This window comes from Bradyrhizobium sp. USDA 223 (assembly GCF_044909005.1).
GTDB classification, from domain to species: domain Bacteria; phylum Pseudomonadota; class Alphaproteobacteria; order Rhizobiales; family Xanthobacteraceae; genus Bradyrhizobium; species Bradyrhizobium yuanmingense.
In genome coordinates, this window is record NZ_JBIYDR010000001.1 from 6011243 (window position 1) to 6238205 (window position 226963).

The 226963-nt window shown below is 64.8% G+C and carries 206 protein-coding genes, 2 tRNA genes and 7 pseudogenes (2 of these 215 cut by a window edge); 107 read left to right on the top strand and 108 right to left on the bottom strand.

What is annotated here, in order from left to right; all coding sequences use genetic code 11:
- From modA to modC, 3 genes are all read left to right on the top strand, one after another.
- Nucleotides 1-385, top strand: the final stretch of a protein-coding gene (gene modA, locus ABIA40_RS28020; RefSeq protein ID WP_404544404.1) for a molybdate ABC transporter substrate-binding protein. The gene continues 401 nt to the left of window position 1, outside the view; 385 of the gene's 786 nt are visible here — the last part of the coding sequence; its start codon lies off the left edge, out of view; the stop codon is at nt 383-385.
- Between the two features lie 69 nt (nt 386-454).
- Entirely contained in the window at nt 455-1150 is a 696-nt protein-coding gene (gene modB / locus ABIA40_RS28025) for a molybdate ABC transporter permease subunit (protein WP_271539576.1), read from the top strand.
- A gap of 2 nt (nt 1151-1152) precedes the next feature.
- Nucleotides 1153-1815, top strand: coding sequence for a molybdenum ABC transporter ATP-binding protein (modC, locus tag ABIA40_RS28030; RefSeq protein WP_271539578.1), 663 nt, complete (start codon nt 1153-1155; stop codon nt 1813-1815).
- Nucleotides 1816-1937: 122 nt separating this feature from the next.
- On the opposite strand, the gene ABIA40_RS28035 is transcribed toward modC, so the two are convergent.
- Entirely contained in the window at nt 1938-3731 is a 1794-nt protein-coding gene (locus tag ABIA40_RS28035; RefSeq protein ID WP_404544407.1) for a potassium/proton antiporter, read from the bottom strand.
- Nucleotides 3732-3939: 208 nt separating this feature from the next.
- Here ABIA40_RS28035 and ABIA40_RS28040 point away from each other — a divergent pair, with 208 nt between their 5' ends.
- From ABIA40_RS28040 to radC, 3 genes are all read left to right on the top strand, one after another.
- Complete coding sequence (locus tag ABIA40_RS28040; protein ID WP_271539582.1) at nt 3940-5256, top strand: mechanosensitive ion channel family protein; 1317 nt, start codon at nt 3940-3942, stop codon at nt 5254-5256.
- 120 nt (nt 5257-5376) lie between these two features.
- Nucleotides 5377-6195, top strand: a complete 819-nt coding sequence (map, locus tag ABIA40_RS28045) for a type I methionyl aminopeptidase (protein ID WP_036014218.1) — start codon at nt 5377-5379, stop codon at nt 6193-6195.
- A gap of 87 nt (nt 6196-6282) precedes the next feature.
- A complete protein-coding gene (gene radC, locus ABIA40_RS28050; protein ID WP_404544410.1) occupies nt 6283-6996 on the top strand; it encodes a DNA repair protein RadC in 714 nt (237 codons plus the stop codon).
- Nucleotides 6997-7002: 6 nt separating this feature from the next.
- On the opposite strand, the gene ABIA40_RS28055 is transcribed toward radC, so the two are convergent.
- From ABIA40_RS28055 to ABIA40_RS28080, 6 genes are all read right to left on the bottom strand, one after another.
- The gene (locus tag ABIA40_RS28055) at nt 7003-7704 is read right to left on the bottom strand and encodes a tetratricopeptide repeat protein (protein ID WP_404544413.1); all 702 of its coding nucleotides are present in this window, start codon (nt 7702-7704) and stop codon (nt 7003-7005) included.
- Nucleotides 7705-8042: 338 nt separating this feature from the next.
- Complete coding sequence (locus ABIA40_RS28060) at nt 8043-8765, bottom strand: AprI/Inh family metalloprotease inhibitor (RefSeq protein WP_404544416.1); 723 nt, start codon at nt 8763-8765, stop codon at nt 8043-8045.
- Nucleotides 8765-9754: a 2-hydroxyacid dehydrogenase gene (locus ABIA40_RS28065; protein ID WP_404544418.1), complete on the bottom strand. Its 990-nt coding sequence runs from the start codon at nt 9752-9754 to the stop codon at nt 8765-8767. The genes ABIA40_RS28060 and ABIA40_RS28065 overlap by 1 nt, the downstream gene beginning before the upstream one ends.
- Complete coding sequence (locus ABIA40_RS28070; protein WP_157283451.1) at nt 9754-10572, bottom strand: ABC transporter permease; 819 nt, start codon at nt 10570-10572, stop codon at nt 9754-9756. The genes ABIA40_RS28065 and ABIA40_RS28070 overlap by 1 nt, the downstream gene beginning before the upstream one ends.
- On the bottom strand, nt 10569-11384 hold the full coding sequence (locus ABIA40_RS28075; RefSeq protein ID WP_404544422.1) for an ABC transporter ATP-binding protein: 816 nt from the start codon (nt 11382-11384) through the stop codon (nt 10569-10571). The genes ABIA40_RS28070 and ABIA40_RS28075 overlap by 4 nt, the downstream gene beginning before the upstream one ends.
- Before the next feature lie 200 nt (nt 11385-11584).
- Nucleotides 11585-12607 (bottom strand): ABC transporter substrate-binding protein, encoded by a 1023-nt coding sequence (locus tag ABIA40_RS28080; RefSeq protein ID WP_275517796.1) that lies wholly within the window; start codon nt 12605-12607, stop codon nt 11585-11587.
- A gap of 153 nt (nt 12608-12760) precedes the next feature.
- Between ABIA40_RS28080 and ABIA40_RS28085 the strand changes: the two genes are divergently transcribed.
- The 3 genes and pseudogenes from ABIA40_RS28085 (at nt 12761) to ABIA40_RS28095 (ending at nt 16342) form a co-directional block, all read left to right on the top strand.
- Nucleotides 12761-13567 (top strand): creatininase family protein, encoded by an 807-nt coding sequence (locus tag ABIA40_RS28085; RefSeq protein ID WP_404544425.1) that lies wholly within the window; start codon nt 12761-12763, stop codon nt 13565-13567.
- 140 nt (nt 13568-13707) lie between these two features.
- Complete coding sequence (locus ABIA40_RS28090; RefSeq protein ID WP_271539602.1) at nt 13708-13971, top strand: hypothetical protein; 264 nt, start codon at nt 13708-13710, stop codon at nt 13969-13971.
- Nucleotides 13972-14370: 399 nt separating this feature from the next.
- Nucleotides 14371-16342 (top strand): annotated as a pseudogene (locus tag ABIA40_RS28095) (carbohydrate porin).
- Nucleotides 16343-16351: 9 nt separating this feature from the next.
- Here ABIA40_RS28095 and ABIA40_RS28100 read toward each other — a convergent pair.
- Both ABIA40_RS28100 and ABIA40_RS28105 read right to left on the bottom strand, forming a co-directional pair.
- Complete coding sequence (locus tag ABIA40_RS28100; protein WP_404544428.1) at nt 16352-17083, bottom strand: sulfite exporter TauE/SafE family protein; 732 nt, start codon at nt 17081-17083, stop codon at nt 16352-16354.
- A 116-nt stretch (nt 17084-17199) separates the two neighbouring features.
- Entirely contained in the window at nt 17200-19275 is a 2076-nt protein-coding gene (locus ABIA40_RS28105) for a methyl-accepting chemotaxis protein (RefSeq protein ID WP_404544429.1), read from the bottom strand.
- Between the two features lie 233 nt (nt 19276-19508).
- Between ABIA40_RS28105 and ABIA40_RS28110 the strand changes: the two genes are divergently transcribed.
- Nucleotides 19509-20804, top strand: a complete 1296-nt coding sequence (locus ABIA40_RS28110; protein ID WP_157285827.1) for a hemolysin family protein — start codon at nt 19509-19511, stop codon at nt 20802-20804.
- A 223-nt stretch (nt 20805-21027) separates the two neighbouring features.
- Here the strand turns inward: ABIA40_RS28110 and ABIA40_RS28115 are convergent.
- The 3 genes and pseudogenes from ABIA40_RS28115 to ABIA40_RS28125 all read right to left on the bottom strand — a co-directional run bounded on the left by ABIA40_RS28115 (nt 21028) and on the right by ABIA40_RS28125 (nt 24195).
- A pseudogene (locus ABIA40_RS28115) lies at nt 21028-21268 on the bottom strand (PilZ domain-containing protein).
- A 98-nt stretch (nt 21269-21366) separates the two neighbouring features.
- Complete coding sequence (locus ABIA40_RS28120; RefSeq protein WP_404544432.1) at nt 21367-23055, bottom strand: FMN-binding glutamate synthase family protein; 1689 nt, start codon at nt 23053-23055, stop codon at nt 21367-21369.
- A gap of 366 nt (nt 23056-23421) precedes the next feature.
- Entirely contained in the window at nt 23422-24195 is a 774-nt protein-coding gene (locus ABIA40_RS28125) for a ferredoxin--NADP reductase (RefSeq protein ID WP_404544433.1), read from the bottom strand.
- Nucleotides 24196-24569: 374 nt separating this feature from the next.
- Here ABIA40_RS28125 and ABIA40_RS28130 point away from each other — a divergent pair, with 374 nt between their 5' ends.
- The 6 genes from ABIA40_RS28130 to ABIA40_RS28155 all read left to right on the top strand — a co-directional run bounded on the left by ABIA40_RS28130 (nt 24570) and on the right by ABIA40_RS28155 (nt 30817).
- Complete coding sequence (locus ABIA40_RS28130) at nt 24570-25364, top strand: RimK family alpha-L-glutamate ligase (RefSeq protein WP_404544435.1); 795 nt, start codon at nt 24570-24572, stop codon at nt 25362-25364.
- Nucleotides 25365-25546: 182 nt separating this feature from the next.
- The gene (locus tag ABIA40_RS28135; protein ID WP_404544438.1) at nt 25547-26548 is read left to right on the top strand and encodes an NADP-dependent oxidoreductase; all 1002 of its coding nucleotides are present in this window, start codon (nt 25547-25549) and stop codon (nt 26546-26548) included.
- Between the two features lie 145 nt (nt 26549-26693).
- Nucleotides 26694-27518, top strand: a complete 825-nt coding sequence (locus ABIA40_RS28140) for a cysteine rich repeat-containing protein (RefSeq protein ID WP_404544440.1) — start codon at nt 26694-26696, stop codon at nt 27516-27518.
- A gap of 134 nt (nt 27519-27652) precedes the next feature.
- Nucleotides 27653-27868, top strand: coding sequence for a hypothetical protein (locus tag ABIA40_RS28145; RefSeq protein WP_128265055.1), 216 nt, complete (start codon nt 27653-27655; stop codon nt 27866-27868).
- A gap of 187 nt (nt 27869-28055) precedes the next feature.
- Nucleotides 28056-29207 carry an FAD-dependent monooxygenase gene (locus tag ABIA40_RS28150; RefSeq protein ID WP_404544442.1) on the top strand — a complete coding sequence of 384 codons (1152 nt, stop codon included), beginning with the start codon at nt 28056-28058 and terminating at the stop codon, nt 29205-29207.
- Nucleotides 29204-30817: a benzoate-CoA ligase family protein gene (locus tag ABIA40_RS28155; RefSeq protein ID WP_404544445.1), complete on the top strand. Its 1614-nt coding sequence runs from the start codon at nt 29204-29206 to the stop codon at nt 30815-30817. Before ABIA40_RS28150 ends, ABIA40_RS28155 begins: the two co-directional genes overlap by 4 nt.
- A 150-nt stretch (nt 30818-30967) precedes the next feature.
- Here the strand turns inward: ABIA40_RS28155 and ABIA40_RS28160 are convergent, their stop codons facing one another.
- Together ABIA40_RS28160 and maiA are read right to left on the bottom strand one after the other, a co-directional pair.
- Nucleotides 30968-31480, bottom strand: a complete 513-nt coding sequence (locus ABIA40_RS28160) for a MarR family winged helix-turn-helix transcriptional regulator (RefSeq protein WP_404544447.1) — start codon at nt 31478-31480, stop codon at nt 30968-30970.
- Nucleotides 31470-32102: a maleylacetoacetate isomerase gene (maiA, locus tag ABIA40_RS28165; protein WP_157285820.1), complete on the bottom strand. Its 633-nt coding sequence runs from the start codon at nt 32100-32102 to the stop codon at nt 31470-31472. The genes ABIA40_RS28160 and maiA overlap by 11 nt, the downstream gene beginning before the upstream one ends.
- 144 nt (nt 32103-32246) lie before the next feature.
- Here maiA and gtdA point away from each other — a divergent pair, with 144 nt between their 5' ends.
- A complete protein-coding gene (gene gtdA, locus ABIA40_RS28170) occupies nt 32247-33287 on the top strand; it encodes a gentisate 1,2-dioxygenase (protein ID WP_271539625.1) in 1041 nt (346 codons plus the stop codon).
- A gap of 120 nt (nt 33288-33407) precedes the next feature.
- Here gtdA and ABIA40_RS28175 read toward each other — a convergent pair whose 3' ends face one another.
- From ABIA40_RS28175 to ABIA40_RS28190, 4 genes are all read right to left on the bottom strand, one after another.
- A complete protein-coding gene (locus ABIA40_RS28175) occupies nt 33408-34232 on the bottom strand; it encodes an ABC transporter permease (RefSeq protein WP_275507794.1) in 825 nt (274 codons plus the stop codon).
- Nucleotides 34225-34998, bottom strand: a complete 774-nt coding sequence (locus ABIA40_RS28180; protein ID WP_157285817.1) for an ABC transporter ATP-binding protein — start codon at nt 34996-34998, stop codon at nt 34225-34227. The genes ABIA40_RS28175 and ABIA40_RS28180 overlap by 8 nt, the downstream gene beginning before the upstream one ends.
- 304 nt (nt 34999-35302) lie before the next feature.
- Entirely contained in the window at nt 35303-36307 is a 1005-nt protein-coding gene (locus ABIA40_RS28185; protein ID WP_404544451.1) for an ABC transporter substrate-binding protein, read from the bottom strand.
- Nucleotides 36308-36337: 30 nt separating this feature from the next.
- The gene (locus ABIA40_RS28190; protein WP_404544453.1) at nt 36338-37705 is read right to left on the bottom strand and encodes an FAD-dependent oxidoreductase; all 1368 of its coding nucleotides are present in this window, start codon (nt 37703-37705) and stop codon (nt 36338-36340) included.
- Nucleotides 37706-37817: 112 nt separating this feature from the next.
- Here ABIA40_RS28190 and ABIA40_RS28195 point away from each other — a divergent pair, with 112 nt between their 5' ends.
- Nucleotides 37818-38090: a hypothetical protein gene (locus ABIA40_RS28195; RefSeq protein ID WP_404544456.1), complete on the top strand. Its 273-nt coding sequence runs from the start codon at nt 37818-37820 to the stop codon at nt 38088-38090.
- Between the two features lie 24 nt (nt 38091-38114).
- Here ABIA40_RS28195 and ABIA40_RS28200 read toward each other — a convergent pair whose 3' ends face one another.
- Both ABIA40_RS28200 and ABIA40_RS28205 read right to left on the bottom strand, forming a co-directional pair.
- Entirely contained in the window at nt 38115-39005 is an 891-nt protein-coding gene (locus ABIA40_RS28200) for an NmrA family NAD(P)-binding protein (protein WP_271539654.1), read from the bottom strand.
- Nucleotides 39006-39109: 104 nt separating this feature from the next.
- Nucleotides 39110-39913, bottom strand: coding sequence for an enoyl-CoA hydratase-related protein (locus ABIA40_RS28205; RefSeq protein WP_404544458.1), 804 nt, complete (start codon nt 39911-39913; stop codon nt 39110-39112).
- 151 nt (nt 39914-40064) lie between these two features.
- Between ABIA40_RS28205 and ABIA40_RS28210 the strand changes: the two genes are divergently transcribed.
- Nucleotides 40065-41039 carry a ketopantoate reductase family protein gene (locus ABIA40_RS28210; RefSeq protein WP_404544460.1) on the top strand — a complete coding sequence of 325 codons (975 nt, stop codon included), beginning with the start codon at nt 40065-40067 and terminating at the stop codon, nt 41037-41039.
- A gap of 3 nt (nt 41040-41042) precedes the next feature.
- On the opposite strand, the gene ABIA40_RS28215 is transcribed toward ABIA40_RS28210, so the two are convergent.
- The gene (locus ABIA40_RS28215) at nt 41043-41717 is read right to left on the bottom strand and encodes an alpha/beta family hydrolase (RefSeq protein WP_404544462.1); all 675 of its coding nucleotides are present in this window, start codon (nt 41715-41717) and stop codon (nt 41043-41045) included.
- A 118-nt stretch (nt 41718-41835) separates the two neighbouring features.
- Nucleotides 41836-42492, bottom strand: a complete 657-nt coding sequence (locus ABIA40_RS28220; RefSeq protein ID WP_404544464.1) for a TetR/AcrR family transcriptional regulator — start codon at nt 42490-42492, stop codon at nt 41836-41838.
- Between the two features lie 72 nt (nt 42493-42564).
- Between ABIA40_RS28220 and ABIA40_RS28225 the strand changes: the two genes are divergently transcribed.
- Entirely contained in the window at nt 42565-43506 is a 942-nt protein-coding gene (locus ABIA40_RS28225) for an SDR family NAD(P)-dependent oxidoreductase (protein ID WP_404544467.1), read from the top strand.
- A 91-nt stretch (nt 43507-43597) separates the two neighbouring features.
- Here ABIA40_RS28225 and ABIA40_RS28230 read toward each other — a convergent pair whose 3' ends face one another.
- Both ABIA40_RS28230 and ABIA40_RS28235 read right to left on the bottom strand, forming a co-directional pair.
- On the bottom strand, nt 43598-45154 hold the full coding sequence (locus ABIA40_RS28230; RefSeq protein WP_271539665.1) for a long-chain fatty acid--CoA ligase: 1557 nt from the start codon (nt 45152-45154) through the stop codon (nt 43598-43600).
- Nucleotides 45151-45879: a TetR/AcrR family transcriptional regulator gene (locus ABIA40_RS28235; RefSeq protein ID WP_271539667.1), complete on the bottom strand. Its 729-nt coding sequence runs from the start codon at nt 45877-45879 to the stop codon at nt 45151-45153. Before ABIA40_RS28235 ends, ABIA40_RS28230 begins: the two co-directional genes overlap by 4 nt.
- An 88-nt stretch (nt 45880-45967) precedes the next feature.
- Here ABIA40_RS28235 and ABIA40_RS28240 point away from each other — a divergent pair, with 88 nt between their 5' ends.
- The 5 genes from ABIA40_RS28240 to ABIA40_RS28260 are packed head-to-tail and all read left to right on the top strand — an operon-like array spanning nt 45968 to nt 50027.
- On the top strand, nt 45968-47149 hold the full coding sequence (locus tag ABIA40_RS28240) for a lipid-transfer protein (protein WP_271539669.1): 1182 nt from the start codon (nt 45968-45970) through the stop codon (nt 47147-47149).
- A gap of 8 nt (nt 47150-47157) precedes the next feature.
- Complete coding sequence (locus ABIA40_RS28245; protein WP_404544471.1) at nt 47158-47613, top strand: MaoC family dehydratase N-terminal domain-containing protein; 456 nt, start codon at nt 47158-47160, stop codon at nt 47611-47613.
- The gene (locus ABIA40_RS28250; protein WP_271539673.1) at nt 47610-48020 is read left to right on the top strand and encodes a MaoC family dehydratase; all 411 of its coding nucleotides are present in this window, start codon (nt 47610-47612) and stop codon (nt 48018-48020) included. Before ABIA40_RS28245 ends, ABIA40_RS28250 begins: the two co-directional genes overlap by 4 nt.
- Before the next feature lie 20 nt (nt 48021-48040).
- A complete protein-coding gene (locus ABIA40_RS28255; RefSeq protein WP_157285803.1) occupies nt 48041-48868 on the top strand; it encodes an SDR family NAD(P)-dependent oxidoreductase in 828 nt (275 codons plus the stop codon).
- A gap of 13 nt (nt 48869-48881) precedes the next feature.
- On the top strand, nt 48882-50027 hold the full coding sequence (locus tag ABIA40_RS28260) for an acyl-CoA dehydrogenase family protein (protein ID WP_157285802.1): 1146 nt from the start codon (nt 48882-48884) through the stop codon (nt 50025-50027).
- A gap of 16 nt (nt 50028-50043) precedes the next feature.
- Here the strand turns inward: ABIA40_RS28260 and ABIA40_RS28265 are convergent, their stop codons facing one another.
- Nucleotides 50044-51024: a helix-turn-helix domain-containing protein gene (locus tag ABIA40_RS28265; protein WP_157285801.1), complete on the bottom strand. Its 981-nt coding sequence runs from the start codon at nt 51022-51024 to the stop codon at nt 50044-50046.
- A 161-nt stretch (nt 51025-51185) separates the two neighbouring features.
- On the opposite strand from ABIA40_RS28265, the gene ABIA40_RS28270 reads away from it, so the two are divergent.
- Nucleotides 51186-51911 carry an alpha/beta fold hydrolase gene (locus ABIA40_RS28270; RefSeq protein WP_404544474.1) on the top strand — a complete coding sequence of 242 codons (726 nt, stop codon included), beginning with the start codon at nt 51186-51188 and terminating at the stop codon, nt 51909-51911.
- 40 nt (nt 51912-51951) lie between these two features.
- On the opposite strand, the pseudogene ABIA40_RS28275 reads toward ABIA40_RS28270, so the two are convergent.
- The 3 genes and pseudogenes from ABIA40_RS28275 to ABIA40_RS28285 form a co-directional block, all read right to left on the bottom strand.
- A pseudogene (locus ABIA40_RS28275) lies at nt 51952-53092 on the bottom strand (amidohydrolase/deacetylase family metallohydrolase).
- Between the two features lie 120 nt (nt 53093-53212).
- Nucleotides 53213-53935: a DUF2569 family protein gene (locus ABIA40_RS28280; RefSeq protein WP_404544476.1), complete on the bottom strand. Its 723-nt coding sequence runs from the start codon at nt 53933-53935 to the stop codon at nt 53213-53215.
- 117 nt (nt 53936-54052) lie between these two features.
- Nucleotides 54053-54129, bottom strand: a tRNA-Arg gene (locus tag ABIA40_RS28285).
- A gap of 137 nt (nt 54130-54266) precedes the next feature.
- Here ABIA40_RS28285 and ABIA40_RS28290 point away from each other — a divergent pair.
- On the top strand, nt 54267-54626 hold the full coding sequence (locus tag ABIA40_RS28290) for a VOC family protein (RefSeq protein WP_036014526.1): 360 nt from the start codon (nt 54267-54269) through the stop codon (nt 54624-54626).
- A gap of 9 nt (nt 54627-54635) precedes the next feature.
- On the opposite strand, the gene ABIA40_RS28295 is transcribed toward ABIA40_RS28290, so the two are convergent.
- The 4 genes and pseudogenes from ABIA40_RS28295 to ABIA40_RS28310 form a co-directional block, all read right to left on the bottom strand.
- Nucleotides 54636-55592, bottom strand: coding sequence for a tripartite tricarboxylate transporter substrate-binding protein (locus ABIA40_RS28295; protein ID WP_404544479.1), 957 nt, complete (start codon nt 55590-55592; stop codon nt 54636-54638).
- 47 nt (nt 55593-55639) lie between these two features.
- The gene (locus tag ABIA40_RS28300; protein WP_036042482.1) at nt 55640-56011 is read right to left on the bottom strand and encodes a cupin domain-containing protein; all 372 of its coding nucleotides are present in this window, start codon (nt 56009-56011) and stop codon (nt 55640-55642) included.
- Nucleotides 56012-56037: 26 nt separating this feature from the next.
- Nucleotides 56038-56677: pseudogene (locus tag ABIA40_RS28305) on the bottom strand (RraA family protein).
- A 21-nt stretch (nt 56678-56698) separates the two neighbouring features.
- Nucleotides 56699-58216, bottom strand: a complete 1518-nt coding sequence (locus ABIA40_RS28310) for an AMP-binding protein (protein WP_404544481.1) — start codon at nt 58214-58216, stop codon at nt 56699-56701.
- A 231-nt stretch (nt 58217-58447) separates the two neighbouring features.
- On the opposite strand from ABIA40_RS28310, the gene ABIA40_RS28315 reads away from it, so the two are divergent.
- On the top strand, nt 58448-59071 hold the full coding sequence (locus ABIA40_RS28315; protein WP_271539689.1) for a hypothetical protein: 624 nt from the start codon (nt 58448-58450) through the stop codon (nt 59069-59071).
- A 129-nt stretch (nt 59072-59200) separates the two neighbouring features.
- On the opposite strand, the gene ABIA40_RS28320 is transcribed toward ABIA40_RS28315, so the two are convergent.
- Nucleotides 59201-59416 carry a hypothetical protein gene (locus ABIA40_RS28320; protein ID WP_157285793.1) on the bottom strand — a complete coding sequence of 72 codons (216 nt, stop codon included), beginning with the start codon at nt 59414-59416 and terminating at the stop codon, nt 59201-59203.
- 20 nt (nt 59417-59436) lie between these two features.
- Nucleotides 59437-60438, bottom strand: a complete 1002-nt coding sequence (locus tag ABIA40_RS28325) for a 2-dehydropantoate 2-reductase (RefSeq protein WP_271539690.1) — start codon at nt 60436-60438, stop codon at nt 59437-59439.
- A 161-nt stretch (nt 60439-60599) separates the two neighbouring features.
- Here ABIA40_RS28325 and ABIA40_RS28330 point away from each other — a divergent pair, with 161 nt between their 5' ends.
- A complete protein-coding gene (locus ABIA40_RS28330) occupies nt 60600-61166 on the top strand; it encodes a YidB family protein (protein ID WP_271539691.1) in 567 nt (188 codons plus the stop codon).
- Between the two features lie 27 nt (nt 61167-61193).
- Nucleotides 61194-61466 carry a GlsB/YeaQ/YmgE family stress response membrane protein gene (locus ABIA40_RS28335; RefSeq protein WP_370103030.1) on the top strand — a complete coding sequence of 91 codons (273 nt, stop codon included), beginning with the start codon at nt 61194-61196 and terminating at the stop codon, nt 61464-61466.
- Nucleotides 61467-61662: 196 nt separating this feature from the next.
- Here the strand turns inward: ABIA40_RS28335 and ABIA40_RS28340 are convergent, their stop codons facing one another.
- Nucleotides 61663-62448: an SDR family NAD(P)-dependent oxidoreductase gene (locus ABIA40_RS28340; RefSeq protein ID WP_109141716.1), complete on the bottom strand. Its 786-nt coding sequence runs from the start codon at nt 62446-62448 to the stop codon at nt 61663-61665.
- Nucleotides 62449-62694: 246 nt separating this feature from the next.
- Here ABIA40_RS28340 and ABIA40_RS28345 point away from each other — a divergent pair, with 246 nt between their 5' ends.
- Genes ABIA40_RS28345 through ABIA40_RS28355 form a run of 3 tightly spaced genes read left to right on the top strand, consistent with a single transcriptional unit; the run spans nt 62695 to nt 65767 of the window.
- Complete coding sequence (locus ABIA40_RS28345; protein WP_271539692.1) at nt 62695-63759, top strand: acyl-CoA dehydrogenase family protein; 1065 nt, start codon at nt 62695-62697, stop codon at nt 63757-63759.
- Nucleotides 63760-63776: 17 nt separating this feature from the next.
- Nucleotides 63777-64937 carry an acyl-CoA dehydrogenase family protein gene (locus ABIA40_RS28350; protein ID WP_271539693.1) on the top strand — a complete coding sequence of 387 codons (1161 nt, stop codon included), beginning with the start codon at nt 63777-63779 and terminating at the stop codon, nt 64935-64937.
- Between the two features lie 17 nt (nt 64938-64954).
- Nucleotides 64955-65767, top strand: a complete 813-nt coding sequence (locus ABIA40_RS28355; RefSeq protein ID WP_271539694.1) for an enoyl-CoA hydratase/isomerase family protein — start codon at nt 64955-64957, stop codon at nt 65765-65767.
- Nucleotides 65768-65971: 204 nt separating this feature from the next.
- Here the strand turns inward: ABIA40_RS28355 and ABIA40_RS28360 are convergent, their stop codons facing one another.
- The 3 genes from ABIA40_RS28360 to ABIA40_RS28370 form a co-directional block, all read right to left on the bottom strand.
- Entirely contained in the window at nt 65972-66718 is a 747-nt protein-coding gene (locus ABIA40_RS28360; RefSeq protein ID WP_271539695.1) for a hypothetical protein, read from the bottom strand.
- A 2-nt stretch (nt 66719-66720) separates the two neighbouring features.
- On the bottom strand, nt 66721-67509 hold the full coding sequence (locus ABIA40_RS28365) for an enoyl-CoA hydratase (RefSeq protein WP_271539696.1): 789 nt from the start codon (nt 67507-67509) through the stop codon (nt 66721-66723).
- A gap of 154 nt (nt 67510-67663) precedes the next feature.
- On the bottom strand, nt 67664-68869 hold the full coding sequence (locus ABIA40_RS28370; RefSeq protein WP_404544486.1) for an ABC transporter substrate-binding protein: 1206 nt from the start codon (nt 68867-68869) through the stop codon (nt 67664-67666).
- Nucleotides 68870-69138: 269 nt separating this feature from the next.
- Here ABIA40_RS28370 and ABIA40_RS28375 point away from each other — a divergent pair, with 269 nt between their 5' ends.
- Nucleotides 69139-69990 carry a thermonuclease family protein gene (locus ABIA40_RS28375; protein WP_404544488.1) on the top strand — a complete coding sequence of 284 codons (852 nt, stop codon included), beginning with the start codon at nt 69139-69141 and terminating at the stop codon, nt 69988-69990.
- Nucleotides 69991-70124: 134 nt separating this feature from the next.
- Entirely contained in the window at nt 70125-71516 is a 1392-nt protein-coding gene (locus ABIA40_RS28380) for a M48 family metalloprotease (protein ID WP_074448070.1), read from the top strand.
- A gap of 105 nt (nt 71517-71621) precedes the next feature.
- Here ABIA40_RS28380 and ABIA40_RS28385 read toward each other — a convergent pair whose 3' ends face one another.
- Entirely contained in the window at nt 71622-72869 is a 1248-nt protein-coding gene (locus ABIA40_RS28385; RefSeq protein ID WP_404544490.1) for an MFS transporter, read from the bottom strand.
- 141 nt (nt 72870-73010) lie between these two features.
- Nucleotides 73011-74258 (bottom strand): MFS transporter, encoded by a 1248-nt coding sequence (locus ABIA40_RS28390; RefSeq protein WP_404544493.1) that lies wholly within the window; start codon nt 74256-74258, stop codon nt 73011-73013.
- Between the two features lie 188 nt (nt 74259-74446).
- On the opposite strand from ABIA40_RS28390, the gene ABIA40_RS28395 reads away from it, so the two are divergent.
- Complete coding sequence (locus tag ABIA40_RS28395; RefSeq protein ID WP_404544496.1) at nt 74447-76513, top strand: prolyl oligopeptidase family protein; 2067 nt, start codon at nt 74447-74449, stop codon at nt 76511-76513.
- 156 nt (nt 76514-76669) lie between these two features.
- Here ABIA40_RS28395 and ABIA40_RS28400 read toward each other — a convergent pair whose 3' ends face one another.
- The gene (locus tag ABIA40_RS28400; protein WP_275507764.1) at nt 76670-77344 is read right to left on the bottom strand and encodes a DUF938 domain-containing protein; all 675 of its coding nucleotides are present in this window, start codon (nt 77342-77344) and stop codon (nt 76670-76672) included.
- A 221-nt stretch (nt 77345-77565) separates the two neighbouring features.
- On the opposite strand from ABIA40_RS28400, the gene soxX reads away from it, so the two are divergent.
- The 9 genes from soxX to ABIA40_RS28445 all read left to right on the top strand — a co-directional run bounded on the left by soxX (nt 77566) and on the right by ABIA40_RS28445 (nt 84520).
- Nucleotides 77566-77922: a sulfur oxidation c-type cytochrome SoxX gene (soxX, locus tag ABIA40_RS28405; protein WP_157285781.1), complete on the top strand. Its 357-nt coding sequence runs from the start codon at nt 77566-77568 to the stop codon at nt 77920-77922.
- A 27-nt stretch (nt 77923-77949) separates the two neighbouring features.
- The gene (gene soxY, locus ABIA40_RS28410) at nt 77950-78447 is read left to right on the top strand and encodes a thiosulfate oxidation carrier protein SoxY (protein ID WP_157285780.1); all 498 of its coding nucleotides are present in this window, start codon (nt 77950-77952) and stop codon (nt 78445-78447) included.
- A 15-nt stretch (nt 78448-78462) separates the two neighbouring features.
- Nucleotides 78463-78774 carry a thiosulfate oxidation carrier complex protein SoxZ gene (gene soxZ, locus ABIA40_RS28415; RefSeq protein ID WP_036014600.1) on the top strand — a complete coding sequence of 104 codons (312 nt, stop codon included), beginning with the start codon at nt 78463-78465 and terminating at the stop codon, nt 78772-78774.
- Nucleotides 78774-79637, top strand: coding sequence for a sulfur oxidation c-type cytochrome SoxA (gene soxA / locus ABIA40_RS28420; RefSeq protein ID WP_275498163.1), 864 nt, complete (start codon nt 78774-78776; stop codon nt 79635-79637). Before soxZ ends, soxA begins: the two co-directional genes overlap by 1 nt.
- Entirely contained in the window at nt 79634-79939 is a 306-nt protein-coding gene (locus tag ABIA40_RS28425; RefSeq protein ID WP_036042510.1) for a hypothetical protein, read from the top strand. The genes soxA and ABIA40_RS28425 overlap by 4 nt, the downstream gene beginning before the upstream one ends.
- A gap of 50 nt (nt 79940-79989) precedes the next feature.
- Nucleotides 79990-81741, top strand: a complete 1752-nt coding sequence (gene soxB, locus ABIA40_RS28430) for a thiosulfohydrolase SoxB (RefSeq protein ID WP_404544499.1) — start codon at nt 79990-79992, stop codon at nt 81739-81741.
- 132 nt (nt 81742-81873) lie between these two features.
- On the top strand, nt 81874-82911 hold the full coding sequence (locus ABIA40_RS28435) for an MBL fold metallo-hydrolase (protein ID WP_157285777.1): 1038 nt from the start codon (nt 81874-81876) through the stop codon (nt 82909-82911).
- A gap of 86 nt (nt 82912-82997) precedes the next feature.
- On the top strand, nt 82998-83171 hold the full coding sequence (locus ABIA40_RS28440; RefSeq protein ID WP_197950838.1) for a hypothetical protein: 174 nt from the start codon (nt 82998-83000) through the stop codon (nt 83169-83171).
- Between the two features lie 137 nt (nt 83172-83308).
- The gene (locus ABIA40_RS28445) at nt 83309-84520 is read left to right on the top strand and encodes an MFS transporter (protein ID WP_404544503.1); all 1212 of its coding nucleotides are present in this window, start codon (nt 83309-83311) and stop codon (nt 84518-84520) included.
- Nucleotides 84521-84693: 173 nt separating this feature from the next.
- On the opposite strand, the gene ABIA40_RS28450 is transcribed toward ABIA40_RS28445, so the two are convergent.
- Nucleotides 84694-86019 (bottom strand): MFS transporter, encoded by a 1326-nt coding sequence (locus ABIA40_RS28450; RefSeq protein ID WP_404544505.1) that lies wholly within the window; start codon nt 86017-86019, stop codon nt 84694-84696.
- A gap of 160 nt (nt 86020-86179) precedes the next feature.
- Between ABIA40_RS28450 and ABIA40_RS28455 the strand changes: the two genes are divergently transcribed.
- The 4 genes from ABIA40_RS28455 to ABIA40_RS28470 are packed head-to-tail and all read left to right on the top strand — an operon-like array spanning nt 86180 to nt 90778.
- Complete coding sequence (locus tag ABIA40_RS28455) at nt 86180-86833, top strand: ABC transporter ATP-binding protein (RefSeq protein WP_404544508.1); 654 nt, start codon at nt 86180-86182, stop codon at nt 86831-86833.
- On the top strand, nt 86830-89292 hold the full coding sequence (locus ABIA40_RS28460) for an FtsX-like permease family protein (RefSeq protein WP_404544510.1): 2463 nt from the start codon (nt 86830-86832) through the stop codon (nt 89290-89292). The genes ABIA40_RS28455 and ABIA40_RS28460 overlap by 4 nt, the downstream gene beginning before the upstream one ends.
- A complete protein-coding gene (locus ABIA40_RS28465; RefSeq protein ID WP_404544513.1) occupies nt 89282-90364 on the top strand; it encodes a lipocalin-like domain-containing protein in 1083 nt (360 codons plus the stop codon). Before ABIA40_RS28460 ends, ABIA40_RS28465 begins: the two co-directional genes overlap by 11 nt.
- A 27-nt stretch (nt 90365-90391) precedes the next feature.
- Nucleotides 90392-90778: an MAPEG family protein gene (locus tag ABIA40_RS28470; RefSeq protein ID WP_404544516.1), complete on the top strand. Its 387-nt coding sequence runs from the start codon at nt 90392-90394 to the stop codon at nt 90776-90778.
- Between the two features lie 213 nt (nt 90779-90991).
- On the opposite strand, the gene ABIA40_RS28475 is transcribed toward ABIA40_RS28470, so the two are convergent.
- The 8 genes from ABIA40_RS28475 to cobS all read right to left on the bottom strand — a co-directional run bounded on the left by ABIA40_RS28475 (nt 90992) and on the right by cobS (nt 103256).
- Nucleotides 90992-92182: an ABC transporter substrate-binding protein gene (locus ABIA40_RS28475; protein ID WP_404544518.1), complete on the bottom strand. Its 1191-nt coding sequence runs from the start codon at nt 92180-92182 to the stop codon at nt 90992-90994.
- A gap of 290 nt (nt 92183-92472) precedes the next feature.
- Entirely contained in the window at nt 92473-95637 is a 3165-nt protein-coding gene (locus ABIA40_RS28480) for an efflux RND transporter permease subunit (RefSeq protein ID WP_404544521.1), read from the bottom strand.
- Nucleotides 95634-96833, bottom strand: coding sequence for an efflux RND transporter periplasmic adaptor subunit (locus ABIA40_RS28485; RefSeq protein ID WP_271539710.1), 1200 nt, complete (start codon nt 96831-96833; stop codon nt 95634-95636). Before ABIA40_RS28485 ends, ABIA40_RS28480 begins: the two co-directional genes overlap by 4 nt.
- A 285-nt stretch (nt 96834-97118) precedes the next feature.
- Nucleotides 97119-97526 (bottom strand): hypothetical protein, encoded by a 408-nt coding sequence (locus tag ABIA40_RS28490; protein WP_157285767.1) that lies wholly within the window; start codon nt 97524-97526, stop codon nt 97119-97121.
- A 267-nt stretch (nt 97527-97793) separates the two neighbouring features.
- On the bottom strand, nt 97794-98906 hold the full coding sequence (locus ABIA40_RS28495; protein ID WP_404544523.1) for an NADH:flavin oxidoreductase/NADH oxidase: 1113 nt from the start codon (nt 98904-98906) through the stop codon (nt 97794-97796).
- Nucleotides 98907-99114: 208 nt separating this feature from the next.
- Nucleotides 99115-100218 (bottom strand): esterase-like activity of phytase family protein, encoded by a 1104-nt coding sequence (locus tag ABIA40_RS28500; protein ID WP_404544525.1) that lies wholly within the window; start codon nt 100216-100218, stop codon nt 99115-99117.
- Nucleotides 100215-102116, bottom strand: a complete 1902-nt coding sequence (gene cobT / locus ABIA40_RS28505; protein WP_271539713.1) for a cobaltochelatase subunit CobT — start codon at nt 102114-102116, stop codon at nt 100215-100217. Before cobT ends, ABIA40_RS28500 begins: the two co-directional genes overlap by 4 nt.
- 141 nt (nt 102117-102257) lie before the next feature.
- Nucleotides 102258-103256 (bottom strand): cobaltochelatase subunit CobS, encoded by a 999-nt coding sequence (gene cobS / locus ABIA40_RS28510; RefSeq protein WP_036014642.1) that lies wholly within the window; start codon nt 103254-103256, stop codon nt 102258-102260.
- Between the two features lie 293 nt (nt 103257-103549).
- Here cobS and ABIA40_RS28515 point away from each other — a divergent pair, with 293 nt between their 5' ends.
- Nucleotides 103550-104206, top strand: coding sequence for a DedA family protein (locus ABIA40_RS28515; protein WP_271539714.1), 657 nt, complete (start codon nt 103550-103552; stop codon nt 104204-104206).
- A gap of 142 nt (nt 104207-104348) precedes the next feature.
- Nucleotides 104349-105248 (top strand): EamA family transporter, encoded by a 900-nt coding sequence (locus ABIA40_RS28520; protein WP_404546374.1) that lies wholly within the window; start codon nt 104349-104351, stop codon nt 105246-105248.
- Here ABIA40_RS28520 and ABIA40_RS28525 read toward each other — a convergent pair.
- Genes ABIA40_RS28525 through ABIA40_RS28540 form a run of 4 tightly spaced genes read right to left on the bottom strand, consistent with a single transcriptional unit; the run spans nt 105245 to nt 107718 of the window.
- Entirely contained in the window at nt 105245-105727 is a 483-nt protein-coding gene (locus tag ABIA40_RS28525; RefSeq protein WP_036014648.1) for a DUF1178 family protein, read from the bottom strand. The two genes, ABIA40_RS28520 and ABIA40_RS28525, sit on opposite strands and share 4 nt — an antisense overlap.
- Nucleotides 105724-106602: a carbon-nitrogen hydrolase family protein gene (locus tag ABIA40_RS28530; RefSeq protein WP_404544528.1), complete on the bottom strand. Its 879-nt coding sequence runs from the start codon at nt 106600-106602 to the stop codon at nt 105724-105726. The genes ABIA40_RS28525 and ABIA40_RS28530 overlap by 4 nt, the downstream gene beginning before the upstream one ends.
- Nucleotides 106599-106874 (bottom strand): glutaredoxin 3, encoded by a 276-nt coding sequence (grxC, locus tag ABIA40_RS28535; protein ID WP_036026245.1) that lies wholly within the window; start codon nt 106872-106874, stop codon nt 106599-106601. Before grxC ends, ABIA40_RS28530 begins: the two co-directional genes overlap by 4 nt.
- A gap of 34 nt (nt 106875-106908) precedes the next feature.
- Nucleotides 106909-107718 (bottom strand): ComF family protein, encoded by an 810-nt coding sequence (locus ABIA40_RS28540; protein WP_157285833.1) that lies wholly within the window; start codon nt 107716-107718, stop codon nt 106909-106911.
- Between the two features lie 64 nt (nt 107719-107782).
- Here ABIA40_RS28540 and ABIA40_RS28545 point away from each other — a divergent pair, with 64 nt between their 5' ends.
- Entirely contained in the window at nt 107783-108631 is an 849-nt protein-coding gene (locus ABIA40_RS28545) for a methyltransferase domain-containing protein (protein ID WP_157285763.1), read from the top strand.
- A gap of 65 nt (nt 108632-108696) precedes the next feature.
- On the opposite strand, the gene ABIA40_RS28550 is transcribed toward ABIA40_RS28545, so the two are convergent.
- Nucleotides 108697-109107, bottom strand: a complete 411-nt coding sequence (locus ABIA40_RS28550) for a (deoxy)nucleoside triphosphate pyrophosphohydrolase (RefSeq protein WP_404544531.1) — start codon at nt 109105-109107, stop codon at nt 108697-108699.
- A gap of 137 nt (nt 109108-109244) precedes the next feature.
- Here ABIA40_RS28550 and ABIA40_RS28555 point away from each other — a divergent pair, with 137 nt between their 5' ends.
- A complete protein-coding gene (locus ABIA40_RS28555) occupies nt 109245-110570 on the top strand; it encodes a TadE/TadG family type IV pilus assembly protein (protein ID WP_404544533.1) in 1326 nt (441 codons plus the stop codon).
- A 44-nt stretch (nt 110571-110614) separates the two neighbouring features.
- On the opposite strand, the gene argJ is transcribed toward ABIA40_RS28555, so the two are convergent.
- Together argJ and ABIA40_RS28565 are read right to left on the bottom strand one after the other, a co-directional pair.
- A complete protein-coding gene (argJ, locus tag ABIA40_RS28560; RefSeq protein ID WP_404546376.1) occupies nt 110615-111856 on the bottom strand; it encodes a bifunctional glutamate N-acetyltransferase/amino-acid acetyltransferase ArgJ in 1242 nt (413 codons plus the stop codon).
- Nucleotides 111857-111955: 99 nt separating this feature from the next.
- A complete protein-coding gene (locus ABIA40_RS28565; protein WP_036042584.1) occupies nt 111956-112870 on the bottom strand; it encodes a peptidylprolyl isomerase in 915 nt (304 codons plus the stop codon).
- Nucleotides 112871-113222: 352 nt separating this feature from the next.
- Here ABIA40_RS28565 and secA point away from each other — a divergent pair, with 352 nt between their 5' ends.
- Together secA and ABIA40_RS28575 are read left to right on the top strand one after the other, a co-directional pair.
- Complete coding sequence (gene secA / locus ABIA40_RS28570; protein ID WP_157285758.1) at nt 113223-116063, top strand: preprotein translocase subunit SecA; 2841 nt, start codon at nt 113223-113225, stop codon at nt 116061-116063.
- 476 nt (nt 116064-116539) lie between these two features.
- Complete coding sequence (locus tag ABIA40_RS28575) at nt 116540-116944, top strand: DUF6006 family protein (RefSeq protein WP_157285757.1); 405 nt, start codon at nt 116540-116542, stop codon at nt 116942-116944.
- An 86-nt stretch (nt 116945-117030) separates the two neighbouring features.
- On the opposite strand, the gene ABIA40_RS28580 is transcribed toward ABIA40_RS28575, so the two are convergent.
- Nucleotides 117031-117474, bottom strand: a complete 444-nt coding sequence (locus ABIA40_RS28580) for a MarR family winged helix-turn-helix transcriptional regulator (protein ID WP_128265510.1) — start codon at nt 117472-117474, stop codon at nt 117031-117033.
- Between the two features lie 179 nt (nt 117475-117653).
- Here ABIA40_RS28580 and ABIA40_RS28585 point away from each other — a divergent pair, with 179 nt between their 5' ends.
- The 7 genes from ABIA40_RS28585 (at nt 117654) to ABIA40_RS28615 (ending at nt 125218) form a co-directional block, all read left to right on the top strand.
- Complete coding sequence (locus ABIA40_RS28585) at nt 117654-118838, top strand: substrate-binding domain-containing protein (protein ID WP_404544536.1); 1185 nt, start codon at nt 117654-117656, stop codon at nt 118836-118838.
- 162 nt (nt 118839-119000) lie between these two features.
- The gene (locus ABIA40_RS28590; protein WP_271539721.1) at nt 119001-120515 is read left to right on the top strand and encodes an amidase; all 1515 of its coding nucleotides are present in this window, start codon (nt 119001-119003) and stop codon (nt 120513-120515) included.
- Between the two features lie 36 nt (nt 120516-120551).
- The gene (locus ABIA40_RS28595; RefSeq protein ID WP_025032673.1) at nt 120552-121409 is read left to right on the top strand and encodes a branched-chain amino acid ABC transporter permease; all 858 of its coding nucleotides are present in this window, start codon (nt 120552-120554) and stop codon (nt 121407-121409) included.
- A gap of 4 nt (nt 121410-121413) precedes the next feature.
- Entirely contained in the window at nt 121414-122631 is a 1218-nt protein-coding gene (locus ABIA40_RS28600) for a substrate-binding protein (RefSeq protein WP_157285754.1), read from the top strand.
- Between the two features lie 74 nt (nt 122632-122705).
- Nucleotides 122706-123809: a branched-chain amino acid ABC transporter permease gene (locus ABIA40_RS28605; protein WP_404544539.1), complete on the top strand. Its 1104-nt coding sequence runs from the start codon at nt 122706-122708 to the stop codon at nt 123807-123809.
- Nucleotides 123799-124530, top strand: coding sequence for an ABC transporter ATP-binding protein (locus ABIA40_RS28610; RefSeq protein WP_275498131.1), 732 nt, complete (start codon nt 123799-123801; stop codon nt 124528-124530). The genes ABIA40_RS28605 and ABIA40_RS28610 overlap by 11 nt, the downstream gene beginning before the upstream one ends.
- Entirely contained in the window at nt 124523-125218 is a 696-nt protein-coding gene (locus tag ABIA40_RS28615; RefSeq protein ID WP_271539725.1) for an ABC transporter ATP-binding protein, read from the top strand. Before ABIA40_RS28610 ends, ABIA40_RS28615 begins: the two co-directional genes overlap by 8 nt.
- A 679-nt stretch (nt 125219-125897) precedes the next feature.
- On the opposite strand, the pseudogene ABIA40_RS28620 reads toward ABIA40_RS28615, so the two are convergent.
- From ABIA40_RS28620 to ABIA40_RS28635, 4 genes and pseudogenes are all read right to left on the bottom strand, one after another.
- Nucleotides 125898-127482 (bottom strand): annotated as a pseudogene (locus ABIA40_RS28620) (L,D-transpeptidase family protein).
- 442 nt (nt 127483-127924) lie between these two features.
- On the bottom strand, nt 127925-128887 hold the full coding sequence (locus ABIA40_RS28625) for an acetyl-CoA carboxylase carboxyltransferase subunit alpha (RefSeq protein ID WP_404544541.1): 963 nt from the start codon (nt 128885-128887) through the stop codon (nt 127925-127927).
- Nucleotides 128888-129199: 312 nt separating this feature from the next.
- A complete protein-coding gene (gene xerD / locus ABIA40_RS28630; RefSeq protein ID WP_404544543.1) occupies nt 129200-130156 on the bottom strand; it encodes a site-specific tyrosine recombinase XerD in 957 nt (318 codons plus the stop codon).
- 17 nt (nt 130157-130173) lie between these two features.
- Entirely contained in the window at nt 130174-130320 is a 147-nt protein-coding gene (locus ABIA40_RS28635) for a hypothetical protein (RefSeq protein WP_036026218.1), read from the bottom strand.
- 174 nt (nt 130321-130494) lie between these two features.
- On the opposite strand from ABIA40_RS28635, the gene ABIA40_RS28640 reads away from it, so the two are divergent.
- From ABIA40_RS28640 to ABIA40_RS28650, 3 genes are all read left to right on the top strand, one after another.
- The gene (locus tag ABIA40_RS28640) at nt 130495-131121 is read left to right on the top strand and encodes a shikimate kinase (RefSeq protein WP_271539729.1); all 627 of its coding nucleotides are present in this window, start codon (nt 130495-130497) and stop codon (nt 131119-131121) included.
- A complete protein-coding gene (gene aroB, locus ABIA40_RS28645; RefSeq protein ID WP_271539730.1) occupies nt 131118-132260 on the top strand; it encodes a 3-dehydroquinate synthase in 1143 nt (380 codons plus the stop codon). Before ABIA40_RS28640 ends, aroB begins: the two co-directional genes overlap by 4 nt.
- A gap of 67 nt (nt 132261-132327) precedes the next feature.
- Nucleotides 132328-133680, top strand: coding sequence for a hemolysin family protein (locus tag ABIA40_RS28650; RefSeq protein ID WP_271539731.1), 1353 nt, complete (start codon nt 132328-132330; stop codon nt 133678-133680).
- A 41-nt stretch (nt 133681-133721) separates the two neighbouring features.
- Here ABIA40_RS28650 and ABIA40_RS28655 read toward each other — a convergent pair whose 3' ends face one another.
- Entirely contained in the window at nt 133722-134000 is a 279-nt protein-coding gene (locus tag ABIA40_RS28655) for a BolA family transcriptional regulator (RefSeq protein ID WP_193760624.1), read from the bottom strand.
- Nucleotides 134001-134118: 118 nt separating this feature from the next.
- On the opposite strand from ABIA40_RS28655, the gene ABIA40_RS28660 reads away from it, so the two are divergent.
- Nucleotides 134119-134748, top strand: a complete 630-nt coding sequence (locus ABIA40_RS28660; RefSeq protein WP_036014711.1) for a J domain-containing protein — start codon at nt 134119-134121, stop codon at nt 134746-134748.
- A gap of 112 nt (nt 134749-134860) precedes the next feature.
- On the opposite strand, the gene ABIA40_RS28665 is transcribed toward ABIA40_RS28660, so the two are convergent.
- Nucleotides 134861-135955, bottom strand: coding sequence for a citrate synthase/methylcitrate synthase (locus tag ABIA40_RS28665; protein WP_404544547.1), 1095 nt, complete (start codon nt 135953-135955; stop codon nt 134861-134863).
- A gap of 76 nt (nt 135956-136031) precedes the next feature.
- Here ABIA40_RS28665 and ABIA40_RS28670 point away from each other — a divergent pair, with 76 nt between their 5' ends.
- Nucleotides 136032-137252, top strand: a complete 1221-nt coding sequence (locus ABIA40_RS28670; RefSeq protein WP_404544549.1) for a citrate/2-methylcitrate synthase — start codon at nt 136032-136034, stop codon at nt 137250-137252.
- Nucleotides 137253-137345: 93 nt separating this feature from the next.
- Here ABIA40_RS28670 and ubiG read toward each other — a convergent pair whose 3' ends face one another.
- Complete coding sequence (gene ubiG / locus ABIA40_RS28675; protein WP_404544551.1) at nt 137346-138113, bottom strand: bifunctional 2-polyprenyl-6-hydroxyphenol methylase/3-demethylubiquinol 3-O-methyltransferase UbiG; 768 nt, start codon at nt 138111-138113, stop codon at nt 137346-137348.
- A gap of 14 nt (nt 138114-138127) precedes the next feature.
- Nucleotides 138128-138595, bottom strand: a complete 468-nt coding sequence (locus ABIA40_RS28680; RefSeq protein WP_157285742.1) for a PH domain-containing protein — start codon at nt 138593-138595, stop codon at nt 138128-138130.
- 151 nt (nt 138596-138746) lie between these two features.
- Here ABIA40_RS28680 and ABIA40_RS28685 point away from each other — a divergent pair, with 151 nt between their 5' ends.
- The 5 genes from ABIA40_RS28685 (at nt 138747) to ABIA40_RS28705 (ending at nt 145857) form a co-directional block, all read left to right on the top strand.
- A complete protein-coding gene (locus ABIA40_RS28685; RefSeq protein WP_036014718.1) occupies nt 138747-140003 on the top strand; it encodes an aspartate kinase in 1257 nt (418 codons plus the stop codon).
- A 336-nt stretch (nt 140004-140339) separates the two neighbouring features.
- Entirely contained in the window at nt 140340-142607 is a 2268-nt protein-coding gene (gene ptsP, locus ABIA40_RS28690) for a phosphoenolpyruvate--protein phosphotransferase (RefSeq protein ID WP_404544553.1), read from the top strand.
- Between the two features lie 58 nt (nt 142608-142665).
- On the top strand, nt 142666-143751 hold the full coding sequence (gene prfA, locus ABIA40_RS28695) for a peptide chain release factor 1 (protein WP_157287482.1): 1086 nt from the start codon (nt 142666-142668) through the stop codon (nt 143749-143751).
- A 3-nt stretch (nt 143752-143754) separates the two neighbouring features.
- On the top strand, nt 143755-144636 hold the full coding sequence (gene prmC / locus ABIA40_RS28700; protein ID WP_275507738.1) for a peptide chain release factor N(5)-glutamine methyltransferase: 882 nt from the start codon (nt 143755-143757) through the stop codon (nt 144634-144636).
- A gap of 462 nt (nt 144637-145098) precedes the next feature.
- Nucleotides 145099-145857: a DUF4167 domain-containing protein gene (locus tag ABIA40_RS28705; protein WP_271539737.1), complete on the top strand. Its 759-nt coding sequence runs from the start codon at nt 145099-145101 to the stop codon at nt 145855-145857.
- A gap of 110 nt (nt 145858-145967) precedes the next feature.
- Here the strand turns inward: ABIA40_RS28705 and ABIA40_RS28710 are convergent, their stop codons facing one another.
- A complete protein-coding gene (locus ABIA40_RS28710; protein WP_036014737.1) occupies nt 145968-146714 on the bottom strand; it encodes a methyltransferase domain-containing protein in 747 nt (248 codons plus the stop codon).
- A gap of 108 nt (nt 146715-146822) precedes the next feature.
- Between ABIA40_RS28710 and gloB the strand changes: the two genes are divergently transcribed.
- The gene (gene gloB / locus ABIA40_RS28715; protein WP_036042630.1) at nt 146823-147590 is read left to right on the top strand and encodes a hydroxyacylglutathione hydrolase; all 768 of its coding nucleotides are present in this window, start codon (nt 146823-146825) and stop codon (nt 147588-147590) included.
- 37 nt (nt 147591-147627) lie between these two features.
- A complete protein-coding gene (locus ABIA40_RS28720) occupies nt 147628-148050 on the top strand; it encodes a cupin domain-containing protein (RefSeq protein WP_271539738.1) in 423 nt (140 codons plus the stop codon).
- An 11-nt stretch (nt 148051-148061) separates the two neighbouring features.
- On the opposite strand, the gene ABIA40_RS28725 is transcribed toward ABIA40_RS28720, so the two are convergent.
- From ABIA40_RS28725 to ABIA40_RS28735, 3 genes are all read right to left on the bottom strand, one after another.
- Nucleotides 148062-148931 (bottom strand): DMT family transporter, encoded by an 870-nt coding sequence (locus tag ABIA40_RS28725; protein WP_271539739.1) that lies wholly within the window; start codon nt 148929-148931, stop codon nt 148062-148064.
- A gap of 142 nt (nt 148932-149073) precedes the next feature.
- Entirely contained in the window at nt 149074-149799 is a 726-nt protein-coding gene (gene phbB, locus ABIA40_RS28730) for an acetoacetyl-CoA reductase (RefSeq protein WP_404544558.1), read from the bottom strand.
- Nucleotides 149800-150042: 243 nt separating this feature from the next.
- Nucleotides 150043-151221, bottom strand: coding sequence for an acetyl-CoA C-acetyltransferase (locus ABIA40_RS28735; protein ID WP_271539741.1), 1179 nt, complete (start codon nt 151219-151221; stop codon nt 150043-150045).
- A 312-nt stretch (nt 151222-151533) separates the two neighbouring features.
- Here ABIA40_RS28735 and phaR point away from each other — a divergent pair, with 312 nt between their 5' ends.
- Nucleotides 151534-152124 carry a polyhydroxyalkanoate synthesis repressor PhaR gene (phaR, locus tag ABIA40_RS28740; RefSeq protein ID WP_027577426.1) on the top strand — a complete coding sequence of 197 codons (591 nt, stop codon included), beginning with the start codon at nt 151534-151536 and terminating at the stop codon, nt 152122-152124.
- A 41-nt stretch (nt 152125-152165) separates the two neighbouring features.
- Complete coding sequence (locus ABIA40_RS28745; protein WP_404544560.1) at nt 152166-152783, top strand: class I SAM-dependent methyltransferase; 618 nt, start codon at nt 152166-152168, stop codon at nt 152781-152783.
- 143 nt (nt 152784-152926) lie between these two features.
- Here the strand turns inward: ABIA40_RS28745 and ABIA40_RS28750 are convergent, their stop codons facing one another.
- The gene (locus ABIA40_RS28750; protein WP_404544562.1) at nt 152927-153814 is read right to left on the bottom strand and encodes a branched-chain amino acid aminotransferase; all 888 of its coding nucleotides are present in this window, start codon (nt 153812-153814) and stop codon (nt 152927-152929) included.
- A 107-nt stretch (nt 153815-153921) separates the two neighbouring features.
- Between ABIA40_RS28750 and ABIA40_RS28755 the strand changes: the two genes are divergently transcribed.
- Complete coding sequence (locus ABIA40_RS28755) at nt 153922-154857, top strand: alpha/beta hydrolase (protein WP_404544565.1); 936 nt, start codon at nt 153922-153924, stop codon at nt 154855-154857.
- Between the two features lie 10 nt (nt 154858-154867).
- Here ABIA40_RS28755 and ABIA40_RS28760 read toward each other — a convergent pair whose 3' ends face one another.
- On the bottom strand, nt 154868-155113 hold the full coding sequence (locus ABIA40_RS28760; protein WP_128265485.1) for a hypothetical protein: 246 nt from the start codon (nt 155111-155113) through the stop codon (nt 154868-154870).
- 212 nt (nt 155114-155325) lie between these two features.
- Between ABIA40_RS28760 and ABIA40_RS28765 the strand changes: the two genes are divergently transcribed.
- From ABIA40_RS28765 to ABIA40_RS28775, 3 genes and pseudogenes are all read left to right on the top strand, one after another.
- A complete protein-coding gene (locus tag ABIA40_RS28765) occupies nt 155326-156198 on the top strand; it encodes a hypothetical protein (protein WP_404546379.1) in 873 nt (290 codons plus the stop codon).
- Nucleotides 156199-156684: 486 nt separating this feature from the next.
- Nucleotides 156685-156990, top strand: a pseudogene (locus ABIA40_RS28770) (PAS-domain containing protein); the annotation flags it as partial.
- Between the two features lie 106 nt (nt 156991-157096).
- Nucleotides 157097-157966 (top strand): GGDEF domain-containing protein, encoded by an 870-nt coding sequence (locus tag ABIA40_RS28775; RefSeq protein ID WP_404544568.1) that lies wholly within the window; start codon nt 157097-157099, stop codon nt 157964-157966.
- A 16-nt stretch (nt 157967-157982) separates the two neighbouring features.
- Here the strand turns inward: ABIA40_RS28775 and ABIA40_RS28780 are convergent, their stop codons facing one another.
- From ABIA40_RS28780 to ABIA40_RS28790, 3 genes are all read right to left on the bottom strand, one after another.
- Entirely contained in the window at nt 157983-158543 is a 561-nt protein-coding gene (locus ABIA40_RS28780; RefSeq protein ID WP_271539745.1) for a carboxymuconolactone decarboxylase family protein, read from the bottom strand.
- A 109-nt stretch (nt 158544-158652) separates the two neighbouring features.
- Nucleotides 158653-159816, bottom strand: a complete 1164-nt coding sequence (locus tag ABIA40_RS28785) for a PLP-dependent cysteine synthase family protein (RefSeq protein ID WP_404544571.1) — start codon at nt 159814-159816, stop codon at nt 158653-158655.
- 44 nt (nt 159817-159860) lie between these two features.
- Complete coding sequence (locus ABIA40_RS28790) at nt 159861-160325, bottom strand: Lrp/AsnC family transcriptional regulator (RefSeq protein ID WP_404544573.1); 465 nt, start codon at nt 160323-160325, stop codon at nt 159861-159863.
- 158 nt (nt 160326-160483) lie between these two features.
- Here ABIA40_RS28790 and ABIA40_RS28795 point away from each other — a divergent pair, with 158 nt between their 5' ends.
- Complete coding sequence (locus tag ABIA40_RS28795; protein WP_036014767.1) at nt 160484-161500, top strand: 1-aminocyclopropane-1-carboxylate deaminase; 1017 nt, start codon at nt 160484-160486, stop codon at nt 161498-161500.
- Between the two features lie 200 nt (nt 161501-161700).
- On the opposite strand, the gene recQ is transcribed toward ABIA40_RS28795, so the two are convergent.
- The 6 genes from recQ to ABIA40_RS28825 all read right to left on the bottom strand — a co-directional run bounded on the left by recQ (nt 161701) and on the right by ABIA40_RS28825 (nt 171530).
- Nucleotides 161701-163566 (bottom strand): DNA helicase RecQ, encoded by a 1866-nt coding sequence (gene recQ, locus ABIA40_RS28800; protein ID WP_404544576.1) that lies wholly within the window; start codon nt 163564-163566, stop codon nt 161701-161703.
- 246 nt (nt 163567-163812) lie between these two features.
- Nucleotides 163813-164556: a polysaccharide deacetylase family protein gene (locus ABIA40_RS28805; RefSeq protein ID WP_404544579.1), complete on the bottom strand. Its 744-nt coding sequence runs from the start codon at nt 164554-164556 to the stop codon at nt 163813-163815.
- 80 nt (nt 164557-164636) lie between these two features.
- Nucleotides 164637-165659 carry a homoserine O-succinyltransferase gene (locus ABIA40_RS28810; RefSeq protein WP_271539749.1) on the bottom strand — a complete coding sequence of 341 codons (1023 nt, stop codon included), beginning with the start codon at nt 165657-165659 and terminating at the stop codon, nt 164637-164639.
- A 12-nt stretch (nt 165660-165671) separates the two neighbouring features.
- Entirely contained in the window at nt 165672-166973 is a 1302-nt protein-coding gene (locus ABIA40_RS28815) for an O-acetylhomoserine aminocarboxypropyltransferase/cysteine synthase family protein (RefSeq protein ID WP_271539750.1), read from the bottom strand.
- 343 nt (nt 166974-167316) lie between these two features.
- On the bottom strand, nt 167317-170427 hold the full coding sequence (locus ABIA40_RS28820; RefSeq protein WP_404544581.1) for an efflux RND transporter permease subunit: 3111 nt from the start codon (nt 170425-170427) through the stop codon (nt 167317-167319).
- On the bottom strand, nt 170424-171530 hold the full coding sequence (locus ABIA40_RS28825) for an efflux RND transporter periplasmic adaptor subunit (protein WP_404544584.1): 1107 nt from the start codon (nt 171528-171530) through the stop codon (nt 170424-170426). The genes ABIA40_RS28820 and ABIA40_RS28825 overlap by 4 nt, the downstream gene beginning before the upstream one ends.
- A 214-nt stretch (nt 171531-171744) precedes the next feature.
- Here ABIA40_RS28825 and ABIA40_RS28830 point away from each other — a divergent pair, with 214 nt between their 5' ends.
- Complete coding sequence (locus ABIA40_RS28830) at nt 171745-172323, top strand: TetR/AcrR family transcriptional regulator (protein ID WP_271539753.1); 579 nt, start codon at nt 171745-171747, stop codon at nt 172321-172323.
- A 69-nt stretch (nt 172324-172392) separates the two neighbouring features.
- Complete coding sequence (locus ABIA40_RS28835) at nt 172393-173193, top strand: SDR family oxidoreductase (protein WP_271539754.1); 801 nt, start codon at nt 172393-172395, stop codon at nt 173191-173193.
- Nucleotides 173194-173297: 104 nt separating this feature from the next.
- On the opposite strand, the gene ABIA40_RS28840 is transcribed toward ABIA40_RS28835, so the two are convergent.
- The 3 genes from ABIA40_RS28840 to ABIA40_RS28850 all read right to left on the bottom strand — a co-directional run bounded on the left by ABIA40_RS28840 (nt 173298) and on the right by ABIA40_RS28850 (nt 177207).
- Entirely contained in the window at nt 173298-174857 is a 1560-nt protein-coding gene (locus tag ABIA40_RS28840; RefSeq protein WP_404544587.1) for an amidase family protein, read from the bottom strand.
- A gap of 123 nt (nt 174858-174980) precedes the next feature.
- Nucleotides 174981-176015 carry an aldo/keto reductase gene (locus ABIA40_RS28845; protein ID WP_404544589.1) on the bottom strand — a complete coding sequence of 345 codons (1035 nt, stop codon included), beginning with the start codon at nt 176013-176015 and terminating at the stop codon, nt 174981-174983.
- Between the two features lie 10 nt (nt 176016-176025).
- A complete protein-coding gene (locus ABIA40_RS28850) occupies nt 176026-177207 on the bottom strand; it encodes an MFS transporter (protein WP_271539757.1) in 1182 nt (393 codons plus the stop codon).
- Nucleotides 177208-177305: 98 nt separating this feature from the next.
- On the opposite strand from ABIA40_RS28850, the gene ABIA40_RS28855 reads away from it, so the two are divergent.
- Nucleotides 177306-178259 (top strand): LysR family transcriptional regulator, encoded by a 954-nt coding sequence (locus ABIA40_RS28855; RefSeq protein WP_404544592.1) that lies wholly within the window; start codon nt 177306-177308, stop codon nt 178257-178259.
- A gap of 144 nt (nt 178260-178403) precedes the next feature.
- On the opposite strand, the gene ABIA40_RS28860 is transcribed toward ABIA40_RS28855, so the two are convergent.
- Entirely contained in the window at nt 178404-178565 is a 162-nt protein-coding gene (locus ABIA40_RS28860) for a hypothetical protein (protein WP_404544594.1), read from the bottom strand.
- Between ABIA40_RS28860 and ABIA40_RS28865 the strand changes: the two genes are divergently transcribed.
- From ABIA40_RS28865 to ABIA40_RS28885, 5 genes are all read left to right on the top strand, one after another.
- Nucleotides 178552-179511 (top strand): fatty acid desaturase, encoded by a 960-nt coding sequence (locus ABIA40_RS28865; RefSeq protein ID WP_275507721.1) that lies wholly within the window; start codon nt 178552-178554, stop codon nt 179509-179511. The genes ABIA40_RS28860 and ABIA40_RS28865 overlap by 14 nt on opposite strands.
- A 235-nt stretch (nt 179512-179746) precedes the next feature.
- Nucleotides 179747-180745: an ABC transporter substrate-binding protein gene (locus tag ABIA40_RS28870; RefSeq protein ID WP_404544596.1), complete on the top strand. Its 999-nt coding sequence runs from the start codon at nt 179747-179749 to the stop codon at nt 180743-180745.
- The gene (locus ABIA40_RS28875) at nt 180742-181515 is read left to right on the top strand and encodes an ABC transporter permease (protein WP_225189951.1); all 774 of its coding nucleotides are present in this window, start codon (nt 180742-180744) and stop codon (nt 181513-181515) included. Before ABIA40_RS28870 ends, ABIA40_RS28875 begins: the two co-directional genes overlap by 4 nt.
- Nucleotides 181503-182378, top strand: coding sequence for an ABC transporter ATP-binding protein (locus tag ABIA40_RS28880; protein WP_404544599.1), 876 nt, complete (start codon nt 181503-181505; stop codon nt 182376-182378). Before ABIA40_RS28875 ends, ABIA40_RS28880 begins: the two co-directional genes overlap by 13 nt.
- A gap of 103 nt (nt 182379-182481) precedes the next feature.
- The gene (locus ABIA40_RS28885; RefSeq protein ID WP_225129871.1) at nt 182482-183171 is read left to right on the top strand and encodes a Crp/Fnr family transcriptional regulator; all 690 of its coding nucleotides are present in this window, start codon (nt 182482-182484) and stop codon (nt 183169-183171) included.
- On the opposite strand, the gene atzF is transcribed toward ABIA40_RS28885, so the two are convergent.
- The gene (gene atzF, locus ABIA40_RS28890; RefSeq protein WP_404544602.1) at nt 183168-184550 is read right to left on the bottom strand and encodes an allophanate hydrolase; all 1383 of its coding nucleotides are present in this window, start codon (nt 184548-184550) and stop codon (nt 183168-183170) included. The genes ABIA40_RS28885 and atzF overlap by 4 nt on opposite strands.
- Before the next feature lie 245 nt (nt 184551-184795).
- On the opposite strand from atzF, the gene ABIA40_RS28895 reads away from it, so the two are divergent.
- Entirely contained in the window at nt 184796-185842 is a 1047-nt protein-coding gene (locus ABIA40_RS28895) for an SMI1/KNR4 family protein (RefSeq protein ID WP_404544605.1), read from the top strand.
- Between the two features lie 23 nt (nt 185843-185865).
- Here the strand turns inward: ABIA40_RS28895 and ABIA40_RS28900 are convergent.
- Nucleotides 185866-185955: transfer RNA gene (locus tag ABIA40_RS28900), tRNA-Ser, on the bottom strand.
- Nucleotides 185956-186149: 194 nt separating this feature from the next.
- Between ABIA40_RS28900 and ABIA40_RS28905 the strand changes: the two genes are divergently transcribed.
- Nucleotides 186150-186491 carry a hypothetical protein gene (locus ABIA40_RS28905; RefSeq protein ID WP_271539764.1) on the top strand — a complete coding sequence of 114 codons (342 nt, stop codon included), beginning with the start codon at nt 186150-186152 and terminating at the stop codon, nt 186489-186491.
- A 158-nt stretch (nt 186492-186649) separates the two neighbouring features.
- On the opposite strand, the gene ABIA40_RS28910 is transcribed toward ABIA40_RS28905, so the two are convergent.
- The 3 genes from ABIA40_RS28910 to ABIA40_RS28920 all read right to left on the bottom strand — a co-directional run bounded on the left by ABIA40_RS28910 (nt 186650) and on the right by ABIA40_RS28920 (nt 190669).
- Nucleotides 186650-188113 carry a trehalose-6-phosphate synthase gene (locus ABIA40_RS28910; RefSeq protein ID WP_271539765.1) on the bottom strand — a complete coding sequence of 488 codons (1464 nt, stop codon included), beginning with the start codon at nt 188111-188113 and terminating at the stop codon, nt 186650-186652.
- A 242-nt stretch (nt 188114-188355) separates the two neighbouring features.
- Entirely contained in the window at nt 188356-189177 is an 822-nt protein-coding gene (gene otsB, locus ABIA40_RS28915) for a trehalose-phosphatase (protein ID WP_404544609.1), read from the bottom strand.
- A 4-nt stretch (nt 189178-189181) separates the two neighbouring features.
- Nucleotides 189182-190669: an MFS transporter gene (locus ABIA40_RS28920; protein ID WP_404544611.1), complete on the bottom strand. Its 1488-nt coding sequence runs from the start codon at nt 190667-190669 to the stop codon at nt 189182-189184.
- 182 nt (nt 190670-190851) lie between these two features.
- On the opposite strand from ABIA40_RS28920, the gene ABIA40_RS28925 reads away from it, so the two are divergent.
- The gene (locus ABIA40_RS28925) at nt 190852-191232 is read left to right on the top strand and encodes a DUF3175 domain-containing protein (protein WP_128265462.1); all 381 of its coding nucleotides are present in this window, start codon (nt 190852-190854) and stop codon (nt 191230-191232) included.
- Between the two features lie 83 nt (nt 191233-191315).
- Here the strand turns inward: ABIA40_RS28925 and ABIA40_RS28930 are convergent, their stop codons facing one another.
- Together ABIA40_RS28930 and ABIA40_RS28935 are read right to left on the bottom strand one after the other, a co-directional pair.
- Nucleotides 191316-193364, bottom strand: coding sequence for a methyl-accepting chemotaxis protein (locus tag ABIA40_RS28930; protein WP_404544613.1), 2049 nt, complete (start codon nt 193362-193364; stop codon nt 191316-191318).
- A 159-nt stretch (nt 193365-193523) separates the two neighbouring features.
- Nucleotides 193524-195563 (bottom strand): methyl-accepting chemotaxis protein, encoded by a 2040-nt coding sequence (locus ABIA40_RS28935; protein ID WP_404544615.1) that lies wholly within the window; start codon nt 195561-195563, stop codon nt 193524-193526.
- Nucleotides 195564-195768: 205 nt separating this feature from the next.
- Here ABIA40_RS28935 and ABIA40_RS28940 point away from each other — a divergent pair, with 205 nt between their 5' ends.
- On the top strand, nt 195769-196935 hold the full coding sequence (locus tag ABIA40_RS28940; protein WP_404544618.1) for an FIST N-terminal domain-containing protein: 1167 nt from the start codon (nt 195769-195771) through the stop codon (nt 196933-196935).
- A gap of 5 nt (nt 196936-196940) precedes the next feature.
- Nucleotides 196941-198296, top strand: a complete 1356-nt coding sequence (locus tag ABIA40_RS28945; protein ID WP_404546381.1) for an ATP-binding protein — start codon at nt 196941-196943, stop codon at nt 198294-198296.
- Nucleotides 198297-198438: 142 nt separating this feature from the next.
- Here ABIA40_RS28945 and ABIA40_RS28950 read toward each other — a convergent pair whose 3' ends face one another.
- The 5 genes from ABIA40_RS28950 to ABIA40_RS28970 form a co-directional block, all read right to left on the bottom strand.
- Nucleotides 198439-199134 (bottom strand): response regulator, encoded by a 696-nt coding sequence (locus ABIA40_RS28950; protein WP_404546383.1) that lies wholly within the window; start codon nt 199132-199134, stop codon nt 198439-198441.
- 115 nt (nt 199135-199249) lie between these two features.
- On the bottom strand, nt 199250-199942 hold the full coding sequence (locus ABIA40_RS28955; protein ID WP_404544621.1) for a response regulator: 693 nt from the start codon (nt 199940-199942) through the stop codon (nt 199250-199252).
- Between the two features lie 153 nt (nt 199943-200095).
- The gene (locus ABIA40_RS28960) at nt 200096-201283 is read right to left on the bottom strand and encodes a c-type cytochrome (RefSeq protein ID WP_404544622.1); all 1188 of its coding nucleotides are present in this window, start codon (nt 201281-201283) and stop codon (nt 200096-200098) included.
- Nucleotides 201284-201450: 167 nt separating this feature from the next.
- Nucleotides 201451-203166 carry a PQQ-dependent methanol/ethanol family dehydrogenase gene (locus ABIA40_RS28965; protein ID WP_063822491.1) on the bottom strand — a complete coding sequence of 572 codons (1716 nt, stop codon included), beginning with the start codon at nt 203164-203166 and terminating at the stop codon, nt 201451-201453.
- Between the two features lie 413 nt (nt 203167-203579).
- Nucleotides 203580-204023 carry a carbon monoxide dehydrogenase subunit G gene (locus tag ABIA40_RS28970; protein WP_404544624.1) on the bottom strand — a complete coding sequence of 148 codons (444 nt, stop codon included), beginning with the start codon at nt 204021-204023 and terminating at the stop codon, nt 203580-203582.
- A 694-nt stretch (nt 204024-204717) separates the two neighbouring features.
- On the opposite strand from ABIA40_RS28970, the gene ABIA40_RS28975 reads away from it, so the two are divergent.
- The 4 genes from ABIA40_RS28975 to ABIA40_RS28990 all read left to right on the top strand — a co-directional run bounded on the left by ABIA40_RS28975 (nt 204718) and on the right by ABIA40_RS28990 (nt 209864).
- A complete protein-coding gene (locus ABIA40_RS28975) occupies nt 204718-205203 on the top strand; it encodes a (2Fe-2S)-binding protein (RefSeq protein WP_225143293.1) in 486 nt (161 codons plus the stop codon).
- Between the two features lie 84 nt (nt 205204-205287).
- Entirely contained in the window at nt 205288-207630 is a 2343-nt protein-coding gene (locus tag ABIA40_RS28980; protein WP_157287013.1) for a xanthine dehydrogenase family protein molybdopterin-binding subunit, read from the top strand.
- 13 nt (nt 207631-207643) lie between these two features.
- Nucleotides 207644-208444 carry an FAD binding domain-containing protein gene (locus tag ABIA40_RS28985; RefSeq protein WP_404544627.1) on the top strand — a complete coding sequence of 267 codons (801 nt, stop codon included), beginning with the start codon at nt 207644-207646 and terminating at the stop codon, nt 208442-208444.
- Nucleotides 208445-208751: 307 nt separating this feature from the next.
- Complete coding sequence (locus tag ABIA40_RS28990; RefSeq protein WP_404544630.1) at nt 208752-209864, top strand: CaiB/BaiF CoA transferase family protein; 1113 nt, start codon at nt 208752-208754, stop codon at nt 209862-209864.
- Nucleotides 209865-210035: 171 nt separating this feature from the next.
- Here the strand turns inward: ABIA40_RS28990 and hppD are convergent, their stop codons facing one another.
- Nucleotides 210036-211154 carry a 4-hydroxyphenylpyruvate dioxygenase gene (gene hppD, locus ABIA40_RS28995; RefSeq protein WP_404544632.1) on the bottom strand — a complete coding sequence of 373 codons (1119 nt, stop codon included), beginning with the start codon at nt 211152-211154 and terminating at the stop codon, nt 210036-210038.
- A 121-nt stretch (nt 211155-211275) separates the two neighbouring features.
- Between hppD and ABIA40_RS29000 the strand changes: the two genes are divergently transcribed.
- The gene (locus ABIA40_RS29000; protein ID WP_036016121.1) at nt 211276-211755 is read left to right on the top strand and encodes an Lrp/AsnC family transcriptional regulator; all 480 of its coding nucleotides are present in this window, start codon (nt 211276-211278) and stop codon (nt 211753-211755) included.
- Between the two features lie 74 nt (nt 211756-211829).
- Entirely contained in the window at nt 211830-212141 is a 312-nt protein-coding gene (locus ABIA40_RS29005; protein WP_275503139.1) for a DUF1272 domain-containing protein, read from the top strand.
- Between the two features lie 116 nt (nt 212142-212257).
- On the opposite strand, the gene fahA is transcribed toward ABIA40_RS29005, so the two are convergent.
- The 5 genes from fahA to ABIA40_RS29030 all read right to left on the bottom strand — a co-directional run bounded on the left by fahA (nt 212258) and on the right by ABIA40_RS29030 (nt 217952).
- Nucleotides 212258-213526 (bottom strand): fumarylacetoacetase, encoded by a 1269-nt coding sequence (gene fahA, locus ABIA40_RS29010; RefSeq protein ID WP_271539776.1) that lies wholly within the window; start codon nt 213524-213526, stop codon nt 212258-212260.
- Between the two features lie 211 nt (nt 213527-213737).
- Complete coding sequence (gene hmgA, locus ABIA40_RS29015) at nt 213738-215084, bottom strand: homogentisate 1,2-dioxygenase (RefSeq protein WP_404544636.1); 1347 nt, start codon at nt 215082-215084, stop codon at nt 213738-213740.
- 2 nt (nt 215085-215086) lie between these two features.
- Nucleotides 215087-216043, bottom strand: a complete 957-nt coding sequence (locus ABIA40_RS29020) for an MBL fold metallo-hydrolase (RefSeq protein ID WP_404544638.1) — start codon at nt 216041-216043, stop codon at nt 215087-215089.
- A gap of 18 nt (nt 216044-216061) precedes the next feature.
- Nucleotides 216062-216286: a DUF2783 domain-containing protein gene (locus ABIA40_RS29025; RefSeq protein ID WP_025032749.1), complete on the bottom strand. Its 225-nt coding sequence runs from the start codon at nt 216284-216286 to the stop codon at nt 216062-216064.
- A gap of 7 nt (nt 216287-216293) precedes the next feature.
- On the bottom strand, nt 216294-217952 hold the full coding sequence (locus ABIA40_RS29030) for an FAD-dependent oxidoreductase (RefSeq protein WP_404544639.1): 1659 nt from the start codon (nt 217950-217952) through the stop codon (nt 216294-216296).
- Nucleotides 217953-218063: 111 nt separating this feature from the next.
- Between ABIA40_RS29030 and ABIA40_RS29035 the strand changes: the two genes are divergently transcribed.
- From ABIA40_RS29035 to ABIA40_RS29050, 4 genes and pseudogenes are all read left to right on the top strand, one after another.
- Nucleotides 218064-218606 carry a MarR family winged helix-turn-helix transcriptional regulator gene (locus ABIA40_RS29035; protein WP_271539781.1) on the top strand — a complete coding sequence of 181 codons (543 nt, stop codon included), beginning with the start codon at nt 218064-218066 and terminating at the stop codon, nt 218604-218606.
- Nucleotides 218607-218696: 90 nt separating this feature from the next.
- The gene (locus tag ABIA40_RS29040; protein ID WP_404546385.1) at nt 218697-219416 is read left to right on the top strand and encodes a class I SAM-dependent methyltransferase; all 720 of its coding nucleotides are present in this window, start codon (nt 218697-218699) and stop codon (nt 219414-219416) included.
- A 107-nt stretch (nt 219417-219523) separates the two neighbouring features.
- A pseudogene (locus ABIA40_RS29045) lies at nt 219524-219607 on the top strand (MarR family transcriptional regulator); the annotation flags it as partial.
- Nucleotides 219608-219688: 81 nt separating this feature from the next.
- Nucleotides 219689-220045 carry a hypothetical protein gene (locus ABIA40_RS29050; protein WP_244941474.1) on the top strand — a complete coding sequence of 119 codons (357 nt, stop codon included), beginning with the start codon at nt 219689-219691 and terminating at the stop codon, nt 220043-220045.
- Between the two features lie 46 nt (nt 220046-220091).
- On the opposite strand, the gene ABIA40_RS29055 is transcribed toward ABIA40_RS29050, so the two are convergent.
- A complete protein-coding gene (locus tag ABIA40_RS29055; protein WP_157287005.1) occupies nt 220092-220496 on the bottom strand; it encodes a VOC family protein in 405 nt (134 codons plus the stop codon).
- A gap of 215 nt (nt 220497-220711) precedes the next feature.
- Between ABIA40_RS29055 and ABIA40_RS29060 the strand changes: the two genes are divergently transcribed.
- Nucleotides 220712-220987, top strand: coding sequence for a hypothetical protein (locus tag ABIA40_RS29060; protein ID WP_157287004.1), 276 nt, complete (start codon nt 220712-220714; stop codon nt 220985-220987).
- A 41-nt stretch (nt 220988-221028) separates the two neighbouring features.
- Here the strand turns inward: ABIA40_RS29060 and ABIA40_RS29065 are convergent, their stop codons facing one another.
- The 4 genes from ABIA40_RS29065 to ABIA40_RS29080 all read right to left on the bottom strand — a co-directional run bounded on the left by ABIA40_RS29065 (nt 221029) and on the right by ABIA40_RS29080 (nt 224426).
- Nucleotides 221029-222045 (bottom strand): adenylate/guanylate cyclase domain-containing protein, encoded by a 1017-nt coding sequence (locus tag ABIA40_RS29065; protein ID WP_404544644.1) that lies wholly within the window; start codon nt 222043-222045, stop codon nt 221029-221031.
- 270 nt (nt 222046-222315) lie between these two features.
- Nucleotides 222316-222495: a hypothetical protein gene (locus ABIA40_RS29070; RefSeq protein ID WP_271539786.1), complete on the bottom strand. Its 180-nt coding sequence runs from the start codon at nt 222493-222495 to the stop codon at nt 222316-222318.
- A gap of 107 nt (nt 222496-222602) precedes the next feature.
- Complete coding sequence (locus tag ABIA40_RS29075) at nt 222603-223439, bottom strand: hypothetical protein (protein WP_271539787.1); 837 nt, start codon at nt 223437-223439, stop codon at nt 222603-222605.
- A 180-nt stretch (nt 223440-223619) separates the two neighbouring features.
- Entirely contained in the window at nt 223620-224426 is an 807-nt protein-coding gene (locus ABIA40_RS29080; RefSeq protein ID WP_404544647.1) for an N-acyl homoserine lactonase family protein, read from the bottom strand.
- Nucleotides 224427-224772: 346 nt separating this feature from the next.
- On the opposite strand from ABIA40_RS29080, the gene ABIA40_RS29085 reads away from it, so the two are divergent.
- Both ABIA40_RS29085 and ABIA40_RS29090 read left to right on the top strand, forming a co-directional pair.
- Entirely contained in the window at nt 224773-226335 is a 1563-nt protein-coding gene (locus tag ABIA40_RS29085; protein WP_271539789.1) for a caspase family protein, read from the top strand.
- 147 nt (nt 226336-226482) lie between these two features.
- Nucleotides 226483-226963, top strand: the 5' portion of a protein-coding gene (locus tag ABIA40_RS29090) for an OmpA family protein (protein WP_157287232.1). 191 nt of this gene lie beyond the right edge of the window; the window shows 481 of its 672 coding nt (coding positions 1-481); its start codon is at nt 226483-226485; the stop codon falls past the right edge of the window.

Below are 226963 nucleotides of genomic sequence, written 5' to 3' on the forward strand. Positions count from 1 at the left end.
CGGCGACGGCAGGATCGCGACCGGTGACGTCAAGTCGGTCCCTGCAGGCAAATATGCCAAGGCGGCGCTGGAAAAGCTCGGGGCCTGGCAGGCCGCAGAGCCGAAATTCGCCATGGCCGAGAGCGTGCGCGCGGCGCTGACGCTGGTCGCCCGCGGCGAGGCTGTGCTCGGCATCGTCTATTCCACTGATGCCAAGGTCGAGCCGGGCGTGAAGATCGTCGGCGCCTTCCCGCCGGATTCGCATCCTGCGATCATCTATCCGGTCGCGGCGACCAGCACCGCCAAGCCGGAGGCGAACGGCTATCTCGCCTTCCTGCGCTCGGCGGCGGCCAAGGCCATCTTGGAAAAATACGGCTTCAAGTTCCTGATCAGCCCCACAACCTGATTGTTGCGAACCTGATTCTTGCAAACCTGATTTTGCAACCTGTTTTCTGCGACCTGATATGACGACTTGATGTTCGAGATCTCTCCCGCCGAATGGACGGCGATCCTGCTTTCGCTCAGGGTCGCCGTCATCGCCACGCTGGTCGCAACGCCGTTCGGCATTGCGCTGGCGTGGCTGCTCGCGCGGCGTGACTTCTGGGGCAAGTCGGTGCTCGACGCACTCGTGCACCTGCCCCTGGTGCTACCGCCCGTCGTCACCGGTTATCTGCTGCTGCTCAGCTTCGGTCGCAAAGGTCTCATTGGCAGCTTTCTCGCCGACCATCTCGGCATCGTCTTCGCGTTCCGCTGGACCGGTGCGGCGCTCGCCTGCGGCGTGATGGCGTTTCCGCTGCTGGTGCGGCCGATGCGGCTGTCGATCGAGGCGATCGACCGCCGGTTCGAGCAGGCTGCGGAGACGCTCGGCGCAGCGCCGTGGAAAGTGTTCTTCACGGTGACGCTGCCGCTGGCGCTGCCGGGCGTGCTCGCCGGCATGGTGCTGGGCTTTGCCAAGGCGATCGGCGAGTTCGGCGCCACCATCACCTTCGTCTCCAACATTCCAGGAGAGACCCAGACGATTTCGTCGGCGATCTATTCGCTGATCCAGACGCCCGACGGCGATGCCGCGGCAGGCCGGCTCGTGATCGTCTCGATCGTGCTCGCGATCGGCGCGCTGATCGCGGCCGAATGGTTCGCCCGCCGCGCCACGCAGCGCCTGCACGGGAATTGACCATGCTGCGCGTCGACGTCGAAAAACAGCTCGGTGAATTCTCGCTGTCCGCTTCCTTCAGCAGCGAGGGGCGCGTCATCGGGCTGTTCGGCGCCTCGGGCGCCGGCAAGAGCTCGCTGGTCAACATGATCGCCGGCCTGCTGCGGCCCGATCGCGGCACCATCGTGATCGATGGCGAGACCGTTGACGACACCGCGGCCGGCATTCACGTGCCCACTTACCGCCGCCGCATCGGCTACGTGTTCCAGGATGCGCGGCTGTTTCCGCATCTGAGTGTGGCGCAGAACCTCGATTACGGACGGCGGATGAACGGGCTTGCGCCCGATCCGGCGCAGCAGAGGCGCATCATCGACCTGCTCGACATCGGCGCGCTCAGCGATCGCCGTCCCGGGAAGCTGTCCGGCGGCGAGCGCCAGCGCGTCGCGCTCGGCCGCGCGCTGCTGTCGAAGCCGCGTCTCCTGCTGCTCGACGAGCCGCTCGGCGCGCTCGATGAGGGCCGCAAGCTCGAGATCCTGCCCTACTTGGTGCGGCTGCGCGACGAGGCCAATGTGCCGATGGTCTATGTCAGCCACGACGTCGCCGAGCTGCGCCAGCTCGCGACGCAGATCGTGATGCTCAAGCAGGGACGGGTGACGTCGTTCGGCGGGGTGAAGGTGCTGACGTAGTTTTTGTGGAGCGAAAGTGCTGATGTAGGGTGGGCAAAGGCGCGCTCTTCGCGCGCCGTGCCCACCGTCTTGCCTGCTGGTGGGCACGGCGCAAGGGCGCCTTTGCCCACCCTACGGCAGCGTCAGACCCCCGCGACCGAGGACCACAGCTCCGCGAGCTTCTTCCGCAGCGCCCGAGCGCCTGTCAGCGGCAGCGGTGTCTCATCATCTTCGGGCAGGCGCAGGCCGACGAGGTTGACGCGGCCACCGGAGATGCTGCGGGCGACCAGCACGATCTCGCCCAGGGCGAGCTCGGCGCCCTCCTTTGGAGCGTGGTCGAGATGGACGTCGAAATAATCGGCGAGCGTGAGCTTGCTCTCGTCCTCGCTCACCTTGACGCCGTAGATCGCGGCGAGCTCGGCGAGCGTGTGCTCGCCGGAGACCATGAAGTCGCCGAGCAGATGCGGATCGGGCGCGGTGCTCGGCTGCATGTCGACGAAGAAACGGTCGAGCGCTTCGGCCTTTTCCGGCGGCGCCAGCAGATAGATGTAGTCGCCCGGTGCGATCGGATCGGCCTCCGTCGGCGTCAGGATGTGCTCGTTGCGGATCACCAGTGTCGGCTTGGACCAGGACGGGATCAGGCCGCGACGGAAATACAGGCTCTTGGGCCGCACCGGATAGCCGACCAGCTGCTGCTCGAGCTGGCCGGGCAGATCGAGTTCGACGCGGCGGGGGCCACGGTCGGCGCGGGGCAGCGCCACGTGCAGCTTGCGCGCGGCCGGCGCCAGGGTCCAGCCTTGCAGCAGAAGCGAGATGATGACGACGACAAAGGCCACGTCGAAATAGAGATAGGCCTTGGGCAGCCCGACCAGCATCGGGATCGAGGCCAGGAAGATCGCGACCGCACCGCGCAGGCCGGTCCAGGCGATGAAGATCTTCTCACGCCAGTTGAAGCGGAACGGCGACAGGCACACGAACACCGCGAGCGGGCGCGCCACCAGCATCAAGACCAACGCGACGGCGACCGCCGGCAGCACACTGGAACCCAACCGGCTCGGCGAGACCAGAAGGCCGAGCAGCACGAACATCACGATCTGCGCCAGCCAGGTCGCGGCGTCGAGGAACGTCACCACCGAATTATGCGCGCGGGTCGGCCGGTTGCCGATGATGATGCCGGCGAGATAGACCGCGAGGAAGCCGGAGGCGTGCATGATCTGCGAGCCGCCGAAGATCACGAGCGCGGCCGTGGTCACGAAGGGCGCATGCAGGCCCTGCGGCAGAGCGACCTTGTTGAGCGCGATGACGACGAGGCGGCCGCCGATGACGCCGACGACGGCGCCCAGCACCGCCTCCTGGATGAACTCCATCAACACATGGCCGGGCGAGCTGGTACCGACCGAGATGTATTCGACCAGCATCAAAGTGAGGAAGATCGCGAAGGGATCGTTGGTGCCGGATTCGGCCTCCAGCGTCGCGCCGACGCGCGGGCGCAGACGCAGGCCCTGGGTGTGCACCAGCAGGAACACCGCGGCCGCGTCGGTCGAGGCCACCACCGCACCGACCAGCAGCGCCTCCGACCAGTTGAGGTCGAGCGCATATTTGGCGAACGGCGCCGTGACCAGCGCGGTCAGCAGCACGCCGACGGTCGCGAGCACCACGGACGGCGCAAGCACGGTGCGGATGCTGGCAAAGCGCGTGCGCAGGCCGCCGTCGAACAGGATCAGGGCGAGCGCGACGGAGCCGACCAGATAGGTGGTGCGGACGTCGTCGAACTGGAGCTGACCTGGGCCGGAATCGCCGGCGAGCATGCCGATGATGAGGAAGACGAGCAGCAATGGCGCGCCGAAGCGCAGCGCAAGCAGGCTGGAGAGGATGCCGGCCATGACGAGGACGGCGCCGAGCAATATGGCGAGACTGACGGAGTCGAGAGAAGCCATCCACCTTCCGGGTAAGAAATCGCTGGAATTTCATCCTTATCGTCGGTGGACTCGCGCGCCAACCCATTTTCGCGCTTCGCGGCAATCTGCCCGCATTTTACGGCCTTAACGCGCTTCACTTCACGGTGTATCGATGGCCCGGCCGCGCCCTTTGTGGGATTGTCCGGCGCCCTCGAATCAATTCCTCCCCGCTTGCCGACGAGACCCGATGGACATGGACCTCAAAGACTTCATGGAGTTCGTGCAGACCACCGCACGCAGCGTCGGGGCGGAAATCTCCTCACCCTGGTTCTACCTGCAATTCGGCCTCATCCTGGCCGCCGCCGGCATCGCCTATGCCGCGGAGGCCGCCATTCGCAGCCGTGTCGACCTGACCTCGCTGGCGATGCGCTGGCCGCTGCCGCTCCGGCATTTCGTCCGGGTCATGGTCGCCAGCGCCTCGACGGCGGTGTTCACGCTGCTCGTGATCGTCTCGCGCGTGGTGATGTATCACGCGACCTGGCCGAGCCGCTCCTATCTCCTGATGGTCGCAGCCAAACTTGGTTTCGCATGGCTGGTGATCCGGCTCGTGACCTCGGTGCTGCGCAACGCCTTCATCGTCAAGCTGGTGTCGATCACGGCCTGGTTCGTCGCCGCGCTCTCCATCGTCGGCCAGCTCGATGCGACGGTCGACCTGTTGGATTCCTTCGCGATCGTGCTCGGTGGCCTCAGGCTGACCCCGCTCCTGGCGCTCAAGGCCGGCGCGCTGCTGCTGATCGCACTCTGGCTCACCAACATCGCCAGCAATTTCGCCGAGAGCCGGATCAATTCGACCACCGACCTGACGCCGTCGGTGCAGGTATTGCTGGTCAAGATCATCCGCATCGGGCTGCTCACGGTCGCCATCGTGATCGCGCTCGGCGCGGTCGGAATCGACCTGTCGGCGCTCGCGGTGTTCTCCGGCGCGGTCGGCGTCGGCATCGGTATCGGCCTGCAGAAGATCGTCGCCAATTTCATCTCGGGCATCATCCTGCTCGCCGACAAATCGGTGAAGCCCGGCGACCTCGTCACCATCGGCGACAATACCGGCCGCATCAGTGCGATGAAGACGCGCTATATTTCCGTCGCTGCCGGAGACGGGCGCGAATTCCTGGTCCCGAACGAGGATCTGGTGACGCAGAAGGTCGTCAACTGGACCTATACCGACAAGAACACGCTGGTGAAGATCGCCTTCGGTACCAATTACGACGCCGACCCGAAGCTGGTTTGTACGCTCGCCGCCGAGACCGCCGCCGCTCATCCGCGCGCGCAGAAGGGCAAGCCGCCGACCTGTCTCCTGACCGAGTTCGCGGAAGCCGGGATGAAGTTCTCGCTGACCTTCTGGATCGCCGACCCCGACGGCATGGACAAGGTCAAGAGCGACGTGATGCTGGAGCTGTGGGACGCCTTCAAGCGCGAGGGTATCCGGGTTCCCTATCCCGTCCGCGAAATCCGCATCCGCGGCGGCGCCCTGCCGGTGGAAACCGCCGTGGAAGTCCCGAATTAGGTCACTTTCACCCCCCAAGCAGGCCCCTCGGCTTGCATGAAGGCTGCCAATCATTAAATTGGGGCCTGAAATCAAGCCTTTCCACCGATATCGAGATCAGCCCGAGAAGACCTGACACGCATGAGCTACGTCGACGCCACCGAGACCTCCCTGCGCAAGACCGGACAGATCAAGTTGCACGGGCCTGCCGCCTTTGCCGGCATGCGCAAGGCGGGCGCGCTGGTGGCCAGGTGCCTCGACGAGCTCACCGACATCGTCGGGCCCGGCGTGCCGACCTCCAGAATCGACGAGTTCGTCCGCGACTTCGCCTTCAGCCATGGCGCCTACCCGGCGACGCTGATGTATCGCGGCTACCGCTACTCGACCTGCACCTCGCTCAACCACGTGGTCTGCCACGGCATGCCAGGCGACCGTCCGCTGAAGGAGGGTGACATCGTCAACATCGACGTCACCTTCATCGTCGACGGCTGGTATGGCGATTCCAGCCGGATGTATGCGATCGGCCCGATCGCCCGCAAGGCCGAGCGGCTGATCGAGGTGACCTATGAAGCCATGATGCGCGGCATCGCCGCGGTGAAGCCGGGCGCCACCACCGGCGACATCGGCCATGCCATTCAGAGCTTCGTCGAGCCGCAGGGCATGAGCGTGGTGCGCGATTTCTGCGGCCATGGTCTGGGCCGCATGTTCCACGACGAGCCGAACATCATCCATATCGGCCGGCCCGGCGAGGGCGTGCAGCTCAAGCCCGGCATGTTCTTCACCATCGAGCCGATGATCAATCTCGGCAAGCCGCATGTGAAGATCCTGTCCGACGGCTGGACCGCGGTCACCCGCGACCGCTCGCTGTCGGCACAGTTCGAGCACTCCGTCGGCGTGACGGCAACGGGCGTGGAGATTTTCACGCTGTCGGCGCGGCACGGCGAGAAGCAGATCGGGTGAGCTAGGCCCCCGTCCTCGTCTGACGCGCGACTTTCTCCCGCAATTGACGGTTGCAAAAGCGCTGGCCCCCGGCAATGCTGGCGGCCGATGCCCGCCAAGCCTGACCACGACAAGAGCAAGCCTGACGACGCGCCGCACTATCTCGGCCATCGCGAGCGGCTGCGCGAGCGCTTCTACAGCGCGGGCGCGGATGCGCTGAGCGATTACGAGCTGCTGGAGATGGCGCTGTTTGCCGCGCTGCCGCGGCGCGACACCAAGCCGCTGGCGAAGACGCTGATCAAGACCTTCGGCTCGTTCGCCGAGGTCGTCCATGCCCCGGTGGCGCGCTTGCGCGAGGTCGACGGGGTCGGCGAGTCCGCGATCAACCAGCTCAAGCTGATCGCAGCTGCCGCCCATCGCGTCGCCAAGGGCGAGGTTAACAGCCGCAACGCGCTGTCGTCCTGGAACGAGGTGATCGCCTATTGCCGCACCAGCATGGCGTTTGCCGACAAGGAGCAATTCCGCCTGCTGTTCCTGGACAAGCGCAACCAGCTGATCGCCGACGAGGTGCAGCAGACCGGCACGGTCGACCACACCCCGGTCTACCCGCGCGAGGTGATCAAGCGCGCGCTCGAGCTGTCCGCGACCGCGCTGATCCTGGTGCACAACCACCCCTCAGGCGATCCCTCGCCCTCGCAGGCCGACATCCAGATGACCAAGGCGATCATCGACATCGCAAAACCGCTCGGGATCGCCGTGCATGATCACATCATCGTTGGTAAGAGCGGGCATGCGAGCCTGCGCGGGATGCGGTTGATCTAGGCCAAATCAGAACGCCTGGCTCTTGGCGGCTTTCAAATGGTCTTCCGCGGCTGTGAAGCCGGCGAATGCCTTGAGCGTCAGGGCGGTCGGTTGCGGTTTCCATTCGGCAACCATTTTCTCGGCCTTCTCGAGCTCAGGCTTGGACAACATGGAAGCCATTTCGTTCACGTTCTTGGCCGGCACCTTCGCGAGTTTGAAATAGGCATACGACAGTGACAGATCTCTCGGCGTTCCCTTTCCGGCCGAATAGGCGCGGGACAGGCCGAACAGGGCCTCGGGAAGCCCCTGATCGCCCGCCAGCTTCCACCATTTCAGCGCTTCTTCCGAATTGCCTTGCCGGTCATACATGAGCGCGACGTCGTGCTGGGCGCGCGCATAGCCCGCATTGGCGGCAACGAGCTTGTATTTCAGTGCTTGGTCCGCGTCGGTTGCGATGACGCCTGCGCCTTGCCCGTCATAATAACAGCCGAGCTTGTAGGCTCCGAGCGGATCGTTGGCGGCGGCCGATTTCTGAAACCATTCGAATGCCTGGCTGCGATCCTGCTGTGTGCCGATGCCGTTATTGTGCATCATGCCGACATGATATTGCGCCTCCGCATCTCCGCGATTGGCCAACGCGACCATCGCATTGAAGGTGCGGGTGTCATTCGCGCCGGCCGGCATCGCGAACAGCAGAAGGCCCAAAAAGGCCAGGGCAACGGATTTCATGTCAAAGCCCGATTGAGATTGAGCCATTCCGTCTTAGGTCGCTCGAGACGGACGAAAAGTTCGAAATTCAACAAATTCCGAAATCAGCGATCTCGCCTGTCGGAATCGGCGCAAGGCACCGCGCTGCGATCGAAGGTGACGGCTTAGAATATGGATGAGGCGCGAGGGACGTCGACAGTCTCCACAGCGTCATGGCCGGGCCTGTCCCGGCCATCCACGCCTGGCTACGCGGCCCAAAGAAAGTGGATGCCCGGGACAAGCCCGGGCATGACGACCTCTTGTAAATCTTCATATGCGATTGCGGGTGAGGGCCGGAGAGCCCCCTGTTTACCGACGCCCTACTGCCGCAGCATGATCAGGGGATCGGCGGTGTCGGGGACGCGGCGCCACTGCGCGTGGTCGTCGGCCTCGAACTGCCAGGCTTCGCCTGATTTCGACATCAGGATGATCTGGCCGCGCTCGAGGCGCCATTGCGTCGGGTTGAACTGCGCAATCGCCGCGTCGCATCTCGGCTTGAGGAAAACCTGGAAATTGTCCGAATCCGCTTCGGTGTTGGTCAGCGTCAGCCCGCAGATCGGCTGGCCCTTGCCGCGCACCATCGACCAGTCACCGATCATCTGGTCCATTGACTTCGCCATCGAGCGCGCGGCGGCGAGATCCTGCAGGATGTAGACGCCCTCGCCCTGGCGCAGGCCCTCGAAGATGCCGGCCTCGACCTCGGTGAAGTCGATCACGGCTTCGCCGGTCGCATCCTGCAGGCGCACGATGTCGAGGCCCCTCACGCTCCAGGCCACGATGTCCTTGGTGAAGGGCAGCGCGGTCTTGCAGGACGGCTCCAGCTCCAGCTTGAAACCCTGGCCTGCGGCGTCAGCCTTCAGCGTGACGACGCAGGTCTTGCTGCGCTCGGTGGTCGAGAGCTCCCACTGTCCGGGCATCTGCTTCTTCAGGCTCGCCGCATCCTGCGCATGCGCGATGCCGATCGCGGCCAAAAGGGCCGCGACGGCGCCGATCGCGGCCAAGGAGGCCGCGACGGCGAATGCGAGAACCCGAAGAACTCTCATCAGCGCCCCTTGACCGGCGTTTCCGCAACCGGGGTCAGCGGTGCCTTGCCGGCGAACCAAGCCTTGAGATTGTCGACCACGAGCTGGTCCATGGCGTTGCGCGTCACCACCGAGGCCGAGCCGATATGCGGCAGCAGCACGACGTTCTGCATGGTCTTGAGCTCGTCGGGCACGTTCGGCTCGGCCGCGAACACGTCGAGCCCGGCGGCGAGAATGGTGCCGGATTTCAGCGCCTGGATCAGCGCGGGCTCGTCGATCACCGAGCCGCGGGCGACGTTGACCAGCACGCCGCGCGGACCGAGCGCCTTGAGCACCTCGGCATTGATCATCTTGTTGGTGCTGGCACCGCCGGGCACGATCACAACAAGCGTGTCGACCGCCTTCGCCATCTCGATCAGATCAGGGTAGTGCTTGTACGAGACGTCCTTGGATGCGTTGCGGGAATGGTAGACCACCGGCACCAGCGAGGCGTCGAGCCGGCGCGCGATGGCTTGGCCGATCCGGCCCATGCCGACGATGCCGACCTTGCGGTCGCGCAGCGAGCCGACGCTGAGCGGATAGTTCTGGGTCTGCCAGAGCCCGGAGCGGACATAGCGGTCGGCCTTGATGAACTCGCGCAAGGTGGAGATCAGAAGGCCCATCGCGACGTCGGCAACCTCCTCGGTCAAGACGTCGGGCGTGTTGGTGACGACGATGCCGTGCTCGGCCGCATATTTGGCGTCGATGTGGTCGTAGCCGACGCCGAAGCTCGCCACCATCTCCAGCTTCGGCAGCTGCGACAGCGAATCCTTGTCCGCGCGCACGGTGTGGTAGGTCACCGCGACGCCGCGGATCTTGTCGCGGACCGCCGGCGTCAGCCGCTCGAGATCGCCGCGCGTCTCGGCCTTGTGGACGACGAAATGATCGGAAAACCCGTTCTCGAGGATCGGCCGCACCGGCCCATAGATCAGAAGGTCGATCTTTTCGGACGAAATCGAACCGGCAGCCATCAGTTTTCCTTTCCAAGCGCGCTCTCATGCCAGCGCCGTAAAACGAGGTGGGAAACTAGCGCCAGCACCCCATAGATGACAATCCCGGCCAGCGACAACAGAAGCAGCGCGGCAAACATGCGGGGTATGTTCAAGCGATAGCCTGACTCGGCGATCCTGTAGGCGAGCCCGGAGCCGGCGCCGGCCGTTCCGGCCGCGATCTCGGCCACGACCGCGCCGATCAGCGACAGGCCGCCGGCGATGCGCAGGCCCCCGAGAATGTAGGGCAGCGCCGCCGGCAGCTTGAGGAAGCGCAGGGTTTGCGACTTCGACGCGCCATAGAGCTGGAACAGGCCGGCGAGGTTGCGGTCCACCGAGTTCAGCCCGAGCGTGGTGTTCGACAGCACCGGGAAAAAGGCGACGATGAAGGCGCAGACGACCACCGCGGTCTGCTGCTCCAGATAGATCAGCAAGAGCGGCGCGATCGCGATGACAGGCGTCACCTGCAGCACGATGGCATAGGGGAACAGCGAATATTCCACCCATTTCGACTGGTTGAACAGCAGCGCCAGCGCGATGCCGCCGATGCTGGCGGCGACAAAACCTTCGAGCGTGGTGACAAGCGTGGTCGCCAGCGATTGTGACAGCACCGCCCAGTCCTTGATCAGCGTCAGCACGATGACGGAGGGCGCCGGCAGAACGTAAGGCGGGATCTCCCTGATGCGGACCACGAGTTCCCAGGCAAGGAGGCCGGCTGCGAAGACGATGACGGGCAGCACAAAGCGCATCGCGCGTTGCGCGCCGGACGACTTTGCGGGCACGGGAGCTTGCGCGTTCATAGCGTCGACTGCCCGGAATAGGACGGGGCCAGCGCGGCCGACACGCGTCGGCAATAATCGGAATAGGCCGTCGAGGTGCGAAACTCCTCGGCCCGCGGCTCGACCGTCTCGATACGGATGTCGGCCTGGATGCGGCCGGGGCGCGCCGTCATGACGACGACACGCTGCGACAGATAGACGGACTCGAACACCGAATGGGTGACGAAGATGACGGTCTTGCGTAAGCGTCGCCACAGCGCGAGCAGATCGTTGTTGAGGCGGAAGCGCGTGATCTCGTCGAGCGCGGCGAACGGCTCGTCCATCAGCAGGATATCGGGATCGGTAACGAGCGCACGGGCCAGCGACACCCGCATCTTCATGCCGCCGGAGAGCTCGCGCGGAAAGGCATCGGCGAAATCGGCGAGGCCGACGCTGGCCAGCGCCGCGTCGGCACGCGCGCGCCCCTCCGCCTTCGGAACGCCGCCGAGCTTCAGCGGCAGGCGCACGTTCTCGCGGACGTTGGCCCAGGGCATCAGGGTCGGCTCCTGAAACACGAAGCCGATGCCGTGGCCCGGCTGCGGCACGCCCTCGTGCCGTGCCACCCGCACCGTGCCCGACGACGGCGCGCCGAGCTCGGCGATCAGCCGCAACACCGTCGACTTGCCGCAGCCGGAGGGGCCCAGCAGCGAGATGAACTCGCCCTTGCGGACGGCAAGGTCGAACGGGCCGAGCGCCATCACGCCGTTGTCGTAAGTTTTCGTCACGCCGCGCAGGCTGACGGCGAGATGCGTCAGGCTGGCCTCGACGGCGGGCGATGGATTGCGCTCTACCATTGAGAGCGGGCTGCCGCGTTTCGGCCGCTCTTCACCTCTCCCCGACGGGGAGAGGTCGGCGCGTAGCGCCGGGTGAGGGGGAAGAGGTCCAACGAGAGAGCGTAACCCCTCACCCGCATCGCATCTTGTGATGCGATGCGACCTCTCCCTTCGGGAGAGGTGGGCCCCAGCCGCACCGGCGCGCCTGACCTCAACATCAGTTACGGCTTGTTCGGGCGCAGCTCGACGCCGACGCCCTTGTTGACGAAGCGCAGCGTGTAGGATTTGCGGTAGTCGAGATCCGCCTTCACGACCCCGGCCTTGACCATCTTGTTGAAGAAGGAGGCGTAGCGCTCGTCGCTCATCGCGCCGATGCCGTTCTTCAAGCTGTCACCGGAATCGACGATGCCGTGCTCCTTCATCTTGACGACGGAATAGGCCAGGAGATCGTCGGTCATCTCCGGGTTGAGCTGCTTGATCAGGGCGTTGCCGGCGGAATTGTCCCGGTAGAGGTAGTTGTACCAGCCGATCATGGAGGCATCGACGAAGCGCTGCACGAGGTCAGGCTTCTTCTCGACGATCTCACGGCGGGTTTCGATCAGGGTGGAATAGGTGTTGAAGCCGTAATCGGCGAGCAGCAGCACATTGGGCTTGAAGCCGGCGGCCTTCTCCACCGCAAACGGCTCGGAGGTGACGTAACCCTGCATCGCGCTCTTGGGATTGGCGATGAAGGGCTGCGGATTGAAATTGTAGGGGCGCACGTTCTTCTCGCTGAAGCCGTATTCGGACTTCAGCCATTGGAAGTAGCTGGTCATGCCTTCCTTGGAGACGAACAGCGTCAGCGGCTTGAGGTCCTCGATCTTGGCGACCTTGGCATCAGGCTGCGTCAGCATCACCTGCGGATCCTTCTGGAAAATCGCGGCGATGGTGATGACGGGAACGTTGTTGGCGACGGCGTCGAACGACATCAGCGTGTTCGCGGCCATGAAGAAATCGATCTTGCCGGCGATCAGCAGCATCCGGTTGTTCTCGTTCGGCCCGCCGGGGACGATGGTGACGTCGAGGCCGTATTTCTTGTAGGTGCCGTCGGCGACCGCCTGGAAGAAGCCGCCATGCTCGGCCTCGGCGACCCAGTTGGTGCCGAAGGTGACCTTGTCGAGCGTTTGGGCGCGCGCCGGTGCAAAAGAGGCGAGAGCGGCCAACAAGCCCGCAACTAACGCTCGCCGCAGATGAAAGGGGGTCATATTGGCACTCCGTCGATCGTGGCTGGCCCAATCGCGTCTGGTCCGGGTGAAGGCAACGCGATAGAACCGCATGACATCAGGGGATGCGGGCCGCCCGGGCCCGCATCCCCTCATACCGCAAATTACGTGACAAATTCGGGCAAGGAAACCTCGATGACGCCCCCCCGCGACTGGATCGACATCGACTGGGCTGATGCGAGCCCGGGCGAGGTGTCGCGCTGGATCGCGGTGCTGCCGCTGGCGGCAACCGAGCAGCACGGTCCGCATCTGCCGCTGACGACGGACGTGCTGATCGCGGACGCCTATCTGGCACGTGTGCGCCAGCTGTTGCCCGCCAGCGTTGCGGCGAGCTTCCTCCCGGTCGAGCGGGTCGGGATTTCCACCGAGCATATCGACTATCCCGGCACGCAGACGCTGCCGACTGAAATTGCGCTGAGAAAATGGACAGCGATCGGCGCGGACGTTGCACGCCGCGGCGTGAGGAAGCTCGTCATCGTCACCAGCCATGGCGGCAACAGCGCGGCGATGATGCTGGTTGCGCAGGATCTGCGTGCGCATCACAAGCTGTTCGTGGTGACGACGTCGTGGGCGCGGCTCTCGGGCACGGACAAATTGTTCCCGGCCGATGAAGTGCGGCACGGCATTCACGGCGGCGCGGTCGAGACCTCGATCATGCTGGCGCGCTATCCGGATCAGGTGCGCAAGGATGCGATCGCCGATTTTCCCGCGAGCAGCATCGCGATCGAGCAGCAGTATCGCTGGCTCTCGACGCAGCGGCCGGCGCCGTTCGCCTGGCAGGCGCAGGATCTCAACGCCAGCGGTGCCGTCGGCAACGCGACGCTGGCTGACCCCGCGAAGGGCGAGCAGCTGCTCGATCAGGGCGCGACGGCGTTCTGCGAGCTGCTGGCGGAGGTCGATAACTTCGACGTGAACAGGCTCGCCAAGGGCCCCCTCGGCTAGGGGGCATCTTCCTGGATTCATTCAGGAAAGATCGAGCTTTGGCGAGCACATTTGCGGTCTTCGAACCGGACGCGAGGAGCCTCCGTCCAACTGGGCACGCGGGCCACAACGGATCGCCTCAACCCCGGATGGAGTTTCACATGTCGATCAAGACCAAGTTTGCCGCCGCAGCTCTCGCTGCTCTCGCCGTGACCGGCAGCATCGCGTCCACCACCTCCTCGGCCGAAGCCAAGCAGCCCGCTTGGGTCTATGGTGTGGGCGCCGGCATCGCCACCGCCGCCGTCGTCGGCTCCGCGATCGCCGCCACGCACGACCCCTACTATCACGGCTATCGCCGCTGCGGCTGGGTCGCGCAGTACAACGCCTTCGGCCAGTACGTCGGCCGCGTTCGTACCTGCTACTGATTTGAGTACCTGAGGCCGATCTCACGTGGATCCTGCGTCCGACACGGGCGCCTCATCCACCCCGTGTCGTGCCCCCGACCCCGCCCGGCTGTCCCCCCGGGCGGGGTCATTCCGTTTTGGATTCCCGGATTTTGTTGCACCCGCGTCACACAGTGGTGCGAACTCTCCTCTGCGACAACGCAAGGTGAATTGCTCTTGCGAATTATTCGCAATAGACTTGTCGTAGATTCAGGAACATGGGACGAAGTCGAGGTCAATCGAGATTATCTCGGCCAGTCGCCTCGAGCGCGGAGGCCAGGTGACAGAATCGCCGCGACGCGGCAGGGATATCGTGGCGGGTGGGACACATTCGCGTTTGGGGGCGTGCGTTTGGCGTTGAGAAGTCACAGACACCGGTGCTTGCGAACGGCCGCGGCGATCGCCACGGGCGTGCTTGCCCTTCCCGCGGCCAGCCGCGCGGCCGATCTGCCGCTGAAGGCGCCAGCCTTGAGAGCGGTCTATGACTGGACCGGCCTCTATATCGGCGCGCATGCCGGCTACAGCCACGGCTCGTCGCGCTTCGCGCTGAACGACGGTACCGCCATGAGCGACAGCGGCGTCTTCAGCGGCATGATCGGCGGCGTGCAGGCGGGCTACAATCACCGCCTCAACTCCGGCTGGCTGGTCGGCGTCGAAGGCGATTTTACGTTTCCCAACTACATCACGTCGAATTCGATCGTCTCGTTCCTGGCGACGCCCGCCAACACCGTCACCCAGCAATGGGACTACACCGCGAGCGTGCGCGGCCGCGTCGGCTACACCAGCGGTCCCTGGCTCATCTACGCCACCGGCGGCTTCGCCTGGATGGGCGAGCGCTATTTCGACGCGCCGGCCTCCGGCGCCGAAATCCCGAAGATCCTGAACACGCGGCCCGGCTGGGTCGCAGGCGCCGGCCTAGAATACGCCTTCGCGCCGCATTGGAGCGCACGGCTCGAATATCTCTACAGCCGCTTCGACGGCGCCAACGTCGCCTTCTCTACGGGCGCGCAGTACACCTCCTCGTCGGTCGATTTCCAGCAGGTCAGGCTCGGCCTCAACCGCAAGGTCGATTGGCCGGGCCTGCCGAGCTACAACCCGAACAGCTCCTTGATCGACACGGAATCGGATCGCTGGGAGATTCACGGCCAGACCACCTATCTGCCGCAGGGCTATCCATCCTTTCCCGCGCTCTATACCGGGCCGAACTCGCTGTCGCCGTCGCGGCAGGCCAAGGCGACCTGGAGCAACAGCCTGTTCCTGAACGCGCGGCTGTGGGACGGCGGCGAGGTCTATTACAATCCCGAATTGCTGCAGGGATTTGGGCTGAACGACACGGTCGGTGCGGCCGGCTTCCCGAACGGCGAAGCGCAGAAGTCGAACTTCCCCTATCCGCATTACAACACCTCGCGCCTGTTCGTGCGCCAGACCTTCGGCTTCGGCGGTGAGCAGGAGGAGCTTGCGAGCGGTCAGCTCCAACTCGGCCAAAAGGTCGACGTGTCGCGCCTGACGATTCAGGCCGGCAAGTTCCCGGTGGTCGACGTGTTCGATGGCAATGCCTACGCCAAGGACACGCGCCGAGATTTCATGAACTGGTCGATCTGGGCGCCCGGCGCGTTCGACTATTCCGCCGACAAGGTCGGCCTCACCTACGGCGTCACCGCCGAGCTCAACCAGAAGCAATGGGCGCTACGCGGCGGCTATTTCCTAATGGTTGCCGAATCCAACTCGAATCACTTCGACACCAGGGTCGGAGAACGCGGTCAATATTTGCTCGAGCTCGAGACGCGCTTCTCGCTGTTCGGCCGACCGGGCAAGCTCAGGACCATCGGCTGGCTCGATAGCGCCAACATGGGCAGCTTCCGCGAGACGCTGGACAATCCCGCGCTCAATCTCGACATCGCGCAGACCCGCCGCGGCCGCCTGAAGTACGGCTACGTGCTCAACCTCGAGCAGGCGATCACCGACGATGTCGGCCTGTTCGGCCGCTGGAGCTGGAACGACGGCAAGACAGAAACGCTGGCCTTCACCGACATTCATCGCAGCCTGTCCGGTGGCGTTTCGATCAAGGGCACGACTTGGGGCCGACCCGACGACGTGATCGGCGTCGGGCGGCGCGATCAACGCGATCTCACAGGATTACCGCGACTTCCTCGCCGCCGGCGGCCTCGGCGTGCTGGTCGGCGACGGCGCGCTGAACTACCGCAAGGAACGTATCCTCGAAACCTATTACGCCTACGTGGTGAACAAGAACATCACCCTCACCGCCGACTACCAGCTCATCGTCAACCCCGCCTACAATGCCGACCGCGGACCGATATCGGTGTTTTCGGGGCGGCTGCACGGGGAGTTCTGAGCCCGCGGCTCAGAACAGGAGCGCAACGCCCGAGACGAACAGCAGCGCCAGCACGATCTTGCGGAACGTGGCCTCGTCGATCCGGCCGAACAGCTTCAGCCCGAGCCACGTTCCGGCGAACAGAAAGGGCAGACCGAGCGCGAACAGCTTCGCCGTGTCTGATGTGAGCGATCCCTTGGCACCGAGCCAGAACGCCGCCATGGCGAATACCACGACGGCGACCGGCTGGAACGTGGCGCGCTGCGCGTCCCTGGGCAGGCCGCGCAAATTGCACCAGATGGTGACGACGATGCCCGCAAGACCGGTGAGGCCGCCGAGCAGTCCGTTGACGAAACCGACCGTCATGTCGGCGGCCGGTGGCATGGCGGCCGCGAGCTTGAGCTGCGGCCGGAAGAATGCATAGAGGCTGTAGGCGATCAGGGTAGCACCGACCGCGATGCGAACGCTCTTCGGATCGGCCCAGGTCAGGAGCGACACCCCCGCCGGCACACCGATGATTGCACCGACGATGAACGGCCACAGCCGGTGCCAGTCGAGCGCGCTGCGCAGCTTCCAGACCGAATAGCCCTGCACCAGAAGGCCGAAGCCGACGATCAGGCTGGCACTCTGAAGCGGCGTCAGCACGTAAAGCCACAACGATGCCGCGAACAGGCCGAAGGCGAAGCCGGAGAGGCCGGCGACGAACGCGCCGGCGAAGGTGGCCAACAAAAACAGCGGAAGCTCGATTGCGATCCCGTCCATTGCTCGCTCCATGGATAAGCGAGCAGCGCTTGCGTGGGATCACCACTTCACGGGGAGGCTGCGACATCCCCGGGATGCAAGTCTAGGTGAAGCGGCCTTCTTGCACAATGACCTTGTTATGCCACGCGGATCGCGTCGAGGAATTTCCCGACCTCGGTCTTGAGCCGGCTGCTCTCGCCGGACAGCGACCTTGCCGATGCGAGCACGTTGGAGGAGGCCGATCCGGTCTGGCTGGCACCGCGCTGCACGTCGACGATGCTGGCGGAGACCTGCTGGGTGCCGCGCGCGGCCTGCTGCACATTGCGGGAAATCTCCCGCGTCGCTGCGCCCTGCTCCTCGACCGCCGCGGCGATGGCGGACGCGATCTCGGACATGCGGGAGATGGTGTCGCCGATCGACTTGATGGCGCCGACGGAGTCCTCCGTCGCCGTCTGGATGCCCGAGATCTGCTGGCTGATCTCGCCGGTGGCCTTGGCCGTCTGCTCGGCCAGCGCCTTGACCTCGGACGCGACGACGGCAAAGCCGCGACCGGCCTCGCCGGCGCGCGCCGCCTCGATGGTGGCGTTGAGGGCGAGAAGATTGGTCTGGCCCGCAATCTGGCTGATGAGCTCGACGACGTCGCCGATCCGGCCCGCGGCCCTGGCGAGCTCACCGACATGCTCGTTGGTTCGCCCGGCCTGCTGCACGGCCTCGCCGGCGATGCGCGCGGAATCCTGAACCTGACGACTGATCTCGTCGACCGAGGAGGCCATCTCCTCGGCCGCGGCGGCAACGGTCTGCACGTTGGTGGAAGCCTGCTCGGAGGCGGCGGCGACCGTCGCCGTGACCTTTTCCGATTGCTCGGCCGTGCTCGTCAGCGTTCCCGCGGAGGCTTCCAGCTCCGAGGATGCCGACGAGACGGTGTTGATGACGTCGCCGATCATGGCTTCGAACTCCCGCGCGATCTGATCCATGCGCTGGCTGCGCTTCAGCTTCGCTTCCGCTTCGATCGCGGCCGCCTCGTCGGCGGACTTCTTGGCGAGCAGCGAATCCTTGAAATGCTGGAGCGAGCCTGCGACCTGGCCGATCTCGTCGCTGCGGCCCGTCGCGGGAATCTCGACCTCGTGCTGCCCGGCGGCGAGCGCGCCGATCACGTCGGCGATCCGGCCGAGCGGCGTCACCACGCGCCTGCGCAGCATGATGGTCACGCCACCGAGCGTGCCGAGCAGCGCCAGCACGGCGACACCGGCGAGCGCGAGCATCGCCAACGCGCCGTCGCGCGCGGCCGAGGCACGCTCGGCGGCTTCCGCCAGCGCAGCGTCGCGCACGCCGTAGAACATCTGGATGGCCGGCACGATGACCTTCGCCAGCTCATCGGCGGTGCCGGCGTACTTGCCGTCGCTCCGGGCCGCAGGAAGCTCCTTGTCCACGGCAACCGCCGCTTGTCCGAAATAGGAGGCCGTTGCCGCCTTGAGCGCGGCGGCGATGCGGGCGGGGTTTCCGAGCTGGTCGATCCCGGCCTCGAGCCGCTCGCGGTTCGCCTCCACGCGTCCCTGCATGCGGTCCATCAGCGACAGTTCGGCCGCGGTGAGCGGGCGGCGCGCGGAGAGCGCAGGCGACAGCGTGGCCGCGCGGCTGCCGGCCGAAACGCGCAGATCCTGCGCCGTCCGCGCCAGGTTCAACAGCGCCGCAAGCGAGGAATCGGCGTTGATCACCTTTGCCTCGAGCTTGTTCATGACGGGTTCGAGATTGGCGAGGACCTCGGCGACGCCGGGCAGGAAACCCTTTGTCGCGGCGCCGTCGCGCGCCGCCAGCGGAACGCTCATCGCGCGACCGGCCGCGGTGGTGATTTCCTTCAGCCGCCGCGCGGCACGGTCGAGATTCTCGGCGATGGCACCGCCGGCGTCCAGCACCATGACGGCGCGCCTTGCGGCCTCGAAGCCCTCCTCGGCCGTTTTCGCGGCCTTCGCGGCAACTTCGAGCTGCGCCTGCGTTGCAGCGCCTTCCTGGAAGATCGGTCCGATATAGGGAGCGCGAAGGCTGGCGACGTGCTGGCTGGCCATCAGCGTCGCGCCAAATGCCTCCACCGTCTTGATCGCATCGGAGCGATTGGCGAAGATGCGCGTCTGCGGTATCAGCACCTCGGCGCCGAGGATGACTGCAAACACCGTCACCGTCAGCATCGACAGCGCGAAAAGCTTTCCGATCCGCATCCTCAGGTCCCCCGGGTCTTCTTGCAAGCGCAAAAGCTAGCGGGCGGCCACTAAGGGCTCGTTAAGCAACGATCCGTAGTTCCGCGGGGTGTCAAGTCGTCGCGGACACCTTTGGGAACGCCGTCGCGCACGGGTTCCCTTTCGGCGATGAATAAGCAGAATCGCCAGCACTTCCGCACTGAATACCTATATCAGTGGCTTGCCGGCCACACTTGCTTACCTCCGGAACGTCAATGCTTTCGCTCGAACTCGCCATCGTCGTCGTCCTGATCGTCATCAACGGCCTGCTCTCCATGTCGGAGCTGGCCGTGGTGTCATCGCGCCCAGCGCGGCTGTCGCTGCTCGCGGCCAAGGGCGTGCGCGGCGCCGAGCGAGCGCTGACGCTGGCGGCCGATCCCGGCAAGTTCCTCTCGACGGTGCAGATCGGCATCACGCTGGTCGGCGTGCTCTCCGGCGCGTTCTCGGGCGCGACGCTCGGGCAGCGGCTGACGCAATGGCTGCTCGAGCTCGGCCTGTCGCCAGGCATTGCCGACATCGTCGGCGTCGGCATCGTGGTCACGCTCATCACCTACGGCACCCTGATCGTCGGCGAGCTGGTGCCGAAGCAGGTGGCGCTGCGCGACCCCGAGAGCATCGCGGTGCGGGTCGCGCCGGCGATGCACGCGCTTGCGAAAATATCGCTGCCGCTCGTGTTTCTGCTCGACGTCTCCGGCAAGCTGATCCTCACGCTGCTCGGCCGCGGCGGCAAGGCCGAGGAGAAAGTCTCGGAGGACGAGATCCATCACCTCGTCAGCGAGGCCGAGAGCGCAGGCGTGCTCGAGCCCGGCGAGAAGGAGATGATCGCCGGCGTGATGCGGCTCGGCGACCGGCCGGTCGGCGCGGTCATGACGCCGCGCACCGAGGTCGACGAGATCGACCTGAACGACGATCCCGCCGCCATCCAGGACATCATCGCCAAGAGCCCGCATTCGCGCTTTCCCGTGTCCGACGGCGACCGCGACAAGCCGATCGGCGTGCTGCAGGCCAAGGACCTGCTGATCGCCTATATGAACGAACGCAATCCGGACCTGCGCGCGCTCGTGCGCGAGGCGCCCGGCATCCCGGTGTCGGCAGATGCGCGCGACGTGCTGACCATCCTGAAAGCGGCCCCGGTTCACGTCGGGCTCGTCTACGACGAATACGGCGCCTTCGAAGGCATGGTGACCGCCGCCGACATCCTCTACTCGATCGTCGGCGCCTTTCATTCCGAGGAGGGACCGCCCGAGCCGGCCTTCGTCAGGCGCGACGACGATTCGCTGCTGATCTCCGGCTGGATGCCGGTCGACGAGTTCGGCGAACTGCTCGGCATCAAGCTCCCCCCGCATCGCTACAACACGGTCGCAGGCCTCGTGCTGCAACAATTCAACATGCTGCCCAATGTCGGCGATGCCTTCGATTTCGGCGGCTGGCACATCGAGGTGGTCGATCTCGACGGGCGAAGGATCGACAAGATATTGGCGAGCCGATTGACTGAGGTCGAGACGGGGTGAATTTAGCAAGCCGCAAAGTTAGCTGTCGTCCCGGACAAGCGCGCCTCAAGCGCGCGCCGATCCGGGATCCATAACCACAGGGAGGGGTTTGGCGAAGACTCGCAGTTTGGTATTGCCACCAGCCGCACTCGCGAGATCACGCGGTATGGGTCCCGGATCTGCGCTCGCGCTTGTCCGGGACGACAGCTGAGTTGTGGCTCGAGTTCGCGTCACTCGCAGAACCCTACCCGAACCTGACCCCGATCCGCTTTTCCTTGCGCCAGACCACCGTGCAGGCCCGATGCGTGCCGTCGGCCTGGACGAACAGGGTGAAATGATCGGGAATGCCGACGGGGGCTGGCGACGTCGAGTGCGGCGCCGGTATCGGAGAGATTGCGGACGGTGCAGTCGATCGCGCCGCCGCCGAACTCGATCGTCCCGGCCTTCAGCACGCGATGTCGGGCCTTGTCGCGTCGCTCGTCCATGGGCCGAATCTACACCCAAAGTTGAACCAGCCGTTAAACCCTACCCTCCGCTCTCGGCAATTTGAGGTCCCTGGCCTACGGCAGCCGCAGCCCGCATCTTACAACGCCGGCTGGAACGTCTCGGCGCGCGCCATCTGCCAGGCGTCGCGGAAGCGCGGGTCTTCCGTGCCTTCGAGCAGCTCGCCCGGACGCAGCGCCGGATAGAGCTGCGCGAACGACTTCACCTGGGTCGTCGACGTCCGTTGGCTGAAATGGATCGGCCGCAGCTGCTGCGGATGTTCGAGCCCGGCCGCGGCGATCAGCTCGGTCAGCGAGTGCAGCGTGGCATGGTGATAATTGTGCACGCGGTCGATCTTGAGCGGCACGTAGAGCGCGCGCGCCCGCGTCGGGTCCTGCGTCGCCACGCCGGTCGGGCAGCGGTCGGTGTGGCAGCTCAACGACTGGATGCAGCCGAGCGAGAACATGAAGCCGCGCGCCGAATTGCACCAATCGGCGCCGATCGCCATGGCGCGCGCCATGTCGAAGGCGGTCGCGATCTTGCCGGAGGCGCCGATCTTGATGCGGTCGCGCGCATTGATGCCGACCAGCGCGTTGTGGACGAAATTGACGCCCTCGCGCATCGGCATGCCCAGATGATCCATGAACTCAAGCGGCGCCGCGCCGGTGCCGCCCTCATTGCCGTCGACGACGATGAAATCGGGATAGATTCCGGTCTGAAGCATCGCCTTGCAGATCGCCAGGAACTCCCAGGGATGGCCAATGCAGAGCTTGAAGCCGGCCGGCTTGCCGCCCGAAAGGCGGCGCATCTCGGCGATGAACTGCATCATGCCCACGGGCGTCGAGAAGGCGCGGTGCGAGGCCGGCGAGATGCAGTCCTCGCCCATGGCGACGCCGCGGATCTTGGAGATCTCCTCGGAGACCTTGGCCGCCGGCAGCACGCCGCCATGGCCTGGCTTGGCACCCTGGCTGACCTTGAGCTCGACCATCTTGATCTGGTCGTCGCCGGCGACGCGCGCGAACGCTTCGGGATCGAAGCTGCCGTCGAGATGACGGCAGCCGAAATAGCCCGAGCCGATCTCCCAGATGATGTCGCCGCCCATCTCGCGGTGATAGGGGCTGACGCCGCCCTCGCCGGTGTCGTGCGCGAAACCGCCCTTCCTGGCGCCGGCATTCAATGCCCGCACCGCATTCGGGCTGAGCGCGCCGAAGCTCATCGCCGAGATATTGAACACCGAGGCCGAATAGGGCTTTGCGCAGTCCGGCCCACCGATCACCACACGGAATTTCTCCGTGGCATGCGCCTTCGGCGAGACCGAGTGATGCATCCACTCGTAGCCCTCGCGATAGACGTCCTCCTGGGTGCCGAAAGGACGCTTGTCGAGCTCCATCTTGGCGCGCTGATAGACCACCGCGCGGGTGTCGCGCGAGAACGGCATGCCGTCCTTCTCGCTCTCGAAGAAATATTGCCGCATCTCGGGGCGAATCTCTTCGAGCAGGAAGCGGATATGCGCCGAAATCGGGTAGTTGCGCAGCACCGCGTGGCTCTTCTGCAGAAGATCGCGGACGCCGAGCAGGGTCAGCGCGCCGAAGATGAGGATCGGAATCAGCAGGATGTCGAAGATCTTGCCGTCGGAGATGCCGATGCCGATCAGGAGCGCGGTGACCACCGCGCAGATCGTCAGCACGATGAAGCGCGGCGAGAAGGGCAGCAGCAGGGTTTCCATGATCCCCTCCTCCGCCAGCGGCAGGCGTTTCGGGGATGCATGCGTCTTGTTGTCGTCGGCCACGATTCCGATCCTCTCGCCAGCAGAAGGCGTCACGATACGCCCGCGCCTGTCATACGGATATGACGCCGCCCTTGTTTCAGGCTAGCGAATTCGGCCGAGACAAATCAATCAGCCGGATGGACGGATTTTGCGGTGCAGCAGAGGGAGGAGGCGACAGCCGCCACTGAAACTCAGTTGCCGTCCCGGGCAAGCGTCAGCGCAGACCCGGGATCCATAACCACGGGATTACGTGGTCAGAGAAAGCTGTCACTCCGAGCCGTAACCACGTCCTGTGGCTATGGGTCCCGGATCGGCGCGCGCTTGGGGCGCGCTTGTCCGGGACGACGAGTGAGTGTGGCGCGCGATCGCGCCACTTCCTCAGCAAAATCAGCGCTCGACGAAGGCCTTTTCGATCACGAAATGGCCGGGCTTGTTGCCGCTTCCTTCGACGAAGTCGCGGCTCTCGAACATCTGCTTCAGCTCTTCCAGCATCGCCGGGCTGCCGCACATCATGATGCGGTCGGTTGCGATGTCGAGCGGGCCCTGCCCGATGTCGTTGAAGATCTGCTCGGAGCTGATGAGGTCGGTGATGCGGCCGCGATTCCGGAACGGCTCGCGGGTCACGGTCGGATAATAGAGGAGCTTATCCGCGAGCAGCTCGCCGAACAGCTCATCCTCGCGCAGGGTCGCGACCAGCTTCTCGCCATAGGCGAGCTCGGAGACCTGGCGGCAGCCATGCACCAGCACGATGGACTCGAACTGGTCGTAGACCTCGGGGTCCTTGATCAGGCTCGCGAAGGGCGCAAGGCCGGTGCCGGTCGAGAGCAGCATCAGCCGCTTGCCGGGAAGCAGGTTATCGGTGATCAGCGTGCCGGTCGCCTTGCGGCCGACCAGGATGGTATCGCCTTCCTTGATCTTCTGCAGGCGCGAGGTCAGCGGGCCGTCCTGCACCTTGATCGAGAAGAACTCGAGCTCTTCCTCGTGGTTGGCGCTCGCCATGCTGTAGGCCCGCAGCAGCGGCCGACCATCGACCTCGAGGCCGATCATGGCGAACTGGCCGTTCTGGAACCGGAAGCCGGTGTCGCGGGTGGCGCGGAAGCTGAACAGCGTGTCGGTCCAGTGGTGGACGGAAAGAACCTTCTCTCGGTAAAACGCGCTCATGATTTTCGATATTCCGAATAACTGCGGTTTTAGGGCAAAAGCGTTGCCCGGCCCTGAAATCGGGCGGTCACCATTTGCCATGGCGGAGGATTTCGCGTGTGTGATCTACGCCATTGAGACCAATAATCAACCTCGTTTCGGATGCAATTGATGCCGGTCAAACTGGCATTTGCGGCAGAACTGGTCACATCATTAAGGAATCTGCTGTCTCGCACGCGAGGAGGATAATTTCTTTTCCCTGCCGGGCTTCATTGCAGCACTTAATTTCCGGCGCGCTCGCAAGAATTTCATTAAGAATAGCTCTGAATTCTCACCCGGCTTGGCGCCGGCGCCCGCATTTTTGCGGTTTTTGGCGCCAGGAACGACGAAACACCATGGCAAGCGGCGAGCGGATCTTCGTTCAGGCGATCAGGCGCTATTGCGCGGAGCGGGGCATCGCGGTCGATGTCCGCTCCGGTGGCTGGCTCATCGCGATGCGCCGGGGACCGACACGCCATTTCGCCTTCGGCTACGACATCGGCCTGAACAGCGCCATCGCCCATCGCCTCGCCAACGACAAGTCGGCCACCGCCGAGGCGCTGACGCTGGCGGCCGTGCCCTGCGTTCCGCATCGGCTGTTCCTCAACCCGAAGCTGGGCGTGCATGTCGCCGGCGCCGATTGGCGCGAGGGGATGCTGGCGCTGCTCGCCGAAAATCCGCACGGCGTGGTGGTGAAGCCGAACGAGGGAACATCGGGGCGCTCGGTCTTCAAGGTGACGACGGAGGCGGAGCTCGACCACGCCGCCGACGAGGTCTTCTCGATGAGCACGGGGCTCGTGATCTCGCCCTATGTCGCGATCGAGGAGGAGGTCCGCGTGGTCCTGCTCGATGAAATGCCGCTCGTCGTCTACAGCAAGCAGCGCGGCTCGGATTGGCGGCACAATCTCGATGCCGGCGCAAAGCCGGTGCTGCTGGAGCACGGCGCAGTCCGCGCGGCCTGCGCAAAGCTCGCGATCGATGCCGCGCGCGCCATCGGCATCGTCTTTGCTTCGATCGACGTGGTTCGGGTGAACCGCGAATGGAAGGTACTCGAGATCAATTCCGGCGTGATGATGGAGGCGCTCGGCAAGCTGCACCCGGAGCTGGTGCAGGCGACATATGACGCGGCGCTTGACCGGGTGTTTGCGTGACGCTCCGAGCGCCAAGCGCAAGCTGCAATCCCTTCTGCGTGCGGTCGCGTTTTCGGGATGTTCCCATTGTGAAATGGAAAGCGGCGATCTAGCCTTCATGCAGCGCACGACGCATGCGGCTTGCACGCTTTCCTTGCGGCGGCTGCATCAATGATCGTCAAGCAAATGAAAAGGGAAACGCCATGAGCGGCAACATCAATCGCCAGATCCTGCTGGTGGAAAAGCCCAGCGGCAAGCTCGGTCCCGAACATTTCAGGATGGTCGAAGGCGCGATGCCGGAGCCGAAGGACGGCGAGGCCTTGCTGCGCGTACGCTACATCTCGCTCGACGCGGCCAACCGCGCCTGGATGCACGGCGCGACCTATCGTTCCGCCGTCGAAGCCAACAGCGTCATGGCCGGCGGCGCCATCGCCGAGGTCGTCAACTCGAAGGCAGCGGGGCTTGCGCCCGGCGACATCGTATTCGGCGACACCGGCTGGCAGGAATTTGCCGCCGTGCCGGCGAAGCATCTGACCAAAATGCCGAAGCTCGAGCCGATGACGCACCTGCTCAGCGTGTTCGGCATCGCCGGTCTCACCGCTTATTTCGGCCTGCTTGAGATCGGCAAGCCCAGGGAGGGCGAGACGGTCGTGGTCTCCGCAGCCGCAGGCTCGGTCGGCTCGATCGTCGGACAGATCGCCAAGATCAGGGGATGCCGCGTCGTCGGCATCGCCGGCGGCGCCGACAAGTGCAACTGGCTGACCTCCGAGCTCGGCTTCGATGCCGCCGTGGACTACAAGGACGGCGCGGTGTTCAAGGCGCTGCGCGCAGCGGCGCCGAAAGGCATCGACGTCTATTTCGACAATGTCGGCGGCGACATCCTCGAAGCCTGCCTGCCGCAGATGAACAACTACGGCCGCATCGCCTGTTGTGGCGCGATCTCGCAATATGACGGCGCGCCTGCCGCACATGGCCCGCGCGGCGTGCCCGGCCTGATCGTGGTGAAGCGGCTGACCATGCAGGGCTTCATCGTGATGGACTACATGAAGGACAGCGAGCGCGCGCTCGCCGATCTCCAGGCCTGGGTGAAATCCGGCAAGCTCAAGGTGCAGGAGGATATTCTCGACGGACTCGAGAACACGCCGAAAGCGCTGATCGGATTGCTTGCGGGCGAGAACCGAGGCAAGCGCATGGTCAAGCTCTGATCGCGCAATTGCGCCGACATTATTGACTTGCGGGTGACGCCAAAGCGGCGAATGATGCTGCATGCGAGGCGTCACTCGCGACAATTGCGATTGCACTACATTTTAGCGAATCGTCGGCGTTACCGACGGGGCAGGAAATCACCAGATGTTCAACACGTTGACGCATGCATCGACGCGCACGGCGTTGCTGGCGACGGCACTCTTCGCAACTGCAACAGGAGCGCTCGCGCAGACCGAGGCCCAGAAAAGCGCGATCCGGTCCGCATGCCGCTCGGACTTCATGGCGTACTGCTCGAGCGTGACGCCCGGCGGAGTGGAGGCGGTTCAATGCCTCGCCAAGAACATGTCGAGCCTGTCGTCGGGCTGCCAGGCTGCGGTTCGCGCGGTCGAACCGGCCGCCGCGCCGAAGACCGAAGCAGCGCCCGCCAAATCCGAGCCTGTCAAATCCGAACCGGCAAAAACGGAAGCGGCGCCCGCTGCCGCGCCAGCTTCCAAGCCGGGAGCGGCGGCGGCATCGAAGGCGGCAGCAGCAAAGCAGCCGAGCCCCGCGCAGGTTTCCGCGATCAAGAGCGCCTGCCGAAGCGATTATCCCAAGGTCTGCGCCAGCGTGCCGCCCGGCGGCGCGCCCGCGATCGAATGCCTGGAGAAGAACAAGGCGAAGGTGTCGGCCGGTTGCGCCAACGCCGTGAATGCGGCTTTCGGTGGCGGAGCGGCCGCGGCCACGCCCGCTTCGGGTGCTGCACCACCGGCCGCCGCGGCGCCTGCCGCGGCTCCGGCCGCCCTCGTGCTGCGGCCATTGCTGCCGCGCGAAGAGCTGTTCATCGTTCGGTCGGCTTGCGGCGCCGACATCCGCACGCTCTGCGCCGGCGTGGCGCCCGGTGGCGGCCGGATCATCCAATGCATTTCCAACCGGGCGGCATCGCTCTCGCCGGCCTGCAAGGAGGTGCTCGCGCCTTTCGCGGCGAGGTAAGATCGAGCGGGCTTAATTCGTCCGCGGCATGAATTGCGGTGCGTGACGCGAAGGTTTTCGCGTGCTGAGGCGTAAAACTAACCGACCCTTGTTTGAAAGGCCGCTACGACCACGACAAGCCCCGGGAGGACAACATGCGTTCATTGCTGCTCGTTGCTTCTGCGCTCTTCGCCTTCGCCGCCACCATGACCTTCGAGGCCACCGACGCCAATGCGGTGGTGTGCGCACGCGGCGTCGTTCGCGCCGGCTGCGTCGGACCGAACGCGGCCGTCGTCGTCCGCAAGCCAGTGCCGGCGGTCCGCTGCACCAGGGTTCTTGTGAACGGGGTCTATGTGAAGCGCTGCGTCTGACCCCTGGTGGCCAATCCGCCCCGGTTTGGCTATGATTCGCACCTGACGGTTTCGGACCCGCAAAACGCGTGTCCGGACACGTGCTTTGGCGTGCCGCGCGCTGCCGATAATTCCGCTGGCGCCGGACGCCGGAGCACATTAGTCTACCCCTAGATAGTAAGTATACTGTCAATTAGGGAGGCAGTCGTTGCGGATCGCCGTGATTGGCGGGGGGCCCGGCGGGCTCTACTTTGCCTATCTCTGGAAGAAGCGTCACCCCGAGGATCAGGTCGACCTGTTCGAACAGAACCCGGCCGACGCGACCTGGGGCTTTGGCGTCGTGTTCTCCGACCAAGCGCTGGAGTTCCTGCGCGCGGACGACCCCGAGACGGTCGATGCGATCGCCCCGCACATGGAGAGCTGGGAGAACATCACGCTGCACCTCCATGGCGACAGCGTCGCCATCGACGGCGTCGGCTTCTCATCGATCGGGCGGCTGGATCTGCTCAGATTCCTGCAGCAGCGCGCGCTCGATGTCGGCGTGACCCCGCGCTTCGACACGCAGATCCAGGCGATCGACCAGCTCAACGGCCACGATCTGATCGTCGCCGCCGACGGACTGAACTCGCTGGTGCGCCGCGCCTATGAGGGCGATTTCGGGACGTCGCTGTCCTACTCATCCAACAAGTTCGTCTGGTACGGCACCTCGAAACGCTTCGACACGCTGTCGCAGACCTTCGTGAAGACCGAGCGCGGCGCCTTCAACGCCCATCACTACCGCTATTCGCCGACCATGAGCACCTTCCTGGTCGAATGCGATTACGCCACCTGGCAGGCCTATGGGTTCGCCTACAAGGACGTCGAGCAGTCCAAGGGCGTCTGCGAGGAGGTGTTCGCCGACACGCTCGGCGGCCATTGCCTCGTCTCCAACAAATCGGTCTGGCGCAATTTTCCCTGGATCTGGAACGAGCACTGGTCGTTCAAGAACATGGTGCTGCTCGGCGACGCCCTGCATTCGGCACATTTCTCGATCGGCTCGGGCACGCGGCTCGCGATCGAGGACGCCATCGCCCTCGTCAAGGCGCTGGAGTCGGATGCGCACCTTGCGACCGCGCTGCATCGCTATCAGGCCGCGCGCAAGCCCATCGTGCAGAAGCTCGTCAACGCGGCGCGCACCAGTGCGTTCTGGTACGAACATTTCGCCGAGCACATGAAGCTTCCCCTGATGGACTTCGCCTACAGCTACATCACCCGCTCCGGCCGCATCGACGATTCCCGGCTGAGTGCGATGTCGCCGGCCTTCATGGCCCGCTATCAAGCGGCCAGGAATGGCGGGGACAATGGGGGAGGCGAGGCATGAGCAACGCGATTTTCGATCAGGTGCCCGCCGACAGCGAGGGCGCACGCGAGATCGGCTTTGCCGTCCCTGACATCTACAACGCCAGCCGCATCCTGTTCGAGAATCTCGCCAAGGGTCGCGGCCACAAGCGCGCGTTGATCGGCCCCGCGGGCACACGGACTTATGCCGAGCTCTGCGACGAGGCTTGCCGCTGGGGCAACGGCCTTGCGTCGCTCGGCCTGAAGCGCGGCGACCGCGTGCTGCTGTTCCTCGACGACACACCGGCCTATCCGGCCGCCTTCTTCGGCGCGGTGCGCGCCGGCTTCGTGCCGCTCTTGATCAACACGCTGACGCCGCCGGACCTCTTGCAATTCTACCTCGCCGATTCCGGCGCGACCGTCGCGGTGGCGGATGCAGAATTCGTAGCCCGCTTCAATGCCGAGGCTTGCAGGGAGACCAAGCTGCATACGCTGATCGTCGCCAATGGCGTGGCCGGCGAGCACGCGGCGCCGCAGGCGCTCGCGGTGGAGAACTGGCTCGCGCAATTCCCTGCCGAGCTGGCGGAAGCGCCGACACAGCGCGACGAAATGGCGTTCTGGATGTACTCCTCCGGCTCGACCGGACGGCCCAAGGGCATCGTGCACCTGCAGCACGACATGGCCTACACGGATGCCGCCTTTGCGCGGAGCGTACTGAAGCTGACGCCTGACGACATCTGCTTCTCGGTGCCAAAAATCTTCTTCGCCTACGGCTTCGGCAATTCCGTCACCTTCCCGTTCTCGGCCGGCGCCGCAACATTGCTGCTGCCGGGCCAGCCGAAGCCTACGTCGATCTTCGCGGCGATTGAGCAGTACAAGCCGACGGTCTTCTTCGGCCTGCCGACGCTGTACACCGCGCTGACCAAGGCCGACGGCTCGGACAAGACGGATTTCTCGTCGCTGCGCATGGCGCTCTCCGCCGCCGAGGTGCTCTCGGCCGAGGTCTTCAACGGCTGGAAGACGCTCACGGGGCTCGAAATCGTCGAAGGCCTCGGCTCGACCGAGGTGCTGCACATCTATCTCTCCAACCGGCCCGAGCAGAAGAAACTCGGCGCCGCGGGTCTGCGCGTTCCCGGCTACGAGGTCGCGCTGCGCGACAAGGACGGCCGCGACGTCGGCGACAACGAGGAAGGGATTCTGTGGGTGCGCGGCGATTCCAACACGCCGCTGTACTGGAATCGGCCGGACAAATCCGCCGAGACGATCCGCGAGGGCGGCTGGATCTACACCGGTGATCGCTTCGTGCGGGATGCCGACGGCTTCCACTTCTTCCGTGGCCGCGCCGACGATCTCATCAAGATCTCCGGCCAGTGGGTCTACCCGCTCGAGGTCGAGCTGTGCCTCGCCGATCACCCCGACATCCGCGAATGCGCGGTGTTCGCCGCCGAGCTGCCGGACCGTCGCATGACGCTGAAGGCGGTGGTGGTGATGAACAACCGCGCGGTCGACCAGAGTGAGGCGGCGCGCAGGCTGCAGGACTATGTCAAGAGCAGGCTGCTGCCGTACAAATATCCGCGCGAGGTGATCTTCATCGACGAACTCCCGAAGACCGGCACGGGGAAGATCGATCGGCAGGCGTTGCTGCGGATGTGAGGCGAGGACGGAGTTCCGCGCACCGCGATCGTAGGGTGGGCAAAGCGGAGCGTGCCCACCATTCCCCAATAGGAGAGAGATCGTGGGCACGGCGCTTCGCGCCTTTGCCCACCCTACGAGATCGCGCTCTGGGCTGGCCGGGGCGCCCCCTCACGCACCGTTCCCCAGATGCTCCAGCGCGTCCTCCGCGCGCAGCGGCACGCGGGAGGCTTCGTTGTTGAGATCAACCAGCTGCGCCAGCAGCCCCATCAGCGCCTTGCGATCGGCGGGCTTGAGCGGCTCCAGCATCCGGGCCTGTGCGCGCTCGACGGCGGGGATGATCTCGCGCAGGATCGCAGCGCCCGACTTGGTCAGATAGAGCAGCTTGATCCGCTTGTCCTCGGGTGCCGGCTTGCGCTCGATATAGGCCTTGGCCTGCAGACGTTCGATCACGCTGCCGAGCGTCGAGCGGTCGAAGGCGATCACCGCCGACAGCCGCGTCGCGTCGATGCCCGGATGGGTGTGGATTGCGACCAGCGCGGCATATTGCACCGGCGTGAGATCAAACGCCTTGCACTCCTCCATGAAGATCGAGACCGCGATCTGCTGCATGCGCCGGAACAGATAGCCCGGCGCGGCATAGACCGCGTCGATCGTGATCGGAGGGGGCGGCTTACTCGGCATCGGGCTGCTTCTCCGGCGCGGCATCGGCAAATGCCGGCAGCGCCTTGGCGGCGGCCTCGGCCTGGAGCAGGCGCGGATAGGCGGAGACGTCGACGCCGAAGCGGCGGGCATTGCCGAGCTGCGGCACGAGGCAGAGATCGGCCAGCGTCGGCGCATCGCCGAAGCAGAATGGGCCCTTCTCGTCCTTGATCAGCATCTCACAGGCCGACAGGCCCTCGCGGTTGACCCAGGCGGCCCAGTCCTGGACCTTCTCTTCGGGCAGACCCAGCTCACGCAGCCGCGCCAGCACTTTCAGGTTCTGCACCGGATGGGTGTCGCAGGCGATCGCTAGCGCAAACGCCCGCACCCTGGCGCGGCGCAGCGGATCCTTCGGCAGCAGCGGCGGATTGGGATGGGTCTCGTCGAGCCATTCGATGATGGCCACCGATTGCGTCAGCACGCCACCCGCATCGTCCTCCAGCGCCGGCACCAGGCCCTGCGGGTTGATGGCGAGATAGCCGGGGGCGCATTGCTCGCCCTTGCGCAGATGATGCGGCAGATGCTCGGCGCCGAGCCCCTTCAGGTTCAGCGCGATCCGCACGCGATAGGCGGCGCTGGAGCGGAAATAGCCGTGCAGCTTCATTGAGAGCCTCCCTGCTTTTGTCATTCCGGGGCGACGCGCCAGCGTCGAGCCCGGAATGACACGACCTTTGTGTGTCGTTCGTCAAGTTGACGCTATATAGATTGTCAGTATACTGTCAATCAACAATGAACGGGAGGCTCATTCATGGAAGCCGTGACCAAGACGCCGGAACGCGAGGCGTTCTACCGGAAGATCGACGGCGAGAATCTCACCGCGCTGTGGACGGTGATGAGCGACCTGATCACGCCGGAGCCGAAAAGCGCGTGCCGGCCTCACCTCTGGAAGTTCGACGTTATCCGCGATTACATGACGGAGGCCGGCAAGCTCATTACCGCCAAGGAAGCCGAGCGGCGCGTGCTGGTGCTGGAGAACCCGGGGCTGCGCGGGCAATCCAAGATCACGACCTCCCTCTATGCCGGCGTGCAGATGGTGGTGCCCGGCGACGTCGCGCCTGCGCACCGGCACAGCCAGTCGGCGCTGCGCTTCGTGCTCGAAGGCAGGGGCGCCCACACCGCGGTGGACGGCGAGCGCACCGCGATGGAGCCCGGCGACTTCATCATCACGCCCTCGATGACCTGGCACGATCATTCCAACGAGACCGACCAGCCGATGTTCTGGCTCGACGGCCTCGACATCCCCCTGGTGCAGTTCTTCGACTGCTCCTTTGCCGAAGGCGCGAACGAAGACCAGCAGAAGATCACAAAGCCTGCCGGCGACAGCTTTGCCCGCTACGGCCACAACCTCCTGCCCGTCGATGTGAAGCGGAGCTCGAAGACGTCGCCCATCTTCAGCTATCCCTATGCCTACACCCGCGAGGCGCTGGAGAAGGCCAGGACGAGCCAGGAATGGGACGCCTGCCACGGCCTCAAGCTGAAGTTCAGCAACCCCGAGACCGGCGATTTCGCAATGCCGACCATCGGCACCTTCATCCAGCTGCTGCCCAAGGGTTTTAAGACCACGCGCTATCGTTCGACGGACGCCACCGTGTTCTGCCCGATCGAAGGACGCGGTCGCAGCCGCATCGGCGATACCGTGTTCGAATGGGGCCCGCGCGATCTGTTCGTGGTGCCGAGCTGGCACTGGGTGACACACGAGGCGGATGAGGACGCCGTGCTGTTCAGCTTCTCGGATCGGCCGGTGCAGCAGAAGCTGGATCTGTTCAGGGAAGATCGTGGGAACGCGTGACGGTCGCCGGTCTCGTAGGGTGGGCAAAGGCGCCCTTGCGCCGTGCCCACGTCTTCGCGACTCATGAAGGAATGGTAGGCACGCTTCGCTTTGCCCACCCTACGGCGCCGGTGATCGTATCTAGCGCCAGTGCAACAGCCGCATCTCCAGCCAGCCGATCACCTTCCCCACGACGAGGCCGAACACCGACAGGATCACGACGCCCGCGAGCAGCTGATCGGTCTGCATCAGGTTGCCCGCTTGCAGCACGAAGGCACCGATGCCGTATTGGGCGCCGATCATCTCGGCGCTGACGACCAGCAGCAGCGCGACGGAGGCGGTGATGCGGAAGCCCGCGAGGATCGCCGGCAGCGCGCCGGGCCAGATCACCTTGCGCACGATGGTGGCGAACGGAACGTTGAAGCTCTGCGCCATGCGGATAAGGTTGCGCGGCACCGCATCGACACCGCTATAGACCGAGATCGCGGTCGAGAAGAACACCCCTAACGCAATGGTCGCGATCTTCGGCTCTTCGCCGATGCCGAGCCAGAGAATCAGCAGCGGCAGCAGCGCGATCTTCGGGATCGGAAACAGCGCCGAGATGAAGGTGATGCCGACGCTGCGCGCGAGACGCGACAGGCCGATGGCGAAGCCGACGGCGATTCCGGCCGCCGTTCCCAACAGCCAGCCGACGCCGATCCGCAGCAGCGAAGCCGAAACATGCTGCCAGAGTGCGCCGGAAACGGCGAGCTGATAGATCGCGCGAACAATTGCGGAAGGAGTCGGCAGAAACAGCGCATTGACGAGGCCGGCGCTGCCGGCGGCCTGCCAGATCGCGATAAGCAGGCCGAGCGCGATCCAGCCGCCATACCGGCTCGACGCGGGCACGAAGCCCGCGCCGCGAAAGTGGACGCGCCGCGTCGCTTCGTTCTTGGCCGCCATGTCCGTTGCCGCGCGATCAAGCATGCTGGACCTCGCGCTCGGCATCGATCGCCTCGTTGCGGATCAGCGACCAGATCTGGTTCTGCAGGGCCAGCAGTTGTTCGCGGGCCCCCGCTTCGCCGCGGGCCGCGCGCGTCATCGGCACGGTGACGACCTCGCGGATACGACCGGGCCGGCGTGACAGCACCACGATGCGATCGGCAAGCCGCGCGGCCTCTTCGAGATTGTGGGTGACGTAGACCGCGCCCATGCCGCCATCGGCGAGCAGGCGGATGAAATCCTCCAGCAGCAGCTCGCGGGTCTGCGAATCCAGCGCCGAGAGCGGCTCGTCCATCAAGAGGATCGCGGGCTTCACCGCGAGCGCGCGCGAGATGCCGACGCGCTGGCGCATGCCGCCCGAGAGCTGCTTTGGATAGGTCTGGCGAAAATCGGTGAGGCCGGTGCGGCGCAGCGCATCCTCGACCAGCGCGCGGCGCTGCGCGGCCGAGAGCTTTGTGTGCAGCAGCGGGAATTCAACATTCTCCTCCACCGTCGCCCAGGGCAGCAGCGCAAAGTCCTGGAACACGAAAGTCAGCGGATTGAGGCTATCCGCCGGCGGCGCGCCGCGCAGCTCCGGCGCGCCGGAGGTCGGCTGCAGCAGTCCGCCGAGGATCGACAGCAGCGTGCTCTTGCCGCAGCCGGAGGGTCCGACGATCGCCACCACCTCGCCCGCCCCGACGGTGAACGAGACGTCGTCGAGCACGGCGAGATCGCCGAAGCGATGGGTGATGTGGCTGGCGATCAGGTCCATGCGGCGCACCGTTTCTGCTCGGGCTGTGCGCGCTCTTCACCCTCCCCTGGAGGGGGAGCATCGGTTTGCATGCAGCGAAGCGAAATGCAAACCGGGGTGGGGTGATAGTCTATCGGCGCGGATGCTGGCAATTCCTGCCCCCGAACTTCCCGCGAATGGTCGGAGCAAACGACAGATAGACCACCGCCGTGGCTCACCCCACCCCGCTCGCTCGGGACGATGCTGCGCATCGCCGGTGCGATCGACCCTCCCCCTCCAGGGGAGGGTGGCAGATCGCCTGCCGCGGGAGTTTGCACAATCAGCATCAATCCGCCTTCACATAGTCCTTCGCGATGATCGCTTCCGCATCAAAGCCCTTGTCGACGAAGCCCTGCTCCTGCAGCCATTTGATCTGGTTGTCGACGTTCTTCACGTCGAGCTTGCCGTCGGGATCGATATAGGCGCAGTTGCCGACCACCTGCTCGACCGGCAGGTTGGTGTACTTTGCGATGATCTCCAGGAGCGGCCTGGTCTTGTCGTTGATCGGGGCAACACCGTCTTTCATCGCTGTGAGGATGACGTCGTGATATTCGCGGTCGGCTTTCGCGAGCACGCCGAGGAATTTCGTCACCAGCGCCTTGTTGGCCAGCGTCTTCGGCGCGGCGAATACCGCGCCCAGCTGCCACGGCGTCTCGTCACCGACCCAGCCCAGGAATTTCGCGCCGCCCTCGTCCATCAGCTTTCGTGCGGTCGAGATCGGCAGCAACGCGGCATCGACGGTCTCGCCCTTAAGCGCAGCGGCGGCATTCGACAGCGATTGCAGCGGCACGATTTTCACGTCCGCGAGCTTGAAGCCGTATTTGTCGGCGAGCAGGCCGAGCGAATAATGGAAGCTCGATCCGACCTGCGTCATCGCCACGCGCTTGCCCGCAAGGTCCTTCGGCGTCTTCAAGCCGCTCGCATAGGCATTGTTGCTGGCGAAATAGCCGATCAGGGGATAGCCCGGCTTCTCGCGGCTCATGCCGCCGATCACCTTCAGCACCCCCTTGCCGCCGAGATTGTAGAGCCCGGCGGTGAAAGCGGTGACGCCGAAATCGACGTCGCCCGAGGTGGTGGCGACCGCAATCGGCTGCGCTGCATCGAAGAACTTCAGCTCGACCTCCAGGCCGGCCTCACGGAAATAGCCCTTGTCCAGCGCGATGAAGACCGGCGCCGACGAGGACAGGCGGAGCACGCCGACCTTGGCTTTCAGCGCATCCTCGGCCCGTGCCATGCCCATAGCCATGATCGCCATCAGGCCCGCTACCGCGAGCCGCGCAATCCCGATCATCCCGTTTCCTCCGCTTTGTCTTGCAGTGCGTTACACGCCTTCGGGCACCGCCTGGTCCCCTCCGATGAAGGCGCCCTGTTGTTTCAACGTTTCCTGCAACTTTTCAATGGGGATTTCGCGTGGAATCCGGTTTCCGGACAGCGCCAGCGCGGCGGCGGAACCGGCGGCCTCACCCATCGCGAAGCAGGCACCGGAGACCCGCGCGGCCGACTGGCCCTCGTGGGTCATCGAGGCACAGCGACCGGCGACCAGGAGGTTGTCGACGCCCTCAGGGACCAGCATCCGGTAAGGCAGCTCATTATAGCCGCGCGATTCCGGGATCGGCGGGAAGGTGAAGACGACGTCGCCGGGCACATGGGCCTCGATCGGCCAGCCGTTGACGCCGATGGAATCCGCGAACGAGGCACAGCCGAGCACGTCCTCACCGCTGAGCTGGTAGCCACCCTTGATGCGGCGTGTCTCGCGGATGCCGAGCTGTGGCGGCAGGTCGACGATGTAGGATTTCTCGAAACCCGGCACCGCGCTGCGCAGGAATTCGTACGCGGCGAGCGCCTGCTTGCGGCCCTCGATCTCACCGCGGGTGAGATCGTCGGGCTCGATGCCGTTGATGGCGTGGCCGTCCTCGCGCGCGACCTGGGTGAAGTTTACCCGCCATTCGATGCCGGATTTCTGTGGCCGCACGATCGCGCTTTTGCGCGGGAATGTGTGGGTGCCGGCCGCGGAGGCCTTTTCCATCAATTGCGGAATGGTGCGCCAGGCATCGCCGGCCTTCTCAGGGTCGATGCCGTTGAGACGGAGCATCATCGAGGGGTAGAGCGGATGGCCGTGCGCGTCGCCGATCTCGAACGGCGCGCCGGCCCACACGGCAAGATCGCCGTCGCCGGAGCAGTCGATGAAGATCTCCGCGCGCACCGCCTGCCGGCCGGCCTTGGTCTCGACCAGCATCGCGTCGATGCGGCGCTCCTCGGCCATGACGACGCCGGCGCCGAGCGCGTGGAACAGCATATTCACCTTGTGGCTGGCGAGCAGCTCGTCGGCCGCGATCTTGTAGGCGGCGGTGTCATAGGCCTGGGCAAAAACCTTGCCGAGGATCAGATGCGGCGCATTGAGGCCGTTCAAGCGATCGATCCGCGCCAGCAGCTCCGACGCCAGACCCTGCACAAGCCGCCGGTGCTCGCCATGGACATTGCCGTGGAGGCCGCAGAAATTGGTAACGCCGGCCGCAGTGCCCATGCCGCCGAGAAAGCCGTAGCGCTCGATCAACAGCGTCTTCCGCCCCGCACGCGCCGCTGCGGCTGCCGCCACGATGCCGGCCGGGCCGCCGCCGAGCACGACGACTTCATATTCGCCATAGAGTGGCACTTTGCGCGCCGGTTCGTCGATCGTCGTAGCCCGCATGGCGCGTTCCTTCCCGGAATCTGGTTCGAACTGGATCACGACTTAGCCGGCGGTCCTCATGCCCGCAAGATCGCGGTTGCTCGCTAACGGTGGACCTGAGACAAGTGCAGGCATGGATTCGATCATCGCCAGATACTGCTTCGCCGCTTCTATCGCCCTCGCGATCTCGGCCGTTCCCGCCTCGGCCGTGGAGCAAAACTGCCGCTTCATCCCCGCCAAGCCCGATCGCGAGGCCTGCTACAAGCGGCAGGAGGAGGAGCTAGCCGCGAAGCGCAAGCCTGCACCTGCGGTCGACGACGGCAAAGCGCTCGAAACGCTGCGCCAATTGCGACAGGATGATGATGCCGTCTATCGCAGCATCAACAACATCTGCCGCGGCTGCTGACCACGAGCACTGCAATTTGGGCGGTCACAGGACTCTGCTGGCAGCAGCGTGCGAGCCGCGCGACTGGGCGACAAGAGCGCCGATATAGTCTTCGAGTGTCGTCTCGCCGCGTTCGAACGGCTCCGACATGGCAAAGCCGCTGTCGACGCTGACCGCGGTCATTCGCGCATAAGACTCCGCCGCCGCGGCGGAGAAGCCGAGCTTTCCATAAGCCGCGATCCATTGATCGCGCGGGATGACCTCGACCTTCACCTGATGGCCGAGCACGGCCGCGAAGGCATCCGCGACATCCCGCGGCGAATACCGCTCGGGTCCTTCGACATGATGCACGTCCTGATCGCGGGGCAGCTCCAACAAATGGCGCGCGGCCGCCTTGCCAAGATCGGGGGGCGCGACCATTGGGATCTTCATGTCTGCGGGCAGCATGGTCGGCAACATGCCGCACTTCGCCGCATCGAGCAGTTGGTCCCAGTTGCTCATGTAGTAGGCGCCTCGCTGGATGGTCGCTGGTATCGGTTGGGCGGCAAGCGCCTGCTCGAAATGATAGAGAACATTGAGATCGCCGCAGCGCTCTCCCGGCTGGGCGCCATAGGTAGATGCGGCGACGACCTTTTCGAGCCCGGATCCTTCGAGCGCCGCCACGATGCTCCTGACGGTCGCATGCTCCTCACGATCGGTGTCGGTGGAGATGTCGGCGTTCGGATTGAGCAGGAAAGCGCGCTTGCCCGTTCTGAACACCGCGCGCAAGCCGTCGGTGTCGCGCACATCGACAACCGCGGTCTGCGCACCGCGACTGCGCCAATCGGCCTCGTTGTTGTTGCTGTGAAGCACGGCTGTAACCGGTCGCCCCGCATTCAGCAACCTCGACGCGACGGCCGATCCGATACGCCCGTTTGCCCCAACCACAATGAACATCGGCGCGCTCCATAAGGCTGAATCGGGTAAATCTTCTGCCCCGTCCGCAGTTCCGCGCGATACCCCCATAGCCCACTTTTTCGAGCCGCACCTCGTCGCATCCCTCAGCTTTTGTCGGCGCCCCACCTCGCTGCCCGTTTCTCGGCGAATGACGCCAGTCCCTCCGCTGCCTCGGCGCTCTGGCGCTTGAGCGAGTGCAATTGCACGAGCCGGGTGTAAGCGTCATCGTCCACGGCCATGCCGCCGAACGAGCTCTCCAGCGCAAGACGCTTGGTCTCGGCCGTGGCCTCCGGTCCGTTGGCGAGCAGCTGCTCGACCACCTTGGCGCCTGCGGCCTCGAGATCGGCGAGCGGCACCACCTCGTGGACGAGGCCGATGCGGCGGGCGTCTTCGGCGCCGAAGCGTTCGCCGGTCAGCGCGTAGCGGCGGACTTGCCGTACACTAATGGCATCGCAGAGCTGCGGGATGATGATCGCGGCGGTCAGCCCCCAGCGCACCTCGGTGATCGAGAACAGGGCGTTGTCGGCGGCAATCACGACATCGCAGGCCGCGATGACGCCGGTACCGCCCCCGAAACAGCCGCCCTGCACCAGCGCGACGGTGGGGATCGGCAAAGTGTTGAGCCGCTGCACGGCTTCGAACGTCGCGCGCGAGGCCGCCTCGTTTGCCTCGCGCGATTGCGGACGCACACTGTTAATCCATTTGAGGTCGGCACCGGCCTGGAAGTGCTTGCCGTTGCCCCGGAGCACGACGACGCGCAAATTGGGCTTGCTGCCGAGGTCGTCCATGGCCGCGAGCACGCCTGAGATCAGCGCGCCGTCATAGGCGTTGTTGACCTCCGGCCGGTTCAACGTGACGGTCGCAACCCCGCGTTCATCGAGGCTCCACAGGACGGGGCTGGCAGTCATCGGCGGTCCTCCGGTTGTTTGCCGCACACTATGGCTGAGCGCGCCTGCCCTGATCCATATCTTTCCGGCGTAGGGTGGCCGCGTCCATCGCATGGCGGCTTGTGTCATGCTGGCTGCGGGCGACACCACGGGATGGATACGGGATATCAATATGCGCATCTGCATTTTCGGCGCAGGCGCCGTCGGCAGCCACATTGCGGTACGGCTGGCGCGCGCCGGCCATGAGGTCAGTTGCGTGATGCGGGGGGCGCATCTGGAGGCAGCCCGCGCGGGTGGCCTCAAGCTGCGCGTCGGCGATTCCGAGGTCGGCGCCAAGGTGAACGCGTCAGGCGATCCGGCCCAGCTCGGGCCGCAGGACGTCGTGATCTCGACCTTGAAGGCGACCGCGCTTCAGGGGCTGGTTTCCAGCATCAAGCCGCTGCTCCAGGACGACACTGCGATCGTGTTCGCTCAAAACGGCATTCCCTGGTGGTACGGCATCGGCCTGCCTCCGCGGCACCCGGCACCGCCGGACATTTCATTCCTCGATCCCGGCGGCCGCCTGCGCGCCTGCATCCCGAAGGAACGGATCGTCGGCGGCGTGATCTTCTCCTCCAACGAGGTGATCGCGCCCGGCGTGGTGCAGAACCTGACCCCGGACCGCAACCGCCTCCTGATCGGCGAGTGCGACGACCGCAATTGCGAGCGGATCACGAAACTGCGCGGCGTCTTCAACGACGCGCGGCTGGAATCGCCGCCGGTCGCCGAGATCCGCGAGGCGATCTGGTCAAAGCTGCTGACCAACATGTCTCTGTCGGTGCTGTGCCTGCTCACCGGCCAGACCGCGCGCGGCGTGCGCGACGATCCCGCCTTCACGGAGGTGATTCCGCGCATGCTGAACGAGGCCAACGAGATCGCTCAATATTTCATTCCCGAGGTGAAGCGTGTCAGCCGCAGCGGCCCCGCCCCCAACCACAAGCCGTCGCTGCTGCAGGATTACGAGCTCGGCCGCGCCATGGAGATCGACGTGCTGGTGAAGGCGCCCCAGGCCTTCGCGCGCACCGCCGGCCTGTCGACGCCGACGCTCGACCTGATCGCCGCCCTCGCGATTCAGAAGGCACGCGACAAGGGGCTTTATTCCGCGTGAGCCTCAGAGCGCATCGATCCAGGCCCCGAGCGTGTCCAGAACCTCGCCGAGCGCCTCGTCATTGGTCCGGCCGGACTTCTTGAGCACCGCAAACGAATGGTCGCCGCCTGCGACCTCATGCAGCGTCGCCTTACGCCCGAGCCGCTCGATGACGGGCTCGAGATGGGCAAGATCGGCAAGCTCGTCGCGTGTGCCTTGCAGGAACAGCATGGGAATCGCGATTGCAGCGAGGTGCTCGGCGCGCTCGCTCGACGGCTTCTTGGCAGCATGGAGGGGAAAGCCGAGGAAGGCCAGCCCTTTGACATCGGGGAGCGGCGACTTCGACTGCGCCTGCGAGGTCATGCGGCCTCCGAACGATTTTCCGCCGGCAACGAGCTTCAGCCCGGGGCAGAGCCGCGCTGCCTCCGTGACCGCGGCACGGACGCTCGCGTGGGCGATTGCTGGCGGGTCGGGACGCCCCTTCTTCGCTTCCATGTAAGGAAAATTGAAGCGGAACGTCGCAATGCCGCGCTGGGCAAGGCCGGCTGCAACCTTCTCCATGAAGGAATGCCGCATATCAGCCCCGGCGCCGTGCGCCAGGACGTAGCAGGCGCGCGCGTGGGTCGGCTGCGTCAGGATCGCCGAGACCGTGCCGATGCGCTCGATGTCAAACTTGAGCTCTGTCGTCTTGCCCGTCATGACCGCCTCGATTTGCATCTAAAGCGCCATGAGATCTGGATGAACGTCATCGCGCTTTAGGTTGTTGTTTGCGCATGATCTTTCCGGAAAACCGCTTCGCACTTTTCCGGATCATGCTCTAGCGACGCGTGCCGCTCGCGGGCCAGAGATAGTTCAGGACCTGATCGAGCGTCATCATGATCTCGCGGCGTCCGGCCTCGTTCTTCACAGAGCCGAATTTCTCCTCGAGCGCAAGCTTGGCAAAGCCGTGAACGGTTGACCAGGCCGCCGCAGCCGCCGTCTTCGCCTCCTTCGCGGTGCCGCCGGTCAGCTCGGCGACGACGACCTCGAACGCATGGCCGGCGGCCCTGCTCGCCTGCTTCAGGCGCGCATCGTCGGCAACCAGCCGCTTGTTGGCAAACATCATCTGAAAACGGCCGGGATGCCTCAACGCAAAATCGACATAGGCAAGCCCCTGGGCATGGAGCTTGTCGCGGACGCCCTGCTCGCCGGAGGCCGCCTCGCGCAAGGCGCCGGCAAGCGCGTCGTAGCCGCGGATCGCCACTTCGGTGAGAAGGCCCTGGGCGTTGCCGAAATGATGCGACGGCGCGGCCGGCGAAACGCCGGCGCGGCGTGCGGCTTCGCGCAGCGTGAAGGCTTCCGCACCCTGCTCGGCGAGAATGGCTTCGCTCGCGGCGATCAGCGCCTCCTGCAATTCGCCGTGATGGTATCCGACCTCCGGCTTTGGCCGGGTCGGAGCAGTGCTGCGCTTGGCGGCGGGGGCCCGTTTCTTCATGTAACTTGACACTGTTCAGATTGCAGCATATCTATCTTAACACTGTTCAGATTGAGCGGACCGGAGTTCGAAATGACCGAAATACAGAATATCACCGCGAGCAATCCCGTAAAGCGGCGTCATCTGGTCGGGAGCGCGGCCCTCGGCATGCTCGCAGGTGCCGTCGGCGGCCTCGCCGGCGGCGTGGCGCTCGGCCAGGGCGCAGCGCTGCCGCAGCAGAAGCCGAGCGGCAAGCAAAGGTTCGCGGGCAAGATCGTCATCGTCACGGGCGGCACCTCCGGAATCGGGCGGGCCGCAACGCTGATGTTCGCCGCCGAGGGCGGCCGGGTCGCCTTTTGCGGGCGCAACGCCGACCGTGGCAAGCAGGTGGAGACCGAGGTGCGCGCGTCCGGCGGCGAGGCCGTCTTCATTCGCGCCGACCTGCGCCACGAATCCGAGGTGAAGGCGCTGGTCGACACGACGATCGCGCGCTACGGACGGCTCGACGTCGCCTTCAACAATGCCGGCATCTCCATCGAGAAGCCGCTGCATGAATTTAGCGCGGCCGAATTCGACGACGTGATCGGCACGGATCTGCGCGGCGTGTTCCTGTCAATGAAGTACCAAATCCCGCACATGCTGGAGAAAGGCGGATCGATCGTCGTCACCTCCTCGTCGAACGCCATTGCGACCTCGGCCAAGCGCTCGGCCTATTCTGCGGCCAAGCGCGGACTGGTCGGCCTGGTGCAGGCCGCAGCACTCGACTACGCAAAGCATGGCATCCGCATCAACACCTTGATCCCCGGCACCACGGATACCCCGATGATCCGCCGGCTCGCCGGCATGGAGGGCCTGCCCGATGCCGCCTGGCACGTCGGCATCGCGCAATGGGCTAAATCCAACGTCCCGGGGTTGCAGCGCCTGGCGACGCCCGAGGAGATCGCGGCTTTTGCGCTGGTGCTCGCCTCAGACGATCATCCCTACACGACCGGCGGCCAGTTCGTGATCGACGGAGGCAAGACGGCTCATGGCTAGATCGGACGCAGCCTGAAAACACAATTCATGGCGATCCCGTGGGCGTACCTGCCGCCGTCCTCGGCGCCCAGGCAGTAACGCGCGGGAGCCGTCAGCTGACCCGCCGCTCCCGCCCCTCCCAGAACGGCCTGCGCAGCTCGCGCTTCAGCACCTTGCCGGCGCCGGACAACGGCAGCGGCGTCTCGGTGATCTCGATGCTGCGCGGACATTTGTAGCCGGCAATCAACGTCTTCGTGAACTCGATCAGCTCGCCGGTCGAAACCTCTACGCCGCTGCGTTTGACCACGACGGCATGGACCTGCTCTCCCCATTGCTCATTGGGAATTCCGATCACGGCGCATTGGAGCACCGACGGATGCTGGGCCAGCGCGTTCTCGACTTCGACCGAGTAAACGTTCTCGCCGCCCGAGATGATCATGTCCTTGACGCGGTCGACGACATAGATGAAGCCGTCTTCGTCCATGTAGCCGCCATCGCCCGTGTGCATCCAGCCGTCGACGACGGCGCGCGCGGTCTCCTCCGGCCGCTCCCAATAGCCCATCATCACGGTGTCGCCGCGCACCACGATCTCGCCGACGGCGCCCGCCGGCAGCGGCTGGTCGTTCTCGTCGACGATCCGCACCTCGCAACCGATCGTGGCGCGGCCGGCGCCGCGATGGCGCCCCTTTTTGCGCCCCTCCCCGACATGCTCGTCGGGGTGCAGCAGCGTCGCGATCGGCGACAATTCGGTCATGCCATAGGCCTGCGTGAAGCGCACATGCGGCAGTGCGCGCGCGGCACGGTCGAGCACCGCCTCGCTGATCGGCGAGGCCCCGTAAATGATGTTCTTCAGGGACGACAGGTCATATTTGCCGATCGCGGGGTGATCGACGAACATCTGGATCATCGTGGGCACCAGCAGCACGTCTGTGACGCGCTCGTTCTGCATCGCAGCCATCACGCCTTCGGGCGTGAAGCCCTGAACGATCACGTTCGAGCCGCCGGAGAGCAGCAGCGAATACATCGCCGCCCCGTTGGCAAGGTGAAACATCGGTGCCGCATGCAGATAGATCGCACTTGCCGGAAACAGGCCTTCGCCGAGTGCGTTGAGCGCATTGGCCATCAGATTCTGATGACCGAGCATCACGCCTTTGGAACGGCCGGTGGTGCCGCCGGTGTAGAAGATGCCGGCGAGATCATCGCCTTTGCGCATGGCGTCGGGCACCGGAGCGCTGCCCGCAACCAGATCCTCATAGCTCTCCATCCCCGCCGGCGCCTCGCCATCGTCGGCATAGATCAGCTTCAGCCCCGGAATGGCGCCGGCGAGCTGCGCACCGACCTGCGCAAAGGCCTTGTCGACCAGCAGAACGGAGGCACGGCAGTCGCGCAGCGCATCCTCGTTTTCCAAAGCGCTCCAGCGGATGTTGAGCGGCACGATCACGCCGCCCGCCCAGCCGGTCGCTAGATAGAGTTCGAGATAGCGGTCGGAATTGAAGGACAGCACTGCAACACGGTCGCCGTTCCCGACGCCGCGCGTGCGCAGGCCGCCGGCCAGCCGTGTAACGCGCTCGCCGAGCTCGCCCCAGCTGCGCCGCCGCTGGCCATAAACGGTCGCCAGCCCATTCGGATTGATCTGCAGCGCCCTGCGCAGTCCGTGCGTGATGTTCATCCCGTTCCTCCTCCCGTGCGTTTCTTCCCTGTTGCTTTGCGTCCTGAGTTGCGCCCTTGCGGCGCCCTCGGCGTCTTCCTTGCCATTTGCAGCCGAACCTCGGCCGCCAGGCCGTCCGTCAGCCGCACCGTGAACTCGTCGGCGATCGCGGTCGGCGACAGGTTGCCCTCCCGCCGATACCAATGGCCGATCCAATTGAGCGAACCCGCGATCGCGAAGGCTGCAAGCTTGGGATCGCAAGGCCTGATCGAACCGTCAGCAATGCCTGCAGTAATGTATCGCCGGAAGGTGGCGTCGATCCGCCTCTTGGCGGCGCGCGCGACGACGGCGTTCCGTTCCGCGAGGTCGCGTAGATCGAACCGCACCAGGCTCGCGCCGAAATCGGTCGCCATCAGTTCGGCATAGGCGCGGACCAGCTTGCGCAGCTTGGCGAGACCCGAACCACCACCGGCGTTGATCTCCGTGATCACGCCGTCGACGAGCTCGGCGCCCATCGACCAGCATTCGAACAGGATCTCGTCCTTGCCCCGGAAGTAGTTGTATAGCGCGGGCTTGGTGATGTTCAGCCGGTCCGCAACCTCGTTCAGCGTTACGCGATGATAGCCCTGCTCCAGGAACAGCTGCACGGCGGCACGCAGCACCGCCTCGCGCTTCTCGTCGCGGGCGCGGCGCCGGCTCTCGAACGGCAGCCAGGGCGAAGGCGATGACGGCGGAGCTGAATCCATGGTCGATCGGTTGACTCTGGTGGAGATCGGACGATATGTTACCCAGGGGTAAGAAAAAGTCCAACGGGTAATTTATTGGGAGGAAGCGATGTCTGACGTCGTCGTCGCCGGGGTCGGCATGATTCCGTTCGCCAAGCCGGGCGCCAGCGCGCCCTATCACGAGATGGGAACGGAAGCGGTCAAGCTCGCGCTCGCCGATGCCGGCCTCGGCTACGAGAAGATCGAGCAGGCCTATGTCGGATACGTCTATGGCGATTCCACCTGCGGGCAGCGCGCGCTCTACCCCGTCGGTATGACCGGCATCCCCATCGTCAACGTCAACAACAATTGCTCGACCGGATCGACCGCGCTGTTCATGGCGCGGCAAATGATCGCAAGCGGGGCGCTGGATTGCGTGCTGGCGGTTGGCTTCGAGCAGATGAAGCCCGGCGCGCTCGGCAGCGTCTACACCGATCGCCCGAGCGCGTTCGAGGACTTCGACGCCGCCGCGGACCGGCTGATCGACGCCCCCGGCATTCCGCTGGCGCTGCGCTATTTCGGCGGCGCCGGGCTCAGCCACATGAAGAAATACGGCACCCCGCTCGACGCCTTCGCCAAGGTGCGCGCCAAGGCGAGCCGTCACGCCAAGAACAATCCACTCGCACTCTTCCGCAAGGAAGTCAGCGCGGACGACGTCATGAACGATCAGGTGATCTGGCCGGGCGTGATGACGCGCCTGATGGCGTGCCCGCCGACCTGCGGCGGCGCCGCCGCCGTGCTGGTCTCCGAGCGGTTTGCCGACAAGCATGGCATCGGCAAAGAAGTACGCATCGCGGCGCAGGCCATGACAACCGACAAGCCCTCGACCTTCAAGGCAGGCGACATGATGCAGCTGGTCGGCTACGACATGGCCAAAGAGGCGGCAGGCCGAGTTTATGAAAGCGCCGGCATCGGGCCTGACGATCTCGATGTCGTCGAACTGCACGACTGCTTCGCCCATAACGAGCTCATCACCTACGAGGCGCTCGGCCTCTGCGGCGAGGGTGAAGCCGGCAAGTTCATCAATGACGGCGACAATACCTATGGCGGCCGGATCGTGACCAATCCGTCCGGCGGATTGCTGTCCAAGGGACATCCGCTCGGCGCCACCGGGCTTGCGCAGTGCTACGAGCTGACGCGGCAGCTGCGCGGCACGGCAGGCTCCACGCAAGTCGAGGGTGCGAAGGTCGCGCTCCAGCACAATCTGGGCCTCGGCGGCGCCTGCGTCGTCACGCTCTACAAGCGGCACTGATATCGGCCATGGTCGACCAGTCCGCCGTAGGGCGCAGCTTCACGCCGGTCACCGCGCGCGTAGAGCCCGGCCGTCTCCGCTACTTCCTCAACACGCTGGGTGAACAGAATCCGGTCTACCGCAATGCGGATGCCGCGCGAGCGGCTGGATTCGCTGGCACCCCAGTGCCGCCGACCTATCTGTTCTGCCTGGAGATGATGGACGTCGACGACCCATTCGAGATGTTCAGCACGCTCGGCATTGATCTCGCCCGCGTGCTGCATGGCGAGCAGAGCTTCGCCTATCATGCGCCGGTTCTGGTCGGCGACACCCTGACGTTTCGGCCGCGCGTAACCAGCGTAACGGACAAGAAGGGTGGCGCGATGACGCTGATCGGCATCCGATGCGAGGTGACCAACCAGGACGGCGTGCATGTCGCCGATACCGCGCGGACCATCGTCGTCCGCAACGAGGTGACGTCATGACGGCGTCCGGAGACATCAAGGCCGGCGACCGCATCGTCCACAAGGTCTTTCCGCCGATCACCCGCCACACGCTCGCGCTCTATTGCGGCGCATCGGGCGACCACAACCCGATTCACGTCGACATCGACTTCGCCAAGGCGGCCGGATTTCCGGATGTGTTCGTCCACGGCATGCTGGTGATGGCCTGTCTCGGGCAGGCGCTGACGGATGTGGTGCCGCCCTCGAAGCTCCGCACCTTTACGACCCGGTTCGTCTCGATAACTCAGCTCGGCGCCAAGCTCACTTGCGAAGGCACCGTGACCGAGCTCTTCGCCGAGGATGGCGAGGATCGCGCAAGGCTCGCGCTCGCCACCAGGGACGATCGCGGCGAGCTCAAGCTCGAAGGCAGCGCCGTCGTCGCGCTCTGACAGCAAGAGGACTCATCCAGATGACAAAACTGCAGGGAAAGGTCGCGCTCGTCACCGGCTCGGGCCGCGGCATCGGGCGCGCGATCGCGCTCAAGCTCGCGCGCGAAGGCGCCAGGGTGGTCGTCAACGATCTCGATGCCGAGCCTGGCAATGCCGTGGTGGCGGAGATCAAGGCGATGGGCGGCGACGCCACTGCCGTGAACGGCAGCGTCTCGGAAGCGGGTTTCGCCGATCGCTTCGTCGGCGCCGCGCTGGACAAGTTCGGCGGGCTCGACATCATCGTCAACAATGCCGGCTACACCTGGGACTCCACCATCCAGAAGATGACCGACGAGCAGTTCCAAGCCATGCTCGACGTCCACCTCGTCGCGCCGTTCCGGATCCTGCGCGCGGCCGCCGAGCCGATCCGCGTCTTCGCCAGGAAGGAGGCCGAAGAGGGACGCGAGGTGTTCCGCAAGGTCGTGAACATCTCCTCCATCGCAGGTCTCTACGGCAATGCCGGGCAGGCCAGCTATTCCTCGGCCAAGGCTTCGCTGATCGGATTGACCCGAACCATGTGCAAGGAGTGGGGCCGCTACAAGGTCAACGTCAATTGCGTCGCCTTTGGCCTCATCAACACCCGCCTGACCCAGCCGATCGAGGCGCAGCAGAAGACCATCGACGTCGCCGGCCGGGACATCAAAGTCGGCGTGCAGCCGCACATGCTGGAAGCCATGTCGCGCATGATCCCGCTCGGCCGCGGCGGTACGCCGGAAGAGGCGGCCGACGCCGTCTATCTGTTCTGCAGTCCGGAATCCAACTATATCAGCGGCCAGGTGGTCGTCGCCGGCGGCGGCCTGATTGTCTAAGAGCGAGGCGCTGATGCATTATCGATCCTCCTGGATGACCGAAGAGCTCGACGTCTTCCGCGACCAGTTCCGCAAATATCTCGCCAAGGACCTGGCGCCCCATGCCGAGAAATGGCGCGAGCAGAAAATGGTCGACCGCTTCGCCTGGCGCGGGCTAGGCGAGATGGGCGCGCTGCTGGCGAGCGTGCCGGAGGAATATGGCGGCCTGGGCGCGACCTTCGCCTATGACGCCGCCGTGCTCGATGATCTCGAGAGCACGGTGCCGGAGCTGACCACCGGCGTCTCCGTGCACAGCGCCATCGTCGCGCATTACATTCTCAACTACGGCTCGGAGGAGCAGAAGAAACGCTGGCTGCCGAAGATGGCGTCCGGCGAGATGGTCGGCGCAATCGCCATGACCGAGCCGGGCACCGGGTCGGACCTGCAAGCCGTGAAAACCACGGCGAAGAAGCAGGGCAATTCCTACGTCATCAATGGCCAGAAGACCTTCATCACGAATGGCCAGGCCGCCGATCTCGTCATCGTGGTCGCGCGCACGGGCGAGGCTGGTGCCAAGGGCATTTCGCTGATCGTGGTCGAGACCGCGGGCGCGGACGGCTACAAGCGCGGGCGCAACCTCGACAAGATCGGCCTGCATGCCTCCGACACCTCGGAGCTGTTCTTCGACAACGTGACGGTGCCGCCGGAAAACCTGCTCGGCAAGGAGGAGGGCCAGGGTTTTGTCCAGTTGATGCAGCAATTGCCGCAGGAACGCCTTGCGCTCGCGGTCGGCGCCGTCGCCTCGATGGAGCGCGCGGTCAAGCTCACCACCGACTACACCAAGGAGCGGAAGGCATTCGGCAAGCCGCTGATGGATTTCCAGAACACCGCCTTCACGCTGGCCGAGCGCAAGACCGAGGCGATGATCGCGCGCGTCTTCGTCGACTGGTGCATCGAGCGCCTGATCGCCAAGGACCTCGACACCGTGACGGCCTCGATGGCGAAATATTGGTGCTCGGAGAAGCAGGTCGAGACCGCCGACGAATGCCTGCAGCTGTTCGGCGGCTACGGCTACATGCAGGAATACCCGATCTCGCGCATCTTCATCGATTCCCGCATCCAGAAGATCTATGGCGGCACCAACGAGATCATGAAGCTCCTGATCGCCAGATCCTTGTAGATCAGGTCGCTGTCGATCACCGCGCGCGCCAGTCGCGCGGCCGGCAGCCGAAGCGCTGCTTGAAGCGGCGGGTGAAGTGGGACAGGTCCGAGAAGCCCCAATCAAAGGCGATCGAGCCGATCGCCTGGCCCGCCTTCGCGGGATCGCTCAGGTCGCGCGCCGCGCCGTCCAACCTGCGGTCCATGACGTAGTCCGAGAATGTGGTACCCGCGCGCTCAAACAATTTGTGCACGTAGCGCTCGCTGATACCGATGGCACGTGCGACGTCCGCAACCGCGAGGCGCTGCTCGGAGAGGCGTTCATGCACGGCGCGGCGGAGCGCGAGCGCGGTCGCATCGGCAAAGCTGGCGGCTTCGGCCGTCTGCGCACGCGAGCGGCGCGACAGGCTCAGCGCAACGAGGTCGAGCAGCACGCCGAACAGCCTGACGGCTTCGCCTTCGGTCATCCGCAGCGCGCCGGCATTCAGAGACCGCGCGGTCTCGACGATGAGATGGCCGACGAAGGGATCGTCGGACACGCGCTCCACCTTGAAGTCGAACGACGGTGGCAGCCGATCACGCAGCTCGCGCGAAGGCACCCAGAAGGATGCAACCTGCAGCGTCGGGCCGCGATCATGCAGCAAGGTCACTTCCCGGTCGCTGTCGCAGATGCCGACCTGGCCGCGCGACAGGCTGACGTCACAGCCGCCCTGGACCATGCGGCAGCGGCCGGCGAGCTTGAAGTTCAGATAGAAGCAGCTTTCGGTCGACGCAGCGATATCCGCGCGCGAGCGAAGCACGGTGTGCTCGGGAAAGACCACGCGGTTGATGGCACCGCTGCCGATCTTGATCGCCTCGACCTTGGCCGGAAACCGCGAGGTGGTCGCCGATTCCGGCGTCAGGTTCATGAAGGCCTGGCAGATCGCTTCGCGATAGTAGGAGAACTGCTCCTCGGGCCGCGTCTCGCCGGTGTCCCAGACCAGATGACGGGGCCGGCTTTCGGAATTGAGCTGCTCCATCAGTTCGCTCCAGGACCAATCCGGTTCAGCGTCAGACAAGCGCGCAACGCGCCCAGCGGTTCAGTATGGCGGCAACAACGACGTCGACCGGTGTTCAGCCGGCAAATCCAGACAAGGTCATCGCCGCGCCGATCTAAGCAGTCTTCCAAGGGAGCCACAATATGTCGACCTACGTTCTCGTCCATGGCGCCTGGCACACAGGTGCCGAGCTCGAGCCGGTCGCCGCGCCGATCCGCGCCGCCGGCCATCAGGTCCATACCCCCACCATCAAGGGCAACCGTACGGGCGATGCCAAGACGACCGGGTTGAAGGAAGCGATCCAATCGATCGCCGACTACCTCGCCGAGAACGATCTGAAGGACGTCGTCCTGCTCGGCCATTCCTATGGCGGCATGGTCATCACCGGCGTTGCCGATCTCGCGCCCGAGCGCATCCGCCGCCTGGTCTATTGGAATGCCTTCGTGCCCAACGACGGCGAATGCCTCAACGACATGGTGCCGCCGCACTATATCGGGCTGTTCGACGCCATCGCGGCCGAGCGCGGCGACGGCTCGGTGGTGCTGCCGTTCCCGGTCTGGCGCGAGGCCTTCATCAACGATGCCGATCTGGAGACGGCGCAGCGCGCCTACGAGGTTCTCAATCCGCATCCGCTGGCGACCTTCACCGACAAGATCACGCTGAAGACCAATCCGGCCGAGATGCCGCTGGCCAAATCCTACATCAACTGCACCGAAGACGTCGCGCTGCCGCACAGCCATGGCTGGCATCCGCGCCTGTCGGAGAAGCTCGGCCTGTTTCGCCTGGTGCAGGTCGCGGGAAGCCACGAGCTGTGCTTCTCGGACCCCGCGCGGCTCGCCAAGGCGATCATGGAGGCGGGACGCGATTGACGAAACGTCCCTCGACGGCGCTCCCGGTCCATGAGCGCCGTCAATTCGGATGCCACCAACGCCCGCCGATAACGACGCCTTCGGACGCGATCTTGCGATCGCCGATCAGGTGCTCGCCGACGACGTCCTCGTAGTCGAACTGGCCCTGCCGCACCGAGATCAACGTGGCGTCGCCGACGCTGCCCCGGCTTGAGGCTGCCGAGCTCGGGACGCCGCAGCGCCATCGCCGCGTTCACCGTCGATGCCGCGATCACATCCGACAGCTCCATGCCCATGCACAGGAACTTCGACATGGTCGTGACCTGGTCGTAGGCCGGGCCGTCGATGCAGAGCTGATGGATGTCGGAGGAGATGGTGTCCGGATAGAAGCCGTTGGCGAGCATGGCGCGCGCGGTCTTGAACGCGAACGAGCCCTTGCCATGGCCGATGTCGAACAGCACGCCGCGCTCGCGCGCCTCGAGCACCGCCTTCTTCACCGTGCCTTGCGCCGTCGCCGGGGTGTTCGGGAATGGACGGAAGGCATGGGTCAACACGTCGCCGGGCCGCAGGCGGGCCAGCACCTCCTCGTAGCTCGGCGGCGGATGATCGATATGCGCCATCAGCGGCATGCCGACCTCGTTCGCGACCTCGAGCGCGATGTCGAGCGGCACCGCGCCCGACGTGCCCGACGAATGCAGGCCCACGCGCACCTTGATGCCGACGACGAGATCGCGGTTGGCATCGGCCACTTCGGCCGCCTCGATCGGATTCATCAAGCGCAGCTCCTCGCTCTCGCCGACCATGATCCGGTGCGAGAAGCCGAAGATGCCGGCATGCGAGACGTGCAAATAGGCGAGGATGCGGACCTGGCTCGGCTCGATCACATGCTTGCGGAAGCCGGCGAAATTGCCCGGGCCAGCGCTGCCGGTATCCACCGCCGTGGTGACGCCGGAGAGGCGGCAGAACTCCTCGGCATCGATGCCGAGCGAGGTGCCGCCCCAATAGACATGGGTGTGCAGATCGATCAGCCCCGGCGACACGATGAATTGCGAAACGTCGCGCACCTCCGTGCCCGGATCCGCCTTGAGCCCTGTGCCAACAGCGGCAACCTTGCCGTTCGAAAATGCGACATCCGTCACGGCATCGAGCTTCTGCGAGGGGTCAATGACCCTTCCGCCGCGAAGGATCAGGTCAAAAGGCATCATGGTCTCCAGATAGGCAAGCATGGACCGGCCAGAAAGTGCTCTTTCAGGCCTGGTCGCCTCTGCTAGCAATTTTCGCACCAGCGACGCAAATCAACTGCGGCCGGTGCCCGGTGGGTCTTATCTCGTGAACGTATTCGCGACTCTTCGGGAGCGAAGGACGTAAATGACCCAGATGGTGGCGCTGATCGCAGCGACGAATGTCTGTCCGATCTGTAGAGGTTCGATGATGAAAAAATCGCTGAAGGGTCGGTTCAGCGCTGCGGAGAAGAACGACGCCACACAGAGAAGGTCGACGAGAGGCATGAGCACCGCGCAGATCATTTGCAGGATGAAGAAGGTCGGAAATTTTCGGGAATGACTGAACAGGAGCACCGCTGTCCAGATCGCGAGCCCGATCAGCGCAACGTTCATCGCAATCTCGCTCCAGAACACGGTCGAAAATTGCATCCATAGGTCGGCGCGGATCGACTGCACATATTGCGCGGTATTGACGACTAGGCGCACGATGCCGATCATTTGGCCGAACGCCAGAAGCCCGAGCCAGCCGCTGACGCCGGTCATCTCTGGCTGGACGTCCTTGAATGAAGCGGCGTCTTCCGCGGGAGCCGCCGCCTCGCGAATGACCTCAACCGACGGCGATGCTGGGCTTGGCGGCGGCGATTGAAGGAGCTGCTGCGTGATCTCGTGCACCTCCCCGGCCGGCTTCCAATTCTCGAAGCCGTGCCGCCAGACCAGCACACGGCGAGGATCGGCGATACTAGCGAGGAGCGGAAGGAGTTCAGAAATCGAAAACGGGCCGCGCCGCTGCCCGCCCTCAGCGTAGTACCATAAATCCGCCATGCAAAGGCCCCTGCACCCGCCGTGTTTTAGCCGGCTATCGGCACACGTCACAGTGGAATAACGCTTGGGAGGAATACCGGCGTTGCGTGCCCTTGGCGCGCGCAAACGCGCGGAAAATGGCGATCCCGGGAAGACTCGAACTTCCGACCTACGGTTTAGGAAACCGCCGCTCTATCCGGCTGAGCTACGGGACCGCGGAACCCGTGGGTGCGGGCTCGGCCCCCTCATAGCAGAGCAAAATGCGGTTCGCCAGCCGTCAGGCGGGCGAGATCCATCGTCAACCTGAACGGGGCGGCTATACTTCCAGGCCCCTCCCAACGGAGCAGCTCACATGATCGAAAGCATCAGCGCCATCACGCTCGGCACGCATGACATGGGGCGCGCCGTGCACTTCTACCGGTCGCTGGGGTTCGAGCTCTTGTATGGTGGAGAAGCCGCCGCATTCACGAGCTTTCGCGTCGGCCCCGGTTATCTAAACCTGACGGCACAGCCGGACGACAAGCGCTGGTCCTGGTGGGGCCGCGTCATCTTCCATGTCGCCGATGTCGACGCAACCTATGAGCAGGCGCGCGCCGCGGGATGGCAGCCGTCGACCACGCCCCGTGATGCCGAATGGGGTGAGCGCTACTTCCATCTCACCGACCCCGACGGCCATGAGCTTAGTTTCGCACGTCCCCTTCGTCGGGCATGACGGGGGGCCTCACGCCCTGATATTGTTGTCCTTCACCACCTTGCCCCAAATGGCGACCTGCTTGTCGAAGAAGGTCTTGAAGGCGGCGCCGTCCTCGAGCAGCAGCGTCATGTGTTGCGTCTCCTTCAGCTGGGCGGCGGTCGCGGGCTCGCTCAGGATCTCCTTGGATGCCGCCGCGAAGGCTGCAACGACGTCCGGCGGCGTGCCCGCGGGCGCGAAGATGCCCCACCAGGCCAGCGTCTCGAAGTCCGGGAAGCCGGCCTCGATCGCGGTCTGAGTATCAGGCAGGGCCGGCAGCCGCTCGCGGCCGAGCTGCAGGATCGGACGCAGCATGTTGGTGCCGAGCTGGGCGGCGACCAGCGCCGCCGATCCCGCGATGAGATCGACATGGCCGCCGAGCACGTCGTTCATGGCCGGCCCGCCGCCGCGATAAGGCACGTGCATGATCTCGACGCCGGCCTTGCTGCCGAGCACGGTCATGGCGAGATGGCCGAGCGTGCCGATGCCGACCGAGGCGTATTTCACCGCGCCGGGGCTCGCCTTGCAGGCGGCGACCACGTCGGCGAAGGTCTTGTAGGGGCGGCCGGCGCCGGCCGCGATCACGTAAGGCGCGGTGCCGATCAGCAGCACCGGTATCAGCTCGCGCTCGACATCGACCGGCGGCTTGTCGAGGATCGACGGGATCACCGCGTGGGAATCGAACGTCACCAGGAAGGTCGAGCCGTCGGCCGGGCTCTTGGCGACCTGCGCCGCGCCGAGCGCACCGGCCGCGCCCGATTTGTTCTCGACCACCACGATGCGCCCAAGCTTGGTCTGCAGGTTCGTCTGCAGCAGCCGCGCCATGGCGTCGGTCGATCCGCCCGGCGGGAACGGCACCACCAGCGTGATTTTACCGGCCTGCGCCATCGCCGGCGTCAATGCGAGAATAGCCGGCGCGGCCAGCAGCGCCCGTCGTGTGATCGTCATGGTCCCCTCCCTTTATGTGTAGCGCTTTGCTTTTTTGCTTTTGAGCGCTAGGTCGTGCCGAAGCCTGACCCTGCTTTTCTGTATTCTGGCCGAGGCGGACTGAAGATGTCCAGTACGCGGGCGCCGTCCGGGCCGGCGCGCATGGTGTGCGGCACGTTCCCGGGCGTGCGCCAGAAATCGCCCTTCTTCACCGGGATTTCCTCGTCGCCCTGGACGCGGATGGCGGAGCCGTCGAGCAGCACGCCCCACTGCTCCTCGGGGTGATGATGCAGCGTGCCTTGCGCATGCGGGGCCAGCGTCACCACCGACAGCATCGCCTGCTCGCCGGAGAAGATGCGCGTGGTCACGCCGGCGGCAAGCTCGCGGAAGAGTCCGTCGCTGGCATCATCGAGATTGTGAAATTCTTCCTTCTGGCTCACGCCATCCTCCCTTCACGCTCCTCTGATCAGGACTTGCCGTAGGCGCCCTGGTAACGGCCCTCGCGGATCGCCTTCAGCGTCTCCTCCTCGCGCGCGACCTGGACGCGCACCGCTTCCAACAGGGCGGCCGCGCCGGCAACGGGAAACGACACCACGCCGTCCTCGTCGCCGACGACGATGTCGCCGGGCGCAATCACGCTGCCGCCGATCGTCACCGGCACGTTGATCTCGCCGGGGCCGTTCTTGTAGGGACCGCGATGGATCACTGCGCGGGCGTAGCAGGGGAAGTCGTCGGCCCCGAATGCTGCGACGTCGCGGATCGCGCCGTCGATGACATAGCCTTCGGCTTTGCGCGATTGCGCGATGTTCTTCATGATCTCACCGATCAGCGCGCGCGTCTCGTCGCCGCCGCCGTCGACCACGATGACGTCGCCGGGCCCGACCAGATCCAGCGCGCGGTGGATCGCGAGATTGTCGCCGGGACGGGTGCGCACGGTGAAGGCCGTGCCCACCAGCTTGCCGCCGCGATGATAGGGCCTCAGCCCCACTGCACCGGGCAGCCGGGCGAGATTGTCCGAGATCACCGGAGGTCGGCGCGTCCCTGAACCCCTCGATGATGTCGGCCGGCGGCTTCGGCACGCTGCTCGCTGCGATGGTGATGGTCATGTCAATCCTTCCTTGCTTGTCTCATTCGGCATGGGCCTGCGCCTTCGATGGCAAGATCCGGAAGGCGCGCCCCTCCTTCATCCACGCCGCACGCTCGTCGCGCAACAGGGTGCGGCGAACTTTTCCGGAATCGTCGCGCGGTGGGGCGCCGACGAATTCGAAGCTTTCGGGATGCTTATAGCGGCTGAGCCGGTCCTTGAGAAAATCCGCCATGCCGTCGGCAATGGCCTGCCCGTCGGCATCGGGCTCCGGCTCGATGATGGCATGCACACGCTGGCCCAATTCCGGATCGGGCAAGCCGACCACGACGCAGGAGCGCACGCCAGGAGCCTCGGACACCGCGGCCTCGACCTCGGCCGGATAGATGTTGGCGCCGCCGCGCAGCACCATGTCGGCGAGGCGGTCGCCGAGATAGAGATAGCCTTCGGCGTCCAGCCGGCCGATATCGCCCAGCGATTCCCAGCCGTCGGCGCGGCGCTTCGGCTCGGCGCCGAGATAATGGTAGGTGGCGTCCTTGCCGTCGTTGTTGAGGAAATAGATCTCGCCGGTCTCACCAGGCGCGACGTCGTTGCCGTCCTCGCCGATGATGCGAAGCTTCGCCATGTCGCCGATCTTGCCGACCGAACCCTTGTGCGTCAGCCATTCGGTGCCAGAGATGATGCAGGCGCCCTGCCGCTCGGTGCCGCCATAGAGCTCCCAAATCCGCTCGGGTCCGAGCCAGCCGATCCAGTTCTCCTTCAGCCACGGCGGCATCGGCGCAGCCATGTGGAAGACCGTCTGCAGGCTCGACAGATCGTAAGAGTTGCGCACGCTCGCAGGCAGCGCCCAGATCCGGTGCATCATGGTCGGCACGAAATTGACCCATTGCACGCGCTCGCGTTCGATCTGCCGCAGCGTCTCCTCGGCGTCGAACCTGGTCAGGCCCGTGAGCTTGCCGCCGACGAACAGCGCATAATGCGACACGATGAACGGCGCGTTGTGGTAGAGCGGACCGGGATTGAGCAGCGATACGCCGAACGGAATATTGAGCGGCGGCGCAGCCGCGGTATCGGTCACGGCCGGCTGGTGATCGAGGATCACCTTGGGTCGGCCGGTCGAGCCGCCTGAGGTCATCGCCTTCCAATATCGCGCCACCGGCGGCGCCAGCGGCCCATCCGAAAATCCTTCCGGCATGAAGTCGGCGGGCAACCGGTTGGGCGCATTCCAGTCGGCCTCGCCGCCGACCACCAGCGCAGGCTTGAGAATATCGAGCACGGCGGCGGCTTCGCCGCGCGGCAGCCGCCAGGACAGCGAGGTCGGCGTCGCGCCGCATTTCCACACAGCAAAGGAGGTCTCGAAGAACGCGTTGCCGTTCGGCAATCCGATCGCGACGAAATCGCCGGGCTTGACGCCCTTGGCCATGAATGCCCGCGCGCGGCGGTTGGCGCCGCGCTCGAGCTCGTCCCAGGTCAGCGTGTCCTGCCCGTGACGGATCGCAATCGTGCCGTGTGGTTTGCGTTCCGCGTACCAGCGCGGCACATCGGAGAGCGGCAGCAACATCAAGCGTTTCCATTTCGTGTTCTTGGCGTCGCCATGGAGGTGAGGCGCTCGCAGTTGAAGTGTATCAGCCTCGCGGCAGGGCGCTGTGACTCTCACGCCACGTCAAGCACAAAATGTCAGCATTGCAGCCATGAATTTCCCGGGTTCCATGGGTGACAAGCCGGCAAGAAAGGGGCAAAAATCCGGCTCGACTCAGTTCGGGTTGCGCCTTGCAGGGAATGCTCTCTTAGAATGTCGGCCGTGGTCACATCGCATCGCGCGGCGTTGCTTCTCGTTGCCGCAGCAGGATTTTTCCTGCTGGCGCAGGGGCGTGCCGAGGCGCAATGGTGGAAACGCGCACCTGTCGATTTCGAGGAATGCGCCGACGTCGCCGAGAAGGCCGCGACCAAGGCGGAGAAAACGGCGGCCCTTGCCGATTGCAACGCCAAGTTTGCCGGCCGCCGCAAGCCGGGTGGCGGCTATTCCTATTACGATTTCCTCCAGGATCGCACCTTCGACATCGCCGGTCCCAATCCGACGCCGGAGGAGCAGAAGAAGATCGACGAAGCCTATACGGCCTATCTCGCCAACCAGCGCCGCAGCAACGAAGCGGCCCAGGCTATCGCCCGGCAGCAGCGCGAACAGCAGGAGCAACAGTTGCAGCAGCTGCAGCAGGTCGCGCTGCGGACCGAAGTCGCGCGCGTGCCGGTGCCGGTCGAGCGGCCGAAGGTGCAGCAAGCCGCGGGCGCGAAGCCGAAGGCTGCACCTTGCGCCAAGGGCTCGTTCTCCTGCGAATGGCCGCGGCTGTCGGAGAGCTTGAACGACCTGAAGAAGCTGTTCAACCCGACCCCGAGCAAGCCCGCGAAGAAGGGGTGAATCGGCACCCGTCATTGCGAGATGACGTAGGGTGGGCAAAGGCGCAAGGCGCCGTGCCCACCATTCATTCGCGATCGAGAGAATTGGTGGGCACGCTTCGCTTTGCCCACCCTACGAGAGCGTCGCGCCTTAGTTCGTGTGCTTCTTCTTGCCGCGCTTCGATTTGACCTTCGGCACATCCACCGGCGCTGTTACCATCGGCGAAGCACCCAACTGCGACCGGCTCTCCTGCAATCGCCTGTCATATCCAGGTGAGTTCATCACCGTCGGCGGCCTCGCATAGGCGAGCGTCGATGTGCCGCAGAAGGCGGTCAGCGCGAGCCCGATCACAAGACCACATTTCATCGCGCTCCTCCTTTCGGGCGCTACCCCCGAATCTGCTGCGGCGTCATACGGAGCGGACCGTTGCCTGCCGCCTCGGCTTCCTTGATCAGCGCAACAATGCGGCGCATCAGCGGCACGGCAACATGGTTCCGCTCGGCGAGCGCGATGACCGCGCCTTGCAGATAGTCGATCTCGGTCTTGCGGCCCTGCTTCAGATCCTGCCACATCGAGGAGCGCGCCTCGGGATCGATCTTCATGGTCCGGCCCAGGATTGCACCGAAGATCGCATCCGGCAGCCGCAGCAGGGTTGGAGACCAGCTCATCGGGATCGGCGTCGACGACACCGGCACGATGTGGGCGGCCTTCAGCACGGCCAGCCCTTCGGCCATCTGGTCGGCGAACAGCCTGCGCCAGTCGCGGCTGGCCAGTTGCGCGGCAAGCGGCATGTCCGACAGCGCGCTGAGCGCGTTGTTGAGGTTGATGATCAGCTTGCCCCATTGCACGCCGGTGATGTCGCCGCTCGCGCGCATCGTGAGGCCGGCGACCGAGAGCTTCCCGGCCGTGTTCTCCGCATCCTCGCCAACATGAATGTCGCCGGAGGTCGAGCGGTGGAAGCGGCCCTCGCCCATCGCGATCACGTTGAACGGCACCATGCCGGCCAGCACGGACCGGCCGCCCAGCCGCTCGCGCAGCACAGCGACATTGCCGACGCCGTTCTGAAGCGAGACGATGACGGCATCCTCAGGCGCATGCTGCGCGATCTGCTCGGCGACAGCAGCGGTATCGGCGCTTTTCACCGTCACCAGCACGATGCCGGCGCTGTGGAAGATCGAGGGATCCTCCGACAGCGCCAGTTGACCCGCGCCGAGCTTGTTCTCGGAGCCGTCGAAATCAGTCAGAAGCAAGCCGAACCGCTCGATCTCGGTCTTTACCCGCGGCCGCACCAGGAGCGCGACGCGGCGGCCGCTGGCGGCCAGCATGCCGCCGACGAAACAGCCGATGGCGCCGGCGCCGGCCACAACGATCGGTCGATCCGCAATCACCGAGCTCACTCCCTGAATGACCGGCCTTCGATAGCAGAGCCGAGCCCGACAACCAATCGCGGCGCATCCGACTTGTAACGGTCATGAGTGCCCCATATCTTCTCGCCCCGGGGGCAGTCAGCGGCGAGCGCTCGCCGAACGAGACGCCAAAGGAGAGCACCATGGGTCTACTCGACGTCCTCAACGGCATGCAGAACGGCCCGCGCGACCAGAGCACACCGAGCTCCGAGAAATCCTCCGGCGGCATGTCGCCGATGACCATGGCGCTGCTCGGCCTGCTCGCCTGGAAAGCATTCAAGCATTTCACCGGCAACCAGTCCGGCTCAGCGCCCCAACCGTTGCCGACACCCGCGCCTCCGCCCGTGAACGTAGGTCAGGGCGGCGGTCTGAACGACATGCTCAAGGGCGGCCTCGGCGGCCTGCTCGCCGGCGGTGCGGCCGGCAGCATTCTGAGCGGCGGGCTTGGCGATCTCCTCAACCAGCTCCAGCAAAGCGGACACGGTGATGCCGCCAATTCCTGGGTCGGCAAGGGCGAGAACAAGCCAATCGCGCCGGGCGATCTCGCCAGCGCACTCGGCGCCGACCAGATCGAGAGCCTGTCCGCCCAGAGCGGCCTGTCGCGCGAAGAGCTGCTCTCCGGCCTCAGCCAGTATCTGCCGCAGGTGGTCGACCATTTGACGCCGGACGGACGGCTGCCGACCGAGAATGAACTCTCGGATCGGGTCTGATCGGTTCAAAGAGAGGGGAGCACTATCATGAGCATGGGCGGCCTGTTTTGGATCATCCTGGTCGGCTTCATTGCCGGGCTCATCGCGCGCTGGCTGTCGCCGGGGCCGAACAATCCGAGCGGCTTCATCCTCACCACCATCCTCGGCATTGCCGGCGCGTTTCTGGCCACCTGGATCGGCCAGGCCATCGGCCATTACAGCCCCGACCAGGGCGCCGGCTTCATCACCGCAACCATCGGCGCAGTGGTGGTGCTGTTCATCTGGAATCGGCTGGTGGCGAGCGGCGTGATCAAGGGGTGACCACTGCCGCCACAACTCCACTGTCGTCCCGGACAAGCGAAGCGCAGATCCGGGACCCATAGCCACAGGCAGGAGTTTGGCGAAGACTCGGCGTGACCAGAGTCGCGCAACCACTCCTCCCTGTGGTTATGGATCCCCGCCCCACGTGCGCAATTGCGCACTAGGCGGGGATTACAGCGGAAATTGGAGCGCGAGCTCACGTAATCAAATGCATCCCCGCATCCATGCGCACGACCTCGCCGGTCATGTTGCTGGAGGCCGGCGTCGCCAGGAAGCAGACGAGCTGGGCGATGTCCTCCGCGGATGATGCGACCTTCAGCGGCACTTTCGCCACGACGCTGTCGCGCACCTGCTTGGCCTGCGCCTCGCCGCGGCCCTTGGTGAACCAGGGCGTGTCGATATAGCCGGGGCAGACCGTGTTGACGCGGATCAGCGGCGCCAGCGCGCGCGACAGCGACAGCGTCATGGTGTTGAGTGCACCCTTGCTCGCGGCGTACGCAATCGACGAGCCGACGCCGCTGATGCCGGCGACCGAGGAGACGTTCACGACCGCAGATGGCCGCCCCGAAGCCTTGGCGGCGGCTTCGAGCAAGCTGCGCGCCGCGCGCACCATCTGGAACGGGCCGATGGTGTTGACGCCATAGACCCGCTGGAAATCTTCCGCCGACAGACCGTCGAGATCGGCGTGAGCCACATGCTTGGTGGTGCCGGCATTGTTGACCAGGATGTCGAGCCGGCCCCAGCCGCTCGCCGCCGCGACGATCTTGCGGCAATCCTCATCCTTGGAGACGTCGCCCTGCGCAACCAGCACCTCCGCAGCGCCGGCCTTGCGGCAGGTCTCGGCCGTCGCCTCGGCTTCCTTCTGGCTCGACGAATAGTTGATGACGAGCCGCGCCCCACTGCGGGCGAGAATCTCCGCAGTCGCTGCACCCAGCCCGGATGCGGACCCCGTCACGATTGCGCACAAGCCGTCTTTTGCCATCCGGATTTCCTTCCCCTGTATCTGGTGTGGCGTCCTGTTTAGCGAGTTTGCCGCGCCCTGCAAATCGAGCAAACTCCGCTAAGCGGAATTAGCATTTCCTGAAGCCTGGCCCTATGCCGGCGCCGCAGATGGACCTGCGATCAACGCTTGTCAGGGCCATGGCTTTTTCCGATCATCGGGCGCAAGAAGAGACTGCGCACTGGCCGATCAGACCGGACGCGCCAATGGCAAGATACGGGGAACGCTGTGGCGGAGAGTGACAATATCGTCGTCGAGACCGCGGAGAAGATCTTCGCCGATCTCGCCGATCCGCAAACCATCAACAACGACAAGAAGAATTCCTGGCAGGCGCCGCTGTGGCAGGCGCTGAGCGAAGCCGGCCTGCCGCTGTCCTGGGTGCCGGACGATCTCGGCGGCTCGGGCGCGAGCCTCGCCGACGGCTTTGCGCTGCTGAACGCCGCCGGCCGTTTCGCAGTCGCGGTGCCGCTGGCCGAGACCATGCTGGCGGGATGGCTGCTGGCACAGGCGAAGATCGCTTCCCCCGAAGGCGAGATGACGATCGTGCCGGCGTCCCCGAAGGACCGTATCACCCTCGATGCCGACGGTGCGCTCTCCGGTCGCGCGCGCGGCGTGCCCTTTGCAAAAGCAGCGAAGCATTTTGCGGTCCTGGCACACGGCAAGGACGGTGCTTCCATTGCCCTGATCGACGCGGCCAAGGCGCGGATCGAGGCCGGGCTCAATGTCGGCTACGACCACAGCGATACCGTCATGCTCGACAAGGTCCAGCCCGTCGCCATCAAGCCCGCGCCGAAGGGCTTTGAGCAGACCCATCTTATGCTGATGGGCGGCGTCGCGCGTAGCCTCCAGATCGCCGGCACCCTCGAATCCATGCTCGACATTTCCGTGCGCTATTCCAACGAGCGCGTCGCCTTCGAGAAGAAGATCTCGAAATTCCAGGCGGTGCAGCACAATCTCGCCCGCCTCGCCGGCGAATCCGCCGCGGCGCTTGCGGCGGCGACGTCCGCCGCCGACGCCATCGCCAATGCAAGATCGTTCAACGACGAGATCTATCTCGAAGCCGCCTCGGCAAAGATCCGCTGCGCGGAAGCTGCCGAGAAGGGCGGCGGCATCGCGCATCAAGTCCATGGCGCGATCGGCTTCACCATGGAGCACATCCTGCACCGCTATTCGCTGCGCGCGCTGGCCTGGCGCGACGATTTCGGCTCGGAAAGCTACTGGGCCGTCGAACTCGGCAAGCTCGTGGCAAATCGCGGCGCCGACGAATTGTGGCCGCTCGTGGCATCGCGCTGATCAGGGGACGAGACACAATGACCGCTGCCCTCCGCTTCGATCCGATCCGCCTGCCGGAGAAATGCGAGCAATTGCGCAAGGAAGTGCGCGCCTTCCTCGCCGAGGAAATCGCCGCCGGCACTTTCGATCCGCACAAGCCCAATCGCGAGGACACCGACGCGCCGGAATTTTCCCGCCGGGTCGGCGCCAAGGGTTGGCTCGGCATGACCTGGCCGAAAAAGTATGGCGGCCAGGAACGCTCCTTCCTCGAGCGCTACGTAGTGACCGAGGAGATGCGCGTCGCCAATGCGCCGACGCGGCGCTTCTTTGTCGCCGACCGCCAGAGCGGGCCGGTGCTTTTGAAATACGCGCCCGAGCACATCAAGATGGACATCCTGCCGCGGATCTGCCGCGGCGAGGTCTGCTTTGCCATCGGCATGAGCGAGCCGAACTCGGGCTCCGATTTGTTCGCGGCGAAGACGCGCGCGACCAAGACCGAGGGCGGCTATCTCATCAACGGCACCAAGATCTGGACCTCGTCGGCGCATATCGCCGACTACATGATCGCGATCTTCCGGACCTCGCCGCCGACCAAGGAGAACCGCCGCCACGGCTTGACCCAGTTCCTGGTCAAGATGAAGCAGCCGGGCATCAAGGTGAACCCGATCGGCCAGATCACCGGCCAGTACGAGTTCAACGAGGTCGTCTTCACCGATCACTTCATTCCCGATGATCATGTGCTCGGCGAAGTCGACGGCGCCTGGAAGCAGGCGACGAGCGAGCTCGCTTATGAACGCTCGGGTCCCGAGCGCTTTCTCGAAACCTATTACGTGCTGACCGAGCTGGTCCGCGCGGTCGGCCCCAACCCGGACACGCGTAGCGCCGAGGGCATCGGCCGCCTGGTCGCACAGCTTCACACCATGCGGCGCATGTCGGTCTCGGTCGCCGGCATGCTGGAAGCCGGCAAGGAGCCGGTGGTCGAAGCGTCCATCGTCAAGGACATCGGCACGGTCTGGGAGCAGCAGCTGCCGCATCGCGTGCGCGATCTCGCTGCCTTCGTCGAGGAGACCGCGACCAACCGCGAGACCTTGGAGCGACAGCTCGACTTCGCGATCAAGACCGCGCCGAAACTCACCATCCAGGGCGGCACCACCGAGGTGCTGCGCGGCATCATCGCCCGCGGATTGGGTCTGCGCTAATTCAATCGAGGATCATCATGAGCACCTATCAAGATATCGGCGTCGAGAAGGTCGGGCATGTCGGCACCATCGAGATCCGCCGTCCGCCTCTCAACTTCTTCGACATCTCGCTGATCAACCAGATCGCGGACGCGCTCGACGAGTTCGACCGCGAAATCGAGATTCGTGCGTCCGTGCTCTCCGCGCAGGGCAAGGCGTTTTGCGCTGGCGCCAATTTCGGCGATCCAGCGCGGCAGGCGCAGGAGGCGCGCGAGGCCGAGAAGAAAGGCGATCCCGCCGACAGTCTCGGCCCGATCAACCATCTTTACATCCAGGCCGTGCGCATCTTCCGCGCCAAGAAGCCGATCGTTGCTGCCGTGCAGGGCGCGGCCATCGGTGGCGGACTCGGTCTCGCGGTCTCCGCCGATTTCCGTGTCACCTGTCCCGAAGCGCGCTTCTCCGCAAACTTCACCAAGCTCGGCTTCCACCCCGGCTTCGGCCTGACCGTGACGCTGCCGGAGCTGATCGGCAAGAACAACGCCGAGCTGATGTTCTACACCAGCCGCCGCGTCACCGGCGAGGAGGCCTACAAATGGGGCCTCGCCAACGAGCTGGTGCCGCAGGACCAGGTCAAGGCGGCCGCGATGAAGCTCGCCGCCGAGATCGCCGAATGCTCCCCGCTCGGCCTGCTCTCCACCCGCGCCACGATGCGCAATGGCCTCGCCGACCGTGTGATGGCCGCGACCAATCACGAGCTCGCCGAACAGACGCGCCTGCGCGCGACGGAGGATTTCAAGGAAGGCGTGAAGGCGACGGAAGAGCGCCGCGCGGCGAATTTTAAGGGAAGGTGAGCGTCGCGATGCCGTAGCGTGGGTCAAAGGCGTGCGAGCGCCGTGCCCACCGTCGTGTCTCCAATGAAAGAGTGCGTGGGCACGCTTCGCTTTGCCCACCCTACTCTTCTGCGTTAGACGGTTCGTGGGGATGGAAACCCATCACCCGTCTCGCGGCTACGCAGCGATCCATCCCCTCCCACAAGGGGAGAGAGTTCAGGGCGATCAACTCACCCGGAACGTCACTCCGCCCAGCAAGAACTCGTTGCCTGCGACCGCGAGCCCCTTCGCCTTGGCGGCATGCAGCACTTGCGCCACGTCAGTCACCCGAAACTCCAGCGCGCTCATGATCTCGCTGGCGCCCTTCACGAAGCGGAAGGTCGCGTTGGGCAGCTTCAGTTCGGCGCCTTCAGGCGCGATGCCGATGATCCTGCCCCAATGCTCTGCCAGCCCTTGCGGATCCGGGCTCTGCATCTCCACCGCCGTCAGCGCCTCGGTCACATCCTTGCGGATGAATTTCTGCCAGTCCGGTCCCGCCGGCGGATAGGCGCCCAGAACGTCGTCGCTGCCTGCGGTGTGATTGAACTCGATGAAGGCAGCACGGCAATCGCGGGGGTGGAGCTGGACGCCGTGATATGGCGCGTGGTCGATGACGTTGGCGGTGCGCACGCCGAGCGCATTGGCGTTGCGGCCGCGCTCGTCCGGATCGTCGCAGCAGAAGATCGCCATGTAGCCGCCGCGGCCGCCGGTCTTTTCGATGAAGCGGCCGGCCGTGGTGCCGTCCTTGAACGGCGCGACCACCTCCAGCAGGATCGTGTCGACCGGGAGCAGCGCGTTCTCCAGGCCGTATTTGGCGACATTGCCGTCGCGGTAGCAGACCGCGAGGCCCATGATCCGCCCGATATCCGTGATGACGGGCTCGAGTTGCGGCGCGACCAGGCAGATCTGACGCAGCCGGACATAGGGCGCCATGGTCAAGCGCCCTTGAAGGTCGGCTTGCGCTTCTCGACGAAGGCCTTGGCGGCTTCCTTGTGGTCCTCGGTGTCGCTGCAACGGGTGTGATGGATCGCCTCGCCGTCGAAGCAATCCTCCAGCGCCAGGTGCTCGGCGTTGTTGATGTTGCGCTTGATGAAGCCGAGCGCGATCGACGGCCCCTGCGCCAGAGACAGTGCGAGCTCGTGCGCGGCCGCGTCGATCTCGGCGTCGGGCACGACCTTCGTCACCATACCGATCGCATGTGCCTCCTTCGCCGTGAGCACCGGTGACATCAGATAGAGCTCGCGCGCCCGCGCGCTGCCGAGCAGCTGTGTCAGGAAATAGGTGCCACCGTAGTCACCGGAGAAGCCGACCTTGGCAAAAGCAGTGGTGATCTTGCAGGATTCGGAGGCGATGCGCAGGTCGCAGGACAGCGCCATCGACAGGCCGGCGCCGGCCGCCGCGCCATCGAGCTGGGCCACCACGGGCTTTGGCATCTGATGCAGGATGCGCGAGACCTCCATGCCGCGGCGCAGATTTGCAAGCTTCTGCTCGAACGGCAGCGGCGCGCGCCCTGCCGCCATCGACTTGACGTCGCCGCCGACACAGAACGAGCCGCCGGCGCCCTTGAACAGCACCGCCCGCACCTCGGGATCATCAGCCGCGCGTCGCGCCGCCTCGACCAGCCCGGCGACCATCTCCGGGTTGAGCGCGTTCTTCCGCTCCGGCCGGTTCATCGTGATGGTGAGCAGCCCGCCGTCGAGCTTTTGCAGGACCATGTCGTTCATGGGGCGTCTCCCTGGTTGTTGTTTTGCTCCGTCATTCCGGGGCTCCCCTTGGGGCGAACCCGGAATCCATTCATCGACCGTCACTGCCGCCCGATGGATCCCGGGCTCGCGCTTACGCGCGCCCCGGGATGACGGCGCGACTTACGTCACGCCGTCACTTCTTCACCAGCGGGCAGCGCGACTGCTCTAGCGACTGGAACGCCTCGTTCCCGGGGACGGTGGCGAGCAGCTTGTAATCGTCCCACCGGCCCTTGGACTCCGACGGCTTCTTCACCTCGAACAGGTACATGTCGTGGATCATGCGGCCGTCCTCGCGGATCTTGCCGTTCTTGGCGAAGAAGTCGTTGATCGGCGTCTCCTTCATCAGCTTGATCACCGCCGCGGCGTCGGTCGTGCCGGCGGCCTTCACGGCTTTCAGGTAATGCGTGATGGAGGAATAGACTCCGGCCTGGGCCGAGGTCGGCACCCGCTTGGTGCGCTCCATGAAGCGCTTCGAGAACGCACGCGTGTCGTCGTTGAGGTCCCAGTAGAACGCTTCCGCGAGCAGCAGCCCCTGCGCGGTCTCGAGCCCGATCGAGTCGATATCGGTGACGAAGGCGAGCAGCGGCGAGACCTTCTGGCCGCCCTTGGTGATGCCGAACTCCGCCGCCTGCTTGATGGCGTTGATGGTGTCGCCGCCGGCATTCGCGAGCCCGATCACCTTGGCCTTGGAAGCCTGGGCCTGGAGCAGGAAGGACGAGAAATCCGACGTGTTGAGCGGATGGCGGACGCTGCCGAGCACCTTGCCGCCGGTCTTGGTCACGACGGCGCTGGTGTCCTTCTCCAGATCCTGGCCGAAGGCGTAATCGGCGGTGAGGAAGAACCAGCTGTCGAGGCCCGACTTCACGGTTGCGAGGCCGGTCACGTTGGCCTGACCGTAAGTATCGAACACGTAGTGGATGGTGTAGGGGCCGCAGGCTTCGTTGGAGAGACGGATCGAGCCCGGCCCGTTGAACATGATGATCTTGTTGCGCGCTTTTGCGATCTCGCCGGCGGCGAGTGCGGTCGCGGAGGCCGCGACGTCGTAGATCATCTCGACGCCCTGGTTGTCGAGCATGTCGCGGGCAATGTTGGCGGAGAGATCGGCCTTGTTCTGATGATCGGCTGCCAGCACCTGGATCTTGCGCCCCAGCACCTCGCCGCCGAAATCCTCGACCGCCATCTTCGCCGCAGTCTCGCTGCCGGAGCCGGTGATATCTGCATAAAGGCTCGACATGTCGAGGATGCCGCCGATCTTCAGCGGCGGCTTGTCCTGAGCCTGTGCGGCGCTCGCATTGAGGGCAAACGCGGCGGCAAAAATGCCGGACAAAATAGTCTTCATCGAAAACGACCTCCCTTATCGCGCCGTGCTCTGATGGCGGCTTGGTTATTGCTCTTGGGTTATTGCTGTTCGCTGTTGCCGCAATCATGCCGCATGCGCAAGAGCGCAGCAAGCGCAGGTGCGATGCAAGCGTACGATTGCCGCGCGCGTTTTCCGCAAAACGGAATGGTAAGTAGACGCACGATGCATCTCCGCTGTCATTGCGAGCGCAGCGAAGCAATCCAGCATCTTTCCGCAGACGCAGTCTGGATTGCTTCGCTGCGCTCGCAATGACGGAGTACGACGAAACCTCTTCGTGCCCCACTACGCATGAGGTATGGTTACCGCGCAATGCAACCTCTCCGGATCACGTGACGCAACAGCTTCGCTTCATCCTCGCATGTCTTCTCGTCGCAAGTAGCTCGGCATTCGCGGGCCCCTGCCAGTTCGAGTCCCAAGGCGAAGGCCGCGTCGCTGCCATCGTCGATGCGCGCAGCGTGCGGCTCGATGACGGGCGCGAGATCCGCCTCAGCGGCATCGCGCCGACCGCGACCACGAAGCAGGCGCTGACCTCGCTGCTCGCCGGTCACGACGTGATGCTGCGGAGCGCTGACGACACGCCTGATCGCTACGGCCGCCAGAGCGCGCTTGTCTTCATCGGCGAAAGCGACATCTCGGTGCAGGCCATGCTGCTCGCTCGGGGCGATGCCATCGCCTCCGCCGAGATCCTGGACAAGGACTGCGCGGCCGCCCTGATGGCGTCCGAAGCAGCGGCGCGGCGCCAAAAAATGGGCAGCTGGGCTGACCCGTCGGCCATAAAAAACGCGGAAAGTCCGGACGATATTTTGGCGGAGATCGGGCGCTTTACGGTGGTCGAGGGCAAAGTCCTGTCGGTCCGGCAAGCTGGGGCAACGACCTACCTCAACTTCGGACGAAACTGGACACGCGGCTTTGCCGTGACTATTTCAAAGCGCACGCTAGCGGCGTTCGAAAGCGCTGGTATGGCCCTTAAGTCCCTGGAGAATCGGCGTATTCGCGTTCGGGGCTGGGTTGAGGGGAATACGGGGCCACGCATCGATGTACGCCTCGTGGGGCAGATCGAGTTGCTGGGCACAAACGAGCCGACAGGGGTAAGGCCTTAAGACAGGCCGGGCACGGGTTAAACGACGTGAATGGGGTGCTAGAACGGCACGGACTGGGCGATTGCCGCCGCCTGCGGGCTGCGCCGGCCGCGCTTTGCCTTGCGCTGGGCGGACTTCTCGCTGGCTGCGGCGATATGGGCCGGTTCCAGACTGCGGCGACCCCGGCAGCCGTCGCGATGCCGAAGCCGAAGCCCGCCGTCGCCCAAACCCCGGCCACCGAGAAGGAGCACGAGCGCATCCTGGCGAGCTATGGCGGGACCTATGACGATCCCAAGCTCGAGGCGCTCGTCAGCAAGACCGTCGACCGGCTGGTCGCGGCCTCCGAGCGGCCCGACCAGGGATACAAGGTCACCATCCTCAATTCCGGGGCGGTGAACGCCTTCGCGCTGCCCAACGGCCAGCTCTATGTCACGCGCGGCCTGCTGGCGCTCGCCAGCGACACCTCCGAATTGTCCTCCGTGCTCAGCCACGAGATGGCGCATGTGCTGTCCAAGCACGCGGCAATGCGCGAGGATCAGGCCCGCCAGGCCGCGATCGTCACCCGCGTCGTCACCGACATGAGCAACGATCCCGACCTCACCGCGCTGGCGCTAGCCAAGACCAAGCTCACCATGGCGAGCTTCTCGCGCAAGCAGGAGTTCGAGGCCGACGGCATCGGCGTCGGCATCTCCGCCAAGGCGCATTTCGACCCGTACGGCGCGGCGCGCTTCCTGTCCGCGATGGAGCGAAATGCCGAGCTGAAGGCCGGCAAGAGCTCGCTCGATCCGCGCGCGCAGGACTTCACCTCGTCGCATCCGGCAACTCCGGAACGCGTCCAGAACGCGCAGAACATTGCCCGCCAATACACCGCGCCTGAAGGCGCCGAGCGCGATCGCGAAAGCTATCTCGCCGCGATCGACAACCTCGTCTATGGCGAGGACCCGAGCGAAGGTTTTGTCCGCGGCCGGCGCTTCCTGCATCCGAAGCTCGGCTTCACCTTCCAGGCGCCGGACAATTTCACGCTCGACAACACCGCGCAGGCCGTGATCGGCGTCCGCGAGGGCGGCGCGCAGGCGATGCGCTTCGACGTCGTGCGCGTGCCGGCCGAACAGTCGCTCGGCGACTACCTCAATTCCGGCTGGATGGAAGGCGTCGAGAAGGCTTCGACCGAGGATCTCACCGTCAACGGTTTTCCAGCGGCGTCCGCCACCGCCAAGGGCGACCAGTGGCAGTTCAAGGTCTATGCGCTGCGCTTCGGCAGCGACGTCTATCGCTTCATCTTCGCGGCACGGCAGAAATCGACCGAGAGCGAGCGGAATGCGCGCGAGACGGTCAACTCGTTCCGCCGGCTGACGCTGGAGGAAATCCAGGCCGCGCGCCCGCTGCGCATCAAGGTCATCACCGTGCAGCCCGGCGATACCGTGGAGTCGCTCTCCCACCGCATGGCCGGCGTCGACCATCCCGCCGAGCGCTTCCGCGTCCTGAACGGCCTCGATCGCACCGCGCAGGTGAAGGTGCGCGACCGCGTCAAGATCGTGGCGGACTAAAGCGCGATGCGATTGGGATCGTCATCGCGCTTTAGGTTATTCCTTTGAGCATGATCTTTTCGGAAAACCGCTACACACTTTTCCGGATCATGCTCCGACGCCGCGCTAAGCGGATGTCATCTCAGAGAGACGCGGCTTCCCCCGCACCATGATCAGCGCCGCCGCCATCACCTCCAGCGCGATGCAGAGGTAAAAGGGCAGCGTATAGCCGCCGGAGAGATCGCGCAGGAAACCGACCACGCCGGGACCGAACGCGTAGGTCACCTGGTTGATCGCCGTGTTGAGGCTGATCAGCACGCCGAAGGCGGCGGAGTCGAACTCCTGCTGCACGATGAGCGAGGGCAGCGTGATGAGGTTGCCGACCGAAAAGCCGAAGACGGCGCAGGCCGCGATCAGCACGTAATCGTTGTGCAAGTTGACGACGACGAGAAGCGCGGCGGCCTGGCTGAGGAACGACAGCGCGGACGCGAGGCGTTGATTGATGCGGTCGATCACCAGCGAGAACAGCACGCGGCCGACCACCGCCATTGCGGTCAGCACCGCGACGGCCAATGCGGCGCGCTCGCGTCCAATCACGGGATCGAGAAACGAGATCAGATGCACGATGAAGCCGACCTGGGCGAACAGTACCAGGGCGAAGGCGATCGTCACCGTGAGGAAACCAACGTCGCGCAGCGCCCAGGCGCGGATCTCCGTCGATGATTGCGGCTTCGTTTTCGCGCTCGCGTGGAAGCCCTGGCGATCGGGTGGGCTGCCGACGAGAAGGAGGATGACTGGCAGGAGCAGCACGAGCATGGCGCCGGCGGCGGCGTACATCGCGCTGGCAAAGCCGACATGGCCGATCAGCATCACCAGCAGCGGCACGCCGACGATGCCGCCGAAGCTGGCGCCGTTGAGCGCGAGGCTGATCGCCATGCCGCGCTTCCGGTCGAACCACAGGCTGATCGTGTTGGTGATCATGGCGAGACTGGTGCCGGCCCAGCCGAAGGCGAGCACGGCATCGGCGAGATAGAGCTGCCAGGGCTCGCGCACCGCGCCGATCGCGACCGCCGCGGCCGCCATCGCCAGCGTCCCGGCGATCAGGCTCAGCCGCGGACCGTACTTCCGCACGGCCTCGCCGACGAAGACGACCAGCAGCGCGCCGAACAAATAGAAGAACGTGGTGCCGGAGGAGATCAGCGAGGCCGGCCAGCCCCGCGCGCGCTGCAGCTCGGCGACATAGACGCTCTGGCCGTAGAAGCCGAGCCCCCAGCCGAATGTGGCGAGCAGGAAGCAGACCGCGACGATGCGCCAGCCTTCATAGCGGAGCGAGGATTCGTCGATTGGCACAGCGTGGCGGGGACTGTCGAGCATTTGCGCTTCTCCTTCGCATCCCCCGCAAGCGCCCGGCTCTGCGCTCGCCTCTTCATGACGAGCATCATGTAACAACGCGGCTCTCGAAAATCACTTCGACCTGCATCGAAGTATCAACGCTGCTGACAGCCTCTTGCCAAACTAGACCGCGTCGGGGAATTCGCCCATGGCCGCCTCCAGCCGCGCCTTGCGGCGCTTCGCCCAGGAGACCAGCGAGAGCACCGCAAGACCCAGCACCACCGGCGGGAACACCACGAGGTTCACCGCGGACCAGCCGTAATTGGCGAGCAGCTGGCCCGACGAGAACGAGCCGATCGCCATCATGCCGAACACCAGGAAATCGTTGAAGGCCTGCACCTTGTTGCGCTCCTGGGGGCGATGCGTCTCCAGCACCAGCGCGGAGGCGCCGATGAAGGAGAAATTCCAGCCAACGCCGAGCACGATCAGCGTCGCCCAGAAATGCATGGCCGTGAGACCGGACAGACCGATAATGGCGGCGCCCGCTTCCAGCACCAGGCCGGCGGCGACGATCTTCGGGGCGCCGAAGCGCGCGATCAGAGTGCCCGTGAAGAAGCTCGGCCCGTACATCGCAACGATGTGCCACTGCAGGCCGAAATTGGAATCGGACACGGACAGGCCGCACAGCTTCATCGCAAGCGGCGCCGAGGTCATGACCAGGTTCATCATGGGATAGGAGATGACGCCGCACAGCGCCGCCGCGATGAAGCGCGGCTGAGACACGATCGTGAGCAGCGGCCGGCCGCCGTGCAGATCGGCCGGCGCGGGCTTCGGCATATCGACGCCGGCGACGATGCCCATCGCGATCAGCGCGACGGCGGCCTGCACCAGGAAGCTGAAGGCGAACAGATAAGGCTGCCAGACATCCATGGTCCATTGCACGAGCTGCGGACCGAGCACGCCGGCGAACACGCCGCCCGCCATCACCCAGGACACGGCCTTCGGCCGGTAGGCCGCACTGGCGCCGTCGGCGGCTGCGAAGCGATAGGATTGCGCCACCGCGCCGTAGAGACCGCCGAGGAAAGTCGCCAGACAAAACAGCGCGAACGAGCCGCGCAGGATCGCGAACGAGCCGAGCAGACCGGTGAGCGTACCGAGACCCGTGCCGATGACGAAGGCGGCGCGGCGGCCGAAGCGGCGCGAGATCGCACCGGTCGGCAGTGTGCCGGCGGCGAGCCCGACCACATACATCGAGATCGGCACAGTCGCGAACGACATGTCCGGCGCGAGCGTGGCGCCGACGATCGCACCGGTGGCGAAGATCACGGCCGAGTTGGCGCCGGTCAGCGCCTGCGCGGCGGCGAGGCGCACCACGTTGGCGCGCACGCGGGCGTCGTCGGCGATCTCATTGGCGGCAGTCACGTCCAGCATCGGCATTTCCGCCCAAAGGGCTCTGTTGATTCGCGGCACTATGGAGGGGTGAGAGAGGGCCGGCAACCGGCGCAAACGGGCGCGGGCCATGCCCCTGACGCAATCGCTGGAATGATAACGCTGCGCACCCTTGACGGCTTGCGCTCGATCAAATCCTATCCGCCGCCATCTTCCCGGGAGTTACCTTCATGTCCGTCGACGACAGGCCCACGCTTCAAGCGCCCGACGACGATCCCTGGCTGTGGCTGGAGGAGATCGAGGGCCGGCAAGCGCTCGATTTTGTCGAGCGGCAGAACAGCCTGACGCTCGCCGCGTTCGGCGGCAAGGCCTTCGAGCACGATCGCGACATCCTCGCGGCGATCTATGACCGACCTGACAACATTCCCTATGTCAGCCGGCGCGGCAACGACCTGCACAATCTCTGGAAAGATGCCGCCAACCCGCGCGGCCTGTGGCGACGGACTTCGCTTGCGGAATTTCGTAAAGCCGATCCGGCATGGGAGACCATGCTGGACATCGACCAGCTCGCGAGAAGCGAAGACGAGGACTGGTTGCTTAGCGGTATCGCCACGATGCCGGGAAGCTCGCGGGCGATCCTGAGCCTGTCGCGCGGCGGCAGCGACGCCGTCACCTTGCGGGAATTCGACCTCGCCACGAAAAGTTTCGTGGCGAACGGCTTTGCGCTGCCGGAAGCGAAAGGCGGCGTCGACTGGCTCGATGCCGACACGCTGCTGCTGTCAAGCGCGCATGGCGAGGACATGGCGACGAGCTCGGGCTATGCGCGCACCGTCCGCCTGTGGCGGCGCGGCCAGCCGGTCGATCAGGCGCAGATGGTCCTCGAGACCACCGCCGATCACATGGTGATCTATGGCATGGCCGACGACACCGGAGCGGCGCCCCGGGTCTGGATCGTCGACCAGATCGACTTCTTCAACCACACCGTCTGGCTGCGCGATGCGGCCGGCACGACGACGAAGCTCGATCTGCCGACCGGGATTTGGATGCAGGCGCATGGCGACTGGTTCGCGATGAAGCTACGCAAGGACTGGCAGGTCGATGGCCGGACCTATGCCACCGACACCGTGCTCGGCATCTCGCTCTCGGCCTTCCTCGCCGGCAGCCGCGATTTTGTCGTCCTGTTCGAGCCCGCACCGCGGCGCGCGCTGCAAGGGTTGTTCTGGGCGGCAGGAAAGCTGGTGCTGTCGATTCTCGACGAGCTCAAACCTCGCTTCGAGATCTGCACACCGTCCGCCACTAGCTGGAGCCGCGAGACACTTGGCGGCCTGCCGCAGATCGGCGTCGTCGATGTCTGGCCGCTCGACCGCCATGCATCGGAGAGCAATGGCGATCTGCTCGCCAATGTGCAGGATCCGCTGACGCCGCCGGCGCTGCTGCTGATCGAGCGCGGCATCGCAAGCCCGATCGTGCTGAAGCAGGCGCCGAAGACGTTCACCGCCGATGGCCTCGTTGTGATCCAGCACGAGGCGATCTCGGTTGACGGCGAGCGCATCCCCTATGTGCAGACCGGCCCCGCTGGCGAGACCGGCGATGCGCCGGTCTATCTGAGCGCCTATGGCGGCTTCGGCGTTTCAGTGAAGCCGTACTATAATTCCTCGCTCGGCAAGCTGTGGCTGGAGCGCGGCGGCACGATTGTGCAGGCGAATCTGCGCGGCGGCGGCGAGTTCGGCACGCGCTGGCACGATGCCGGACGGCTTGCCGGCAAGAAGCTCTCTCACGACGATTTCGCCGCCGTCGCCGCCGATCTCGTCCGCCGCGGTGTGACGAGCGCAAAACGCATCGCCGCGCAGGGCGGATCGAACGGCGGCATCCTCATCACCAACATGCTGGTACGCTACCCCGAGCGTTTCGGCGCATTGTTCTGTACCATCCCGCTGATTGACATGCGCCGCTACACCAAGCTGCTCGCCGGCGCGAGCTGGATCGCGGAATATGGCGATCCCGACAAGCCCGACGAATGGGAATGGCTGAAGACCTATTCCGCCTATCACAACGTCAGGGGCGGCCAGGCGTACCCGCCGATCCTGATCGCGACCACGCGGCGCGACGACCGCGTCCATCCCGGCCATGCCCGCAAGATGGCGGCAAAGCTGCAGGCCATGGGCTATGAGGCCTGGTTCTACGAGCCGCCGGCAGGCGGCCACGGCTACGGCAAGGACAACAAGGAGCGCGCCGGTTTCGAGGTGCTGGGCTATCGGTTCTTGAAGGAGAAGATCGGGTGGAGGGATGAAGGCTAGAGGCGGGTGCGCTGACGTCTCCACATCGTCATGGCCGGGCTTGACCCGGCCATCCACGCCTTGCCTTACCGCCCGAAGAACGTGGATGCCCGGGCCTTCGCCTCGCCGAAGCGGCTTCGGCCGCGCAGGCGGGACAAGCCAGGGCATGACGACCTCCTAGCCTCTTGCGAACACCAGCGTCAGATTGTTCGCGGGCATCTCGATCGTGTCGATGAGGCCGAGGCCTGCCGCCTTCGCCAGCTTCTCGACGTCGACGACGTCGCGCACGCCCCATTCGGGATTGCCCTCGCGCAAGGAGGTGTCGAACACCGCGTTGCTGAGCGCGGTATGCTTGCCGTCGCGCTTGAAGGGGCCGTAGAGGAACAGCTTGCCGTCACGGCGCAGATAACGGCCGGCGCCGGCGAACAGGCCTTCGGCCACGGCCCAGGGCGCGATGTGAATGACGTTGGCGCAGAATACGGCCGCGAGGCTGGTCGGCCCCTGCCCGCTTTTCATTTCCGGACACCAGTCGGGATCGGTGAGATCGATGCGCAGGGGTGGGCGGATGTTCGGCAGGCCGGCATGCACGCGCCAGGCTTCGATGCTCTTGAGGTGGCGCTGATTGAGATCGCTCGGCCACCAGATCAGGCCGGGCGTGTGGCGGGCGAAATGCACCACGTGCTGCCCGGTTCCACTGCCGAGTTCCACGACGTTGCCGGTCGCATCCGCGAGATGCTTTTCCAGCGCTGCCCAGATCGGTTCGTGATTGCGATGGAAGGCCGGCGCATCGAGCCGGCCATCCGGCTCGACCCGTCCGCCATCCCTGCCAAATTCGACCACATATTCAGCCAAGTGACGTCCCCAGAAAATGCGAACCGGAAAAGGCGGCCAAACGTCCGAGAATAATCTGCTAGTTCACGCCCATCCGAATGAACGAACTATCTCGTCAGTTGCAATGCGCAGGATATTAACTCCATTTCACCGCGTGCATAGTCTTGATTGTCAGACGATGGCCTTTGTGCTTTTGAACAATTCCGCAAACGAGATCATCGAGATAACGCCGGGACGATGCCTTGACCGCCTTTCCTCGCAAGCCCGCTCTGCTTGCTGCGCTGGCCCTCCTCGCCGGCGCGGCAATGGCCCCGGCGGAGGCGCAATCCACCGTGACGGAGGGCCAGAAGCTTGCCTTCGACCGCGGCAAGGGCAATTGCCTCACCTGCCACGTCATCAAAGGCGGCGACCTGCCGGGGACGATCGGACCGGAGCTGAAGGACATCAAGGCCAAATACCCCGATCGCAACGAGCTGGTTGCGATCATCTTCGACGAGACCAAGCGCAATCCGCAAACCATGATGCCGCCGTTCGGCCGGAACCGGATTTTGACCGAACAGGAGATCGACGCGATCGTTGATTTCCTGCAGACCCTGTAACCGCCGGCGGCCCACAGGAGACTTGAGATGACCACGACCCCCAAGCCTCATTGGAGGCCTCATCCGACGCGGCGCCTGATCCTTCAGGGCGCTGCCTCCGTGGCGCTGCTCGGCCTCGGCAATCTGCCGTTCGCGCCCGCGCGCGCCGCGGCGAACGACAAATATCCGGAAGAGGCCTTCAGGCAGAAGAGCGAGGCGGATGCGATCAAGGCGCTCTACGGCAAGGCCGCCGAGCCGTCGGACAAGGTCAAGCTGGATGCGCCGGAGATCGCCGAGAATGGCGGCGTCGTGCCGATCTCGGTGACGACGACGCTGGATAAGGTCACCTCGATCTCGTTCTTCGTGGCGGAGAACCCGAACGCGCTGGCGGCCAGCTACAGGATTCCCGGTGGCACGATCCCTGCCGTCGCCAACCGGCTGAAGATGGCCAGGACCACTAAATTGACCGCGATCGTAGAGGCCGACGGCAAGCTCTACAGCGCGACCAAGGAGGTCAAGGTCACCGTCGGCGGTTGCGGCGGCTAAGCGAGGCAGTTCGACATGGCATCCAGCATTCGCGTGCGCGCAACATCGACCGGCGACATCACCGAGGTGCAGACGCTGATCCAGCACCCCATGGACACCGGCCTCGTCAAGGACTCCAAGGGCGAGTTGATCCCGGCACATTTCATCCAGCAGCTGAAGTTCGAGTGTAACGGCAAGGACGTGTTCGTCGCCGATTGGGGCACAGCGGTCTCTAAGGACCCCTACGTCAAGTTCAGCTTCAAGGGCGCCAAGAAGGGCGACGAGCTCAAGATCTCTTGGACCGACAACAAGGGCGGCTCGGATACGACCACCGCGAAGATCGCGTGATGAACGCCCGCATCCACCTCCTGCTTGGCTCGCTCAGCGCTGCGCTCGTCGCGTTCGCGCTCGCCGCGCCGCGCGTGATCGCTGCCGACAAGGTCGATCCCGTCGCCGACGCCAAGGCGTTCCAGAACTTCTTCTTCCAGAAGTTTCCGAACGTGAAGCACGAGGATTTCGTCAACGGTCCGTATTCCATGAACGAGGACATGAAGCGGCAGTGGCAGGAGAAGGAGGAATTCCCGCCTTACGAGTTCGCGCTCGAGGCCGGCAAGGAGATGTTCTCGACCCCGTTCAAGAACGGCAAGACCTATGCCGACTGCTTTCCGAACGGCGGCATCGGCATCCGCCAGAACTATCCGTACTTCGACAGCGGCGAAGGCAAGGTCGTCACGCTGGAGCTCGCGCTCAACCGCTGCCGCGAGGCCAATGGCGAGGCGCCCTATTCCTACGTCAAGGACGAGATGGCCTCGCTCACCGCCTACATGGCCTACACCTCGCGCGGCAAGCTGATGGACATCAAGATCCCCGATGATCCCCGCGCGTTGGCGGCGTACGAGAACGGCAAGCGCTATTTCTACACGCGGCGCGGCCAGATGAATTTCTCCTGCGCGAGCTGCCACGTGCAGAGCCCGGGCGAGCGCATCCGCGCCGAGACCCTCGCCCCGGCGCTCGGCATCCTCAACGCGATGCCGATCTACCGCTCCGAATGGAGCGGCATGGGCACGACCAGCCGCCGCTTCGTCACCTGCAACAGCCAGACCCGCGCGGTTCCGCTGGAGCCGCAGTCGGATGAATATCGCGACGTCGAATATTTCCTGTCCTACGTCGCCAACGGCCTGCCGATCTCGGGACCGGGAGCACGGCCATGAAGCTGTCACTTGGCTTGGCCATGCTGCTCGCCTTGAGCCTTGCGCCATCCGCGCGCGCGGCGAGTGAGGCGGACTACAAGGCGGCCTATGCCGCCGCCGAAGCCGCCTCCAAGGAGGCAGCGGGCATGCGCAACCAGTGGACGGTGACCGTATCTGCGCTGGCGGCCGCGAAAAGGGCTGCCGATGGCGGCGATTTCGGCCGTGCGGTGGCCGCGGCCAGGGAAGCCGAAGCGCTGGCGAAGGCGTCGATCTTCCAGGCTGTTTCCGAAAAAGAAGCCTGGAAGGCGATGGAAATCCGCTAGACTGCCCCGCGGTGAACGCGGTCCCCACGAGAGGCGCGGAGAATTCTTGAATGGCGATCCGCCGCCGCGATTTCCTGAAAGGTGCAGGCGTTGCCGCCGCAACGATCGGCCTGCCGCGGCTCGCCTGCGGCGCTGACGCCGCCAGCATCTATGACCTCGAACGGTTCGGCAATGCGCGGATTCTGCACATCACCGACACGCATGCGCAGCTCAATCCGGTCTATTACCGCGAGCCCAGCGTCAATATCGGCATCGGCGAGATGGCGGGACGGCCGCCGCATCTGGTCGGCCGGGCCTTTCTCGAGCGCTTCGGCATCCGCGCCGACAGCGCCGATGCCTATGCCTTCACTTGCTTCGAGTTCGAGAAGTCCGCAGGCCGCTTCGGCAAGCTCGGGGGCTTTGCCCATCTGAAGACGCTGGTCGATCGCCTGCGCGCCGATGTCGGCGAGCGGCGTTCGCTGCTCGTCGACGGCGGCGATCTCTGGCAGGGCACGGGGCTGGCCAACCTGATGCAGGGCCGCGACATGGTCGAGGTCGCCAATCTGCTCGGCATCGAGGCGATGACGGGGCATTGGGAATTCACCTATGGCGAGCAGACGCTGCGCGACAATCTCGAGCGTTTCAAGGGCGAGTTCCTGGCGCAGAACGTGTTCCTGACTGAGGAGGCCGCGTTCAACGACGCGCCCGCCTTCGACAAGGCCACTGGGCGCGTGTTCAAGCCTTCCGTCATCAAGGAGCTCGGCGGGCATCGCATCGCGATCGTCGGCCAGGCCTTTCCCTACACTCCGATCGCGCATCCCAGGAGGTTTACACCGGACTGGAGCTTTGGCATCCGCGAGGAGGAGCTGCAGAAGCATGTCGATGCCTTGCGCGGCACCGACAAGGTCGACGCCGTCGTGCTGCTGTCGCACAACGGCATGGACGTGGACCTCAAGCTCGCCAGCCGGGTCACCGGCATCGACGTCATTCTCGGCGGCCACACCCATGATGCCGTGCCGCAGCCTATGCCAGTGAAGAACGCAGGTGGCACGACGCTCGTCACCAATGCCGGCTCCAACGGAAAATTTCTGGGTGTGCTCGACCTCGCGCTCGACAGCGGCAAGGTCAGCGACGTCAGGTATCGGTTGCTGCCGGTCTATTCGGAGCTGCTGAAGCCCGATCCGGCGATGGCCGAGCTGATCGGCCGGGTCCGTGCGCCGCACGTGGCCGACTGGTCGGAAAAGATCGCAACGCCCGACCGGCTGCTTTATCGCCGCGGCAATTTCTCCGGCCCCATGGACGAATTGATCTGCACCGCGCTGCGCACCGAGCTCGATGCCGAAATCGCGCTGTCGCCGGGCTTCCGCTGGGGCATCACCGCGCTGTCCGGCCAGGCGATGACGATGGAGGATCTGCTGGCGGAAACCGCGATCACCTATCCCGAGACCTATGTGCAGGAGATGACGGGGGCCCAGATCAAGGACCTGCTCGAGGACGTCTGCGACAACCTCTTCAACGCCGATCCCTACTACCAGCAGGGCGGAGACATGGTCCGTGCCGGCGGGCTCAGCTACACCTGCACGCCGGACGCTGCGATCGGCAGCCGCATCTCGGAGCTGAAGCTCGGCAGCGGCAAGGCGCTCAGCGCCAGCCACCGCTACAAGGTCGCGGGCTGGGCCTCAGTCAACGGCCAGCAGGGCGCGCCGGTGTGGGACGTGGTCGGCAAATATCTGCGCTCGGGCCGGATGATGCCCGAACGGCTCGGCTCCGGCGTGACGCTGAAAGGGGTCGAGGGCAATCCAGGCATTGCAGGACTGGGATGATGTGTTTTGTCCGCGATCATGCTGGCCATAATAATAATCTTCTAGATTTTTCTGCTCATGCAGTGACTTACTTCTCTTTCCGACCCGTATTGTAGTAGAATCTTGGAAGTCAGTTCCAAGCCGGGTCCTGCCATGATCTTCCGACAGCTCTTCGACAGCGTTTCGGGCACGTACAGCTACGTCCTCGCCAGCCGCCCCGGCGGCGAGGCGCTGATTCTCGATCCTGTGCTGGAGAAGGTCGACCGCTACTGCCAATTGCTGCGCGAGCTCGACCTCAAGCTGGTCAAGGCGGTGGACACGCATCTGCATGCCGACCACGTCACCGGCCTCGGCGAGCTGCGCGACCGCACCCATTGCATGACCGTGATGGGCGACCAGACCAAGGCCGACGTCGTCGCCATGCGGGTGGCCGACGGCGACAAGGTGACGATCGAGGGCCTGTCGCTCGACGTGATGTACACGCCGGGCCACACCGACGATTCCTATTCTTATTTGATGGGCGACCGCGTCTTCACCGGTGACACGTTGCTGATCCGCGGCACCGGCCGCACCGATTTCCAGAACGGCTCGGCGCGCGCGCAATACGATTCGATCTTCAACCGCCTCTTGAAGCTGCCGGACGAGACGATGGTGTTTCCGGCCCACGACTACAAGGGCGACACCGTCTCCACCATCGGCGAGGAAAGACGCTACAATCCGCGGCTCCAGGTGCGCTCGGTCGACGAATATGTCGAGCTGATGGCCAATTTGAAGCTGCCCAATCCGAAGATGATGGACGTGGCGATCCCCGCCAACATGCATGTCGGCCTGCATCAGGAAGAGTTGGAGAAGGAAGGCCGCGCGCTCAGCGCAATCGAGGCGATCCGCAGCCTCGGCCGGCCCGACATCCTGCTGGTGGACTTGCGCGAGACCAATGAGCGGATGAAGCACGGCATGCTCGAAGGCGCGCTGCACACGCCCTATCCCTCCGTCGAAGAGAGCCTGAAGCCCGGCGGCATGCTGCGCGAGGTCGCGGCCGCTAGCGGCCGCCGCGTGGTGTTCTTCTGCGCTTTCGGCGAACGCTCGGCGATGGCCGTTGCGGCTGCAAAGGAGGCGGGGCTTCTCAACACCGCACATATCGCCGGCGGCATCGATGCCTGGAAGAAGGCGGGCGGGCCGGTGGTGCACTGACGGCCTCGTCGCCCCTTGAGATAAATCAGGCGCCGCACATATTTGGCAGGTACATTCGGATGCAGCATCACCATCCGGGACCAGCCATGGCCAAGACCGGCAAGCCGAGCGAGCCGCCCAAGACCACCGAGAACAAGCCCGCGGACAACAAGGCGAAGAGAGCCCCGCGCCGGCGCGAGACCGATGACGACGATTACGAAGACGGCGACATCGCGACGCCGAAACGTGATCGCTATGGCCCGGATGACGAGCCGTTCTGAGGGGAACGCTAATTTTGATCGCGCGAGCTGGCGGGATGGAGCCCCGCCCGCACTACCTGCCATGCGCCTGCGTTCATGGACAAATAACCGTCAGCCCCGATAGTTTGCGCCTCCATCGGGAGTGAAATGGAACTGCAATGGTCGACGTTCTCGCCGCACCGCAACAAGGCAAGACGGACAGTGCGCTGCGCACGCTGACGGGGATCTCGATCGCGCATTGGGTCAGCCATTTCCATCTGCTGGTCCTGCCGATGCTGTTTCCGTTCCTGAAGGAAAAGCTCGGCGTCGGCTATGTCGAGCTCGGCTTCTCGCTGACCACGCTCGCCCTCGTCTCCGGCCTGACGCAAGCGCCGACCGGCTACCTCGTCGATCATTTTGGCGCGCGCAAAATCCTACTGATCGGGCTGACGCTCGGCGGCTGCGCGCTGATCCTGCTCGGTCTGCACCTCAGCTACGCTGCGCTGATCGCCTGCGCCGTGCTGCTCGGGCTCGCCAACAGCGTCTATCACCCCGCCGATTACGCGATCCTGGCCGAGCACATGGACGAGGCGCGGATGGGCCGCGCCTTCTCGGTCCACACCTTCGCCGGCTATCTCGGCGGCGCCGTGACGCCGGCGATCGTGGCGGCAATGGTCATGCTATGGGGCGGCGTCGGTGCGCTGATCGCCTCTGGCGCGATCGCCATTTTGGTGGCGATGCTGCTGGTAGCCATGGGCATCCCCGAGGCCGGCGCACACAAGAAGAAATCGGGCAGCGCAAGCGCGCCGAAGCAGGCCGTGATCACGCCGGCGCTGATCACGTTGACCGCACTGTTCATGCTGCTGAGCCTGTCGGTCGCGGGCATCAACAATTTCGGCGTGGTGGCGCTGATGAGCGGCTACGGCACGTCCTATTCGATCGCCAATGTCGCGCTGACTGCGTTTCTCGCCGCAAGCGCCGCGGGCGTGCTCGCCGGCGGCTTCCTCGCCGACCGCACCGAGCGCCACGGCTATGTCGCCGCGGCCTGCTTCGCCGCGAATGCGGCCATCGTGCTGCTGATCGCGCTGGTGACGCTGCCAGGCTGGGCCTTGACGGCGACGATGGCGACCGCAGGTTTCCTCTCCGGCGTGATCGCGCCCTCGCGTGACATGCTGGTGCGCAATGCCGCGCCTCCGGGTGCCGCGGGGCGCGCCTTCGGCATCGTCTCCACCGGCTTCAACCTCGGTGGCATCGTCTCACCGCTGCTGTTCGGCTGGATCATGGATCAAAGCGCGCCGCACTGGGTGTTCGGCGCGTCCGTGATCTTCATGGTGGCGACGGTTGTGCTGTCGCCGTTCACGGAGCGGAAGCGGGAAGCTTCTGGGAGTTGAGCGGGCGGTATCGCTATAGATTGGGATGTCGCCCCTGCCTGGTGCGCAATTGCGCGCGGGGGCGGGGACCCATACTCCCGGGGGGACCAATTGTGGCCTGTGGCTATGGGTCCCGGGCTCGCGCTTTGCGCGCCCCGGGACGACAGGTGTGATTGGGCTGGCAGTGCCGCGACTTACGTCGGCGACACCGCGCCCTTCAGCGCCGCGCCCTGCGCCGCCGCACCACGCGTCAGCCTGGCCTTCTCCGTATTCGGCCACAGCAGCAGCAGGCCGATGACGCCGGAGCCAATCATGACCACCGCGTTGATGGTGAAGCCGGTCAGGTAGCCGTCGAGCATGCTGCCGGCGCGCTGGATCACGGTGCCCATCACGCTCGGCGCGATGATGCCTGAAAGCGTGTAGAGCGCGCCGTAGATCGCGAGCACTGCACCGCGCTGCGAGGCCGGGGTGAACTCGCCGAGCATCGGCGGGCAGACCACGTAGATCGCGCCGCAGAGTCCGGAGCCGACGACGAGCAGCGCGATTTGCAGGCCGGCGCCCTGCACATGCGGCATCATCGCGAGGATCAACCCACCGATCACCAGCGGCACCGAGCCGAGCACGCCGCGCGAGACGCGCGTGGTGTAGCCGCGGGCCATCATCACCTGCGAGATCCAGCCGGTGAGGATGACGATGGTGGCGCCGAACACCCAGGGCAAGATCGAGATGAAGCCGGCCTGGCTCTGCGAGAAGCCGAGCCCCTTGACGATGAAGGGCGTGAACCAGGTGAGGCCGAGCGACAGCGCCCAATAAGCGCCGAAGGTCGCGACCACGCAGCCGAGGAAGGTGCGCGAGGTCAGCAGCTGCACATACGGAATCTTCGGCTCGGTGGCGGCCAGGACCTCGGTATCCTCCAGCGGGCCTTCCTTGCCGAGCGCGAGCCAGGCTGCGACCCAGATCAAGCCGACGACGCCGAGCGCGCCGAACGCGTAGTGCCAGGAATGGTTGACGATGATCCAGTTCAGCGCCGGCACCGCCAGGATGACGCCGAAGGCCGAGCCCTGTGACAGGATTGCGGTCGGCAGCGTGCGCTTCTCGTCGGGGAACCATTTGTAGATGGCGTGCGCGGCGACCGAGAAGGCCGGCCCTTCGCCCGCCCCCAAGACGATTCGGCAGATCAAGAGCGTGGTGAAGGAGACTGTGCCGACCATCGGGAACTGCGACACCGCCCAGATCACCGCCAGCGTCAACAACACCCAGCGCGTCGGCACCTTGTTGACGATGAAGCCGACCACGATGGCCGAGATCGAGAACAGGAAGAAGAACGAGGACCCGAGCAGGCCGAACTGCTCGGCGCTGAGCTTCATGTCGGTCATGATCGGCACGCCGGCGAGACCGACCACGATCTTGTCCGCGAAGTTCACCACCATGAAAAGAAAGAGGAGAAATGTAATAGTCCAGGCGCCCTTTGGCGTTTTGGTCGTCTTAGCCGCCACATTCGGCATTTCCTGAGCGCTCATCATTCTCCCCGTATGTCTTTTCGGTACCTTTTTGATTTGGCCGTCTTGGAAGCTAACAGCGGCTTCAGGGCCAACGCAACCCCGGCATTTCCGCATCAGGTGTGCTAGGCAGCATTCTTACCTCTCCCTATGGGAGAGGTGGAAGAGAAGTGGCAGGCCCGTGCTGAGCATCCGAAACCTCTCAAAGACCTTCTCTTCGGCCGGCGAGCCCGTCCATGTTCTGCGCGGCGTCGACCTCGACCTCGGGGCCGGCGAGCGCGTCGCGCTGACCGGTGAATCCGGCAGCGGCAAGAGCACGCTGCTGCACCTGATCGCCGGCCTCGACGCCGCCGATGGCGGCTCGATTAGGCTGGGTGACGCCGAGGTCACCACGCTATCGGATGCCGGACGCGCCAGCTTGCGGCGGAATCGCGTTGGCCTGGTCTTTCAGCAGTTCAACCTGATCCCGAGCCTCTCCGTCGCGGACAATCTCGCCTTCCAGGCGCGGATCGCCGGCCGGCATGATGCGGCCTGGACAAGAGAGCTCGTCGAGCGGCTCGGACTCGGCAGCCTGCTCAAACGTTATCCAGAGCAAATATCGGGTGGCCAGCAGCAGCGCGTCGCGATCGGCCGGGCGCTGGCGACAAAGCCCGCGCTGCTGCTGGCGGACGAGCCGACCGGCAATCTCGACGAAGCCACCGCCGAGGAGGTGCTGGCGCTGGCGCGCGACCTCGTCGCGCGCACCGGCTGCGGCTTCCTGATGGTGACGCACAGCCTGCATCTCGCCGCCACGCTCGACCGTCATCTCACGTTGCATACGGGGCGCATTTCATGAGGCGCGCGCTCTGGGTCCTCGCCGTGCTGCTCAGCCATTGGCGGCGCCACAAGATGCAATTTGCGACGCTGCTGATTGGCCTGATTGCGGCGACCGCGCTGTGGAGCGGGGTGCAGGCCATCAACCAGCAGGCCCGCAATGCCTATGACCGCGCCGCAGCGACATTCGGCGGCGTGCGCACGGCGATGCTGGTCGCCCCCAATGCGGCGACTTTCCCGCAGGAGCTGTTCATAAAGCTCCGCCGCGCCGGCTGGCCGGTGTCGCCGGTGCTGGAGGGACGCGTCCAGATCAACGGGCATTCGGTGCGGCTGCTCGGCATCGAGCCGGTCACGCTGCCGGTCGATGTCGGCAACGCGCCACGCCTGGGTGCCGCGGATCTCAGCAGCTTCGTTGCTCCGCCCGGCCAGACATTGGTGGCCCGGGAAACGTTGAGGGGCTTGCAGCAAGCAGAAGGCGCAGCCCCGGCGATCAGCAGCGGCGCAAGGCTGCCGCCGCTGCGCGTCCAGCCGCAGCTCGCACCCGATGTGCTCGTGGTCGATATCGGCGTGGCACAGCGGCTGCTGAGCAAGCCGGACCAGGTCTCGCGGCTGCTGATCGGCAAGCCGAGGGGCAAGCCCGCACCGCTCGCGAGCGTGGTCGGCGAGCAGTTAGAGCGAGTCGAGCCCAATGCGGAGACGGAGCTCGAGCATCTCACCGACAGTTTTCATCTCAACCTCACCGCCTTCGGCCTGCTGTCGTTCTTCGTCGGCCTGTTCATCGTCAATTCGGCCGTGGGCCTTGCTTTCGAGCAGCGGCTGCCAATGCTGCGCACTTTGCGGGCCTGTGGCGCCTCGGCGCAGCTGGTCAATACGGTGCTGGTGGTCGAGCTGGTTGCACTGGCGCTGGTCGCCGGCCTGATCGGGCTCGCGTGCGGCTATTTCATCGCAGCCGCCCTGCTGCCCGATGTCGCGGCCTCGCTGCGCGGACTCTATGGCGCGCAGATCCCTGGGCAGCTCAGCCTGCGGCCCGAATGGTGGCTCGCCGGCATCGGGATCAGCGTGGCGGGTGCGCTTGTGGCGGCGGCGACCAGCCTGATCAAGGCGATCAGGATGCCGGTGCTGGCGACGGCGCAGCCGGGCGCCTGGCAGCAGCGGCAACGCCGCTGGCTGATCCTGCAGAGCTGTGCGGCCTGCGGCGCGTTCGCCGTCGCGCTGCTGCTGTTCTACTACGGGCAATCACTGATCGCAGGGTTCGGCGTGCTGGCCGCGCTGATGTTCGGTGCGGCACTGATCCTGCCGGCCTTCCTCGACATCATCCTGCTCGTAGGCCAGCGACTCGTGCGAGGCCCGCTCGCGCTGTGGTTCTGGGCGGACAGCCGGCAGCAGCTCTCCGGATTGTCACTGGCGCTGATGGCGCTTTTGCTCGCGCTTGCCGTCAACGTCGGGGTCTCCACCATGGTGGAGACCTTCAGCCGCACCTTCATCGGCTGGCTCAACGGGCGGCTTGCGGCCGATGTCTACATCAGCGCCTCCGACAACGCGCAAGGTACGGCGATCCGCAACTGGCTGAAGGATCGCAGCGATGTTCAGGCGATCCTCCCTGGCGGGCGCGCGGAGGCGCAGGTCCGGGGCCAGCCGGTCGAGTTGCTCGGCCTGCCCGATCACGCGCTCTATCGCGAGCGCTGGCCGCTGCTCGAGACGGCGCCGCGCGCCTGGACCCGCCTGGTACCGGGCAATGCCGCCTTCATCAGCGAGCAATTGAGCCGGCGGCTGAACGTGCAGATCGGCGACGTCGTCGAGGTGCCCGCGCCGGGCGGGAGCTGGGAGCTCGACATCGTCGGCATCTACGCGGATTACGGCAACCCCAGGGGTCAGCTCACGGTGAACGTTGCCGCATTGATCCGGCAGTTTCCGCAAACGCCGCAGACGCGGATCGGCCTGATCGTCGCGAGAGAGAACATCCCCGGCCTGATCGCGGCCCTGCAGAAGCAGTTCGGGCTCGACGACCGCAGAATCGCCGACCAGGCGACGGTGAAGGCGGAATCGATTCGCATCTTCAACCGCACCTTTGCGGTGACGTCGGCGCTGAACGCCTTCACGCTCGGCGTCGCCGGAATCGCATTGCTCACGAGCCTGCTGACCCTGGCGAACTCCCGACTGCCGCAGCTTGCACCGCTGTGGGCGATCGGCCTGACGCGGCCGCGCCTTGCCGCGATCGAGCTGACCAAGACGCTCTCGGTCGCGCTGTTCACGGCACTGCTGGCCGTGCCGCTCGGACTGCTGGTCGCCTGGTGCCTCATCGCCATCGTCAATGTGAAAGCCTTCGGCTGGCGCCTGCCGTTCCACGTCTTCCCATTGCAGCTAGTGGAGCTGGTCGCGGTGGCGCTGTTCGCCTCGCTGCTTGCGGCGCTGCTGCCGATGGTGCGGCTGGCGCGGATGCAGCCGGCGAACCTCGTCAAAGTGTTTGCCAATGAGCGCTGAAGCAATCACGCGGCGCGCCTTCGCCGGCGGCATCGCCGCCCTCGCCCTCGCGCGCCGCGCCGGCGCGCAGGGCTATGCCGGACTCGGCGAGACCGCCGATGGGTTTGCAAAGGTGACGCCGGGAAAGACGTTCACCTTCCCAGCCGATCACGGTCCACATCCGGAGTTTCGTATCGAATGGTGGTATCTCACGGCAAACCTCGTCGACGCGAGCGGCGCTCCTTGCGGCCTGCAATGGACGCTGTTCCGCCAGGCGGCGCAGCCAGGTCCGCAAGGCGAGGGCTGGGCCAATCAACAGGTCTGGATGGCGCATGCGGCGGTGACGCGCGCCGACACTCACCGCTTCTCCGAAACGTTTTCACGCGGTGGCGTCGCGCAAGCCGGCGTGACGGCGAAGCCGTTCGAGGCCTGGATCGACGATTGGGAGATGAGGGGTCTCGAGCGCCTCGACGATCGCACCTTGGCACCGCTGACGCTGAAGGCGTCTGGCGCCGATTTCAGCTATGCGCTGAGGCTGGAGGCTGAGCGGCCGGTCGTACTGCAGGGCGATCGCGGCTACAGCCGCAAGTCGGAGCGCGGGCAGGCCTCGTACTACTACAGTCAGCCGTTCTACCGCGCGCGCGGCACGCTCAGCATCGACGACAAGCCGGTCGATGTGTCGGGCCAGGCCTGGATGGACCGGGAATGGAGCAGCCAGCCGCTCGACGCCGACCAGACCGGCTGGGACTGGCTGTCGCTGCATCTGTCATCCGGAGACAAGCTGATGCTGTACCGGCTGCGGCAGAAGGACGGCAGAAATTATCCGTTCGGCAATTGGATCAGCGCGGCCGGCGAGACGCAGATGATTGCAGGCAGCGACATCCAGATGATGCCGAAGGCGACGGCTGAGGTTGCGGGACGCAAGCTGCCGGTGCAATGGCAGATCGCGATACCCGCGCGATCATTCTCGATCCTCTGCAAGCCGCTCAATCCGAACGCCTGGATGGGGACCGGCTTCTCGTACTGGGAAGGGCCGATGAGCTTTGCCGGCACACATGACGGCGTTGGCTATCTCGAGCTGACCGGCTATTGAGGCGCGATCTCTTCGAAGGAACCGACGATGTATCATCTCACCGCCCTCGTCACGCTGCTGGCGATCGCGTTTTACTTCTTCACCTCCATCAACGTCTCGCGCTCGCGCACCAAGACCGGCGTCAAGGTGCCTGCGATGTCGGGGCATCCGGATTTCGAACGGGCCTTCCGAATCCAGATGAACACGTTGGAATGGATGCCGATCGTCCTGCCAGCTCTTTGGCTGTTCGCGATCTATATCAGCGACGCCATCGCGGCGGGCATCGGCTCGATCTGGATCATCGGCCGGATCGTCTATTTCATCGGCTATTCGCAAGCCGTGGCCAAGCGCGGCACCGGCTTTGCGATCCAGGCGCTCGCCGCAATGGCGCTGTGGGTCGGGGCGCTCGGGGCGGTGGTGCTGCGGTTGGTGTGAGGCAATCCGCCGCCACACATTCCGGTGTCGTCCCGGACAAGCGTAAGCGCCGATCCGGGACCCATAACCACAGGAAGATGTCGTGACGTGAGCTGATCACTCCGAGTCCCCGTAACCACGCGTGCCCGTGGCTATGGGTCCAGGATCGGCGCGCGCTTGAGGCGCGCTTGTCCGGGAAGACAGCGAGTGTGTGGCGCTCGCTGTGCCACTTCCCTACTTCGTCAGCGGACAGCCGCTCTCCTTGGCGGTGAAGAAGGCCTTGTCGCCGGGGACGGTGGCGAGCAGATTGTAATAGTCCCAGGGCTTCTTCGACTCCGAGGGCTTCTTGACCTCGAACAGATACATGTCGTGGATCATGCGGCCGTTCTCGAGCACCTTGCCGCCTTGCGCGAAGTCGTCGTCGACCGGCAGCTCCTTCAGCTTCTTGGCGACGGCATCCGGATCCTTGCTCCCAGCAGCCTTGACGGCCTTGAGATAGCTCAACGTCGCCGAATAGGTACCGGCGTGGATCATGCTCGGCATCCGCCCGGTGCGCTTGAGGAAGCGCTCACCGAGATTGCGCGTCCTGTCGTTGAGATCCCAGTAATAACCCTCCGTCAGCACCAAGCCTTGTGCGGCCTGCAAGCCGAGGCCGTTGACTTCGGCAAGCGTCATCAGGAGGCCCGCGAGCTTCTGGCCACTCGCGACGATGCCGAACTCAGACGCCTGCTTGATCGAATTGGTGGTGTCGAGGCCGGCATTGGCGAGGCCGACGATCTTCGCCTTCGAGCTCTGCGCCTGCAGCAGGAAAGAGGAGAAGTCCGACGAATTGAGCGGAACGCGCACCGAGCCGAGCACCTTGCCGCCATTGGCGGTGACGATCTCGCTGGTATCCTTCTCCAGCGCGTAGCCGAAGGCGTAGTCCGCGGTGAGGAAGAACCAGGTGTCGCCGCCGGCTTTGGTCAGCGCGCCGCCGGTGCCGACGCCGAGCGCGCGGGTGTCGTAGGCCCAGTGGAAGCCGTAGGGCTGGCAGGCATCGCCGGTGAGGCGCGATGTCGCGGCGCCGACGACGATGTCGATCTTCTTCTTTTCCTTGGAGAGCTCGTGGATCGCGAGCGCGACCGAGGAGGTCGTCAGCTCCGTGATCATGTCGACGTTCTCGACGTCATACCAGCGCCGCGCGATCGAGCTTGCGAGGTCAGGCTTGTTCTGGTGGTCGGCAGTGACGAGCTCGATCTTCTGACCGAGCACCTCGCCGCCGAAATCCTCGATCGCCATCTTGGCCGCTTCGACCGACCATTTGCCGCCGTAATCGGCATAGACGCCGGACTGGTCGTTCAGGATGCCGATCTTGACGCCTTGCGCGGAGGCGGGAACCGCAATCAAGAGGGCCAAGGCCGCTGCGGCCCAAAGTGCTGATTTCATATGTTTAACTCCCGGCATTCTTCTGTGAAATCGCGCGGATAGTAGTGAAGAACCCCACGTGCGCCCATCCGTTTCATGTTGGTCGTTAGTATGGGATTCTGCGCGCCAAGCTCTCGCTGTCGTCCCGGGGCGCGCGGAGCGCGAGCCCGGGACCCATAGCCACAGGATGGTGTTTGGCGAAGACTCGGAGTTGCCGCTGTCGCGCCAAACCACTCCCTGTGGTTATGGATCCCCGCCTTCGCGGGGATGACGGAACATACGGAGACGGCTACGGTCATAGAGAGGCAGCATCAGGCCATCGCCTCGGGCTTCTTGTCGCGCCGCCCTTCCGCCAGGTTCCGCACCACGACGTAGAAGATCGGTGTGAACAGAAGACCGAACAGGGTGACGCCGATCATGCCGAAGAACACGGCGACGCCGACGGCCTGGCGCATCTCCGAGCCCGAGCCGGTCGAGATCACCAGCGGCAAGACGCCGAGGATGAAGGCGAACGAGGTCATAAGGATCGGCCGCAAGCGCAGGCGGCAGGCATCGATCACGGCCTCCAGCCGCGGCTTCCCTTCGTTCTCGATGTCGCGCGCGAATTCGACGATCAGGATCGCGTTCTTTGCCGCTAGTCCCACCAGCACGACGAAGCCGATCTGGGTCAGAATGTTGACGTCCTGGCCCATGATGCGAACGCCGATGGTGGCGGCGAGCAGGCACATCGGCACGATCAGAATGACCGCGAACGGCAGTGTCCAGCTGCCATATTGCGCGGCGAGCACGAGATAGACGAACAGCACGCAGATCGGGAACACGTAGAGACCGGCATTGCCGCCGGTGACCTGCTGATAGGACAGATCGGTCCATTCGAAGGTGAAGCCGCTCGGCAAGGTATCGTTCGCGAGCTGCTTGATGGCGTTGAGCGCGGTGGTCGAGCTGGTGCCCGGCGCCGGCTCGCCCTGGAGCTCGGACGCTGCATAGAGATTGTAGCGCGCCACGCGGTCGGGTCCCGAGACGTCCTTGAACTCGACCACGCTGCCGAGCATCACCATGTCGCCGGAGGCGTTGCGCGTGCGCAGGCGCGCAAGGTCGCTCGGTTCTTTCCGGAACGGAAAGTCGGCCTGCGCAGTGACGTGGTAGGTGCGGCCGAACAGGTTGAAGTCGTTGACATAGGTCGACCCGAAATAGGTCTGGATCGTCTCGTTGATGTTGGAGATGGGCACGCCCAGCTTCTGCGCCTTGGTGCGGTCGATGTCGACGAAGAGCTGCGGCGTGTTGGCGGTGAACGGCGAAAACACCGAGGGGGCGAGCAGCGAGGGCGATTTGCGCGCCGCGGCGACAAGCTCGTCGGTGGCGGCTGCGAGCATTTCAGGCCCGCGGCCCTGGCGGTCCTGGATGCGGATGGCAAAGCCGCCGCCAGTGCCGATGCCGGGCACGGCCGGCGGTGGAATCACGATGATGAAGGCGCCCTGGATCGCGGACAGGCGCTTGCGCAGCTCGGCCGTGATGGCGTTCGCGGACAGGCCCTTCTTCAGCCGCGCCTCGGGCTCGTCGAACACCGGGAACAGCGCCGCCGCATTGCCGGCTTGCGTGCGGGTGGCGCCGGAGAAACCGGCAAAGGCGGCGACTCGAACGATGCCCGGCGTATCCAGCGAGATCCGCTCGATCTCGCGAACGACCTCGGTGGTGCGAGCCAGCGACGCCGCGCCCGGCAACTGCACGGATATGATGACGTAGCCGCGATCCTGCGCCGGGATGAAGCCCTGCGGCGTGGTCACGATCAGCCAGCCGGCGCCGCCGATCAGCACGACGTAGATCAGCAGCATCACCACCGAATGGCGAATCGCGAAATTGGCGAGGCCGGCATAGCCATGCGCCAGCCGGTCGAACAGACGGTTGAACACGCCGGTGAACGCATTCCAGCCGCGCGCGATGACGTTCCAGGCGGCTGGCGGCCGCTTTTCTTGGTGTGGCGTGAGGATCTGCGAGGCCAGCGCGGGCGAGAGCGTCAGCGAGCAGAAGCAGGAGATCGCCGTCGCAACGGCAATGGTGACGGCGAATTGCTGGAAGAATTGCCCGGAGATGCCGCCGAGGAACGCGGTCGGGACGAACACCGCGCATAGCACCAGGGCGATCGAGACCAGTGCGCCGCCGACCTCCTCCATCGTCTTCAGCGCGGCATCGCGACGACTGAGGCCGTGCTCGAGATGGCGCTCGACATTCTCGACCACGACAATGGCGTCGTCGACCACGATGCCGACCGCGAGGACGAGCCCGAACAGGGTCAGATTATTGATGGAGAAGCCGAGCGCCGCCATCACCGCGAACGTGCCGACCAGCGAGACCGGAATCGCGATGATCGGAATGATCGCGGGCCGCCATCCCTGCAGGAACACCAGCACGACGATGACCACGAGCAGCATGGCCTCGTAGATGGTCTTGATCAGCTCGTGGACCGACTGGGCGATGAACTCGGTCGGGTTGTAGCCGATATTGAAGTCGAGCCCCCTGGGAAAGCTCTCCTTGAGCCTCGTCATGGTGTCGGAGATGTTCTTTGCGGTCGCGAGCGCGTTCGAGCCCGGCCGCTGCGTCACCAGCATGGCGACCGCCGACTTGCGCAGCAGGAAGCTGTTGGTGCTGTAGGCCAGCGCCCCGAGCTCGATGCGGGCGACGTCGCGCAGCCGCACCGTGCGGCCGTCAGGGCCGGCCTTGATCAGGATGTCCTCGAACTGCTTCTGGTCCTTCAAACGTCCGGTGAAGGTGAGGTTGGGCTGGAAGGCGCGATCGGCGATCGGCGGCTCGGCGATCTGACCGCCCGCGATCTGCACGTTCTGGGCGCGGATGGCCGCGAGCACCTCGGCCGAGGTCAGGCCGAGATTGGCGATTCTGTCAGGATCGAGCCACAGCCGCATCGAATAGTCGCGGGCGCCGAAAATCTGGATGTCGCCGACTCCGTCGATGCGCAAGAGCTGGTCGCGGACCTGGAGCAGCGCATAATTGGAGATGTAAAGCTGGTCGAACGTGTCGTCCGGCGACAGCATGAACACGACCATCAGAATGTCGGGCGAGTTCTTGCGGGTGGTGACGCCGTTGCGCTGCACTTCCTCTGGTAGGCGCGGCTGCGCGATGGCGACGCGATTCTGCACCAGCACCTGAGCCTTGTCGAGATCGGTGCCGAGCTTGAAGGTGACGGTGATGGTGAGCTGGCCGTTCGAGGTCGCCTGGCTGTAGAGATACAGCATGTCCTCAACGCCGTTGATCTCCTGCTCGATGGGAGCTGCGACCGTGTCGGACACGGTCTGGGCGGATGCGCCGGGATATTGCGTCGTGACGACGACGGTCGGCGGGACCACTTGCGGATATTCTGAGACCGGCAGCGTGGTGTAGGCGAGCGCACCGACGATCAGGAGCACGATCGACAGCACCATCGCCAAAATGGGCTGGTTGATGGAGAGGCGGCCAAGATTCATGACTTGCCACCGGCCGGCGCTTGCGCGGTCTGGGGAGCGACCTTGGCGCCGACGCGGGCGCGCTGGATGCCGTTGACGATGACGCGATCGTCCGGCTTCAACCCTTCACGGATCACACGCAGGCCGTCGTCGAGCGGACCGAGCACCACGGGACGTGCCTCGACCGTGTCATCCGCCTTGACCACGAACACGATCTTGCGGGACTGGTCGGTCGCAACAGCAACGTCTGGAATCAGCAGCGCCTCGTAGGGCGCGCTGCCGATCAGGCGGACGCGGCCGAACTGGCCGGGCAGGATCGAGAGATCCGTGTTCTTTACCACGGCGCGGCTGCGCAGCGTGCCGGTCGAGACGTCCAGCCGATTGTCGAGGAAATTGACGGTGCCCTCGCGCGAGGGCTTGGTCTCGCCGGCCAGCGTCACCTGCACCGGGTTTGCGGTATCGCGCGAGCTCGGCCGCCGGCCTTCGAACCACAGCTTGCTGTATTTGATGAAGGTCGCTTCATCCATGTCGAAATAGATGTAGATCGGATCGAGCGCGACGATCGAGGTCAGCAGCGTCGAGGTGCCGGTGTCGCTGCCCTGCACGAGATTGCCGGGGCTGACGAGATGGCGGCTGACGCGGCCGGTCAAGGGCGCTGCCACATGCGTGAACTCGATGTTAAGCTTGGCGGCCTTCAGCGCGCCTGCGGCCTGCATCTCGGCGGCGTGCGCGGCCTGCAAGGCCTGGCGGCGCTGATCGACAACCTGTTCGGAGACCGCGCTGGTCTGCACGAGGCTGAGACCACGATCGAGCTCGCGCTTGGCAAGCTCCACTCGCGCCCGTGCGTCGGACAGCTGGCCCTCCGCCTGAGTGGCCACCGCCTCGAACGGGCGCGGATCGATCACGTAGAGCAGGTCACCCTGACGCACGATGGCGCCGTCCTGGAATTCGACCGAATTGACGAAGCCGCCGACCCGCGGCCGCACCTGGACCTCCTCCACCGCCTCGAAGCGGCCGGTGAACTCGTCCCAATCGGTGACCGTGCGCTTGACCGGCTGGGCGACCGTCACCGCCGGCGCCGGCGGAGCCGCAGCCTGCGATGCCGGCTTGTCGCAGCCGGACAGGGCGAACGCGGCGGCGAGAAGCCCGGCGGCTGCGCTGACCTGAACGAAATCGTGCTTTTTGATCAACTGCCTGCTTCCGTCCGGTCCGCTCATCCCCAGGTCCTCGCATCAAAGCCGCAGAAAATGCAGGGTACGCCTCTACCTGCGGGCGCTGCAAGATGGGTCGCAAAGATGAACTCTTCAAGACCAATGCGCGGGCAATGCTTTGAATGACGCCCTGACCGGATGGCGGGTTGACAGGGAGAGAGACGGTGCCAAGCAACGCAGTTGGGGCAAGCCGAACCCTGCCGTTAACGACGGGCTCTCGGAATTGTGAGCTTTTCCTAGCCGCGGTCGTCGAGATGCCCGCTTGAGGCGGGCCCATCACGATAGAGAGGGCTACTTGCGCAGCCTGGCCTTGGCGCCGGCGACGATCTGCATGGCGACGCCGGCAATCCAGCCGACCAAGACGAGCCAGGTCCAGGCCATATGCGGATCGAGCCGGAGCACGATCACGGCCACCGAGGCGAAGGCGGTGAGCGTAGCGGAGAGCGTGCCGGCGGCGCTCATGAGCTCGGCGGCGTCGATCTGGCTATGCGCATCGTCGAAAGGCATCTGCGGCGTGTCGATGCCGAGATAGAAGCCGATGCCGCCGAGCAGCATCATCAGCAGCAGGAAGCCCTGCGTGGTGAGCGTGGGGATCGCCGAGCCGACATAGGCGCCGACGAACAATCCGCACGCGGCTCCCGCCATGGCAAGGCCAACGCGCTCGAACACATGGGCAGTTTTACGAAAACGAAAGCGCATGGCCAGCCTCCGCGAGGCGTTGAGTGTGGAGAGGTTAGGCCAGTTTTGGGGTGCATGGAAGGTGCGAGGAGGTTTACGGATGCGTGAGGGGTCTAACTCCCTCTCCCCGTTCTTACGGGGGCGCGGCGAGCTTCGCTCGCGCTGAGAGGATTGGGGTGAGGGGCTTCTCTCCACACATGAGATTTTCGCCGCACCTGTACCTCCTCACCCAGATTGCGCTTGCGCGCAATCCGACCTCTCCCCGCAAGCGGGGAGAGGTGAAGAGAGTCACCTCGCCCCGAACGTGGTCTTGCCGAACAGCGCCTTCTGCGTGGACGGCTGCGAGCGCCAATATTGCGGCGGCGCCTCGACCACGCCGCCGAGCTCGGCGGCGGCGTGCCAGCCCCAGCGCGGATCGTAGAGCAGGCCGCGGGCGAGCGCGACCATGTCGGCCTTGCCCGACGCGACGATCTCCTCCGCGTGTTTCGACTCGGTGATCAGGCCGACGGCGATGGTGGGCAGGCCGGTCTCGCGCTTGATCGCCTCTGCAAACTGCACCTGATAGCCGGGGCCGAGCGGAATTTTTTGCAGCGGCGAGACGCCGCCGGAGGATGCATCGATCCAGTCGACGCCGCGCGCCTTCAGCGCGTTCGCGAATTCGATGGTCTGTGCCAGATCCCAGCCGCCCTCGACCCAATCGGTCGACGACACCCGCATGCCGACCGGCTTGTCGGCGGGGAACGCGGCGCGCACCGCGTCGAACACCTCCAGCGGAAAGCGCATGCGGTTCTCGAGGCTGCCGCCATATTCGTCGGTGCGCTTGTTGGAGATCGGCGACAGGAATTGATGCAAGAGATAACCATGCGCGCCATGGACCTCGATGGCGTCGATGCCGAGCCGCGCGGCGCGCTTTGTGCTGTCGACGAAGGCCTCGCGGATGCCCTTCAAGCCCGCGGCATCGAGCGCGAGCGGCGCGGCCTCGCCCTCCTTGTGCGGCACCGCCGACGGCCCGACCGTCTGCCAGCCGCCCTGCTCGACTGGGATCAGCTGACCGCCGTCCCAGGGGCGCGCGCTCGAGGCCTTGCGACCGGCATGGGCGAGCTGCATCGCGATCGCGGTGGAGGAATGCTTGCGAACCGAATGCAGGATCGGCTTCAGCGCGGCCTCGCAGGCGTCGCTGTAGAGCCCGAGGCAGCCCGGCGTGATACGGCCGATCGCCTCGACATGCGTCGCCTCGATGCAGAACATCGCCGCGCCCGACAGGCTGAGATTGTTGATGTGGGTGAAGTGCCAGTCGGTGGCGACGCCGTCGTCGGCCGAATATTGGCACATCGGCGACACCACGAGGCGGTTCTTCAACGTCAGGCCGCGCAGCTTGATCGGGGAAAACAGGACGGACATGCGGGGAGTTCCGGGGGATGGAGGGAGATGGGATCAGTGTAGTGGGCGCGCGGCGGATTGCTAGCGGGGCGCGGGAATGGCGGGTCGCCTGTTCGTGCATTCCGGCAATGGCTTGATGGTCAGCTGCGCCACAGACTCCGTCGTCGTCTCGGGGCGCGCCTCGCGCGAGCCCGGGACGACAGCGGAGTTTGCCGCAGGGCAGTGCCGGCTACTCCGCCAGCGTGAATTGCAGCAGCAGGGTTCGCTGCAGCATCGAGAAATTGTCGTCGGAGATCAGGGTCAGCACGGTCTCGCCGTCGGCGGTGACGTGGGCGTCGATGCCTTCCATGTTGTCGATCTCGTGGCCGAGATCGGCGGCGAACAGCGTCAGGCCGTCGACGACGGCGCCCGGCGCGATTCCCTTCAGCGGGATCGCGCGGATGCGGATGTTGACGCCGGTGAACCAGGAGAATTTGCGTTCGAGGATGAGGAGATCGCCCGAGGGCAGCAGCACCGCGTCGCTGATGTCGAAATTCTCCGAGCGGCGCACGCTGAACTGGCCGGGCGTGGTGCCGCCGATCAGGAAAGCGAGGAGGTTGCCGTCGGCATCGAGCCCGCGCTCGGAAAAGGCGATCAGCGTGCCCGCGAGCGGCTGGGCCTGGCTCTTGCCCGGTCCCTGCGCTTTGGGCACGACGACCATCGCCTCCAGCCCCTTGTTGTAGGGCAGCTTGCGCAAGGCCGGCGGGACGGCGATCACTTCGCCGCGGGCGCCCGTGGCACCCTTGGCGAAATCATAGCGCAGGATCTGGTTGACGCGTTCGAGCCCGACATAGACGAGGTTGCCGTCGCGCGCGAGCGACTCGGTATCGTACCAGAGCCGCTTCTCGGTGATCGGCCGCCCGTCGGCGCCCAGCACCGGCGCGGCCTCGACATTGGTGAGCCCGACCATCTCGCGGCTGGAATAGCGGATCGTGCCGGTGAACCAGCCGCCCTGATCGGAGATGGCGAGAAAACGCTCGCCCTTGGCGTCGAGGAAGCGGAGGCCCGACAGGCCGCCGAAGCCGCGATAGGGCGAGGTCAGCACCAGGCCGCTGCGAAAATCCAGCGAGCCGAAGCGCGTGCGCGAGCGGTCGCGCGGCTCGAAATTGGCAATGCTGCGCGCGTTCACCTCGACGCTGACCGGCGCGGTGACGGCATGCTCGAGCTGGAGCGCGCGCGGCGGCGGCTCGGTCTTGGGCTGCAGCTGCGCCTGCGCCAAGCGCGGCAACGCGAGAGTGGAAAATCCCGCCGCCGCGAGGCTGACGAAGCTGCGGCGGGATGGATGCGTGCTCACGAATGCAATTTGCGTCGCGGGCGACCGGCCGCTTGCGTTGGCGCCGTGTTGGTCTCGCTGAAGAGCTCGGCAAGCTTTTCGGTGATCGCGCCGCCGAGTTCTTCCGCGTCCACGATCGTCACCGCGCGGCGATAATAGCGCGTCACGTCGTGGCCGATGCCGATCGCGATCAGCTCGACCGGCGAGCGGGTCTCGATCTCCTCGATGATGTGGCGCAGATGCCGCTCGAGGTAATTGCCCGGATTGACCGACAGCGTGGAATCGTCGACCGGCGCGCCGTCCGAGATCATCATCAGGATCTTGCGCTGCTCGGGCCGGCCGAGCAGGCGCTTGTGCGCCCAGTCCAGCGCCTCGCCGTCGATGTTCTCCTTCAAGAGGCCCTCGCGCATCATCAGGCCCAAGTTTTTCCGCGCACGACGCCACGGCGCGTCCGCGGACTTGTAGATGATGTGGCGGAGATCGTTGAGGCGGCCGGGATTGGCCGGCTTGCCGGCGGCAAGCCACGCCTCGCGCGATTGCCCGCCCTTCCAGGCCCGCGTGGTGAAGCCGAGAATCTCGACCTTGACGCCGCAACGCTCCAGCGTGCGCGCGAGGATGTCGGCACAGGTCGCGGCGACCGTGATCGGGCGGCCGCGCATCGAGCCGGAATTGTCGAGCAGCAGCGTCACCACGGTGTCGCGGAACGTCGCCTCCTTCTCGTGCATGAAGGATAGCGGGTGATAGGGATCGGTGACGACGCGCGACAGGCGCGCAGGGTCGAGGATGCCCTCTTCGAGGTCGAACTCCCAGGCGCGATTCTGCTGCGCCATCAGGCGGCGCTGCAGCCGGTTGGCGAGACGGGCGACGATGCCCTGCAGATGTGCGAGCTGCTTGTCGAGATAGGCGCGCAGCCGCTCCAGCTCGTCATGGTCGCAGAGATCCTCGGCGGCGATGACCTCGTCGAACTTGGGCGCGAACGCATGATATTCCGGCCCACGCGGCTCGTTCCTGCCGTGCTGGTTCGGGCGCGTCGCCTCGCCCGGCGTCTCGTCATCACCGAGCTCGCCGTCGTCGAAGGTGTCGGAGGTGGAGGCCTGCGCGCTTTCCATCGCGCTCTCGCTCATCTCCTCGCTGGTTGCCTGCGCCTGGTCGGCGCTCATCTCCTGCGCGGCGTCGGAATCGGGCGAGCCTTCGGCGCCGGACTGGTCGTTGTCGCCGTCCTGGCTCTCCTCGTTCTCGTCATTGTCCTCGCTATCGGCGTTGCGCTCGTCGCCGAGCTCGAGGGCCGACAGCAGGTCATGCACGGCATCGCCGAACTTGGTCTGATCCTCGAGCACGCCGTCGAGCCGGTCGAGCCGCTTGCCGATCTTGTCTTCGAGGATCGGCCGCCAGAGGTCGACCACCTTCTTGGCCGCCGTCGGCGGCGCCATGCCGGTGAGGCGCTCGCGCACCAGCATCGCCAGCGCGTCCGCCAGCGGCGCATCGGCGCGGTCGGTGATCTCGTCGAACTTGCCGCGGTGGAAATGGTCGTCGAGCATCGCGGTGAGGTTCTTGGCAACGCCCGCCATGCGGCGCGCGCCGATCGCCTCGACGCGGGCCTGCTCCACCGCCTCGAACACGCCGCGCGCCTGTGGATTGCCGGGCATCAGCTTGCGGTGAACCTTGGGATCGTGACAGGCGAGCTTGAGCGCGATGGAATCGGCATGGCCGCGCACGATCGCGGCGTCACGCTTCGTCATCTTGCGCGCGGGCTCGGGCAGCCGCGCCTTGCCGGGCGCAAGGCCCGGGCGCTCGGCTGCGAAGGAGACGTCGAGCTCGGGCGCCTTTGCGATCGCCTTCAGACAGGAGGCGACCGAGCGCTTGAACGGCTCGGTCGGCGCTTCCTTGTTGCTGCGGAATTTGGAGTTGGAGGTGGTCATCTGACCCTATCTGTCGTCCCGGCGAAGGCCGGGACCATAACCACCGGCCGCTCTTGTGTCAGGAAACTATCAGCGTCGCTTCAATCGAGACATCACGCGGTATGGGTCCCGGCCTTCGCCGGGACGACACACCGTGAGAGATCAGCTCAGCGCGACGTTGATTGCCGATTCCGGCAGCTCAGCATTGAAGCAGCGCTGGTAGAACTCGGCGACCAGGGGCCGTTCGAGCTCGTCGCATTTGTTGAGGAAGGTGACGCGGAAGGCGAAGCCGATATCGCCGAAGATGTCGGAGTTTTCCGCCCAGGTGATCACCGTGCGCGGGCTCATCACCGTCGACAGATCGCCGTTGGCGAAGGCATTACGGGTGAGGTCGGCGAGGCGCACCATCTTGTTGACGATGTCGCGGCCCTCCTGCGTGCGATAGTGCTTGGCCTTGGCCAGCACGATCTCGACTTCCTCGTCGTGGCTGAGATAGTTCAGCGTGGTGACGATCGACCAGCGGTCCATCTGGCCCTGGTTGATCTGCTGGGTGCCGTGATAGAGGCCCGAGGTGTCGCCGAGGCCGACGGTGTTGGCGGTGGCGAACAGCCGGAACGCCGGATGCGGCTTGATCACCTTGTTCTGGTCCAAGAGCGTCAGGCGGCCCGAAACCTCCAGCACGCGCTGGATCACGAACATCACGTCCGGGCGGCCGGCGTCGTATTCGTCGAACACCAGCGCGACGTTGTTCTGCAGCGCCCAGGGCAGGATGCCGTCGCGGAATTCGGTGACCTGCTTGCCGTCGCGGACCACGATCGAATCCTTGCCGACGAGGTCGATACGGCTGATGTGGCTGTCGAGGTTGACGCGCACGCAGGGCCAGTTCAGACGGGCGGCGACCTGCTCGATATGGGTGGATTTGCCGGTGCCGTGATAGCCGGTCACCATCACGCGGCGGTTCCTGGCAAAGCCCGCGAGAATGGCCAGCGTGGTGGCGCGGTCGAAGCGGTAATCGGAATCCACTTCGGGCACATGAGGATCGACTTCGGAATAGGCCGGGACTTCGAGATCACTGTCGATCCCGAACACCTGGCGCACCGACACCTTCATGTCGGGCAGGCCGGAAACTTCCTCAACTTTGGACAGGGCGGCGGTCGTCATCAATCCTCCGAGGTCCCGGGCGGTCCCGAAACCGGTTATTCGCACGTTGGCTGCGGCTGGGTGCTGAAAATCAACCTATCAGAGACAACGAGCCGGCAGAAGCCCGCCCACCAATCAAAGTTCCGTTGTCTTTTCATCTAGATAGGCAAGGAGCGCAGTTTTTGGAGGGCTGCCTTGCGAATCACGCCGAAATTCGGGCGGGTCGCGCCCAATCCGTGCGAATGGTACTTTGGCCGTATGCAGTTACTTATGTAGGGTCCGAAGCCCCATGCTCCAGCCCTTCAAGAGACGACGTGACGTCCTTTCTCGATCCCCTCATCGCCTTCGTTTCCGCCCATGCGTGGCTGGCCTATCTGACCCTGTTCCTGGCGGCGCTGCTCGAGGCAGTTCCGGTGGTGGGATCGGTGATCCCCGGCTCGACCATCATCCTGGCGCTGAGCGCCCTAGTCCCCGGCGGCGAATTGCAGCTGCCATGGGTGCTCTTGGCGGCCGCAACTGGTGCCGTACTCGGCGACGGGTCGGCCTATTGGATCGGGCACAGGCGGCAGCGCGAGATCCTCAACACCTGGCCGCTGACCAATTATCCGCGCGTCGTCGCCGAGAGCGAGAATTTCTTCCACCGCTTCGGCACCTGGGCCGTGTTCTTCGCCCGCTTCGTGCCGCCGATCCGCGCCTTCGTGCCTGTGACGGCCGGCGCGCTGGGCATGGCGCCCGCGACATTCTATGCCGTGAACATCCCGGCGATCCTGGCCTGGGCGCCGGCTCATGTGCTGCCGGGCGTCTTGGCCGTGTCGGCCTTGCATGAATATGCCGGGCTGCATCATCATGCGCATGTCGGCAAGCACATCTGGATGCTGACCGTCGTCGGGGTTGCGGTCGTGCTGGGCGTGGGGATGTGGATCTATCGCCGGCGGAATGGCCGTGGCGCGACGGCCAAGCCGCAGGTTTAGGGCAGACGCCACATTACAAGCGCCGTCCCCGCGTTCGCAGGCTCCGAGTTTGTGCGAGAGCATCGCACCCATGACATCGGTGTGATTGACCTGCTTCACCGCTAGCGGCACGTTGGCCCGCATCCTCGCGCCCGCCACCCCCATGTTCACCATCGCCAGCCTCTGGATTCCCTTCACCATCATTGCCGCGCTCGGGCAGGTCGCGCGCAATGCGATGCAGCGGTCGTTGACGAAGCCGCTGGGGACCTGGGGCGCGACCAATATCCGCTTCCTGTTCGGCTTTCCGTTCTCGCTGCTGTTCCTGGGGCTGGTGCTGCTCGCGACCGGCGATCATCTCAGCGCGCCGCCGGCGGTGTTCTGGCCATGGCTGCTGTTGGGCGCGCTCAGCCAGATCGTCGCCACCGGGCTGATGCTGCTCGCGATGAACGACCGCTCCTTTGTCGTGACGACGGCCTACCTGAAGACCGAGGCGATCCAGACCGCGATCTTCGGCTTCGTCTTCCTCGGCGATCACCTGACCTGGCTGAAGGTGCTCGCGATCATGATCGCCACCATCGGCGTCGTCATCACCGCGCTCCGCCCCGGCGGCGACAAGAGCTTTGCCGAGCTGAAGCCCACCATCACCGGCCTCGCTGCCGCGGCGGCCTTCGCGCTGTCAGCGGTCGGCTTTCGCGGCGCCATCATCAATGTGCCCGGCGTGTCCTTCGTGACCGCGGCGTCAATCACGCTGGTGCTCGGCCTGTTCGTGCAGACGCTGATCCTGACGATCTACCTGCTCTGGCGCACGCCGGACGTGCTGCGAGGAATCCTCAGGTTATGGCGACCGTCGATGCTCGCGGGCTTCATCGGCGCCTTCGCCTCGCAATTCTGGTTCCTCGCCTTTGCGCTGACGGCGGCCGCCAACGTCCGCACGCTCGCGCTGATCGAGGTGCTGTTCGCGCAAGCCGTGGCGTATTACTCGTTCAAGCAGCCGATCGCGCCGCGCGAGCTTGCGGGCATTGCGCTGATCGTCGTCGGAGTCGCTGTGCTGGTGGGAGCTTAATTCCGGTCTTCCGGCAGGGTCGGCAGCGGTGAGACCTCGATGCCTTCGTCAATCAGCGACTTCGCCTCTTCGGGCGAGGCTTCGCCATAGATCGGACGATGCTCCTTGTCGCCGTAATGCATGGCGCGGGCTTCGTTGGCGAAGCGCTCGCCGACATTGTCGGCATTCTTAACGATGTGGTCGCGCAGCTCTTTCAGCTTGGCGCGCAGCTCGCGCTCCTGCGCCATCAGCAGCGAGGTCGGCCCTGACGGCGCAGCCTCGGGCGTGGTCGCGGCCACGGGCTCCGGCGGCGGCGTGGCGCGGCCGCGCCCCTTCTTGCCGACGATGCGCGGCGCCATGATCGCCTTGTCGACCTTGGCCGAGCCGCAGATCGGGCAGGTCACGAGCTTGCGCTTCACCTGCGAATCATAGGCCGACGAGCTCTGGAACCAACTTTCGAAGGCGTGATTGCGGTCGCAGTGGAGCGCGTAGCGGATCATGCCGAGCCCCGCACGAGGTGCAAATGGTCCGGCCCGGCCTTGGGATCGGAGACGCCGAAGCGGCGGCCGTGCTGGAGCGAGGGAATCGCCCGGCGCGCGGTCTCGACCTCGGCCGGGTCGATCTTGGCCATGATGATGCCCGGCTCGACATCGCCTTCGGCGAGGATCTCGCCCCAGGGATCGACGATCAGCGAATGCCCGTAGGTCTCGCGCTTGTTCTCGTGGGTGCCGGCCTGCGCCGCGGCGAAAACGAAGCAGCCGGTCTCGATCGCACGGGCTCGCAGCAGCACGTGCCAATGCGCTTCACCGGTCTTGCGGGTGAAGGCGGACGGCACGGTGATGAAATAGGCGCCGCTTTCTGCGAGCGCGCGGTACAGCGCGGGGAAGCGCACATCGTAGCAGATCGTCAAGCCGATGCGGCCCCAGGGCAGATCCGAGATCACGGCGGTCTCGCCCGGCTGGTAATTGGCGGATTCGCGATAGCTCTCGCCGTCCGGCAGCTCGATGTCGAACATGTGAATCTTGTCGTAGCTCGCGAGCACGTTGCCCTCGGGCCCGATCAGGAAGGAACGGTTGACCGCCTTCTCCGGCGAGAAGCGCAGCGCCAGCGAGCCGACATGGAGGTGAATCTTCAGCTCCGCCGCGAGCGCCCGGTACGCCTTCAGCGAGGCGTCATCCTCTTCGCTCTGGAGATGCTCGAACAGCGCCTTGCGGTTCAGCTGCATCATGTTGCTGACTTCGGGCGTCTGCACGTAATCGGCGCCATCGGCCGCAGCCTGCCGGATCAGCTTCGTGGCCTGCTCGAGGCTCGGCCCGGGCATCAGGCCGGTGCGCATCTGCACCATGGCGGCCGTGAACGTGCGGTTCTCGCTCATGATACCGCCTTCACGCTTTCGAGCATGCCATCGAGCTTGCCTTCGCGATCGAGTGCATAGAGGTCGTCACAGCCGCCGACATGGGTGCCGCCGATCCAGATCTGCGGAAAGGTCGAACCCTGGCCGGCGCGGCCGTACATTTCCTGGCGCCAGGACGGGTTCTTGGCGACATCGAATTCGGTGAAGGTCGCCTTCTTGCGGGTCAGCAGTGACTTGGCGGCGGAACAATAGCCGCAGCCCGGCCGGGTGTAGATCTCGACAGCAGCAGTCATTCGTCTGGCGCTCTCATGTCATGAATTCATTGAATTATATGGGACGGGGCCCGCTCTCGACAACCCGGGCAAAGACCAGCACGTCGACCTGGGCCGCTTTGGCGCGCAGCAGGGCCCGCGCGCAGGTGTCGAGCGTCGCGCCAGACGTCAGGACATCGTCGATCAGGACAACGCGGCGGCCCTGGACCTCGGCCTGACGGTCGGGAGATACCTGAAATGCGCCCTGCACATTGGTGGCGCGCTGGGCCCGCGACAGGCCGATCTGCTGCTCGGTGGCGCGCACCCGCCGCAGCACGTCGCCCCGCACCTTGATCCCGCTCTGCCGCTCGATGACACGCGCGAGCGCGCCGGACTGGTTGTAACGGCGCCGCCAGGCCCGCCGCCAATGCAGGGGCACGGGCACCAGCATGTCGGCGCCGGTCAGCAACTCACCGCCCGCGCGCGCCATCCAGCGGCCCATGGCCGGCGCCAGATCGGTACGGTCCTGATACTTCAGCGCATGCACCAGCGTACGCGCAACGTCGTCGTAGCGTACCGCCGCGCGGGCGCGCTGATAGGCCGGCGGGCTTGCGATCGCCTCCATCGACAGCATCTCGGGACCGGGGTCATAAACGAAGGGAATGCCGAGCCGCGGGCAATAGGGCCGTTCGATGAACGACAGCCGCGCCCAGCAGGAAGCGCAAACGCCCTCGCCATCGACCGGCTCGTGGCAGGATACGCACTGTGTCGGCAGCGCGATGTCGAGCGCCAGCCGCGCCGCCCGCGCCAGCACCTGGCGGCCGGCCGTCCACGCGCTCCGCAGCGGTGCGGCGATGGAACGGATGGGGGGAGCGTCGGCTTCCATGTGGGAAGGGTAACGCTGCACGCAGCGGATTGCCAGAACTGTGGAGATCGGCGTAACCAGCGGCATGGTCCGGACCGCTCAAATCCCGCCCGCCTTGTTTGATCGTGCCTTGCTGCAGAGGCGGCAGCAGCGCGCCCAGGCCCAAGGCGCGGTCACATTCCTGCTCGAGCGGGTCGCCGAGGACATGTCCGATCGGCTGGCCACAGTGATGCGAGAATTTCAAGCACCGGCCGATCTCTGGACGCCCGGCGGGGGGCTCGCGGCGCTACGCGCTCGGCTACCGTCCATCGAACGGATCGCGCTCGATGAGGCGGGTGCCGAGAAGTTGCCGCTCGCGCCGGAGAGCCTCGACCTCGTCGTCTCGGCGCTGGCGCTGCAATACGTCAACGACCTGCCCGGCGTGCTCGCGCAAATCCGCCGGGCGCTCAAGCCGGACGGGCTGCTGCTTGCTGCCATGATCGGCGGCGACAGCCTCACCGAGCTGCGCCAGGCGTTTGCCGCGGCGGAAGCCGAATGCGAGGGCGGTGTGTCACCGCGCGTGGCGCCGTTCGCTGACCTTCGGGACATCGGTGCGCTATTGCAGCGGGCGGGCTTTGCGTTGCCGGTGACCGACGTCGACCGTGTCGTGGTGCGCTACGCCAATGCGTTCGCCTTGATGCAGGATCTGCGCCGCATGGGAGCGGCAAATGTGCTGATCGAGCGGCGCCGCACACCGAGCCGGCGCGCGACGCTGCTGCGGATGGCCGAGATCTACGCCGAGCGTTTTGCCGATGCCGACGGCCGCATCCGTGCGACGTTCGACATCGTCTGGCTCTCCGGCTGGGCCCCGCATGCGAGCCAGCAGCAGCCGCTGAAGCCGGGGTCGGCGAAAGCGAGCCTGGCGGAGGCGGTGAAGAAGGCGGGGAAGGAGTGATCTCTCTCTTCCGTCATGGCCGGGCTTGTCCCGGGCATGACGCCAGAGAGCGGTACCCTTCGACCTCACATCAACAAATCGATCAGATGCGGAATCAGCGGGATGTCCGCGGGCGGCATCGGATAGTCGCGCAGCTTGTTGGCGCGGACCCAGGCGAGGTTCTGGCCCTCGCGTGCGGTGACCATCCCCTCCCAGCGCCGGCAGATATAGAGCGGCATGAGCAGATGGAAGGTGTCGTAACCGTAGCTGGCGAAGGTCAGCGGCGCGAGGCACGGCTCGGCGACTTCGATGCCGAGCTCCTCATGAAGCTCCCGGATCAGGCTCTGCTCCGGCCGCTCGCCCGGCTCGAGCTTGCCGCCGGGGAATTCCCACAGGCCGGCCAAGGCCTTTCCTTCCGGGCGCTGCGCGATCAGGACGCGTTTGTCGGCGTCGACGAGCGCGCAGGCCACCACCAGTGTCAGTTTGAGATCGGCCATGCGCGTCTGTCGCTCGCTGAGATCGTTTGCAACGGTTTGTTAACCTCGTTGCGGTCCACGTTTCCAAGGGCACCATAAGTCATATTTAATCCGCAGTTCCTAGAGTGGGAACTCTTTAAACCACTCCAGGCCTACCCATGCGCGCTGCGCTTTCGACTCTTCCCCGCCGGTTCGTCCACGACCGGGGCGGCAATATCGCGGTGATTTTCGCGCTCGCCTGCGTTCCCCTGATCAGTGCGGTCGGCTGCGCCATCGACTATTCGCGCGCGACGCTGATCCGGTCCAAGCTTCAGGCCGCGGCGGATGCCGCCAGTGTCGGCTCGATCGCCAAGGCCTCGCCCGCTTTCAAGGCCGCCGGCAACATGACTGCGGACGGCTCGATTTCGGTCGGCGTCACGGACGCCACCAACATCTTCAATGCCAATCGCGCCAGTCAGTCCGGCTACACGCTGACCGGCCTCACGCCGACCGTGGTCAAGTCCGGCTCGACCGTCACCGCGACGGTTTCGTTCACCGCAACTTTGAACACCATGTTCCTCGGCGTGATCGGCAAGTCCGTGCTGACGTTGAGCGGCACGTCGAAGGCGACGGCCAGCATGCCGCTCTACATCGATTTCTATCTGCTGCTGGACAATTCGCCGTCAATGGGTGTCGGTGCGACCCCGGCCGACGTGAAGAAGATGGTCGACAACACGTCGGATAAGTGCGCCTTCGCCTGCCACGATCTGAAGGACAAGAACAACTATTACGATTTGGCCAAGAAGCTCGGCGTGACCACCCGGATCGACGTGCTTCGGAGCGCCACCGAGTCCTTGATGGATACGGCCAATGCCACTCAGACCTATTCGAACCAGTTCAGAATGGCGATCTATGATTTCGGCGGCTCTGCGAGCTCGCTCGGCCTGCGCAGCCTGTTTTCGTTGTCGGCCTCTCTCTCCAGCGCCAAGTCGGCGGCCGGCAAGATCGACCTGATGTCGGTGAACGGCCAGAACGAGAACAACGATCAGGATACCCCATTCACCGCGGTCTTTCCCGCGATCAACGGCGAGATCAGCTCCCCCGGAAGCGGCACGTCGGCCAGTCCGCTCAAATACCTGTTCTTCGTCTCCGACGGCGTGGCCGACGAGAGCAACACCGGATGCCTGAAACCGCTCTCGGGCAGCACGCGGTGCCAGTCGCCGCTCAACCCCGCGCTTTGCAAGACGATGAAGGATCGCGGCGTCAAGGTCGCGGTGTTGTACACGACGTATCTCGCGCTGCCGACCAACCCCTGGTACATGAAGTGGATCGATCCGTTCAATGCCGGCCCCTATGGCCCGTCGCCGAACAGCCAGATCGCACAGAACATGCAGAGCTGCGCTTCGCCGGGCCTGTATTTCGAGGTCAGCCCGACGCAAGGCATCGCGGACGCCATGAACGCGCTGTTCAAGAAGGCGGTCGCGGACGCGCGGATCTCCGGATGATGGCGCTCACCTCTCCCCGCAAGAACGGGGAGAGGGGAGAAGGCCTACGACCTGTAGTCCCCGTTGATCGCCACATATTCCTTGGTGAGGTCGCAGGTCATGACGCGGTCGCGGCCTTTGCCGAGGCCGAGCGAGACCAGAATCGCAATCTCCGGCGCCTTCATCGCTTCCGACACCTGCGCTTCGTCATAATCGGGATCGCGCGCCCCGCGCTTGGCGACGCGGATGCCGTTGAACGAGATCGACAGCTTGTCGCGATCAGCCGGCTCGCCGGCCTTGCCGACGGCCATCACCACGCGGCCCCAATTGGCATCCTCGCCGGCGATCGCGGTCTTCACCAGCGGCGAGTTCGCGATCGACATCGCGATCTTGCGAGCCGAGGCCTTGGTCTTGGCGCCCTCCACGGTGATCTCGACCAGCTTGCGCGCGCCTTCGCCGTCGCGGGCGACCTGCTCGGCGAGATTGGCGAGCACCTGGTTGAACGCCTTGACGAAGGCCTTCAGGCGCGGGTCGCTGGCGCGGCTGATCTTCGGGGCGCCGTGCTCGGCGGCGGCGCCGGTGGCGAAGGCCAGCAGTGTATCCGAGGTCGAGGTGTCGCCGTCGATCGTCACGGCGTTGAATGTATCCTCCACACCGCTCTTGAGCAGCGCCTGGAGCGCGGCGGGCGCGATCGGCGCGTCGGTGAAGATGAAGGACAGCATTGTCGCCATGTCGGGCGCGATCATGCCGGCGCCCTTGGCCATGCCGTTGATGGTGACCTTGGCCTTGCCGAGCTTGACGGTCGCGGTCGCCACCTTCGGGAAGGTGTCGGTGGTCATGATCGCCTTGGCCGCGGCGAGATAGTCGCCCGGCTCGGCAATCTCGGCGAGGCGGCCGAGCACGCCGTCGAACTTGGTGGCATCCAGCGGCTCGCCGATCACCCCGGTCGAGGCCAGGAAGACCTCGCTCTCGTTGCAGCCGACCGCCTTGGCCGCGATCTTCGCCGTCAGCGCGGTGGAGGCGCGGCCGGTCTTGCCGGTGAAGGCGTTGGCATTGCCGGAATTGACCACCAGCGCGCGCGCCTTGCCGCCCTTCAGCTTGGCGCGGCACCATTCCACCGGGGCCGAGGGACACTTCGACCTGGTGAAGACGCCGGCCACGGCAGTGCCCTTGTCCATCACCGCGAGCAGCACGTCGGTGCGGTTCTTGTAGCGGATGCCGGCTTCGGCCGTCGCCAGACGGATGCCCGCGATCACGGGCATATCGGGGACGGATTTGGGGGCGAGTGGAGAGACGGAGGAGGACATCGCGGGCGCCTTGTAGGGTCTGGACATGCAGATGGCCGGGGGAGCCCCGGCCATTGCGACGTTAGATACTCTTGGCGTCCGCGAAGTGACAGCGAATTCTTACTTCTTCGCCGGCGGCGCCATCTTGCTGTCGGACGGCTTCGCATCGGACTTGGCGTCCTTCGACGCATCGGCCGCCGGCTGGTCCAGCCGCTCGACCTTGGCTTCGGTGCGCAGCTTGGCGACATACTCGGCCTGGGCCTTGCGGGTCACGTACTGCTCGATCTGGGCCTTGACCTGCTCGAAATCGGGCGCCTTGCGGTTGCGCTTTTCCTCGACCTTGATGATGTGCCAGCCGAATTGCGACTTCACGGGATCGGAGATCTTGCCGGGCTCCAACGAGAAGGCCACGGCCGAGAATTCCGGCACCATCTGCTCCTTGGTGAAGAAGCCGAGGTCGCCGCCATCGGCGGAGCCGGGGTCCTTAGACTTCTTCTTGGCGAGCTCGGCGAAATCTGCCCCCTTCTCGAGCTCGGCCTTCACCGCCTTGGCCTCGTCCTCGGTCTCGACCAGAATGTGGCGGGCGCGCACCTCCTGCTCGCCGGTGATCTGCTTGGCGGCCTCCTCATAGACCTTCTTCATGGCGTCCGGCGTGGTGGCGGCCTTGCCCTCGTTGGCGAGCAGGCTGTCCATCAGTAGCCGGTTGCGGGCGAAAGCCAGGCGCTTCTTGAACTCCTCGCTATCGGCGATTTTCCTGTCTTCGGCAGCCTTGCTGACGATCTTCATGTCGATGAGGAACGACAGGACGTTCTCGTCCTTGGTCGCCGGGTCCATCTGGGCAAGGCTCGGACCGAGTTCCTCCTCGGCCATGGTGACGTCGCTCTTCTTGATTTCCGCGCCATTGACCTTCGCCAGCACCGGATCATCGGCGGCCCGGAGCGGGCCCGCAAACGCCAGGGACAGCGCCAGAGCGAGGCTGCCAGCCAGGGCGGACGCGGAGCGGAAGCGCTGGGTTGCCGGGAACGAGGTGGTCATGGAAAATCCTTATGTTGAAGCAGGGGGCTGCTCGAGCGGGGCGGACACTCGCCCAATCAGGGGGGCTTGGCAACGCGAAAAGTCTGTCAAAATGATGAATTAGCCGCACTGCGCCCGCCGTTGACAAGGCCCCGACCGGGCCATATCTCTGCGCGGTCGCGACCATGGCGATGGCGTTTATTTTGCTGCGTTTTTGGCCGTTGAACCCAGACTTGCCCAATTCCCACCCATATGGCGGATGTCCCCCGCAGTCCGGGCTCCGACGCCGCGAAGCGTCACGGTGAGTTGATAGGCGGGCGGGCGACAACTTCTTAGGCCCAACGCGGTTGAATCGCGAACACAGGAACCAGGCATGATCGGCGCGCTCGCCCGCAAGTTTTTCGGCTCCGCCAACGACCGGCGGGTGAAGGGATATCAGTCCCGCGTCAACGCGATCAATGCGCTGGAGCCTGAGCTCGCCAAGCTCTCCGACGAGGCGCTCAAGGCCCGCACCGCGGAATTCAAGCAGCAGCTCGCGAACGGCAAGACGCTGGACGATCTCCTCGTCCCGGCCTTCGCCACCGTGCGCGAGGCCGCCAAGCGCACGCTCGGCCAGCGCCATTTCGACGTCCAGCTGATCGGCGGCATGGTGCTGCACGAGGGCGACATCGCCGAGATGAAGACCGGCGAAGGCAAGACGCTGGTCGCGACGCTTGCGGTGTATCTGAACGCGCTCGCCGGCAAAGGCGTCCACGTCGTCACGGTCAACGACTACCTCGCCCGCCGCGACTCCGGCTGGATGGGCCAGATCTACAGCTTCCTCGGCATGACCACCGGCGTGATCGTGCACGGCCTCGACGATGCCGAGCGCAAGGCGGCCTATGCCTGCGACATCACGTACGGCACCAACAACGAATACGGCTTCGACTATCTCCGCGACAATATGAAGTACCGGCTCGAGGACATGGTCCAGCGGCCGCACTTCTTCGCCATCGTCGACGAGGTCGACTCCATCCTGATCGACGAAGCGCGCACGCCGCTGATCATCTCCGGCCCGCTCGACGACCGCTCCGACTTCTACAACACCATCGACGGGTTCCTGCCCAAGCTCGACAAGACCGACTACGAGGTCGACGAGAAGCAGCGCACGGTGACGCTGACCGAAGGCGGCATGGAGAAGATCGAGACGCTGCTGCGCGATGCCGGCCAGCTCAAGGGCGAGTCGCTCTACGACGTCGAGAACGTCTCCGTCGTGCACCACATCAACCAGGCCCTGCGCGCTCACACGCTGTTCACGCGCGACAAGGACTACATCGTCCGCGACGGCGAAGTCGTCATCATCGACGAGTTCACCGGCCGCATGATGCCGGGCCGCCGCTATTCGGAAGGCCTGCATCAGGCGCTGGAAGCCAAGGAGCACGTCCAGGTCCAGCCCGAGAACCAGACGCTGGCCTCGATCACCTTCCAGAACTACTTCCGCATGTACGAGAAGCTGGCGGGCATGACCGGCACCGCCGCGACCGAAGCGGACGAATTGTTCGACATCTACAAGCTCGAGGTCGTGGAGATCCCGACCAATCTGTCGATCGCGCGCCTCGACGAGGACGACGAGGTCTATCGGACCCAGAAGGAAAAATATCAGGCCATCCTCGCCGAGATCGAGCGCGCCAATGCGCGCCTGCAGCCGGTGCTGGTCGGTACCGCCTCGATCGAGAAGTCGGAAGTGCTCGCCGAATTCCTCAAGAAGAACGGCTACAAGCAGATCGATTTCGGCAAGGAGGGCGCGCTCGACAAGCTCTATGCCGCCGCCCGCGCCGGCAAGCCGGCGAAGCTGTTCGCGGTGCTGAACGCGCGCTTCCACGAGCAGGAAGCTTACATCGTCGCCGAAGCCGGCGTGCCCGGCGCGATCACGATTGCCACCAACATGGCCGGCCGGGGCACCGACATCAAGCTCGGCGGCTCCCTGGAGATGCGCATCCAGCAGGAGACTGCTGCTATCACCGACGAGGCCGAGAAGGCCAAGAAGATCGAGCAGATCAAGGCCGATATCGAGCACTTCCGCGACATCGTGCTTAAGGCCGAAGAGACCGTCGAAGTCGAGCCGGCGAAGGGTTCGAAGCCTGCCAAGACCGTGAAGAAGCCGGGCGGCCTCTACATCATCGGCTCCGAGCGCCACGAATCCCGCCGCATCGACAACCAGCTGCGCGGCCGTTCCGGTCGTCAGGGCGATCCCGGCCGCTCGAAGTTCTTCCTGTCGCTGGAAGACGACCTGATGCGCATCTTCGGGTCGGACCGTCTCGACAGCATGCTGCAGCGTCTCGGCCTGCAAGAGGGCGAGGCCATCATCCATCCCTGGATCAACAAGGCGCTGGAGAAGGCGCAGCAGAAGGTCGAGGCGCGCAACTTCGACATCCGCAAGAACCTGCTCAAGTTCGACAACGTCCAGAACGACCAGCGCAAGGTGATCTTCGACCAGCGCGTCGAGCTGATGAAGGACGAGAGCGTCGCCGAGACCGTCGCCGACATGCGCCACGCCTTCATCGACGACCTCGTCGCCAAGCACGTGCCCGAGCATGCCTATGCCGAGCAGTGGGACGTCGCCGGGCTCAAGGACGAATTGAAGCGCGTGCTCGATCTCGACCTGCCGGTCGACGAATGGGCCAAGGAAGAGGGCATCGCCGACGAGGAGCTGCTGACGCGCATCGAGACCAAGGCCGACGAGCACATGGCGGCCAAGGTCGCGCAATGGGGTCCCGACGTGATGCGTTACGTCGAGAAGACCATCCTCTTGCAGACGCTCGACCATCTCTGGCGCGAGCACCTGATCATGCTCGACCATCTGCGCCAGGTCATCGGTCTGCGCGGCTACGGCCAGCGCGATCCCCTGCAGGAGTACAAGACCGAAGCCTTCAATCTCTTCCAGGAGATGAGCGCTCACCTGCGCGAGGCCGTCACGGCGCAGCTGATGCGCGTCGAGATCGTTCCGCCGGAGCAGGAAGCCCCGGTGCTGCCGCCGATGGAAGCGCACAAGTTCGATCCGAACACCGGCGAGGACGAGATGGCCCTCGCCAGCGTCACCCTGGGCGCCCAGGCCACGGATGCGTCGATGCGCGATCCGAAGAACCCGACCAGCTGGGGCAAGGTCGGCCGCAACGAGGACTGTCCGTGCGGCTCCGGCAAGAAGTACAAGCACTGCCACGGGCGGTATGCTTGATCGATGATCTCAAAACCCAGCGAACTCGCGGTGTTGTCTTTGCCCACGAGTTCGCCGGGCGTCGAATGCTTCCGATCCATATGATGCCTGCTGGTCTTCCGTTGCATCACGAATGGTAGGCGCACGCCATTGAGGATGGCTGGCGCACAATTGTCACACGGTCCGGTCTCCGTCACGCGCGGCTGACCACGCTTCAGCCATCTGGCAACCCGCCTCAGCGCCTGTTCCTGTGATCACTCCGGAGTGCTGCTACTTCTGCAGATGGCCGGCGGCCACTCGCTCGCGCCGCTGCGTCGCTGAAGAACTCTTCGCCCGGAGAGCCAATGGTCAAATCGCGGCATCGTGTCTCGGCGAACGCCCTCGGGTAGACGATCCAATATTTTACCACTGCTCATTGTGATCTGGATCACCGCTACAGAGCTCAATCCGTGGTTTGATTGGATCACGAGACGCGGCCTGAAAATTGGAGCCAGACAATGCCCAAACGCGCGCTGCCAACCGCCTTTTGTGTCCTTGCCCTGAGTCTTTACGCCTGCGGGTCCGCCCCTGCGAGCCAAGTGGGCGGATGGTGGGGCGGAACATGGTCGTGCAACATCGACGGCCGCCCGGCGCGGATGAAATGGGCGGCCGTCGATGACAGTCAGACAACCTGCAACGGCAACACTTGCACCAGCACTTCGGGAGCACGCTGGTCAGGCCGCTTCTCAGATAATGGCTCGCGATGGGTGAAGTTGACAAATCCACGCACTGGAACCCAGGGCGGCGTGTACTTCTACCATGCCGACGGCAACAGATGGTATCTAGCCAAGCCGGTCAGCAACAAGGCCGTGGGCTGGACGACATGGAATGGCCAACGCTATCGCCTCTCGTGCTGGCGATGATGCGCGAGTGCTTTCCTCTGGCCATGCATTGAAACGGCAGATGTGTGTGTGCGCTTCGCAAGGCGCCACGCTCCACTTCACGAGGTCTAATTCGAGCTGTCGATCAAGCTCTCCAGCAGCCGCTTGAGCTCGCTCGTCGACTTGTCGCCGTAGCTCTCCAGGATGTGCTCCTCCTGGTCGACCGCGAGCGAGTTGAGCTTCTTGCACAGCACCTTGCCGCGGTCGGAGATGAACATCAGCACCTTGCGACGGTCGTTCGGGTCCTGCACGCGGTAGACCAGCGTGTCGGAGACCATGCGGTCGATCATCTTCGTGAGCGTCGGATGGTTGAGCAGCACGGCGTCCGCGAGCTCGCCCATCGAATGGCCGTTGCCGTCCGACAGCACTTTCAGGATGCGCCATTGCTCGACCGGCACGCCCTCCTTGCTCAACCTCAGTTCGAGCTGCCGGTTGATTTCCCGGTTGGCTTGCGCCAGCAGGTAAGCGAGGTGTTCGGTGATCGGGGAATTTTGTTTCGGCGGTTTTGCCACGGCTGAGACTTCGCCTTGACCCAAATGAGTGAATGTCTTGCAATCGATGCTGCATCTATATGCACTTCAATTCTTGAATATTCAATATTTTCAAAATAGGATCATTGCCCAACAAAAGGGCGGAAGCCGCGGCCGCCTGCTCAATGTGCTTTCAGGTCTGGTCTCAGACAGGAGTTGGCGTGCGCGCGACGGTGAACTTCCCGGCTCACGGCGGCTCGGCGTTGCCGCCGTCCCTGCTGTTCAGGAATTTGTCGTCATCGGCGGCGGATTTCGACCTGTCTCCGGTCGATGCGCATTTCATGAGGCGGCGCGGCGCGCGCAGCAAGCTGCGCATCGGGAATTTCCTCACCTTCACCGGCTCGCCAGGGATCTGGGGCCCGACCTCCACCAACAGCGCGATGCTGGCTGTTGCCGAGATCAACAAGCGCGGCGGCATTCTGGGCCGCGAGCTCGAACTGTCGATCTACGATTCCGGCGGACCGATCGAGGAGGTGGTCCGCCGCGCCGAGCAGGCGATCGCCTTCGACGAGGTCGACCTCATCATGGGCTCGCATATCAGCGCGGTCCGGGTCGCGCTGCGCAAGGTCACCGGCAACCGCATTCCCTACATCTATACGCCTGTCTATGAAGGCGGCGAGCGCACGCCGGGCGTGATGGCGATCGGCGAGACGCCGCGCTGGCAGAGCCGGCCGTCGATTCACTGGCTGGCGGAGGTCAAGAAGGCGGCGCGCTGGTACCTGATCGGCAGCGATTACGTCTGGCCCTGGCAGTCGCATCGCGCGGTCAAGCGCTACATCAAGGAAGCCGGCGGCCAGGTCGTCGGCGAGGAGTTCGTACCCGTAGGCGAGGACAATCACGAACCGCATCTGGCCCGCATCCGCGCCGCCCGGCCCGATGTGGTGCTGATCTCGCTGATCGGCACCGATAGCATCACTTTCAACCGCGCCTTCGCCGAAGCGGGCCTCGCCACGTCCACGCTGCGGCTTGCAGGTGCGATGGACGAGACCGTGCTGCTCGGCATCGGCGCCGACAACACCGAGAATCTGTTCTGCGCCTCCGGCTATTTCAACGGTCTGGTCTCGCGCGCCAATGACGAGTTCCTCAGTGCCTATTACTCCATGTTCGGTGCCAACGCGCCGCCGGTCGGTTCCGTCGGTCAGTCGAACTATGAGGGGCTGCGCTTCCTGGAATCCGTCGCCAACCGCGCCGGATCATTGGCCTTTCGTCCGCTGCTGAAGGCCGCGCGCAACACCGTCTACTCGGCGGGCCGCGGTCCCGTGACGCTTCGCGACGGCCGCGCCGAGATGCCGATGTACCTCGCTGAAGCCGACGGCCTCGACTTCAAGATTATCAAGACGCTCTGAGACGGCTCCGATACGCCGCAACCGCCTTGCGAAATAATACTTGAAAAGGAAAATATTTCCGTCTCTAGTAACACCGTGAAGCCGGCTGGCCCGCGCCCGGAAAGGCGCGAGCGAGAGGCTTTCAACAGTGCCAGGGATCAAGAAGCCTTCAAGGAGAGCGCCGTGACAGTTGCCCTTCCCACGCCAGCCCAACTTCGCAGTATCGCCGAGCAATGCGGCCTTTCGCTCACCGATGACGACGTCGCCTCGTTCCGCAGTCTCATGCAGGGCTCGATCGAAGCCTACAATCTCGTTGCCGCGATGCCGGACGAATTGCCCGAAGTGAAATATCCGCGCACGCCGGGCTACCGGCCCTCGGCGGAGGAGAACCCGCGCAATGCCTGGTATCGCAAGTCGACCGTGAAGGGCGCCGCCAGCGGCAAGCTCAAGGGCAAGACCGTCGCGCTGAAGGACAACATCATGCTGGCCGGCGTGCCCATGACCAACGGCTCGTCGACGTTGGAAGGCTATGTGCCCGATTTCGACGCCACCATCGTCACGCGCATGCTGGATGCCGGCGCCGAGATCAAGGGCAAGGTGCATTGCGAGCATTTCTGCCTGTCCGGCGGCAGCCACACCGGCTCTTACGGGCCGGTGCATAATCCGCACAAGATGGGCTACTCGGCCGGCGGCTCGTCGTCGGGATCGGGCGTCGTGGTCGCGCTCGGCGAGGTCGACATGGCCATTGGCGGCGACCAGGGCGGCTCGATCCGCATGCCGTCGTCGTTCTGCGGCATCTACGGCATGAAGCCGACCTGGGGCCTCGTCCCCTACACCGGCATCATGCCGATCGAGATCTACGTCGACCACACCGGCCCGATGACGGCAACGGTTGAAGACAATGCGCTGCTGCTCGAGGTGCTCGCCGGGGACGACGGCTACGATCCCAGGATCAAGGCCCCGAAAGTGGAGGAATACACCAAGGCGCTCGGCCAGGGCGTCAAAGGCATGAAGATCGGCATTCTCAAGGAGGGCTTCGAGCAGCCGACCGCCGAGTCCGCGGTGAATGAAAGCGTGCGCGAGGCCGCCAAGCGCTTCAAGGATCTCGGCGCCAGCGTCGAGACCGTCTCGATCCCGATGCACCTCATGGGCGGGGCGATCTGGACGCCGATCGGCACCGAAGGCCTGACCCAGACCATGATGTTCGGCGACGGCTACGGCCTGTCCCGCGGCGATCTCTATTCGACTTCCCTGATGGATTTCCACCGCGGCTGGCGCAGGCAGGCCGACTCGCTGTCCGAGACCACCAAACTGTTCATGATGCTCGGCACCTACATCAACAACAATTTCGGCCCGCGCTTCTACGGGAAGGCGCTCAACATCTCGCGCCGGCTGACCGCGGCCTACGACAAGGCCTTCAAGGACTACGACCTGCTCCTGCTGCCGACGACGCCGATGAAGGCGACCAAGCTGCCGGAGCCCAATGCCAGCCGCGAGGACTACGTCGCTCGCGCGCTCGAGATGATCTCCAACACCGCGCCGTTCGACATCACGCACCATCCCGCGATGTCGCTGCCCTGCGGCATGGTCGACGGCCTGCCGGTCGGGCTGATGCTGGTCGGCCGCATGTTTGAGGAATCCACCATCTACCGCGCCGCCCATGCCTTCGAGCAGATCGGCGACTGGAAGAAGATGTGAGGAAACCTTCGCTTCAACTCGGCGGAAACGCAACGCATGGCTAACGCGTTCGTCGCGGCGTTCGAGATCCTGAGCTTCGGCGCGATCATCGTCCTGATCGTGCTGGGGCTCGGGATCATCGCCAGCATGATGGGCATCTTCAACTTCGCGCAGGGCGAGTTCGTCCTGCTCGGCGCCTACATCACCTATCTCGCTTATGCCAAGGGCCTGCCGATCTGGGCGGGCATGGTTGCAGCGCCCTTCGTGGTCGGTGCGCTCGGCTTCGTGCTGGAGGCGCTGATCATCCGGCGATTCTACGCCGCGCCGATCGTTGCCATGCTCGGCACCTATGCGCTCGGCCTGATCATCCGCGAGGCCGTTCGCGGGCTGATCGGCGGCTTCTACCTCACCGTGCCGGAGCCGATCGGCGGCTCGATCGACATCGGCGCCATGCATATCTCGGCCTGGCGCTTCACCATCATCGTCATCACGCTGCTGGTGATGGGCCTCTGCTATCTCTTGCTGTCGCGGACCAGCTTCGGCCTGCGCGTGCGGGCGACGCTGGAGAACCCGTCGCTGGCGCGTGCGTCGGGCATTTCGACGCCGCTGATCTACGGCGCGACGTTCGCCTTCGGTGCGGCGCTCGCGGGCCTTGCTGGCGCGCTGATCGTGCCGGTGTTCAGCCTGTTTGCCGATCTCGGCCTGCGCTTCCTGATCCAGGGTTTTGTCGCGGTCATGGTCGGCGGGGTCGGCTCCTTCATCGGCCCGGTCGCGGGCGCCGGCGTCATCGGCACGCTGAGCGCGGCGCTGCCCTGGGTAATGGCACCCGTCGTCGCCGACGTCCTCGTCTTCGTGCTGGCCATCGTCTTCATCAAATTCCGTCCGCAAGGTCTCATCGCTGGAAAAGGGGTTTAATCACATGCTCGATCGTACTCAGCTCACACGACGTCGCTTCCTGTCCAATTTCGCCTTTGCATCCGGCGCGGTCGCAACCGGCGTCGGCAGCTGGGTGATCCCGGCGCCCTGGGCCAATGCGGCCGAGGCGCCGATCAAGGTCGGCATCGCCACCGATCTCACCGGCCCGATCGCCTATGCCGGCAACGCCGATGCCAACGTTGCGAAAATGGTGATCAAGGAGATCAACGGAGCCGGCGGCCTGCTCGGCCGTCCGCTCGAGCTCTATATCGAGGACACCGCCTCGAACGAATCCGTCGCCGTCGGCAACGTCCGCAAGTTGATCCAGCGCGACAAGGTCGACATGGTGCTCGGCGGCATCACCTCATCGATGCGCAACGCGATCAAGGATCCGATCGTGGCGCGCGGCAAGACCCTCTACATCTATCCGCAGCTCTACGAGGGCAAGGAGTGCACGCCGTACCTGTTCTGCACCGGCCCGACGCCGGCGCAGCAATGCGACGAGTTCATCCCCTGGCTGATCAAGAACGGCGGCAAGAAGTTCGCGCTGCCGAGCGCCAACTATGTCTGGCCGCACACGCTGAACGTCTACGCCCGCAAGGTGATCGAATCCAATGGCGGCGAGGTCGTGTTCGAGGAATATTACCCGCTCGACCAGGTCGACTTCTCCGCAACCGTCAACCGCATCATCTCCAACAAGGTCGATGTCGTCTTCAACACCGTCATTCCGCCCGGCGTCGGCCCGTTCTTCAAGCAGCTCTATGAAGCGGGCTTCCTCAAGAACGGCGGGCGGCTGGCCTGCGTCTACTACGACGAGAACACGCTCAACATCAACCAGGCCGCAGAGATTGAAGGGCTCGCTAGCTGCCTCGACTATTTCAAGGTGCTGACCAAGGAGAACCCGTTCGACGCCAAGATCCAGGCGGCCTACGAGAAGGATTTCCCCGGCAACTTCCTGTTCGCCGCCGGCAGCGCTGCCACCGGCACCTATCGCGGCCTCAAGCTGTGGGAGGCCGCGGTCAAGGAAGCCGGCAAGATCGACCGCGAGTCCGTGGCCGCCGCGCTCGACCATGCCAAGATCGCCGAAGGTCCGGGCGGACCCGCCGAGATGGTGCCGGGCAAGCGGCACTGCAAGATGAAGATGTACACCGCCGTCGCCAAGGCCGGGAATTATGAGATCGTCGGGCGCAGCAACGGTCTCGTCGATCCCAAGGAATGCTGATTTTCACCTCTCCCGGAGGGAGAGGTGAACCCTGCCGTGACTACGCAGCTGACTCTCACGATGTTGAACTCGGAATGCTGAAGCCGATGAGTGTGGTAAGAGAGGCCATCGTCGCCGACGTGGACGACGAAGCGGACGGTGCGATGGCTGAGGGCGCAGCGGCGAAACGGGCCAATGACCGGGCCAAGCCAGGACGAAAAATCCTGCCCATCATCGAGGGCCTCGTGCTCCTCGCGGCGCTACTCGCGCCGCTGGTGCTGCAGGACTATCTCACGGTGTTCGCGACGCGCGTGATCATCCTGGCGCTGTTCGCGCTGTCGTTCGACCTGGTCTGGGGCTATGCCGGCATCATGAGCTTCGGCCAGGCGCTGTTCTTCGGCTCGGCCGGCTACGGAGTCGCCCTGCTCGCGCGGGATCTGAACGTCACCAACATCTTCCTGGTGCTGCCCGCGGGAACGCTGATCGGCCTCACCTTCGCGCTGCTGCTCGGCGGTTTCCTGCTGCTGGGACGGCATCCCTCCAGCGTGATCTTCGTCTCGCTCGGCACGCTGACCGGCTCCTACGCCGCCGATCGGCTCGCGCGCGGCTGGTACTATCTCGGCGGCCAGAACGGCATCCCCTCGATCGCGCCGATGTCGCTCGGCGGTTACGATTTCACGGAAGGACCGGCGTTCTATTATCTCGTGCTCGGCATCCTCGTCGTGGTCTACCTGCTCTGCCGCTTCCTGGTGCGCTCGCAATTCGGCCTTGCGCTCGCAGGCCTGCGCGAGAACGAGCAGCGCATCGCCTTCTTCGGCTACAAGGCGCAGCATCTCAAGGCCATCATCTTCACCATTGGCGGCGCCGTCGCAGGCCTCGCCGGCAGCCTCTATGCCTTCCACGAAGGCTTCGTCTGGCCCAACATGGTCGGCGTCGTGGTCTCCACCCAGGTCGTGCTCTATGTCTTGTTCGGCGGCTCCGGCACGCTGATCGGTGCCGTCATCGGCGCCGTCATCGTCGAGGGCGTCAGCTTCTGGCTCTCGGACAATTACCGCGAGATCTGGCCGATCATCCTCGGCCTGCTGCTCCTGCTCGTGATCCTGTTCCGGCCGCTCGGCCTGATCAGTTTTGTCCTTGGCGAGCGCGAACGCGTCGGCAGCTTCGGCGCCAGGCAAAAGGAGACGCGCAATGCTCCTTGAAGCGGCCGGCATCAAGAAGGTCTTCGGCAAGCTCACCGCGCTCGACGGCGCAGCCCTCACCGTCGGCGAGAACGAGTTTCACGGCCTGATCGGCCCGAACGGCTCGGGCAAGAGCACGCTGATGAAGTGCATCGCCGGCGCCGAGGTGCCGACGCAAGGCAAGGTCTCCTTCGTCAACACCGACATCACCGCGTTCACGCCGACCGAGCGTGCGCGCGCCGGCATGAGCCTGAAATTCCAGATCACATCCGTGCTGCCGTCGCTGACGCTCTACGACAACATCCTGCTCGCGCTGCAGGCGCAGTCCTCGCTGTTCGACCTCGTGTTCTCGCGCACGCGCAGGTTCTTGCACGACCAGGTCATGACCATGCTGAGGCAGTTCCGCCTCGCCGACCGCGCCTTCGATGCCGCCGCTGCGCTGTCGCACGGCCAGCAGCAATGGCTGGAGATCGCGATGGCACTCGCCGGCAAGCCGAAGCTCCTATTGCTCGACGAGCCCACCGGCGGCATGAGCCTGGAAGAGCGCCGCGTCACCGGCGAGCTGCTGCAGCCGATCAAAAAACATTGCTCGCTGGTCATCGTCGAGCACGACCTCGATTTCATCCGTGACATCTGCGATCGCCTCACCGTGCTCGACCAGGGCAAGGTGCTGGCGTCTGGCACGGTGTCGGAGATCCAGGCCAACACATCCGTCCAGGAGATTTATCTGCGCCGTGCCTGAATTTTTGGACATCAAGCATCTCGACGCCGGCTATGGCCGCAGCCAGGTCCTGTTCGACGTCAGCCTCGGCATTCCCTGGCGCGGCGGCGTCGCCGTGCTCGGCCGCAACGGCGCTGGCAAGACCACGCTGATGAAGACCATCGTCGGCGAGCTGCCGGCGTGGAAGGGCGAGGTCGCCTTCGACGGCCGCGACATCAGCCGCCGCGCCACCCAGGAGCGCGTCCGCGCCGGCATCGGCTACGTGCCGCAGGAGCATTCGGTGTTCGCGCGCCTGTCGGTGCGCGACAATCTCGCCGTCGGCTCGCTGGCTAAGAAGGATTGCTCCGCAATTGACCGCGTGCTGACCATCTTCCCAAAGCTCGGCCAGCGCCTCGACCAGCCCGCCGGCACGCTCTCCGGCGGCGAGCGCAAGATGCTCGCGATCGGCCGCGCCATGCTCGGAGATCCCAAGCTGCTGCTGCTGGACGAGCCGACCGAAGGCGTCTGGATCGGCGTCATCGAGGAGATCACCGAGCGCCTGATCGACCTCGCAAAGAGCATCGCCGTCATCATCGTCGAGCAGCACCTCGATTTGGCGTTGCGCGTCGCCGACTACGCCTACGTGCTCGACCGCGGCCGCGTCGCGCTGCAGGGGCAGGCCAGCGAGGTGCGGGGCAATCCGGAGCTGATGCGATATCTGGCGCCGTAGGGATGGGCGTGAAGCGTGGCGCTCGCACGCCGATCTCAGCTGTCGCGCGTCGAATCCTCGATTCAACTGTCAAACAACCGAACGTGACATCGCGATCCCGCAGCGCTCCAGCGTCCGGGTTTTGCTTCGCTTCTGGCGCCCATCGGAATCGGAAGGGCGCAGGGAAGGCCGGGTACCGGCTGGCACCCACGAGCCCCTGTGCAATGATGCGTAAGTAAACGCTCACAGGGGAGACACAGGTGCAGCCCGATAACCGGCCTTCCCTGCGCAGTGGTTTGACGGCTTATGTCGCGCTCTCCCCGGGGAGCGATGCACTATTGCCCCCGTCGCCTCGCGAGATCACTGATACGCGCCCTCCGGTTGGACAACGCGCACCACCACGAGACTTGACGTACAGACCCCGGACGTCAGGACCACACGATTTTGCCGTACGCGACCCTGCTTCGCCTCTCGGCTTCGCAGGGCATGGCAGCGCCTGTCGTACCGCGCCCGCTGACCGCTCACGGGAACTACCCGCCCTGCGACCGCACCTGGCGCCAACGCAGCCCGCGTCCACCGCAACCCACCCCACGAACCGTGACGATCGCGACCCGCCCCTTCCGGAGGGATGAGATGGCGGGTGGATAGGGTGTTTCGGGTGTTCGGGTAAAGCGAATTATTGCTATCCGAAGGGACCTGCCTACTTCACCGCCGAGAAACGGCTGTCGAACGAGTTCGACTGCACCACCGGCGCGGCGCCTGATATCATCGGGGTGCTATCGCCCGCACCGTCGCTCACCGACGGCTTCAGCGCCGGACGCGTCGCGGCGAGGCGGGTGTCGGGCTTCGGCGGCTCGGCCGGCTTGGCGGCTGCGACGGCCGGCTTCGGCGTATCCTTCGCCGCCTCCTTCACTGAATCCTTGGACTTGTCATGCCCCGGCACGAAGCGGGTCACGGCAGCCTTCAGTCGCGAGGCGGCCGTGGCCGGCGTCGTGGACGTCTGGGCGGCCGGGGCCACGGACGCGGTGGCTTGCGGCGCAGGCGTCGCGGTCGCGGTGGTGTCGGCGGTGCCGAGCCCCATCTTGCGGCCGAGATTGGAGAAGAAGCCGCCGCTTTCAGATTTCGCAGCGGGCGCCGCCGCGGCAACGCGGGTGCTCGCGGCAGGCGCGCTGACGGCGACCACGGGCTCTTCCCGCGGCGCCGGCGCACTTGCCACCGCATCGAGGTTCGGCTTGGGCGGGTTGACGTGGCCGGGGATCGTGCCCGGTGCCTTCGCCATGGCCAGCATCTGCAGCGTGGTGCCTTCGGCACTCTCGGACAGGCCGGTCGAGCCTTCCGGAATTTTGGCGGCGAACACCTTGTGCATGCCGCCGTCGATGCCGGTGTTCATCCGCGCCACCGGGCGTGCCCTTGGCGACGAGCCTTGCATATTCCGTCTCGTCCTTGGCCTGCTTCTCGCGCACGGCGCTGGCGATCTCTTCGGGGATCACATAGGCCGGACATTTGGCCGAGGCGTCGAACACCAGATCGCGCTTGGCGTCCGGCGGCTTGGCGGCGTCGAACACGTATCTCTTCTCGCAGAAATCGACCTTCGGCTCCTGCCGCGTCACCTCGAAATGATCATAGCCTTCCTTGATCATCTTCCAGAACGGCATGTTCGGATTGTTCCGGTGCCTGGCCATGTTCACCGGCGTCATCTTGAACGGATAGGCCTGCAACTGGAACGCCTTCTGGCCGCCGAAGAAGGATTCGCGGCCGAGCGAATAGATCTCCGCGATCTGCTCGTCCGTCATCGCGTAGCAGCCGCGCGACGAACAGTCGCCGTGCACCATCAGCTGCGAGCCGGTGCGGCCCAGCGCCTTGTCGAACGCGTTCGGATAGCCGGTGTTGAACGAGAGGTAATAGGACGATTGCGGATTCATCTGGCTCGGATTGATCGAGTAGAATCCCTCCGGCGCCTGGCGGTCGCCTTCGCGCACCTTGGGGCCGAGATCGCCCGACCAGCGGCAGATCGGATAGGTCTTGAGCAGCGCGAACTGGCCCGAACGGGTCTGCTTCCAGACCTCGAGCTCGGCCTCCTGCTTGAACAGGCGGACCAGGATCGGCGATTGCAAATCCATGTCCTTCTCGGCCATCGCGGCGATCAGCTTCGGCGGCACCGGCTGATTGGCCTTGGCGTTGGTCGCGAGCGAGACCTGATCAGTGTTGCAGCCAGCAAGCAGACCGCCGGCCGTCATCAGCGCAACCGAGACCAAGAGCGCGCGAGCAAGCGAACGAGAAATCAAGATGGACCCCACACCGTGCCAGGCATTGAAGCGCGAACCCCAACTTTTCGGAACGCAATCCGACCGGAAACCGACCCGCCGAGACGGGCCCGGTCAGACCCCGCTCCAGCGCTTATGCCCTGAAGCCATTGATTAAAATTCTAACCTCTGGGTCATGTGGTCGCAACCCGAGTGGGGATCACGAGGGCGTTGGCCCAGCGGCATGGTCAACGAAGACTAAATGGACGCGACTTGGGACGGAACTTGGGCTTTCGGCCGATGGGGACTCAGATCGCCGATTTGGGCAAAAAAAGGGTTAATGCGGGGTTACCGGGGGCTGCTCGAAAGGTCTGGTAGGGTGGGCAAAGGCGCGCGAAGCGCCGTGCCCCCGAGCCGTTCGTACAGCCGGGATTGGTGGGCACGCTTCGCTTTGCCCACCCTACGAGAGCGGAATCGAGGCGAATCAGCCCAGTTTGCGGCCGATATCGAGGAATTTCTGCCGCCGCTGCTTGCGGATGGCATCCCCATCAAAGTTCCGGAGCTCGTCGAAGGCCTTGGCGATGGCCTCGCCGGTGGTCGCGATCATGGCGGCGGGGTCGCGATGGGCGCCGCCGACCGGCTCCTTCAGGATGGCGTCGATCACGCCGAAGCGGAGCATGTCCTGGGCGGTGATCTTCATGTTGTTGGCGGCTTCCTGCGCCTTGGTGCCGTCGCGCCAGAGGATCGAGGACGCCGCCTCCGGCGAGATCACGCTGTAGATCGCATGCTCGAGCATCAAGACCTTGTTGGCCGTGGTGATGGCGATGGCGCCGCCCGACATGCCCTCGCCGGTGATGATCGCGACGTTGGGCACGGTCAGCGCCAGGCACGCATCGGTCGAACGCGCGATCGCCTCGGCTTGTCCCCGCTCCTCGGCGCCGATGCCCGGATAGGCGCCGGCGGAATCGGCGAGCGACAGCACCGGCAGGCCGAACCGCTCGGCCATCTCCATCAGCCGCACGCATTTGCGATACCCTTCCGGCCGCGCCATGCCGAAATTGTGCCGGATCCGGCTCTCGGTGGAATCGCCCTTTTCCTGGCCCATCACGCAGATCGCCTCACCGCGGAAACGGCCGAAGCCGGCGACCAGCGCCTCGTCCTCGCCGAACTTGCGATCGCCGGCGAGCGGGGTGAATTCGGTGATCAGGCCCTTGATGAAGTCGTTGAAATGCGGCCGCTGTGGATGCCGCGCCACCAGCGTCTTCTGCCACGGCGTCAGGTTCGCATAGAGGTCGGCCAGCGCCTGCGCCGCCTTGTCCTCGATCCGCCCGACCTCGTCGCTGATGTCGGTGCCGGTGGCGGCGAGCGCGCGCAATTCGTCGACCTTGGAGTCGAGCTCGGCGACGGGCTTTTCGAAGTCGAGATAGCTGCGCATCTGGTCTTGCATCAACTCAATATAGGGGGACGGGGCTCGAGAAGCGAAGCGAGTTGGGGTTGCGGAAAGAAGTGTAGCGTCTTCAATGATTTGGCCTGTGTGCTGGTGCAGCCGGCCAAATCAGCCGTGAGGCCCCGGCTCTTTCCGCGGAGATGTGGCCGAAGTCAAGGCGGTTTCCTCGTCGTTCTGGCTAAGCTCTCGTGTCCCGGACGCGCTGCAGCGCCTCTATGGCGCTGCTGCGCAGAGCCGGGACCCATTCGGCATGGGCCCCGGCTCTGCGTCGCATCGTTTCACGCTGCGCCGCGTCCGGGGCACGAGACCTGTTTACTTCTCTGCCAGCGGGTGCAGGTCTCGCACCAGGCTCTTCAGCCGCTCCTCGACCACATGGGTATAGATCTGGGTCGTCGAGATGTCGGTGTGACCGAGCAGGGTCTGCACAATGCGCAGGTCCGCGCCGTTGTGCAGCAGATGGCTGGCAAAGGCGTGGCGCAGCACGTGCGGGGAGACCAGGCGGGCCTGCAAGCCGGACGCAACCGCGAGCTCCTTGAGGTCGCGGGCGAAATGCTGGCGCGTCAGATGTCCGCTCTCGCCGAACGAGGGGAACAGCCATTTCGACGCGGGCACGCTATTCTTCCCGTCGGCCTTTGCCGCTTCCGTGGCGGCGAGATAGTCCGCCATCGCCTGCCGCGAGGCGTCGTTGAGCGGCACCAGCCGTTCCTTGTTGCCCTTGCCGCGCACCACGATCATGCGGGCGTCGCGCTTGGCCGCCGAGCGCGGCAGCGCCACCAGCTCGGAGACGCGCAGGCCCGTGGCGTAGAGCACCTCGAGCAGGCAATAGAGCCGCAAGGCACGCAGCCGTTTCGACGGCGAGGCATCTCCCGCCTCGCTCAGCTCCTTGGCGCGGCGGAGCATGCGGTCGACGTCGGCGATCGACAGCACTTTCGGCAGGCCGCGGCCGCGCTTCGGGCCTGACAGGATCGCGGCGGGATCGTCCCCGCGGATGCGCTCGTTCAGCAGGAAACGGTAGAGGTGCCGCATCGCGGACAGCCGGCGGGCCACACTGGTGGATTTGAAGCCGCGGGTGTCGAGATCGGCGAGATAGTCGCGCAGCGTCTGGGTCTCGGCATCCACGAATGTATGACCGACCCGGCCCAGAAATTCCGAGAAATCGCTGAGGTCGCGGCGGTAGGCATCGAGCGTGTTGGGGCCGGCGCCCTGTTCCGCGGCGAGCATGTCGAGGAACAGGCCGATGAGCTTGGCGTCTGAGGGTTTGGCGGGCATGCCCGGGAGGCTAGCTCCTATTTCTTGAGAAACTTGTCCGGCGGGATCGTCACCGTCATTTCCCGCGGCTTCGGGTTGACGAAGTTCGCCAGCGCGAAGACCACGCCATAGACGATGCCGCCGATCACGGCGACGACCGTCAGGAAGCGGAACAGGCTCGGCATCGTTCTGGGGTCTCGGGTCGGGGCGCGGCAGCCAAATTAACCAATGAAATCATCCAACATGTTCGCCGTTTCGTGGCAAGAGTCCTCTGGCGAGGGCCCCCATGGGGTCGTATAGGTGGCCAAAGCCATGCCGCATCTGGCGGCAGTTCGAGCGAGATCCAGTCGAGCGAGACGATGTCCGACGCCGCGTTGCCGCTTCCTGCTTCGCCCGAGGCCGACATCCTGTCGGCGCTCGGGGCGCGCTCGATCGTGCTCGTCGGCATGATGGGGGTGGGCAAATCCACCATCGGCCGGCGCCTCGCGGCCCGGCTCAAGCTGCCCTTCATCGATGCCGACACCGAAATCGAGATGGCCCACGCCGGCATGACCATCCCGGAGATCTTTGCGACCCATGGCGAGCCCTATTTCCGCGACGGCGAGGCCCGTGTGATCGCGCGGCTGCTCGAGGGCGGGCCGATCGTGCTGGCGACCGGTGGCGGCGCTTTCATGCGCGAGGAGACGCGCGCGCGCATCGCGGCGAAGGCCATCTCGATCTGGCTGAGGGCGGACCATGACGTCATCATGCGCCGCGTGCGGCGCCGTGCCGACCGTCCGCTGCTTCAGACCGTCGATCCCGAAGGAACCGTGACGCGCCTTCTCGCCCAGCGCGAGCCGATCTATGCCAATGCCGACCTCACCATTGCCTCGCGCGACGTGCCGCACGACAGAATCGTCGAGGAATGCATCGAGGCGCTGCACACCCGTCTCTGCGGCGGACAGCCAGCCCAACCGCCTGCCGACATTGCGAGTGCGTCAAGATGACTGCGCCGTTGAAACATTCCGATCCCATCAAGGTCGACGTCGCACTCGGTGACCGCGCCTATGACATCGTCGTCGGCCGCGGCGTGCTGGGCTCGCTCGGCGAGCGTGTCGCCGCTCTGCGTCCCGGCGTCCGCACGGCCATCGTGACCGACCGCACCGTCGCGAAATACTGGCTCGAGCCCACTGAGGCGTCGCTCGCAGCCAGCGGTATTCCGACCTCGCGCATCGTCGTCGAGGAAGGCGAGATCTCGAAAACCTATGCCGGGCTCGAAAAGGTCAGCGAGGCCCTGATCGCAGCGAAGATCGAGCGCAACGATCTCGTCATCGCGCTCGGCGGCGGCGTGGTCGGCGATCTCGCCGGTTTTGCCGCGGCGATCCTGCGCCGCGGCGTCGATTTCGTGCAGGTGCCGACTTCGCTGCTGGCGCAGGTCGACTCGTCCGTCGGCGGCAAGACCGGCATCAACTCGCCGCAGGGCAAGAATTTGCTCGGGGCCTTCCACCAGCCGGTGCTCGTCATCGCCGACACCGCCGTGCTCGACACGCTGTCGCCGCGCCAGTTCCGGGCCGGCTATGCCGAGGTCGCCAAATACGGCGTGCTGGGCGACGCGGCCTTCTTCAGCTGGCTGGAGAAGAACCATGCCGACATCGTCAAGGGCGGATCGGCCCGCGAGCATGCGATCGCGACCTCCTGCCGGGCCAAGGCCGCAATCGTCGCGCGCGACGAGCGCGAGACCGGCGAGCGCGCGCTGCTCAATCTCGGTCACACCTTCGGCCACGCGCTGGAGGCTGTGACCGGCTTCTCCGACCGCCTGTTCCACGGCGAGGGCGTCGCCATCGGCATGACGCTGGCGGCGCAGTTCTCCGCGAAGCTCGGCATGATCGGCGAGCGTGAGGCGGCGCGCATCGAGCGCCACCTGATCGAGGCAGGCCTGCCGACACGCCTGCAGGACATCGCCGGCTTTGCGCAGGAAGGGCTAGCCGATGCCGACGCGCTGATGGCCCTGATGGCACAGGACAAGAAAGTCAAGCGCGGCAAGCTCACCTTCATCCTGCTGGAGGCCGTGGGCCGCGCGGTGATCGCAAAGGACGTCGAGCCGGCGCCGGTGCGCGACTTCCTGAAAGAGAAGCTCGCGCAGTGATGACGGGACCGTTCAGATCGGCCGCCCGCGAAACGGCGGGGAATGCCGGGGCGGTCGCGAGGCAAACATGAGTTCGATCTCGATCAATCTGCTGCTTGCGGCCCTCCTGCTCGCCGCCAACGCGTTTTACGTGGCGGCGGAATTTGCGCTGGTGAAGAGCCGCGGCTTCCGCGTCAAGGCCATGGTCGAGCAGAACCGCTTCGGCGCGCGCCTGCTGCAGACGATGATGGTAAACATCGAATCCTATCTCGCCTGCTGCCAGCTCGGCATCACCATGGCCTCGCTCGGTCTTGGCTGGATCGGTGAGCCGACCGTGTCTGCGCTGCTGAGCCCCGTCCTCAGCCCGCTCGGAATGTCGGAGGCCACGCTGCACTTCACCTCGTTCGTGGCGGGTTTCCTGGTCTTCTCTTCGCTGCACATCGTCATCGGCGAGCAGGTGCCGAAGACGCTTGCAATCCGGGAGCCGATGCCGGTGTCGCAGTGGATTGCGTATCCGCTGCATTTTTCCTACCTCGTGTTCTATCCGCTGAGCTGGTGTCTCAACACGGCGTCGGGCGCGATCCTGCGCCTGATGGGGGTGCAGGAGTTCTCGCAACACGAAATCCTGACGGATTCGGAGATCGAGGGCCTGGTTGAGGAATCGGCCGTGCACGGCAAGATCGAGAGCGGCGAGGCCGAGTACATTCACAACGTCTTCCGTCTCGGCGAGCTGACGGTGTCTGACGTGATGGTCCACCGCACGGCTATGGTGATGATCAACGCCGACCTGCCGCCGGAGGAGCTGGTGCGGGAGGTGCTGGCCACCGAATACACCCGCATTCCGCTGTGGCGGGACAAGTCGGAGAACATCATCGGCATTCTGCACGCCAAGGATCTGTTGCGTGCAATCCGCGCATCGGAGGGCGACACGTCGCGCATCGACGTCACCACCATCATGCTGCCGCCCTGGTTCGTGCCGGAGATGCGGCCGATATCCCAGCAGCTCAAGGCGTTCCGCCGCCGCAAGACCCATTTCGCACTCGTCGTCGACGAGTATGGTGAGGTCGAAGGCCTCGTGACGCTGGAAGACATTCTGGAGGAGATCGTCGGCGACATCTCCGACGAGCATGACGTGGTGGTGGCCGGCGTGCGCCGTCAGCCGGACGGCTCCGTCGTGGTCGACGGGTCGGTGCCGATCCGCGATCTCAACCGCGCCATGGACTGGCATCTTCCCGATGAAGAGGCAACCACGGTCGCCGGCCTCGTCATTCACGAGGCGCGCTCGATCCCCGACCGCGGCCAGAGCTTCACGTTCCACGGTTTCCGCTTCCGCGTCCTCCGCCGCGAGCGCAACCGCATCACCGCGCTCCGTATTTCACCGGTGACGCGCGAGGCCGAGCTGGAAGAGGCAAAGCCGAGACGGGCCGGGACGTCGTTCTAATTTTTCCCTTACCCTCCCCTGGAGGGGGAGGGTCAGAGAATTCAACCTTCCCCCGGCGCCTGCGCATTGATCGCCAGCGCGTGCACGCTGCCGGCAAGTTCCGCGGCGAGCGCTGAATTTATCATGCGATGACGGTCGACCCGGCTCTTCCCTTTGAAGGCGGCAGACACGATATACACACGGAAGTGCGTCTCGCCGCCTGCTCGGTGGCCGGCGTGGCCCTCATGCAAATGTGACTCGTCGACGACCTGCAGGCTTTCGGGCGTGAAAGCTTCCTGCAACTTGTTGCTGATAGTGTCTTTCATAGCCATGTGTGCCATTAAGGTGCGCGCTCGCATCCCGTCAATACCCGGACGTCCAAGCTCGTCGCGACCGGGTGCTTAGCGAATTGCAATGTCAAGACTTGAAGGTTTTTGCATTGCGTAGTCAAAGTCAGCCATGCCGATCGATTCATCAAAGTTCTTCGACTCCATCCGGGTGAAGCCGCGAGGCAAGCAGCCGGAAGTGAAGCCGCGCGACACCGCGGTCAATTGCGAATGGGCGGGCTGCGCCAACAAGGGCTCGCACCGGGCGCCGAAGGGCCGCGAGAACCAGCGCGAGTACTGGCACTTCTGCCTCGACCACGTGCGCGAGTACAACCAGAACTACAATTTCTTTTCCGGCATGAATGCCGAAGCCGTTGCGCGCTATCAGAAGGATGCGCTGACCGGTCACCGCCCGACCTGGAAGATGGGCGCCAATGGCGGCAAGAAGGGTGCGGAAGAGATCGACATGGCGGCCGATCCTTTCAGCATGTTCTCCGAGATCAACGGCCGCGCCAGCTGGCGCAAGGGCCCCGAAGCGGAGCCCAAGGCCGAGACGCGCAAGGTGATGAACGCCGAGCGCAAGGCGCTTCAGGTCATGGGCCTCGGCCCCAGCGCAACGCTTGCCGACGTCAAGACCAAGTACAAGGCGCTGGTGAAGCAGCACCACCCCGATGCCAATGGCGGCGACCGTTCGACCGAGGACCGCCTGATCGAGATCATCAAGGCGTACAATTATCTGAAGACGGTCGTGCGCGAGGCGTAAGGGCCTCCCCGCTTTCGTAGCCCGGATGGAGCGCAAGCGTAATCCGGGACCTTTCTCTCACAATGACGACTTTCCCCGGATTACGCTTCGCTCCATCCGGGCTACGCATTCCCTACGCCTCCGGCATCGCCCCGACATATGACGAGCTCGGCCTGATCAACCGCCCCGTCCGCTGCTGCTCGCGGGCATGCGCGGTCCAGCCTGCGCTGCGCGCGACCGCGAAGATCGGCGTGAATGCCTGCCGCGGAATCGCTAGCGCATCGAGCAGGATCGCGGTGAAGAACTCGACGTTCGTCTCCAGCGGCCGCTCCGGGTTCTTCTTGCGCAAGGCGCTGCGGATATAGGCCTCGACCTCGCCGGCAAACGGCAAATCGGTGCCATTGGACGCAAGCGCCTCGACCGCGGTCTTGAGCACGTCGGCGCGCGGATCGCGGACGCGATAGACGCGGTGACCGAACCCCATCATGCGCTCGCCGCGCGCCAGCGCCGCATCCACCCAGGACTGAATGCGCTCGCGCGACCCGATCGCGTCCAGCATTTCCAGCACCGGCTCCGGCGCGCCGCCATGCAGCGGACCGGTCAGCGCGCAATAGCCGGCGGTGACGGCCGCGAACAGGTCGGCCTGCGTCGAGGCCACCACGCGCGCGGCGAAGGTGGAGGCGTTCATGCCGTGGTCGCTGGCGGTGACGAGATAGGCGTCCAATGCCGTGATCTCGCGCGTTGCAGGCGAACGCCCGTGCAGCATGCGCAACGTGTCGGCGGCATGGCTCACGTCGGGATCGGGCGCGACCGGCTCCAGCCCCTTGGCGCGCCGGACCAGCGCGCCCGCGATCACCGGAAACGCGCCGACGATCGTCGTCTCGTGCTCCAGCCCGTGCTCGGCGCGAAGTCCGGCGACGGCGGCACGAAACCCGTCGATGATGCCCATGCCGCGCGCCGCCGGGAGCAGGTCCGGCAGCCGCGCGAAGGCGCGCTCGCGCGCCGCGCCCAGGTGCGAGCGCACGTTGGCCTCGGTGAGGGTGGTCTTGCGGGCGCCGTTCCAGAGCCGGGCGGTGACGTCCTCGAAGCTCGAGAGTGCGGCGAGCCGTCCGACGTGCTCCCCGGCAATGATGAGCTCGCCGCGCTCGCCGTCGACATGGCTCAGCACGGTCTCGGCCGCGGGAACGCCGTCCAGCCCGATCTGGCGGCTGGTGAGGTGGATGTTCATGACCCAAATCTCCTGTTCACGGAGAACAAGGTCAGGCCTCTCGACACGTTGATCAATCTTGATTACATAAATCAATATGAAAAATTCCGATGGGCTGTATCTCTCCGCCCGGGAAGCCGCCGCCGAGCTAGCGATCTCCCCGGCCACCCTCTACGCCTATGTCAGCCGCGGCCTGATCCGCTCCGAGCCGACGCCGGACTCGCGAAAGAACCGCTATCGCGCCGAGGATGTTCGTGCGCTGAAGGAGCGCCGTGTGCCGTCGCCGGAGCCACGCGGCCTGCGCAGCTTCGATGCCGATCTGCCGGTGATGGACACGGAGATCTCGACCATCACCGAGGAGGGCGCGATCTATCGCGGCGTCAATTGCGTCGATCTGTCTGAGAACGACACGCTGGAGCACGCCGCGACGCTGCTGTGGGATGTCGCCGACGTCGATCCGTTTGCCCCCGACAATCAACCGGAACTCTCCGAGGAAATGCGCGTGATCGCGGAGGCCGCGCGCCGGGCGGCACCGATCGACCGCGCCATCGCCGTGCTCGCACTGGCCGCGAGCGTCGATCCCCGCGCCTTCACCCGGGCACCCGATGGCCGCGCCATGGTCGGCGCGCGCATCGTCCGCCTGCTGGTTGCGACCATGCTCAATGCGGAAGCCTCGGCCGAGCCGCTGCATCAGCAGGTCGCGCGTGCTTGGGCGGCGGACAACAAGCACGCGCCCGATTTGATCCGCCGCGCGCTGGTACTGCTCGCCGATCACGAGCTGAATGCGTCGACCTTCACCGCACGCTGCGCGGCCTCGACCGGCCTCAACCTTTATGACTCCGTCATCGCCGGGCTCGCCGCGTTGAAGGGGCCGAAGCATGGCGGCGCCGGCGTCCTGGCCTCACAGCTCGTCAAGACCCTGGTCGACCGCGACGTCGAGCCTGTCGTGCGCGAGCGCGTCGCCCTCGGCGAACGCTTTGCCGGCTTTGGCCACGGTGTCTACAAGCACGGCGACCCCCGCGCGCAGTCGCTGCTGAACGCGCTGTCGCGCTCCGGCGCGCCGCGCAAATTCACCAGGGAAGTGCCAGAGCGGATCGCGGAGGCCACCGGCGAGTTCGTCAATATCGACTACGCGCTCGCCGTGCTGGTCCACGCACTGCGCCTGCCCGCCGGCAGCGAGCTGGCGCTGTTCGCGATGGCCCGCAGCGTCGGCTGGATCGCGCATGCCAGCGAGCAATTGCAGTTCGGCAAGCTGATCCGGCCGAGGGCAAGATATGTGGGTCCTGCACCGGGACGCAGGGCGGGGGCTGCCGGTTAGAACCTCCGCGAGTGCGGCACTTTGCGCATTCGTCCCTGCGAACGCAGAAGGACAGCGTTCCTGGAGTAACGGCTCGCACTCACCCGCGGCAGTTCACACCATCGCTTCCGCGACCACCATGTAGTTCACGTCCATATCGGACGACAGAGACCATTTGTCGGCGAAGGGCGAGTAGACGACGCCGGTCTGCTCGGTGATGACGAGACGGTTGTCGAGCAGATATTTCGTCAGCTCGTCGGGCGTGACGAACTTGTTCCACTCGTGCGTGCCGCGCGGTAGCCAGCGCAGGACGTATTCGGCACCGACGATGGCGAGGGCAAAGCTCTTCCAGTTGCGGTTAAGCGTCGAGACCACCATCAGACCGTTCGGCTTCAGCATCGCGGCGCAGCGCTTCAGGAACATGCCGACGTCGATGACGTGCTCGACCACCTCCATCGCCAGCACGATGTCGAAGCGCTCGCGCGGGTCGATCTCCTCCACCGTGGTGCAGCGATAGTCGATCGCCAGATGGCTCCTGTCGGCATGCAGCTTCGCCGCCGCGATGTTGCTCGCGGAGGGATCGATGCCGATGACCTGCGCTCCGAGGCGCGACAGCGGCTCGCAGAGCAGGCCGGCGCCGCAGCCGATGTCGAGCACGCGCAAGGACCCAAGACAATTGAGGCTGCGCACGTTGCGCTCGAACTTGCGGCAGGCGGCATCGCGGATATAGCCGAGCCGCAGCGGGTTGATCCGGTGCAGCGGCGCCATCTTGCCCTTGGGATCCCACCATTCCGCCGAGAGTTTCGAGAATTTCGCGATCTCGGCGACGTCGACGCTCGAGCCGGGCTGGGCGGAAAGAGAAGTATTTTGCTGCATGCTCATGGTTGGGCGCGGTCCTACCGCGTGGTGATCGAACTACGGAAGGCGAGCGGCGAGGCGATCGTCCGGATGGTTTCGCGACCTTCGCCGACTCCGTTGATGGTCACATCGCCGTAGTTGAGAATACGTCCAAGAATTGTCTGGTTGACATCGACGCTCTCGACCTTGTCCAGCGGCATCTCGAAGGTGCGGCGCTGGATGAACCCGGTCTTGTGCACGACCCTGAGGTTAGTGACGTCGGTCTCGGTGGTGAAGCGATGGAACCAGCCCTTCACGGTCCAATACAGGGCCGCCAGCGCTACGAGACCTGCCGCGCCAAGGCAAAGCAGAACGAGCCAGTCGACCATCGCCTGCTGCGACAGGACGAGCAGGGCGAGCGCCACGATCCAGGCCACGATGGCCGGAAAGTAGAAGATCCAATGCGCATTGGTCGAATACAGCACTCGCTCGCCGGGCTGCAGGATCTCGTCGATGTAACGCGCCATGATCTAGCTTAACCCACTACCCCGCCCTGCCCCCGCAGGAACCCGCTTGCCCCCGGCCCCGCCGCTCTGTATACGCGCGGTCGGTGTCCCCGAGGCACCCGTCCAGTGCGGGCCACCATACTGATCCTTATGAAGGAATGCACGCGTCGTCATGAGCCGCCTCGTGATGAAATTCGGCGGCACGTCCGTCGCCAACATCGAACGTATCCGCAACGTCGCACGCCATGTGAAACGTGAGGTCGATGCCGGCCACGAAGTGGCCGTGGTCGTCTCGGCGATGGCCGGCAAGACCAACGAGCTGGTCGCCTGGTGCACCGAGGCCTCGCCGATGCACGACGCGCGCGAATATGACGCCGTGGTCGCCTCGGGCGAACAGGTGACCTCAGGCCTTCTTGCCATCGTGCTCCAGGGCATGGGGATCCAGGCCCGCTCCTGGCAGGGCTGGCAGATCCCGATCAAGACCAGCGACGCCCATGCCTCGGCCCGGATCGAGGACATCGACGGCAGCGAGATCATCAAGCGCTTCAAGGACCGAAAGGAGGTCGCGGTCATCGCCGGCTTCCAGGGCATCAACCCCGAGACGGGTCGCATCACCACGCTCGGCCGTGGCGGCTCCGACACCTCGGCCGTGGCGATCGCCGCCGCCGTCAAGGCCGACCGCTGCGACATCTACACCGACGTCGACGGCGTCTACACCACCGACCCGCGAATCGTGCCGAAGGCCAAGAGGCTCGACAAGATCGCATTCGAAGACATGCTGGAACTGGCCTCGCAGGGCGCCAAGGTGCTCCAGGTCCGCTCGGTGGAACTCGGCATGGTCCACAACATGCCGATCTTCGTCCGCTCGAGCTTCGACAAGCCCGAGGATATCGACCCGCATGCCAACCAGCCGCCCGGCACGCTGATCTGCAGCGAGGAGGAGATCATGGAAAGCCACGTCGTCACCGGTATCGCCTTCTCCAAGGACGAGGCTCAGATCTCGGTGCGCCAGATCGAGGACAAGCCCGGCGTTGCGGCCTCGATCTTCGGCCCGCTGGCTGATGCCAATATCAACGTCGACATGATCGTGCAGAATGTGTCCGAGGACGGCAAAACCACCGACCTCACCTTCACCGTGCCGGCCGCGGACTTCACCCGCGCCAAGGATACGATTACCGCGGCCAAGGCCAAGATCGGCTATGCGCGGCTCGATACCGCCACCGATGTCGCCAAGATCTCGGTGATCGGCAGCGGCATGCGCAGCCATGCGGGCGTCGCCGCCCAGGCGTTCTCGGCGCTCGCCGGGCGGAACATCAACATTCGGGCCATTACAACCTCCGAGATCAAATTTTCGGTCTTGATCGACACCGCCTATACCGAGCTTGCGGTGCGCACCTTGCACACGCTCTACGGTCTCGATCAGACCTGATGGTCTTTCCGGAAAACCGCTTCGCACTTTTCCGGACAGCGCTAAAAGGCTAATTTTCTCTTAGCGGTCGCAGCAAACGCGAAGGTGTACACACCTTCGCGTTTGGCAGGCGTTTTGCTTGGCAAAACAAGCCTCAATTCGCTATACGGCGGACAGGGTGGGCTGCCGCAGACTGTGTCCCAGTTCAGGCGGCGCTGATTCGGTACGAGCGCTCAATCTCCCGTGGATTTGGGCTTGTGCCTGCGCCGGACAAACAATTTGATTGTTTTTCTGGAATTTTGGTCCAGCCGCCGGCCGATATCGCCGGGCCCGGCCGATGGAGGAGATTGACGGTTCATGCGGAGCGCGTCGGGAGGTCCCCGCGTCTTGTTGAGACGGCTCCGCGAGACCATGGCGGAGCAGGTCTCGGCCCAGGAGCGGCTGGACAAGATCGTGGTGCTGATCGCCGCCAACATGGTGGCCGAGGTGTGCTCGGTCTATGTGCTGCGCATCGACAACACGCTCGAGCTCTACGCCACCGAAGGTCTCAACCGCGAGGCGGTGCACCACACCGTGCTGAGCGCCCATGAGGGCCTGGTCGGCCTCGTCGCCAGCGAGGCGACGCCGCTCAATTTGAGCGACGCGCAGAGCCACCCGGCCTTCTCGTTCCGGCCCGAGACCGGCGAAGAAATCTACCATTCCTTCCTCGGCGTGCCGATCCTGCGCGCCGGCAACACGCTCGGCGTGCTGGTGGTGCAGAACCGCGCCAAGCGCAATTATGTCGAGGAGGAGCTCGAGGCGCTCCAGACCACCGCGATGGTGCTGGCCGAACTGATCGCCTCCGGCGAACTCTCCGCGCTGGCGCAGCCGGGTCAGGAGCCGGCGGCGCGCCATTCGGCGCAGAAAGTCGGCGCCATCCTGTCGGAGGGCATCGCGCTCGGCCATGTCGTGCTGCACGAGCCGCGCGTCGTCATCAAGGATTACATCGCCGAAGACCTGCCGAAGGAGATCAAGCGGCTCGACACCGCCCTCGCCAAGCTGCGCGCCGATCTCGACCGCATGCTGGAGCGCGGCGACGTCGCCGAAGGCGGCGAGCACCGTGAGGTGCTGGAAGCCTACCGCATGTTCGCCAACGACCAGGGCTGGTCGCACAAGCTGCACGAGGCGGTCGCGACCGGCCTCACCGCGGAAGCCGCGGTCGAGCGTGTCCAGTCCGACACCCGCGCACGCATGCTGCGCTCAACCGACCCCTATTTGCGCGACCGGCTGCACGACCTGGAAGACCTCGGCTACCGCCTGATGCGGCAGCTGGTCGGCCAGGATCATGCGCCCTCGCGCGAGCAGCTGCCCGACAACGCCATCGTCATCGCCCGCGCGATGGGCCCGGCGGCGCTGCTCGACTATGACCGCAAGCGCCTGCGCGGCATCGTGCTGGAGGAAGGCACCGCCAACTCGCACGTCTCGATCGTGGCGCGGGCGCTGGGCATTCCTGCGGTCGGCGAGGTGCCGAACGCGCCTGGAATCGCCGACCCCGGCGACGCCATCATCGTCGATGGCACCTCGGGCTCGATCTATGTGCGCCCGTCGCAGGAGATCGAGGCCGCCTTCGCCGAGCGCGTGCGCTTCCGCGCCCGCCGCCAGGCGCAGTACCTGGCGCTGCGCGACCGGCCCTGCGTCACCAGGGACGGCCAGAAGGTCGAGCTGATGATCAACGCAGGTCTTGCGATCGACCTGCCGCATATCGAGGACACCGGCAGCGCCGGCATCGGCCTGTTCCGCACCGAGCTGCAATTCATGGTCGGTCAGAGCCTGCCGCGCACCAGCGACCAGCTCGCGCTCTATCGCACCGTGCTCGATGCCGCCGGACCTAAGCCCGTCACCTTCCGCACGCTCGACATCGGCGGCGACAAGGCGCTGCCCTATATGGAAGCGGTGATCGAGGAAAATCCCGCGCTCGGCTGGCGCGCGATCCGGCTCGGGCTCGATCGCCCCGGCTTGTTGCGCGGCCAGATCCGCGCGCTGCTGCGGGCCGGCGGCGGCCGCGCGCTGCGCATCATGTTCCCGATGATCTCGGAGGTCGCCGAATTCGACTCGGCCAAGGCGCTGGTCGAGCGCGAGCTGACATACCTCCGCCAGCACGGCCACACGCTGCCTGAACGAATCGACATCGGCACCATGGTCGAGGTGCCCGCGCTGCTCTACCAGCTCGACGAGCTCTTGAAGAAGGTCGATTTCATCTCGGTCGGCTCCAACGATCTGTTCCAGTTCCTGTTCGCGGTCGACCGCGGCAACGCCAAGGTCTCCGAGCGCTTCGACACCATGTCGGCACCGATCCTGCGCGCCTTGCGCGACATCGCACGCAAGGCGCACGCGGCGCAGAAGTCGCTCTCGCTGTGCGGTGAGATGGCTTCCAAGCCGATCGGCGCACTGGCGCTGATTGCGCTGGGCTACCGCTCGCTCTCGCTCTCGGCGACCGCGCTCGGCCCGGTCAAGGCGATGGTGCTCGACCTCGACGCCAAGAAGGCGGAAGCGATGCTCAATCCTCTGGTGGATGCTCCGGCAGGCAGCGTCTCGATCCGGCAGAAGCTGATGGAATTTGCCGAGGCCGAGGGCCTCGCGTTGTAGCGGGCCTGTCGTCCGCTTGCGCCGCCCTCGCCTCCTTCCGCCCTTTGAGACTGAACCGATGTCGTCACTCCCCGAAGCCAAACTGGACGTCCTGCTCGCGCATCACGCCTCGCTCGAGGCCGAATCGCTTGGACAGCTCGCCTCCGAGCGCTACGTGCAGATCACGCGGGAGCTCGCCGAGCTCACGCCGCTGATCGAGGCGGTGAAGGCCTATCGCGCCGCCGTCAGGGAGCTCGCCGACACCGAGGCGCTGATCGCCGATCCCGCCACCGATGCCGAGATGCGCGGCATGGCGGAAGCCGAACGCGACGAGCTCGCGCCGAAAATCGAGGAACTGGTCCAGAAGATCCGCGTCGCGCTCCTGCCCAAGGACGCCATGGACGACCGCAACGTCATGCTGGAAATCCGCGCCGGCACCGGCGGCGACGAGGCTTCGCTGTTCGCCGGCGACCTGTTCCGGATGTACGAGCGCTTCGCCAGCTTGCAGGGCTGGAAGGTCGAGGTGATCTCCGCCAGTGAAGGCACCGTCGGCGGCTACAAGGAAATCATCGCCGAGATCCAGGGCCGCGGCGCATTCTCCAAGCTGAAATTCGAATCCGGCGTGCACCGCGTCCAGCGCGTGCCCGACACCGAGACGCAGGGACGCATTCACACCTCCGCAGCGACGGTCGCCGTGCTGCCCGAGGTCGAGGACGTCGACGTCGACATCAAGAATGACGACCTGCGCATCGAGACCATGCGCGCAGGGGGCGCCGGTGGCCAGCACGTCAACAAGACGGAATCGGCGATCCGCATCACCCACATCCCGACCGGCATCGTGGTGATGATGCAGGACAGCCGCTCGCAGCACAAGAATCGCGCCTCCGCCATGAACATCCTGCGCTCGCGCATCTATGACGCCGAGCGGCAACGCGTCGAGGCGGCGCGCTCGGCCGAGCGCAAGGAGAAGGTCGGCTCCGGCGACCGCTCCGAGCGAATCCGCACCTACAATTTTCCGCAAGGACGCGTCACCGATCATCGCATCAACCTCACGCTCTACAAGCTGCCGCAGGTGATCGCGGGTGAAGCGCTTGGCGAACTGATCGACGCACTGACTACGGAGCACCAGGCCGCACAGCTCGCTGCGCAAGGCGCGGCGGCCTGAGGCGTGAGCAACCCCTTCACCGGACAATCCATCGAGAGCGCGCGGCGGGCGCTGGCTGCGCAACTGAGATCGGCACGGCTCGACGAAGCCGAGCTCGACGCGCGCATCCTGATCAGTGCGGCACTCGGCCTCGACCTCACCGGCCTGGTCACGCAGGCGGCCCGTCTCCTGACCGCGGCCGAAGCATCGCGGCTCGCGCAACATGCGCAGCGCCGCATCGCCGGCGAGCCGGTGTCGCGCATTCTCGGGACGCGCGAATTCTGGGGCCTGCCGTTCCGCCTGTCGGAAGCAACCCTGGTGCCGCGCCCAGATACCGAGACCGTGGTCGAGCTTGCGCTCGAGATTCTCCGCGAGCGGCAGGCACCTCACCCGCCGCGTATCGCCGACATCGGCACCGGCTCGGGCGCGATCCTGCTCGCGCTGTTGCACGAAATCCCCGATGCGTTCGGCGTCGGTACCGATCTCAGCCAGAACGCGCTCATGACCGCCAGGGACAATGCAGCGGCGCTGGGACTCGCCGACCGCGCCGCCTTCGTCGCCTGCTCCTACGCAGCGGCGCTCGGTGGCCCGTTCGACCTCATCGTCTCGAATCCGCCCTATATTCCCTCGGCTGAAATTCCGAAATTGAGCATCGAGGTGCGCGAGCACGACCCGCATCTGGCGCTCGACGGCGGCAATGACGGATACGACGCCTATCGCGCCCTGATCCCGCAGGCGAGCGAGCGGCTCGCCCCCGGCGGCGCCCTGGTCGTCGAGGCCGGACAGGGCCAGGCCCAAAATATTGAAACCTTGATGAGGGCCGCCGCGTTATCGCTGGACAGGTCACCCAAGGCCGACTTGGCGGGCATTCCGCGGGCCGTTTCGGCCCGAAAAATGCCCCCATAAAAGCCGGATTGGCCTACAAAAACCACTTGGAATATCCCGTGGGAACGACTACGTTCCGGTCAACACATCGGTGCCGGCCCCGTAGACCTACGGGCGAAAGCCGGGCTCTCGGGCGAGAGCTTTACTGATTGAAGGTTCCAAGCCGCAGGTCCTGTTGAGCGCGATGGCCAGTGGAGCTGCGCTGCTCTCTCCGACCGCAAAGTGAACGAAAGCCTGATATTGCGCTTGAACACTTACGCAAGAAAGCTGGGCTTGTTTCGGCAGGCGAAATGAATGGGTTCGCTGGCAATGGATGCTGGCGGGTGGGGAACGCGTCTTTGTTGAACGCGACGGTCGACGAACATCGGCAGGGTTGGATCCGCTTTTGCGCGGTGCGCGCAAGACATGTGAGCCACTGTCACCAGGTCACTCCTAGCAATCAGTAATGCGTGCAACCTTTAGGGCTGGAATTAAAGGCAGGACATGAGAAACGGTCAAAACAAGCAGCGGATGCGCAACCGCAACAACAATAACAACAACAACCGGCGCGGCCAGAACCCGATGACCCGGGTCTACGAATCCAACGGACCCGACATCAAGATTCGCGGCACCGCTTCGCACATCGCCGAAAAGTATCTCCAGCTTGCACGTGACGCGCGCTCCTCCGGCGATCCCGTTGCAGCCGAGAACTACTACCAGCACGCCGAGCATTATTTCCGCCTGATCGCCGCGGCTCAGGAACAGTTCCGTCAGAACCAGCAGCCGCGCGGCGATGAGCCCATCGCCAGCAGCGACGAGGGCGAGGACGACGGTGAGAATTTCTCGGCCTTCGGCCAGGAGCCCGGCTTCGTCCCGCAGCCCCAGCCGCAGCCCTTCGTGCGCGACCGCGACGGCCAACGCGATCATCACCAGCGTGATCACCAGCCGCGCGACAACCAGCCGCCCTATCAGCGCGACAATCAGCAGCCGCGCGAGCACCGCGAACGCGATCACCGTCCGCAGCCGCAATATCAGCCGCAACCCGCCAACCAGCCGCAGCCTGTCATCGCCGATGGCGGCGTCGACCGCCTGCCCTCCTTCATCACCGGCGCGCAGCCGCAGGTGAACGGCAATCAGGGCGGCTTCGAGGGCGGCGGTGGCGGCGAGCGCTATCCGCGCCGGCGGCGCCGGCCGCATGGCCCGCGCCCGGAGCGTGAAGCCGCTCCGGTTGCTTCCAGCGACGAAGTCGCCCCGGGCGAGTAAGCTCTTCTGACTTTCCGACTCGAATCGTCCCGGCCTCGCCGGGACGATTTGTTTTTGACACTGTGCGTTGGCCGGGCACAGACCCACCTCTCCCGAACGGAGAGGTGAAGCTAACTGCGCGTCACCGTCGTCGAGGATGGCACCAGCACGGGCTTGGCGAGCGAGGGAATCAGCCGCGCCCGCTCGCGCTTGGCGGGGATCGCGCGGTAGACCTGCTTGGTCGCCTCCACGATGTGGACGCCAGCAAAAGGCAGCGACAGCGCCGCACCGGCACGTTCCCACATCTGGGCCGATTTCAACACCCAGCCGCCGGCATAGGGCGGCATGAACAGCGCCTCCCCCCAGGCGGTCGGCGTGAACCAGGTCTGGCGCAGCAGCTCGGTGATCTGCGAGCGCGAATAGGGCCGGCCATGGCCGAATGGCGTGCTGTCGGTGCGGGTCCACACCCCACGCCGGTTCGGGATCACGGCGATGACGCGCCCGGAGGGCGACAGCACGCGCCACACCTCGCGCAGCAACGCGGCCGGATCGTCCGACATCTCCAGCGCGTGCACCAGGAGAATGCGGTCGACCGCCGCGTCGGGAAGCGGCAGCGAGAACTCATCCACCAGCGAGGCCAGCGCGGGCCGTCCCGTCGGCCATTTCAGGACACCCTGCGCCGCCGGCATGAAGGCGAGGCAGCGCTCGGCGTCCTCGCGGAACAACCCCAGATAGGGTGTGGGATAGCCGACGCCGAGCACGCGCTGGCCCTCGGCGCTGGGCCAGCGCTCCCTGATGCCGCGATTGATCATTTGCCGCGCCACGATGCCGAGGCGGCGGGAATAGAACTCGCGGAGGTCGACGACGTCGATGGTCATGACCGCAATGTAACATGCGCCAGGGCGCCGCTGCGCGCGGAATATTGCATTGCCTGCGCAACGTTAACGCCATATTTGTCTGGCGGGGCTGAGCGCGATGGAGATGACATGGCCGCCGAAATTCGTACTTTCAACTGTTTAAACGACAATTTCGGTTATCTGATCCACGATGTGGAAACCAAAGCGACGGCCTCGATCGACGCACCGGAGGCCGGCCCGATCCTCAAGGCCCTGGAGCGCGAGGGCTGGCAGCTCACCGACATCCTGATCACCCATCATCATGGTGATCATGTCGGCGGGGTCGCCGAGCTCAAGCAGAAATACAATTGCCGCGTCGTCGCGCCTCACGACAAGACCACGAAAATCGCCAACGTCGACCAGCGCGTCGCCAATGCCGACGTGGTCAAGATCGGCAATCTGCTGGCGCGTGTCGTGGAGACGCCCGGCCACACGCTCGACCACATCTCCTACGTGTTCGACAATGAGAAGACGGTGTTCGCCGCCGACACGCTGTTCTCGATCGGCTGCGGCCGCGTGTTCGAGGGCACCTATCCGATGATGTGGGATTCCCTGCTGAAGCTGCGCGCCCTGCCCGACGACTTCAAGCTCTATTGCGGCCACGAATACACGGCGTCCAACGTCAAGTTCGCGCTCACCATCGAGCCGGACAACGCGGCCCTTCAGGCGCGAGCCGCGGAGGTGACAAAGCTGCGCGCCGAGAACAAGCCGACCATTCCCTCGCTGCTCGGCGAGGAGAAGCGCGCCAACGTGTTCCTGCGCGCCGATGAGCCGGCGGTCGCGGCCAAGCTGCACATGAAGGGCGCGGATCCCGCTGCGGTGTTCGGCGAACTGCGCGAGCGCAAGAATAAATCCTGACGCACAAGTCCTGAAGCAAACATCCCGACGAGGATCGATGCCGACCGCAGCCGAGATCATCGCACGCCTCGAACTCCGCCCGCATCCGGAAGGCGGGTATTATCGCGAGACGTTTCGCGACCAGAGCACGGACGCCAACGGGCGTTCGCGCTCGACGCTGATCTACTTCCTGCTCGCGCGCGGCGAGCGTTCGCACTGGCATCGCGTCGATGCGGTGGAGACGTGGCACTATTATTCCGGCAGCCCCTTGACGCTGCGCATCGCCCATGACGGCTGCTCGCAGCACGAAGTGCGGCTCGGCGCCGACCTCGGCGGCGGTGAGCGGCCGCAGGCGATTGTGCCTGCGCTGGCCTGGCAGATGGCGGAAACCACCGGCGAGTGGACGCTGGTCGGCTGCACCGTGGCACCCGCATTCGAGTTCGCGGGCTTCGAGCTCGCGCCGCCCGGCTGGGAGCCGTAGCTCCGCTCCAATCATCGCTTCCGCAGCACCATGTCCTTGGCCGCGATCAGGCCGCCCCCGGCAATGAGGATCGCAGCAAATGCGATGTTGGCGCTGGCCTTGGCGAAACCGGCAGCGATGAGGAATCCCGTCGAGAGCAATGGCGTCGCGTAGGAGGCGGCGCCGAGCACACGGATGTCGCCGCGCTTCATGCCGATGTCCCAGGCGTAGAACGCGGCACCGACCGGGCCGATGCCGAGCGCGATGACCGAGAGCCATTGCACCGTGGTCTCCGGCCAGACCGTGGTTTCAAGCAGGCCGTGCATCAGCGCGGCCAATATTGCCGTGGCAAGACAGAAGCCCGCGACCGCATCGGTCGGCACGGCTTTCAACCGGCGCGACAGCACCGAATAGGTCGCCCAGACGAACGCCGCGATGAAGGCCGCGATGAGACCCGGCACAGCTCCAGGCGCAAAACCGCTGGTATTGCCGGCGAACAGCAGCACCGTGCCGACGAGGCCGAGCACGGCGCCGATGATGTGATGCGCTGCCAGCCGCTCGCCCGGCAGGAAGGACGAGAACAGCACGATCAAGAGCGGCCATAGGTAATTCAGAAGTCCGGCTTCGGCCGGCGGGGCGAAGCGCAGCGCGAGGAAATACAGCGCGTGATAGCCGAACAGGCCGCCGACGCCGACGATCCAGACGGCGAGCGGCTGCCGCAAGCTTCTCGCCGCCTCGCTCCGCCCAATCCAGGTGAGCAGGCCGACGACACCGCCAATCGCGAAGGTCATGGCAGCGAGCTGAAACGCCGGGATCTTTCCGGTCGCCACCGTCATCACCGACAGCAGCGACCACATCAGAATCGCGGTCAGACCGATCAGCGTGGCAGTGCGGGGAGTCATTGGCCCAATGTTTCCGTCATGGCCGGGCTTGTCCCGGCCATCCACGTTCTTCCGTGGCGACGGCTGTTGTAAGGCCGTGGATGCCCGGGACAAGCCCGGGCATGACGATGTGGACAATATCAGCCGGCGTGATGCGATCGCATCACACCATGTACTGGCCGCCGTTGACCGACAGCGTCGAGCCGGTGATGGCGCCGGCTTCATCCGCGGCGAGGAAGAGGACAGCACGCGCGATCTCTTCGGGCTCGCCGAGACGGCCGATCGGAATCAGCGGCAGGATCGCCTTCTCCAGCACGTCCTTCGGCACTGCCTGCACCATCTCGGTATTGATGTAACCGGGGCAGATCGCGTTCACGGTGACGCCGCCCTTGGCGTTCTCCAGCGCCAGGGCCTTGGTGAAGCCGATCTCGCCGGCTTTCGCTGCGGAGTAGTTGACCTGTCCGAACTGCCCCTTCTGGCCGTTGATCGAGGAAATGTTGATGATGCGTCCGAACTTGCGCCCGCGCATGCCTTCGATCACCTGGCGCGACATGTTGAACAGCGAGCCGAGATTGGTGTTGATGACGGCGTTCCACTGCTCAAGCGACATCTTGTGGAAGGCACCGTCCCTGGTGATGCCGGCATTGTTGACCAGCACGTCGACCGGGCCGACCTCGGCCTCGACCTTCTTCACGCCCTCGGCGCAGGCCTCGAAACTACTGACGTCCCACTTGTAAACCGCAATGCCGGTCTCGGCCTTGAATTTCTCCGCGGCCGCGTCGTTGCCGGCATAGCTCGCCGCAACCTTGTAGCCGGCGGCCTTCAGCGCCTTGCTGATCGCAGCACCGATGCCCCGCGTACCACCCGTCACCAATGCAACACGTGCCATGTCGTATTCCTTCCCTCTTCCTTGGACGCTTCGGACTTTTCTGACGTGATCGCTTTTTAGCTACGGATTATGCGGTTGGTTTGACGGACATCAAGAACAAAACGCCCGGCATCGAGCCGGGCGTTTTTCTTTAGTCGAGGCTTGTCGGGTTGCGAAGAATATTTGATTTGCAACCGCTGCCTTTTTAGTCGCGTGCAACGCACGCGCTGACGTGTGCGGCGCACCCGTCAGCTGCGCGTAAGATCAGTCGCGCGCCACACACATGGCGATGCCCATGCCGCCGCCGATGCACAGCGTGGCCAAGCCCTTCTTCGAATCGCGCTTCTGCATTTCGTGCAGCAGCGTCACCAGCACGCGTGCGCCGGACGCGCCAACCGGATGGCCGATCGCGATCGCACCGCCGTTGACGTTGACCTTGGAGGTATCCCAGCCGAGGTCCTTGTTGACCGCGCAGGCCTGTGCCGCGAAGGCTTCGTTGGCCTCGATCAAATCGAGATCGCCGACGCTCCAGCCGGCCTTCTTCAGCGCGGCGCGCGAGGCCGGGATCGGGCCCGAGCCCATGATCTTCGGATCGACGCCGGCCTGCGCCCAGGACACGATCCGCGCCAGCGGCTTCTTGCCTTCCTTGGCGGCCTGCTTGGCGGTCATCAGCACCACGGCGGCAGCGCCGTCGTTGATGCCCGAGGCCGAGCCCGCGGTTACCGTGCCATCCTTCTCGAAAGCGGGCTTGAGCTTGGCCATCGCGTCGAGCGTGGCGCCGTGGCGCGGATATTCGTCGGCGCTGACGACGACGTCGCCCTTGCGGGTCTTGATGGTGACGGGGACGATCTCGTCGTTGAACCTGCCGGCCTTCTGCGCCGCCTCGGCCTTCTGCTGCGAGGCCACGGCGAACTCGTCCTGCTGGGCGCGGGTGATCTGCCATTGCCGCGCGACGTTCTCGGCGGTGTTGCCCATGTGGTAGCCGTTGAAGGCATCCCACAGGCCGTCCTTGATCATGGTGTCGACCAGCTCGAGGCCGCCCATCTTCACGCCGCCGCGCAGATGCTGGGCGTGCGGGGCCATGCTCATCGATTCCTGCCCGCCGGCGACCACGATCTCGGAATCGCCGTTGAGCAGCGCCTGGTAGCCGAGCGCAACCGTGCGCAGGCCCGAGCCGCAAAGCTGATTGACGCCCCAAGCCGGGCTCTCCACCGGAATGCCAGCGCCGATCGACGCCTGGCGGGCCGGGTTCTGGCCCTGGGCGGCGGTCAGGATCTGACCCATGATCACTTCGGAGACCCGGCCGGGCTCGATGCCAGCGCGCTCCAGCGCGGCCTTGATGGCGACGGCGCCAAGGTCATGGGCGGGAAGGGTCGCGAACGCTCCGTTGAAGCTTCCGACCGGGGTGCGGGCGGCGCTGACGATGACGACATCGTCTGACATGGGCATCTCCTGGGGCTTGAGGTTCTTGTGAAGGGGCAGGCGGGGCTGGAAAGCGATCGCCAGTCTCGTCAGCCATCCTGTTAACGTCGTTGAGGCATGTCAATCGGCCGGGGCCCGAATTCATACCGCAGCGCATTCAAAATAGCGTTCTTGGCGTTTTCGCAAGCAGGATTTTGCTCTGCAATTAACCGTGCCGCACAAAACGGTAGCGTGAGCCCTTTGAAAATGCTTATTTTGTTGCGTTGCGTACTCTTCCCGCCCTGCGGCATTGCCCGACAGGTTCCCGTTCTCCGCGTTTGCAAGTGAGAGCCCATGGCGAAATCAGACCAACCCACCACAATCAAGAAATACGCGAACCGCCGGCTCTATAACACCGGAACGAGCACCTATGTGACGCTCGAAGACCTCGCCGCGATGGTCAAGGACGGCGAAGACTTCCTGGTCTATGACGCCAAGACCGGCGACGACATCACCCGCTCCGTGCTCGCCCAGATCATCTTCGAGCAGGAGAACAAGGCCGGCCAGAACCTGTTGCCGACCACCTTCCTTCGCCAGCTGATCCGCTTCTATGGCGACAGCATGCAGATGGTGGTGCCGAAATATCTGGAGCAATCGATCGCGACCCTGACCCAGGAGCAGGAGAAGTTCCGCAAGCAGATCGCCAATACGCTGTCCGGCACTCCTTTTGCTCCGTTGGAGGAGCAAGTCCGCCGCAACATGGAGCTGTTCCAGCAGACCTTCTCGATGTTCAAGCCGTTCGCAGCGCCTCGTCCGGCGGCCACGCCCGAGCCGGAGCCCGATGCGAATGCCGAGGCGCCAAAGGACAGCAACATCGACGAGCTGCGCCAGCAGATGAAGGAAATGCAGGAGCGCCTCGAGCGGATGTCGAAGAAGGACGAATAGTCTTTCATTCGCGCCGGCCCCTGTACGCGGGAGGGCGAGCCATGTCTGACCGAAGCACGCATTGGGACCATGTCTACGCCACCAAGGGCGAGGCCGAGGTCAGCTGGCATCAGGATACCCCCGCGACCTCGCTCGCGATGATTCGCGCAGCCGGCTCCGATCGCGACACGGCCATCATCGATGTCGGCAGCGGCGCATCGCGCCTCGTCGATGCGCTGTTGCAGGACGGCTATCGCGACATCGCCGTGCTGGATCTTTCTGCCAATGCACTCGAGGCCGCGAAGAAGCGCATCGGTCAGGCCGCTTCGACGGTCGACTGGATCGTTGCCGATGCCACCACATGGCGTCCGGCCAGGACCTACGATGTCTGGCACGATCGCGCAGCGTTTCACTTCCTGACTGACCCGCGCGACAGGGCGGCTTACGTGCAGCGCCTGCGGTCGGCGGTCAAGCCTGGCGGCCACGTCATCATCGCGACGTTTGCACCCGATGGTCCCGAGAAATGCAGCGGCCTGCCGGTGCAGCGCCACGACAGCGCGAGCCTTGCGGCGGAGCTCGGGCCGGAATTTGAACTGATCGAGACGCGCAGCGAGACGCACCACACGCCGTGGGATTCGACGCAGGCGTTTCAGTTCAGCCAGTTTCGGCGGCAGAAATAGTTCTCGTCATGGCCGGGCTTGACCCGGCCATCCACGTCTTGAAGCGCGACGCGAAGAACGTGGATGCCCGGGCCTTCGCCGCGCCGTAGCGGCTTCGGCCGCGCAGGCGGGACAAGCCCGGGCATGACGACGGAGACTCCCAATCAAGCCGCCATCTTCACGGCATGCGCAAAGTCCCAGTAGAGCTTGCGCGCCTTGGCGTAGAACGGGCCCGGCTTCAGCTCGCGCTCGTCGATGCGGATCACGGGTGCGACCTTGGCGAAATTGCCGGTCGAAAAGATCTCGTCGGCGGTCAGGAAATCGGCGTAGCGCAGCGTCTTCTCGACCACGGTGACGCCGTCGGCGCGAAGCAGGCTGATGACGCGCTGGCGCGTGATGCCGTTGAGGAAGGTGCCGTTCGGCACCGGCGTGAACACCACGCCGTCCCTGGCCATGAACACGTTGGAATTGCCGAACTCGGCGACGTTGCCGAGCATGTCGAGCATCAGCGCGTTCTGGAAGCCGCGCGACGCAGCTTCGGCGAGCGCGCGCGAATTGTTCGGGTAGAGGCAGGCGGCCTTGGCTTCGACCGGCGCGCATTCAGCCGTCGGCCTGCGAAACGGCGACAGGGTGATGGCGTTGCCGACGGGTTTTGGCATCGGCGCTTCGTAGATGCACAGGCACCAATTGGTGGTCTCGGGGTCGAACAGCACGCCGCCGCCGCTTCCGTTCTGCGCCCAATACATCGGACGGATATAGAGCTCGGCATTTCCGGCAAAGCGCGCGATGCCTTCGTTCGCGAGCGTCAGCCAGGTGTCGGTATCGACCACCGCCTTCAGGCCGAAACTGATCGCAGATTGATTGGCGCGGGCGACGTGACGATCGAGATCGGGCGCAACGCCCTCGAAAGCGCGAGCGCCGTCGAACACGATCGAGCCGAGCCAGGCCGCATGCGTGCGCGGCCCCATGATCGGCACGTTGCCCTCGTGCCATTTGCCCTCGAAAAAGGTCCAGCTCGGCGAATAGTCGATGGGCTTCTTGATCTCGGCCATGACCGGCCTCCTTTCGAACGATCCGGCACTATTGTCCCAATTTCTAAACGATTTGCTGCGGACATTTCGTGAGTTACCCTCACTTCTATGAGAGGAGGGAAAGATCGATGCCGCTCGATCCGCTCGCAAAGCGTTTGTTGACCATGATGGCTGCGGCTGCGCCGCAGGCGCGGAGCCGGCCGAGTGTGGAGGTGCGGCGGCAATCGCTGGCAAAACTGATGCAGTTCGCCCGGGCCGAGGCGCCGGATGTGACGACATCCGACGGCAAGCTGCCCGGTCCCGGCGGCGAGCTGCCTTATCGCCTCTACACGCCGGCAGGCACTGAAGCGCCCGCACCTGGCTTCGTGTTCTTTCATGGCGGCGGGCTCGTCGCCGGCAGCATTGCCACGCATGAGCGCATCGCCGCGGCGCTGGCGCATGCCACCGGCTGCCGCCTCGTGTCGGTCGATTACCGGCTCGCGCCGGAGCACAGATTCCCCGCCGCGGTCGACGACGCGATCGCCGCCACCGAATGGGTAGCGCGCGAGGCGGCATCGCTCGGCATCGACGCGGACCGCCTTGTGGTCGGCGGCGATTCCGCCGGCGCCACACTCGCGGCGATCGTGTGCCAGAATGCGGCGCAGACCGCCGGCCTCGCCATCGCCGCGCAGTGCCTGATCTGCCCGGTGCTGGATTTCGAGGAGACCTCGCCTTCGCGCGAGGCCTTTGCCGAGGGCCATCTGATCGATCGCGCCACGATCGAAGCCGATCTTTCCGATTATCTGCCTGATGGCATCGATACCGCCGACCCCCGCATCTCCCCCTTGCGCGCGACACGTCTCACGGGTCTGCCGACCGCGATCATCCACACCGCCGAGTACGACCCGATGCGCGACGAGGGCAATGCCTATGCCCGCAAGCTGCTCGCCGCGGGGGTGGCGGTCGAGCATATCTGCCACGATGGCATGGTCCACAATTTCCACGCCATGGGCGCAATCCTGCCAAAGGCACAGCTCGTGCTGTCGCAGATCGGCGAGCAGGTGCGGCGGGCGGTGAAGAGGTGACAGCGCTCAATCACACGCGCGCGCCGATCACCGCGCGCGCTGCCGCGACATATTCCGGCCAGTGCGCGTCTGCATAACGCTCCGCCTGCCATGCGCAGGCGAGGTCGGGCGCATGCGCCGCCGCAATCGTGCGTGCGAAGCGCTCCTCCGCGACCGTCACTTCGCCGGACGCGGCCGCGGGTGCAGCCGCCGCAGCGGTCGGAACAACGGCGAGCCCCGCCAGACCGGTGAGCAGGATGCGGCGTGACGTGTTCATGGCTGTCTCCTCCATTCTTCGGCCAGCACTGTGGCGGGCGAGCGCATCAGTGCGATCATGGCAGGGTAACCGCACACATCCACGCCGTCCATCGCTTGCGGATGACGCTTGACCAAGCGAGCGATCACGTTCCATCTAGCAAGTGTTTCGCCCTCAATCGCCCCGCATCGGATCGTCACGTGACTCTTCGCAGCCAATCCCGTCGTCCGGCATTGCGCGCTGCCGCAGCGGGATTGCTGTGTCTGGCGATCCCGGCAGGCGGTGCCCTCGCCGCCGACGATGAGGAGGACGAGCCCGCAAAGCCGACCGTCCCGAACATCTATCTCGATCTCCGCACCATCTATGCGACGATCCCCGCAGGCACGCTCGCGCTCGGCTTCGGCAACACCTCGCTGTCAGCCGCGTTCCAAGCCCTGGCGGCGCAACGAGGCACGTCGCTGCCGAATGGACTGCCGGCCGCGAAATCGATTGCGATCGACCTGCCGCTGACCGTCGACGTCAGCGACCGCGTGTCACTCTACGGCGGCGTATCCGGCACGACGACGGATATCGGCGGCGGCTGGTCGTCCTTCGACATCACGAGCTGGAACATCGGCGTGCAGGCCGATCTCTACCAGCAGAATGGCGGGAAGATCCCGACCATCACGCTGCAATCGACCCTGACGCAGTCGGTGCCCAACGAGCAGGGCATGACGAATTCCTTCAACAACATCGTGGAATTCGACTACGCGGTCGACGAGGACGAGACACGGGGCTGGCTCGCCGGCCTGCAATACACCACCGTCACCATCGCCAGCCCGTTCGCCACGATCCGGCCGAACACGATCCTCTATGCCGGCGGCTACTATCAATGGCCGAGCAACTGGAAGTTCACCGGGCGCCTCGGCATGCAGTCGTTCGGCGGCGCCCAGCTCGCGGGCCGGACGCTGGCGGAATCCTTCACCCAGCCGGTCCTGCGGCTCGACCTCGATCGCATGGACGACAACGACAACCGCCTGTTCGGCATCACCGCGCAGATCGCCTGGATGCCGAAGCCGTCGTACCAGCTGACACTGCGCACGCCGCTCTACGCGGTGCGCAACTGATTGATTTATTGGGAACTTTCGGTCAAGCGCGGCGCTGCAATCGACGGCCGGGACAACGTTCCGCATCGCTCGTCAACCGATCATTAATTCTCATTCCGAAACATCGATTGCGTTACACCGCCGCAAAGAAGCTTGCGCGAAACTACCCCGGCTTTTCGGTCGTGTTCGCTTTGGAGGCTGCGAATGTCCCGCTTGGTTTCGGAACGGACGTTCCTTGCTGGGAAGATCTTCTTCAATTTCGGCCAGTCGTCGATCGATTGCGTGGTACGCCGGCTCACCGAGGAGGCCGCGACGCTCGAGATGGAGAGTAGCCTCGGCGTACCCGAGCGCTTCCAGCTCCGGCTCGCGGGGCGCGAGATCCTGACCTGCCGCGTGATCTGGCGATCGGATCGGCAGGCCGGCGTCGCCTTCGAACAGCCGAACAGCATCGAGCCAGCAGCCGGCGAGGAGCGGGAACGCTCGTCTGACGCGTTGATGCGCAGCCAGATGCTGGCGCTGCGCGCCGCGCTCGATCATGTACCGACCGGCATCGTGCTGCTCGATTCCCATCTCAGGGCACGCCTCATCAACCGGTCGTTTCGACAGATGTGGCACCTGCCCGACGAGGTGGCGGACAGTAATCCATCCATTCTCACCCTGCTCCATCACGGGCGCGACATCGGGGCCTATGAGGTGCCGGACCCGGACCTCGATGCACTGATCGCGGAGCGCGTCCGTGTGATCGAGTCGGGCGATCCAACCCCAATCGACGTGCGCCGGACCAATGGCGAGGTCGTGCGCGTCCAAGTCACACCGCTGCCCGACGGTGGCCGCATGCTGACCTACACGCCCGTCACCGACATCGTGCGCACCTCCGACGAGTTGAAGCGGCTGCGGGATGCCTTGGAGAACGTTCAGGATGGGAGTCCTGCTGCTCGATGCGGACCTACACGCCACCTTCATGAACCGGCGGATGCGACGGTTCTGGGAGGTCAGCGAAGACGAGGCGGCGAGCCGGCCGACCTACTCCTCGCTGGTCCGACGTCTGCATCGCGCCAGCGCGCCCAATCTTCCGAGCAGCGAGCTCGCGAAGTTTCCGGCGCGGCGCGTCGAGGAGGTCAAGGCCGGCGATCACGTGCGCGACCTACAGACGCCGGACGGACGCCGCATCAGGGCTCATTGCACCACGATGTCGAATGGCGGTCGCATGCTGACCTATGTCGATATCACCGATCTGACGCAAAAAGCCGCAATGCTGGAGAAGCTCGCCACCACCGATCCGCTCACCGGCCTCCACAATCGCCGCCATTTTCTGAACAACCTCGATGCGGAATGGAGCCGCTTTCAGCGCTACTATCGCTCCGTCTCGGTGTTGATGCTCGACATCGATCACTTCAAGTCGGTCAACGATCGCTACGGTCATGCCGTGGGCGACGCAGCAATCAAGGCCGTTGCGACCGCCTGCCTCGACGGCAAGCGCAAATCGGACATCGTCGGCCGTCTCGGCGGCGAAGAGTTTGCCGTGCTGCTGCCGGAAACCAGCCTGTCCCGGGCTAGGACGGTGGCCGAGCGCATCCGCAAGCGCGTGATGAGCACGCCGGTCTTTGCCGACAAGCTTCAGTTCGGTCTCACCGTGAGCATCGGCATCGCGGAGGCGACCGTCAGCATGTCCGGCATCGATGCGCTGATGGGCGCGGCCGACCATGCGCTCTACCAGGCCAAGGCCGAGGGTCGCAATCGCTGCATCGCCTGGATGCCCCCGCCCCCTGCAAACAAGGCGGCGGAGTGACGGAAAGCAGCTGCGTCTACTCGGGCACTGGCACGTCGAAGGTGTTGAGCGTGACCGAGACCATGCAGTAGACGCCGACGAGATAGGACAGCTCGGCCGCGCCGTGCTCGCCGAATTCCTTTACGGCCGCACGCCAGGTCAGCTCCGGCAGCACGCCGCCGCTGACCAGGGCCGAAGCCATGTCGTAGGCGATGGCTTCCTGCTTGGTGAGGTCCACCGGCCGCTGGCCGGCGACGATGGTCGCGAGCTTCTCGTCGGAGAGGCCACGCTGCTCGGCAACCAGCACATGCGCGTAGAGCTCGTAACCGGAGCGGAAATGCGAGCCGGTGACGAGGATCGCGACCTCGCGCACGGCCGCGGGCAGCAGCGGATTCGACGCGATCGCCTTGACCAGCTCCCACACCGGCTTGCCGAAGCGCGGCTCGCGGATCCAGGGATTCCAGGGCCCGAGCAGCGCGCCGTCCTCGCGCATGTTCACAAAACCCTTGAAGTGGTCCTGCATGCCGGCCCGCATGTCGTCATAGAGCGGCTTCTGTTCGTCGGTCAGCTCTTTCGGATCGAGAATGGGAAGGCGCACGGTAGGGTCTCCTCGTTGAGAAGACGCAACCGTCACCTGCATGCCTGCGCAAGGCAAGTGAAGTTGCCGTGACGACCGTGCGATTTCGCAGATGCCAGGCAGATCTCGGCTATGACGCCGTGGGGTTTTGCAGGCTTTGAGGATTGACCACGTCGTCGACGTCCAGCGCCAGTGGCTCACCTGTGGCGAGGAACGACGACAGCGCCGCCTCGAACGGCGCCGGATCGAGGCCGCGCGCGGCGAGCCAAGCGGGCTCGTAATAGGTCTGCCGGTAGCGCTCGCCGGAATCGCAGATCAGCGTCACCAACGATCCCGTGACGTTCGCCTGGCGCATCTCCGAGGCGAGCCGGCACAGCGCCAGGAAGTTGGTGCCGGTGGAGCCGCCGACCGGGCGGCGCAGCCGTCGCGACAGCACGTTCATCGCCGCGATCGTCGCCGCATCCGGGATCTTCATCATGCGATCGACCACGCCGGGCACGAAGGACGGCTCGCAGCGGGGGCGACCGACGCCCTCGATCAGCGACGGGCGGTCGCAGACACGGGAGCGGTCCTGCATGCGGAAGCAATCGAAGAAAGCGGAGTGCTCGACATCGGCGACGCACAGCCGCGTCGGATATTGCCGATAGCGCAGATAGCGTCCGATCGTGGCCGACGTGCCGCCGGTGCCGGCGCCCATCACGATCCAGTCCGGCAGCGGACGCGGCTCGCCCTGCAACTGCGTGAAGATGGACTCGGCGATGTTGTTGTTGCCGCGCCAGTCGGTTGCCCGCTCGGCAAAGGTGAACTGGTCCATGTAGTGGCCGTCCAGCCGGGCGGCGAGTGCGGCGGCTTCCGCATAGAGCGCGCGGCCGTCGTCGATCAAATGGCAATTGCCGCCATAATGCTCGATCGCAGCGATCTTCTCCGCCGAGGTCGTGCGCGGCATCACGGCGTAGAAGGGCACGCCGATCATCTCTGCGAAATAGGCCTCCGACACCGCGGTTGATCCCGACGAAGCCTCGATGACGGGCGTGCCTTCGCGGATGTGGCCGTTGCAGAGCGCATACAAAAACAGCGAGCGCGCGAGGCGGTGCTTCAGGCTGCCGGTCGGATGCGTGGACTCATCCTTCAGATAGATGTCGATGCCCGATAGCGCCGGCACGATCAGCCGGATCAGATGCGTGTCGGCGGTGCGGCACTGGTCGGCCTCGATCGCGGCCACGGCCTCGTCGACCCAGCCGCGCCGATAAGCCGGCCCGGCCGGGTTGTGCTGGCGGAAGGGGAATGTCTGCATCGGGCGAATCTCTCATGATGCGGATAGCGCATCAAGAGCTGCGCCTAAAATTCCAGCGGCGCGTTGTCGACGACTTCCTTCATCACGAAGAAGGTCCGGGTCTGGCGCACGCCTGGGAGCGCGATCAGCTGCTCGCCGTGGATGCGGTTGAAATCCTCCATGTCGCCGACGCGGATCTTGAGGAAGTAATCGAAATCGCCGGCGACGAGATGGCAGTCGAGCACGAACTTCAGCTTTGCAACGGCCTGCTCGAAGGTGGCAAAGCTCTCCGGCGTCGAGCGGTCGAGCACGACCCCGACCATCACCAGCGTGCCCTTGCCCACCTTCTTCGGCGCGACCATGGCGCGGACATTGGCGATGAAGCCGTCCTCGACCAGGCGCTGGGTGCGGCGGTGGCAGGTGGCGGGGCTGATCGCGACCGTTTCGGCCAGCTCGGCGTTGCTGAGCCGGCCGTTATTCTGAAGCAATCTCAATATCTTGAGGTCGGTGCGGTCGAGCCGGGCAGCCATGAAAGAAGCTTCCGCAGATAGGTGCTATTCTGGAAGGAATGTTAGCAATTATCGCAACTTACGCAAGAAGTCGTGCAACATGGCCGCAATATTCGAGAGCACATTTTTCCGATGCAATGCTAGGGAGCCGCCAACACCAACGCCAATCGGGATGACCCATGAAGCTGGACAAATTTCCGCGCTATCCTTTGACCTTCGGCCCGACGCCCATCGAGAAGCTGGAGCGCTTGTCAAAACATCTCGGCGGCCAAGTCGAGGTCTATGCCAAGCGCGAGGACTGCAATTCCGGCCTCGCCTATGGCGGCAACAAGCTGCGCAAGCTCGAATACATTATCCCCGATGCGATCGCCTCCAATGCCGATACGCTGGTCTCGATCGGCGGCGTGCAATCGAACCACACCCGCATGATCGCGGCCGTTGCGGCCAAGCTCGGCATGAAATGCCGCCTGGTGCAGGAAGCCTGGGTGCCGCACGAGGACGCCGTCTATGACCGCGTCGGCAACATCATGCTCTCGCGCATCATGGGCGCCGACGTGCGCCTGGTCGACGACGGCTTCGACATCGGCATCCGCAAGAGCTGGGAGCAGGCGATCGAGGAAGTGAAGGCCGCGGGCGGCAAGCCCTACGCCATTCCCGCCGGTGCCTCCGTGCATAAGTTTGGCGGCCTCGGCTATGTCGGTTTTGCCGAGGAGGTGCGCAAGCAGGAAGCCGAGCTCGGCTTCAAGTTCGACTACATCGTCGTCTGCACCGTCACCGGCTCCACCCATGCTGGCATGCTGGTCGGGTTTGCGGCTGACGGCCGTGCGCGAAAGGTGATCGGCATCGATGCCTCCTTCACGCCCGCCCAGACCAAGGCCCAGGTGCTCGAGATCGCGCAGAACACGGCAAAGCTCGTCGAGCTCGGCAAGGACCTCGTCACTGACGACGTCGTGCTGATCGAGGACTACGCCTATCCCGCCTATGGCGTTCCGTCAGAGGAGACCAAGGAGGCGATCCGCCTCACCGCGCGCCTCGAAGGCATGATCACCGACCCAGTCTACGAGGGCAAGTCGATGCAGGGCCTGATCGATCTCGCGAAGAAGGGCTATTTCGAGAAGGGCGCGAAGATCCTCTACGCCCATCTCGGCGGCGCGCCGGCCCTGAACGGGTACGCGTATGCGTTCAGGAACGGGTGAGTGAGAGCGTAGCGCTCGCGCGTCATACTCTGTTGTCGTCCCGGAGCGCGACGAAGTCGCGAGCCCGGGACCATAACCACAGGGAGGCGTTTGGCGAAAACTCGTGGTTGCCGGCCTGCCGCAGCAAACTTCTCCCTGTGGTTGTGGATCCCGGATCGGCGCGCGCTTGAGGCGCGCTTGTCCGGGATGACGACTGCGCCCTACCTCGTCCTCACGATCTGCAGCAGCTCGTCGCCGTAGTGCTCGAGCTTCTTGTCGCCGATCCCCGGCACGTTGCGCAGCTCGTCCAGCGTCGTCGGCCAAGCTCGGACGATGCCGTCGATGGTGGCATCGTGCAGCACCACATAGGCCGGCACGCCGCGTTCGCGCGCGACCTCTGAGCGCCAGGCGCGCAAGCGCGCGCGCAGTTCGGGATCGACGTCGCCTTGCGCCGCGCTCGCTGCCGGCGCGAGGTCGCCGCGGCGTGACTTGGCGCGGCTGGCGCGAACCCGCGTGCCGGGCGCCTCCTCGCGCAGCCAGACCTCGGTCTCGCCGCGCAGCACGCCGCGCGAAGACTCCGTCAGCTTGAGCGCGCCGTAGGCTTCGCTGTCGCTGCGCAAATGGCCCATCGCCACCAATTGCCGCAGCACCGTGCGCCACTGCTTCTCGTTGAGCTCGCGGCCGATGCCGAACACCGACAGCTTGTCGTGACCGAACTGTGTGACCTTCTCGGTCAGGCGTCCGACCAGCACGTCGATCAAATGCATGGTGCCGAAACGCTGCCCGGTGCGATAGACGCAGGACAGCAGCTTCTGTGCCAGCACCTTGCCGTCGCGCATCTTCGGCGGCGTCAGGCAATTGTCGCAATTGCCGCAGCTCTCGCCCATCACGATCTCGCCGAAATAGGCGAGCAGGCGCCGGCGTCGGCAATGCGGCGTCTCGGCGAGGCTGACCAGCGCATCGAGCTTGCCGATCGAGACCCGCTTGAAATCCTCCGATCCGGCCGATTCGTCGATCATGCGGCGCTGCTGCACGATGTCGGAGAGGCCGTAGGTCATCCACGCCGCCGACGGCTTGCCGTCACGGCCGGCGCGTCCGGTCTCCTGGTAATAGGCCTCGATGCTCTTGGGCAGGTCGAGATGGGCGACGAAGCGCACGTCGGGCTTGTCGATGCCCATGCCGAAGGCGATGGTCGCGACGATAACGATGCCGTCCTCGTTGAGGAAGCGATCCTGGTTGCGCGAGCGCACCGCCCCGTCGAGCCCGGCGTGGTAGGGCAGCGCCGCAATGCCGGCCTCGGCAAGCGCGGTGGCGACCTCCTCGACGCGGTTGCGCGACAGGCAATAGACCACGCCGGCATCGCCCGTGTGGCGCTCGCGGATGAATTCCTTCAGCTGCGACACCGCATTGCGCTTGTCGACGATCTCGTAGCGGATGTTGGGCCGGTCGAAGCTGGAGACGAACTGCGGCGCGCCCGTCAGCTGAAGCCGCTCGACGATCTCCTTGCGCGTCAGCTCGTCGGCGGTCGCGGTCAGCGCGATCCGCGGCGCGTCGGGAAAGCGCTCGGCGATGACGGAAAGGCCGACATATTCGGGCCGGAAATCGTGGCCCCATTGCGAGACGCAATGCGCCTCGTCGATCGCGAACAGCGCCACTTTCGCCTGCGCCAGCAGCGACAGGCAGCGCGGCGTGACCAGCCGTTCCGGCGCGACATAGAGCAGGTCGAGATCGCCGGCGAGCAGGCGGCGCTCGATGTCGGACGCCTCCTGCGGCGTCAGCGACGAGTTCAGCGCGGCGGCATTGACACCGGCTTCGATCAGGCCGGCGACCTGGTCGCGCATCAGGGCGATCAACGGCGAAACCACGATGCCGCAACCTTCGCGCAGCAAGGATGGAAGCTGATAGCACAGCGACTTGCCGCCGCCGGTCGGCATCAAGACCAGGCAATTGCCGCCGTCTGTGACGTGGCGGATGATCTCGCCCTGCGCGCCGCGGAATCCCGGCAGGCCGAACACCGAATGCAGCACCGACAGCGCGTCGCGGCCGTTGGCCGGCGCAGGCAGTGGGGCGTTGGAGGGAGCGGACATGGGCGGAGCAGATCAGGCCGTGGGATTCGTCACAAGGCCAGTCGCATGCTGGTGTGGCTGTGGCAAGACTGTTTGGAGGGCGAGGCAACGCTGCTTCATCCCTCTCTCCCCGTTCTTACGGGGAGAAGGTTGGGGTGAGGGGCTTCTCTCCACACATGAGACCGCCGCTGGACCTGTACCCCCTCACCCGGATTGCATCTTCGATGCAATCCGACCTCTGCCCGCAAGCGGGGAGAGGTGAAGAGGCTACGCCCCGATCCGTCGCAGCGCTTCTGCGACGGTCACGATGGGCATATTGCGTCTGCCGGCCGCCTCGAGCGCATGACGCATCAGATGCGGCGTGCAGCCATAGGGGCTCGGCCTTTCGGTGACGTCGTGGCCGTAGAAGATCAGCCAGCCGCCGCTCGCGACCGCCGCGTCGAAATAGCGATCGACCCCGGCCTCGTCGATCTCGCAATCGACCAAGGGCGAGGCGCGCAGGAATTGGAGGTCGATGACGCCGCTGTTGACGCCGGGAAGAATGCCGCGCGCGGAACGGAAGGCTTTTGTCAGCTGCGGCTTGCGCCACACCGAGGCGATGCCATAGGGATAGGCGAAATTCTCCAGCGTGATCGAAGCATCGATGCCGCGGAGATGGCTGCGGTTTCGTTCGATCTCGCGCGCCATGGCGGCTTCGTCGAGCGTCGCCGAGCTCTGATGCGAGAAGGTGTGGCAGGCGATCTCGTGCCCGGCGCGGTGAAGCCGGACGATCGCATCATCCGAGAGGCCATGCCAATGCTCCGACGGCCGACCGATCAGGCTGCCGGCGAGGTAATAGGTGCCGCGGCCGCCATGCCGCTCCAGTAGCTCGGCGCCCTCGCCCGCGGCGCTATCGGGGGCATCGTCGAACGTGAAGCTCACCATCGCCGCATGCGCGGCCAGCCGGTGCGGCGCGGCGCGGAAATGCCGGGCCAACCGATTGCTCACGCGTCCCTGGAGTGCCGACCACACGACTGCGTTTCCTGTGATGCCTTCTTGCTCTACCCAAACATTCGTGCGCAGGTCGAGGCAAGCCTAACGCTCGGGTAATCCTAACGCCGAACCAAGACCGCTTCGGCTAGCGCACCGATCGACGCGTCGGCGTCCGCGCCGAGATAGCGCAGCCAATTGCGGAAGAGCACCGCCGCCGCGTCGCCGGCGCCGATATCGGCGCGCAGGTTCAGCGCGGGCAGCTCGTTGCTGAGCGCCGGATGGCGCTGGTGCGCCGCCTTCCTCTCGAAGCGCGCCAGCTTCTCTTCCGTCGCTGCGTCAAAATAGCTCACCGGCAGGCGCGGATAGGTCTCCCGCTCCCGCGCGAGGTAGCGGCCGATATCACGCAGATATTCGCGCTGCAGCGACAGCGCGTCATATTCGGGGTGACCCTGGAAGAACACGAAGCGGCTGGCGTATTGGCGAATGAAGACGTCGACGCCAGCCTCCTGTGAGCGTGTCAGCACCTGATAACCGGCGTGCACGAGGTCGCTCTCGGCGATCTCGTTCAGACGTGAATGCGAGACCTTGAGCGGCGCGGGCGCAGAGCGGGTCAGCAGATCGTCCGTCACGACGCCGCAATCGAAAATGCCGTGACATTTGGCCGGCAGCCGCCGCCGTTCAATATTGTCGAGGTGCAGCACCGCGGCATGCGCGGCAAGGCACGACCAGATCGTCGAACGCGTGTTGACCTTGGCCCAGTCGATCAGGTTCGTGAGGTCGCGCCAGTACGGCTCCCCGTCGAGCTCGGGCGCGATCGGCTCTGCGCCCGTCACGATCAGCCCATCGAACTTGCCGCGCTCAAGATCGGAAAGGTTGGAATACTCGCTCTCGACGTGCCACTTGGCTTCCGGCGACCGCTTCACGCTGGGAAGCGAGAAGCAGTGGAAGCGGATACGGCGCGAGCCCGCCGCGGCCTGAAGCAGCTTCATGAACTGCCGCTCGGTCGCCTTCAACGCGGCATCCGGCATGTTGTTGACAAGGCCGATGGTGAGCTCGGCGCCAGCATCGCGCGCGAGATCGTGCGCGGCCGGCACCAGCGTCGGGCCCGCGATGACCTGATTCTTGTCGATCAAGATCGTCATGGCCGGCGCCGCCTACTCCGCGGCCTCGCGGCGCGCCGACGGGCAAGCCTTTTCCAGCGCCTGGTCGATGTCCTCGATGATATCAGAGACATGCTCGATGCCGATCGACAGACGGATCGTCTCCGGCAGCACGCCGGCGACGCGCTGCTGCTCCGCCGACATCTGGCGATGGGTGGTCGATGCCGGATGGCAGGCGAGCGACTTGGCATCGCCGATATTGACGAGGCGCGTGATCAGATTCAGCGCATCGTAAAACGTCTTGCCGGCCTCCATGCCGCCCTTGATGCCGAAGGTGAATAGCGAGGAGGCGTTGCCGTTCAGGTACTTCTGCACGAGGGGATAATAGGGGCTGTCCGAAAAGCCGGTGTAGTTGACCCAGGCCACGCGCGGATCGCCGCGCAGGAATTCGGCGACCTTGCGGGCGTTCTCGACATGGCGCTCCATGCGCAGCGCCACGGTCTCGATGCCCTGAAGCAGCAGGAAGGCGTTGAACGGCGACAGCACCGAGCCCATGGTGCGCTGATAGACGCTGCGCGCGCGCTCGATATAGGCGGTCTTGCCGAAGCGCTCGGCATAGACCAGGCCGTGATAGGAGGCGTCGGGCTTGTTGTAGGCCGGGAAGCGATCGGCGTGCTCGGCCCAGGGAAAGTTTCCGGAATCGACGATGGCGCCGCCGAGCGTGGTGCCGTGACCGCCCAAGAACTTGGTCAGCGAATGCACCGCGATATCGGCCCCATAGTCGAACGGCTTGAAGAGGATCGGGGTGGCGACGGTGTTGTCGACGATCAGCGGCACGCCATGCGCGTGCGCGACCTTCGCCAGCGCCTCGACGTCGCAGACATTGCCGGCGGGATTGCCGATGGTCTCGGCGAACACGGCGCGGGTGTTCTCGTCGATCAGCTTCTCGACCGCCTCGGGCTTGTCGCTCTCGGCGAAACGGCCGATGATGCCCTGGCGCGGCAGGATGTGGGAGAGCAGCGTATGCGTGGTGCCGTAGAGCTGCGGCACGGAGACGATGTTGCCGCCGTGGTCGGCGACGTTGACGAAGGCGAAATGCAGCGCTGCCTGCCCGGTCGCGACCGCGAGCGCGCCGACGCCGCCTTCGAGCTGTGCGATGCGCTTCTCCAGGACTGCGCTGGTCGGATTGGCGATGCGGCTGTAGCGAAAGCCTTCGGTCTCCAGATTGAACAGGGCGGCGCCATGATCGGCGCTGTCGAAGGCGTAGGCCGCGGTCTGGTAGATCGGCACGGCCACTGCGTGCGTGGTGGCTTCAGGCTCGTAGCCGGCGTGAATAGCGATCGTCTCGTTGCGCATCGTGCCACCTCCGCGTGGAGCGGGCCGCACTTATTGGCCTAGAATGAGGCGCGTGCGTTGGCCGCCGTCCTCGTGTTAGAGGCGGGTGGTAAAGCGGACAATAATTCGCTTAGAGATCGAGGAAGTAACCCTAATGCTTGTTGGCGAGTTAGCTAAAATTCGAGTTAAATTTGATTGATCAATTGGCAACGGCGGCAATGTCCGCTACCGACGCCATGTGGTGACCGACTGGTGACCGACGCGGCCGCAAGCGCTCTTCATCCGTTTCCCGGATGCGAGCGTGAGCCTCGTCGGATCCTTTTTCCGTTCGGACCGGACGATCCTCCATGGGATCAATGGAGCCTTACTCGGCAGCCAATGCCGCTTGCAATTCCGGCTTCTCGCGCGAGGCCTCATGCATGTCATCTGCGGTCGACTTGATCCGGAACCAGGCGGCATAGAGCGCGGGCAGAAACAGCAGGATCAGAACCGTGCCGACGGCCGTGCCGCCGATCAGTGTGTAAGCCATCGACCCCCAGAACACGGAATGCGTGAGCGGGATGAAGGCCAGCACGGCAGCAAGCGCGGTGAGGATCACGGGTCTCGTGCGTTGCACCGTGGCCTCGATGACGGCGTGATAGTCGTCAAGGCCGGCGGCAAGGTTCTCCTTGATCTGTTCGGTCAAGATCAGAGTGTTGCGCATCAAGATGCCCGCCAGTCCAATCAGGCCCAGAATCGCGTTGAACCCGAAGGGCTGGTTGAAGAGGAGCAATGCCGGCACGACGCCGACGAGGCCGAGCGGTCCAGTCAGGACGACCATCGCCATCGTCGAGAACGATCGAACCTGCAGCATGACGACGATCAACATGGCGGCAATCATGGCGGGGAAGATCGTCGCGAGCGCGTCGTTGGCCTTGGTTGCCTCCTCGATCGATCCGCCCAGCTCGATACGATAGCCGGCCGGAAGGGAGGCGATCAGGGGCTGCAGGGCTGCCTTGATCTCCTTGGAGACCTCCGGAGGCTGGGTCGCCTCATTGATGTCCGAGCGTATCGTGACGACGGGGGTGCGATCGCGGCGCTTGAGGATCGGCTCTTCAAGTCGGATTTCCGAATGGCCGACCTGGTCGAGCGGAATCGAACGGCCGTCCCGGCTCATCAGCGAGAAATCCGCCAGACGCGCCGGGTCCAGCCGCTCGCCACCAGCACTGCGCGCCACGATGGGGACATTGCGGATGTCCTCGCGAACCTGGGTCACGGCGATGCCGGTGAGCAGGAACTGGAGTTGACGGCCCACCTCGGCCGGCGACAGGCCGATGAGGTTCAGCCGATCCTGATCCGGGATGAAGCGGAGCACGGGCGTGCGGTTGCCCCAATCCCGATTTGCCTGTCGTACATCGGGAACGCCACGCATGATTTCGAGAGCCTTCTGAGAGATGGCGTACAATTGCGCGGGATCGGGCCCCATCACACGAAACTCCACCGGGAACGGCGTATAGGGTCCGAACACAAGCTGGGTGACGCGCACATTGGCCTCAGGTGCGAGGCCCTGTGATACCGATTGTCGGAGTCGATGCTTCAAAGCCTCGCGCGCCTCCGCATCCGGCGTCAGGACGACGATCTTGGCGAAGGCCGGATCTGGCAGCTCCGGCGCCATCGCGAAGAAGAAGCGCGGCGCGCCCTGACCGACATAGCTCGTGATGATCTTGGCCTCGGGTTGATCGTGCAGCCAGCCCTCGAGCTTCTCGACGGTGCCCGTCGTCGTCTCGATGCTGGTGCCTTCCGGCAGGCGAACCTCCACCAGCACTTCCGGGCGGTCGGAGGTCGGGAAGAACTGCTGCTTGACGCCAGCCATGCCGACGACGGAAAGCGCGAAGGCGACGGCGACGATGCTGCAGGTCAGGAATTTGTGGCGGACCGCGAAGGTGATCAGCCCTCGCAGGCGCTGATAGTTGGGCGTGCCGTAGATCGCGTGGTGACCGCCTTCGACCGGCTTGATCGCGGGCAGCATCTTGACGCCAAGATAGGGCGTGAAGATCACCGCGACGATCCAGGAGACGATGAGGGCGAATCCCACGACCCAGAAGATGTTGCCAGCGTATTCGCCGGCGGTCGAGCGCGCGAATCCCACCGGCAGGAAGCCCGCGATTGTCACGAGCGTTCCAGACAGCATCGGCGCCGCGGTGTGGCTCCACGCATAGGCCGCCGCCGAGATGCGGTCCATGCCTTCTTCCATCTTCACCACCATCACCTCGATCGCGATGATGGCGTCGTCGACGAGAAGACCGAGCGCCAGGATCAAAGCGCCGAGCGTGATGCGGTCGAAGAACCGGCCGGTCTCCAGCATGATCAGGAACACGACGGCGAGCGTCAGGGGCACGGCAGCCGCAACGACGATGCCGACACGCCAGCCGAGGCTGAGCAGGCTCACCAGCAGCACCACGCCCAGCGCCATCGCAAACTTCATCATGAACTCGTCGACCGCCGAGGTGATGTTGACGGCTTGATCGCTGACCTTGGCGAGGCTCATCCCGAGCGGCAGTGTCCGAGCGATAGCCGCAGACCTCTCCTCCAGCGCCTTGCCGAGCGCGAGGCCATTCCAGCCCTCCTGCATCACCGCCGCGAGCATGATGGTAGGCTCGCCCTGGTGCCGGATGATGTAGGTGGGTGGATCCTCGTATCCGCGGCGGACCTCAGCAATGTCGGACAGCTTCAGCGTCCGCCCGGCAGCGACGATCGGGGTATCGGCGATCGCCTGGACGCTATCATAAGCGCCGTCGACCCGGATGAAGACCTGCGGCCCCTTGGTATCGATCGAACCGGCTGGCGTCACCGTATTCTGTCGCTGCAGGGCGGCAACGATATCCGTTGCCGACACACCGAGAGTTGCCAGCTTGGCATAGGAGAACTCGACGAAGATCTGTTCGGGACGTTCACCGAGGATGTTGATCTTCTTGACGCCGGGCACGTGCAGGAGATCCTGGCGAATGGTCTCGGCTTGCCTTGCGAGCTCGCGCATCGGCATGCCCTTGGCCTTGAGTGCGTAGAGTCCGAAGCTCACGTCCGAATATTCGTCGTTGACGAAGGGGCCGAGCACTCCGGACGGCAGCTTGCGCGCTTCGTCCCCGAGCTTCTTGCGGGCCTGGTAGAACTCCTCCTGCACGCTGGACGGCGGCGTGCTGTCCTTCAGCGTCACCGTCATGTAGGCATAACCCGGCCGCGTCGTCGTCTCCACCCGGTCGTACCAGGTCAGCTCCTGAATCCGCTTCTCCAGGGGTTCGGCGACCTGGTCCTGCATCTCGCGCGCCGTCGCGCCCGGCCATACGGTGGTGACCGTCAGGGTCTTGATGGTGAAGGACGGGTCCTCGGCCCGCCCGAGCATGAAGAAGGCGTAGGCGCCCGCGGCCGCCAGCAGCAGGATGAAGAACAGGGTGACGGCCCGTTCGCGAACGGCGAGGGCGGAGAGATTGAAGCTCACGACTTGCTCCCGCTTTCCGAGCCAGTCCTGACGCGAGCACCCTCATGCAGGAGATGAGCGCCGAGAGAAACAATCTGGTCACCGGACTTCGATCCCGAGATAACGGCTGTCTCGCTGGTCACACGAAGCAGCTTGACGGGCTGCAGGCGCACGGTCGAGGTCGCGCTGTCGAAGACCCAAACGCCCGTCGTTCTGCCGTCATCGAGCACGGCGCCCAGCGGCACCTGGACTTCCGGCTGATGATCCTGGCTTGTAAGCCGAATGGTGACGGTCGCACCAAGCGGCGCCGCTGCGGCGTCACCATCGAGCACGTAGCGGGCCTCATAGGTGCGGGTCTGGGGATCGGCGGAATCCGATAGCTGGCGCAGATGCGCGGTAAAGCGGCGCCCATCGCTGCCATACAGGCTCGCCTCGGCGAGCGAGCCGATCGCCGGCCGCATGGTTTCGGGAAGCGCGACCACGGCTTCGCGAGGACCGGACTGCGCCAGTCGAACGACCGCTTGGCCGGCGGCAACCACTTGTCCCGGCTCGCCGAGCGTCTGGGTGACCGTCCCGTCCGCATCCGCGACCAGAACGGAATAGGTCGCCTGGTTCTCGGCGACGCCTGCCTCGGCTTCGGCCGCGGCAAGCTGCGCCTTGGCGGTGTCCGACGCGGCCTTCGCCTGCTCGTAGCGCTGCTTTGAAGTCCATCCGTCGTTCATCAGGTTGGCGTATCGCCGCTCGTCGGCGTCGGTCTGAACGACAACAGCGCGCGCCGCGGCGACCGCGTTGCGCTTCGCTGTGACCGCGAGGCGCAAGTCGGTTTCGTCGATCCGCATCAAGGGCTGGCCGGATTTGACTTGCTCACCGACATTCACGAGTCGTTCGACGATCTTCCCGGCAACGCGAAAACCGAGATTGCTTTCCACTCGCGCGCCGACCGTCCCGGTGAAACCGCGCTCGGATCCGCTGACCCGAGTGGCTGTCACCAGGCGGACCATCGGGGGTTCCTGCCTTGGATCGATCACCGCGGAGGCTTCGTGGGCGGGAATGGCAAGGGAAACGAAGGTCGCTACCCCCGCCGGAACCAGAATACCGGCGAGCACTGCAACACCCCTTTTCATGACCCATCTCCTTTGAGAATTAGATGTCGTATGACTTCTATAGACATGTTAGATTTCGATCGCAATCCAATTTTTGGCCTATAACGGAAGCGTGATCCCAGACCCCCCGATTTTCCCCGCGCACGTACGAAAATCAGGCTGCACAGATTGATAGATTGCAATCGAACTCTATATTTGATATAGCAGTCGAACGAAATCCAATTGGAGATCCGCGATGCGAGTGAGTCGCACCCAGGCGGCCGAGAACCGCCAAAACGTGATCAATGTGGCCAGTCGCCTCTTCAGGGAGCGCGGCTTTGATGGCATCGGCCTCAAGGATCTGATGAAGGGTGCCGGGCTGACTCAGGGCGCCTTCTACAAGCAGTTCGCTTCAAAAGAGGATCTGGCGGTGGAGGCGTCCAGGCGCGCATTGGAAAGCGCATCCGGCCGATGGTCAGACGCAGCCGCGGCGCATCCTGACGATCCACTTGGCGCCGTGATCGGGTTCTACCTCAGTGGCGACCATCGCGAAGAGAAGATGGACGGCTGCCCGATCGTGGCGCTCGGCGCAGATGCCGCCCGACAGGGCCTCGAGGTGAAGGCGGAATTCGAAGCGGGAATCAAAGCCCATCTCGACGTGCTCGGCCGCTTCATCGCCGGAAACGACGGCGAGGCCTCGCGCGGCAAGGCCATGGGCATTCTCGCGACGATGGTCGGCGCGGTGACGCTCTCTCGCGTCGTCAACGACCCCGATCTGGCTCAAGCGCTTTTGGATGCCGCGGCCGAACAGGTTCGAGACGCCGCTGCCGCTTGAGCGGGAGAGGCCGGTGTTCGGAGTGAAAATCCGCACGGCCCATTCGCTGATCAAATTAGAAAGAGAACGATGTCAAAAGAAGCAACAGACGACTTTGCCGGAAAATGGGCGCTGGTCACGGGCGCGTCGAGTGGCCTCGGTCTTGAATTCGCAGATCTGCTGGCGGGGCAGAAAGTCAATCTCGTCTTGGCGGCTCGACGGCGAGAGTCCATGGACAAGCTTGCCTCCGATCTCCGCAGCAAATATGGCGTGGATGTGCTGGTCGAGGCGATCAATCTTGCCGCACCGGGCGCGGCCAACCGCCTGAAAAGCAGTCTCGACGCGAGGTCGGTGACGATCGACATCCTGGTGAACAATGCCGGTTTCGGCTTGCACGGCGATTTCTTGGACACGCCGATCGAGCAAACCGCGAATATGATCCAGCTCAACATCACCACGCTCACAGAGCTGACCTATCTGTTCGGCCGCGACATGGCTCAGCGGCGATCCGGACATATCCTTCTTATCGCCAGCCTCCTGGCCTTCCAGGCCGTTCCCAGCTACGCGGCCTATGCGGCAACCAAGGCTTATGTGCTGGCCTTTGGCGAAGCTCTGCATGACGAACTCCGCCCGCATGGCGTGGTCGTTACCAGTCTCTGCCCGGGGCACACCGCGACGGGCTTCGATGCGGCAGCCGGCGCAACCGCTTCAAGCTTGCTGCGCCTCCTCACCATGAAGCCGCGTCCGGTCGCCGAAAGCGGTATTCGGGCGCTCTTGCAAGGAAAGGCCATGGTGGTCGCAGGCCTGTCGAACAAGATGGCTGCCTTTTCAAATCGTTTGACGCCACGGTCAATGCAAAGGGCCACGATGAAGAGGATAATGGACGCCTGACGTCTGGAGCGGCTGCATGTGGGCGCTTATCGACCAGCGTTCTGCCCATGTGGTTCGGACTAGTTAAGCGTACGTTATCAAAAACTCGCAGCGGGATTATCGCCCTATCCCATCATCTCCCAGAGCTTGCGCGTGAGCACGCCGACGCGCTTTTCGATCGCGGCCGCGGCATCGAGTGCGAGATCCTCGCGATAGCGGCCGGCAATCAATTGCACGCCGATCGGCTTGCCGTCATGCAGCGCGACCGGCACCACGGCGCCGGGCAGGCCCAGCACGTTGATGGCGGAGATGAAGCGGATCTCGCCCCAGAAGATCTCGCGCACGCGCTCGGGACTGACGGTGTCCTCGCGCGGGCCCGGCGTCGGCTTCACCGTGGTCGGCGCCAGCACCACCGGATACTCCTCGAAGAACAATTGCCAGGCGCGGATGTGGCCGTTGCGCGCGGCGGTCGCCTGCATCCAGCCCTTGAGATCGAGCACGTTGGCCTTGGCCTTCATGCCGCCCCAGGACTTGTGAAAATCCTCGGATGTGACCTTCAGCATGGCGGCCTCCTGCATCATCACAGTCTCGTTGGTGATGATGTCGCACCAGGTCTGCCAGACCCCGTTGATATCGGGCACCTCGACCTCGCTGACGCGGTAGCCGGACCGCTCGAGATGATCGGCAGCCTGGCGCAGCGCCGCGGCGACAGAGGGATCGACGTCCATGTCCTCGGGGATCTTTGCCAGTGCAACCTTGATCGGCCGCTTCGGCCGCTCGCCGACCAGCGGCGCGGGCACCCACCAGGGATCGCGCGGATCGCGCTGGCTCATCACCTCCAAAGCGAGGCGCACGTCGGCAACATGGCGCGCGAGCGGCCCCTGCGCCGACATCAGATGCGCCAGCATCGGCCGCTCCGACGTTGCGCTTCCGTTGAAGGCGGGGATGCGGCCCTGCGTCGGCTTGATGGTGGCAACGCCGTTGCAATGCGCCGGCCAGCGCAGCGAGCCGCCGATGTCGTTGCCGTGGGCGATGGTGCCGATGCCCGCAGCGACCGCCGAGCCCGCACCCCCGGAGGAGCCGCCGCAGGTGATGTCGGCATCCCAGGGATTGAGCGTCAGCCCATGCAGGGGATTGTCGGTGAAGCCGCGGAAGGAGAATTCGGGCGTGTTGGTGAGACCGATGACGATCGCGCCTGATTTCTTCAGGTTGCGCACCACGGGCGCATCCGATGGTGCGATGAGGTCCTTGTTGGCGGGCACGCCGTTGAAATTCGGCCGGCCCTCGTAGTCGACATTTTCCTTGATCGTAATCGGCACACCGTGCAGGAGACCGAGCTCGCCGCCTTTGGCGCGCTGCTTGTCGGCCGCGTGCGCCGCTTTGAGTGCTTCCTCCGAGAGATCGACGACGACCGCATTCAGCTTCGGATTGACGGTGCGCATTCGTTCGAGATGCGCTTCGACCGCCTCGACCGCGGAGATGGCGCCGGAGCGGATCGCAGCCGCGGTCTCGACCGCCGACCATTGCCAGGCCGGCCCGTTCGGGCGCCGCGGCTTCGCCGATTTGCCGGCAGCGGCCTTTCCGGCCGGCTTGGCCACGGCGCTCTTGCGGCCGGAGCCCTTCTTCGAAGCCTTCGCCGTCTTCTTCAACACACTTTTCTTCTTGGTCACGGTCTTCTTCGCCACGCCGCATCTCCTCAATTTGCGCGGCGGAGGTTAGGGACGACGCGGGACCCTGTACAGGCGCGATTCTGCATGGCGCATTGTCGCGACGCTCTGTCGCAATCGCAGCCGTCTATGAGCGAGCTCCTACACCAAGGGTGGATTGAGCCGCGCAAAGCCCTCCTGGATGCGATAGGGATAGTACGGATAAGGCGGCATCACCGCGCTGACCTCATCGAGCCGCTTGATCTGGTCCGCGCTCAGCGACCAGCCGACGGCGCCGAGATTGTCGCGCAGCTGCGCTTCGTCGCGCGCCCCGATGATCACGGAGGAGACCGTGGGACGCGACAGCAGCCAGGCAATCGCGACCTGCGGCACGGTCCGAGCGGTCTCCACAGCAATCGCATCGAGCACGTCAACGACGGCGTGGAGGCGCGCATCGTCCACGGGCGGACCGAACTGTGCGGTGGCATGCAGGCGGCTTCCTTGCGGCAGCGGCTGGCCGCGCCGGATCTTTCCGGTGAGCCGGCCCCAGCCCAGCGGGCTCCAGACCAGAGCGCCGACGCCCTGATCGCGCGCGAGCGGCATCAACTCCCATTCATAGTCGCGCCCGAGCAGCGAGTAATAGACCTGGTGCGCGACATAGCGCGGCCAGCCATGCCGGTCCGCGATCGCGAGCGACTTCATCAGCTGCCAGCCGGCGAAATTGGAGACGCCGACATAGCGCAGCTTACCGGCGCGCACGAGCATATCGAGCGTGGACAGCACCTCCTCGATCGGCGTGAACGCGTCGAAGGCGTGGAGCTGAAGCAGATCGATATGGTCAGTGCCGAGCCGTCCTAGCGCCGCATCGACCGAGGCAAGCAGCCGCTGCCGCGACGAGCCGGCATCGAGCGGACCGTCGCCCATCGGCAGGCTCATCTTGGTCGAGATCAGCACCTTGTCGCGGCGCCCCTTGATCGCGGCACCGAGGATCTCCTCGGAGGCGCCGTTCGAATAGACATCGGCGCTGTCGAACAGATTGACGCCGGCATCGAGGCAGATATCGACCAGCCTGCGGGCTTCATCAGTGCCGCTGCGGCCCCAGGCGGAAAACAACGGACCCTGGCCGCCGAACGTGCCGGTGCCGAAGCTGAGGACGGGGACTTTGAGCCCGGAAGCGCCGAGATTGCGGTATTCCATGATCGCTCTCCTATTCCGCCGGGCACGCCGCGACGGTTGCCGGCGCGGGATCGAGCCGGAGACTCCACAGCGCCAGAACGAGGCCAATGACGGTGATGCCGGCCGCGACCAGCGGCAGCGCCGAAAGGCCGAGCCCGCGGTCGATAGTGACGCCGCCTACCCAGGCGCCGAGTGCGTTGCCGAGATTGAACGCGGCGATGTTGAGGCTGGAGGCGAGCGTCCGGCCGCTGGGACCTGCGGCTTCCAGCACGCGAAGCTGAAGCGGCGCGACGGTCGCGAAGGCGGCGGTGCCGAGTAGCAGGATCAGCGCGACGGACAGGATCTTGATCGACAGCACGGCCGCCAGGCCGAGCAGCACGATCGCAAGCGCGGCGAGCGTGCCGGTCAGGGCCCGTGCGAGGCCGCGGTCCGCAAGCTTGCCGCCGGCGATATTGCCGATCCCAAGGCCGACGCCGAACACCAGCAGGATCGGCGAGACGGCAGCCTCCGAAAAGCCGGTGAAGCGCGTCAGGATCGGCTGGATATAGGTGAAGACGACGAACAGTCCGGCGAAGCCGAACACGGTCATGGCAAGACCGAGCAGCACCTGCGGACGGCCGAGCACGGCCACTTCCTCGGCAAGCGAGATCGGCTTGTCGCCATTGCCGACATGGCCGGGGACGAGCGCGGCGACGACTGCGAACGCGATCACGCCGATGACAGTCACCGCCCAGAACGCCGCGCGCCAGCCGAGCATCAGGCCGAGCCAGGCACCGAAGGGCACGCCCAGGAGCGTCGCGACCGTCAGGCCGATGAACATGGTGGCGATCGCAGACGCACGCTTGTCCTCGGCGACGAGGCTGGTGGCCACCACCGAGCCGACGCCGAAGAACGTGCCGTGCGCGAGCGAGGTCAGCACGCGCGCGGCCATCAGCAATTCGTAAGTGGGTGCAAGCGCGCAAGCCGCATTTCCGAGCGTGAAGATCGCCATCAGCGCCAGCAGCACGGTTTTCCGCGGCATTTTGCGCGTCGCCAGCGTGAGGACTGGCGCCCCCACGGACACGCCGAGTGCATAGCCTGATATCAGCAGGCCTGCGACCGGCACCGAGACGTGCATGTCGGCGGCAACCTGCAGCAGCAGGCCCATGATGATGAATTCGGTGGTGCCGATGCCGAAGGCACCGGCGGTGAGCGCGAGGACGGCAGGAGGCATGCGTTGCTCCAAGGGATGAGACGAGCCACGCAGATAGCGGCGCTGCCGCCAAACCATTAGAATGTCCGCAATCCAATCATTTGTGACGTGAATTCAACATGGCCCGTTTCGACACCAACCGCTCCGCCGAGATGGAGGTCTTCGTCCGTGTCGTCGACCTCGGCGGCTTCACCCCGGCCGCGCGAAAGCTGCGCCTGACGCCGTCGGGCGTCAGCAAGCTGATCTCGCGTCTGGAGACGCGCCTCGGTGCGCGGCTCGTCAACCGGACCACGCGCAGGCTGACGCTGACGGAGGAAGGCCAGGCCTTCTACGAGCGCTCGTTGCGCATCCTCGCCGAGATGGAGGAGGCCGAGCGCGAGGCGGCCTCAGGCGCGGCGCCGCGCGGCCGCCTTACGGTCAATTGCAACATCCCCTTCGGCATGCTGCATGTGATGCCCTTGATCCCGCGGTTTCTGGCGCAGCATCCCGACGTCACGCTCGATCTCGTGCTGACCGATACGGTGATCGACCTGATGCAGGAGCGCGCGGACGTCGCCATCCGCGTCGGTCCGCTGCGCGCCTCGCGGCTGGTCGCGCGAAAGCTCGGCACCAGCCGCATGGTCGTGGTCGGCGCGCCGGACTATCTCGCCCGCTGCGGCATGCCGAAGATTCCGGCCGATCTCGCCGACCACCGCGGCATCGGCTGGACCTTTCCACGCAGCATCCGCGGCTGGCCGTTCAGGCGTGGCGACCACGCCGAGGAGGCCCTGCCCCCGCCGGTCGCGCGCGCCAGCGACGGCGAAGCCGCCCGCCGCCTCTGCCTCGGCGGCGTCGGTCTTGCGCGCCTCGCCCTCTTCCACATCGGCCCCGATATCGAATCCGGTCGTCTCGTCCCGGTGCTGCAAGGCTACAACCCCGGCGACCGCGAAGACATCCACGCCGTCTATGTCGGCCACACCGCCCCACTCCCGGCACGCGTGCGCGCGTTCATCGATTTCCTCGCCGAGCACGTGCGGGTGAGCGACCCCGCGTTGAAGCGGACCGGGGATGGGAAGTGGAAGCTGGTGGGGTGAAGCGGCGGCGGAGGGCGCAGGAGAAGCTTGCCCCCGGCAGGCTTGCCGAGCCGAAGCAAACGGCACCGAGTCCACCTTCGCCCTGCGGGCTTCGGCGCGCCAGCCTTGCGCAAACGTCGTTTGCGAAGGCTGGCGAGGAGAGTGTCAGTCCAGGGATGCCGGGCGAGCCAACGCCGGCGAAATAAATTGCTTCAGCATTGCGGCCGCGCTTCCTAGGGTCGGCCTGTGCTCGGCCAATTCCAGCGTCCGCACGAGCACGGTGTGCGATTCCGAAAAAGAGGCGACCACGATCATGAGCAATGCCATCACTGCCACCGGAGAGAAGCCGCTGACTCCGGCCATGCTGCGCGAGTTGTCGGTGCGGTCCGATTGGCAGGGTCTGATCCGCGCGGCCAGCCACTACGGCGTTATCGTCGTTGTCGGCGCGCTGATCTGGCTGGTCTCATCGCAATACGGAATCGTCTGGGCGTTGCCGCTGGTGGTCGTCCAAGGCTACTTTGTCGCGTTCCTGTTCATGGTGGTCCACGAGACCGCCCACAAGACGGCGTTTCGCAGCCGGGCGCTTAATCTCGCCTTCGGCCATCTCTCCTCGTTCGCGGTCGGCTTGCCTTACGAATATTACTGCTTATTCCACTGGGATCATCATCGGTACACGCAGGATCCAAAGAGGGATCCGGAACTGCTGTCGGTTCCAATCCCGACCTCGGACGCGCAGTTGGTGATCGTGTACAGCGGCTTGCGGCAGGTTGCCTTCCGGGTGGGGCTGATGCTTCGCCATGCGTTGACCGGCAACGCCACGTCACCCTGGATTCCCGAAAGCAAACGCCACATTGTCGTGACAGAAGCGCGTCTCCATCTGGCAGGCTACGTCGCGCTGTTGCTGGCATCGATCGCGTTGCACACCTTGATCCTGTTGTGGGTCTGGGTGGTCCCCGTGATCGTCGGTCAATTGTTTCTGCGTCCGTATCTGCTTGCCGAACACACCGGCTGCGATCGCACGCGCAGCGCCTTCCAGAACACCCGCACCACCTATACCGCCAGGTTCGTGCGCTGGTTCGCATGGAACATGCCCTATCATGTCGAGCACCATGCCTATCCTTCGATTCCTTTCCATGCGCTGCCGAAACTGAACCGGATCGTCGCCGATCAGATCGTCTATCGGGGCCCGGGCTACATCGCAGTGACGCGGCAGACGTGGGCCTGGTTTCGCCGCGCACGCAACGGTACCGAACGCCCGATCGGTTCTGATTGAGTCGAGATCAGGACTTGGCGGAAGCCAGCAGAGTGCCGTTGCCGCAGGCCGTGCTGCGCCCAAGGTGTGAGCAGCTTGATGAATTTATTGCTCCGACCGCGGTTGGAAGCTGTTTTGCTTGCGCAAAAGTGGACAGCGGGGCCTTGTCGATTAATTGCTTCATGGTCTTCGATCTTCAGACGATCCTGTCGTTAAGGTCGATCACCTCCGGTCGCCGGCATCACAGGGGTTTGGCATGCGATCAACAACTGCACTTCGGTTCGCCGTGTTCGTGCTATCTGCGTCCTTCCTGTTTACGCCGTCCGAGCGTGCGACAGCCGAGGAATTGCTGAAGGCGCGGCTCGCCCAGAATCTTGGGCCGATCTCGGGACTGGCGATCGTTGCCCATGCGAAAGGCATTTTCGCCAAGCAGGGGCTCGACATCTCGGTCTCCAATTTCACCAGCGGGAAGCAGTGCCTCGATACGGTGCTTGGGGGAGGGGCGGATTTCGCGACAACAGCCGAGGCGCCGGTCACGGCGGCCGCGATGGCGCAACAGCCCATCGCCTTCGTGGCGGGAATGGAATATTCGGATCTCAAGACGATGACCGCAGCTTCTGCCGGGATCAAAACGAAGGCCGATCTGCGTGGAAAGCGAATCGCCTTTACGGCCGGAACCGGCAGCGAAGTCTACACCTCGGTTCTGTTGAGAGCGGCAGGCCTGACGTCGAAGGACGTGACGCTCGTCAACCTGCGACCGCAGGAGATGCTCCCTGCCATGGCGGCCGGCAGCATCGACGCATTCGACACCTGGGAGCCGCACGTCGCGAATGCGAAGAAGGCTCTCGGCGAAGGCGCGATCCCGCTTGATACCAAAGGTCTCTACTCGGAGACCTTCAATATCGTCGTGACGCAGTCTTACCTCGCCGCCAACCCGGCGATCGTCAGCAAGTTCCTGGCGTCCCTCATCGAAGCCGAGGGCTGGCTCAAGGCGAATCCGGGTGAAGCAATCGACGTCATCGCAGCGGCGACGGGGATGAAACGCGATGAATTGGCGTCGATCTGGACGGACTACGTCTACCATGTGCGCCTCGACGACAGGATTCTCACGACTCTGAAAACCCATGCCGCCTGGCGGCTCGAGACCGGCAATCATCCCCCTGGAGCGAGCATGCCCGATTTCACGAAAGTCCTGGTGACGGCGCCGCTGAAGGCGCTCGATCCAGCTCGCGTCACGCTGGGGGCACGCCCGTGAGCGTCGGCAGACGCAGCAGCGCGACCGAACGCCTGAGCGTACTGGTCGCCGTCCTCTCCGTGCCCGCCTTCACAGGCATGTGGGAACTGGTTGCGCGCTCCGGCATCGTGAACACCGTGCTGTTTCCGCCGCCATCGACCGTCGCCGTTGCCGTTCTCGAATGGATTCGCAGCGGACAGTTCTTCGCCGACCTGATGGCGAGCCTCGCGCGCGTGGCCGCGGGATTTGCCATCGGGGCCGCGGGCGGAATCGTGCTCGGCATCCTGACCGGCCGGTTTCGGCTGGTGTCCAGCCTGCTTTCGCCCTTGTTTCACATCCTTCGCCCAATTCCTCCCATAGCCTTCGTGCCGATCGTCATCCTTTGGTTTGGCCTCTCGGAAACAGGCAAGCTTTTCCTGGTCGTTTGGGGCGTGTTCTTCACGGTATGGCTCGCGACCCACATCGGGGTGCAGAAAGTCGACCGCGGACTTATCCGAGCCGCCCAGATGCTCGGCACGCCGCAACCGCAGATGCTGTGGGAGATCGTCCTTCTTGGCGCGCTGCCCTATATCACGGTCGGTCTTCGAACCGCGGTGAGCATCTCCTTCTACACGCTGGTCGCCGCCGAGTTGGCAGGAGCGTTCGCCGGTATCGTTTATCGTATCGAAATTGCGCAACAGAACATGCAAACGGGTCAGGTCATGGGCGGGCTGGCGGCTCTCGGGCTGCTTTCCTTCGTCGCCGACCGTTCCTTCGCAATTCTTGCCGAACGTGCTGTGTGGTGGCGATGATCCCGAGCCTGCTTCGTCCAGACCAGCCGCTCAGGCTCGTGGATACGTACCCGCCGTCCGCCGCGGCGCGTCAGGCGATCATCCGGGTCGAGGATTTGAGCATCGTCTTCGATGCGCCGAGCGGGCAGGTCATCGCGGTCGACCGCGTATCCCTGGCAGTAGCCCAGGGGGAATTCGTCTCGATCGTCGGTCCATCCGGCTGCGGCAAGTCCACGCTGCTGAATGCAATGGCCGGCCTCGAGCGGCCGTTCGGAGGCCAGGTGCTCATGGCCGGCGAAGCAATGCGCAAGCCACGACCCGAGATCGGAATGGTCTTCCAGCAGCCACATCTGTTTCCGTGGAAATCGGTGCGCCGGAATATCGCGCACGGGCCCCGCGCGCTCGGCAAGCCGAAAGCGGAGGCGCTGCGGATTGCCGACGGCCTCATCGAGATGATCGGCCTGACCAGATTTGCGTCGGCATATCCGCACACGCTATCCGGAGGCATGCAGCAGCGGGTTGCGATTGCCCGTGCCCTCGCCAATCAGCCGAGTGTCCTGCTGATGGACGAGCCGTTCGGAGCGCTGGATGCGCAGACCCGGGCGGTCATGCAGGACAATCTGCTCGAGCTCCGCGAGCGGATCAATGCAACAATCGTCTTCGTCACACACGACATCGATGAAGCGATCCTTCTCTCTGACCGTGTGCTGATCATGAGCGCCGGACCTGGCCGCATCCTCAGGGATCTTCAGGTGAGCCTGCCGCGGCCGCGCTCCAGCGCCATCGTCGCGGAGGCCGCCTATCTCGCCCTCAAGCGGGATTGCCTTGACCTGATCCGCTCGGAAGGCCGCAGAGCCTTCGAGCAGATGGAAATCAAGACGTAGGCGCCTGACGACAGGTCTGGCATGGCTCTTGAATGGTTTTTCCCCGCGGCGGCAGGGGAGCGAGCAGATGTCAGCGGCAAGTCTCAGGAATGCGACCGGCATCATGCTGGCGGGATCGGATGCTCTGGTCGGGTCGCTGCCGAGCTTGTTGGATCCGTTGTGTGAGGCTGACCGGCGTCGTGTCCTCGCCATCGGCCGCGAGGAGGTCCTGCCGGCAGGCAAGCATGTCTGGCGTCAGGGCGATCTTCAGAACGGCATATATCTGATCGAAGAGGGGCGTATTCGCAGCTACTACGCGGCGCCTTCCGGACGCGAGGTGACGCTGGCCTACTGGTTCGCCGGCAATTTCGTCGGCGGCCCCGATCTGTTCGGTACTGGTGCCCACGTATGGTCTTCGGTTGCAGTGGAACGAAGCCGAGTGACGTTCTTGCCCGGCCCAGCCCTGCGCGCGCTGGCGCTTCAATCGGCAAGTATCGCAGTCGCACTGCTGGATGCGCTCGCCTTCAAGGCACGGTGCTACTCGGCCATGGCGCAAATGCTGGGGACCCGCTCGGTGACCGAGCGGCTGCATCGTCTGTTGGTTTTCCTCTCGAAGATCTACGGTTCGCAGCAGGGCCGCGAGATCGTGATCGGAATCCCGTTCACGCATGGTGATCTCGCCAATCTGATCGGCTCAACCCGCCAATGGGTGACGGTGCAGCTTTCCCGCATGCAGGCAAGAGGCGTCATCCGTTATCATCGGGGCCTGATTGTGATCCTCAATCTGCGCGCGCTCGATCTCGAAGTCGTCTAGGAAACGGCGTTCGGGTATACTTTTAGATTGAACAGTCCGGCCTTCGGATCGGGCAGCCATCGCTCGGCAAGGTCGAGAACAACATCGTCGCGCCATGCAGGCGCCAGCAAAGTGATACCCATCGGCATGCCGTTGCAGAGCGTTCCGTTGGGAACCGACACCGCGCACAAGTCCACGAGATTGGCAAAATAGGAGTAGTAACCGAGGCGGTTGTTGAGCGTGATGGGATCTTCCATCATCTCCGCGATCGTGAAGGGGCGTGGCGCGGTCGGTACCACCAGGACATCGATCTCCTCGAAAAGCGTTTGGATCTGGCGTCGCAACTTTAAAAGTCGATGTTGCGCAGCGAACGCATCTGCTGCGGAAAACCGGGCAGCTGCGCTCAGCACGTTGCGGATGACGTCAAGCAGGTCTCCATGATCGACGTCCAGGAGCTTGCTGATCGCCGCATGACGTTCGGCAATCCAGGGACCTGAAAAGAGCATTTCACCGGCTTCGGCGAAAGGCGCGAAGTCAATTTGTCTGGATTGACCTCCCAGTCCCGAAAGCCTCGTGCAGGCCTGCCTGTAAAGGTCATCGCATTCCGGCATGCCGAATGAATTGAGACGATCGACAGGGACCTGGCCGAACCGGAATTTGCGAGGAGATGGGGAGGGCGAGGCAATCCGTCGACGGCTATAGGGATCACTGTCGTCGAATCCTTCGATCAACCCGAGCAGAATTCGACCCTCGGCAATGGAATTGCAGAAGATCGAGGGACAATCGAGTGTCGGACAGTTCGGCACAAGCCCCCGGGACGAGACGAGGCCGACGGTTGGCTTGATCCCGATGATTCCGTTGAAACCTGCGGGAATCCGGCCTGAGCCGCCGGTATCTGTGCCGAGAGCGAAGGCAACATGGCCGGATGCTACGGCAGCAGCCGAGCCGGAGCTCGAACCGCCGGAGACATACAGATCGTTCGCCGCACTGGAACAGGCGCCATACGGGGAGCGGGCGCCGGACAGTCCGGTTGCGAACTGATCCAGGTTGGTTTTGCCAAGACAGATCGCACCCGCGGCCGCCAATTTCTCGACGCATCTGGCCGATTGCGCAGCCCTATATTCGAATGACGGACAGGCTGCCGTCGTTGGCATGGCCTCAACGTCAATATTGTCCTTGACGCCGAATGGCACGCCAAGGAGCGGCAGGACTTCACCCTCTTCCGCTCGTTGCACAAGGGCATCAACCTCAGCCAGCGCTTCTTCCATGGGCCGCACATAGATCCAGCAATTGCGGTGCCGGTCCCGCTCGATGCGCTCATAGGCGCTTATGATGATGGAGGCTAACTCGGCACGGGAACGGAGGGGGCGGCTCTGCGCGGATAGGATCGCTTGCGGCACGGAATAAGCTCCTGAGGGCATGACCCCACGAATATGAAGCCGCTGCCCAGCAATGAAAGCAACTAAGCGCCTCGACCGCTCCGGTGGGACTCGAGCCTGCAACCAAACCGTTGTGAGCGGCAGCAAATGCCGGAGAAAGTGTCAGTCAATCCTGATTGACGTATAAGCTGTTTTCATTCCGAAGGGTGGCAATCAACGGTCCTGGCTACTGGGCGCTTAGACACGCCTCGTAACATGACGAGGTAATGAAGATGGCGACGAAACGGCTCTTTGACGACTTCGACTTCGAAGGCTTCTGGGACGACTGTCCGTATTCCCTGGAGAACTATGTCGAGCCTCCGCCGACCGACGAGCTCATCGCCTCCATTGAGCATGAAATCGGAGGGTATCGGCTGCCGGCGGCCTATGTCGACCTCGCACGGCGCCACAATGGCGGAATGGTCAAGCGCAACTGCCATCCAATGAAGGAGCGTACAGGCTGGGCGGAGGACCACGTGGCTATCGAGGGGCTCTTCGCTCTTGGCCGTACCTCCACATATTCACTCGCCGGGAAGTTTGGCGCCAAGTTCATGATCGAGGAATGGGGCTACCCGCCGATTGGCGTTGGAATCGCCGACACGCCGGCCGGCGGCCACGAACTGATCATGCTGGACTACCGGACCTGCGGAAAGCGGGGCGAGCCGCAGGTCGTGTACGTCGACCAGGAGGATGACTACCGTATCGTCGTCGTCGCGCCAGACTTCGAGACCTTCATTCGCGGCTTGGTCGAGGAGTCCGAGTACGACACTGCTGAGGAGGATCGAGCCGCTGCGATCGCGACCGTCGAGCGGGGAACGTTATCGCCAATCGTGGTGCGAGCCTTGGCCGCCGTCGGCGACCGTCTGCCGCACGGCGAGCGAATGTTGCGCAGCTTGGCCCGCCAGATCGTGGACGAGAAAGGTTTCTTTGCCCTGCACGACGACGAGCGGTCGCACCTCATGTATGGGCTGATGTTCTGGCTTTATTCGAGCCTTTGTACGGCCAGATCCTTCGAAGCTTTCTTGGGCCGTCCCGAGACCGGCACCTCCTACGACTCGCCTTGTTTCGAGCTGATGATCGCTTTCGACCTTGTCACCGAACCTTACGGCTTCAACACGCGCGGGTACGCCGAGGGCTTTGTGAGGGACTGGTGGGACGGATGCGTCGCCCGCGGCGACATCGTCGAGATGGCGGAAGGCTACCGTCTGACTTCCGGGGCCGAGGCGGCCCTGCTCGGACGCTTGGCGACGATTGCTGGCCCCGAAGGCAAATAAGCCGGCGCGATTGATTGAGCGGGTGGCGGAGAGAGTGGGATTCGAACCCACGGTACGGTTTCCCGCACACACGCTTTCCAAGCGTGCGCCTTAAGCCACTCGGCCATCTCTCCGGAGCGCCCTCTCTTGAAGGGGCGCCGACGATTTTGCAAGGGATCGCGGAGATATCGGGCGATTTTTCCGCAACTTATTGTATTTACAGCACAATATCCGGCTCCACGGGTAACTGGAGCGGCCGCGGGGCTGAACCGCGGGCGGCTCTGGCGCGACGATTCACGGCAAGCCGCCACACACGACCGGGGACGCCATGACCATCCGCAACACCATCGCCGCCCTTGGCCTGATTTCGACCCTCGGCTCCGCCCTTGCCGCGCCGGCCCTGGCACAGGTCTGCACCTGGCAGGGGGTCGACGTCAGCTGCGACGACGGCCGGCGCGGGGTGCTTTCGGGCGATGCCATCCTCTGGCCGGACGGAACGCGCTCCAGCTCGACGCCGCATCAGAGTGTGATCATCGGCAACAAGAGCTCGGTGCATGTCGGGACCGGCGTGTTTGTCGGTCAGGGCAAGGGCGTGGTGCCGCTGGACGATCCGAACGCGCCGAACAAGCGGCAATGCGCGATCCTGGACGGCGTGTCGTATTGCTATTGAGGGGTCGTTTTTCACCTCTGCCCGCTTGCGGGGAGAGGTCGGATTGCATCGTAGATGCAATCCGGGTGAGGGGGTACAGGTCTCTCGATAGATATCAGGTATGGAGAGAGCCCCTCACCCCAACTCTCTCCCCGTAAGAACGGGGAGAGGGAGATGAACTAGATCAACCGCACGCCTGAGATCGCCGACTTCAACCAGCGCAGCGCCTGCGGCGGCTGGGCCGCGAGCGGCGCCACGGCGGCCTTCTCGGTGCGGCACTTCTCGAGCTCGGCGACGAAATCGGCGGACCATTGCTGGATGGTGTGGCCGCGCAGCTTCTTCATCATCGCGTCCCAGCGCATCTTGCGCTCGGTGAGCGGCATGGATGCCGCGACCGCGACCGCGCGGGCCATGCCGTCGATATCGTGCGGATTGACCAGCAGCGCAGCGTCGAGCTCGTTGGCGGCGCCGGCGAACTTCGACAGCACCAGCACGCCGGGATCGGCGGGGTTTTGCGCGGCGACGTATTCCTTGGCGACGAGGTTCATGCCGTCGTGCAGCGGCGTCACCACACCGACCTGCGCGGTGCGGTAGAGACCGGCGAGCACGGCCTGGCTGAAGCCTTTGTTCAAATAGCGGATCGGCGTCCAGTCGACCTCGCCGTGGCGGCCGTTGACGTCGGTGACGAGGCGCGCGACCTCGTTCTGGAGATTGCCATAGGCCTCGATGCCGCCGCGCGAGGGATTGGCGATCTGGAGCAGCGAGATGCTGCGAGCAAATTGCGGCTGCTCGGTCCAGAGCCGGTCGAATGCGCTGATGCGGTTGACGAGACCCTTGGAATAGTCGAGCCGGTCGACGCCGATCGCGAGGCGCTCGCCGTTGAGGCTGCGGCGCAGGCGCGACACATCCGGATGCGAGGCCGACTTCGCCGCATAGGCGGCGAACTTCTCCGCATCGATGCCGATCGGGAACACTTCACAGCGCGTGCGCCCATGCTGCGAGACCACGACCCCGTCCTCGATGGTGAGGCCGAGCTCGCCGCCGACATAGCCGAGGAAGTTCTGCCGATCTTCCTCGGTCTGGAAGCCGAGCAGATCATAGGCCAGCATCGCGGTGATCAGCTCGCGATGGTTGGGCACGCCCTGCATCACAGCAGTGACGGGCCACGGCGTATGCAGGAAGAAGCCGATGGGATCATCGACGCCGAGCTCGCGCAGTTCGGCACCGAGCGCGAGGAAATGATAGTCCTGAACCCAGAACGCAGTCCGGGCTTTGCGGAAACGCATCAAGGCGCGCGCCATGAAGGCGTTGACCTCGCGATAGCTGACATAGTCCTCGCGCGAGACGCGGATCAGGTCGCTGCGCGAATGCAGCGCCGGCCACAGCGCCGAATTGGCAAAGCCTTCGTAGTATCCGCCGTAATGGGCCGCCGGCAGATCCAGCGTCGCAATCGCGCCTGTCCCGAGCGCCTCGATCTCGGCGAACGGCTCCTTCTGATGGCCATCACGCACCCGGCCGGAGGAACCGACCCAGATCGCACCAGAATGTTCCACCACGGGAAGCAATGCCGCCGCAAGGCCGCCCGTCATCGGTTCGTTGGGTTTGCCGCGGGCGACGCGATTTGAAACGACGATCAAGTTCACAGGTCGTCCCCTCCTGTTCATTCCGCCCCATTTAACTGCCGTTCATCAATATGGTTCCTCATCATCGTTTCAACCAATTGAAACCAAAATCGGGCGTGCGCGTTGGAACTGGTTTCGCTGGCGGAACCCAGTCATTTCGTTGCAAAGACAGCGATTCCGGTCCGGTTGCGCAGCATGCATCGCAGCGCGCAATGGCGCTGCGATGGGAGCCTTTGTGTCTGCGAGATGACGCTGCCTTGGTTTCACCTGGGATCGAGCAGGTGCGCAAGGAACGCACGCACATCCGCCGGCGAATCGAAATGGCCATTCACGCCCATGGCGCGGCGGCCGACCGAGAACGCCAGCCCGTCCATGTCGGGCATGATGGCGAACACGGTCTCATCGGTGACGTCGTCACCGATGAACAGCGGACGACGTCCTTTGAACGGCGCGCGCTTCATCAACTCGCGCACGCCGCTCGCCTTGGTGAATCCGGAATGCTTGATCTCGCAGACGAACTTGCCCGGCAGCACCTCGATCGGCGCATTGGGCAGATCGGCGCGGATCAGCGAGACGGATTCGTAGATCGCCTTCTCCGCATGCGGCGCCAGGCGGTAATGCAGCGCGAGCGAATAGCCCTTGTCCTCGAGCAGGATTCCGGGGCTGAGCTTGGCGATGGCGGCGAGGCGCCGCTTCAGCTCCTTGTCGAGCGGCGGCGCGTGCAGGGCATCCGCTTCACTGTCCACCGCCAGCCGCATCTCCGCGCCATGGCCGGCGACGGCGCGGAACACGTCGGGCGCGAAGATCAGGTCGATGTCGTTGAGCGAGCGGCCGCTGACAAGCGCCAGCGCCCCAGAGGTGCGCTCGGTCAAAGCTTTCAGCGTTTCCGACAGGCCCGGCGGCACCCACACCTCCCGCGGCGTCGGCATCAGCTCAAGCAGCGTGCCATCGATGTCGAGCAGAATGGCGATTTCATCGAGATGCGGCACCAACGCATGCGGCACCGGCACCGTTTCCGGCGTCTCGTCGTCATCTGGTATGGTGAGCTTCTGGTCCAACGCCATTTCCGCAAGTTCCGATTTCATCAGTCTACTCCATAAAGGCGAGCGGCCGCGCGATGTGTTCGAGCGATTTGCGCTCGGCGGCGACGGCATAGCGCCACGCCACGATCGCAGCCGCGATCATCAGGACGGCCCCCAGCAGATAGCCGGCGAACACGCTGGTGCGCGATCCCGTGTCGATCAGCGCGCCGAACAGCGCCGGCCCTATCACGCCGCCGATGCCGGTGCCGACCGCATAGAACACCGCGATCGCCAGCGCGCGAACCTCGAGGGGAAAGGTCTCGCTGACGGTGAGATAGGCCGCGCTCGCGGCGGGCGATGCGAAGAAGAAGATCACCATCCAGGCGATGGTCTGCCCCTGCGCGCTCAGCACGCCGATCGAGAACAGATAGCCAGAAAGCGCCAGCAACAGGCCCGACGCGGCGTAGGTGAACGTGATCATGGTGCGGCGTCCCAGCGTATCGAACAGGCGGCCGAGCAGCAGCGGCCCGAGGAAATTGCCGGCCGCGAACGGCAGCAAGTACCAGCCGACGTGGTCGGCCTTGATGCCGTAGAAATCGGTCAGCACCAGCGCGAAGGTGAAGAAGATGGCGTTGTAGAAGAACGCCTGTGCGCTCATCAGCACGAGGCCGACCAATGCGCGCTGGCGATAGACCGAAAACAAGGTGTGGACCACCTCGGCGATCGGCGTGTGATCGCGCATCTTCAGGCGGATCCTGGTGAAGCGTCCGTCGCTCGTATCCTGGTCGTGCCCGATCACCGACCGCTCGATCCCGTCGACGATGGCATGGGCCTCGTCGGGACGGCCATGAATCATCAGCCAGCGCGGACTTTCCGGGATCCACATCCGCATCAAGAGCACGCCGAGGCCGAGGGCGGCGCCGATCAAATAGGCCAGGCGCCAGCCGTGATCGGGAGCGAATACTGCGGGATCGAGCAGCACGATGGCGGCGACCGCGCCCATCGCAGCCCCGATCCAGAAGCTGCCGTTGATCACGAGATCGGTCCAACCGCGATAGCGTGCGGGCACCAGCTCCTGGATCGTCGAGTTGATCGCTGTGTACTCGCCGCCGATGCCGGCGCCGGTGAGAAAGCGGAACAGCGCGTAGCTCGCGACATCCCACGACAGCGCGGTTGCGGCCGTTGCCGAGAGGTAGAGCGCCAGCGTGATGAAGAACAGCTTCTTGCGGCCGATACGGTCGGTCAGCCAGCCGAAGCCGAGCGCACCGAGCACGGCGCCCGCGAGGTAGGCGGAGTTGGCGATGCCGAGATCGAGATTGGAGAACTGCATCGATGGGCTTTGCTTCAGCGCACCGGAGAGCGCACCCGCAAGCGTCACCTCGAGGCCGTCGAGAATCCAGGTGATGCCCAGCGCGAGCACGACGCGGGTGTGAAAACCGCTCCACGGCAGCGCATCGAGCCGCGAGGGAATGCTGGTCTCGACGATGCGGTCGGTCACGGCCGCCGCCGGGACTACGGGTGCATAGTTCAGCGCTGGGCTCTGCTGCAGTTCCATCGGATTGTTGCGTCTGATCAATGGAAGCGGCCCCGGCTCACATGACGTGGACGGGGTCGATCCGATCATCGGGGTGCGGCATTCTGCCTGCCACCTGCGACAACGTTTGCGAGGGGGCCGGGTTCCCGGTGGAACGCCAGCGAGCACCGCTCGTTTCCGCTGGACCCGCAAGGAGTTGGCGCATGGCTCAGGTCAGAAAGACGACACATTCTCGAAACAGCAGCCCGCGCAAGACGGCACGCAAGGCAAACACCCGGCGGAGCGGGACCGCGCACAAGAGCACCAAACGCGCCACAAGGCGCTGGTCGCAGCGCGTGACGGAGGAGAGCGATGCGCTCGACCTCAAGCAAGGGGTGTTCAAGCTGACCAGCGCGAAGAGGATTGCGGCCTCGCTGAAGCGCTCGGCCGAGCACAGCTCGCGACGCAAGACTGGCGCCTATCGCTCGGCGCTGTCGATGCTGACCTTCTACATCAACCGCGCCGGCAAGACGCTGCCCAAGACGCAGCGCACGCGACTGGAGCGCGCGAAGGTCGAGCTGAAGCGGGCGTTCGGAAGGGAATGAACTCACTCCGCTGTCGTTCCGGACAGCGGAGTGTAAGGCGATAGCGCGGCCCTTCGGGGCCGCGAGCTACAGGAGCAGCGAACCTACGCCGCGCGGATATTCGCCATGAAGCGGTCGAGCTCGGCGCGAAGGCGGGTGCTTTCGCTCGACAGCGTCTTGGCCGAGTTCAGCACCTCTTCGGAGGCCGAGCCGGTCTCGGCGGCGCCGCGGTTGACCTCGCCGATATCGGTGGCCGCGGTCTGGGTGCCCTGGGCGACGGTCTGGACGCTGCGGGCGATCTCCTGGGTGGCGGCGCCCTGCTGCTCCACCGCGCTCGCGATCGAGGTCGAGATCGACGAGATCTGGCCGATCGTCGCGCCGATCTCCTTGATCGCGGCAACCGATTCGGCGGTGGCGCCCTGCATGCCTGTGATGTGCGAGGAGATCTCGTCGGTCGCCTTCGCGGTCTGGCTCGCCAGCGACTTCACCTCGCTCGCAACCACCGCGAAGCCGCGGCCGGCTTCACCCGCGCGGGCGGCCTCGATGGTGGCGTTCAGCGCGAGCAGATTGGTCTGCTCGGCGATGGCGGTGATCAGCTTGACCACCTCGCCGATCTGCTGGGCGGCATGCGAGAGCTTGCCGATGCGGCCGTCGGTCTCCTTGGCCTGCATCACGGCAGCCTCTGCGATGCGGCTGGAATCGCGCACCTGGCGGCCGATCTCCTCGACCGAGGCCGACAGCTCTTCGGTCGCGGTCGCGACCGATTGCATGTTGGAGGAGGCCTGCTCGGAGACGCCGGCGACCTGGCTCGACAGGCTCTGCGTGGTCTCGGCGGTGCGGGTCAGCGTCGAGGCGGCCGATTCCAGCTGCACGGCCGAGGCCGAGACGTTGGAGACGATGGCACCCACCGCGTTCTCGAAATCGTCAGCAAAGCGGATCAGCTCGGCGCGGCGGCTTGCGGCCTGCTCGCGGTTCTGCACTTCGCTGGCGGCGGCATCGCGCTCGGCCTTTGCAACGGCCTGGATCTTGAACTCCTCGACCGCGCTGGCCATCTCGCCGATCTCGTCCTTGCGGCCAAGACCCGGCAGCACGACGTCGAAATTGCCCGAGGCCAGCTCCCGCATCGCCTTGCACATCGCGATCATCGGCCGCGAGATGCCGTTGCCGAGCCACAAGGCCAGCACGATGCCGATGGCCAGCCCGCCGAGCGCCATCATCAGCATCAGCTGCTGGGTCTCTACGATCGTCGCATTGGCGCTCGCCTCGATGCGTTGCTGGTCCGCGGTGAGATCCGAACGCAGCTCAGCCGAGAGCTTGAGGATGGTCGCCGCCGTCTTGGTCATCTCGCCGTTCAGCTTGACGATGACCTTCACGTTCTCGGTCAGCTTTGCGAACGAGGTGCGGTACTGCTTCAAGAGATCGCTGATCTCCTTGACGCGATCGGTGATCTTCTGGTCGTTCGCGTAGACGGAGACCAGCAGCGTCTCGAGGAACTTGATGCGGGCGATCACGCCGTCGGCGGTCTTCGGCTCCGGCTTGGCGACGAAGGCGCTGACCGAGGTCGAGACCGCCAGATATTGCGAGGTGATGTCCTTGGCCGTCGTCTGCACCGAGTTGAGGCCCGCCAGGGCCGCGGTGTCGGCGAGATCGTCGAATTTGAAGCGGATCTTGTTGCCGACACTGTTGAGCTCGTCGGCCGCGATCTTGTTGTTCTCGCGCGTCAGCGTGATGATCTCGCTGAAGACTTTCGTAAAGCTCTGGAACTCGGCCTCGAGCTTGCCGACCTGCTCGCGGCGAGCCGCGCCCGTGGTGGCGGCCATCGACTTGGCGATCGCGCTCTTCAGATTTCCTTCAGCGGCCTTGGCTGCGGTCTCGTCATCGGCCGCGCCGGTCAGGGTATAGGCCCGTGCCAGCCCCTGATAGGCGATCAGCTCGCGATCGACCGTCCGCGCCATATCGGCTTCCGCTACGCTGGTGCGGTAGGAGGCCACAGCGCCTGCGATCCGCTCGAAGCCGAAATAGGCGAACGCCATGCTGACGGCGAGGATGGCGAGCACCGCCACGAAGCCGAGGATGATTTTTGCGCGAAAACGCAGCGTTGGCAGCTTCGATTGGCGCGACTTCGATTGGCTCGATTTGGACGTGACCGACATTCCCCCACCCCATTCCATTCGCGGAAAACCAGGCGCAGCCGGGAAGCAGCCCGCTTCCCGACTCGTGTGCACGGTAACCGGCAAAGGATAAGCTGCGGTAAACTTGTGGCGCCGCAACTGGCGGTTAGGTGACGTAGGGATTTGTTAAGGTGCGCTCTACTACGCCGCGCGGATATTCGCCATGAAGCGGTCGAGCTCGGCGCGAAGGCGGGTGCTTTCGCTCGACAGCGTCTTGGCCGAGTTCAGCACCTCTTCGGAGGCCGAGCCGGTCTCGGCGGCGCCGCGGTTGACCTCGCCGATATCGGTGGCCGCGGTCTGGGTGCCCTGGGCGACGGTCTGGACGCTGCGGGCGATCTCCTGGGTGGCGGCGCCCTGCTGCTCCACCGCGCTCGCGATCGAGGTCGAGATCGACGAGATCTGGCCGATCGTCGCGCCGATCTCCTTGATCGCGGCAACCGATTCGGCGGTGGCGCCCTGCATGCCTGTGATGTGCGAGGAGATCTCGTCGGTCGCCTTCGCGGTCTGGCTCGCCAGCGACTTCACCTCGCTCGCAACCACCGCGAAGCCGCGGCCGGCTTCACCCGCGCGGGCGGCCTCGATGGTGGCGTTCAGCGCGAGCAGATTGGTCTGCTCGGCGATGGCGGTGATCAGCTTGACCACCTCGCCGATCTGCTGGGCGGCATGCGAGAGCTTGCCGATGCGGCCGTCGGTCTCCTTGGCCTGCATCACGGCAGCCTCTGCGATGCGGCTGGAATCGCGCACCTGGCGGCCGATCTCCTCGACCGAGGCCGACAGCTCTTCGGTCGCGGTCGCGACCGACTGCATGTTGGAGGAGGCCTGCTCGGAGACGCCGGCGACCTGGCTCGACAGGCTCTGCGTGGTCTCGGCGGTGCGGGTCAGCGTCGAGGCGGCCGATTCCAGCTGCACGGCCGAGGCCGAGACGTTGGAGACGATGGCACCCACCGCGTTCTCGAAATCGTCAGCAAAGCGGATCAGCTCGGCGCGGCGGCTTGCGGCCTGCTCGCGGTTCTGCACTTCGCTGGCGGCGGCATCGCGCTCGGCCTTTGCAACGGCCTGGATCTTGAACTCCTCGACCGCGCTGGCCATCTCGCCGATCTCGTCCTTGCGGCCAAGACCCGGCAGCACGACGTCGAAATTGCCCGAGGCCAGCTCCCGCATCGCCTTGCACATCGCGATCATCGGCCGCGAGATGCCGGTGCCGAGCAGGAAGGCGAGGACCGCGCCTAGCAGCGTGCCGCCGACGGCCAGCATCAGCACCAGCTGCTCGGTCTGCCCGATGGTCGCCGCCGACTCCGAATCCAGCCGCTGCTGCTCGGCGACGAGGTCCGCCTTCATGGCGGTGGCGCCTTGCTGGATTGCGCCGGCCGAGCCGCCCATCTCCGTGACGAGGTCATCGACCAGCTTGGCGTTGGCGATCAACTTCTCCAGCGCCTCGCGATAGGCGCCGAGGATGGACTTGGCCTCCTTCAGGCCGGCGACAATCTTGTCGTCCATGGAATAGACCGCGCCCAGCGAGTTCTCGACGAATTTCAGCCGCGCCAGGGCGCTGTTCGCGATCGCCTGATCGGACGTCAGCACGAACTGGGTGGCTGCAGCGCTTGCGGTCTGGAATTGGGCGTTGACCTGCTTGGTGCCGAACTCGATCGCCTGCGCTTCGGCGTCGGAGGCGTTGTTGCCGATGTCGTCGAGCTTGTACTTCAGAAGATTGGCTTGGCGCTGGAGCTGGTTCTGCACCAGCAGCGCGCTGTCGCGCTTGGCCTGGAGCACCTTGCCGAACGTGGCGGAGAAGTTGGAAAACTCCTTGGCGAGCTTGCCGAGGCTTTCCTGCCGCGGCGGCTGCTTGGCGCTCTTGACGGCCTGGTCGATGGCATTCTTCAGGCTGGCCTCGGCATCGAGCGCCGCCTTGGCGTCATCTTCCTTGCCGGTGACGACGAAATATCTGACGGCCGAACGATAGGCGAGCAGCTCGCGATCGATGTTACGCGCGAGATCGGCCTCCGTCACGCTGCTGCGGTAGGATCCGACCCCGGCGGCGACCTGCTCGAAGCCGAAATAGGAAAACGCCATGCTGCCGGCGGAGATCACCAGCACGGCGGCGAAGCCGAGGATGATCTTTGCGCGGAACTTGAAGGTCGGAAATAGTGCACGCTTCGACGGCGACGCGGTACGCCCGGACATTCCCAACCCCCAGCTCATGTGATTCTGCGGTCCGGAAGCAGCCCTTTCCGAACGTTGCGGAAAATTAGGGCAGAATCCTCAAGGGGTGGTAAATCCGTCCGGGCTTGCGGGGAGCGGCTGCCGTGTTGCGGCTCACCGGAAAACGCCCTACTCTCGATAATTATCAGGCACTTGGCATCAGACCGAGCCTTCAGGGAGAAACGGAGTGGGGCAAACCGATTTTCGGTTTGGCGGTGCGTCTGGCGTTGCCGTGGCCAAGTCGAAGGCCGCGAGCGTCGATGACGCCGTGGCCGAGCTGGCCGCCCAGCTCCCGTCCGACGGGCTGGCGCTGATCCTGGTGTTCGTCTCCCCCAGCTACGACCCCGATCGCTTCATCGCCGAGATCAGCCGCCAATTCGACGACACCCAACTCTGCGGCTGTACCACCGCGGGCGAGCTTGCTCCTGACGGCTGGGACGAGAACAGCGTCGTGGCGCTGGCGTTCAGCCGCGCCGACTTCTCCGCGGTGGTGCGGCCCATCTTCAACCTCGACAGCTTCCGCGTCGAGGACGGCCGCAGGATCGGGGGCGAGCTCCGGCACGAGCTGTTGCGGGCCACGCCGCAGGTCGAGCGCGGCAGTCCCTTCGGCCTGGTCCTGATCGATGGCCTCTGCCGCCGCGAAGAAGCGGTGATGTCCGCGATCTATGCATCGCTGGACGATATTCCGGTCGTCGGCGGATCGGCGGGCGACGGGCTGCGCTTCGAGAAGACGTTCGTGTTCTTCGACGGCAAGGCACACAGCAATGCCGCCCTCTTGATCCTGCTGAACACCTCGTTGCCGTTCCGCGTCTTCAAGTGCGACAATTTCGAGCCGCAGGCGCAGAAGATGGTGGTGACCGAGGCCGACATCGAAAACCGCATGGTCCGGGAGCTGAACGCAGAGCCGGCTGCGCAGGAATATTCGCGCGTGGTCGGCATCATGGACGCCAAGCTCGATCCGTTCTCGTTCGCCTCGCATCCGGTCCTGGTGCGCGTCGGCGGCGCCTATTACGCACGCTCGATCCAGCGCGTCGAGCCGGACGGCTCCTTGCATTTCTTCTGCGCCATCGACGAGGGCATGGTGCTGACCGCTGCGACCTCGCGAAGCCTGGTCGGCGCGGCCCGCGAGACGTTCGCCGACATCCGCGACCAGATCGGAGAGGTCTCGCTCTATATCGGCTTCGAATGCCTGCTCCGCCGGCTCGATGCCGAGCAGCATCAGCTCGCCCGCGACATGTCAGAACTGTACCGGCAGAACCGCGTGGTCGGCTTTCACACTTACGGCGAGCAGTTCGGCTCCATGCATGTGAACCAGACCTTCACGGGAGTTGCGATCGGAAGGCGCCCGTCGTGACGGACATGTGGCAGGGCCCCGATGCGGTCGACCAGCTCAGGCGCGAGGCCGCCAAGCTGAGGAAGATCAATGCCGCGCTGATGTCGCGCGTCGAGCGCTCGATGGACCAGCAGCTCAACGCCTTTTCATTGTTCGAAACCGCCATCGCGCTCGACCACAAGGTTCGCGACCGGACGCACCAATTGCGCGAGGCGCTGCATTCGGTCGAGCGCGCCAATGAGGGTCTCTACCGCGCCAAGCAGCAGGCGGAGGCGGCAAGCTCGCTGAAATCCTCCGTGCTGATCTCGGTCACCCACGATCTGTTGCAGCCGCTCAACGCGGCGCGCCTGACCCTGTCCGCGCTGACGGAGATGATGGAGTCGCAGGAAGCGGGCGTGCTGATCGACCAGGCGAGCCGCTCGCTGGTGATGCTGGAGGACCTGCTGCGCTCGCTGCTGGAGATCGCCAAGCTCGATTCCGGCGCGCTCAAGCCCGACGTGCGCGCGATCGCGCTGGCGCCGCTGTTCGAGCAGCTCCGCAACGAGTTCGAGCCGATCGCCGCGCGGCAAGGCCTGTCCTTGCGCATCCGCCCCGCTCGGCTCGCAGTGATGTCGGATGCGATGATGCTGCGACGGATCCTGCAGAACCTGCTCGCCAATGCCATTCGCTATACCCGCAGCGGCGGCGTCGTGATCGGATGCCGGCCGCGCGGCGGCCAGATCTGCGTCCAGGTCTCCGATACCGGCCCCGGGATCGCGCAGGCGCAGCAGGAGGCGATCTTCCGCGAATTCCAGCGCGGCGATGCCAATGCGGCCGACCAGGCCGGCTTCGGGCTCGGCCTCTCCATCGTGCGCCGCTTCGCCAGCGAGCTCGGGCACGAGGTGCGGCTGTCGTCACAGCTCGGCAGGGGATCGACCTTCACCCTGGAGCTGGAGCCGGCCGACCTCGCCGAGGTCGCCGACGAGGTGCAGGAGGTCGCGCCCGCCGCGCGGCACTACGATTACAGCGGGCTCGAAGGCGCCAAGATCCTGCTGATCGAGAACGATCCGAACGGCTCGGAGGCGATGGCCGCGCTGCTGGAGGGATGGGGCTGCGACGTCGCGACCACGCGATCGGGTGCGGACGCGCTCGTGCGCCTCAGCGAGCTCGGCGGCGCGCCCGATGTCGTGATCGCGGACCTCCATCTCGATCACGGCGAAAGCGGCCTGTCGGCCATCACCGAGGTGCGGGAGCATTTGAAGCTCGACACCCCCGCCATGATCATCACCGCCGATTATTCCGAACAGGCGGCGAAGCAGGCGAGCCTCCAGGGCCTCGAAGTGCTGAAGAAGCCGATCAAGCCGGCCGAGATGCGGGCGCTGCTGTCGTTCCTGCTGAGCTGAAGCGCGCGGCGCACATCAAGTCGTAAAACAACCCCATGCACAGTACCGATAGCATCTTACAGCATGCTATGGCTTTGACGTTTCAATGAGTTACCTGCCGGCCGTGACGCGCCCCGCATGGCCAAAAAGCGGCAAATAGAAATCACTGCTGATCCGGCGGGGCATGCTCGCGCCGCCCCGGAGTCCCCTCGCCGGCCAAGGTCGCGAAATCGATCCGGGACATTTCGACGATGGCCTTGGTGCGGCTGAGCACGTTGAGCTTGCGCAGGATGTCGGAGACGTGGACCTTCACCGTGGTCTCGGAGATGTTCAGCTCGAAGGCGATCTGCTTGTTCTGCAGGCCGCGCTTGAGCATTTCGAGCACGCGCAATTGCTGCGGCGTCAGCTCGTGCAGGCGTTTCAGCAGATCCTGCGCCGGGCCGGCGGCGCGTTGCGGGCGGACGAGCCCGCGATAGGCGGCCGGGACACAGACCGCACCGCGCAGCACCTCGCCGATCGACTGCGCCAACTCCTGCTTGGAGGACGATTTCAGGATGTAGCCGGAGACGCCGAGCGACAAGGCGCCGGCTATGATCTGCGGATCCTGATGCCCGGATACGATGACGACGGGAATCCTGGGAAAGGCCTTGCGGATGCGGATGATGCCGGAAAGGCCCGTGGTGCCCGGCATCGACAGATCGAGCAGGATGAGGTCGAGCTCGGCAGCAGCCGCGGCCTGCTCCAGCGCACCGTCGATCGACGTCGCCTGAAGGATCTCGGCCGCCGGCGCCGCCAGCTGGAGCGCGCCCTCCAAAGCTTCGCGAAACAACGGATGGTCTTCGACGATCAGAAATCGCATCACGCGTGAGCCATTCTCGGTTGATTGGCCAGATGATCGAAGGGTTCGACGCCGAAACGAGAATGTCGCAGCCGGACCAGACCGGCTTGATCCAAATCAAGCAGGATATTGCGCGTCATTGCGGCCGCCCGCGGTCGGCCCGCGCATAGGGCCGGGCCTTGGGATCCGGCAGGTCCACCTTGCCGATCTCGATGATCGCCTTGTTGCGGCTGAACAGGCCGAGCTTGCGCAGAATTTCGGTGATATGCGCCTTCACCGTGGATTCGGCGAGCTGAAGCTCCTGGCCGATCTGCCGGTTCGGATAGCCGCGCCGCAGTAGTTCGAGCACGCGAAGCTGCTGCGGCGTGAGCTCGCGCAGCTTGACCTCGAGCGCCTTGCTGGCCTCGGCCCGGCGCCGCTGCGACGTTGCCACGAAATCCTTCGGCACCGACACCGATCCGTTCAGCACGCCCTCGATCGACTGCGCCAGCTCGCGCTTCGACAGCGACTTCGGCAGAAAACCCGCGGCCCCAAGCTCCAGCGCCTCGCGAACGACGCGCTGGTCCTCCTCGCTCGACACGATGGCGACGGGCAGGCGTGGATGGGCCTCGCGCAAGCGCAGAAAGCCGGAGAAGCCGGTCGCATCGGGCAGCAGGAGGTCGAGCAGTGCGAGGTCGATGCCCTCGCCCTGCTCGGCCGTCAGGATGTGAAGGGCATCCTCGATCGACATCGCCTCGAAGATCCGCGCCTCCGGCAGAGCCAGCCGCACCGCATTACCGAGGGCCTCGCGAAACAGCGGATGATCGTCGATGATCAGGAAGCTGGTCATGGCGCCTTCACAGGACTGCACCGCCGAATGCTGCACCGTACGGGCATCCGCCGCCGTAGCGGAAGAGGCGGAACCATCCGGCATCAATCCGGCACCGGGATGGCGCCGGATGAACGCTACCACATCCTGCCGATCGGGTTCGGTCAAGACCGTTCAGTCGTTCGATTCGACCTGGACCGTCAGCAGGAAGGAATAGATGCTGCTGAGCTGGTCCTCGGTATAGACCTCCTTCCAGGCCGGCATGCCCTTGTTCGGCCGTCCCTCCTGCACGGTGGTCAAATACTTCTCGCGCATCTCGTCGCCGTAGCGGTGACGCAGCAGCCGCAGATCGATCTTCCGCTCGCTCTGGATCGCATCGGGACCGTGGCAATGCGCACAGGTTCCGTTGAAGATCTCCTTGCCCGCGCCGACGGCCTCAAGGCCCGGCGCGACCGCATCGCCCTTGGTCTCGGTCGCCACGACATTGGCGACCTGGGCGACGGCTCCGCTTCCCGTGCCCGTCGTCACCGGCGTCGGCGCCGCGCCGAAGCGAACCGGCGCACCGCCGGGCAAACCGTATTTCACGGCGAGCTCGCCGATCTTGCCCTGAAGCTGCGGCAGCACGGCATTGACGCGGTCGCGCAGCTCGGTCGAGGTCTTGGCAAAGCCGATGGCGGCATCCCATGACAGGCCCTCGCCCTCGGTGAGCTCGATCTGGTAGCGGCCGTCGTAGCTGGTCTTGTTGAGCCAGCCGGCAACCGGTCCCCAGATGAAGGCGACGTCGGCCCTTCCCTGGTCGAGCGCCTGCATGCCCTCCTCGGGCGACAGCACCGTCACCTTCTGGATATCGTCGCGGCTGGCGAGCAGGTTTTGCGGCGTGCTGGCGAACTGCACTGCGACGCGCTTGCCCTTGAGGCCGTCGATGCCGCCGATCGCCGCGCCCCTCGCAGATTCCTTGGCGGCGACGAGGGCATAGCCCTCCTTGGCGAAGGTGTCGGAGAAGATCACGGCCGGGCCCATGAAATCTGCGGACCGCGGCAGCCCGATCATGGCGTCGCATTGCTTGCCGAGCAGCGTGACCCGCACCGTGCGCTTGCCGAAATAGGATTTGTACCAGTCATAGGCGATCGGCCGGCCGAGCGCCTGCGCAAGGGCTTGTCCGATCTCGACGTAGAAGCCCGGCTTCGACGAGCTGTCGCTCGAGAATGGCAGGTTGGTCGGATCGGCGCAGAGACGGAACGGCTGCGCCTCGTCGGCCTGCAGCTGCGAGGCCGGAACGATCAGCACAGCAGTGGCGCATGCGAGCAGGGCTGCGATGGCGCGATGTCGGCTCGCACCGGTGGCGGAATGATTCGGACGCATCCTCGTCTCCCTTGGCGTTTCGCTTGACGTTTCTCTTGGCGTTGCCGTTGTTGCGCCGGAGCTTGTTGGGCCAGGCGCGGCGGCACCAGGCATCGGCCGATGCCGCAGCTAAAGTCCGGAGAAAGCGCGCGCGTATCCCGTCACCTCGAGGATACGCGCGCGAGTTGTCACTGGACGGAGAACACGAAGAGCGAGCCGCCCTCGGGGGCTGCGGCCGTCATCTTCTTTCCTACCTCGCCCAGGAACGCAGGCAGCGCAGCGGTGCGGCCGACGACGATGGCGACATATTGCTTGCCGTCGACCTGATAGGTCACCGGGCCTGCGCCGATGCCGGAGCCGAGATTCTTGCTCCACAGCACCTTGCCGGACTTCGCATCGATGGCGCGGAAGTCGCCATGGATGTTGCCGGCAAACACGAGGCCGCCGCCGGTGGTCAGCGTGCCGCCGTTGAAGGGCAGGTCTTCCTTGATCGACCAGACCTTCTTCTGCGCGACCGGATCCCAGGCCACGAGCTCGCCGAGGAAGCCGCCGGGGCCTTCCTTGGTCGGGAATTCGGCGCCGAGATAGAACACGCCGCGCTTGTAAGTGACGTCGCTGACCGACCAGTCCATGCAGACGTTGTTGGAGGGGATGTAGACGAGGCCGGTCTGCGGGTTGAACGACATCGGCTGCCAGTTCTTGCCGCCGATCAGGTTCGGGCAGATGTCCTTGGCGGGATGGCCCGGCCCGGGACGCTTGTCGGGATCCTCGACCGCGCGCATCGTGGCGACGTCCCACTTCTTGGCCCAGTTGGAGAACACGTATTTCTCCGCCGACAACACCTTACCGGTCTCACGGTTGGCGACGAAGAAGAAGCCGTTGCGGTCGGCCTTCATCAGCGTCGGAACGGTGCTGCCGCCGATCTTGAGATCCGCGAGCACGGCTTCGTTGACGCCGTCATAGTCCCAGGCGTCGGCCGGCGTGGTCTGGATGTGCCACTTGATCTTGCCGGTGTTGGGATCGAGCGCGAGCGTCGAGGCGGTGTAGAGGTTGGTCAGCTTGCCGAAATTGCCGTCGCCGGTCGAACGCACCGCCGTGTTCCACGGGGCCGGATTGCTGGTGCCCCAATAGACCGTGTCGGTCTTCGGATCGTAGGAACCGACCAGCCAGGCTGCGCCGCCGCCATGCTGGGCGGAGTCGCCCTTCCAGGAATCGCCGCCGGGCTCGTCGGGGGACGGAACGGTGTAGGTCTGCCACACCTGCTTGCCGGTGTTGATGTCGAAGGCCAGCAGCGCGCCGCGCACGCCGTATTCGCCGCCGCCGAAACCGGTGATGACCTTGTCGCGCACGACGAGCGGCGGCGAGGTGATGACCGAGCCCTGCTTGTAGTCGACCACCTTTGCCGTCCACAGCGACTTGCCCGTCGCGGCATCGAGCGCGGTCAGCTTGCCGTCGAGGCGGCCGACGAAGATCTTGCCGTCGGCATAGGAGACGCCGCGGCTGTTCACGTCGCAGCAGGCGTATTGCAGCACGTCCTCGGGAATATCGGGCTCCCAAGTCCATTTGCGCTGCCCCGTCGCGGCATCGAGCGCATAGACGTATTTCGGACCCCACGAGCTCGAAACGTAGAGCGTGTTGCCGATGACGATCGGCGAGGATTCGTTCGAACGCAGCGACGCCAGCGAGAAGGAGTAAGCGAGGGTCAGCTTGCCGGCGTTCTCGGTGTTGATCTGCTTGAGCGGGCTGAAGCGCGTGTTGCCGTAATCGTGGCCGGCAACGGCCCATTGATTCGAATCGGATTGCGCCTTGAGCACCGAATCGTTGGCGCGAACGCCCGGTGTAACGGCGGCGAGCATCGCAATCATGGAGATGCCGGCCAAGAAGCCCTTCGTTCCAAAGGTCATGTATTCCCTCCGCGATGTTGTTGTGCACGCCTCGTTGGGCGCCTGAGCGCACTGCGCTCGTGATGCGCAGTTCGCCTGCGAGCCATCGTTCGAAATTACAGCATCGCCGTTTCGCGCTTAGTATAGGCGGAAGGTAGTAGTGCAAATCATCGGCGGCTTTCGCCGCTCATCTCGTTGTCGCGCCTTGCGTCTTGTCCTTGTTTTGCTGTTCGAAATGCGTCATCGAACTTAGGCAGCATCGCGCCGCGAGCGGAAGCCGCAGCGTTCACTGCCGTAGGGTGGGCAAAGGCGCGCTTCTCGCGCGCCGTGCCCACCACCTCTCTCGATCATGAAGAGTCGTGGGCACGCTTCGCTTTGCGCACCCTACGGCACCTGGAATTGCATCTCCGAATTCAGGCGGCATCGCGCATCGATCACGATGATGGCGCTACCACGCCGGCAAAACTTTCGAAGAAGCTCGCGGCGAGTTTTCGCGACGTCGAGTCGATCAATCGCGAGCCGAGCTGCGCGAGCTTGCCGCCGATCTGCGCGTCGGCCTCGTAGTGCAGGATGGTGACATCAGGGGCTTCTTCCTCCAGCCTGACCTTCGCGCCGCCCTTGGCAAAGCCGGCGACGCCGCCGGCGCCTTCGCCGACGATGCGATAGCCGTTGGGCGCATCGATATCGGTCAGCGTGACCTTGCCGCTGAACGTCGCCTTCACCGGACCGACCTTCAGCACCACCGTCGCCGTCATTTCGGTCGGCGACGCCATCTCGAGCGATTGGCAGCCGGGAATGCAGCGCCTGAGAATTTCGGGATCGTTGAGCGCAGCCCACACCGTGTCCTTCGACGCCGGGATCCGCTGACTGTCGTTCATCTGCATCGCTTCCACCCTTGTTGCCGTTGCCTGTACGGCTCGACTAGGGGGACGGGCGGCTGCGATCTATCGCCAGGAAGTAGTAGTCCTGCTTTCCGTGACCATTCACACGATGTCATTCCGGGGCGCGCCTGTTGGCGCGAGCCCGGAATCCATTTCTCCACGGACTCTGCGGCTCGATGGATTCCGGGCTCCCTCGCTCCGCTCGGGCCCCGGAATGGCGGAGTGGACTGTCCTGACCGACGCGGCTTGACGGCGGCACTTCGCTGCATCGCCGTAAGCAAAATCAATGGCTTAAGCTGTCTCGTCCTACTACCAAGATCGCGATTACAAAGGCGGGGGCGCATGCTCCTATTCGCGCAACGAGCACGGCATTCAAGGGAGGAACGACGCCCGACCGGGCCTAGGTCCAGGGCAAGCGGCGAGATGACCACGGCACGCGCGACCAGCTCACGCGCCTATTGCGGCGGCAGCGAGCACGCCATCGCAGATGCTAGCTGCGACTTTCCGTGTGTCTCCCACAATGTCGCAGCACGTGATGGCGGCGGCACGAGACGTCGTGGCCGAATCGCAGATCGGCGACCGTCACCACGATGACCCTTCCATGACCGCGTTCAGCAAAAACCCAGTTGCAAAGTTTCGTTTGCGCTGTCTCTAATTAGAACCAATCAAAATCACTTTGGGAGGACTTCAAGTGTCTACAGTCAAACTGACGGTCAACGGCAAGGCCGTTGCTGTCGATGTCGAGGACCGCACGCTGCTGGTCCAGCTCCTGCGCGATCACCTCAACCTGACCGGGACCCATGTCGGCTGCGACACGAGCCAATGTGGCGCCTGCGTCGTGCACATGGACGGCCGCGCGGTGAAATCCTGCACCATGCTGGCGGGGCAGGCCGACGGCGCCAATGTCACCACGATCGAGGGCATCGCCAAGGGCGACGAACTGCACCCGATGCAGGCCGCCTTCCGCGACAATCACGGCCTGCAGTGCGGCTATTGCACGCCGGGCATGATCATGTCGGCGATCGACATCGTGCACCGCCATGGTGGACAGCTCGACGAGGCGACCGTCCGCACCGAGCTCGAAGGCAATATCTGTCGCTGCACCGGCTATCACAACATCGTCAAGGCGGTGCTGGACGCCGCCGGCCGCATGAAGGTCTCGCAGGCGGCCGAGTAAGCGGCGCGCCTCGAAACAAGAACAACCGTCGCAGCCGTCGTTGGACGGCGCGATCAAGGAAATTTCCGGTCGGGAGGACCAGACATGGGTGTTGAAGGCATCGGCGCACGCGTCGTGCGCAAGGAAGACAAGCGTTTCATTACCGGCAAGGGCCGTTACGTCGACGACATCAAGTTGACGGGAATGACCCATGCCTATTTCATCCGCAGCCCGCACGCGCACGCCAAGGTCAAGAAGATCGACTCGTCCGCGGCGCTGAAGATGCCGGGCGTGGTCGCCGTGCTCACCGGACAGCAACTGGTCGACGACAAGGTCGGCAACCTGATCTGCGGCTGGGCCATCACCTCCAAGGACGGCAGCCCGATGAAGATGGGCGCATGGCCGGCGATGGCGCCGGAGACGGTGCGCTTCGTCGGGCAGGCGGTCGCAGTCGTGATCGCCGACAGCAAGAATCTCGCGCGCGACGCGGCGGAAGCCGTCGTGGTCGACTACGAGGAGCTTCCCGCGGTCGCCGACATGCACGCCGCCATCAAGCCCGGCGCGCCGCAGCTTCATCCCGAGGCTCCCGGCAACCAGGTCTATGATTGGGTGATCGGCGACGAGGGCGCGGTGAATGCCGCCTTCTCGAAAGCCGCCAATGTGGTGAAGCTCGACGTCACCAACAACCGCCTCGCGCCGAATGCGATGGAGCCGCGCGCGGCGATCGCCGATTACGACACCGCGGAGGAGCACTTCACGCTCTATACGACGTCGCAGAACCCGCACGTCGCGCGTCTCGTGCTCTCGGCGTTCTACAACATCGCCCCCGAGCACAAGCTGCGCGTGATCGCGCCCGACGTCGGCGGCGGCTTCGGCTCCAAGATCTTCATCTATCCCGAGGAGATGGTGGCGCTGTGGGCCTCGAAGAAAGTCGGCCGTCCCGTCAAGTGGACCGGCGACCGGACCGAAGCCTTCCTCACCGACGCGCATGGCCGCGATCACATCACCCATGCCGAGATGGCCTTCGACGCCAACAACAAGATCATCGGCCTCAAGGTGAAGACCTACGCCAATTTCGGCGCCTACATGTCGCTGTTCTCGTCCTCGGTGCCGACCTATCTCTACGCGACGCTGCTGTCGGGCCAGTACAACATCCCGGCGATCCATGCCGAGGTGATCGGGGTCTACACCAACACCACGCCGGTCGACGCTTATCGCGGCGCGGGCCGGCCCGAGGCGAGCTATCTGATCGAACGGTTGATGGAGACGGCGGCGCGGCAGCTGAACGTCGATCCGGCCCAGTTGCGCCGGACCAACTTCATCACCCAGTTCCCGCACCAGACGCCTGTCATCATGGCCTACGACACCGGCGACTTCAACGCTTCCCTCGATGCGGCGATGAAGGCGATCGACTATGCCGGCTTCCCTGCCCGCAAGGCCAAGGCGAAAGCCGACGGCAAGCTGCGCGGCATCGGCGTGTCCTGCTACATCGAGGCCTGCGGCATCGCGCCGTCGAAGGCGGTCGGCAGCCTGGGCGCCGGCGTCGGCCTATGGGAATCGGCCGAAGTGCGCGTCAATCCGGTCGGCACCATCGAGATCCTCACCGGCTCGCACAGCCACGGCCAGGGTCACGAGACCACGTTCTGCCAGCTCGTCGCGGAGCGCCTGGGCGTTCCGATCAGCCAAGTCTCGATCGTCCATGGCGACACCGACAAGGTCCAGTTCGGCATGGGCACCTACGGCTCGCGCTCGGCGGCCGTCGGCCTCACCGCGATCCTGAAGGCGATGGAGAAGATGGAATCCAAGGCCAAGAAGATCGCCGCGCATGCGCTGGAGGCGTCGGAGGCCGACATCGTCATCGAGAACGGCGAGTTCAAGGTAACAGGCACCGACAAGGCGATCGCCCTACCGATGGTCGCGCTCGCGGCCTACACCGCGCACAACCTGCCTGACGGGATGGAGCCGGGTTTGAAGGAGAGCGCCTTCTACGACCCGACCAACTTCACCTTCCCGGCCGGCGCCTATATCTGCGAGCTCGAGGTCGATCCCGGCACCGGCAAGACCTCCTTCGTCAACTTCGTCGCGGCCGACGATTTCGGCCGGCTGATCAACCCGATGATCGTCGAGGGCCAGGTCCATGGCGGCCTTGTGCAGGGCATCGGGCAGGCGTTGCTCGAGCATGCGATCTACGATGCCAACGGCCAGCCGGTCACGGCCTCGTTCATGGATTACGCCATGCCGCGCGCCGACGACGTGCCGTCGTTCAACCTGTCCCACACCACGACGCTCTGCCCGGGCAATCCCTTGGGCATCAAGGGTTGCGGTGAGGCCGGCGCGATCGGCGCATCGGCGGCCGTGATCAACGCGATCACGGATGCGATCGGCAAGAACAACCTGGAAATGCCCGCAACCCCGGACCGGGTGTGGCGCACGATCCACGCGGCTTAAGGGAGGACCGAAGATGTACCAGACCACCTATCATCGCGCCTCCTCGGTCGACGAGGCCGCCAGCCTGTTCGCAAAAGGCAGCGAGTCGAAGTTCCTCGCCGGCGGTCAGACGCTGCTGCCGGTCATGAAGCAGCGCCTCGCAGGTCCCTCCGACGTCATCGACCTCGGCAGGATCAAGGAGCTGCAGGGCGTCGAGCTGTCGGGCGACACGCTGACCATCAAGGCGGCGACGACCTATTACGACATCATGACGAATGCCGATGTGAAGCAGGCGATCCCCGCGATCGCCTATCTCACCTCGGTGCTCGGCGACCCCGCCGTGCGTTATCGCGGCACGATCGGCGGCTCGATCGCCAACAACGATCCGGCTGCGGATTTCCCGGCGGCGCTGCTCGCGCTCGGCGCCACCGTGAAGACCAACAAGCGGTCGATTGCGGCGGATGATTTCTTCCAGGGCCTGTTCACGACGGCGCTGGAAGACGGCGAGATCATCACCGCCGTGTCATTCCCGGTGCCGGCGAAGGCAGGCTACGAGAAGATGCGGCATCCGGCCTCGCGCTTTGCGCTCACCGGCGTGTTCGTGGCGCAGACCAAGTCGGGCGAGGTGCGGGTCGCCGCCACCGGCGCCTCACAAACCGGCGTGATGCGGGTGGGCGCGATCGAGGCGGCGCTGAAGGCGAACTGGTCGCCGTCGGCGATCGACAGCGTGACGATTTCGGCGAACGGATTGCTGGCCGACATCCACGGCACGGCGGAGTATCGCGCCAATCTGATCAAGGTGATGGCACAACGCGCGGTCGCCGCTGCGCGCTGACGGTTCGGCTAAAGCGCGATGCGATTGGGATGAATCGTCATCGCGCTTTAGGTTATTGTTCCAGCATGATCCTTTCGGAAAACCGCTACGCACTTTTCCGGATCATGCTGTAGCGTCTCCACGCAAATTTTCCGCGGCGCGCACTTTAGTGCGCGCCGCTTTATTTTGGCCGTGCGGCATGAAAACCGCTTGCCTCGCTGGCGTGAAGGCGAGAAAAGTTAATCGGCCGATTAACTCGCTCAACAGAAGAAACGTCAGAGGCAATTGCCGACGCCGGCATGCGCCCGCGACCCGAGGAAACAACAACGTGCTCGACAAACCAGCCTCCACCTCCTCCGTCCGCGCTTCCGGCCCGCTCTCGGGCTTCCGCATCGTCGAATTCGCCGGCATTGGGCCCGGTCCGTTCGCCTGCATGATGCTGGCCGACATGGGCGCCGACGTCGTCACCCTCGACCGCGTCGGCGCCAAGAAGAGCATGAAGTCGGTGGCCGGGCGCGGCCGCAAGGTGATCGAGCTCGACCTCAAGGACAAGGCGGCGATCGCGCAAGTATTGGATCTGCTCGCGAGCGCGGACGCGCTGGTCGAGGGTTTTCGCCCCGGTGTGATGGAGCGGCTCGGCCTCGGGCCGGACGTCGTGCTCGCACGCAACCCGAAGCTGGTCTATGGCCGCATGACCGGCTGGGGCCAGGAGGGCCCGCTCGCCAACGCCGCCGGCCACGACATCAATTACATTTCCATCACCGGCGCGCTCGCCGCGATCGGCACGAAGGAAGCGCCGGTGCCGCCGCTCAATTTGGTCGGCGATTTCGGCGGCGGTGCGCTCTATCTCGTCGTCGGCGTGCTCGCGGCGCTTCTGGAAGCGCAGAAATCGGGCAAGGGCCAGGTGGTGGACGCGGCAATGTGCGACGGCGCGGCCTCGCTGATGTCGTTCTTCTTCGACATGACCACGATGGGACGCTGGACCGAGGGGCGTAACCAGAACTTCCTCGACGGCGGCGCGCATTTCTACGGCGTCTACGAATGCGCCTGCGGGCACTTCGTCTCGATCGGCTCGATCGAGCCGCAATTCTACGCGCTGCTGCGCGAGCATGCGGGCCTGACGGATGCGGATTTCGACGCGCAGATGGACCGCAAGGCCTGGCCGGCGCTGAAGGAGAAGCTGAAGGCCGTGTTCAAGAGCAAGACGCGCGAGGACTGGTGCAAGATCATGGAAGGCACCGATATCTGCTTCGCGCCGGTGCTGACCATGTCTGAGGCGACACAGCATCCGCACATGGTCGCCCGCAACGTCTTCATCGAGCGGCACGGCGTGAAACAGCCGGCCCCGGCGCCGCGGTTCTCGCGCACGCCCTCGGCGGCACGCGAGCCCGAGGCGGCGGAGATCGGGGCGGTGATGACGGCGTGGCAGGCGCCGAAGTAATTTCCGCGGTCATCCCGGGACGCGCGGGGCGCGAGCCCGGGATCCATAACCACAGTCGCGTAGGGTGGGCAAAGGCGCGAAGCGCCGTGCCCACGTCTTCGCATCAATTAGGCAGGACGTGGGCACGCTTCGCTTTGCCCACCCTACAGCAGTGTGCGTGACGGCGGCAGCCTACGCCGCGTCCCCCACTTTCAACACCCCGCGCCGGATCTGGTCCTCCTCGATGGATTCGAACAGGGCCTTGAAATTGCCCTCGCCAAAACCGTCGTCGCCCTTGCGCTGGATGAACTCGAAGAAGATCGGGCCGATCGCGTTGGCCGAGAAGATCTGCAGCAGCACCTTGGTCTGGCCGCCGTCGACCACGCCCTCGCCGTCGATCAGGATGCCGTTCTTCTTGAGCCGGGCGACATCCTCGCCATGCTTGGGCAGGCGCGTATCGATCTTCTCGAAATAGGTGTCGGGCGGCGACGGCATGAACGGCAGGCCGGCCTCGCGCAAACCTTCGATGGTGCGGTAGATGTCGCGGCAGCCGCAGGCGATGTGTTGGATGCCCTCGCCGCGATAGGTCTGCAGATATTCCTCGATCTGGCCGGAATCGCCGGCGTCCTCGTTGATCGGAATGCGGATCTTGCCGTCCGGGCTGGTCAGCGCCCGCGAGAACAGGCCGGAGGCGCGGCCCTCGATGTCGAAGAAGCGGATCTGGCGAAAGTTGAACAGCTTCTCGTAGAAGCCGGCCCAGACATTCATGCGGCCGCGATGGACGTTGTGGGTGAGATGGTCGAGATAGAACAGGCCGGCGCCATGCGGCTTGGGATCGCGCGCGCCCAGCCATTCGAACTCGGCGTCATAGGCCGAGCCCTTGGCACCGTAGCGATCGACGAGATAAAGCAGGCTGCCGCCGATGCCCCTGATCGCGGGCACGTCGAGCGTCTTCTGCGTCGATGACACATCGGCCGGCTCGGCGCCGAGCGCAATGGCACGGTCATAGGCCGCCTTGGCATCGACGACGCGAAACGCCATCGACGGCGCGCAGGGGCCGTGGGCGGCGACGAACTCATAACCGTGAGTGCCGGGCTCCTCGTTGACGAGATAGTTGATGTCGCCCTGGCGATAGACCGTGATCTTCTTGGTTCTGTGGCGCGCGACGGGCGCATAGCCCATCAGCTTGAACAAAGCGTGCAAGTCTTGCGGATTGGGATGCGCGTATTCGACGAACTCGAAGCCGTCGGTGCCCATCGGGTTGTCGGCAGTGATCGTGGCCGGCGGTGCATCGTGCGGAAACGGTCCCATGGTGTTCTCCCGAATGGCTGCTGACAGGAACTATCCTTCATAAGCCATGCAATGAGCGTGCAAACGAGGCGGGCTTTGGCTATTCTATGCACGATCCGTGCATGAAATGGATGAAAGACGCATGATTTCTGTTGACGCCTTCGACCTCAGGATTCTCGGCGCGCTTCAGGACGATGGCCGCCTCACCAACCAGGAGCTCGCCGAGCTCGCGGGCCTTTCAGCCTCGCAATGCTCGCGGCGGCGGATGCGGCTGGAGGAGGAGAAGGTGATCGCGGGCTACCACGCCGACCTCTCCAGCGAGGCGCTCGGCTTCGGCGTGATCGCCTTCATCCAGGTGGGACTGGCGACCCACTCGCCGGACAATTCCAAGCGTTTTCGCGCGCTGGTGAACCGGATCGATGAGATCCAGGAGGCGTATTCGCTGACGGGCGATGCCGACTATGTGCTCAAAGCCGTGCTGCGCGATCTCAAGGGCCTATCCAACCTCGTCAACGACGTGCTGATGCCGCACCAGAGCGTGGCGCATGTGCGCTCCTCGATCGTGCTTGATAGGCTGAAGGAGAGCTCGAAGCTGCCGCTGAAGGAGATCAAGCCCGGCTGAAATCGAGGGAACTACGGCATTCGCGCTGGCTGCACGATCTGCGATGATCGCAGCTCTAGTTGCGGAGATTCAACATGGCACTCCAGCTGCGACCGAACTGCGAATATTGCGATTGCGATCTGCCGCCCGACGCGACCAATGCGCGGATCTGCTCCTATGAATGCACGTTCTGTGCGGACTGCGTCGAGACCAAGCTGTTCAATGTCTGCCCGAACTGCGGCGGCGGCTTCGCCCCGCGCCCGATCAGGCCGGCGCAGGAATGGCGGCCGGGCGTATGCACCGCCAAGCAGGCGCCGTCGGACAAGCGGGTGCATTTGAAGTACAGCATGGAGGACGTCGCGGCGCATTGTGCGCGGGTGCGCGACGTGCCGCCGGAGAGGCGGTAGGCTCCATCCACGCCGTCATTGCGAGCGCAGCGAAGCAATCCAGACTGTCTCCGCGGAGGGATTCCTGGATTGCTTCGCTGCGCTCGCAATGACGGAGGTTGTGGCGGCGCCTTCGGCTATTCCGCGGCCACGATCGTTCCCTCGACCTCGCCGAACCCGACGCGGTAGCCATTGCCCTGGCACCAGCCACGCATGACGAGGCTGTCGCCGTCTTCCAGGAACGAGCGCTTGGCGCCGCCGGGCAGTTCGACCGGCTCGGTGCCGTTCCAGCTGATCTCGAGCAGGCTGCCGCGCTGGTTCTTCTCCGGGCCGGAGATGGTGCCACTCCCTAGGAGATCGCCGACATTCATGGCGCAGCCTGAGGAGGCGTGGTGCATCAATTGCTGCACCGAGGACCAGTACATGTACTTGAAATTGGTGCGGCTGATGCTGGCGGGCGCGTTGGCACCGGCGGCGCGCAAGGAGACGTCGAGCGCGACATCGTAGTTCTGCGGCCTCGTCTGCTTGAGATAATCCAGCGGCACCGGCTGCTGCTCCGGCCCGTTCAGGCGGAACGGCTCCAGCGCCTCGCGCGTCACCACCCAGGGGCTGATCGAGGTCGCGAACGCTTTTGCCAGGAACGGACCGAGCGGCACATACTCCCATTGCTGGATGTCGCGCGCGCTCCAGTCGTTGAGCAACACGAAGCCGAAGATCATCTCCTCGGCCTGTTGCTCGCTCAGCATGCCGCCCATCGGCGACGGCTGGCCGATGACGACGCCCATCTCCAGCTCGAAATCGAGCCGCTTGCACGGCGCAAAGCTCGGCAGCTCCACATTCGGCGGCTTCAGCTGCCCGCGCGGCCGCTTCACCTTGGTGCCGGAGACGACCACGGTGGAGGCGCGGCCGTTATAGGCGATCGGCATGTGCAGCCAGTTCGGCTGCAGCGCATTGTCCTTGCCGCGGAACATCACGCCGACATTGGTGGCGTGCTCCTTGGAGGAATAGAAGTCGGTGTAGCCGGAGACGGTGAAGGGCATGTGCAGTTTGGCATCGCGCATGGGAACGAAAGCGCGCGAGCGCAACTGCTCGTTATCGCGAAGCTCGGGATTGTCGTGCCGCAACAGCTCGCTGATGCGCGCGCGGGTTTTCGACCAAACCTTTGGACCCAGATGCATCAGGGCGTTTAGTCCTACAGCAAATGTGCCGGGATCGCCCGCACTGATCACGCCATCTTGCTCAAGCTCCCAGAGATCGAGCACGTAGTCGCCAATCGCTACTCCGAGGCGCGGTGCGCGCTCGTCGTTTGTCGAGAACACGCCATATGGCAGGTTCTGGATCGGGAAGTCCGAGCCGGGATCGACGGCGATGAAGGAGCGGAGGCTGGGGTCGTTGGGGTGGGGCATTGGTTTCCCGTGGGCGCAGCGGTGAGGGTGTCACCCTCCCCTGGAGGGGGAGGGTCGGCTCATATTGAGCGCAGCGAAATATGAGACGGGATGGGTGATCTCTCCACTCGGGCAGTTTTCCTTGCGGAGAGACTGTCACCCCACCCCGCTACGCATTCCGCTTTCGCTGGATGCGTAGCGACCCTCCCCCTCCAGGGGAGGGTAAGAGGCATCACGGCTTTGTCGGATCGAAGCGCTTCTCCAGGCCTTTCCAGCAATCGGCGTAATCGTCCTGCAGCGTCGAGGACTTCGCCGCATGGGCGGTGACGCGCTGCGGGTAGCGGGTCTCGAACATGAAGGCCATGGTGCCGGTCAGCTTCACCGGCTTCAGTTCGCCGTTGCTGGCGTGCTCGAAGGCGTCGCGGTCGGGGCCGTGCGGCAGCATGCAATTGTGCAAGGAGATGCCGCCGGGGACGAAGCCCTGCGGCTTGGCGTCGTAGACGCCGTAGATCAGGCCCATGAACTCGCTCATGATGTTCATGTGATACCAGGGCGGACGGAAGGTGTTTTCCGCGACCATCCAGCGCTCCGGGAAGATGACGAAATCGATATTGGCGGTGCCCGCGGTCTCCGAGGGCGAGGTCAGCACCGTGAAGATCGAGGGATCGGGATGGTCGAAGCCGATCGCGCCGACGGGCGAGAAGGTGCGCAGATCATACTTGTACGGCGCGTAATTGCCGTGCCAGGCGACGACGTCGATCGGCGAATGCGGCAGGGCCGTCTTGAACAGCGAGCCACCCCATTTCACGTAGAGCTCGGTCGGCGTGTCCTTGTCCTCGTAGTTTGCCACCGGCGTCAGGAAGTCGCGCGCATTGGCAAGGCAATTGGCGCCGATCGGCCCGCGCTCCGGCAGCGTGAAGGCGCCGCCGTAATTTTCGCAGAGATAGCCGCGCGCCGGCCCATTCGGAATCTCGACGCGGAACTTGACGCCGCGCGGGATCACCACGATCTCGCCGGGCTCTGCATCGATGCGGCCGAACTCGGTGACGAGGCGCAGATTGCCCTGTTGCAGCACGAACATCAGCTCGCCGTCGGCATCGTAGAAATGCTGATCCACCATCGACTTGGTGATGAGATAGACATGCGCGGCCATGCCGGCTTGCGTATTCACATCCCCCGCCGTCGTCATGGTCTGCACGCCCTGGATGAAGGTGACCTCCTCCTTCGGCAGCGGCGTCGGATCCCAGCGCAGCTGCGCGATCGGCAGGTCGTATTCGTGGCACGGCGCCGAACGCCACAGCCCGGCGTCGACCTTCTCGAAGCGGCCGGAATGCTTCACGGAGGGGCGGATGCGGTAGAGCCAGGAGCGCTCATTGCTGCCGCGCGGCGCGGTGAAGGGCGAGCCCGAGAGCTGCTCGGCATAGAGCCCGTAGGCGCAGCGCTGCGGCGAGTTGCGCCCGATCGGCAACGCGCCCGGCAGCGCCTCGGTTTCGAAAGAATTGCCGAAGCCGGACATGTAGCCCGGCGTCACCTGGGCCGAGCTGCGGATGATCTGATCAGGCGAGGTATCGATGTTCATGACTATCCTCCTCCTTGCAAGGCGGCCCACATTTCCTGGTCGCGCTTGTCGGTCCAGATCACGGGGTCGTCTATACCGGATGCTTCGTCGTAGGCGCGCGACACGTTGAACGGCAGGCAGTGCTCGTAGATGGCAAAGCTCGAGAATTTTGGATCCATCACCTCGCGCGTCGCCGCCATCGATTCCTTTAAGCTGCGGCCCTTGGCGACCGAGATTTCGGCGGCACCATAGAGCGAGGTGACGAAGTCGCGCGTCATCGCGATCGCCTCGCGCACCGTGGCGGTGCCCTTCAGCGCATCGCCGCGGCCCGGCGCGATCGCCTTCGGATTGAAGTTGCGGATCTCGTTCAGCGTCATCGGCCATTCGCGCAAATGCGCATCGCCGCAATAACAGGCCGAGTGATATTCGATGAGGTCGCCCGAGAACATCACCTCCGCATCCGGCACCCAGCCGACAATGTCGCCCGAGGTGTGGCCGGCGCCCAGCTGCATCAGGCGCACCTCGCGCTTGCCGAGATAGATCGTCATCTCGCCTTCGAAGGTCAGCGTCGGCCAGGTCAGGCCGGGAATGCTCTGCGCATCCTGGAACAGGCGCGGAAAGCGGCCGTACTCGGAATCCCAATCCTGCTGGCCGCGCTCCGCAATCAGCCGATGAGTCTCCTGCGAGGCGACGATGCCTTGTGCCTTGTAGGCGGAGGCCCCGAGCACGCGAACGGCGTGATAGTGCGACAGCACGACATATTTGATCGGCTTGTCGGTCACCGTGCGGACCCGCTCGATCACCTTGTTCGCCATGGCCGGCGTCGCCTGCGCGTCGAACACGAGGCAGCCATCGTCGCCGACGATCACGCCGGTGTTGGGATCGCCCTCGGCGGTGAAGGCATAGAGATCGTTGCCGATCTCGGAGAAGGTGATCTTCTTCTCGGAGAGATCGCCGGTAGATGCGAAGTTTTTCGCCATGAATTCGTCCTTACAGGGCTATTGTTGTTGCTGTTGTTGCTGCTGGCCGTCGATCATGCGGCGCTTGGCGAGTCCAATCGCTTCGCGCAGCACGTCGATGTCGCCGATATGGTTGGCGAGGATCAGAACCAGCGCCGCGTCGAAATCGGCGCTCTGCTCCTCGGTCAGGCCGCGATGCGCCTCGACGATGGCACGGAACGCATCGTCGGGGCGCGCGAAGTTCGAGCTGGTGGAGAGCGGCATGCCAACCTCAATACAAACCTTCGGCTCGCGCCAGCGCCGCCGCGATCGCCGAACGCGTCGGATGACGGAAGCGCGCCGCGACATAACCGTCGGGCCTCAGCAGATAAGCGGCACCGGGCACGGCGCCGTAGCGCTTCGCGACCAGGCCCGAGGGATCGGCAAATTCACCGTCGGCACCAATGCGGATGCCGTTGATACCATCAGGCGCATCGATCGGCGCACCATTGCTGAACGACAGCAAGGTGAAGTCCGTTCCAGCCCTGCGGAAAGCGTCGGTCAGATAGATCTGCTCGCCGGCGCGCGTTGCGACGGGCGCGTCGAGCATCGAACAGCCGGGTGAGGGCCCAGCGCGCCATGTCTCCGCATCAAGCGAAGACAGCGGCGAGTGATAGCTGCAAGGCACCGACAGCCTGCCGCCATTGACCATGCGCTTGCCGAACTCGGTCTCCTTGGCCAGTGACAGCACCGCCTTGCGCAGCCGCGCCTCCTGATGCGAGTTCGGCGCCATGAAGTCAGTCGAGCGGGTGGATTCGCGAATGTTCTCGTCGGCCGCCATGCTGCGCTCGAGATGATAGCTCTCCAGCAAGCCCGCGGGCGATTTGCCGCGCAGCACGCGGTCGAGCTTCCAGGACAGATTCTCCGCGTCTTCGAGTCCCGAGTTCGCGCCACGCGCGCCGAAGGGCGAGACCTGATGCGCGGAATCGCCGGCGAAGATCACGCGGCCATGGATGAAGCGGTCCATCCGCCGGCATTGGAATTTGTAGAGCGAAATCCACTCGAATTCGAACTTGTCGTGGCCGAGCATGCGCGCGATCCGCGGCCGCACGTTCTCCGGCTTCTTCTCGAGGACCGGATCGGCATAGCGATTGAGCTGGAGATCGATACGCCAGACATCGTCGGGCTGCCGGTGGAGCAGCGCCGAACGCCCGGCATGGAACGGCGGATCGAACCAGAACCAGCGCTCGGTCGGAAATTCCGCGGTCATCTTGACGTCTGCGATCAGGAACTGATCCTCGAACACCTGGCCGGCGAATTCCGCCCCGACCATCTGCCGCAGCGAGGAGCGCGCACCGTCGCAGGCTACGACATATTGCGCATTCAGGCGGTAGGCGCCCTCGGGCGTCTCGATCGTCAAAAGCGCGGAATCGTTGCGCTGCTCGAGCGCTGTCACCTTGTTGCGCCAGCGCAGGTCGATCTCCGGCAGCTCGTTGATGCGATCGACCAGATAGGCCTCGGCGTAATATTGCTGGAGATTGATAAAGGCCGGCCGCTTGTGACCGTCTTCGGGCAGGAGGTTGAACTGGTAGAGCTGCGACTCGCCATGGAAGATGCGGCCGACACTCCACACCACGCCCTTCTCGACCATGCGGTCGCCGACGCCGAGCCGGTCCCAATATTCCAGCGAGCGTTTCGAGAAGCAGATCGCGCGCGAGCCTTCGCCGATGCGGTCGGCATCATCAAGCAGCACGACGCGCTGACCGCGCTGGGCAAGGTCGATCCCCAGCGACAACCCGACCGGGCCCGCGCCGACGATCACGATCGGATGCGCCGCGGGGCTCGAGCCGGGGCGGTCCTGATCGGGGTGACGGCGGTAGCCGAACTGGGTCTTGGCTTGAGCGGTCTTGGCGTTCAGGGTTTTGGCTTGAGGGGTATTGGCCGGCGCCATACACGAACCTCGGCTCTGGTCAGGACAGGATCGATCTGCTAGATAGTCTCACGTGCAACTATTCTGGACCGGAGCCGGCCGGCCGTCAACTGGAATTCGGAGGCGCTCTCCTTGGCGAGGACATCCAGCGACATCGCGCTCAAAGCGCGCGCGGCCGACGAGGCTTCGGCGCAGCCAAAGCCGCGGCTCGATCTGTTCAAGTTCGTGCCGTTCCGCCTCAACCGGCTCGCGGCGGAAGTCAGTTCCGCGCTGTCGGTCGAGTATCAGGAGCGCCACGGCCTCGACATTCCGGCCTGGCGCGTCATCGCCACGCTCGGCTTCCGCAATGATGCCTGCAGCGCGCAATACATTTCGCAATGCACCCGCACTCACAAATCCACCATCAGCCGCGCGGTGACGACGCTGCTCAGCGACGGCCTGATCGAGCGGGTCGAGAACGAAGCCGACCGCCGCGAATTCCGCCTGCAACTGACGAAAAAGGGCCGCGCGCTCTACGAGGAGCTGTTCCCGCAATTGCTGCGGCGGGAGGACGAGATCCTCGCCTGCCTCTCCGCGCAGGAGCGCAAGCAGCTCTCGGCCCTGCTTGGCAAGATCGAGCAGAGCCTCGATCTGATCCAGACCAGCGAAGAGGCGGATGCGAAGCAGGCGTATTAGGGCGCCCACCCATAGGGCGCAGACGTCAGCTTTTTGGGAGTCCGGTTGAGAAAGCTAGGTAGGACCGTGACGGCAGCAACGTATATTGCGATGCTACTTGTGGCGTTTGCCGCGACTCGCGCACACGCCGCTGACATAGGTCATCTGGCTCCCCCTGGAGTCGCTGCAAACGAGTTTCCCTCACCCCAGCGTCCTGTCGCGCGGATCGTCAGCCCGCGCCGCTCCGCCGAAGAGCGCCGCGACGCCCTCAATGAGGCCGGTCAAATCGCGCGCGTTCTTGAACTGAAGCCAGGTATGACAGTCGGCGACATTGGAGCAGGCAGCGGCTACCACACGGTCAGGCTCTCGCACCTCGTCGGCCCCGCCGGCTCTGTCGTTGCCCAGGACGTCACGCGGGATTACCTCGTCGAACTCGCCAGGCGAACAAGACTTCTGAAGTTGACGAACGTGCAATTCGCGCTCGGCGAACCACACGACCCGCGTCTGCCCGCTTCCTCGCTGGACGCCGCAATCCTTGTGCATATGTATCACGAGATAACCCAACCGTATGCCTTCCTCTACAATCTCGCGCCCGCCTTGAAGCAAGGTGCGCGGGTCGGAATTGTCGATCTTGAGCTTCCGACCTCGAAGCATGGCACGCCAATTGAGCTCTTGCGCTGCGAGTTGGCCGCCCTCGACTATCGCGAGATCGCCACTTATAAGCTCGCAGGGGACGGAGGATACCTCGCAGTATTCTCTCCTCCGGAGCTGGCGGCTCGAAAGTCTCCTCGCGACATCGTTGCTTGCCCGGATCCTGCCGGTGCTCGTTGACATCGCGTCCGCCGCCCGTCTCGGCGCGTAGGATCGGTTGAGCCCTTGCGAAACCCATCATGCGTCATCGCGGATGGATCGATGGGTTTCGCAAGGGCTCAACCCATCTACGAGCTCTGCTCGGCAAGACCGAGCAGAGCCTCGATCTGATCCAGACCAGCGAAGAGGCGGATGCAAAGCAGGCGTATTAGCGGACGATATGTTGATTCATATCAATGGTCATCCCCGACCCCTAGAGATCAATTGCCGCTTGATCCCGACGGGAGACGCGCATGCGGATATTAGCTCTCGCTGCTGTCGTGAGCCTGACGCCGGCCACGGCCTTCGCCATCTCCGAGTGCAGGGTCACCGGCAATCCATCCGTGTTTGGCGTGGACATGACGGCCTACTTCGCGGTCAGGTCGGGCGAAACGTGCAATTTCCCGATGCGAATTCCGGGAGCGATGCATCGCTCGGGCGTGTCCCGGAAGCCCGCGCACGGGACGCTCAGACAGGTCAACGTCACGACGTTCAGGTATACCGCGGCATCCGGCTACAAGGGCAACGATACGTTCGCCATCTATGGTGAAGGAAAGGGTCCATACGGCTCGGGCCGATCGGTCATGACGGTGAATGCAACGATCGAATAGGAGCTACGAACGAGCCGTCGTTGAGCGAGCCGCAATGTCCTGCCTGTCAAGCTCGAATAGGCTGCCCAATTCCAAGAAGGTTGCCTTCGCTGTCGCGGAACCATGCGCCTCTCTCACCGATGCCCTTGCTTGCGTAATTCCCAGCTATCTCGGCGATCCCGTCAACGGTCTTCAGGCCGGGCAAGTCGTATTCCTCGAACTTTACTCCCCTTGCACGAAGTTCCCGCACCGTCGATTCGATGTCCTCGACTTCCCAGCCCATCTGCGTGTGCGTGCCGGATTGCACTCCGGCCGAGATGAATATTGCAAACTCTCCGCTTGCGCAGACGTAGCGCAGACCACCTTCGCGCTGTTCGACCGGGTCGAGCCCGAGTTTCTCGGAATAGAACGCCCGCGCCCGATCTAAATCCTTGGCTGGAAGACGGGCGGCGACCTTCGCTTTTTCTAGCATCCTTCTCTCCTTCTGAGTTCGTCGGGGCGTCATTTGTCGGGCCGTGCTGACCGGATAGCGGCATGATGGGCCAACTCCGGACTTGCGCAGTGCAGCAGATGCCGACCGGTCGCCAGGGAACGACCTACATGTAACCACTGGGCAGAGCATCTGGCGCTTCTGAATTTGGCGACCAACTAAGTTTTGTGGACCGCGCCTGATCCCGTGAGGAAAACATGATCATTGTCCTCTACGTCGCCGCAGGCCTCATCATGGCCGTCGGAAGCCTCTTTTTCGCGTGGCGAAACAGGGAATTTCGCAAATTCTTGGCAGGCGCGTTCTTTGTATCATCAGGCATCTTGTTCTATCTCTTTGTCGCCGAAGTTTCTGTGCCTCTGTTGGGAACAGACTTCGTCGAGACACCGCTGGTCAGCGGCGGCCGTTCCGTCGTCCATTTCATTCTCTTCTTGGTCTGCCTTTACTTTGGCTTCATCAGGCAGCCGAAGACCTAGAGTTCACCTCAATCTTTCGTATTGCTACTGAGCAAGAAGGCTCACGCGTCGGTCAACGGACGGCGCTCGACGGCGAGCACGTCGATTGGCGCGCGGCGTCCGCGCAACCGCGTTGGCCCCAATGGTTCGACCACAAGGTCGGCGGTAGGGTTCGCCAAGCGCAACAGGTCGGCTGAAACGAGCAGGGGTCGATCGATCTCCTTGCAATGCTCCTGCAACCGCGCCGCGACGTTCACGGTATCGCCAAAATAGGCAATCTGTCGGCGTGAATCGCCGCATTCGCTGATCGCCACCAAGCCGGCGTGCATTCCTCCGCGAAAGCGTGGCACTATGCCGAATTCGCGAACATAGAAAGCGGCGTGGTCGACAATCCTGTCCTGGATGGCGAAGAAGCAACCGATACAGCGCCGCGCCGACAGATTGGCAGTCACCCGCCATGTAACGATAACCTCGTCCCCGACGTAGGCGTGCACCTCGCCGCCATGAGCGAGGATGACTTCGTCAATGTCGAAAAAGACGCGGGTGAGAAGCTCCTGTATTCGCAACTCGCCCATCGACTCGGCGAGTGATGTCGAGCCTACAAGATCGAGAAACAATAGCGCGCGCTCTTCACGCGTCGGACGCCGGTATCGGCCGAGAACGACGCTGAGAAGAACACGGCCGCCGATAAGCCGTATCAATTCGTAGGCCGAGCTGATCAGCATTGACATCAAGAAAGCGACGCCGACGATGCGAGGCAGGCCCGCCGCGAGCCACGCGGCGTCAATCCGGTGTCCATAGAGTGCGGCTTGCAGCCCAATCGCAGCCGCCGCGACCACGATGGCCATGACGACAGATTTGACGAGCAGTTCGCCGACGAGCGGCCATTTCGTCACCCACGCGCTGCTGCGCGAGGTGAAATGGAGGTGAACCGCCCAAGCCGCGAGTGCGACACCCATCCCATGCAGGCCGCTGCGGAGGTAGTTTGCAAGCGTAGCTTCGCTCGGGTCGTCGACAATGTAACGATAGATGCCGCCCGCAAGCAATCCTATTGCAGCCAATACGATAGTGGGCGCCAACGATCTCCGCATGTCGCTTCCACAGTCAGCGGGGGCAGAACAAGTATCACGTCGCTTCGCGCCGTTCAGCCTACATCAATTTGAGCCTTGATCGGCAATTTCACAATGCGGAGCATTGGCAGCTTCGGGGCATTCGAGACAGGCCAGGTCTGCTCTACTCTCGAAGCGGACGCGGTGAACGATCTGCTCTGTCGCCTGGTGCGTTGGCTATCGTGATGCCACGGCGTGAGTGAGGCGGTCGATCGCCGCACTGCCCGGCAGCGATTACGCTTACCCGTGTCTTCGCACGTAGAGCGCGATAAACCGATCGATCATCGGGTTGATCTGCTCCGGCACCTCCAGCGACAGGAAATGCCCCGAGCCGACGGCCTTGGCCGTGACCAGTTGCGGACACAGCGCCGCAAAACGATCCAGATCCGCGAGCCGATGGGCCGCTTCGATGTAGAGCACTGGGACCCGGCACGCCTGGGCGCACTCACGCGCCCGATGCACATCCCAGGGGAAGCGTGTGGCGATGAGACGAGACCACAGAGCGCGCGGCCCTCGACGCTGTTCAGTCAATTCACGCCATCATTCCGCGGCTGGTCGTCGATGGCTCGATCGGAGACCCGAGCCTGGACGTCACTGTCTTCCGGCGTGATCGAGACACTCGCCGCGCCGGCTGCCTCCTCCGCTGATAGCGACGGTGATTGGGGCCGACCTTCGGCGCGGTTGCCACGGAAACGGCGATGTAGCTTCTCACCCTGGTCGAAAATGATGTTGAGCAGCCATCCTGCGATCGGTCGCGCGATTGAACGAAACGGCCTGGCAATGATGAAACCGCCTTTGACATTCTCGATCGGGAAAGCCAATGCGTTGACCAGAGTGTCGGCGGTGACGTACCGATAATTTTCTGCCAGATGCTCGGTATTCATCAGCATCTGGATGGCAGGCTTGTCGTTCTCACCGTCGATCAGGATCATCGAGGAAAATTTGTCGTCCGAACCGGTCAGTGCATTGGCCTCAGCCGTTGTGACGGGATGCAGGCGCACGACGCCAGCTTCGGTTTGTTGGCGGTAGTGCACGGCCAGCGTAAGCTCGCCCATCTGCACCGCAACCAGCAGCGTACTGAGATAATCGGCATTAGGCTCAGGCTTCTCGAAACTGACGCCAGGGACCATTTCGATGATATCGAGAATGCGGCCTAGATCAGCGGCGGCCGCGGCGCGGCCGGCGAGACTCGCGGCCAAGTCGGCAATTGCCCTGGAAGCTTTCGAGAAATGCCCGCTGGCGCCTTTCATGGCGTCGGCAGCAAGGTTTTTGAGTTTTGAAAGCACGCCGAACACCGTTGTGAATGTCAGGCACAACCTAGAAATGACAAATGAATACGTCAATCGGCGTGCACGATCGCGCATCCCCGGGCCGATGCTTTACATCGTCCCGAGCGACGAAAGTCGCTACCCTCACTTGCCGAAACCTACTTCGCCGCCGTCACCACGAGGGACGGACCAGGTCAGGCACGGCCGCGACGGCGCGGGGTCGGCGTGAGGCCGGGAAGGCGGGTGACCACATTTGTCTCCAAAGTGACGATATCGTCACGTCGCGAACGACCGCGTCGGCGGCAAATGCAGCGCCCAGGCATCGACCTCATCGCTGGCGCGCGGATAGATCTCGGTCACGATCGGATCATGGCCGGGGATGAACCTGTCGGGATGGCCGGCGAGGCGCTCGATCGTGTCCCAGCCTTGCGCCATGTCGCCGACATTATAAACGATCGGGAACGGGCTCCGGCGCTGCAGATTGGCGTAGTAATGCGCGGCATCGGAGGCCAGCACCACGGAGCCGCGCGCGGTCTCGACCTTCACCACCTGCAAGCCATCGGAATGGCCGCCGACGCGGTGCACGGTCACGCCGGGAGCAACCTCGCCGTCGCCGGAATAGAAGGTGACGCGCTCGCCATAGACGTGGCGCACCATCAGCGTGACATGCTCGACCGAGAACGGGTGGCGCAGCAGGCCGTTGCACATGCAGCGTCCGGTCGCGTAGGCCATCTCGCGCTCCTGCAGATGGAAGCGCGCGTTGGGAAAGCGGTCGAGATTGCCGGCATGGTCGTAATGCAGATGCGTCACGATGACGTCACGAATGGCTGACGCCGCGACGCCGAAACGCTCCAGCGCATCGACGGGATTGAGCGTGAGCTTGCGCGCCCGCGCGCTCGCCTCCTCGGCGTTGAAGCCGGTATCGACCAGAATGTCGCGGCCGTGCCCTCTAATCAGCCAGACGAAATAATCGAGGTCCTGCGCCGCGCTGTCATGCGGGTCGGGCACGAGGAAGTTCATGTGGGGGGTGCGCGGCGACATCGTCGCATAGCGCAGGGCGTAGATCTCGTAGACGTTTCCCATGGGCTCGCTTTTTTTAGAGTTGGATCTTGGACGATCGCGCACACCAAGCCACCACCGGCAGGAAAGGTCAAACCCGGAGGCGAGGCTGCAATGTGAGATCGATCACGTCTTCACCCGCCCTGGCTGCGCTAAGGTCCGCCGACAGCATCGAGGTACCGAGGACCGTCATGACAACCCCATCCATTCCTCTCGCGGCATGCCCATCCGCTGCGGTCCATCATCGGGATAAGGCCGTATCTCCAAGCGGTTGACGCCCTCCGTCCCCGGTTTGATAATGAGGTAAGCGTAAGTTAAGGTCGCCGCGGCGCAAGCTGGAACGGCGCCTTTTGGCTGGACCGCGCTGATTATGAAAATTCGCTTCTTTTTTCTTCTGCCCTTGCTGATCTCGCTCGTCCCGACGGCCCCCTCGCTTGCGGCCGGCGACCGTTTTGCGCTGGTCATCGGCAACGCCAAATATCCGGATGCGGATGCCCCGCTGAAGGAACCGATCAACGATGCGCGCGCCGTCGCCGACGAGCTCAAGCGCGACGGCTTTTCGGTCGAGCTCGGCGAGAATCTGACCGGCGACGCCATGCGCCGTGCCTTCGATAAGCTCTACGGCAAAATCAAGCCGGGCTCGGTCGCGCTGGTGTTCTTCTCGGGTTTCGGCATCCAGTCCGCCCGCCAGAGCTATTTGCTGCCGGTGGATGCGCAGATCTGGACCGAGTCCGACGTGCGCCGCGATGGCTTCAGCCTCGAGACGGTCCTCGGCGAGCTCAACACCCGCGGCGCCGGCGTCAAGATCGCGCTGGTCGATGCGTCCAGGCGCAACCCGTTCGAGCGCCGGTTCCGCAGCTTCTCAGCGGGCCTGACCCCGGTGATCGCCCCGAACGGCACGCTGGTGATGTACTCGGCGGCACTGGCCTCGGTGGTCTCGGACGCCGGCGGCGACCGCAGCCTGTTCGTCCAGGAGCTGCTGAAGGAAATCCGCGTTCCCGACCTGATGGCCGAGGAGACGCTGAACCGCACCAAGATGGGCGTCACCCGCGCCTCGCGCGGCGAGCAGGTGCCGTGGATTTCCTCGTCATTGGCCGAAGATTTCTCGTTCATTCCGGGCGCCGGCGGATCGCGTCCGGCAACGCCGCCGCCCGCGCCTCCCGCCGCGCCGGCTGTCGTCGCCAACAACCCGCCGCCCGCCCCTCCCGCACCGCCGACACCACCGCCGCCGCCGAAGCCGGCCGACAGCGCGGCTGCAGCTCCCGCTCCTGCGCCTCCGCCACCTGCGGCTCCAGTCGCGGCACCGGCGCCCGCGCCTGCTCCCACGCCGAGGCCGCAGATCGAGGCCGCCCTGCCCCCGCCGCCACCGCCGGTGAAGCCGGTTGATCCCGCTCCCGCGCCGAGCACGGACGGTGGGCCGAGCGCTGCCGCCCTGGCTGACGATCCCACGATCAAGAGCCTGACCGCCAAGATTGCCGCCAACCCTGACGACGTGAACGCGCTGTACCGCCGCGGCCAGGTCTATGCCAGCAAGGGCGCCTACAGCCTCGCCATCAAGGATTTCGACGACACCCTCCGGATCAATTCGAAGGACGTCGAGGCCCTCAACAACCGCTGCTGGACCCGCACCGTGGTCGGCGACCTCCAGGCCGCGCTGAAGGATTGCAACGAGGCGCTGCGGCTGCGGCCGAACTTCGTCGATGCGCTGGACAGCCGCGGGCTCGTCAATCTGAAGTCGGGCGCGGTGAAGAATGCGATCGCCGATTTCGACGCGGCCCTGAAGATCAACCCACGCCTGACCTCCTCGCTCTACGGACGCGGCCTCGCCAAGCAACGCAACGGCTCGACCCAGGAGGGGGCGCTGGACATCGCCAATGCCAAGGCGATGGATCCGAACATCGTTCAGGAATTCGCAAGCTACGGAGTGCGCTAGTATTTTTTTGAGTTGGGCCCCCGTCCAAGGCTCGAACCTTGAACAGCCCTGGGAAGACCAATGGGCGGATGCCGCAACAGGCCTTTTCGGGGGCGTGTTGCTTGAATTTTGAGAGCACGTGAGCTGGCTGCGCAGGAGGGACTGGGAATGAGATCGGCTGCAAATTGGCTTACCGCGATTCTGTCCATCATCACCGTCGGCGCCGCGCTGTCGCTGCCGACCTCGGCCACATATGCGGGCGATGACGGCAACAGCAAGAACGTCACCGAGGACGAGATCGTCCGCGCGCTGGCGCCGGCGCCGAAGAAGCCCCTGACCCGCGGCCTCTCGATCGGTCCGCAGACCGAAACCGCACCGAACGCCGCGGAGACCAAGCTGCTGCAGTCGGTGCGCGGCCGCTCGACGCGGTCGCTGTCGTCCATCGAGCGCGAGGAAATCGCCTCCGCGGCCAAGGACAAGCCGAACATCGATCTCGAGATCACGTTCGACTACAACTCCGCCAATATCAGCGCCAAGTCGCTGCCCTCGGTGCAGGCGCTCGGCCGCGCGTTGACCAGCCCGGACCTGAAGGGCTCGACCTTCGTGGTTGCCGGCCACACCGACGCCGCCGGCGGCGAAGCCTACAACC

Bases quoted from the DNA above. Each gene is read 5' to 3' on its own strand.
- modB (WP_271539576.1), top strand. From the start codon at position 455: ATGTTCGAGATCTCTCCCGCCGAATGGACGGCGATCCTGCTTTCGCTC.
- modC (WP_271539578.1), top strand. From the start codon at position 1,153: ATGCTGCGCGTCGACGTCGAAAAACAGCTCGGTGAATTCTCGCTGTCC.
- ABIA40_RS28035 (WP_404544407.1), bottom strand. From the start codon at position 3,731: ATGGCTTCTCTCGACTCCGTCAGTCTCGCCATATTGCTCGGCGCCGTC.
- ABIA40_RS28040 (WP_271539582.1), top strand. From the start codon at position 3,940: ATGGACATGGACCTCAAAGACTTCATGGAGTTCGTGCAGACCACCGCA.
- map (WP_036014218.1), top strand. From the start codon at position 5,377: ATGAGCTACGTCGACGCCACCGAGACCTCCCTGCGCAAGACCGGACAG.
- radC (WP_404544410.1), top strand. From the start codon at position 6,283: ATGCCCGCCAAGCCTGACCACGACAAGAGCAAGCCTGACGACGCGCCG.
- ABIA40_RS28055 (WP_404544413.1), bottom strand. From the start codon at position 7,704: ATGAAATCCGTTGCCCTGGCCTTTTTGGGCCTTCTGCTGTTCGCGATG.
- ABIA40_RS28060 (WP_404544416.1), bottom strand. From the start codon at position 8,765: ATGAGAGTTCTTCGGGTTCTCGCATTCGCCGTCGCGGCCTCCTTGGCC.
- ABIA40_RS28065 (WP_404544418.1), bottom strand. From the start codon at position 9,754: ATGGCTGCCGGTTCGATTTCGTCCGAAAAGATCGACCTTCTGATCTAT.
- ABIA40_RS28070 (WP_157283451.1), bottom strand. From the start codon at position 10,572: ATGAACGCGCAAGCTCCCGTGCCCGCAAAGTCGTCCGGCGCGCAACGC.
- ABIA40_RS28075 (WP_404544422.1), bottom strand. From the start codon at position 11,384: ATGGTAGAGCGCAATCCATCGCCCGCCGTCGAGGCCAGCCTGACGCAT.
- ABIA40_RS28080 (WP_275517796.1), bottom strand. From the start codon at position 12,607: ATGACCCCCTTTCATCTGCGGCGAGCGTTAGTTGCGGGCTTGTTGGCC.
- ABIA40_RS28085 (WP_404544425.1), top strand. From the start codon at position 12,761: ATGACGCCCCCCCGCGACTGGATCGACATCGACTGGGCTGATGCGAGC.
- ABIA40_RS28090 (WP_271539602.1), top strand. From the start codon at position 13,708: ATGTCGATCAAGACCAAGTTTGCCGCCGCAGCTCTCGCTGCTCTCGCC.
- ABIA40_RS28100 (WP_404544428.1), bottom strand. From the start codon at position 17,083: ATGGACGGGATCGCAATCGAGCTTCCGCTGTTTTTGTTGGCCACCTTC.
- ABIA40_RS28105 (WP_404544429.1), bottom strand. From the start codon at position 19,275: ATGCGGATCGGAAAGCTTTTCGCGCTGTCGATGCTGACGGTGACGGTG.
- ABIA40_RS28110 (WP_157285827.1), top strand. From the start codon at position 19,509: ATGCTTTCGCTCGAACTCGCCATCGTCGTCGTCCTGATCGTCATCAAC.
- ABIA40_RS28125 (WP_404544433.1), bottom strand. From the start codon at position 24,195: ATGAGCGCGTTTTACCGAGAGAAGGTTCTTTCCGTCCACCACTGGACC.
- ABIA40_RS28130 (WP_404544435.1), top strand. From the start codon at position 24,570: ATGGCAAGCGGCGAGCGGATCTTCGTTCAGGCGATCAGGCGCTATTGC.
- ABIA40_RS28135 (WP_404544438.1), top strand. From the start codon at position 25,547: ATGAGCGGCAACATCAATCGCCAGATCCTGCTGGTGGAAAAGCCCAGC.
- ABIA40_RS28140 (WP_404544440.1), top strand. From the start codon at position 26,694: ATGTTCAACACGTTGACGCATGCATCGACGCGCACGGCGTTGCTGGCG.
- ABIA40_RS28145 (WP_128265055.1), top strand. From the start codon at position 27,653: ATGCGTTCATTGCTGCTCGTTGCTTCTGCGCTCTTCGCCTTCGCCGCC.
- ABIA40_RS28155 (WP_404544445.1), top strand. From the start codon at position 29,204: ATGAGCAACGCGATTTTCGATCAGGTGCCCGCCGACAGCGAGGGCGCA.
- ABIA40_RS28160 (WP_404544447.1), bottom strand. From the start codon at position 31,480: ATGCCGAGTAAGCCGCCCCCTCCGATCACGATCGACGCGGTCTATGCC.
- maiA (WP_157285820.1), bottom strand. From the start codon at position 32,102: ATGAAGCTGCACGGCTATTTCCGCTCCAGCGCCGCCTATCGCGTGCGG.
- gtdA (WP_271539625.1), top strand. From the start codon at position 32,247: ATGGAAGCCGTGACCAAGACGCCGGAACGCGAGGCGTTCTACCGGAAG.
- ABIA40_RS28175 (WP_275507794.1), bottom strand. From the start codon at position 34,232: ATGCTTGATCGCGCGGCAACGGACATGGCGGCCAAGAACGAAGCGACG.
- ABIA40_RS28180 (WP_157285817.1), bottom strand. From the start codon at position 34,998: ATGGACCTGATCGCCAGCCACATCACCCATCGCTTCGGCGATCTCGCC.
- ABIA40_RS28185 (WP_404544451.1), bottom strand. From the start codon at position 36,307: ATGATCGGGATTGCGCGGCTCGCGGTAGCGGGCCTGATGGCGATCATG.
- ABIA40_RS28190 (WP_404544453.1), bottom strand. From the start codon at position 37,705: ATGCGGGCTACGACGATCGACGAACCGGCGCGCAAAGTGCCACTCTAT.
- ABIA40_RS28195 (WP_404544456.1), top strand. From the start codon at position 37,818: ATGGATTCGATCATCGCCAGATACTGCTTCGCCGCTTCTATCGCCCTC.
- ABIA40_RS28200 (WP_271539654.1), bottom strand. From the start codon at position 39,005: ATGTTCATTGTGGTTGGGGCAAACGGGCGTATCGGATCGGCCGTCGCG.
- ABIA40_RS28205 (WP_404544458.1), bottom strand. From the start codon at position 39,913: ATGACTGCCAGCCCCGTCCTGTGGAGCCTCGATGAACGCGGGGTTGCG.
- ABIA40_RS28210 (WP_404544460.1), top strand. From the start codon at position 40,065: ATGCGCATCTGCATTTTCGGCGCAGGCGCCGTCGGCAGCCACATTGCG.
- ABIA40_RS28215 (WP_404544462.1), bottom strand. From the start codon at position 41,717: ATGACGGGCAAGACGACAGAGCTCAAGTTTGACATCGAGCGCATCGGC.
- ABIA40_RS28220 (WP_404544464.1), bottom strand. From the start codon at position 42,492: ATGAAGAAACGGGCCCCCGCCGCCAAGCGCAGCACTGCTCCGACCCGG.
- ABIA40_RS28225 (WP_404544467.1), top strand. From the start codon at position 42,565: ATGACCGAAATACAGAATATCACCGCGAGCAATCCCGTAAAGCGGCGT.
- ABIA40_RS28230 (WP_271539665.1), bottom strand. From the start codon at position 45,154: ATGAACATCACGCACGGACTGCGCAGGGCGCTGCAGATCAATCCGAAT.
- ABIA40_RS28235 (WP_271539667.1), bottom strand. From the start codon at position 45,879: ATGGATTCAGCTCCGCCGTCATCGCCTTCGCCCTGGCTGCCGTTCGAG.
- ABIA40_RS28240 (WP_271539669.1), top strand. From the start codon at position 45,968: ATGTCTGACGTCGTCGTCGCCGGGGTCGGCATGATTCCGTTCGCCAAG.
- ABIA40_RS28245 (WP_404544471.1), top strand. From the start codon at position 47,158: ATGGTCGACCAGTCCGCCGTAGGGCGCAGCTTCACGCCGGTCACCGCG.
- ABIA40_RS28250 (WP_271539673.1), top strand. From the start codon at position 47,610: ATGACGGCGTCCGGAGACATCAAGGCCGGCGACCGCATCGTCCACAAG.
- ABIA40_RS28255 (WP_157285803.1), top strand. From the start codon at position 48,041: ATGACAAAACTGCAGGGAAAGGTCGCGCTCGTCACCGGCTCGGGCCGC.
- ABIA40_RS28260 (WP_157285802.1), top strand. From the start codon at position 48,882: ATGCATTATCGATCCTCCTGGATGACCGAAGAGCTCGACGTCTTCCGC.
- ABIA40_RS28265 (WP_157285801.1), bottom strand. From the start codon at position 51,024: ATGGAGCAGCTCAATTCCGAAAGCCGGCCCCGTCATCTGGTCTGGGAC.
- ABIA40_RS28270 (WP_404544474.1), top strand. From the start codon at position 51,186: ATGTCGACCTACGTTCTCGTCCATGGCGCCTGGCACACAGGTGCCGAG.
- ABIA40_RS28280 (WP_404544476.1), bottom strand. From the start codon at position 53,935: ATGGCGGATTTATGGTACTACGCTGAGGGCGGGCAGCGGCGCGGCCCG.
- ABIA40_RS28290 (WP_036014526.1), top strand. From the start codon at position 54,267: ATGATCGAAAGCATCAGCGCCATCACGCTCGGCACGCATGACATGGGG.
- ABIA40_RS28295 (WP_404544479.1), bottom strand. From the start codon at position 55,592: ATGACGATCACACGACGGGCGCTGCTGGCCGCGCCGGCTATTCTCGCA.
- ABIA40_RS28310 (WP_404544481.1), bottom strand. From the start codon at position 58,216: ATGTTGCTGCCGCTCTCCGATGTGCCGCGCTGGTACGCGGAACGCAAA.
- ABIA40_RS28315 (WP_271539689.1), top strand. From the start codon at position 58,448: ATGTCGGCCGTGGTCACATCGCATCGCGCGGCGTTGCTTCTCGTTGCC.
- ABIA40_RS28320 (WP_157285793.1), bottom strand. From the start codon at position 59,416: ATGAAATGTGGTCTTGTGATCGGGCTCGCGCTGACCGCCTTCTGCGGC.
- ABIA40_RS28330 (WP_271539691.1), top strand. From the start codon at position 60,600: ATGGGTCTACTCGACGTCCTCAACGGCATGCAGAACGGCCCGCGCGAC.
- ABIA40_RS28335 (WP_370103030.1), top strand. From the start codon at position 61,194: ATGAGCATGGGCGGCCTGTTTTGGATCATCCTGGTCGGCTTCATTGCC.
- ABIA40_RS28340 (WP_109141716.1), bottom strand. From the start codon at position 62,448: ATGGCAAAAGACGGCTTGTGCGCAATCGTGACGGGGTCCGCATCCGGG.
- ABIA40_RS28350 (WP_271539693.1), top strand. From the start codon at position 63,777: ATGACCGCTGCCCTCCGCTTCGATCCGATCCGCCTGCCGGAGAAATGC.
- ABIA40_RS28355 (WP_271539694.1), top strand. From the start codon at position 64,955: ATGAGCACCTATCAAGATATCGGCGTCGAGAAGGTCGGGCATGTCGGC.
- ABIA40_RS28360 (WP_271539695.1), bottom strand. From the start codon at position 66,718: ATGGCGCCCTATGTCCGGCTGCGTCAGATCTGCCTGGTCGCGCCGCAA.
- ABIA40_RS28365 (WP_271539696.1), bottom strand. From the start codon at position 67,509: ATGAACGACATGGTCCTGCAAAAGCTCGACGGCGGGCTGCTCACCATC.
- ABIA40_RS28370 (WP_404544486.1), bottom strand. From the start codon at position 68,869: ATGAAGACTATTTTGTCCGGCATTTTTGCCGCCGCGTTTGCCCTCAAT.
- ABIA40_RS28375 (WP_404544488.1), top strand. From the start codon at position 69,139: ATGACGGAGTACGACGAAACCTCTTCGTGCCCCACTACGCATGAGGTA.
- ABIA40_RS28380 (WP_074448070.1), top strand. From the start codon at position 70,125: ATGGGCCGGTTCCAGACTGCGGCGACCCCGGCAGCCGTCGCGATGCCG.
- ABIA40_RS28385 (WP_404544490.1), bottom strand. From the start codon at position 72,869: ATGCTCGACAGTCCCCGCCACGCTGTGCCAATCGACGAATCCTCGCTC.
- ABIA40_RS28390 (WP_404544493.1), bottom strand. From the start codon at position 74,258: ATGCTGGACGTGACTGCCGCCAATGAGATCGCCGACGACGCCCGCGTG.
- ABIA40_RS28395 (WP_404544496.1), top strand. From the start codon at position 74,447: ATGTCCGTCGACGACAGGCCCACGCTTCAAGCGCCCGACGACGATCCC.
- soxY (WP_157285780.1), top strand. From the start codon at position 77,950: ATGACCACGACCCCCAAGCCTCATTGGAGGCCTCATCCGACGCGGCGC.
- soxZ (WP_036014600.1), top strand. From the start codon at position 78,463: ATGGCATCCAGCATTCGCGTGCGCGCAACATCGACCGGCGACATCACC.
- soxA (WP_275498163.1), top strand. From the start codon at position 78,774: ATGAACGCCCGCATCCACCTCCTGCTTGGCTCGCTCAGCGCTGCGCTC.
- ABIA40_RS28425 (WP_036042510.1), top strand. From the start codon at position 79,634: ATGAAGCTGTCACTTGGCTTGGCCATGCTGCTCGCCTTGAGCCTTGCG.
- soxB (WP_404544499.1), top strand. From the start codon at position 79,990: ATGGCGATCCGCCGCCGCGATTTCCTGAAAGGTGCAGGCGTTGCCGCC.
- ABIA40_RS28435 (WP_157285777.1), top strand. From the start codon at position 81,874: ATGATCTTCCGACAGCTCTTCGACAGCGTTTCGGGCACGTACAGCTAC.
- ABIA40_RS28440 (WP_197950838.1), top strand. From the start codon at position 82,998: ATGGCCAAGACCGGCAAGCCGAGCGAGCCGCCCAAGACCACCGAGAAC.
- ABIA40_RS28445 (WP_404544503.1), top strand. From the start codon at position 83,309: ATGGTCGACGTTCTCGCCGCACCGCAACAAGGCAAGACGGACAGTGCG.
- ABIA40_RS28450 (WP_404544505.1), bottom strand. From the start codon at position 86,019: ATGAGCGCTCAGGAAATGCCGAATGTGGCGGCTAAGACGACCAAAACG.
- ABIA40_RS28460 (WP_404544510.1), top strand. From the start codon at position 86,830: ATGAGGCGCGCGCTCTGGGTCCTCGCCGTGCTGCTCAGCCATTGGCGG.
- ABIA40_RS28465 (WP_404544513.1), top strand. From the start codon at position 89,282: ATGAGCGCTGAAGCAATCACGCGGCGCGCCTTCGCCGGCGGCATCGCC.
- ABIA40_RS28470 (WP_404544516.1), top strand. From the start codon at position 90,392: ATGTATCATCTCACCGCCCTCGTCACGCTGCTGGCGATCGCGTTTTAC.
- ABIA40_RS28475 (WP_404544518.1), bottom strand. From the start codon at position 92,182: ATGAAATCAGCACTTTGGGCCGCAGCGGCCTTGGCCCTCTTGATTGCG.
- ABIA40_RS28480 (WP_404544521.1), bottom strand. From the start codon at position 95,637: ATGAATCTTGGCCGCCTCTCCATCAACCAGCCCATTTTGGCGATGGTG.
- ABIA40_RS28485 (WP_271539710.1), bottom strand. From the start codon at position 96,833: ATGAGCGGACCGGACGGAAGCAGGCAGTTGATCAAAAAGCACGATTTC.
- ABIA40_RS28490 (WP_157285767.1), bottom strand. From the start codon at position 97,526: ATGCGCTTTCGTTTTCGTAAAACTGCCCATGTGTTCGAGCGCGTTGGC.
- ABIA40_RS28495 (WP_404544523.1), bottom strand. From the start codon at position 98,906: ATGTCCGTCCTGTTTTCCCCGATCAAGCTGCGCGGCCTGACGTTGAAG.
- cobT (WP_271539713.1), bottom strand. From the start codon at position 102,116: ATGACCACCTCCAACTCCAAATTCCGCAGCAACAAGGAAGCGCCGACC.
- cobS (WP_036014642.1), bottom strand. From the start codon at position 103,256: ATGACGACCGCCGCCCTGTCCAAAGTTGAGGAAGTTTCCGGCCTGCCC.
- ABIA40_RS28520 (WP_404546374.1), top strand. From the start codon at position 104,349: ATGTTCACCATCGCCAGCCTCTGGATTCCCTTCACCATCATTGCCGCG.
- ABIA40_RS28525 (WP_036014648.1), bottom strand. From the start codon at position 105,727: ATGATCCGCTACGCGCTCCACTGCGACCGCAATCACGCCTTCGAAAGT.
- ABIA40_RS28530 (WP_404544528.1), bottom strand. From the start codon at position 106,602: ATGAGCGAGAACCGCACGTTCACGGCCGCCATGGTGCAGATGCGCACC.
- grxC (WP_036026245.1), bottom strand. From the start codon at position 106,874: ATGACTGCTGCTGTCGAGATCTACACCCGGCCGGGCTGCGGCTATTGT.
- ABIA40_RS28540 (WP_157285833.1), bottom strand. From the start codon at position 107,718: ATGGAAGCCGACGCTCCCCCCATCCGTTCCATCGCCGCACCGCTGCGG.
- ABIA40_RS28545 (WP_157285763.1), top strand. From the start codon at position 107,783: ATGGTCCGGACCGCTCAAATCCCGCCCGCCTTGTTTGATCGTGCCTTG.
- ABIA40_RS28550 (WP_404544531.1), bottom strand. From the start codon at position 109,107: ATGGCCGATCTCAAACTGACACTGGTGGTGGCCTGCGCGCTCGTCGAC.
- ABIA40_RS28555 (WP_404544533.1), top strand. From the start codon at position 109,245: ATGCGCGCTGCGCTTTCGACTCTTCCCCGCCGGTTCGTCCACGACCGG.
- argJ (WP_404546376.1), bottom strand. From the start codon at position 111,856: ATGTCCTCCTCCGTCTCTCCACTCGCCCCCAAATCCGTCCCCGATATG.
- ABIA40_RS28565 (WP_036042584.1), bottom strand. From the start codon at position 112,870: ATGACCACCTCGTTCCCGGCAACCCAGCGCTTCCGCTCCGCGTCCGCC.
- secA (WP_157285758.1), top strand. From the start codon at position 113,223: ATGATCGGCGCGCTCGCCCGCAAGTTTTTCGGCTCCGCCAACGACCGG.
- ABIA40_RS28575 (WP_157285757.1), top strand. From the start codon at position 116,540: ATGCCCAAACGCGCGCTGCCAACCGCCTTTTGTGTCCTTGCCCTGAGT.
- ABIA40_RS28595 (WP_025032673.1), top strand. From the start codon at position 120,552: ATGGCTAACGCGTTCGTCGCGGCGTTCGAGATCCTGAGCTTCGGCGCG.
- ABIA40_RS28600 (WP_157285754.1), top strand. From the start codon at position 121,414: ATGCTCGATCGTACTCAGCTCACACGACGTCGCTTCCTGTCCAATTTC.
- ABIA40_RS28605 (WP_404544539.1), top strand. From the start codon at position 122,706: ATGCTGAAGCCGATGAGTGTGGTAAGAGAGGCCATCGTCGCCGACGTG.
- ABIA40_RS28610 (WP_275498131.1), top strand. From the start codon at position 123,799: ATGCTCCTTGAAGCGGCCGGCATCAAGAAGGTCTTCGGCAAGCTCACC.
- ABIA40_RS28625 (WP_404544541.1), bottom strand. From the start codon at position 128,887: ATGCAAGACCAGATGCGCAGCTATCTCGACTTCGAAAAGCCCGTCGCC.
- xerD (WP_404544543.1), bottom strand. From the start codon at position 130,156: ATGCCCGCCAAACCCTCAGACGCCAAGCTCATCGGCCTGTTCCTCGAC.
- ABIA40_RS28635 (WP_036026218.1), bottom strand. From the start codon at position 130,320: ATGCCGAGCCTGTTCCGCTTCCTGACGGTCGTCGCCGTGATCGGCGGC.
- ABIA40_RS28640 (WP_271539729.1), top strand. From the start codon at position 130,495: ATGTCCGACGCCGCGTTGCCGCTTCCTGCTTCGCCCGAGGCCGACATC.
- aroB (WP_271539730.1), top strand. From the start codon at position 131,118: ATGACTGCGCCGTTGAAACATTCCGATCCCATCAAGGTCGACGTCGCA.
- ABIA40_RS28650 (WP_271539731.1), top strand. From the start codon at position 132,328: ATGAGTTCGATCTCGATCAATCTGCTGCTTGCGGCCCTCCTGCTCGCC.
- ABIA40_RS28655 (WP_193760624.1), bottom strand. From the start codon at position 134,000: ATGGCACACATGGCTATGAAAGACACTATCAGCAACAAGTTGCAGGAA.
- ABIA40_RS28660 (WP_036014711.1), top strand. From the start codon at position 134,119: ATGCCGATCGATTCATCAAAGTTCTTCGACTCCATCCGGGTGAAGCCG.
- ABIA40_RS28665 (WP_404544547.1), bottom strand. From the start codon at position 135,955: ATGAACATCCACCTCACCAGCCGCCAGATCGGGCTGGACGGCGTTCCC.
- ABIA40_RS28670 (WP_404544549.1), top strand. From the start codon at position 136,032: ATGAAAAATTCCGATGGGCTGTATCTCTCCGCCCGGGAAGCCGCCGCC.
- ubiG (WP_404544551.1), bottom strand. From the start codon at position 138,113: ATGAGCATGCAGCAAAATACTTCTCTTTCCGCCCAGCCCGGCTCGAGC.
- ABIA40_RS28680 (WP_157285742.1), bottom strand. From the start codon at position 138,595: ATGGCGCGTTACATCGACGAGATCCTGCAGCCCGGCGAGCGAGTGCTG.
- ABIA40_RS28685 (WP_036014718.1), top strand. From the start codon at position 138,747: ATGAGCCGCCTCGTGATGAAATTCGGCGGCACGTCCGTCGCCAACATC.
- ptsP (WP_404544553.1), top strand. From the start codon at position 140,340: ATGCGGAGCGCGTCGGGAGGTCCCCGCGTCTTGTTGAGACGGCTCCGC.
- prfA (WP_157287482.1), top strand. From the start codon at position 142,666: ATGTCGTCACTCCCCGAAGCCAAACTGGACGTCCTGCTCGCGCATCAC.
- ABIA40_RS28705 (WP_271539737.1), top strand. From the start codon at position 145,099: ATGAGAAACGGTCAAAACAAGCAGCGGATGCGCAACCGCAACAACAAT.
- ABIA40_RS28710 (WP_036014737.1), bottom strand. From the start codon at position 146,714: ATGACCATCGACGTCGTCGACCTCCGCGAGTTCTATTCCCGCCGCCTC.
- gloB (WP_036042630.1), top strand. From the start codon at position 146,823: ATGGCCGCCGAAATTCGTACTTTCAACTGTTTAAACGACAATTTCGGT.
- ABIA40_RS28720 (WP_271539738.1), top strand. From the start codon at position 147,628: ATGCCGACCGCAGCCGAGATCATCGCACGCCTCGAACTCCGCCCGCAT.
- ABIA40_RS28725 (WP_271539739.1), bottom strand. From the start codon at position 148,931: ATGACTCCCCGCACTGCCACGCTGATCGGTCTGACCGCGATTCTGATG.
- phbB (WP_404544558.1), bottom strand. From the start codon at position 149,799: ATGGCACGTGTTGCATTGGTGACGGGTGGTACGCGGGGCATCGGTGCT.
- ABIA40_RS28735 (WP_271539741.1), bottom strand. From the start codon at position 151,221: ATGTCAGACGATGTCGTCATCGTCAGCGCCGCCCGCACCCCGGTCGGA.
- phaR (WP_027577426.1), top strand. From the start codon at position 151,534: ATGGCGAAATCAGACCAACCCACCACAATCAAGAAATACGCGAACCGC.
- ABIA40_RS28745 (WP_404544560.1), top strand. From the start codon at position 152,166: ATGTCTGACCGAAGCACGCATTGGGACCATGTCTACGCCACCAAGGGC.
- ABIA40_RS28750 (WP_404544562.1), bottom strand. From the start codon at position 153,814: ATGGCCGAGATCAAGAAGCCCATCGACTATTCGCCGAGCTGGACCTTT.
- ABIA40_RS28755 (WP_404544565.1), top strand. From the start codon at position 153,922: ATGCCGCTCGATCCGCTCGCAAAGCGTTTGTTGACCATGATGGCTGCG.
- ABIA40_RS28760 (WP_128265485.1), bottom strand. From the start codon at position 155,113: ATGAACACGTCACGCCGCATCCTGCTCACCGGTCTGGCGGGGCTCGCC.
- ABIA40_RS28775 (WP_404544568.1), top strand. From the start codon at position 157,097: ATGGGAGTCCTGCTGCTCGATGCGGACCTACACGCCACCTTCATGAAC.
- ABIA40_RS28785 (WP_404544571.1), bottom strand. From the start codon at position 159,816: ATGCAGACATTCCCCTTCCGCCAGCACAACCCGGCCGGGCCGGCTTAT.
- ABIA40_RS28790 (WP_404544573.1), bottom strand. From the start codon at position 160,325: ATGGCTGCCCGGCTCGACCGCACCGACCTCAAGATATTGAGATTGCTT.
- ABIA40_RS28795 (WP_036014767.1), top strand. From the start codon at position 160,484: ATGAAGCTGGACAAATTTCCGCGCTATCCTTTGACCTTCGGCCCGACG.
- recQ (WP_404544576.1), bottom strand. From the start codon at position 163,566: ATGTCCGCTCCCTCCAACGCCCCACTGCCTGCGCCGGCCAACGGCCGC.
- ABIA40_RS28810 (WP_271539749.1), bottom strand. From the start codon at position 165,659: ATGACGATCTTGATCGACAAGAATCAGGTCATCGCGGGCCCGACGCTG.
- ABIA40_RS28815 (WP_271539750.1), bottom strand. From the start codon at position 166,973: ATGCGCAACGAGACGATCGCTATTCACGCCGGCTACGAGCCTGAAGCC.
- ABIA40_RS28825 (WP_404544584.1), bottom strand. From the start codon at position 171,530: ATGAAAAGGGGTGTTGCAGTGCTCGCCGGTATTCTGGTTCCGGCGGGG.
- ABIA40_RS28830 (WP_271539753.1), top strand. From the start codon at position 171,745: ATGCGAGTGAGTCGCACCCAGGCGGCCGAGAACCGCCAAAACGTGATC.
- ABIA40_RS28835 (WP_271539754.1), top strand. From the start codon at position 172,393: ATGTCAAAAGAAGCAACAGACGACTTTGCCGGAAAATGGGCGCTGGTC.
- ABIA40_RS28845 (WP_404544589.1), bottom strand. From the start codon at position 176,015: ATGGAATACCGCAATCTCGGCGCTTCCGGGCTCAAAGTCCCCGTCCTC.
- ABIA40_RS28850 (WP_271539757.1), bottom strand. From the start codon at position 177,207: ATGCCTCCTGCCGTCCTCGCGCTCACCGCCGGTGCCTTCGGCATCGGC.
- ABIA40_RS28855 (WP_404544592.1), top strand. From the start codon at position 177,306: ATGGCCCGTTTCGACACCAACCGCTCCGCCGAGATGGAGGTCTTCGTC.
- ABIA40_RS28865 (WP_275507721.1), top strand. From the start codon at position 178,552: ATGAGCAATGCCATCACTGCCACCGGAGAGAAGCCGCTGACTCCGGCC.
- ABIA40_RS28860 (WP_404544594.1), bottom strand. From the start codon at position 178,565: ATGGCATTGCTCATGATCGTGGTCGCCTCTTTTTCGGAATCGCACACC.
- ABIA40_RS28870 (WP_404544596.1), top strand. From the start codon at position 179,747: ATGCGATCAACAACTGCACTTCGGTTCGCCGTGTTCGTGCTATCTGCG.
- ABIA40_RS28885 (WP_225129871.1), top strand. From the start codon at position 182,482: ATGCTGGCGGGATCGGATGCTCTGGTCGGGTCGCTGCCGAGCTTGTTG.
- ABIA40_RS28895 (WP_404544605.1), top strand. From the start codon at position 184,796: ATGAAGATGGCGACGAAACGGCTCTTTGACGACTTCGACTTCGAAGGC.
- ABIA40_RS28905 (WP_271539764.1), top strand. From the start codon at position 186,150: ATGACCATCCGCAACACCATCGCCGCCCTTGGCCTGATTTCGACCCTC.
- otsB (WP_404544609.1), bottom strand. From the start codon at position 189,177: ATGAAATCGGAACTTGCGGAAATGGCGTTGGACCAGAAGCTCACCATA.
- ABIA40_RS28920 (WP_404544611.1), bottom strand. From the start codon at position 190,669: ATGGAACTGCAGCAGAGCCCAGCGCTGAACTATGCACCCGTAGTCCCG.
- ABIA40_RS28925 (WP_128265462.1), top strand. From the start codon at position 190,852: ATGGCTCAGGTCAGAAAGACGACACATTCTCGAAACAGCAGCCCGCGC.
- ABIA40_RS28930 (WP_404544613.1), bottom strand. From the start codon at position 193,364: ATGTCGGTCACGTCCAAATCGAGCCAATCGAAGTCGCGCCAATCGAAG.
- ABIA40_RS28935 (WP_404544615.1), bottom strand. From the start codon at position 195,563: ATGTCCGGGCGTACCGCGTCGCCGTCGAAGCGTGCACTATTTCCGACC.
- ABIA40_RS28945 (WP_404546381.1), top strand. From the start codon at position 196,941: ATGTGGCAGGGCCCCGATGCGGTCGACCAGCTCAGGCGCGAGGCCGCC.
- ABIA40_RS28950 (WP_404546383.1), bottom strand. From the start codon at position 199,134: ATGCGATTTCTGATCGTCGAAGACCATCCGTTGTTTCGCGAAGCTTTG.
- ABIA40_RS28955 (WP_404544621.1), bottom strand. From the start codon at position 199,942: ATGACCAGCTTCCTGATCATCGACGATCATCCGCTGTTTCGCGAGGCC.
- ABIA40_RS28960 (WP_404544622.1), bottom strand. From the start codon at position 201,283: ATGCGTCCGAATCATTCCGCCACCGGTGCGAGCCGACATCGCGCCATC.
- ABIA40_RS28965 (WP_063822491.1), bottom strand. From the start codon at position 203,166: ATGACCTTTGGAACGAAGGGCTTCTTGGCCGGCATCTCCATGATTGCG.
- ABIA40_RS28970 (WP_404544624.1), bottom strand. From the start codon at position 204,023: ATGAACGACAGTCAGCGGATCCCGGCGTCGAAGGACACGGTGTGGGCT.
- ABIA40_RS28980 (WP_157287013.1), top strand. From the start codon at position 205,288: ATGGGTGTTGAAGGCATCGGCGCACGCGTCGTGCGCAAGGAAGACAAG.
- ABIA40_RS28985 (WP_404544627.1), top strand. From the start codon at position 207,644: ATGTACCAGACCACCTATCATCGCGCCTCCTCGGTCGACGAGGCCGCC.
- hppD (WP_404544632.1), bottom strand. From the start codon at position 211,154: ATGGGACCGTTTCCGCACGATGCACCGCCGGCCACGATCACTGCCGAC.
- ABIA40_RS29000 (WP_036016121.1), top strand. From the start codon at position 211,276: ATGATTTCTGTTGACGCCTTCGACCTCAGGATTCTCGGCGCGCTTCAG.
- ABIA40_RS29005 (WP_275503139.1), top strand. From the start codon at position 211,830: ATGGCACTCCAGCTGCGACCGAACTGCGAATATTGCGATTGCGATCTG.
- fahA (WP_271539776.1), bottom strand. From the start codon at position 213,526: ATGCCCCACCCCAACGACCCCAGCCTCCGCTCCTTCATCGCCGTCGAT.
- hmgA (WP_404544636.1), bottom strand. From the start codon at position 215,084: ATGAACATCGATACCTCGCCTGATCAGATCATCCGCAGCTCGGCCCAG.
- ABIA40_RS29020 (WP_404544638.1), bottom strand. From the start codon at position 216,043: ATGGCGAAAAACTTCGCATCTACCGGCGATCTCTCCGAGAAGAAGATC.
- ABIA40_RS29025 (WP_025032749.1), bottom strand. From the start codon at position 216,286: ATGCCGCTCTCCACCAGCTCGAACTTCGCGCGCCCCGACGATGCGTTC.
- ABIA40_RS29030 (WP_404544639.1), bottom strand. From the start codon at position 217,952: ATGGCGCCGGCCAATACCCCTCAAGCCAAAACCCTGAACGCCAAGACC.
- ABIA40_RS29040 (WP_404546385.1), top strand. From the start codon at position 218,697: ATGCTACTTGTGGCGTTTGCCGCGACTCGCGCACACGCCGCTGACATA.
- ABIA40_RS29050 (WP_244941474.1), top strand. From the start codon at position 219,689: ATGCGGATATTAGCTCTCGCTGCTGTCGTGAGCCTGACGCCGGCCACG.
- ABIA40_RS29055 (WP_157287005.1), bottom strand. From the start codon at position 220,496: ATGCTAGAAAAAGCGAAGGTCGCCGCCCGTCTTCCAGCCAAGGATTTA.
- ABIA40_RS29060 (WP_157287004.1), top strand. From the start codon at position 220,712: ATGATCATTGTCCTCTACGTCGCCGCAGGCCTCATCATGGCCGTCGGA.
- ABIA40_RS29075 (WP_271539787.1), bottom strand. From the start codon at position 223,439: ATGCGCGATCGTGCACGCCGATTGACGTATTCATTTGTCATTTCTAGG.
- ABIA40_RS29080 (WP_404544647.1), bottom strand. From the start codon at position 224,426: ATGGGAAACGTCTACGAGATCTACGCCCTGCGCTATGCGACGATGTCG.
- ABIA40_RS29085 (WP_271539789.1), top strand. From the start codon at position 224,773: ATGAAAATTCGCTTCTTTTTTCTTCTGCCCTTGCTGATCTCGCTCGTC.